This window comes from Chromobacterium sp. Rain0013 (assembly GCF_015291765.1).
Classification (GTDB): domain Bacteria; phylum Pseudomonadota; class Gammaproteobacteria; order Burkholderiales; family Chromobacteriaceae; genus Chromobacterium; species Chromobacterium haemolyticum.
In genome coordinates, this window is sequence record NZ_CP031514.1 from 1970242 (window position 1) to 2200927 (window position 230686).

Below are 230686 nucleotides of genomic sequence, written 5' to 3' on the forward strand. Positions count from 1 at the left end.
GGCGCCATCCTGTTGGAAGTATCCGACGCGGTCAGGGAATCGCTGATCGAAGTGATGGAGTACGGCGAGCTCGTGAACGCCGCCGAACAGCTGGACGCGGACGAGCTGGCCGAGCTGGCGCCGGATATGCCGCGCCAAGTGGTGTACGAAGTGATGGGCGGGCTGGGCGAGGAGGAACGCGCCCAACTGCAATCGGCGCTGTCCTACGACGAGGACAAGGTCGGCGCGCTGATGGACTTTGACCTAGTCAAGATCCGCGCCGACGTCAGTTGCGAAGTCGTGCTGCGTTATCTGCGCCGTTTCGACGAACTCCCGGCGCATACCGACAAAATTTTCGTGATCGACGATTTGGGCCTGCTCAAGGGCGTGCTCTCCATCCGTAAACTGCTGGTGTCCGACCCCGACGCGCTGGTGGCCGAAGTGATGGCCACCGAACTGGTCAGCTTCAGTCCGGACGAAGACGCCGCCGACGCTGCGCTGGCCTTCGAGCGCTACGACTTGATTACCGCGCCGGTGGTGGACGAGGCCGGCAAGTTGATTGGCCGGCTGACCGTGGACGAGATGGTGGACGTGATCCGCGAAGAGTCCGACAGTGAAGTGCTGAACCTGGCCGGTTTGAAAGAGGAAGAAGACCTGTTCGCGCCGGTGATCGACTCGGTGAAGAACCGCTGGGCCTGGCTGGCGATCAATCTATGCACCGCCTTCGTCGCCTCGCGCGTGATCGGCGTGTTCGAGCACTCCATTTCCCAATTGGTGGCCTTGGCCGCCTTGATGCCCATCGTTGCCGGCATCGGCGGCAACTCCGGCAACCAGACCATCACCATGATCGTGCGCGCGCTGGCCATGGGGCAGATGCAGCTGAGCCAGGCTTGGCGCTTGTGGCGCAAGGAGCTTGGCGTCAGCATGATCAACGGCGTGTTGTGGGGCGGGGTGATAGGCAGCGTGGCCTGGTTGTTGTACGGCAGTTTCTCGCTGGGCCTGGTCATGCTGGGCGCGATGTTGCTCAACCTGATGCTGGCCGCCACCATGGGGGTGCTGATTCCCTGCCTGATGCAACGTTCCGGGCGTGACCCGGCGCTGGGTTCCAGCGTGCTGATCACCGCCTGCACCGATTCCGGCGGGTTTTTCATCTTCCTGGGTTTGGCCACCCTGTTCCTGTTGTGACGACCATGTTGACGATAGCCGAGGCCTTGCGCCTATACCCCTTGCCCCGTCTGGAAGCGCGCATGCTGTTGCAGCAGGCGGCGCCGGAGCTGACCCACGCCCGCATCGCCGCTTATCCGGAGCAGGCGCTGAGCGCGGAACAAGACGCGTGTTTCCGCGCGTTGGCGGCCCGGCGAGCAGCGGGAGAGCCGGTGGCCTATCTGATTGGCCGGCGCGAGTTTTACGGCCGCGATTTCGCCGTGGGGCCGCAGGTGCTGATTCCCCGGCCGGAAACCGAGCATCTGATCGAGGCTGCGTTGGAACGGACCGGCCGAGGCGCCGCCCGCGTGGTGGACCTGGGCACCGGCAGTGGGGCCATCGCCGCGACTTTGGCGCTGGAAGCGCCGGCTTGGCGGGTGAGCGCTGTCGACCTGTCGCCCGAGGCGCTGGCCGTCGCCCGCGGCAACGCCGAGCGTCTGGGCGCGCGCGTCGATTTTTATCAGGGCAGTTGGTATCAAGCGCTGCCGGCGGACGCGGTCTTTGATCTCATTGTCTCCAATCCGCCTTACATCCGGCGCGACGATGAGCATTTGGGGCTGGGGGACGTGCGTTTCGAGCCGCGGATGGCGTTGACCGACGAAGCCGACGGTCTGGCCTGTCTGCGCGCCATCGCCGCAGGCGCGCCGAGGCGGCTGGCTCCGGGCGGTTGCTTGATCGTCGAGCATGGCTACGATCAAGGCGAGGCAGTGCGTCGGCTTTTCTCCGACGCGGGTTTGCTGCAAGTGGAAACCATTGTCGATCTGGCGGGTCTGGATCGAATCACCCTTGCAACGATGAAAGCTGACTGATGTGGTTTAAGTTGTCCTGTTTGCGCCGGCTGTGGCCGGCGTTGTTGTTGTCGCCTTTGATTCTGTCCTTGCTGTTGTCGCCGGACTTGAACCGGGAGGTTTTTCTTGCCGTGCATCAGGGGGCGCGCATCGTGCCCGCCGTCTGCTGGCGGCTGCTCAATGTGTTGGGCGATTGGCCTACGGTGCTGGCCCTGCTGCTGGCCCTGAGCTGGCGACGGCCGGACAAGCTGCCGGCTTTATTGTTCGGCTGCGGCGCCGGCGTGTTTCTGGCCATTGTGCTCAAAGCCGGCTTCGCCGTGCCGCGGCCGCCGTTGGTGCTGCCTCCTGGCGCGGTGCAATTGCTGGACGACTTGCCCGGCAACGGTTCTTTTCCCTCCGGCCATGCAATGGCCTCCGCCACGCTGGCGAGCTTTCTTTACTATTCAGGCATGGTGCGACAGGGCTTGTGGCTGAGCGTCGGCGTGATCTTGGTGATGTGCGCTCGGCTGGCTACCGGCGTGCATTGGCCGCTGGATGTGACGGTGGGCGCCTTGCTGGGGTGGGCCGCTATGTTCGGCGCCTGCCGCTGGGCCTGGCCTCAAGGGTGGCCTGCGGGTTTGAGCGCGCGGCTGCAATCGTTGATGCTGCCTGCTCTGGCGCTGCAGTTGTTGTGGTTGTTGTACAAGCCCGGCAGCCATGAGGAGTACGGCTTGAGGCTGGCGGTGTGCTCGCTGGTGCTTGCCGCTGGCTGCCGGCGCTGGTGGCTCGCTCGTTAGTGCCTGCTTACGATCTGCTGCGCGTCGGCGATACAGCGTTGAAAACGGCTTCGAAATGCTCATGTACCACGCGTACATTCCGCTTTCTCAGCCGTTTTGGCCTTGTCTCGCCCTGGCTCGCGAGACTTTGAGCAGGCCCTTTAGAGATGGCGCGGCGGATTCCGCGCGCAGGCATGACAAAGGCGGCCCATCGGGCCGCCTTTGTCGAAATCAGGCCGGCGAACCGGCAAAAGCATTACAATGCCGGCTTGGCTGGCTGCCTGATCAATGGTGGTGGCCGTGCTCGCCGTGGGCGTGGCCGTGGCTGACTTCATCGGCGCTGGCTGCGCGGATTTCCACAACCTTGGCGGCGAAGCGGATGCTTTGGCCGGCCAGCGGGTGGTTGGCGTCGACAACGGCCTTGCCGTCGGCGATGTCGGTGACGCGGAACAGCAGCACGTCGCCGGTTTCCGGATCGTCAGCTTCGAACATCATGCCGACTTCGACGTCAGCCGGGAACACGTCCAGATCTTCCAGGCGGATCAGTTCTTCTTCCGGGTCGCCGAAAGCGTCGTCCGGCGTCATCTTGACGTCGATGGAGTCGCCAACGGCCTTGCCTTCCAAAGCTTCTTCCACCAGCGGGAAGATGCCGTCGTAGCCGCCATGCAGATAGCTGATCGGCTCTTCGGTTTTGTCGAGGAGGTTGTTGTCAGCGTCGAACATCTCGTAGTGGAGGGTAACGACGGTGTTTTTGGAGATTTGCATGAGTGCGGATCCGTGAAGGAAGGTCAATAAAGCAGATGGCGGCGCAAGCCGGCCATCGAAAACGATTTTCAGATGCGCCGCCATTGCGCGCATCCCTTATTGTAAACCATTGCCGGGCGTTTCAGCCCGTGAAACTGCCATGAACACAACAACTTTGCTGGGCGGGATGTCGCCCCAACAATTCCTTGCCGAGTACTGGCACAAGAAGCCTTTGCTGATCCGCGGCGCCCTGACCGAAGTGGGGCCGCTGGCGGATTTTTCGGTGCTGTCGCAGCTGGCGACCCGCGAAGACGCTGAATCGCGCTTGATTGAATGTCGCGACGGATGCTGGAGCCTGGAGCGTGGTCCGTTCCGTCCGGCGCGCTTCCGCCGCCTGCCGGAGACGGACTGGACCTTGTTGGTGCAGGGCGTCAACCAGCACCTGCCGCACATCGACGAGCTGCTGTGGCGTTTCAATTTCATTCCTTACGCGCGGCTGGACGATTTGATGATCAGCTACGCGCCGCCGGGCGGCACCGTGGGCCCGCATTTCGACGCCTACGATGTGTTCCTGCTGCAAGTGGGCGGGCGCAAGCGCTGGCAGATATCCACCCAGCACGACGACGACTTCATCGAAGACGCGCCGATCCGGGTGCTGAAGGATTTCCGTTGCGAGCAGGAGTTCGTGCTGGAGCACGGCGACATGCTCTATCTGCCGCCAAAGTGCGCGCATCACGGCGTGGCGTTGGATCCCGGCATGACTTATTCGATCGGTTTTCGCGCCCCGCCGGCGCAGGAACTGGCGACACAATTCCTGGTGCATTTGCAAGACCGCCTCTGCGTGGAAGGCGTGTACGCCGACCCCGACCTCACGTTGCAGCAAGATCCGGCGCGAATAGGCGATGAGATGGTGGAGCAGGTTAGCCGGCTGCTGGAGCAGATTCGCTGGGACAAGGCCGCGGTGGGCGACTTTCTGGGTCACTATCTGACCGAACCCAAGGCGCATGTCTTTTACGAGGCGCCGGAAGAGGAGTTGGACGAAGACGAATTCGAGATCGAAGCGGCCGAGCATGGATTGGAGCTGGATCGCAAGAGTCAGATTCTGTTCTGTGGCGACAGTTTCTATTGCAATGGCGAGAAACTGGAGGTGGAAGAGGGGGATTTCGAGGCCTGGCGCGCCTTCGCCAATGCCAGACGCATTGCAGGCGCGGTGCTTGGGCCCGGCATGCAGGAATGTTTGTATGAGGGATATCTGGCAGGCTATTGGCATTTGGCGACGAATGTAGCAAAATAACCACAGAAATTGTTCGGATGCGCAAGTGATATCGACAAATTCTGGCCTCAACGACAGGGGTAAACGCCCGTTTTTGTGGCTATGCTGCTTTGCGGAAGAGGATTATGGGCAAAGGTGTTTTTTTGGAATTTTGCCCCCTATACAGCCTTTTTTTTCGTGATACAATTTGCGCACTGATGGATTTTCAGTCGCCCGGCTTATTTCGAAGACCGTGCGATAACTGACGTCTTGTTCAACTTATCCTCAAAGGTAATGAAAAAATGAAACAGTCGCTCCTCGTTGCTGCCCTGCTGGCTGTAGCCCTGTCCGCTTGCGGTAAGAAAGCTGAAGCTCCGGCTGAAGCTTCCGCTCCTGCTGTTGAAGCATCCGCTCCGGCTGCCGCTCCGGCATCCGCTCCGGCTGCTGAAGCTTCCGCTCCGGCTGCTGCTTCCGCTCCGGCTGCTGAGGCTTCCGCTGCCAAGTAATTCTTGGCCTGCGACAAAAAAACCGGCTATGGCCGGTTTTTTTGTATCTGTAGCAAATGGAACAAGGGGTGTTGCAACATGAAAACAACACAATTGTCTGTTCGCTACAAAGTGTTACATTTTTGCCTGATTGTCTATGGCCGGATTAACTGATCGGCAGTTTGATAATCAAGGTGCAAAGAAAAGCCCGCGATAGCGGGCTTTTCTTTTTTAAGGCACGCGCTGATTTCGCGTCTTATTGCAGCTCGGTTTGCAATTTCGACAGCGCGGCCTTGCTGAACGCGTCGGACAGAGGCTTGCCCTGCTTGTCCTGAATGGACACCGTGCTGGAGCCGGGCGCGGTTTCCTTGATTTGCACGCGGTATTCCTGCTCGGTGGGCTTGGCGGACTTGCCGTCGTTGCTCTTCCAGAAGGCGAGGCTGGACCAGAAGCCGCCGGATTCGTTCTTGTCGGTTTCGCTCTTGGCCGGTTTGACGAAGTAAACGCCTTGGGAGCGGTCTCGGTCGCTGACCACTAGGCCGACGCGATCCAGCGCCAAGCCGACGCGGCGCCAGGCGCGGTCGAACTCGTCGCTGAGCACCAACTGGCCGTCGACGATGGGCGTTTGCGGCTTGGCCGGCGCGCTCAGCGTCTGCTTGACCTGTTCGCGAGCTTTGTCCTCGGCCATGCCCAGATTCATCATGAAGCGGCCCAGCAACTCGGCTTCCAGGCCTGGGTCGGTGGCGCGGGGCTGCCAGATGGTGTTGGTCTTGGTTGTGTCGGCATAGACTTCTTCCATGCCGCGGTGGGAGAAGTAGACTTCGGTGCCGTTGGCGGTCTTTTCCAGACGAATGCGGAATTTGTCGCGCTCGCCGGTGGAGTAGACGCTGCCGAGACCGACGGTTTCCAGCAGTTTGCGCAGGCCGTCGTTGGGCAGCTTGGCGCGGTTTTCCGCCCAGTCCGTTTCCATGACGCCTACGGCCGGGTCTTCGCTCTTGATGACGAAGCCGTTGTCTTGCCAGAAGGCCTTCAATGCCGGCCACAGCTGTTCCGGGCTCTTGCCGGATACCACCAGCCAGCGTTGGGTGCCGGCGCGCTCCATCTTGACGTTGTCCAGCTGGTTCAGCGCAACCGAGCTGCCGGCCGCCGGCTGTTGGGCCGGAGAGTCGACTTTGGCGCCTTGGGCTGCGGCGCTGGCTGCGCCGGGGATGGTGTACTTGTTCTGGATTTGCGGCGCGGTCAGGTCGGGCGGCACTTCCAGAGTGTTGACGGTTTTAGGCTTGTCGGACTGGTAGTCCAGCTTCTTGGTCAGCGGCTGTTGCGAGCTGCAACCGGCGATAATGCCGGTTGCCAGCAGAATCGCGGCGGGCGCGGTTCGTTTCATGCGGTCTCCCATCGTTTCGGCAGAGGAAGGATTAAAGGATGTCGGCTTGTTTCATCGCCGCTTCCACGGAGGCTTGCGCGTCGATGGACAGCGGCGTCAGCGGCAGGCGTATGCCGGAGGGAATCCGGTTCATCCGCGCCAGCGCCCACTTGGCCGGAATCGGGTTGGGTTCGATAAACAGCTGCTTGTGCAGGCCTTGCAGCTTGTCGTTGATTTCGCGAGCCAGCTTGGCGTTGCCGCCGGTGGCGGCTTTGCAAAGCTCGCTCATCAATTTGGGCGCGATATTGGCGGTGACCGAGATCACGCCATGGCCGCCGCACAGCATGAAAGCCATGCCGGTGGCGTCGTCCCCGGAGTAGAGGGTGAAGCCGTCCGGAACGCGCATGACCAGATCACAGGCGCGGCCGATGTCGCCGGTGGCGTCTTTCAGGCCGACGATGTTGGGGTGGGCGGCCAGGCGCAGCGCGGTGTCGTTGCTCATGTCGGCAACGGTGCGGCCGGGCACGTTATAAAGGATGACCGGCAGCTTGCTGGCATCGGCGATCGCTTTGAAATGCTGGTAAAGACCTTCCTGAGTGGGCTTGTTGTAATAAGGCACGACCGACAACACGTAATCGGCGCCAACCTCCTGAGACAAGTGGCTCAGTTCGATCGCTTCGGCCGTGGAGTTGCCGCCGGCGCCGGCGACGACTTTGACGCGGCCGGCGGCGTATTCGACAACCGCCTTGACCACGGCGATGTGCTCGGTCACGTTCAATGTGGCGGATTCGCCAGTGGTGCCAACCGCGACAATGCCGTCGGTGCCATTCTCAATATGGAAATCGACGAGTCGTCGCAGTGCCTCGTAGTCGACCGAGCCGTCTGCGGACATCGGGGTGACCAGGGCGACCAAGCTGCCGGTAAGCATAGTTCAGCCTATCTCAGGGAATAGAAAACAAGGCTTACGATTGTAGCGGAATTCGAGAAGCTGGCAAAAGGTAGGCGGCGTTTCCTTGACGGACGGTTCGGGAAAACGCCCGCACTGTGCTAGAATCCCACGTTTTTCCGATACTTACGGCTATTTGGCTGAAGGATCCATAAGCGTGATTACCACAAGCAATATTACCATGCAGTTTGGCGTCAAACCTTTGTTCGAAAAGGTTTCCGTCAAATTTGGCGAAGGCAACCGTTACGGCCTGATCGGCGCCAACGGTTCCGGCAAATCCACTTTTATGAAGATTCTGGGTGGCGACCTGGAGCAGACCAGCGGCGAGGTGGCCATTGAGAACGGCCTGCGCCTGGGTAAGCTGCGCCAGGATCAGTTCGCCTATGAAGATCAGCGCGTCATCGACGTGGTGATGATGGGACATTCCGAAATGTGGGCGGCGATGAGCGAACGCGACGCCATCTATGCCAACCCGGAAGCCAGCGAAGACGATTACATGCACGCGGCCGAACTGGAAGCCAAGTTCGCCGAATACGACGGCTACACCGCCGAGGCGCGCGCCGGCGAACTGCTGATGGGCGTGGGTATTCCGGTGGAACAGCACGCCGGCCCGATGAGCGAAGTGGCGCCGGGCTGGAAATTGCGTGTTTTGCTGGCTCAGGCTCTGTTCTCCAATCCGGACATCCTGTTGCTGGACGAACCCACCAACAACCTGGACATCAACACCATCCGCTGGTTGGAAAACGTGCTCAACGAGCGCAACTCCACCATGATCATCATTTCGCACGACCGTCACTTCCTGAATTCGGTGTGCACCCATATGGCGGATTTGGATTACAACACCATTCGCATCTACCCGGGCAATTACGACGACTACATGATCGCGTCGGCCCAGGCGCGCGAACGCCAGTTGTCGTCCAACAGTAAGGCCAAGGAGCGTATCCAGGAACTACAAGAGTTCGTGGCCCGCTTCTCTGCCAACAAGTCCAAGGCGCGCCAGGCGACCAGCCGACTGAAGCAGGTGGACAAGCTGAAGTCCGAAATGGTGGAAGTGAAGCCGTCCAGCCGTCAAAACCCGTTCATTCGTTTTGAAATGGACGACAAGTTCAAACTGCACCGTCAGGCGGTGGAGGTGGATCACCTCAATAAGGCTTACGATACCAAAGTCCTGTTCAAGGATTTGAGCCTGATCCTGGAGGCAGGGGCCCGCTTGGCCATTATCGGTCCTAACGGCGCGGGTAAGACCTCGCTGGTCAAATTGCTGGCAGGCGCCTTTGACGCGCAGTTCGCCGAAGGCCTGAGCGCTGACCACGGCTCGATCAAATGGGCGGAGAAAGCCCAGGTGGGCTATTTCGCCCAGGACCACGAGGCCGATTTCGACAGCGACATGACGCTGACGGAATGGATGCGCGAATGGGGCCAGGAAGGCGACGACGAGCAGGTGATCCGCGGCACGCTGGGCCGTCTGTTGTTTGGCGGCGACGAGGTGGGCAAGCCGGTTCGCGTGCTGTCCGGCGGCGAGAAGGGCCGCATGCTGTACGGCAAGCTGATCCTGCAAAAGCCGAATGTGATGATTATGGATGAGCCGACCAACCATATGGACATGGAGTCGATCGAATCCCTGAACATGGCGCTGGAGAAGTACAAGGGCACCTTGATCTTTGTCTCCCACGACCGTCAGTTCGTCAGCTCGCTGGCGACGCATGTGTTGGAGCTGGACGGCAAGGGCGGGTACGACTACTACACCGGCAACTACGAAGACTACTTGGCCAGCAAAGGCCTGGAGTAAGGTGCTGCTTATGGTCGGTTACACTCGGTAACTGACCTGTAGAGCAGTTGCTTTACCGGCGGGAGTGAGTGCGCTATATTGCAGTGCGTCTTGTGCACTGCAATGGCTGCGGCGCACAAACTTCCGCTTTTCTTTTTGCTTTAAAAAATAACCAATAAAAACAGGTGTTTGGCCATAGGTGGTCGATGGTGGAGTTGTGAGTCCGGCCTCTGGGCGGATTGCCTGTCATCTACAAAGTCAGTAAGGAAAATCCATGCGCTTGAAAGGTAAAGTCTCCATCATCACCGGCGCCGCCAGCGGCATCGGCAAGGCGACAGCCGAGAAATTCGTTAAAGAAGGCGCGGTCGTCGCCGTTTGCGACCTCAATCTGGACGCTGTTAACGCGGTGGTAGAGGAGTTGCAGCAGGCTGGCGGCGAAGCCATCGGCTACAAGGTGGATGTGACGAATAAGGGTCAGATCGCGGACATGGTTGCCGATCTGAAAAACCGCCGCGGTCGCATCGACGTTCTGGTCAACAACGCCGGCATCGTCATGGACGCTCAACTGATGAAGATGACCGAAGACCAGTTCGACAAGGTGATCGACATCAATCTGAAAGGCGTTTACAACTGTGCCCGCGCGGTGATCGACACCATGGTGGAGCAGGGCGGCGGCGTGATTCTGAACGCGTCCTCGGTGGTGGGCGTCTACGGCAACTTCGGCCAGACCAACTACGCTGCGTCCAAGTTCGGCGTTATTGGCTTCGTCAAAACCTGGGCCAAGGAATTGGGCAAAAAAGGCATTCGCGCCAACGCGGTGTGCCCGGGCTTCGTTGCCACCCCCATCCTGCAATCGATGCCGGAGAAGGTGATTCAGGCGATGGAGGACAAAGTGCCGATGCGGCGCATGGCCGATCCGACCGAGATCGCCAACGTCTACGCCTTCCTGGCGTCCGACGAAGCCAGCTACATCAACGGCGCGGCCATCGAAGTGACTGGCGGCCTGACGCTCTGATTCTTCGCGCCCGCACGTGAAAACGCCCCGATGTCGGGGCGTTTTGCTTTGTCGGGCCACGGAGGCTTCAATCCTCGCTGTCCGGGTCCCGGGCCAGCAGAGCTGCTTCGACTTCGCGTCGGTGCAAATGCGGCGCGAACAGCTCGATAAAGGTGTAGGCGAAGCCGCGCAGATAGGCGTCCTTGCGGATGCCGATCTTGGTCGTGGACGGTTCGAACAGATGGCCGGCGTCCAGTAATTGCAGATTGACGTCGCGCTCCGGCTCGTAAGCCATGCTGGCGATGATGCCTATGCCCAGTCCCAGGCCGACATAGGTCTTGATCACGTCGGTGTCGATCGCGGTCAGCACCACGTTGGGCGCCAGGCCCTGGTCGGCGAAAGCTTTGTTGATCTTGGAGCGGCCGGCGAAGGCGAAGTCGTAGGTGACGATGGGGTAGCGGGCGATGTCCGCCAGCGTCAGCGGGCGATCCAACTCCGTCAGCTCGTGTCCTTCCTGCACCACGATGGAACGGTTCCATTCATAGCAGGGCAGCATCGCCAATTCTTTGTACAAAGCGATGCCTTCGGTGGCGATGGCGAGGTCGGCTTCGCCGGACACCACCATTTCGCAGATCTGGGTGGGGCTCCCCTGCTTGATCGACAGCCTCACTTTGGGGTAACGTCGAACGAATTCGGCGATGGCCGGCGGCAGCGCGTAGCGTGCTTGGGTGTGCGTGGTGGCGATGGTCAGCGCGCCTTCCGCCTCTTTGGAGAATTCGTCGCCCACCCGTTTCAGATTCTGCGCTTCGCGCAGAATGCGCTCCGAGATGCGCAGCACTTCTTTGCCCGGCTCGGACACTGAAACCACCCGCTTGCCGTTGCGGATGAAGACCTGGATGCCCAGTTCATCCTCTAGCAGCCGGATCTGCTTGGAAATGCCCGGCTGCGAGGTGTGCAGTTTTTCCGCGGCTTCCGAGACGTTCAGCCCTTGCTTGGCCACCTCCACCAAGTAACGCAGTTGTTGCAGCTTCATGCGACGCCATCCTCTATAAAACCTGTAGTAATTAAATACTAACACAATATTCTTTTCGGTTTATAAGCGGCTTGGGTAGGATTGTCATGAAATTTCCTGCCTGGAGTCTCTGATGAGCCTGGAAGCAAAACTGGACGCCACCGTCGCCTGCCTCAGGACGATCGCTGCCGCGCATCCGGACGCCGTGCTGGCCAACAGCTACGGCGCGGAGGACATGGTGCTGACCGATCTGATCGCCCGTCTGGGGCTGGGCATAGCGGCCTTTAGCCTGGACACCGGCCGCCTGCCGGCGGAAACCTACGATCTGATGCAACGGGTGGAAGAGCGCTACCCCAGCCACCCAGTCGCCGTGTATTTCCCTCAGGCCGCCGCGGTGGAGCAATACGTCGGTCTCCATGGCATCAACGGCTTTTACCGCAGCGTGGACGCGCGCAAGTCCTGTTGCCAGGTACGCAAGCTGGAGCCGCTGCGGCGCGCGCTGGCCGGGCGATCCGCCTGGATCACGGGGTTGCGGCGCGAACAGTCGCCGACGCGTCAGGACCTGCAGGTCAGCGAATACGACGCCGACAACGGCCTGCAAAAATACAGCCCGCTGCTGGACTGGAGCGAGCGTGATGTCTGGGACTACCTGCGCGCGCACGAAGTGCCCTACAACGCCCTGCATGACCGCCATTATCCTTCCATCGGCTGCGCGCCCTGTACCCGGGCCATTTCGGTGGGCGAGGACGTCCGAGCTGGACGCTGGTGGTGGGAAAACCCCGATTCCAAGGAGTGCGGCCTGCACGTCAAGGCCAGCCCGTTGAAACGTCCGGCATAGCGCCGTCTGAAAGAGCACCATGTATCAATATGATGAAGTCGATCACCGCATCGTCCGCGAGCGCGTGGTCCAGTTCCGCGATCAGACCCGGCGCTATCTGGCCGGCGAGCTGAGCGAGGACGAGTTTCGCCCGCTGCGTTTGATGAACGGCCTGTACGTGCAGCGCCACGCGCCGATGCTGCGCGTCGCCATTCCCTACGGCCATCTGCGTAGCGGCCAGCTGCGCAAGTTGGCCGACATCGCCCGCCGCTACGATAAGGGCTACGGCCATTTCACCACCCGCCAGAACATTCAGTTCAACTGGCCGGAGCTGGCGCGGGTGCCCGATATCCTGGAAGAGCTGTCCACGGTGGAGATGCATGCGATCCAGACTTCGGGCAACTGCGTGCGCAACACGACGACCGACGCGTTCGCCGGCGTGGCCGGCGACGAACTGCTGGACCCGCGGCCCTGGTGCGAAATCATTCGACAGTGGAGCACCTTGCACCCCGAGTTCACCTTCCTGCCGCGCAAATTCAAGATCGCGGTGTCCGGCAGCGTGGAAGACCGCGCAGCCACCCGCGTGCACGACATCGGCCTGCACGTGGTGCGCAACGAGGCCGGCGAAGTGGGCTTCCGAGTGATGGTGGGCGGCGGTCTGGGGCGTACCCCCATCGTCGGCGACGTGGTCAAGGATTTTTTGCCCACGCCGCACCTGCTGACCTATCTGGACGCGGTGCTGCGGGTCTACAACCGCTTTGGCCGTCGCGACAACAAGTACAAGGCGCGCATCAAGATTCTGGTCAAGGCGATGACGGTGGAGGGCTTTGCCGCCAAGGTCGAGGACGAATGGCTGCATATCAAGGGCGGTCCTGCCACCCTGCGTGACGAGGATGTCGCTCATTACGCCAGCTTTTTCACTGACCCGCCGTATCAGACGCTGCCGGCCAATCCCCCCGAACTGCGGGCACTGCTCGAAGAGGACAAAGGCTTCGCCCGTTGGGCGGAGCGCAATACCCGCGCCCACAAGCGGCCGGGCTATCGCTCGGTGGTGCTGTCGCTGAAGCGGGCCGGCGTGCCGCCCGGCGACATCAGCGCGGAACAGATGGACGCGGCGGCGGATTTGGCAGATCGCTTCGGCTTTGGCGAGTTGCGCGTCGCCCATGAGCAAAACCTGGTGCTGCCGGACGTGCCGGAGAAGGATTTGCACGCGCTATGGCTACTGGCGCGCGAGCATGGCTTCGCCACGCCCAATATCGGCCTGCTCACCGACATTATCTGCTGTCCGGGCGGCGACTTCTGCTCGCTGGCCAATGCGCGTTCGATTCCGGTTGCGGAGGCTATTCAGCAAACCTTCGAGGACATCGACTATCTGTACGACCTCGGCGACATTGACTGCAATTTCTCCGGTTGCATGAACGCTTGCGGTCATCACCATATCGGCAATATCGGCATACTCGGCGTCGACAAGAACGGGGAGGAGTGGTACCAGATCACGCTGGGCGGCAGCCAGGGCAGCGCCACCAGCATAGGCAAGGTGATAGGGCCCTCGTTTGCTCAGGCCGACGTGCCCAAGGCTTTCACCACCATCATGAGCGTCTATTTGGAACAACGCGGTTCGGGTGAGCGCTTCATTGAAACCGTGCGCCGTATCGGCATCGAACCCTTCAAGGAGCGGGTGTATGCCAAACATCATTAAACAGGGACAAGTCCGGCCGGACGATTGGAATCTGCTGCGCAGGGACGAAAACGGCCAGTTGCCGGAAGTCGCGGCGGGCGGCAATGTGATCGTGCCGCTGTCCGATTGGCTGGAGAGGCGCGCGTTCTGGCGCAGCCATGCTGCGCGGGTGGGGGTTTGGCTAGGGCCGGACGAGGATCCCGCGCAGCTACTGGCCGATTTGCCAGAGCTGGAGTTGATCGCCGTCGATTTTCCGGCCTTTACCGATGGCCGCGGCTACAGTCATGCCCGCTTGCTGCGCGAGCGTTACGGCTATCGCGGGGAACTGCGGGCGATTGGGGATGTCTGGCAAGACTTACTGCACTCCATGGCGCAAGTCGGTTTTGATGCATTCGCCATTAAGGATGGCAAGGCGCTGGAATCTTCGCTGGATGGTTTTAATACTTTTAGCGAAAACTATCAGGCTACTGTGCTCAATCCGCTGCCACTGTTTCGTAGGCGCGTCACATCGCTGTAATGTGTGGTTTATGCGAGACAGAGGCCACAAAAAAACGCTTTTTTTGACGTTTTTTTGCAACGGATTGCTCTCAATCTGTGGCGTCCTAAGTTGACATGGGGTTGCAGCGTTTCTATAGTGCGGGTTAACTGCATAAACACAGTTTGCAGATCACCCTGTTGTTTGCAGTAAAATTGTTCGTGTGGTCTTTGCGTCAGCCCGCATTGCTACCCATTTTATAGATTAAAGAGGGAATAACATGACTAAACAGCTGAAACTGAGCGCCCTGGTTGCTGCTCTGTTGGTTTCCGCTAGCGCTTTTGCTGCTAAACCTGGCTATGCCGTTGACCAGTCCACCGAATCCGTGACTCGCAACAACTACGGCGAGTGCTGGAGAACCAACTTCTTCGACAAGGCTAAAGACGGCCTGGTTGAATGTGGCGATCGCGAAGCTGCCAAGCCGGTAGCAGAAGCTCCGAAGCCGGTGCTGGTTTCCGAAAAAGAAAAAGTCACCCTGTCCGCTAAAGTGCTGTTCGACTTCGACAAGGCCAAGCTGCGCGCTGACGCCAAGAACGAACTGGACCCGCTGGTTGAAAAGCTGAAAGCCAACGCTGGCAAAGGCTACCTGAAGTCCGTTGAAGTTGCTGGCTACACCGACTTCATGGGTTCCGCTGCTTACAACAACCGTCTGTCGCAAGAGCGCGCCGACGCTGTTAAAGGCTACTTCATCGCTGCTGGCGTTCCGGCTGAAAAAGTGACCTCCGTAGGTCGCGGCGCCGCCGAAGCCAAGATGACTGCCGAGTGCAAGGCCAAATTCCCGAAATACCAGAAGAAAGGTTCCAAGCAGAACCTGGCTATCAAGGAATGCATCGAGTCTGATCGTCGCGTTGAGTTGACCATCGACGCGGTTAAAGAGTCCCTGGTTGAGAAGAAGTAATCTCGATTAGCTGCTCTGTTCAAAAAGCCCCGCAATCTTGCGGGGCTTTTTGCATTGTATGGCGGATAGCCGGCTCTGTTCGCCGTTGCCGGCCCAATTGCGTTTCATGTCTGGACGCTATCCGTAGCTGGCAGATACAATCGAAGGTTTTCAGGACGCAATAAGACCAGCACATGCAGGTATTTTTTGGAGATCCGCGGCGTTACCAGCTGCCAGCCTGCGCCTTGACCATAGGCAATTTCGACGGCGTGCACCTTGGCCATCAGAAAATGCTGCAGCGTCTGCGGCTGGAAGCCGACGCCCGAGGCCTGCCGACGGCCCTGTTGACCTTCGAGCCCCATCCGAGGGAGTTCTTCGCGCGCGACAATCCGCCTGGCCGTTTGTCCACGTTGCGAGACAAACTGGTGTTTCTGCAGCGGCTGGGTTTGGTTGATTATGTGTTCGTCTATCGCTTCAATCGCGGCTTTGCCGGCATGTCGGCGTCGGATTTCATCGACAAGGTTCTGGTCCAGGGGCTGCAGACCAAGTATTTGCTGATCGGCGACGACTTCCAGTTCGGCGCCAAGCGGCAGGGCCATTTCGAGATGCTGAGCTCCTGTCCCCATTTCGTCACCGAGGCGATGCCGACGGTGTTGGCCATGGGTGAACGCGCCTCCAGCACCTTGGTGCGCGAGCGGCTGGCCGCAGGCGACCTGAGCGGCGCGGAAAGCCTGCTGGGGCGCGAGTATCAGATTTCCGGTCGTGTGGTGCATGGCAAGAAGCTGGGCCGTACCATAGGCTTTCCCACGGCCAACATCCATTTGCCGCATTTGCGTCCGGCCTTGCAGGGCGTATTCGTCGTGCAGGCGGAAACCGCCGACGGCGTGTTGGGCGGCGTGGCCAGCCTGGGTTTGAACCCGACGGTCAGTAACACACCGGACTACAAACTGGAAGTGCATCTGTTCGATTTCGCCGGCGATCTCTACGGGCAGCGGCTGACGGTGCGATTCCTGAAGAAACTGCGCGACGAGGCGCGGTATGATGATTTATCGGCGCTGATCGCTCAGATTGAAAAAGACGCGGGCAGCGCCAAGACCTATTTGACAAGTTTGCAGCGAGAGCAGGCATGAGCATCGATTATCGTAAAACCGTAAACCTGCTGGATACACCCTTCGCCATGCGCGGGGATCTGGCCAAACGCGAACCGGCCTGGGTCAAGCGCTGGCAGGAAGAGAAGCGCTACGACAAGCTGCGCAAGCTCTCCGCTGGCCGCCCCAAGTTCATCCTGCACGACGGCCCTCCGTACGCCAACAACGACATCCACCTGGGCCACGCGGTCAACAAGGTGTTGAAGGACATCATCGTCCGCTCCAAGACGCTGGCCGGTTTCGACGCCCCTTATGTGCCGGGCTGGGACTGCCACGGCCTGCCCATTGAACTGATGGTGGAGAAGCTGCACGGCAAGGACATTCCCGCCGCCAAGTTTCGCGAACTGTGTCGCGAATACGCGAAAGAGCAGGTGGCGCGCCAGAAGAAGGGCTTCATTCGTCTTGGCGTGCTGGGCGATTGGGACAATCCCTATCTGACCATGGATTTCAAGACCGAGGCCGATATCGTGCGGACCCTCGGCAAGATCTTCGAGAACGGCTATCTGAGCAAGGGCGAGAAGCCAGTGCACTGGTGCATCGAATGCGGCTCGTCGCTGGCCGAGGCCGAAGTGGAATACGAAGACAAAGTGTCGCCGGCGATCGATGTCGGCTTCAAGGTGCTTGACGCCGACAAGGCTTCGGCCGCCTTCGATGCCGACGCTTCCGGCGCGATGGCCGTAATCTGGACCACCACGCCGTGGACGCTGCCGGCCAACCAGGCCGTCGCCGCCGGCGCCAATCTGGATTATCAGTTGATCGACACCCCCAAGGGCAAGCTGATCCTGGGCAAGGATCTGGTCGAGTCGGCGATGAAGCGCTATGGCATCGAAGAGTTCAGCGTGCTGGGCGAAGCCAAGGGCGAGGCGCTGGAGCGGATTCAGTTGAGCCATCCGTTCTACGACCGCCAGGTGCCGGTGATTCTGGGCGACCACGTTACCACCGACGCGGGTACCGGCTTGGTGCACACCGCGCCGGCCCATGGTCTGGAAGACTTCCAGGCCGGCTTGCAGTACAAACTGCCGGTGGCCAATCCGGTGGCCGACGACGGGCGCTACAAGAGCACCACCGAACTGTTCGCCGGCATGCTGGTATGGGACGCCAACCCGCGCGTGATCGAAACCCTGGAAGAGCGCGGCACGCTGGTGCACAAGGCCAAGCTGGAGCATAGCTATCCGCATTGCTGGCGCCACAAGACGCCGATCATCTTCCGTGCCACGCCGCAGTGGTTCATCAGCATGGACCGCCAGGCTAATGGCGGCGAGACGCTGCGCGAGATCAGCCAGCGCGCCGTCGATGCCACCGAGTTCTTCCCAGCCTGGGGCCGCGCGCGTTTGGACGCGATGATCAAGAACAGCCCCGACTGGTGCGTGTCGCGTCAGCGAAACTGGGGCGTGCCGATGACTTTCTTCATCCACAAGGAGTCGGGCGAGTTGCATCCGCGTTCCGTCCAACTGCTGGAAGAAGTGGCGCTGCGCATTGAACAGCAGGGCATCGAAGCCTGGTTCAGCCTGGACGCCAAGGAGTTGCTGGGCGAAGAAGCCGAGCAATACCGCAAGCTTTCCGACACTCTGGACGTTTGGTTCGATTCCGGCTCCACCCACTTCGCGGTGCTGAAGCAGCGCCCGGAACTGGCCTGGCCGGCGGACCTGTACCTGGAAGGCTCGGACCAGCATCGCGGCTGGTTCCAGTCCTCGCTGAAAACCGGTTGCGCCACCATAGGCCGTGCGCCGTACAAGCAGCTCTTGACCCACGGCTTCACCGTGGACGACAAGGGCTACAAGATGTCCAAGTCGCGCGGCAACGGCATTGCGCCGGAAGAGATCTGCGGCACCTTGGGCGCCGACATCCTGCGTCTGTGGGTGGCCAGCGCTGACTACTCCGGCGATATGTCGCTGTCGCAGGAAATCTTGAAGCGCACAACGGAAAGCTATCGCCGTCTGCGCAATACTATCCGCTTCCTGCTGTCCAATCTGTCGGATTTCGACCCGCTGGAACACGCTGTTCCGCTGGCCAATATGGTGGAACTGGACCAGTACGCGTTGCTGCGCGCCCGTGAAGTGCAGGAGAAGGCGGCGGGTGAACTGTACTCGCGCTATGCCTTCCACCATGTGGTGCAGGAAGTGGTGGGCTATTGCTCCGAGGATCTGGGCGCCTTCTACCTGGATGTGATCAAGGACCGTTTGTACACCACCAAGGCGGACAGCCATGCGCGCCGAAGCGCCCAGACCGCGCTGTACCACATCACCCGCAGCTTGCTGCTGCTGGTGGCGCCCATCCTGTGCTTCACCGCCGACGAGGCGTGGAACGTGCTGGTGGACAGCGAGGAAGAGTCGCCGCTGTATCACGTTTGGCATGAATTCCCGGCCCAGTCCGCCGAGCGCGAAGCGGCCTTGTCCGCCAAGTGGCTGGCCATTCGCGAACTGCGCGCTCAGGTCAACAAGCAGATCGAAGCGCTGCGCAGCGCCGATCAGCTGGGCTCCTCGTTGCAGGCGGAGATCGAAATCGAAGCCGACGGCGAGCTGTTGCAGTGGCTGAACGCCTTGGGCGATGAACTCAAGTTCGTGCTGATTGTCTCTAAAGCCAGCGTCAAGCAAGGCGAGCAAACCCGCGTCAGCGTGGTGTCGTCGACGCAGCAGAAGTGCGAGCGTTGCTGGCACTACCGCGCAGACGTCGGCAGCCATGCCGGCCACGGCGCGGTGTGCGGTCGTTGCGTGGACAATATCGACGGCAAGGGCGAGACGCGCCGCTTCGCCTGATCCGCGTCGACGACGCGGCGGCACGGCCGGGCCGGAAGGATGGGAGCGCTCAGCATTCCCGACTTCCGGCGCTTTGATATAGAGTGCGCGGAGTTCCGCTTCGCGTCGTGGAAAGGTCTGATGGAATCTGCAATGACTATGCCCAAGGCCAAGCAATGGCCGAAGTGGTTTGCGCTGGCGGCGGTAATCGTGTTGCTGGATCAATTGTCCAAGATCTATTTCAACGGCAATTACCAGTACGGCGAAGTCCGGGAAGTCATTCCCGGCTTTTTCGGTTTTACCTTGCTGTACAATCCGGGCGCGGCGTTCAGCTTCCTGCACGACGCCGGCGGCTGGCAGAAGTATTTGTTCTCGGGCCTGGCTTTCGCTGTGTCCGGCTGGCTGGGCTGGAATATCTTCAAGAACCGCTTTAGCGGGCTGATGAATCTGGCCGCGGCTTTCATTATGGGCGGCGCGCTTGGCAATGTGATCGACCGCATCGTCCACGGCCATGTGATCGATTTCATCCAGGTGCATTACTACAGCAGCTGGTCGTACCCGGCCTTCAATCTGGCGGACTCCTTCATTTGCGTGGGAGCCGCCCTGATGGTGCTGGATAGTTTCAGAAAGCCGCGCGCCTGAGCGCCGCGGCTTGAGCAAGGATTTGTGATGACGAAGACCATTATGCTGGCCAACCCGCGCGGTTTCTGCGCAGGCGTGGACCGGGCCATCGCCATCGTCGAGCGGGCGATTGAACTGTACGGCGCGCCGATCTATGTGCGTCATGAAGTGGTGCACAACCGTTTTGTCGTCGAGAACCTGCGCGCCAAGGGCGCGGTGTTCATCGAGGAATTGAAGGATGTGCCCAGCGGCAGCACCCTGGTGTATTCCGCTCATGGCGTGCCGCAGTCGGTGCGCGAAGAGGCGGCGGCTTTGGGCCTGCAGGTGTTCGACGCCACCTGTCCCCTGGTGACGAAGGTGCATGTCGAAGTCAAGCGCATGAACAAGGCGGGCATGGAGATCGTCATGATCGGCCACGCCGGCCACCCCGAAGTGGAGGGCACCATGGGCCAGGTGGACGGCGGCATGTATCTGGTGGAAAACGTCGCCGACGTCGCCGGCTTGCAGGTGCGCAACCCGGCGGCCTTGTCCTACGTCAGCCAGACCACGCTGTCGGTGGATGAGACCCGCGACATCATCGCCGCGTTGAAGGCACGTTTCCCGGAGATCTCCAGCCCGAAAAAAGACGATATCTGCTACGCCACGCAAAATCGGCAGGACGCGGTGAAGGTGCTGGCCGACGAGTGCGACATCGTGGTGGTGGTGGGGTCGCCCAATAGCTCCAACTCCAACCGCTTGCGCGAGGTGGCCGCGCTCAAGGGCGTGGACGCCTATATGGTGGACAACGCCGGTCAATTGGAGGAAGCCTGGTTCGCCGGCAAGCGGCGCGTGGGCGTCACCGCCGGTGCCAGCGCGCCGGAGGTGCTGGTGCAGGCGGTGATAGACCAGATCAAGGCTTTCGGCGCGGACAGCGTCAGCGAGCTGGACGGTGTGGAGGAGAACACGGTGTTTGCGTTGCCGCCCGCGCTGCGCGAAGACAAGCGCGCCTGAGCCCGCCCGGCGGCCTCGACGCCAAACTGGCCCCGCGGTCCCCCGCGGGGCTTTTTCATGTTCGCGCGGGGGCGATCCTGTGTTGCGGGCAGGGGTATTGAAAAGTCCGGGACAGCCCTTATCTGATGCGCATCGTTGACCAACTCTTGTGATAAGTCACCATGAGCGCATTGAAAGAAACCCTGGGTTTTCAGACCGAAGTCAAGCAGCTGCTGCAGCTGATGATCCACTCCTTGTATTCCAACAAGGAGATCTTCCTGCGTGAACTGATTTCCAACGCTTCCGACGCCGCCGACAAGCTGCGTTTCGAAGGTTTGGCCAAGCCCGAGCTGTTCGAAAACGAGCCTGAGCTGAAGATCACCATCGGCTACGACGCCGAGGCGCGCACGCTGACCATCGCCGACAACGGCATCGGCATGAGCCGCGACGAAGTCATCGCCAATATCGGCACCATCGCCAAGTCCGGCACCAAGGCCTTTTTCGAGCAGTTGTCCGGCGACGCCAAGAAAGACGCCAACCTGATCGGTCAGTTCGGTGTCGGCTTCTACTCCGCCTTTATCGTGGCCGATAAAGTCACGCTGACCACCCGCCGCGCCGGCGACGCCGCCGACTCCGCCACTCGCTGGGAATCCGAGGGCGCCGGCGAATACACGCTGGAGCAAGTGGAGAAGGCCGGCCGCGGCACGGAAATCGTGCTGCACCTGAAGGAGGGCGAGGACGAACTGCTGAACGACTGGAAGCTGAAAGGCATCGTTCGCAAGTACTCCGACCACATCTCGATCCCGATCGAGATGAAAAAGGGCAATAGCTACGGCGAAAACGGCGAAGTCATCGTCAGCGACGAGATGGAAGCCGTGAACTCCGCTTCCGCGCTGTGGACCCGCGGCAAGAGCGAGATCAGCGAAGAGCAGTACAAGGAGTTCTACAAGCATGTGGCTCACGACTTCACCGACCCGCTGGCCTGGAGCCACGCTCGCGTCGAGGGCCGCCAGGAATACACCGAGCTGTTGTACATCCCGTCGCGCGCGCCCTTCGACTTGTTCGATCGCGAGCGCAAACAGGGCGTCAAACTCTACGTGCGCCGCGTCTTCATCATGGAAGACACCGAGAAGCTGATGCCGCACTACCTGCGCTTCGTGCGCGGGGTGATAGACAGCAACGACCTGCCGCTGAACGTGTCGCGCGAGATCCTGCAAGAAAGCAAGGACATCGACGCCATCCGCAACGGCTGCGTCAAGAAAGTGCTGGGCCTGCTGGAAGACCTTGCCGCCAATCAGCCGGAAAAATACGCCGAGTTCTGGCAAGAGTTCGGCCAAGTACTGAAAGAGGGCGTCGGCGAGGATATGGCCAACAAGGAACGCATCGCCAAGCTGCTGCGTTTCGTCTCCACCGCGTCCGAAGGCGCTGAGCCGACGGTGACGCTGAGCGACTACGTCGCCCGGATGAAGGAAGGCCAGGACAAGATCTACTACATCACCGCCGATACCCTGGCCGCGGCCAAGAACAGCCCGCACCTGGAAGTGTTCAAGAAGAAGGGCGTCGAGGTGCTGTTGCTGACCGATCGCGTAGACGAGTGGGTGGTGGGCTCGCTGTTCGAGTTCGACGGCAAGGCGCTGCAGTCCGTGGCCAAGGGCGCGCTGGATTTGGGTGCGCTGGAAGACGAAGCCGACAAGGAAGCGCAAAAGCAGGTGGAGGAAAGCGCCAAGCCGGTGGTGGAGAAAGTGCAGAAAGCCTTGGCCGACCGGGTCAAGGACGTGCGCGCCACCGCCCGCCTGACCGAGAGCCCGGCCTGCCTGGTAGCCGGCGAGCATGATATGAGCGCCCACTTGGAGCGCATGTTGAAAGCGGCGGGGCAGAAAGTGGAGGCTAGCAAGCCCACGCTGGAGATCAACCCCGAGCACGTGCTGGTGAAAAAACTGGCCGACGAGGCCGACGAGGCCCGCGCCAGCGATCTGGCCCAGGTGCTGTACGATCAGGCCTTGCTGGCCGAAGGCGGCAAGCTGGAGGATCCGGCGGCCTTCGTCAAGCGCATCAACAAGCTGATGTTGGAACTGTCGGCTTAAGCCGAACGTCGTCCCCATCGGAATGCCCCGCCGCGCGCGGGGCATTTTTTTTACGCTGGCAATAATGCCGCGCCAAAAATCATGGCTGGGGGTATCATCGGCGGCTTCTCTCTAGCTATGACTTAGTCATGATGGAACTGTCGCTGATTCACGCTCTGCCGGAAGGCCCCTGGGCGGCACTGGACCTCAAGGCGATCCAGGCGCAATTGGAGGCGCTGGCGACGCAGCCGGCCACCCTTGCCGCGGACAAGGCCAGTCAGTGGTTGGGGCAATGGCTGCGCTTGGCCTTGGCGCCAGCGGAACGCTTGCAACTGCTGCAGGCGCTGCGTGCGCCGTTGGCCGCGCTGGTTGCCAGGCTGGAGCGCGCGGCGGCGCGGCAGGAATTGTCCTGCACCCCGGAGGCGCGCGCCGCATTGCAATCGGCCCGCCAATTGCTGCGGCAATGGCATGAGCAGTGCAAGCTGCTGGCTCAGGCATTCAGCGCGCAGGAAGCCGGCCGTTTTTCCAGTTCTCGTCCGCGGTTGGAGGCCCTGCAACTGGCGTTGGCGAGCGGCTACGATTTGCTGGCGCTGCACGCGCGCAGCTACGCGCCGTTGCACAAGGGCTTCTGGCGCGATTGCCACCGTTTGTACGCCTACGCGCTGGCCCAGGGCTGGGAGGGGCGGCAGGCGGCGGGGGGCGTGGCGGCGCCTGGGCTTAGCTACCGCCGGCTGATGTTGTTGGGTTTGACCGCCAGCAACCGGCTGGAGACGGCCAAGATCGCCTTGCTGCTGCAATGGCTGGAGCAGCATGCCGGCTTGCTGCGCGTGGAGCAGTTGGATCAGCCGCTGGGGGACGACGGCGCGCTCGCTTTCCGCGCCGACGCCGACCGGCCGGCGCGCTTCTGCGCCGAGCTGGATCTGGACGGCGACGGCGTGTGGTGGCGACTGGACGCCGGTCGTTTGCTGGAACGCCTGGATGAATTGAGCCGCCAGCGCCAGCGACAGGGGTTGGACGGCGGCCACGAAGCTTGGTTGCTGGCGCGTTTGCGTCAGGAGTGGGGGGCGCCGCCTCGTCGGCGGCACGTCAGGTTGCGCCGGCTCAGTGTCGAAACCGTCGAACTGGTCAGCTTGTTGCCGCGTTGCTGGCGGCTGGCCGCCGGCGAGCCGGCTGACGGAGAGTTGGAGCCCTGCCGTTTGCAGATCAGCAATCTCAGCGCTTCCGGCCTGTTGCTGCAGGGAGAGTCCTTGCAACAACCGTTGCGCGCCGGCGAGGTGGTCATGTTGCGCCGCCGCGGTTTCGGCTGGCAATTGGGCCTGGTGCGCTGGGTCAGCTTCGAGGGCGAGGACATGCAGACCGAGTGCGGGGTCGAGTTCATCGGCAAACGGCCGCAGGCGGTTGAAGTCGCCGCGGTCACCAGCCACGCGGCGGGAGGCTTCGAGCCGGCGTTGCGCATGCAGGCCGAGCGGCATTTCCGCCATTCCGGCATTTTGGTGTTGCCGGGCCGTTTATATCAGGCTTTACGGCCGTTTCATCTGCGGGGCGCCGATGGCGAATGTCGGGTGCGCGCGGTGCGCTTATTGCAGCAGACCGCGCATTATCAATTCGTGGAGATCAAGATAGACGAGCTGCTGCCCGCCGACGCGCAGGCTTGAACGGCGGGTAGGGCGGCGGACAAGTTCCGCCACGCAGCCGGCCAGTGCTGGTATCCTTGCCGCCATGAGCAAGCCCCCCCTTCCCGAGGCCGGATCTTCGGCCGACGATTTTCAGCTGACCGCGCCGGAATTGCCCCCCAGCGTGCCGATTGCGCACGTGTTCGGCCAGCCTGTGCTGGAAGTGCCGCAGGATTTGTTCATCCCGCCGGACGCGCTGCAAGTGATCCTGGATAGTTTCGAAGGACCGCTGGACCTGCTGCTTTATCTGATCCGCAAACAGAACCTGGATGTGTTGAATATTCCAATGGCGGACATCACGGTCCAGTACATGGCCTATATCGATGCGATGCGCGACGGGCGTTTGGAACTGGCCGCCGAATATCTGCTGATGGCGGCGCTGCTGATCGAGATCAAGTCGCGCTTGCTGCTGCCCCGGCCCCAGTTGGACGAGGAGGGCGAGCCGGATGATCCGCGCGCCGAACTGGTGCGCCGCTTGCTGGAGTACGAGCAGATGAAGCTGGCGGGGCTGGAGCTGGACAAGTTGCCGCAGGCCGATCGCGACTTCGCCTGGCTGGCGGTCTTGATCGAACAGTCTGCCGAGCAGCGGCTGCCCGACGTCAGCCCGGCGGATCTGCGCCAAGCGTGGATGGCGATTCTGTCGCGCGCGCGCCACCACCGCCACCATAAGGTGGAGAAGGATGAATTGTCGGTGCGCGAGCAGATGAGCTGGATTCTGCGCTACCTGGACGGCCGCGAGTACGTGCCTTTCGAGGAGCTGTTCGACGCGGACAAGGGCGTTGCCCACCTGGTGGTCAACTTCATCGCGGTGCTGGAGCTGGTCAAGGAGGGCTTGGTCAAGGTCAGTCAGGAGGCGCCGTATCAGCCCATTTACGTGAGGATAGCGCTGGTCTGAGAGCCTGTTCAAAGTCTTGCGAGCCAGGGCGAGACAGGGCGAGACAGGGCGAAAACGAGCGAAAAAGCGGAGTGTCCGAGGGGTACATGAGCATTTTGAGCTTGCACTCTCCATGCAGCGCTCCACGAAGCGCAGCAGACTTTGAACAGGTTCTGAAAGTGGGCGCGCGCCGATTTGCACTTGATGTTGGCGCGGCAGCGATTAGGATACAGGTATCCATTGCGAGAGCATGCCATGCACATTGAAGCGGCCGACCAGAAACATCTGCCAGCCTATCGCCCTTTTTTCCTGGCCTGTCATGAGGAAGGGCTGGATTATTATCGTCGCGCCGGCACGGACCCGGACGCCTGGCTTGGACAATTGCTGCAACACGCCGAAGGGCGAGCGCTGCCCGAAGGCTGGGTGCCGTGCCGCACCTGGTTTCTGATCAACGGCCGTACCGAGATCATCGGCGCGATCCGACAGCGGCTGGCCGACAACGCGTTGATTGTGGAGCGCATCGGCCATATTGCTTTCGAAGTGCTGCCGGCTTGGCGAGGCCATGGTTACGGCCGGGTGCTGTTGCAATATGTGCAGACGCTGGGCGAGAAGCCCGCGCATGGGAATTGGGTGTTGGTTTGCCCGGCGGACCGGCCTGCCGCGGTGCGCACGGTGGAAGCCTGCGGCGGCCAGTTGCTGGAAACGATGGAGAACGGAGGGCGAGCGTTCCGGCGTTACAGCCTGACCGCGCTGGCGGCTTGGGACGACATGGCGGAAGGATTAATTTAGCTCCGGACGGAGAGTTCATGTAGAATGTCCGGTTTCCTGCGCAAACGTGTTTCGGCTTCACGGCTCAATGTCCACCATCACCGACCTAAAATACCTGAAGATCGTGCTGGAGACGGCGTTACTGACCGCGCAGGAACCTCTGTCGGTTGCCATGCTCAAAAAGCTGTTCACCGAAGAGGTGAAAGCCGCGTTGATCAACGACATCCTCGACGATATCCAGAGCGACTGGAGAGGCAAGGGCGTCGAACTGGTCAAATTGGCGTCGGGATGGCGCTTTCGCGCCCGAGCGGAGTTCACGCCATACTTGAACCGCTTGAACCCGGAAAAGCCGCCGCGTTACTCGCGCGCGGTAATGGAAACCTTGGCGATCATCGCCTACAAACAACCTGTGACCCGTGGCGATATCGAAGCGATACGCGGCGTATCGGTGTCCACCGGCGTGATGCAGACTCTGCTGGAACGCGGCTGGATCGAAGTCATCGGCCACAAGGACGTACCCGGCAGGCCGGGCTTATATGCCACTACCCGAAAATTCCTGGACGACTTGGGCTTTGTCTCGCTCAAGGATCTGCCGCCATTGGCGGAGCTGGGAAGCCTGGTAGTGCCCGAGGCGGCGCCTCGGGATCAAGGCCCGGCAGCGGCCACAGACGACATCCCCCTCGACGATGAGGCGGATAATTTCGAGCCCATCGCAGAATAACATCGACATTCTGCAGGTTGCTCGCACGGAAAGAGCAAAGCACATATGTCTAAAGGACAACGCAATCACGCCCGCCAGCCGGTGGCGCGTGTCAAAGGTCGCGAAACTTCCCAACCGCGCCAGCCGGCCAACGGCGGCGTTCAGCCGCGCGGCAAGACCCCAGGCGGCATGATCAAGAGCCGCAACGGCCAGGCGGCGGATCCCAGCGGCCGTCAGGGCCAGCCCGGCGGCAAAGGCCGCAGCGGCGGCCAGGGCGGCCGCACCCCGCGCGACGCCTACGGCAACCCGCTGATGCACGAGGGCACGCCGCTGTTCAAGCTGAGCCGCCGCGAGCAGGAACAGCAAAGGATGCAGCAAGCGCAAGGCCGCAACAAACCGGTCTACCAGCGCGACAGCAACGGGGACGTCAACGGCAATGTGGCGCTGGATCACGAACGCCGCTTCGGCAACAAAAACGCCGCCGCGCCGGCCGGCCAGCCGGCCGCGGGCAAGAACGGCGCGCCGCCGCGTCAGGGCAAGCCCGACGGCGGCAAGCAACTGGTGCAAAAAGCCAAGAAACTGCGTTTGCGCAGCCCCAACCAAGACATCAAGGACAAGGCCAAGCGTTTGCGCGAAGTCCGCGTGGATCTGGACGATATCGAACCGGTGCGACTGCAAAAAGCGCTGGCGGCGTCCGGCGTCGGCTCGCGTCGCGAGATGGAAGAATGGATCGAAGCCGGCCAGGTCACCGTCAACGGCAAGAAAGCCAGCCTGGGCGACCGCGTCGGTCCGCGCGACCGCGTGATGGTGAAGGGCGACCAGATCAAGTTGAAATGGCCGGACCGTCTGCCGCGCGTGATCATGTATCACAAGGAAGAAGGCGAAATCGTCAGCCGTGACGATCCGGAAGGCCGCGTTACTGTGTTCGACCGTTTGCCGCAGGCCAAGTCCAGCCGCTGGGTGGCGATAGGCCGTCTGGACGTCAATACTTCGGGTCTGTTGCTGATCACCACCAGCGGCGAACTGGCCAACCGCATGATGCACCCCAGCTTCGAAGTGGAGCGCGAGTACTCGGTGCGCGTGTTGGGCGAGCTGACGCCGGAAATCATGAAGCAGATGGTCGCCGGCGTGGAACTGGAAGACGGCGAAGCGCGTTTTGACCGCGTCTTCCAGAAAGGCGGCCCGGAAGAGGCAGCCAACCAATGGTTCAACGTGGTGATCAAGGAAGGCCGCAATCGCGAAGTGCGTCGCATGTTCGAGCACTTCGGCTTGACGGTCAGCCGGCTGATCCGCGTGCGCTTCGGTAATATCGGTTTGCCTCCGCGCTTGAAGCGCGGTCAGTTTTACGAGCTGAACTCCGCTGAAGTGGCCGCGGTGATGAAGTGGTCCAATCTGACCGTCACCGGCGGCAAGAAGGCGGCGCCGGTCAAGAAGGCCTCGGCCAAGGCGCACCGCTGAGCGTGCGCGCCATGTTGTGGAGCCTGGCTGCCCGCGCCTGGTCGCGTTTGCGCGGCGCGGCGCCGGCGGTTGAGCCGGCTCCGCCGGCGATAGGCAAGCGTCAGCGCGCCGCCATCGCCATCGTCGACGGTGGGCGCATTTTGCTGATGCATCGCGTCAAACCCGGCAAGGACTATTATGTTTTGCCGGGCGGCGGCATCAAGCGGCGCGAGACGGCCGCCATTGCCTGCGTGCGCGAGACGCGCGAGGAAACCGGGCTCAACGTTCGTTTGGGCGGCATGCTGTGCGTGTTGGACGCCAAGGACAGGGTCGAGCATGTGTTCCTGGCCGCCAGCCACGCCGGGGAGCTTAGACTTGGCGGGCCGGAGTTGGCCAAGATGGGGCCCGACAATCTTTACGAGCTTGAGTGGCTGGACCGCGAGCAGCTGCGGCGGGTCAAGCTGAAGCCCAAGGGCTTGCTGCCGCATTGCCTAGCCTTGTTGGAACCCGCCGCCGGCCGTTGAGGCTGGCGTTTTTCATGGATGGATGGACGAAGATGAGCAAGGCGTTTACCAAGGAAAACGACGAGGCGGAAGAGGATCTTCCGGCTGAGCGGCGCTTGCCCGCCTCCACTAAGAACTACATTACGCCCGGCGGCTGGCAGCGCTTGAAGGATGAGCTTTATCACCTGGTCAACCGCGAGCGGCCGGAGATGGTGCAGGTTGTGAACTGGGCAGCCAGCAACGGCGACCGTTCGGAGAATGGCGACTATCTGTACGGCAAGCGCCGCCTGCGCGAGATAGACCGCCGCATCCGCTTTCTGACCAAGCGTCTGGAAATCGCCGAAGTGGTGGATCCGGAAACCCGGGAGGCGACCGACCAAGTGTTTTTCTCCGCCACCGTGCTGATTGAACGCGGCGACGGCAGCGAGCAATTGTTGCGCATCGTCGGGGTCGACGAGATCGATTTGGCGCGCGGCCATATCAGTTGGATCTCGCCGATCGCGCGGACGCTGTTGAAGGCGCGCGAGGGCGACTCGGTGTTGTTCCGCGGGCCGGATGGCGATGAAGACATCGAGGTGCTGGAAGTGCGCTACGAGCGCATAGACTGAGATTTTCGCAAACGCGAGGGAGAACGGCCCGGACATCAGTCCGGGCCGTTTTCTTATTTGGCGGAGCGGAATCAGTCCAATAGCTTGCGCAGCCAGCCGTGTTTGCCGCCGTGGTGACCCCCGCGGCGGCGCTCGTCGTCATGGCCGCGACCATGCGCGGACGGGGCGTAGGCGGCGGGGGCCGCCGAGGGGGCGGGAGTTTGGGTTTGCAATAAGCGCTCAAGCTGGCCGGGAGCCAGCCAGACTCCGCGGCACTGCGGGCAGTAATCGATGGCGACGGACAGACGCTCGCCCATCAGCAGGGTGACTTGGCAACTGGGACAATTCATGGCGTGCTCCTTGGCGCGCCGGAGCGGCGCGGTGGGTCAGGGAAATGCGCAGGCTCGGCCTCGCCAGCGCATTGCAAACCATGAAGCGGCTACAGGGTCAAGTTTTGCCGCGCGGAGGCGCGTCGTCAGGTCGCGATTGCGCGGCCAGGGTGCGGTTGATCTGCATCCAGCCGGCGGTGGCAGGCTTGCCGGTTTGCCCAAACGCCGCTTGCAGCAATTTCAGTTGCTCGCGGTGAAGGGCTTCCTCCAGCTTGCGTCCTTCCGGGGTCAGCGTCAGTTGCTTGACCCGCTTGTCGTGCTGCGCGGCCACGCTTTGCACCAGCGCCATTTCCAGCAGTTGGCGCAGAGGCATGTTGATGGCCTGCTTGGTCACGCCCAGCGCGGCCAGCAAATCCTTGACCGATAAACCGGGGTAGCGGGCGACGAAGAAAAGGATGCGGTGGTGCACGCGAGCCAGGCCGCGTTTGGCCAGCATTTCATCCGGTTTATCGGTGAAAGCTTTGTAGGCATGGAAGAAGGCTTCCATGGCGGCGCGCATGTCATCGGATGGAGATAGGTCAGCCATGTTGACGGAACCTGCTGTGATCGGTAGATTGAGTCAATATTATTGACATTAGTAAGAAAGCTGCGGACAAGCCTATGCAGAGTACCATGTTTTCAGAGCGCATCGAACGGCTCAGCGGCTCGCTGATCCGGGAAATACTGGCGGCGGCGCAACAGCCGCAGATGATCTCTTTCGCCGGCGGCCTGCCGGCCAGCCAGTGCCTGCCGCCCTTGGATTTTACCGGGATGCCGGCGGCCATGGCGCAGTACGGGGCCAGCGAAGGGGAGCCGGAGTTGCGCGAGCTGATCGCGGAGCAGGCGCGGCGCATGGGCATAAGTTGCGAGGCTGAGCAGGTGTTGGTGCTGTCTGGTTCGCAGCAGAGCATCGATTTGTGCGCCAAGCTATTCATCGATCCCGGCACGCCGGTTGTGACCGAAGGGCCGACTTATCTAGCCGCCTTGCAGGCTTTCAAGCTCTTCGGCGCACGTGTTCACGCGGTGGGACAACGGGACGGTAGGCTGGAGCCGCAGGCCTTGGCCGCTGCGTTGGAACAGGCGCGGCCGCGCTGCTGTTACCTGATTCCCAGTTTTCAGAACCCGGCGGGCAGCTGTTACAGCGCCGAAGACCGGCAAGCGCTGGCGGCCGCCATCGACGCCGCCGGAGTGCCCTTGATCGAAGACGATCCTTACCGCGCCCTCAGTTACGACGGCGAGGCGCCGGCGCCGTTGGTCAGCCATTTGAAGAACGCGCCTTGGATTTATTCCGGTTCCTTTTCCAAAACCCTGGCACCCGGCTTGCGCGTCGGTTTCCTGATTGCCTCGCCGGAGCTGTACCCCTATTTGATGCGTCTGAAGCAGGCGACCGATCTGCACACCAACCGTCCGGCGCAGTGGTTCATTGCCCGCCAGTTGCGGGATCCCGGCTATGAACAACGTTTGCTGGGGCTGCGCGAGGTGTATCGCGTCGGACGCGACGCGATGCAGGCTTCGCTGCAGCGGCATTTCGCGGATTTGGCCGATTGGCAGCTGCCGCAAGGCGGGTTGTTTTTCTGGCTCAAGCTGAAGCAACTCAGGGATACCCGCAAGCTGCTGCCGCTGGCTTTGCAGCAGAATGTCGCCTTCATGCCGGGCGAAGCATTCTTTCCGGAGCCGGAACAGAACCTCGGCTATATGCGCCTGAATTTCAGCCATGCTTCTCCAGAGCGCATCGAGATAGGCATCGCCAGACTAGCGGCTTTGCTGCGCGCCCAGGCCGCCGCGGAGTAAGCAGCGGTTCAAAGTCCGCGCGCAGCCCGTCCTGGGCTAGCGCGTCAGCGCGGGGAGGGGCGCTCGCCGCCATGCGTCATAAAAAATAGCGCCGGCCTTGCTCATGGGGCGGCGCTTCTCTTCATCTTCCCGGCCCTCAACGAAGGCATCGTTTTCCCCTTCTTCTTTTCCTCTATCTCCTGCGGCGTGTCGGAGCATCCTTTCCGTGTCTCAAGCCAAGTTGGCGCTAGGAGCCGCTAACCAACCCCCTGATCCTGCGTTGCGCCTCCTTGCCGTACGACTTGCACTGCCTGCGTCGGCGCGCCTTGGCTCAGGTTCTCTGCGAGGATTCGTTAGCGGTTCTAAGCGCTTCCCCTTGTCCTGAGGCAGAGAAGATGGCCGATGCGATCGACCGGCCTCCTGCATTATTAAGAAAATTGAATATGCCAAACACATTGTTTTTGATGCAAACTTTATGCTTTTGTCAATTGTGGTGGATGTTTCGCTACTAGGCATCATTCTTATATTTATTTTCTTTAATTAAGAATTTGCCGGTATTGGATCAATTAATTAAACAACTGCCGGTGATTTATGCCGTAATTGTCATGTCGATTGGAGTTGAATTCATCGACCCGGATCATGTTTTTGTCGGTCCAGTTCGCAGCGCTTAAATCTTTGATATCGCCGCGAAAATCTGTATTTCAAAAAATACAAGCCGTAAATCGGCTGAAGTGGTAACTGGCAGTTCGGGGGATGCTTTTCCTAGAGGTCTTTCAGTATAGTGCTGACGCTTCATTCTTCCCATATGGGATTTTTTGAATTAAAGCGATCAAATAAATCTACACGAAAACAATTTGAGCATCAATATTCATTGCGTTTTTCTGATTTGGGCTACACGGAAAAATAGCCATGCAAATTATTAAAGCAATGCTGATTCGCAATGATTTGATCGCTGAAATGATATCGAATCATCTCAAAAGAAAGTCCGATTACGGCGCATGAGACACACTGTAAATCCTATTCTCTTGATTCAAACGCTGCTTGGGCAAACCGCCGCGCACGCGTCACGCATCCTTACGTGAAAACGAAGGGATGATCCTCTCCAACCTGTCGAGGACATGGTTTCGACAGGTCGGAATATATCAAAACAGCATGACTGCTTCTTGAATGGGGCGGGCTACGGCCCGGCCTGTATTCAAAGTCCTCGCGATCATCGCGGCATTCGCCGTGGCTGAACGAGCGGCAGGGTGACGGCGAAAGTCGGCCCAGTGAGGGCGAAGCGACGATTCGACTTAGGCCGCACGGGCTTATTTCGATGGGCGCTCGCCGCGCATTCCCGGAGCAGTTGTCGATACATGGAGGTCTTGCAATGTATTCCTCTTCCGATGTCGCATCGCGGCGCATATCCGCCGCGGACAAGTTCGGACCTCATCATGCTTTTCCGCATCGCGAAGCGCTGAGCATCGCCCGGCAGTTGCTGTGGCGGGCGGAGGCGAGTCCCGATCGTCTCGCCTACGCGTCGGCCGATCCGGTGAAAAACATCGCGCTCAGCTATGCGGGGCTGTGCGAACGGGCGTCCGGCATCGCCGCGCGTCTGGCGCAAGCGACCGAGACCGGCGACCGGGTGATGCTGGTCTATCAGGAACCTCTCGATTTCCTTCCGGCTTTCTTTGGCTGCTGCCTGGCCGGCGTGATTCCCGTGCCGGTGGCGCCGCGTCACGGCCGGGACACGATGCTTGCGATCGCAGAGGACTGCGGCGCGGTCATCGCGCTGACGGCTGAGGCGCGAGACGCCTTGCCTGACCTGCGCTGGATGCGCACGGACGAAACCGAGGGCGCCGCGCCCTTTTTGCGTGCCGCCGGCGAAGGCAGTCCGGTTTTGCTTCAGTACACCTCGGGGTCCACGCGCACGCCGCAGGGTGTCGTGGTCACGCAGACCGGGCTGTGGGCGACGATAGAGGATCTTGATCGCGGCGCGATGCACGACGCGGACAGCGTGATGATCAGTTGGCTGCCGTATTTTCACGATATGGGCCTGGTGTACGGCATTCTCACTCCCTTGCAATGCGGTTTTCCCGCCTATTTGATGGCGCCGGAGAAATTCGTCGCCCAGCCCATGTCCTGGCTGCGCGCCATCGAGGCGCGGCGGGGCACCCACACCGCCGCGCCGAATTTCGCCTATGCCTTGTGCGCGGACCGCGCGGCGGATCTCGCGCCGGGGACCGATCTGTCGTCGCTGCGTTACGCGTTGAACGGCGCGGAACACGTGCGCTGCGACACAGTGCGCCGTTTCGAGGCGGCCTTCGCGCCGTTTGGACTGAAACCGTCCGTGGTGGCGCCGGGCTACGGCCTGGCCGAGGCTACGCTGAAAGTGACCGCTGGCCGATGCGGCGAGGGCACGCGCGGCGTGCGCTTCGGGCGAGACGCGCTGGCGCGAGGCCGGGTGTCGCCAGAGGCGGACGGGGTTGAGTTGGCGGCCTGCGGTTCGAGTCTGATCGATACGCGCGTCCGGATTGTCGATCCGGACGCGCGCGAGCCGTGCGCGGCGGATGTCGTGGGCGAAATCTGGGTGTCTGGAAGCACGGTTGCCGACAGCTACTGGCGCCGCCCTGAGGAATCGCGCGAGATCTTCGGCGCGAGGCTGGCCGATGACGACGGCGTCTGGTTGAGAACCGGCGATCTTGGTTTTCTGTACGACGGCGATCTGTTCGTGACCAGCCGGCTGAAGGATTTGATCATTGTCGGCGGGCGGAATTTTTACAGCCACGATCTCGAAGACACCGTGTCGGCCTGCCACCCGTCCATTCGAATGGGGCGCGTATTCGCCGCCGCCGTCGACGGGGAGGAGGGCGAAGGGGTTTTGATCGGCGCGGAGGTGCGCGGCGGCTGCGAGGAGGCGGATGCCCGCGAGATTCTGCCGGTGATTCGCGCGGCGCTTGCGCGGGAACACGGCGTGGCGCCGGCGCGCGTCGCGCTGCTGCGGCGCGGCAGCATCCTGCGCACGTCCAGCGGCAAAACCCGGCGCAGCGCCACCCGCGACGCGCTGCTGCGCGGTGAACTGAGCATCATCGCCGATGACGCCGCCGACATGAGCGACGATGCGATTCTCGCCGAGATCTCGAGTTTTGTGCCCGGCGCGGCGGCGACGCCCGACGCCAGGCTGATCGATCTGGGGCTGGATTCGCTGTCGGCCGCGCGGCTTGCCGCCATGGCGCGGGCGCGCCACGGCGTGGAATTGTCGTTCGCGACGCTGTTCGCGCTCTCGGCCGAGCAACTGAGGCGCGAGATCGTTGCCGCCAGAGCCCGGCATGATGGAAGCGCTGCGCCTGTTTCGGTTCGCGGCTATGCGGCGGGAGAGCCGTTCGAGCTGTCCGAGATGCAGCAAGCTTATTGGATTGGCCAGCAGGGCGGCGTGCCGCTGGGCAGCGTGTCGCCGCACATCCGAGTGGACTTCGAGATCGACGCCGCGCGCGCGCCGGAACTGGGCCGGCGTCTCGCGAGCCTGGTCGCGCGCCATCCGTCTTTGCGGATGATAGTGGGCGCCGACGGGCGCGGGGTGTTCGACGCGCTCGCTTACGACCCCTTGTTGCCGCCGCAGGATTTGCGCGGACTCGATGCGGCGGAGGCCGCCGAACGTCTGGAGGCGACGCGCGCGAGCCTGGCCGAGCGCGACGGGCCGCCCGTGGTCGCGGCGGTGACCCGCCTGACGGACAGCACGGCCATCCTGCACATGCGGCTTGGCTTGTTGGCCGGCGATCTGCGCAGCTTTCTGCAACTGATGGCCGAACTGGCGCGCGGAGCGGCCGGCGATGTTCCCGCGCAACTGATCACGCCGATGACGCTGGCGACGCCGACCGGCGAGCAGCGCGAGGCTTGGTTGCGTCGGGTGGAAGCCATCGCGCCCGCGCCTGAATTGCCGATGAAGATGGCGCTGGCCGACGTGGCCGAACCGCGCTTCGCCGGCCGCCGCCGTGAATTGCCCGCCGCCCTGTCCGCCGCGTTGGCGGCGCGCGCGCAGGGGCTTGGGGTCACGCTGACTTCGCTGTGCATCGCCGCCTTCGCCGACACCTTGCGGCTGTGGACGGCGGCGCATGCGTTCACGCTCAATGTGACTTGCAACACGCGGGCGGAGCAGGCCGGACAGGCGATAGGCGATTACACCAGCAACGCTTTGCTGTCGCTGAGCGAGCGCCATGAGTCGTTTGCCGCGTTCGCCCGGGAGGTGCAGCGGCAAGTGTGGGCGGATCTGGACGCCCCGTGGTGCTCCGGCGTGTCTATCCTGCGCGAGTTGAGCCGCCGCAACGGCGCGCCGGTATTGATGCCGGTTGTGTTGACCAGTTTGTTGTCCGGCGACCCGGCGGACGACCTGTCCATCCTGGACGGTATTGGCCGCGTGGTTGATATGGCCAATCCGACGCCGCAGGTGTCGTTGCACGCTGTCCTCGGCCGTCGCGGCGATAGGCTGCTGGTGATGTGGGAATTCGCCGCCCAGTTGTTCCCCGAGGGCATGATAGACGCGATGTTCGACGCTTTCCTCGGCGCGCTGGAAACGATGGCGACTGAAGCCGCTGCCCTTGAGCGGCCGACGGTGGCCCGGCTCGCGCCGGAGCAGGCGGCGCGGCGAGAGGCCGTCAACGCCACCGAGGCGGAGCGCGCGCCGCGCCGGCTGGAAACGCCCATCATCCGGCAGGCGCGGACCGCGCCGGAGGCCGTCGCGGTCAGGCAGGGCGCGGCGACGCTGAGCTACGGCGAGCTGCTGCGCCAGGCGGAGGACATCGCCGGCGCGCTGCGGCAAAGCGGCGTGGCCCGCGGCGACGTGGTGGCGGCCATCGTCGCGCCGGGGCCGCGGGCGGTGGCTGCGCTGTTGGGCATCGTGATGGCGGGCGCGGTCTACCTGCCGATAGAACCGTCTTGGCCGGCCGCGCGCATCGAGGAGCTGCTCGGCGAAGCCGGCGCCCGCCACGCGGTGGTGAGCGAGGGCGGCTGGACGCTGCCGGTGCAAGCGTTGCGTCTTGATTTGCCTCTGCCGCGCGGCGACGCGGGTCCGGCCCCGGACCTTGAAGCCGGGGACGCGGCCTACGTGATTTTCACTTCCGGTTCTACTGGGCGGCCGAAGGGGGTGTTGATTGCGCACGAGGCCGCGGCGAACACGATAGACGACATCAACGAGCGTTTCGCCGTCGGCCCGGCGGATCGCACGCTGTGCGTGTCCTCGCTGGCTTTCGACTTATCGGTCTACGACATCTTCGGTCTGCTCGCGGTTGGCGGCGAGGTGGTTTTCCCCGAGCGGGCTCGGGACCCCGACGCGATGGCCCAAGCGCTCTGCGACGGCCGGATCACGATCTGGAATTCCGTGCCGGCCGTGCTCGAATTATTGCTGGACGTGGCCGCGCCGCGCTCGCCGGATCTGAGGCTGGCGTTGTTGAGCGGCGACTGGATCGCGCCCGGTCTGGCTGGGCGGCTGCGCGACGCGTTTCCGGCGTTGCGGCCCATCAGCCTGGGCGGGGCGACGGAGGCGTCGATTTGGTCGGTGGTGCATCCGATCGCGCCCGAGGACGCGGCGCTGGCGTCCATTCCCTACGGCAGGCCGCTGTCCAATCAGCAATGTTTCGTGCGCGCGCCGGACGGCCGGGAGCGCCCGGACGGCGTGGTGGGCGAACTGCTGCTGGGCGGCCGCGGCCTCGCGCTCGCCTATCTGGGCAACGAGGCGGAAACCCTGCGCCGTTTCTTCATCGACGCCGAGGGGCGCAGGCTCTACCGCACCGGCGATCTTGCGCGCTGGCAACCCGACGGCGAGCTTGAGCTGCTCGGACGGATGGACGGGCAGGTCAAGGTGCAGGGCTATCGGATCGAACTGGGCGAGATCGAAGCGGCGGCGATGCGCGCAGGTTGCCTGGCGCGGGCGGTGGCCTCGGTGGTCCGGCGCAACAATGCGGCGGCCATCCAGCTGCATGTGGTCGCGCGGCCGGATTACGACGGAGATATCGTTGCGGCCGTGCGCGCCAAGCTGGTTCTGCATCTGCCCGCCTATATGCAGCCGCATCACGTGACGGTGTTGGACGCTTTGCCGCTGACGGCGAACGGCAAGGTGGACCGCGCGCGTCTCGCCGCGCTGGCGGCCCCGGCTCCCGCGTCGGCGAAGCCCGCGGCGGCCGCGCGGCGCGACGACTCGCTGGAGGCGACGATGCTGGCCGCGTTCGCCGAAGTGGTCGGCGTCGAGATAGACCCCCAGCAGGGCTTCTTCGACGCGGGCGCCACGTCGATGCACGTGGTGCGGCTGCGCGCGCTGTTGGCGTCGCGCGGCGTCGCCGTTCCCCCGCTGGTCGATTTCTTTTCGCTTGCCACGATACGGGCGCTCGCCGAGCGTGCCGATTCGGGCGACGCGGACCTTTCCCCAATGATTGACGTCGACGGCGCGCGCGCCTATCGACAGCGCGTACGCGCACGCAAGGAGGCTTTGTAATGACTCACTCAACACCCGTGGACGCCGTAGCGATCATCGGCGCCAGTTGCCGCTTGCCCGGCGTCAGCACCCTGGAACAGTTCTGGTCGATGATTGCCGACGGCCAAGTGGCGATCGAGCGCTTCGGTGCGGACGCGGCGCGCCGCGAAGGCGTGCCGGAGACGGTGCTGTGGCAGCCCGGCTTCGTTGGCACCGGCGGTCCGCTGGACGGCGTCGACCAGTTCGACGCCGCCTATTTCGGCATTCCGCCGTCCCAGGCGGCGGCCATGGATCCGCAGCAGCGCATCTTCCTTGAATGCGTGCATGAGGCGCTGGAACGCGCAGGGCACGGCGCGGCGCGCGGCGCGCGCGTCGGTGTCTGGGCCGGCTCGGCCAGCGTGGATTATCTCGTTGACCATGTGCGCGACCGGCTGGACCGCGCGTCGCCCAACCGCTATCTGCAGCAATGGGTGGGCGTGGACAAGGACTATCTGGCCACTCAGGTTGCGTACCGGCTCGACTTCGGCGGCCCGGCCATCACGCTGCAGACCGCGTGTTCGACTTCGCTGGTCGCCGTGGTCCAGGCGATGCAGGGGCTGTTGAGCTTCCAGTGCGATTTCGCGGTGGCGGGCGGGGTGAGCGTCGCTTTGCCGCAGCGGCAGGGATATGTGTACGAGGAGGGCAGCATTTTGTCCGCGGACGGCGCTTGCCGTCCGTTCACCACAGACAGCAGCGGCACGGTCTTCGGCAACGGCGCCGGCGTGGTGGTGTTGCGCCGCCTGGAGGACGCGCTGGCCGACGGCGATCCCATCATGGCGGTGATTCGCGGCGGGGCGGTCAACAACGACGGCGCGGCCAAGGTGGGCTTCACCGCGCCCGGCGGGCGCGGACAGCAGGAGGTGATCCGCCAGGCGCTGGCGTTCAGCGAGGTGGACGGAGCGTCGATCGGCTATGTCGAGACGCACGGCACGGGCACGGCGATCGGCGATGAGGTCGAACTGGCGGCGCTGGGCGCGGCTTTGGGCGAGCGCTCCGGCGCACGCTGCGCGCTGGGCACCCTGAAGGCGAACGTCGGGCATTTGAACGCGGCGGCGGGCGCTTGCGGGCTGATCAAGGCCGCGCTGGCGGTGGAGCATGGGCGGATTCCGGCCGCCGTCGGCGCGGAACGCGCGATAGACGCGTTGCGCGGCGACGCCGGCTTCTATCTGCCGACGAAAACGGCGCCTTGGGATGCGCCGCTGCGGCGCGCGGGCGTCAGTTCCTTCGGCATCGGCGGCACCAACGCCCACGTGATCATCGAAGCGGCGCCGCCGCGCGCGCCGCGCACGGCGGATGTCGCGCCGCTCTTGCTGTTGTCGGCGCGCGGCGAGGCCTTGCCGGCGCTGTGCGCGGATTACGCGGACTTTCTCGAAGGCCATCCCGAACTGAGGATAGAGGACGTTTGCCTGACGGCGGCCCTGGGGCGGCGTCATTGGGAGAAGCGCGCGGCGTTTCGCGCCGAATCCCGGCAGGCGCTGATACGCGCGCTGCGCGCCTTCGCCGCCGGCGAGGCGGATGCGGGCGTGATCGCGGGGGAAACGCCGGCGCGCGCGCCGGAAGTCAGCTTCGCCTTCGGCGGCGCGGGCGATCTGGACGCGGTGCTTGCCCGCGTGCAGCTGTGGCAAGCGAGCGGCGTCGTTCCGGCCAGTGTGTGCGCGACGGGCGACGGTGTGTTCGCCGCGGCTTTCGCGGCGGGCGCGCTGAGCCTTGACGATGCGCGGCAGCGCCGCGCGGACCGTGCCGTCGCGCCGTCCTTGCTGTGGGTGAGCGCGGCTTCGGGCCTGCCGCTGGACAGCGAGGAGGCGGTAAGGGAAGAGCTGGCGCGCGCGGAGATGGCGCTTAGCGCCGCCGCCGCCGCCGAGGCGCTGGAGGCTGCCGGCGCGGAGCGGGTGCTGGACTTCGGCGACACGGTGTTGGGCACGGGCGCCGGCATGGCGTCGCTGAATCCGGCCTCTCCGGACGCGCTGGCGCGGCTGTGGACCGCGGGCGTGGCGCTGGATCTCGCGCAGCACTACCGCGACGGCAACCGGGTGGCGTTGCCGACGTATCCCTTCCAGCGCCAGCGTCACTGGATAGATCGCGCGCCGCGTTTCCTGGCGGCGGGCGCGACGCCCTTCCTCGGACGACGCACGGACGCGCCCGCCTTGGACGCGACCTTCTTCGACGCGGAGTGGAGCGTGGCCGCCTTGCCCTTCCTGCAGGACCATGTGATCTACGACAAAGTGGTGGTGTCCGGCGCGGCGCTGGCGGTGATGATCGCAGACGGCGCGCGCGAGCTGACGGGGTCGGACGCCTGCGTGTTGAGCGATTTGCGCTTCCCGGCGGCCTTGGTGATTCCGCCGGACGCGGCGCGCAAAGTCCAGTTGCAACTGGTGCGCGACGGCGATGGCTTCGAAGCCACGGTGCTGACGCTGGAGTCCGCCGACGTCCACGCCACGGCCAGGGTGGACGCCGGCGAGGCGCCAGGCGTGGCGCCGTCGGAGCCGGTGCGCGGAGAAGCGATCTCCACCGAGCTGATGGATAGCTGGCTGCGCGCGCGCAGCGTGGTGATGGGGCCGACCTTCCGGCGCTTGTCGGACATCGTCGTCGGGGACGGCGACGCGTCTTGCGATATGCGGGCCGACGCCGACGACGCGGGCTGGTTATTGCATCCCGGGATTCTGGATTCGGTGTTGCAACTGGTGGCGGCGGCCGCGCGGCCCGAGGGCAGCAAGGCTTTTGTGCCGACGCGCATCGCGCGGTTGGCGCTGCAAGGGCGGACCGGCGCCGGGATGCGCTGTCACGCGTCGGCCGAGCGGGGGCAGGCCAGTCTGTTCGATGCAGGCAAGGTGCTGCTCGAAATGACCGGCCTGGAGTCGCGCGAGGTCACTCGCAATGAATTGCTGCGCGTCGAGCCGCTGCGCGAGGGCTATGCGGTGGAATGGCGCGACGCGGCGGGCGGCGAGGCCGCCGAGTTGCCGGCGTCCATCGCCATCCTGAGCGGCGCGGGACAGACGGCGGCCGGGTTGGCGGCGATGCTGCGCGACGAAGGCAAGGAGGCCGTCGTGGTGGCGGCGGTGAATGATATTCCCTTCGACAAGGCGGGCCTGATTGTCGATTGCCGCGGGCTGGAGGCGCGCGGCGACGCGCCGGCGCCGGCGGTTTACGCGGGTGCGCTGGAACTGTTCGCCACGGCCGCGCGACGCGAGCGGCCTTGCCGCATCGCCGTGGTGCTGGCGCCGGACGCGCCGGCCTCGGCGCCGCTGCAGGCGCTGTCGCGGGCGGTGGCGATGGAAACGCCGCATCTTCAGACGCTGGCGCTGCATGCGGGCGACGCGCGGGCGATCCGCCGCGGCCTAGACTGCTTTGACCGCGAGACCGAAGTCGCCGTGTGGGGCGACGCCGTCACCGCGCCGCGCTTCGATGAACGCGCGCTGCCGCTTCGGGCCGATCTCGCGCTCTCGGCCGACGCCACTTGGTTGATTACGGGCGGGTTGGGCGAACTCGGCTTACGCGTTGCAAGCTGGCTGGCCGCGCTGGGCGCGCGCGCCTTGGTGCTGACCGGCCGCCGGCCGGCCGATGCCGCGGCCGAATCGACGCTGTCCGCTCTGCGCCGCGACGGCGTCGAAGTGAAGGTGTGGCAGGCGGATGTGGCGGTGGAGGCGGATGTCGACGCGTTGCTGGCCGAGATCGACGCGACCATGCCGCCGTTGCGCGGCGTCTGCCATCTGGCGGGCGTGGTGGAGGACTGCCTGGTCGGCGACGTCACGCCGGCGTCGCTGGCCGCTACTCTGGCCGGCAAGGCTCGCGGCGCCTGGCTGCTGCATGAGCGCACCCTGGCTTACCCGCTGGAACACTTCGTGCTGTTCTCCTCGGCGGCGGCCGCCTTCGGCGCGCCGGGGCAATCCACCTACGCGATGGCGAACGCCTACCTCGACGCGCTGGCGGCGCGCCGCCGCGAGCAGGGGCTGCCCGCGCTGTCCATCGCCTGGGGACCGTGGCAGGACGTCGGCATGCTGGCCCGTTCGAGCGCCAACGCCAAGCGGCGTCTCGCGCAGCTGGGCATCGGCCAGATCGAGGCCGAATGCGGCCGCGCCACCTTCGAGATCGCGCTGGGGGCGGATCTACCAGCCCATCTCGTGCTGCTGCCCATCGATTGGGGGCGCTTGATCGAACAATGGCCGCCGCATGTGCCGGCCAGCCGCTTCGCCGGCATTGCCACCGCGCAGCCGGGCGCGGGATCCACGTCCTCGGTCAGCGAACTGCTGGCGCTGCCCGCGGACGAACGGCGACATCGCTTGTTCCAGTTGCTGGCGGAGGACGCGGCCTTGGTGACGGGCACGCCGTTGGCCTCGCTGGACCCCGAGCGCTCCTTGTTCGACTACGACCTGGATTCCTTGCTGATCACCGATCTGCGCGTACTGCTGGAAAAGCGCTTCGGCCGGGCCATCCCGACCACGGTGATTTTCTCGAATCCGACCATAGCCGCGCTGGCGGACCATCTGACGCAGACGGTATTCGGCATGGCCGACGCGGAGGCGCCCGCCGCCGCGCCCGCCGCCGAGATCGACGCGCCGACGGACGCCGCCCCGATGTCGCAGGAGGAGATCGTGGAAATGCTGTCCGCGAAATTGAACGAACTGAATAGAAAGGGCGCGCGATGAGCCAAATCGACACGACTATGCTGATGCGGAACGCGCTGCGCGAGATAGAGCGCTTGCAGCGCGAGCTGGACGGCGCAGAGCAGCGGCGGCACGCGCCCATCGCCGTGGTCGGCATGGCTTGCCGCTTCGCCGGCGTCGATTCGCCGGAGGCGCTGTGGCGGGGGCTGCTTGACGGCGCGGACGGCGTGAGCGAGGTGCCGGCCCAGCGTTGGGACGCCGAGCGCTACTTCGACGCAGACCCGGACGCGAAGGGCCGCATCTATTGCCGCACCGGCAGTTTTCTGGACGATATCGCTTCCTTCGACGCTGGCTTTTTCGGGATTTCGGCGCGCGAGGCGGCGATGCTGGATCCGCAGCAGCGCATGCTGCTTGAAGTGACTTGGGAGGCGGTGGAGCGCGCCGGGATGACGGCGGCGGAACTGAAAGGCTCGGCCACCGGGGTGTTCGCCGGCGTCATGCACCAGGACTACGCGCACCGCTTCCGCCGGGCCGATGACGTCGATCTTTACACCGCTTCGGGCAACGCGCCCAGCGTGCTGGCGGGCCGCGTGTCGCACGCGCTGGGCCTGCACGGACCCACGCTGACGATAGACACCGCGTGCTCGTCGTCGCTGGTCGCCGTGCACCTGGCGTGCAATGCGCTGCGCGCCGGCGAGTGCGACATCGCCATCGTCGGCGGCGTCAATGTGGTGTTGTCGCCGCTGTCCACCGCCGCCGAGTGTCGGGCGCATATGTTGTCGCCCAGCGGCCGTTGCCGTTCCTTCGACGACGGCGCGGACGGTTTCGTGCGCGGCGAGGGCTGCGGCGTGGTGGTGTTGCAGCGGCAGGCCGACGCCGAAGCCGCCGGGCGCACGATAGACGCGCTGATCGCCGGCTCGGCCGTCAATCACGATGGCCGCAGCGCGGGCCTGACGGTGCCGAACGAGCACGCGCAGCGCGAGCTGGTGCGGGCCGCTCTGCGCGCCGCGCGCATCGACGCGTCCCAGGTGAACTATGTGGAGGCGCACGGCACCGGCACCGCGCTGGGCGACCCGATAGAAGCGGCGGCGCTGGCCTCCGTGTTTGCCGGCCGCGATCGCTCGGATCGCGTGCTGTTGGGCTCGATCAAGAGCAATTTCGGCCACCTTGAAGGCGCGGCGGGAATCGCCGGGCTGATCAAGGCGGCGTTGACGGTGCGTCATGGCGTGGTGCCCGCCACGCTGCATGTGCGCACGCCCAACCGCGGCATTGAATGGGACACCCTGCCGTTGCGCCTCGCGCTCGGCGCGGAACGCATAGACGGCGGAGACGCGCCCTGCGTCGCCGGGGTCAGCTCCTTCGGTTTCAGCGGCACCAATGCGCACGCGGTGCTGGTCGCGCCGCCGCGCGAGGCCGCCGGCGAAACGGCGGCCAGCGCGGGCGAAGGCGCGCAGTTGCTGGTTGTTTCCGCGAAATCCGACGCCTCGCTGCGCGGCAACGCGGCGCGGCTTGCGGACCATCTGGCCGGACTCGACGCCTCGGCGTGGGCGGCCGCCTGCCACGCGTCGCGCGTTGCGCGTTCGCATTTTCCGCATCGGCTCGCACTGACGGCGGCTACCGCGGAGGAGATGGCGCGCGAACTGGGCCGCTTTGCGCGCGGCGAGGCGGCGGCCGTCCACAGCGGCGTGTGCGGCGGAATGCCGTTCGGCCGCGACGCGGCGCCGCCCGAGACCGACGCGGGCGGCGGCCCGGCCGAGCGGCTGGACGCGCTGGCGCGGCGTTATGTGGCTGGCCTGCCGGTCGACTGGCCGGCGCCGGTCGGCGCCGGACGCCGCGTCGCGCGGCTGCCGGCCTATGCCTTTGACCGTCAGTCTTACTGGGTTGACGAAGGGCCCGCGACCGCGGAGTCGCCGCTTTACCGCATCGCCTGGCAGCCGGTGGAAGCGCCGGCCGGCGCGCGCCGATCGGGCGAGCGGATTGTCGCCGGCGATCCGGCTTTGTGCGCGGAAGTGGCGCGCACGCTGGAAGCCGCCGGCGAACGCTGCGTGATCGCGGCCGCCGAGATCGACGCGATCCGCCACGCGGGCTCCGCCGGCCTGGTGCTTGCTTTCGACCGCGCGTCCGGGGGCGAAGACGCGGTGGAGGCCATTGCGCGTCGCGGCGCCTTGCTGAGCGCGCTGGCGCGCGAGCGCGCCGCGACGTCGTCGGCGTCCATTGCCGTGGTTACGCGCGGCGGGGCGGCGACCGGGCCGGCGGAGGACGTCGATCCCGTCCTCGCCGCCTTGAGCGCGGCCGTGCGCGTCGCGCGGCGCGAACAGGGGCGAGCCTGGCGAGGCACGATCGATATCGACGGCTCGCCGGCCTCCTTCGACACACTGGCGGCGCTGCTTGCCGATGAAGCCGCCGAAGAACAACTGGCGGTGCGCGGCGCCACCGTGCTGGCGCCGCGGCTGCGGCGGGCGGGCGTTGGCGCGGCGGCCGCGCTGCCGGCGCTGGACGCCGACGCCGCCTACGTGGTGACCGGCGGCACCGGCGCCTTGGGCCTCGCGACCGCGCGCTGGCTGGCTCGTCGCGGCGCGCGCCATCTGCTGCTGATCAGCCGCGGCGGCGAAACCGGCGATGCCGCGAAGGCCGCTTGCGCGCGTTTGCGCGACGACGGCGTCGAGGTCCGCGTGGCGGCGGCCGACGTTGCCGACGAGGCCGCCTTGCGCGGCGCGCTCGCCATGGCCGGCAGGCCGATACGCGGCGTCGCGCACTGCGCGGGCATTGTGCGGGACGCGACGCTGGACGCGCTGGACGCCGCGGCCTTCGCCGCGACCCTGAGCGCCAAGGCCGGCGGCGCGGCCTTGCTGGATCGTTTGACCGAGGGCGAACCGCTCGACTTCTTCCTACTGTATTCATCCATCTCCGCGGCGGTGGGCCGTCACGGGCAGGCCGCCTACGCCGCCGCCAACGGCTATCTCGACGCGCTCGCGCAGCGACGACGCTTGCGCGCGCGGCCGGCGCTGTCCATCGGCTGGGGGTCTTGGGCGGCGGGCATGGGCGCGGCCGACGCGAAAACGGCGGAACGGATTCGCGCCGGAGGTCTGAACCCGCTGAGCGAAGGCGAGGCCTTCGCCGCGCTGGAGCAGGCGTTCTCGGGCGAGCCGCACCTGGTGGCCGCCTCGATCGATCTGAACCGGATCGCGGCGCAGCCCGATCTGCCGCGCCTGATTGAAGGCTTGGTCGGCCGTGCGCCGGCCGCGAGCGCGCGGACTCTGTCTTTCGACCAACTGCGCGGCCGCCCCGCCGGCGAGCGCCGCGCGCGGGTCGCCGATTATCTAGAGGCGGAATTGCGCGCGGTGCTGTCCAGCCCGGCGGCCTTGCCGCGTCAGTCCTCGCTGCTGGACCTGGGCGTCGACTCGTTGACCGGCGCGGAATTGCGCAACGAATTGGAGCGCGCGCTGGGCGTGTCCGTCGCCATCACGCATTTGATCGACGGTTCCTCGCTGGATGAACTGATTGATCAAGTCATGGCGCAGCTGGAGCGGAAGCTGGTGACAGAACAACACTCGGCCGTCGGCGCCGACACGGAGGAAATCACGCTATGACCATGGCACGGCTCATGACCGATCTTGCCGACGCGGGCGTCACGCTGCGCCGTCGCGGCGATCAGCTTCAGGTACAAGCGCCGCAGGGCGCGCTAGACGCCGCGCTGGTCGCGCGGCTGCGCGAGGCCAAGGAGGAACTGTTGCGCGTGCTCGACGACGAGGGCGCGCGCGCCGCGCCGCTGGCGCCGGCGCAGCCGGGCGAGGCCGGCGACGCGGCGGCCTTGTCGCCGGGGCAGGCTCGTTTGGTCGCGGCGACAAGGTTGGGCGATCCGGCGATGTACAACGAACAGGCGGCGATCGAACTCGCGGACGCGGTGGACGCGGAGGCTGTGGCCCGCGCCTTCGCCGCGCTCGCGCGCCGGCACGACATCCTGCGCACCGTTTTCAGCGACGGCGAGCCGCGACAGACGGTTTTGCCCGAGCCGATCGTCACGCTGCAAGCGTGGACGGTGGACGGCGACGACGCCTTGCGCGCGCGCGCCGCCGACTTGGCCCGGCTGCCGTTTGCCGCCGGCGCGCCGATGTGGCGCGTCGATTTGTTCTCGACGCCCGAGCGCGCCGCCGTGCTGGTGCTGACCATCCATCACGCCATCTTCGACCGCTGGTCGATGAGCGTGCTGATTCGCGATTTCAGCGCCTATCTCGCGTTGCCGGACGCGGCCGAGGCCCCGGCGTCCGGCCTCAGCTATCGAGATTATTCCGCCTGGCAGCGCCGCTGGATGGCGTCGCCTGACTACGCGGCGCAACTGGACGCCTGGGTGGACGACTTGGCGGAAGTGGACGAGGTGCCGGCGATACGCGGCGACCGCCCGCGTCCGCCGGCGATGAGCGGGCGCGGCGGCACCGAGCGCTTCGAGATTCCGGCCGATTGCATGGACGCGGCCGCCGCGTTCTCCCGCAGCCGCAACACCACGCTGTTCACCACTTTGTTCAGCGCCTTCGCGCTGCTGCAACATCGTTATACCGGCGAAGCGCGCGCGCTGACGCTGACGCCGGCGGCCAACCGGCCTTTCCAGGCCGCGGAGGAGATCGCCGGCTATTTCGTCAACCTGGTGGCGCTGGCCACCGAGGTGGGCGAGGGCGATAGCTTCGGCGCGCTGGTGGACCGGGCTCGCGACGCCAGCGCGCGGGCGTTCGCCCGTCAGGGCGTGCCGCTGGACGCCATCGTGGAGCGGCTGCGCGCGCGCGGCGGCCCCCGGCACGAACAGTTCGCGCAGACGGTGTTCGCTTTCCAGAACGTCCGTCTGCCGGCGGTGCGCACCGCGAGCGGCGCGGCCGTGCCCTTCGATCTGGACAGCCCGTTCGCGCGCTTCGATCTCTATCTGTCGATCGAAGGCGACGAGCGAGGCACTTTCGCGGTGTGGCAGTACAACACCGATCTGTACGAAGCGGCCACCATCCGCCAGTTGGGCGAGCACTACCTGGCGCTGCTGCGCGCGGCGCTCGCCTCGCCCGACGCGGACGCGCGCGCCTTGCCCATATTATCCGCCGAGGAAGAGGCGCGTCTGCGAGGATGGGGGCGGCATGAGCTGCCGTATCGCGCCGACGCCGCGATAGACCGGCTGTTTCGCGAGCGCGCGGCGGACCATCCCGGACGCGTCGCGCTGGAGCAGGGCGGCGTGCGCTGGACTTACGCGGAGCTTGATCAGTGGTCGGACCGCGCGGCCGGCGCGCTGCGCGCGGCCGGCGTCGAAGCGGGCGCGGTGGTGGGCGTTGCGGGCGAGCGCTCGCCGCGGCTGCTCGCCGCCTTCCTCGCCGTGCTGAAGGCGGGCGCCGCCTATTTGCCGCTTGATCCGACTTATCCGGCCGCGCGCTTGCGCGCGATGACGGCGGATGCCGCGCCGGCGCTGATGATCATCGCCGACGGCTTGGACGCCGGATGGCTCGGCGATTATGCCGGGCCGGTGTTGAGCCTGGCCGATTGCGAGGCCGGCGTCGCGCGGCCGCTCCAGTCTGAAGCGCGGCCCGCGGAGGCGGAGAGCCTGGCCTATGTGATGTACACCTCGGGGTCCACCGGTCAGCCCAAGGGCGTGGCGGTGCCGCACCGCGCGGTGGCGAGGCTAGCGACCGGCGGCGGCTATGCGCGGCTGGACGCGTCTACGGTGATGTTGCAGCAGTCTCCGCTGGGTTTCGACGCCTCAACGTTCGAAATCTGGGGATGTTGGTTGAACGGCGGGCGGTTGGTGGTCGCGGAGCCGGGCATGCCGTTTCTGGACGCGGCGTCGCGCGACGGCGTCACCACGATGTGGTTGACCGCCGACCTGTTCCGCATGGCGGTGGAAGAGGAGCCGGCCGCGCTTGGCGGCCTGCGCGAACTGCTGACCGGCGGCGACGCGCTGCCGGTGGCCAGCTGCCGGGCTTTTCTCGAGGCCTGCCCCGGCGTTGCGCTGATCAACGGCTACGGCCCGACGGAAAACACCACCTTTACTTGCAGCCATCGGGTGACGGCCAGCGACGCGCGGCGCGGCTCGATTCCGATTGGGCGGCCTATCGGCAACACCGAGGTGCGGGTGGTCGACGCGGGAGGCCGCCTGGTGCCCGTCGGCGTGCCCGGCGAGCTGTGGGCGGGCGGCGACGGACTCGCGCTAGGCTATCTGGGGCGCGCCGATTTGACGGCGGAGCGTTTCGTCGCCGCGCCGCCGCCGGACGGCGGACGCTGGTATCGCACTGGCGACCGCGTGCGCTGGCGGCGCGACGGGGTATTGGAGTTCTTGGGCCGGATCGACGAGCAGATCAAGCTGCGCGGCTATCGGATAGAACTGGGCGAGATCGAGGCGACGCTGGGCCACTACCCGGGGCTGAGCGGTTGCGCCGTCGCGCTGCGGCGCAGCGCCGCGGACGAGAAACAATTGGTCGGCTATCTGGTGGCGCGGCCGGATTCGGGCGAGGCCGCGGATTCGGCCGCGGTGCAGGCGTGGCTGGAGGCGCGGCTGCCGGGTTATATGGTGCCGCGCGTCTGGGTCTGGCTGGACGCCTTGCCGCAGTCCGCCAACGGCAAAGTGGACCGCAAGCGTCTGCCGGATCCGGTGGTCGAGACGGGGGCGGCGGCGGCGGAGACCGAGGCCGAGGCGGCGCTGGTGGAAATCTGGCAAGGCCTGCTGGGGCTGGAACGCGTGGGGGTGAGGGACAACTTCTTCGCGCTGGGCGGCGACTCCATCCTGAGCATTCAGATGGCGTCGCGGGCGGCGGAGCGGGGCTTGCGCCTCAGCCCGCAGCAAGTGTTCCGCTATCCGACGATTGCGGAACTGGCGGCGGCAGGCTGCGCGGCGGAAGAAGCCGGCGCGCAGGCGGAGCAGGGCGAGGTGGTAGGCGAAGTGAGGCCCGGCCCGATTCAGGCCTGGTACCTGGACTGGCCGGGCACGGACTGGGAACAGTTCAACCAGGGGGCCTATCTGGGGCTGGACGGGGCCGTCGACGCGGAGTCGCTGATCGGCGCGCTGCAGGCGGTGGCGCAGCGGCACGACGCGCTGCGGATAGGCTGGCGGCGGGATGGAGAGCGCTGGATTCAGGAAAGCGGCGCGGGCGAACCGGTGGAAGTGAAAGCCGTGGACTTGCGCGGCCTGGCCGATGCGGAGGCCGCGCTGGAGCGGGACGCCGCCGCGTTGCAAGCCAGCCTGCGTTTGGGCGGCGCGAGCTTGTGGGCGGCGCGGCTGTACCGGCTGGACGAGGGCTGGCGCTTGCTGTGGCTGGCGCATCATGCCTCGGTGGACGGGGTGTCGTGGCGGATTCTGCTGGAAGACTTGTGGCGTGCCTACGCGGCGCTGAGCCGGGGCGAGGCGGCGGCATGGCCGGCCAAGACGGTGTCGTATCAGGCGTGGTCGCAGCGGCTGTGGGAATGGGCGGAAACCTTGCCGGACTCAACGCTGAGTTACTGGCGGGAGATGGACGCGCCGGGCATGCCGCTGCCGGGTTTCAGCGCGGCCGAGGATACAGTGGCGGCCGAGTCGCGGGTCTCGCTGCAGTGGGAGCCGGAGACGACGGAACGCTGGCTGCGGCAAGCGGGCGAGGCTTACCGGATGCGTCCGGAAGAATTGCTGGTGACCGCGCTGGCGCGGGCCTTGCGCCAATGGACGGGCGCGGAGGAATGCGTGCTGGACCTGGAAGGGCACGGCCGTGACGGGCTGGCGGGCGTGGACGTGTCGCGCACCGTGGGCTGGTTCACCAGCCTGTATCCGCTGCGGCTGCCGCTGAGCGGGGAGCTGTCAGGGGATCTGAAACGGGTGAAGGAGCGGATGCGGAGCGTGCCGGACGGCGGCCTGGCTTACCACGCGCTGCGTTACGGCGGCCGCGGGTCGGCGCTGGGCGGCCATGCGCGCACGGTGTGCTTCAACTACCTGGGCCAATGGCGGCTGGAGGAGGGCGGCGAGCCGCGCTCCACGTGGTTGGGGGAGCCGCCGGGCGGGACGCGCGGGGCGGGGATGACGCGGCGCTACGGGTTGGACGTGGTGGCGCAGGTGCACGAAGGGCGCTTGCGGGTGGACTGGCTGTATAGCGCGGCGCGACAGCGGGAAGACGCGATCAAGGCGCTGGCGGAGGGCTTCCGCGCGGAACTGGACGCGGTGCTGGCGCATTGTCAGTCGCCGGAGTCTGGAGGGCTGACGCCGTCGGACCTGCCGCTTGCCCATCTGGACCAGAGCGAGATCGACGCGATCGAGCGCGAGCATCCGCGGCTGGAGGCCCTGTACGGTCTTACGTCGCTGCAGCAGGGCATTTTGTTCCATTCCATTGCCGACGACGGCGCGCCGCTCTACGTGGAACAACTGCACTGGAAAATGAGCGGGGCTTTCGATGCGGAGCGCTTCCGCCAAGCCTGGTTCGATGTTGCGGCGGCGCACGCCGCGCTGCGCACCACCTTCCGATGGCGGGGGCTGAAGAGCGCGGTCCAAATCGTTCACCCTCGTCTGGACCCGGACTGGGACACGCTGGATTGGGGAGACGTGTCCGCCGACGCCTGCGCCAGCCGCTTCGCGGCCTTGCGCGAGCTTGACCGCGAACGCGGCTTCGATCTCGAACGCGGGCCCTTGCTGCGCGGCACCCTGGTGCGCGAGCCCGGCGACGCTTGGCGCTTCTTGTGGAGCTACCACCACGCGGTGGTGGACGGCTGGTCGGTGCCGCTGATTCTGAAGCAGGTGCTTGGCCGTTACGCCGAGCTCGGCGCGGGCGAGGCGGCTCCGCTGCCGGGCAGCCGTTTTCTGCCCTTCGTGAACTGGCTGGCCGCGCGGGACGCGCGCGAACAGGCGGAGTACTGGAAGCAAGTGCTGGAGGGCATAGAGGAGCCCACGCCCATTGGTTTCGCGTCTCCGGCGCGCGGACCTCAAGCGCAGGGCCAGGGCCGGCGCGCCTTCGTCTTCGACGCGGCGCTGCGCGAGCAGGTAGACCGCGCCGCGCGGCGGGCCGGCGTGACCCGCGCCAGCCTGCTGACCGGCGCTTGGGCGTTGACGCTGGGCTATGCCGGCGGGGGGCGCGACGTGGTGTTCGGCACCACCTTGTCCGGCCGGCCGGCGACCTTGCCGGGCGTCGAGCGGATGGTCGGCCTTTTCATCAACACGGTGCCGGTGCGCGTGAGCATGGACGACGACGCGAGCGTATCGCAATGGCTGCGGCAGTTGCATGAACAGCAGAGTGAGCGGGCCAGGCTGGGGGCGGCCTCGCTCACAGACATCCAGCGCTGGGCGGGCTACGAGGGCGGCGAGCTCCTGAGCAGCTTGTTCGTGGTGGAAAACTATCCGGTGGATCGGACGCTGGCCCGGGGCGATGCCGGTTTCGACGTCAGCGAGTTCGCAGCCGCCGAAACGCGCACCAACTATCCGCTGGTCGGCCTGTTGATTCCAGGCGAGGAGACCGTGCTCTACGTCGATTTCGACGCCTCGCGTTACGACGAGGAGAGCATAGGCCGCTTGGGCGCGAGCTTCATGCACCTGCTCTCCCAGCTCGCCGCACAGCCGGATGCCCGGCTTGGCGATCTGACCCTGGTGGACGACGACGAGGCGCGCCGGCTGATTCACGACTGGAACGCGACGCCGCCGGTAGGCGAAGGTTATCTGCTGCACGCGGGCATAGAGCGGCACGCCGAGCTGACGCCGCTGGCGCCGGCGATCATCGGCGTGGACGAAGCGATGAATTACCGGGAGCTGGCCGACGAGACGCTGCGCACGGCGAGGGCCGTGGCGGCGGCGGGCGCGAAGCGCGAACCGGTCGCCGTGCTGCTGCCCAGGAGCGCGCGCGCGGTCGCCGCGTACTCGGGCGTGATGCGCGCCGGCTGCGCTTATGTGCCGGCCGATCCGGCGATGCCGCCGGGACGATTGCGTGATCTGCTGGCCACGGTCGGCTACGTGCTGACGACGCGCGAGCATCTGCCGATGTTGGACGGCGTCGCCGCGCGGGCGATCCTGATCGACGAAACGCCGCCGGCCGATGTCGCGCTGCCGGACGCGGCGCCCGACGATCTGGCCTATGTGATGTTCACCTCCGGGTCCACCGGCAAACCCAAGGGCGTGATGATCACCCATCGCGCGGCCTCGCTGACGATAGAGGTCTTCCTGCGCCGCTATGAGATAGGCGCGTCCGACCGCTTGATGTGCGTGTCGGCGGCGGGTTTCGACCTGTCGGTATTCGATTTCTTCGGCGCGTTCGCGGCGGGCGCCGCCGTCTTGCTCGCGCCGGAATCGTCGACGATCGCGCCAGCCGTGTGGCTGGAACTGATGACGCGCGAGGGGGCGACGGTATGGGAGTCCGTGCCGGCGGTGATGGAGCTGTTGCTGCTTGAGTGCCGGCAAAGCGGGCGCGCGCTGCCGCCTTCCTTGAAGCTGGCGATGTTGAGCGGCGACCGCGTGCCGGTGGGGCTGCCCGCGCAGATCCGAGCGGCCGCGACGTCCGATCCTGAGGTGCTGGCGCTGGGCGGCGCCACCGAGGCGGCCATCTGGTCGTGCTGGTACGACACGCGGGAACTGGCGTCCGACGCCGCCTTCGTGCCCTACGGCCGCCATCTGCCGGGGCAGCGGCTTTATGTGTTGTCCTCCTCGCTGCAAGCGGTGCCGGTGGGCGTGCCGGGCGATCTGTGGATCGCCGGCGCGGGCGTGGCGCTGGGTTATCTCGGCCAGCCGGATCTCACTGCTTACCGTTTTGTCGACAATCCCTTTGTGCCGGGCGAGCGGATGTACCGGACCGGCGACCGCGCGCGCGTTCTTGCCGACGGCAATCTCGAATTCCTGGGACGAGTGGACGACCAGGTCAAGATCGGCGGCTTCCGGATCGAGATCGGCGAAATCGAAGCCGCGCTAGCGGCGGCGCCGGGCGTGGAGCGCGGCGTGGCTTCGGTGGTCGAGCGAGACGGGCGGCGAATCATCGCCGGCTATGTGCTGTTGCTGCCGGGCGCGAGTTTGGATCTTGCCGCGGTTCGCGACGCGCTGGCGCGGCGCTTGCCGCCCTACATGCTGCCCGCGTCGATCATGGCGCTGGACAGCTTGCCGCTGAGCGCCAACGGCAAAGTGGACCGCAAGCGTCTGCCGGATCCGGTGGTCGAGACGGGGGCGGCGGCGGCGGAGACCGAGGCCGAGGCGGCGCTGGTGGAAATCTGGCAAGGCCTGCTGGGGCTGGAACGCGTGGGGGTGAGGGACAACTTCTTCGCGCTGGGCGGCGACTCCATCCTGAGCATTCAGATGGCGTCGCGGGCGGCGGAGCGGGGCTTGCGCCTCAGCCCGCAGCAAGTGTTCCGCTATCCGACGATTGCGGAACTGGCGGCGGCAGGCTGCGCGGCGGAAGAAGCCGGCGCGCAGGCGGAGCAGGGCGAGGTGGTAGGCGAAGTGAGGCCCGGCCCGATTCAGGCCTGGTACCTGGACTGGCCGGGCACGGACTGGGAACAGTTCAACCAGGGGGCCTATCTGGGGCTGGACGGGGCCGTCGACGCGGAGTCGCTGATCGGCGCGCTGCAGGCGGTGGCGCAGCGGCACGACGCGCTGCGGATAGGCTGGCGGCGGGATGGAGAGCGCTGGATTCAGGAAAGCGGCGCGGGCGAACCGGTGGAAGTGAAAGCCGTGGACTTGCGCGGCCTGGCCGATGCGGAGGCCGCGCTGGAGCGGGACGCCGCCGCGTTGCAAGCCAGCCTGCGTTTGGGCGGCGCGAGCTTGTGGGCGGCGCGGCTGTACCGGCTGGACGAGGGCTGGCGCTTGCTGTGGCTGGCGCATCATGCCTCGGTGGACGGGGTGTCGTGGCGGATTCTGCTGGAAGACTTGTGGCGTGCCTACGCGGCGCTGAGCCGGGGCGAGGCGGCGGCATGGCCGGCCAAGACGGTGTCGTATCAGGCGTGGTCGCAGCGGCTGTGGGAATGGGCGGAAACCTTGCCGGACTCAACGCTGAGTTACTGGCGGGAGATGGACGCGCCGGGCATGCCGCTGCCGGGTTTCAGCGCGGCCGAGGATACAGTGGCGGCCGAGTCGCGGGTCTCGCTGCAGTGGGAGCCGGAGACGACGGAACGCTGGCTGCGGCAAGCGGGCGAGGCTTACCGGATGCGTCCGGAAGAATTGCTGGTGACCGCGCTGGCGCGGGCCTTGCGCCAATGGACGGGCGCGGAGGAATGCGTGCTGGACCTGGAAGGGCACGGCCGTGACGGGCTGGCGGGCGTGGACGTGTCGCGCACCGTGGGCTGGTTCACCAGCCTGTATCCGCTGCGGCTGCCGCTGAGCGGGGAGCTGTCAGGGGATCTGAAACGGGTGAAGGAGCGGATGCGGAGCGTGCCGGACGGCGGCCTGGCTTACCACGCGCTGCGTTACGGCGGCCGCGGGTCGGCGCTGGGCGGCCATGCGCGCACGGTGTGCTTCAACTACCTGGGCCAATGGCGGCTGGAGGAGGGCGGCGAGCCGCGCTCCACGTGGTTGGGGGAGCCGCCGGGCGGGACGCGCGGGGCGGGGATGACGCGGCGCTACGGGTTGGACGTGGTGGCGCAGGTGCACGAAGGGCGCTTGCGGGTGGACTGGCTGTATAGCGCGGCGCGACAGCGGGAAGACGCGATCAAGGCGCTGGCGGAGGGCTTCCGCGCGGAACTGGACGCGGTGCTGGCGCATTGTCAGTCGCCGGAGTCTGGAGGGCTGACGCCGTCGGACCTGCCGCTTGCTCATCTGGACCAGAACGATATCGACGAAGTGTTACAGCTACTGAACGAACAGTTATGAACCAAACATTATCGAATACCGCACAGCAAGCCCGCTCGAAAGTCGAGACCATGCTGCCGTTGACGCCGACGCAACAGGGCCTGCTGTTTCATACGCTGAAGGCGCCGGAGTCCGGCGTCTATTACGAACAGGTGGCTTGCTCCTTCCACGCCGCGCTCAACGCCGCCGATTACCGGCGCGCGCTGGAAGCGGTGGTCGCGCGGCACGGCGTGCTGCGCACCAGCTTTTTGTGGGACGGCCCGTCCAAGCCGGTGCAGGTGGTCTTCCGCGACGTCGAACTGCCGTGGGTGGAGGAGGACTGGCGAGCGTTTGACCAAGAGGAGCAGCAGCGCCGTCTCGCCGCCTATCGGGACGCGGACCGGCGTCCTGGTTTTCACCTGAGTCGCGCGCCGCTGATGCGTTGCGCCTTATTCCGCACCGGAGAGGAGCGCTACGAGTTCGTGTGGAGCTATCACCATCTGCTGCTGGATGGTTGGTCGGTGCAGATTGTGCTGGGGGAGGCGCTCGCCTTTTACGACGCTTACCGGCGCAGCGCCGTTCCGGCTTTGCCGCCGCCCCAGCCGTACAGCGCCTTCCTGCGCTGGTTGGACGAACAGGACGGCGCCGCGGCCGAGGCTTTCTGGCGAGCGCGGCTGGGCGATGTGTGCTCGGCCACGCCCCTGCCGTTCGCCGACGACGCGCGTCCGGACCGCGCGCCCGGCCACGGTCTGATAGAACGCGAGCTCGACGCGCGAACGAGCGAGGGATTGCAGCGTTTGGCGCGAGAGTGCGAGCTCACGCAGAGCACGGTGATCCAGGCCGCCTGGGCTTTGTTGTTGGCGCGCGCGAGCGGCCGCGACGACGTGGTGTTCGGGACCACCGTGTCCGGCCGGCCGGCGGCGCTGCGCGGCGTCGAGCAGATGGTGGGGCTCTTTGTCAACGCGCTGCCGACGCGCGCGTCCGTCGACCTTGAACTGACGCTGGGCGACTGGCTGCGGCGGCTGCATCGCCAGCACGTCGACGCCGAAGCCTATGCGTATACCCCGCTGCACGCGATTCCGGGCTGGAGCGGAGTCGCTCCCGGCGCGCCCTTGTTCGAGAGCCTGGTGGTGTTTGAGAACTACCCGGCGCGGGCGGATGCGAAACGCTATCGCGAGCAACTGGGCGTGAGCGATGTCGAGGTGGTCGAGCAGACCAATTACCCGCTGACCGTGGTGGCGATTCCCAGCGAGCGCTTGAGCCTGCGTCTGCATTTCGACCGCCAGCGGATCTCGGCGGCGTCTGCGGAGCGGGTCGTCGAGATGCTGGCGGGGGTGTTGGGCCAGTTCGAACGCGGTGGCCCGGCGCTGAGCGTTGCGCGGGTGTCGCTGTTGGGCGACGAAGCTGGCAGCGCGCTGGCCGCGCGCTGGAACGCGGAGGCCCGTCGCGCGGACGATGCGGAGCGCCAGTGCCTGCATCGCCGTTTTGAGGCGCAAGCGCGCTCGCGGCCGGACGCCGTCGCGCTGAAGTGCGACGGCGAGACGCTCACTTACGCGGAACTGGATCGCCGCGCCAACCGGCTGGCCTGGCGGCTGGACGCGGCCGGGGTGCGTGGCAACGCGCCTGTCGCGCTGGCGTTTGGGCGCGGCATGGACAGCGTCGTCGCAATTCTGGCCGTGCTGAAGGCGGGCGCCTTTTACGTGCCGCTGGATCTCGACCATCCGTCGGAACGCCTCGCATGGATGCTGGACGATATCGGCGCTGGCGCGCTGATCTGCGGCGAGGAGGCGCGAAATCGCTTCGGGGACTTCGGCGGGGTTCTGATCGGGATGGGGGATGCGGCGGCGCCCGACGAGCGCGAAGACGCGCCGCCGCCGCGAGACACTTCGCCCGCGGACCTATGCTATGTGATCTACACCTCGGGTTCGACCGGGCAGCCTAAAGGCGTGTGCGTGGAGCACCGCAACGCGGACCATTTGTTCGCGGCCACGCGCCGGAGCTACGGCATTGGACCGTCGGACGTATGGACCTTGTTCCATTCCTATGCCTTCGATTTCTCGGTATGGGAAATCTGGGGCGCCTTGCTGCATGGCGGACGGCTGGAAATCGTGCCTTACCGCTGCTCGCGCACGCCGGACGAATTTCTCGCGCTGCTGGAACGCGAGGGCGTCACGATGCTGAGCCAGACCCCCAGCGCTTTCAAGCAACTGCTGCGCGCGCTGGACGACGCGCGGCGGCCTTTGCCGGCCGGCTTGCGCTATGTGTTCTTTGGCGGCGAGGCGACGATTCCCAGCCAGTTCGCCGCCTGCCTGAACGATGCGGGCGGGGTGGCGCTGGTCAATCTCTACGGCATCACCGAGACCACGGTGCATGTCACCGAGCGCGTATTGGGCCCGGGCGACGCGCAGTCGTCGCGCAGCCCTGTGGGCCGGCCCTTGCCGGGCTACCGCGTCTACCTGCTTGACGCCGCCGGGCATCCGGTGCCGCCGGGCGTGCCGGGCGAAATTCACGTGGGCGGGGAGGGCGTGGCGCGCGGTTACCACAATCGCCCCGAGCTCGACCGCGAGCGTTTCATCGCGGACCCGTTCCTGCCCGGCGAGCGGCTTTATCGCAGCGGAGACCTAGGGCGCTTCGACGCGCGCGGCGAGCTGGACTATCTGGGCCGCATCGACGACCAGGTCAAGATCCGCGGTTTCCGCATCGAGCTGGGCGAAGTGGAGGCGACGCTGGCCGGGCATCCGGACGTCGCCGCGGCGGCGGTCATGGTCGACGACGCGACCATAGACGGCCACGCCCAATTGGCGGGTTTTGTGGTGGCGCGCGGTTCGGCGCGCGTGTCCGGTTCCGCGCTGCGGGACTGGCTTGCCCAGCGCCTGCCGCCGCACGCGGTGCCGGCGCGTGTGGTCGAGATGGACGCGATTCCGCTGACGAGCAACGGCAAGCTGGATCGCCGCAGGCTGGCCGGTGCGCTGGCGGCGGACGCCGACGCGGCGCGTCCGCGCATAGCGCCGCGCAACGCGGTGGAGCAGGCGCTGGTCGGTGTGTTCGAGTCCGTGCTCAAACGCTCGCCTATCGGCGTTACCGACAACTTTTTCGAGCTGGGCGGCGACTCCATCCTGAGCATTCAGATCCTGTCCGCCGCGCACAAGGTCAACATCGATTTTTCGCTGGACGATTTGATGCGCTCGCTGACCATAGAGCGGCTCGCGCCGCGCGTCCGGCAGGCGGACTCGGCGCCGCCGGCCGCGAGCGCACCGCCGCTAGATGCCGTCCACGAGGACGCCTATCCGCTCAGCGCAATGCAGATGGCGATGCTCGCCAACGAGATGCGGCACGGCCAGGACTCGGCTTACCACAACGTCAACGGCCAGCGTCTGGCTCTGCCATTCGACGCTGCCGCGCTAGAGGCGGCGCTCCGCGGCGCCTTTGAACGCCATCCGGCGCTGCGCACCGCTTTCGACCTCGCGGCCGACGAGGAGCCGCTGCAGTACGTGCATCGTCAAGTGCCTTTGCCGCTGACGGTCTGCGATTGGCGAGGCCTGGACCCGGAGCGGCAGGACGCGCGGATTCGAGATTGGCGCGAAGCCGAGCGGCGCCGGCGCTTCGACGTCGAGCGTCCGCCGCTGATCCGCTTCGCCGTGCACCGCTTGAGCGAAGAGGCGATGCACATCGGCGTGACCAAGCACCACGCGATTCTGGACGGCTGGAGTTTCAACCTGCTGCTCTCCGAGCTGATCTCCGACTATTCGGCGCGGCTGGCCGGCCGGCCGCTGACGCTGGCTGCGCCCGCGAGCCGGTTCCGCGATTTCGTCGAGCGGGAGCGCGAGGCGGCGCGTTCGGAATCGCTGTGCGATTGGTGGCGCGCGCGTCTGCAATCCTTGCCGGTCACGCGGCTGGCGCGGGAGCCAGGCGGTGACGCGGAGCCGGTCGAAGTGCCCATTTCGGCGGCCCAGTCGGCTGGCCTGGAAGCGCTTGCCGCGAGCGCGGGCGCATCAGTGAAAAGCGTGCTGCTGACAGCCCATCTGCTCGCCTTATCGCGCATCGCAGGCGCGTCCTCGGTGACCAGCGGCGTGGTGTTCAACGGCCGCAGCGAGGGCGTTGACGGCGATCGGGTGCTGGGCCTGTTCCTGAACAGTCTGCCGCTGGGTTTCGACTTTCCGGCCGGCGCCTTCGACGCCGTCGCGCTGGTGCGCGCGGTGCAGTCGGCCGAGCTGGAAGTCTTCAGTCGCCGGCGCTATCCCTTGATCGAATTGCATCGACAGGCCGGCACGGTGTTCGACGCGCTGTTCAACTTCACGCATTTCCGCGCTCTGGAGGAAGCGGTGCGCGACATCGAGGTTTCCGACGGCTATGCGAGCGATATGACTAATGTGCCGCTGGTGGTGCAGAGCAGCTTCGACGGCCGGCAGCGCGCACTGCGGATCACGCTGGTCCCGTCGCGCGGGTATTTCTCTACGGCGACCGTCAACCGCTTCGCGGCTCTCTACGCGGACGCCTTGCGAACGCTGCTAGGCGAGCCCGCGGTAGAGGGCGCAGGCGCCGTCGGCGCGATAAGGGCGGACGGCGGAGAGCGCCCGAGCGGGGCCTCAACCGCCGCGACGCCGGCCGCAGCCGGGAGGGCCGCGGCGGGGCGGCCTAGCGGCGCGGCCCTGCGACGCGAACTGAGGGCGCTATGGGCGGCCGTGCTCAAGCGCGAACCGCCGTCCGACGACAGCGATTTTGTGGCGTTGGGCGGAGACTCGCTGCTGATGCTGCGGATCTGCTCCCGCGCCGGCCGGGCGTTTGGGCTGAACTCAGCGGTGGTGGCTCGCTTGCTGACGGCACAAACGGTGGCCGAGCAAGCCCGCGTCATTGAGACAGACGGCGCGGGCGAAGACGGCGCTCGGGTCGGTTCGCTCGTCGCCTTGTCCGCGCAGGGCGACGCGCCGCCGCTGTTCTTCGCGCCTGGCGCGGGCGGCCATGTGCCGTATCTGCGCGCGCTCGCGGCCGAGTTGCCGAATGCCTTCTCGGTGTGGGGCATGACGCTGCCCGGCGACGCCGGCAGCGTGGAAGCGATGGCGACGGCGCTGATCGCGGACATCCGGCGGGTGCAGCCTTACGGCCCGTATCGTCTCGGCGGTCATTCCTTTGGAGGTTGGGTCGCTTTTGAGGTTGCCCGGCAATTGGCCGGACAGGGCGAGGCGGTGGACTGGGTCGCGGTGGTGGACAGTTTGCCGCCGGGGCCGGCGGCGCAGTCGCGGAAACAGGATTGGCAAGGCGGCCGTTGGGTCGCGGAGATCGGCAACAGCTTCGCGCGCCTGGCCGACGCCGAACTGGCGTTCGACGAAGGCGAATTCGACGCGCTGGACGATGCGCGGAGAGTCGAACATTTGCGCGAGCGCTTGGTCGAGGCGGGCGCGGTGCCGGAGGCGCTCGGCCTGCCCGAATTCGCGGCGCGCGTGCGCGCCTTCATTGCGCATTCGCTGACCGATTACACACCGGCGACGCCTTATGCGGGAGCCTTACACGTGATCGTGGCCGCCGACGGGGACGGTGAAGCGCTGATAAGCGGCTGGCGTCAGGCGGCGTCGGGCGCGGCGACGGCGGTTTGCCTGGCCGGCGACCATATCGGCATCATGCGCCGCCCGTTCGTCAACGGGTTAGCCGCCGCTTTGCGCGCCGCGGAAGCCGCCGCGCGCCGATCCGTTTCAGTGAAGCAAACCGAGGAAGAGCAATGAATACACGAGTGAAGGCATTCGCCGCCGTTGAAGCGGCGCTGGCGGAACCGGAGGCGGCGCTCGCCAACGGCGATTTCGAAACCGTTGAACGGCTGATGAGCGGCATCCGCGAGAGCAACCGGATGAAAGGCGTCTGGCTGCCGCAGGTGCCGCGCGCGGACGGCGGCCTGGGCTTGAGCCTGCTTGAGCTGGTGGAAGTAGGCGAACTGCTGGGCGCCTCGCCGCTGGGCCATTACGCGGTCAATTACCAGGCGCCCGACGCCGGCAATATCGACGTGCTGCTGGAGTACGCGACTCCCGCGCAGCGCCGGCGCTGGCTGGAGCCGCTGCTGCGCGGCGAGCTGCGCAGCTGCTTCGCGGCGACGGAGCCCGAGTCCGCCGGATCCAACCCCTCCTCGCTGAAAACGACAGCGGTGTACAAGGATGGTGGCTGGCACTTGAGCGGCCGCAAATGGTTCGCGTCCGGCGCCGACGGCGCGGGCTTCGCCATCGTGCTGGCGGTCACCGACGAGGCCGCGCCGCTGCACGCGCGCACCAGTACCTTCATTGTGCCGACCGACGCGCCGGGCTTCCGCCATGTCCGCAATCTGCGCGTGATGGGCGACGAAGGCTGCGGCTGGGCCAGCCACGGCGAACTGGAGCTGGACGATTGCCGGGTGGGTGAGGATGCGATGCTGGGCAAGCCGGGCGAGGGCTTCGTCGTGTTGCAGGCCCGGCTCGCCACCGGGCGGCTGCATCATTGCGCGCGCTGGATTGGCGTGTGCGAGCGCGCCTTCGCCATCATGTGTCGGCGCGCGTGCCGCCGGGAGCTGGCGGCGGGCGAGCTGTTGTCCTCGCGCCAGACCGTGCAGAACTGGATCGCCGAGAGCCGCGCGTCGATAGACGCCGCGCGGCTGCTGGTGACTCAGGCGGCCACGCGGCTGCAAAACCGTCATGAGCGCGCGCAGATCGACATCTCGATCGCGAAATTTTTCGTGGCCGGCGCAACGCAGACCGTGCTCGATCACGCGCTGCAGGTGCAAGGCGCGCTGGGCGTCAGCGGCGACACGATTCTCAACGTGTTGTGGCGGCATGAACGAGCGGGGCGGATTTACGACGGCCCGGACGAGGTCCACAAAGCGCTGGTGGCGCGCCATGCGCTGGCCGGCTTCCGCCGGGAGCTGGCATGAGCGCGCGAATCGCGGAGCGGGCGATGGCGGCATTGGGCCGCTCCGGCATGGGCGCGCGCGCGACGCGGGTCGGCGGCGGCCGGGCCAGCGAAGTGTTTTTGGTGCAAGGGGGCGACAGCGAGCTCATTGCCTACTGGCTGCCGGAGGGCGGCGCGCGGGAAGCGCGGCGTCGTTTCGCGCTCCTTGAGCGGATGGCTGGCCAGTTCCGGCTCGCGCCCAGGCCGCTGGCGGTTGATGAGGACGGCGACGCCGCCTTGTTGCTGGTCGAAAAGCTGGAGGGCGTCGCGCCGGCGGCTTGCGGGCCGCTCGCTCCCGACACGGTGCGCCGGCTCGCGGAAAACTTCATCGGGACGCTGGCGAGCCTGCATGCGCTGGAGGTCGCGCCCGCCGATCGGCCCCCCGACTATCTGCGTCGCATTCTGAGCGAGTGGCGGCGGCGCTGGAACGCGGAGGAGGCGGGCGGGGCGATAGACGCCGACTTCAGCGCCGTGGCCGACTGGCTGACCGAGCGTATGCCCGAGACCGCGCCCGCGGCCTGGCTGCACAACGACTACAAGCTGGACAACATCCTCGTCGATCCGGGCGACCCCGCGCGGGTGGTGGGCGTCGTCGATTGGGAGCTGGCCGCCGTCGGCCATCCGCTGGCCGACCTTGGCGCCGCGCTCGCTTACTGGATAGAGAGCCGGGACTCGTCGCTGCTGCGGCTGGACGCGCCTGGACCGAGCTGCGCGCCGGGCGCACCGACGCGCGAGGCGCTGGTCGATTTGTACGCGGCGGCGGCCGGACGCGAGGTCACGGAACCCGCCTACTGGTACGCCTACGGCCTGCTGCGCTTGGCGGTAATCACGCAGCAACTGGCGCTGCGGCGCCGGGACGAAGGCCAGCGGGTGCCGCGCGCCAAGTTGATCGTGCGCTGGCTGCTGGACCGCGCGGCGGAAGCTTGCGGCGGCGGCCGCCTATGAAGGCCGCCCGCGCGCCATCCCATTCATTTCCAATCAAGGACTCTCGACCCATGAATTCCGAAACCTTCCCAATGTTGTTCGACGTCGTCGTGATCGGCGGCAGTCACGCCGGACAATCCGCCGCGCTGCAGATCGCGCGCGCGCGCCGCCGCGTGCTGGTGATCGATGCCGGCGCGCGCCGCAACCGCTTCGCCTCTCAATCTCACGGCGTGATCGGCCAGGACGGACGTTCGCCGGACGCGATCGCCGCGGACGGCAAGGCGCAGCTGCTTGCTTACCCTAACGCGCAATGGCGGGAGGACAGCGTGGTCCGGGCGGAGCGGAGCGACGCCGGCTATACGCTCATCTGCGCATCCGGGCAACACTACAGGGCGTGCCAGCTGGTGCTCGCCTTCGGCGTGGTGGACGAACTGCCGGAACTGGAGGGTCTGGAGGAACGCTGGGGGGAAAGCGTGTTCCACTGCCCTTACTGCCACGGCTACGAACTGGATGGGGGCCGCATCGGCGTGCTCGGCAGCGGGCCCTTGTCCTATTTGTCGGCGATGTTGATGCCGGAGTGGGGGCAGACCGTGTTTCTGACCGACGCTAGCTTCGAGCCGGACGAGGAGCAGCGCGAGGCGCTGGCGCGGCGGGGCGTTGAGATCGTGCGCGACCGGATCGCGCGCATTGTCGACCGCGCCACCGTCGAACTTGTCGATGGGCGCCGGATCGCGTTCGACGGGCTGTTCACGATGAACCGCATGCGCCTGTCCAGCCCCGTCGCGGAACAACTGGGCTGCGCGATAGAGGAGGGGCCGCTGGGGCCGTATGTGCGGACCGACGACGCGATGGAGACTTCCACGCCGGGCGTGTTCGCTTGCGGCGACATCACGCATCGGGGCGGCACCGTGGCGCTGGCCATCGGCAACGGCGCGCTGGCGGGCATCGCCGCGCATCGCAAGTTGGTGTTCGGGTGAGGCGCGCGCGGGGCGTGGCGGCGCGTTTCTCTTTCTTGCTACCGGAAATTGATCAATGAGTTGGCAAAACCTATGTTTTTCGTGGCTGTTGCGCAGAACGGCCAAATCTCTGACCCGCAAACCCGGCCTGACCGCTCAGGAAATGCGCGAGCGCAGCGCGAAATGGGCTCGCGGCGAAGCAAAGCCGCCGCGCGGATGGCGGGTGCGCAAGCTGGACGCGCAGGCGTTGCGAGGCGAGTGGATAGAGCCGGAGGCCGCCGAGCGGCGCGAGGCGACCGGGCGGGTCATTCTGTATCTGCACGGCGGCGGCTATTGCTTCTGCTCCCCGGTCACGCACCGGGGCGTGGCCGCCGCGCTGGCGCGGGAAGCGGACGCGCGGGCGTTTTCGTTGGATTACCGGCTTGCGCCGGAACATCCGTTCCCCGCCGCCGTCGACGACGCGCTGGCGGCGTATCAGGCGCTGCTGGACGAGGGCGTGGCGGCGGACCGGATCGTGATCGCCGGCGATTCGTCGGGGGGCGGGCTGGCGCTCGCCTTGCTGCTGTCGCTGCGCGACGCGGGCGCGCCCTTGCCGGCCGGAGCGGTGCTGTTCTCGCCGTGGACGGATTTGGCGGCGACCGGAGCGTCTCTGGAAGCGAACGATGCGTCCGACGTGATGCTGAGCGCGGTTGCGGTGAGGAATTTCTCGCGTTACTACCTTGGCGACGCCGCGGCCGATCATCCCATCGCCTCGCCGCTCTACGGCGATTACGCTGGCTTGCCCGATCTGTTCATCCAGGCCAGCGACACCGAGGTGCTGCTGGACGACGCCGCGCGCGTGGCTCGCAAGGCGAGCGCGGCCGGCGTCGCGGTGGACTTCAAGGTGTGGCGGCGGCTACCGCACGCATGGGCCACCTTGGCGCCCATGCTGCCGGAGGCGAGGGCGGCGATCAAAGAGGCCGGCGGTTTTGTCCGCAAGGTGGCGCCATGAACCGCGAATGGAAGCCGGCGCCGGGCGGCGCGTGGGTGGACGCCGCGCCGGCGGGCCGGCATGCGGCGCTGCGCCTGTTTTGCTTTCCGTATGCGGGCGGCGGCGCGGCGGTGTTCCGGGGCTGGGAGGAGCGGCTTCCGGCCGAGGTGGATGTCCGTCCGATGCATCCGCCGGGGCGGGGGCGGCGGTTTCACGATGCGCTGCGCTACCGGCTGGATCAGCTGGCCGACGAGGCGACGGACGCGATTGCGCCGTTTCTGGACCGGCCTTACGCCTTGTTCGGGCACAGCATGGGCGCGAGCCTGGCGTTTGAAGTGGCTCAACGGGCGCAGGCGCGAAGCCTGCCGTCGCCGTCGTGTTTGATCGTTTCCGGTCGCGCCGCGCCGCACTTGCCCGCGAGGGATCGGCCGATCCACGCTTTGCCGGACGAGCAGTTTCTGGACGAGGTGATGAGGATGAACGGCACGCCGGCGGAAGTGCTGGAGCACCCGGAACTGGTTCAGATCATTCTGCCGGTGCTGCATGCCGATTTCGAGGCGATAGAGACCTACCATCCCGAGCCGCGTCCTCCGCTGAGCTGCCGCATCCTTGCCCTTGGCGGCAGCGAAGAGGTCCGGGGGGCGGAGGCGGCGGCTTCATGGCGCGGCTACACCACCGGCGGCTTCCGCAGCGAGATCCTTCCCGGCGATCACTTCTTTCTGAATGGGAGGCCGGACAGTTTGTTCGCGATACTGAACGAGGAGCTTGGCCGATTTTTGTGACCAGTGGCTGGGCGGAAAAAAACCGCTGAGGCACGGGGCGCAGCGGTTGGGGCGGTTTGGGCTCCGGCTCAGGGCGTTGGCGTTGCGCCTTCCAGCATGGAAACGCCTTCCAGCCCGGAGCGGAACACCGCCTGTTGCAGGGTGTCGATCGCCTTCTTGCGGAAGAACTGCTTGCGAGTCACCAACAGCACGCGGCGCTGCGGCGCCGGCGTCTTGAACGGCACCACCGACAGCAGCGACTCATCGGTCGGGCCTATCGAGGTCGACGGCATCACCGTGACGCCCATGCCGCTGGCCACCATGTGGCGGATGGTGTTGAGCGAGCTGCCTTGCAGATTGGCCGCCAGCGTGCCGCCATGGCTTTGCCGGCTGGCGAGGTCGCTGCAGGCTTGCAGTACCTGGTCGCGGAAGCAATTGCCCTGGGTCAGCAGTAAGACGCTCTCGTCTGCCAGTTGATTGGCGGCGATGGCGCCCAGCTTTTCCCAGGGGTGGCCCTTGGGCGTGGCGACGACGAAGGGCTCGTCGTACAACGGGCTCGCCACGGTGCCGGCTTCGTCGAAGGGATCGGCGACGATGATGGCGTCCACCTCGCCCCGCTTGAGCATTTCCGAGAGCCGGGAGGTGTAGTTCTCCTCCAGGATCAAGGGCATGTCAGGCGCCAGGATGCGCAAGGCCGGGATCAGGCGCGGAAGCAGATAGGGGCTGATGGTGAAAATCACCCCCAGCTTCAGCGGGCCCACCAGCTCGTTCTGATGCTCGCCGGCCAGGCGTTTGACGGTTTCGGCTTCTTCCAGCACGCGCTGCGATTGCTCGATGATGCGCTCGCCGATCTCGGTGACGCTGACTTCCTGGCCGCCGCGCTCAAACAGCGTGACGCCCAGTTCGTCCTCCAGCTTCTTGATGGCGATGGACAACGTCGGCTGGCTGACGAAGCAGCTTTGCGCGGCGCGGCCGAAGTGGCGCTCCCGCGCCACCGCGACGATATAGCGAAGTTCGGTCAGCGTCATGGCTCAGCGCTGGTGCTCCGGCAGCACGATATTGACTTCCAGCACTTCAAAATCGTCCTGACGCTCCACCTGTACTTTGATGTCGTCCAGATTGACCGCGACGTATTTGGAGATCACTTCCATCAGCTCGCGCTGCAGCGCCGGCAGATAGTCGGGCGCGCTGCGGCCGTTGCGTTCGTGGGCCAGGATGATTTGCAGCCGTTCTCTGGCAATGGCCGCGGTTTTCTGGCGCTTGCCAAAGATCATTTCGATCAGGGACATGACTTAACCTCCAAAGAGGCGTTTCAGAATGCCCACCTTGGGGGCATCGAGGAAACGCATCGGGCGCTCTTCGCCCAGGAAACGGGCCACCACGTCGGAATAGGCGTCGGCAACGTCCGAGCCTTTCAGGTGGATGGCCGGGGTGCCGGAGTTGGAGGCTTGCAGAACGGTCTGCGACTCCGGAATCACGCCCAGCAGCGGCACGCGCAGAATCTCCTTCACATCGTCCACAGACAGCATTTCGCCCTTGTCGACGCGGCCGGCGGAGTAGCGGGTGATGAGCAGGTGTTCCTTGACCGGCTCGCGGCTTTCTTCCGCGCGCTTGGACTTGGAGGACAGAATGCCCAGGATGCGGTCGGAGTCGCGCACCGAGGAGACTTCCGGATTGGTGACGATCAGCGCTTCGTCGGCGAAGTACAGCGCCATCAGCGCGCCTTTTTCGATGCCGGCCGGAGAGTCGCAGACGATGTATTCGAAGCCGGCTTCGGCCAGGTCCTTCAACACCTTCTCCACGCCGTCCAGCGTCAGCGCGTCTTTGTCGCGGGTTTGCGAGGCGGGGATGATGTAAAGGTTGTCGCAGTTCTTGTCCTTGATCAGCGCCTGGTTCAGGCTGGCTTCGCCGTTGACGACATTGATCAGGTCATAGACCACGCGGCGTTCGCAACCCATGATCAGGTCCAGGTTGCGCAGGCCGACGTCGAAGTCGATGACGACGGTTTTGTGACCGCGCAACGCCAGGCCGGAGGAGAAGCTGGCACTGGTAGTGGTTTTACCGACGCCACCCTTGCCGGACGTCACAACGATGATTTTTGCCACAGTCGATCCCTTTGAATAATGGCTTGTTACTCGCCGAGCGCGGACATGACCAGGCGCTCGTTCTCGAGATAGATTTGAGTCGGCTTGCCCAGAATGCTGTCGGGCAAGGCTTGTTCGATAGTTCGATAGACCCCGGCGATGGACACCAGTTCGGCTTCCATGCTGCGGGCGAAAATGCGGGCGCCGGCGTTGCCGCGGGCGCCGGCGAGAGCGCGGCCGCGCAAGGGTGCGTAGATATGGATGTTGCCGTCGGCGATGACTTCAGCGCCGGCGCTGACCATGGCCAGCACGATCAGGTCGCAGCCTTTGGCGTAAATCTGCTGACCGGCGCGCACGGGACGGTCCACGATCATGGCGCCGGTCGCCTGGGCGGGTTCCGGCGCGGCGGGTTTGTCGGCAGGCTCCGGCGCGTTCTGCGCCGAGCGCGGCGGCGTGGCGCTGCTGGTGTAGGCGAGGCCGAACTGGCTGGCGACGCCGGCCAGCGCGGTGCTGGGGTGGCGCAGGGCCACCGCGCGGATGCCGCGGCGGCTCAGCATGGGCAGCAGGCGGCCGTAATCCAGTTCGGCCGGGGCGGGCAAGGCTTCCACGTCGAGGACGAAGGCTTCTACCGGCGCGTCGTGGCCGGTGCCGAAGCGCGCATCCAGCGCCTGGCTCAGCTCATCCAGGTCGTCGGTGCGCAGCAAGAGCGCCAGCAGATCCAGACTGGCGGATTTTATGTCGAATGCGTTGGCCGCAGGGCTCATTGTACTTGGCTTTATGTAGATAGATTTATTCTATGGGGCGAGTGTACTGGGTTGCTGACGGGCTTTCAATGGCGTTGCTCGGCTTGGGGCCAAAAGGTGGGAATCGGCTAGCGTAATGGGCTTGGGCGCGGGCAAGTGTTGCAATTGCGGGAAACATTGCTAGAAGCGGGAGGGAAGGGCCTTGCTGTCATGTCCCTGGAATGTTTGTGTTGTAAAAATCCATGAAAAATAGTGGTTTAGCGGCTTGTGCGTTGCAACATTTTCTTGACTCGAGAAAGACGAGTCGCCACAATGGCAATTGTTGCGATGCAACATCAAGAGCGCAGGTTAAGTTCGCTGTCGTTGCTGAGCTGTCAATTTTGGATATTTTTTAGGAGTCGTCATGTTTACCACTACTCAAGAATTCTCCGCTCTCGGCCAGTCGCAGTTCGACAAGGCCGTGCGTTTCTCCTCCATCGTGCTGGCCGGCGCTGAGCGTTTGGCCGCGCTGCAACTGGATCTGTCGCGCAAGCTGCTGGCAGACAACGCCCAGGCAATCAAGGCGCTGAGCGAAGCCAAGGATCCCAAGGCTTTCGCCGAAGTGCAGAGCAGCCTGGCCCAGCCGTCCATCGACCAGGCTTTCTCCGTGGCGCGCAATGTGTACGACGCCGCGCTGGCCACTCAGAATGAACTGGCCGCTTTTGTCGAAGAGCAGATCGCCGAAGGCAACCAAACCCTGCTGAGCAATCTGGATCGTTTGTCCAAGAACGCGCCGGCGGGCTCCGATGCCGCGGTGACGGCTCTGAAAAGCCTGGTGAACACTTCCAACGCCGCTTTCGAAAGCGTGTCCAAGACCGCCAAGAAAGTCAGCGCGGAAATCGCCGAAGCCAGCGTTGAAGCCGCCACCAACTCCGCCAAGGCCGCCAGCGCCGCTGTCGCCCGCGGCAAGAAGGCGACCAGCGCCGCCTGATTCCGGTCCTTGTCGTTAAAAAAAGCCCGCATTCGTGCGGGCTTTTTTAGTTTTCGGAAGCCAGAGGCGACTGGGTCGCAAAGTCGCTCCACAGCCGCTCCCAGGCGTGTCGGCAGCCGTTTGCCTGGAGAATCAGCGAGGCAAGGCTGGCGGCGTAGTGGTTTTGCTGCCGGGGAGGCTCGGCGAAGTCCTGACGCGCCGTCGCGCTGTCCGCGGTCAGGTTTTGTTCCGTCAGATAGCGCTGAGACAGGCGCACCAGCTGTTCCCATAGCTGCCACTGTTCTCGCAGCGAGGCTTCCCAGTCCGGCACGGGCTGAGTCACCGGGCTGGGCGGTGCATGTCGTCTCAGCATGAACAGCAAGGCCTCCCAGACTTGACGGGTATAGCGTGCGCTGCCCGCCGGGCCACAACGCAGCCAGGCGGCCGGCAGCGGAGCCAGCGCGTCCAGCAAGGTCAGGGCGGCGGGCGGCGGAGCGGGTTCGGCCCCCAGCAAAAGCATGAAGCCGAAGTCGGCGCCCAGTGGCTGCCAGGCGCCATCCAGCTCCAGCAAGGAGATGCCTTGTTCGAAACAGAGCCGCAGCCGGGATGGCAAGGGAGCTTGATGCAGGGGGTCGATATTGATCCAGCAGCCGGAGGACAGGTAAAACCCTTGCCAGTCGGAAGGCAGCCAAGACGGCAGTCCGCTTGCGTCCGCGGTCGCGGACACTCCTCGGCTGGCCAGGCGTTGCTGGAGCCAGTGGAGTTGCGGTGCTGAGCCTTGGACGATATAGGTCACTGTGGTTCCGGTTGGGCTGCCCGACGCGATGACGGCGGGCGGCGGGGTGTTGGGCGAGCGACTGCGGCATCGCCGTCCTGAGCGCGCCCCGGCGCTCCTCATTGAACGATACCTGCAATGCGGCGATGGGTAAAAGAATTATTTATGGTATTTAGTAACAATCACTTGCTTTACTAACCGGATGCGGAAAAGGCGTCCAAGCTTGAGCGATTGTAGCAAATAATAATGGCATATTGCGTTGCAATATCAGCGTAGGCGAATGTGCGCGGATGGGAAGGACGGGCATGAAAAAACCGGCGACCCGCGCCGGTTGTCTTTCAGGGCAAGCGCCGCGCGCTTATTTTTCGAAGCGGGCGATGCCGTCGACCAGTTCGGCCTTGGCGTCGTCCAGCGTGCCCCAGCCTTGCACCTTGACCCACTTACCTTTTTCCAGGTCTTTGTAGTGCTCGAAGAAGTGAACCATCTGGTTGCGCAGCAGTTCTGGCAGGTCTTCCAGCTTCTGGATGGACTTGTACATCGGGCACAGTTTTTCCACCGGCACGGCCACCAGCTTGGCGTCAACGCCGGATTCGTCTTCCATCTTGATCAGACCCAGCGCGCGACAGCGCACCACCACGCCCGGCGGCAGCGGGAACGGCGTTACCACCAGCACGTCAACCGGGTCGCCGTCGCCGGCCAGGGTTTGCGGCACGAAACCGTAGTTGGCCGGATACATCATGGACGTGCCCATGAAGCGGTCAACCACCAGCGCGTTCCAGTCTTTGTCGAATTCGTACTTGATCGGGGCGGCGTTGGCGGAGATTTCGATGACGACGTTGAAGTCGCCCGGCATGTCTTTGCCCGGGCCGATGCTAGCGAGATCCATCAGGGAATCCTTGTTGAACGTGTTGAACACAATGTTTCGATAAACCGCGCAATTATAGCAGTAGCTGCCGCGCTGCGTATCAGGCGGGTATAATCGCCGGCGATTGTGTTAGCGCGAGAAAGAATGGATTGATGCTGGACAAATGGATCGTCGAGTTCGACAAGGGGCTGCGCACCCTGTTCGCTTCCGCGCAAAGCCTGAGGCCGCATCCGGACGCGGCGCTGGACGAGGCGGAGCTGGCGGCGGAGGAAAAGAAGCACGCGCTGGGGCTGATGCGGGTGAACCATTGCGGCGAGGTGTGCGCCCAGGCTTTGTACCAGGGGCAGGCGCTGACGGCGCGCACGCCTCAGGCGCGCGAGGCCTTGCGCCAGGCGGCGCAGGAAGAGGTGGAGCATCTGGCCTGGACCGAGAGGCGCATCCGCGAATTGGGCGGCCGGCCCAGCGTGTTCAATCCGCTGTGGTATACCGGCTCGCTGGCGATAGGCGTGGCCGCCGGGGTGCTGGGCGACAAGTGGAACCTGGGTTTTCTCGAGGAAACCGAGCAGCAGGTGGGCGCGCATCTGGACAGCCATCTGAGCCGTTTGCCGGCGGCGGATGTCAAGAGCCGCGCGATTGTCCAGCAGATGCGCGACGACGAGTTGAAGCATGCGGACATGGCCCATGACCTGGGCGCCGCGCAATTGCCGGCCCCGGTGAAGGGCGTGATGAAGTTGTCCGCCAAGGTGATGACGGGCGCCAGCTACCGGCTTTGACAGAGCGGTCTTTAAAAAAAGAACAGGCCTGGACTCCAGGCCTGTTCGCATTTCGGCGCGGGCCTCTTGGAACCTGATTACGATCTAGCGAGCAAGAGCGAGACAAGGCGAAAACGGCTGAAAAAGCGAAATGTACGCGTGGTGCATGAGCATTTTGAGCTTGTTTTTAACGCCGCATCGCCGACGCGCAGCAGATCGTAAACAGGTTCTAAGCGAAACGGCTCCTAATACAGGTTTAGTCGCGATGGCGTTTGCGCCCCGGCAAGCTGGTGACAATGCCCAAGCCGATGATGGCGACGCTGATCAGGCCTGTGAGCACTTCTCCGAGTTCGATGTGGAGCGCTGCGGCGAACATGATGGCCACCAGGGCGCCGATGGCCCAGAACGCGGACGTTTCCAGGTATTTGAATTGGCCGATGATGTTGCGCTCCACCAGCAGGATGGTCATCGAGCGGACGAACATTGCGCCGATGCCGAGCCCGGCGGCGATCAGCCAGAAATTGTTGGTGATGGCGAAGGCGGCGATCACGCCGTCCATGGAGAAGCTGGCGTCCAGCGTTTCCAGATAGACGAAACCGATCAGGCCGTTCTTGGCGGCGGCGGTTTGAATGTCCATGCCGCCGAACAGCTGCTTGAACACGTGCAGCGTCATGAATACTACGTAACCCCAGAAGCAACTGCTGAGAAACTCCATCTTTTGCCCGGCGGGAATGGCTGCGGCCACCAGCGCAATCAGCAGGATGGCGATCAGCGACTGGGCGTTTTCAACCGAGCCCAATCGGGCCAGCAGCGGCTCAATGGCCGGCAGCCAGTGTTCGTCCTTTTCCTTTTTGACGAAGTATTCCACCACCACCATCAGCAGGAAGGTGGCCCCGAAGCCCATGATCATCAGGTGCGAGTCATGCATGATCCGCTGGTAGCGCTGCGGTTCGCGGGTGGCGATGGAGAAGGCCTCAAGCAAGGGCGTGTCGCCGGCGACGGCGACGATGAGCAGCGGGAATAGTATGCGCATGCCGAACACCGCGACGGCGACGCCCACCGTCATGAAAAGCTTGCGCCACAGCGAGCTCATCGCCTGCAGCACGCTGGCGTTGACGACCGCGTTGTCGAAGGACACGCTGGTTTCCAGAATCGCCAGCACCAGGGCGGTGACCAGAAAAGAGCCGGCCATGGCGGGGCCGCCCAGTTGGAAGCCGTACCAGCCGGCGGCGGCCAGCACGACGGCGCTGAACAGCAGCGAACCGGTAAAGTAGGAGAGCGTGGTGCGCATGAATGGATTTGCCTTATTGTGCGGAGGGCCCTAGCCCGCCCGCCGCTCGCATCGGAAGTGCGAGCGGTGAATGACGTGGAATTATAAGCGCGGCGCTTTGGCGAAGCGCCGCCCGCTGGATCAACGCGCGCGGGCCAGGCAACTCTGATAGCGGCCGTCGACGCGCTTGGCGAACCATTCTGTGGTCAGCTTGCGGGTGATCTTGGGGCTTTTCAGGTCGATTTGCGGCAGCAGCTCGCGCGCCGCGGGTTTGCCGAAGCGCTGGTCCGCCAGCGCGTAGGTTTTGCGGTAGAGCTCGCTTTGGCCGAACGCCGCGCTTTTCTCCAGTTTCAGGTCGCGCAGAATCTCGCCCTGGCCCATGCCCAATTTACCGCCCTGGCTAAGGACCGCGCTTTGGGTGGCGCTGGCGTAGGCCTTGCCGTCCTTGTAGCTGAGCAGGTCGCCGTCCAGCGTCAAATCCTTGCCGCTGAGTTTTTCCATGACGGCTTGAAAAGCCGCGTTGCGGCTGCTGTAGCGGCCGGCGTTGAAGTCGGCGAAGCGGTACAGCATCTGGCTGTATGGCGCAGGATATTGCAGCAGGATGGCCGCGCCGAAGTAGACGCCGCCGCGGCGGGTGAACACTTCCTGGCGGATGCTGCCGCTGCGCGGGTAGGGGTAGGGCCAGACTTTGACATGCCCTTCGGCGAATTCGACGCTGACTTGCATCGGTCCGCCGGTGCGTATCGGGTTCTTCATGCTCATCGGCAGCCCTAGCTTGCCGGCTTCACGGGCCATGTCTTCGAACAGATCGTTCATTTCCCGTTCAGTGCGCAGGCTGTCGATGCGCGCCTTATAGCTTTTTCCGTTGGGCGACGTCTTCATCAACCCGGCTTTGACCACCGGCAGCGGGATCAGGTAGCCGTGAGCCCGCTCGGCGATTTTGTCCCAGACGATGGCGGGCAGATTGGGCACGGTGGGGTCGGCTTGCCAACTGGACTCTTGCTCGATCACCGCCGCCAGCGCGCAGAAATTCTCCGCGGTATAGGGAATCTTCAGGTGAGTGAAGGCTGCGAGCATGTCGTTGCTCCAGCCCTGGCGGTCGCGGATTTTTGCCGGCAGCAGACGGTTGAGCAGCAGGCGGCCGGCTTGAGGGTCGTTGTAGGCGGGCCTGAGCGGCGGCGCGGTCACGGGAGGGGGCGAGGGCGGCGTTTCGACCGCCGGCGGCTGGGTTTCAGGTTCGGCGGGGACGGGGGCGACAACGGGCGCGGCGACAGGCGCGGGGGGGCTGACGTTGGCGCAGGCGCTCAGCAGCGCGGGCAATAGGGCAAACAGCAAGCGGGACGGTTTCACGGTGCGCGGGAGGATGCGGAATCAAACCGTGAAGGTTAGGCTATCTTGCTGTCATCGGCAATCGCGCTCAGAGGTTCTGGTAACGATTCACGATTTGTTTGTAGGCCCCGCTTTTTTGAATCGCGCGCAGGCCCTGGTTGAATTCGTCCCTCAAAGGGGCGCTGCGGAAAGCCATCCGGTAAACGGTGGGCGGGAACAACCGGTGGATGTCCACCGGCGCGGTTTTTTCCTTGAATTGGGTGGCGAGCTTGTGGTTCATCCAAGCGAAGATGTTGCGATCGGCCACCACCACGTCCACGGAGCCGCGGAACAGCAGCCGGTTTTGATCCACCTGGTTGGCGGTTTCGGCGTAGTTGGGGTTGTTTTTGGCCATGTCCTTGAAAGCTTCGCCCAGATATTGCTTGGCCAGGGAAAAAGCCAGCACCCGGTAAGCGCCCAGTTCCTTGGTTTGGTGCAATTGGATCCGACGGCTGCTGAGGGTGATGGCCACATCCTCGTAACTGATGTAGATGTCGGAATACTCGGCTTGCAATCCGGCCTGTTCGCCGACGGTGGCCACCGCGTCGATATCCTTGTTCTTCAACGCCATCGGCAGGCGGGGCTGGGAAAAGAAGACCGGCTCAATCCGGTAGCCGCGTTCTTGCAGGGCTGCGCGCACGATCTCAAGCTCCAGCCCGTTTTGCCCTCCCTCCATCACATAAGGCTCCAGCGATTCGCCAAACGCCACCTTGACGAGCTTGTGTGCGTGAGCGTTGGCGCCGAGGGCCAGCAGCAAGCTGCCTAGTAACAGTAATCTCCCCATTGGCTTGCCTTTTCAACTTCCTCGCTTCTGACCCGCGCAGCGGAAACCATGCTGTCCGGGCGATAGAGTTGCGCATGATGCATGAAATGTATTTTGCGCGTTCGTCGCCGGCGCTGACAAGCGGCCGTGCGGCTTAGTCCGTCAGATAAGGCATGGGGTCGACCGCCGAGGAGCGGACGCGCAGTTCAAAGTGGAGCTTGACCCGAGTGGTGCCGGAACTGCCCATGGTGGCGATGGCGTCGCCGGCTTTGACCGCCTGCCCCTCTTTGACCAGCAATGACTGATTGTGAGCATAGACGGTGAGGTGGGCGTTGTCATGCTGGATGATCAACAGATTGCCGTAGCTGCGGATGCCCTTGCCGGCGTAGGTAACCTTGCCGTTGGCCGCCGCGCGGACGGGGGAGCCAGCTTCGCCGGCGATGTCTATGCCCTTGCTGCCCTGGCCGTTGAATTTGGCAATGATGGGACCTTTGGCCGGCCAGACCAGCTTGATGTTGGCCACCGGGCGAGCCGCGGGCTTGCTGGGTTCCGAAGCGGAAGGCTTGGCTGCGGGCCGGCTGGGCTGTGGGCGCTTGGCGGGGGCTTGAGCGGCGCCGGCGGGCGGGGAGACGCGCAGCAACTGGCCGGCGTTGATGCTGCCGGGGTCTTTCAGTCCGTTCCAGCGCACCAGGTTCGCCACGCTGACCCGGTGGTTCTGGGCAATGCGGAACAAGGTGTCTCCCGGCTTGACGCGGTAAAAGCCGGCGGACTCCACCGCGGCGGGTTGCGAGGTGCTGGCGCAGGCGGCAAGCAGCAGGGGCAGGGAAACGGAAATAAGACGGGCGGACAAGGACATGGCGCAGATTCTAGCATCGCCGCCGGCGGCTGCGCGGTTTCTATGCGCAAACGCCGGCGGCTGGACTAAAAATCATGTTAAGGACTGTGATAGGCATTGGGCGGAGGCAACGGGATGAAACTGGGGTGGATGATGATTGGCTTGTGGAGCCTGGCGGCGCTGGCGGCGGAACCGTCGACGCTTTCCATCTACAGCGTGGAGTACCCGCCGCTGGTGTTGAAGGGGGAGGGCGGAAAATTGAGCGGCATCGCCGCGGAGGCGGTGGCTCAGGCGGTGCAATTGGCCGGCATGGGCGTGCGCATGCCGGAGATCCCCTGGAAGCGGGCTCAAATGCAGGTGCAGCAAGACGCGGACAGTTGCTTGGTGCCTTTTACGCGTTCCTTTGAGAGAGAGAAGATGTACCGCTGGGTGGGCTTGGTGATGGAAAGCAATCAATCCTTGTTCATCAACAGCCATCACCCGGTCGTCTTGAATTCGCTGGACGACGCCAAGGGCAAGCGCGTCGTGGTGTTGCTGGGGTCGTCGATGGCGGATTATTTGAAAAAGAACAATATCGCCTATTCCGTCAGGCCCACTCCAGAGGAAGCCGAGCGCGAACTGGCTGCCGGCGTGGCGGATGTGTGGGCGGTGCATGACGTGGTGGCCAACTACACCATCAAACAAGTGGGTACGCCAACCGACAATATCCGTGAGGCCTTGCAGGTCCAAACCACCAGCATCTATATGGCCTGCAGCCCGAAAATGTCGGATGCGACCGCGTTGAAGTTGAGCAGAGCGTTTCAACAACTGCGCGAAAGCGGAAAGCTGGAGAAAATTGTCGCCAAATATATGAAGTAACGATTGTCGGCACGCAGTATTTTATGGTGACAGTGTCTACTCGTATTAATTTTTCAAGGGTACAGTATCTTGGAAAAACAAGTTGAACTGTCACTGATGGCTGCGAAATGACTGGGCTAGAATGGTGCCAGTTTTTGGGTCGCCACGCATCTGGCGGCGCAATGGTGATTCTTTTGTCATCCCTGGACAAGGACAGTCATGAACCGAACCTACTTAGCCCATCTTGAAGCCACGCTGGCGCAGATTCGCGCCGATGGTTTTGAAAAGCCCGAGCGCGTGATCGCCACGCCGCAGCGCGCCGACATCGCCTTGAGCAACGGCAGCAATGTGCTGAATTTTTGCGCCAACAATTACCTGGGCCTGGCCGACGACCCGCGTTTGATCGAGGCGGCGAAGAAGGGCATGGACGACTTCGGCTACGGCTGCGCCTCGGTTCGCTTCATCTGCGGCACCCAGCAAGTGCACAAGGATTTGGAGCAGGCGATTTCCGGCTTTTTGGGCACTGATGACACTATTTTGTATTCCAGCTGCTTCGACGCCAACGGCGGCGTGTTCGAAACCTTGCTGGGCGAAGAGGACGCGGTGATTTCCGACGAGCTGAATCACGCCTCCATCATAGACGGCGTGCGCTTGTCCAAGGCCAAGCGTTTCCGTTACAAGAACAACGATATGGCCGATCTGGAGGCGCAGTTGATCGCCGCGGAACAGGCCGGCGCGCGGTTCAAGCTGATCGTTACCGACGGCGTGTTCTCCATGGATGGCATCATCGCCGATCTGAAAACTCTGTGCGAAGTGGCTGAACGTCATGGCGCGCTGGTGATGGTGGATGATTCCCACGCCGTAGGCTTCATCGGCGATAGCGGCGCGGGCACGCCGGAATTGTGCGGGGTTGCCGATCGCGTCGACATCTACACCGGCACCTTGGGCAAAGCCCTGGGCGGCGCGTCCGGCGGCTATGTGTCCGGCCGCAAAGCCATCATCGATCTGCTGCGTCAGCGCTCGCGCCCGTACCTGTTCTCCAACACTCTGGCTCCGGCCATCGCCGCCGCCAGCCTGGAAGTGCTGAACATCCTCAAGGGCGGAGAGGGCGCGGAACTGCGCGCCAAAGTGCGCCGCAACGCCGAACTGTTTCGTCAGGAAATGAGCGCGGCCGGCTTCACCCTGGTGCCGGGTCAGCACCCCATCGTTCCTGTGATGCTGGGCGATGCCAAGCTGGCGGGCGAGATGGCGGCCAAGCTGCTGGAGGAGGGCGTGTACGTGATCGGCTTCTCCTTCCCGGTGGTGCCCAAGGGCAAGGCGCGCATTCGTACTCAGATGTCGGCGCGCCACAGCGAAGAACAGGTTCGCCTGGCGGTGGCGGCTTTCATCAAAGTGGGCCGCGAACTCGGCGTGATCTGAGGCGTAGCGCCGCGCGCCCATGAGGGCGCCGCGGCGGATAGGAACAGCAATGAAAGCATTATCCAAACTGAAGGCTGAGCGCGGCCTGTGGATGACCGATGTGGCCAAGCCGGAAATCGGCCATAACGATCTATTGATCCGGATTCGCAAGACCGCGATCTGCGGTACCGATATTCATATCTGGAACTGGGACGACTGGGCTCAGAAGACCATCCCGGTGCCCATGCACGTTGGCCACGAATACGTAGGCGTGGTGGAAGCGATCGGCTCGGAAGTGCAGGGCTTCAGCGTCGGCCAGCGTGTATCGGGCGAAGGGCATATCACCTGTGGCCACTGTCGCAACTGTCGAGCCGGCCGCCGTCACCTATGCCGCAACACCTTCGGCGTGGGCGTCAACCGCGAGGGCGCGTTCGCCGAGTACCTGGTGATCCCGGCCTTCAACGCCTTCCCGATTCCGGACGACATCTCCGATGACTTGGCGTCCATCTTCGATCCCTTCGGCAATGCGGTGCACACCGCGCTCAGCTTCAACCTGGTGGGCGAGGATGTGCTGATCACCGGCGCGGGTCCGATCGGCATCATGGCGGTGGCTATCGCGCGCCATGTCGGCGCTCGTCATGTGGTGATCACCGACGTGAACGAATACCGTTTGGAGCTGGCGCGCAAGATGGGCGCCACCCGCGCGGTGAACGTGGCCAAGCAGGACCTCAAGCAGGTGATGGCCGAGCTGCATATGACCGAGGGCTTTGATGTCGGCCTGGAAATGTCGGGCAATCCACAGGCCTTCCGCCAGATGCTGGATACCATGAATCATGGCGGCAAAGTGGCGCTGCTGGGTATCCCGCCGGCCGATACCGCCATCGATTGGAACCATGTCATTTTCAAGGGCCTGGAAATCAAGGGCATCTACGGCCGGGAGATGTTCGAGACCTGGTACAAGATGGTGGCGCTGATCCAGTCAGGCTTGGACATCACCCCCATCATCACTCATCATTTCCCCGTGGCGGAATTCCAGCAAGGTTTTGAAGCCATGTTGTCGGGCCAGAGCGGCAAGGTGATTCTGGACTGGAGCTGATGGCAGGGAATGGCCTGACGAAAAAACCCTCTTCGCTGGCGAAGAGGGTTTTTTATATGTCCAATGCGTTCTCGCTCTCGCGAGAGAATGCGAGACAAAGCGACAACCGCTGAGTAAAGCGGAGCCTATACATTGTCAATGAGCATTCCGGAGTTGTGCTCCCGTGCGGCGCACGATGCGCGGCAGATCGTAAACAGGTTCTTATTGTCCGGCGGGAGCCAGCAGCGGCGCATAACCCAGGCCGCGCAACTTCTCCATGGTTTCGTCTGCTTCGGCGCGGCTCTTGAACGGGCCGACCTGCACGCGGGTGACGGTATGGGCTGGGATGCCGTGCTGTTTCAGCTCCTTCACCAGTTTTTCGGCGTTGCCGATGCTGGAGAACAGGCCCAGCTGGACTTGATAGCCGATAGAGCTGCCTGCCGGCTTGGCTTTGACAGCGGCCTCCCTGGCTGGAGCAACAGGCTTGTCCGTCGCGATGGCGGCGGCGGGCGGGGGGGCTTTGACGGGTTCGGCCGGCGAGGCTTTGGCGGCTGCCGTCTGCGGCGGAGCCGCTGCCGGGCTAGGGGCGGGAGGCGCTTTCGCCGCCGCGCGCTCATGGGCCGGCGCTGGGGCCGCAGCGTGGACGGGCGGGCGGCTGTTGACCACGGCAGGGGTCTTGTCCAGATCGGGGCTGGCCGGGCTGGCGGCGCTGGGCGCTTGCGGCGCGCCGGCGGCTTCCGTCGCGGGCGCGCTGCTTTCCGCTGCCGGCGCGCTGGCTGGAGCGGGCGCCGGCGCCGCTTCCGCCGGGGCGGAGGCGGGCTTGATGATTTTGCCGGAGCTGGGGCTCTGACTGCTGGCGGTCATTTCCACCTTGGGTTTATTGAGGCTGTCGGTCAGCGGAATGGCGGCCAGCGCCACGGCGACCAGGCCGCCGGCGATCATCAACCGCTTTTTCAGCTTGCTGTTGAGGTCGGCCTCGCCGCCGGTCTTATCGGGGTCTTGTTGATTTTGTTCGCGCATGGTCCGTGAGACTGAGAAATGTGCAGCACATGGTTGAAAACACTGCTAAAATATCGGGTTCGTCAAAATTGGGTAACCCGAGTGGCTGCATAATACTCAAGTTTAGCCACTTGTCTTGATGTTTGGGAGAATTTATATGGCAATTGAACGCACCTTGTCCATCGTTAAGCCGGACGCCGTTGGTAAAAACGTCATCGGCAAAATCTACGATCGTTTCGAATCCGCCGGCCTGAAAATCGTGGCCGCCAAGATGAAGCAACTGTCCCGCGCCGAAGCCGAAGGCTTCTACGCCGTGCACAAAGACCGTCCGTTCTTCAAGGATCTGGTTGATTTCATGGTGTCCGGCCCGGTGATGATCCAGGCGCTGCAAGGCGAAAACGCCGTGCTGAAAAACCGCGAGCTGATGGGCGCGACCGATCCGAAGAAGGCTGAAGCCGGCACCATCCGCGCCGATTTCGCCGACTCCATCGACGCCAACGCCGTTCATGGTTCCGACAGCGTGGAAAACGCCGCGATCGAAGTGGCTTATTTCTTTGCTGCATCCGAGATCAGCGCCCGCTAATCTCATAGTACTCCGTTGTTTGCGGAGCCTGTCGTCATGGACGGGCTCCGTCGAAAAGGCGGTCGTCCACACCGCCTTTGCTTTATCCCGAGGAATGCATGAAAACCAACCTGCTCGACTTCAATCTGGACCAGCTGACCCGGCATTTCGCCGAAATGGGCGAGAAGCCGTTTCGCGCCAAGCAAGTGATGCGCTGGATGCACCAGATGGCGGAAGCCGACTTCGACGCGATGACAGACCTGGCCAAAAGCTTGCGCGCCAAGCTGCATGAACGCGCCGAAGTAAAGGTTCCCTCGCTGATGACCGGGCAGGCGTCCAGTGATGGCACCCGCAAGTGGCTGCTCGACGTCGGTACCGGCAACGGCGTCGAAACCGTCTTCATCCCCGAGGATGAACGCGGCACCTTGTGCGTGTCATCCCAAGTGGGCTGCGCGCTGGAGTGCACTTTTTGCTCCACCGGCCGCCAGGGCTTCAATCGCAATCTGTCCACCGCCGAGATCATCGGCCAGCTGTGGTGGGCCAATAAGGCGATGGGCGTGACGCCCAAGAACGAGCGAGTCGTGTCCAATGTGGTGATGATGGGCATGGGCGAGCCGCTGGCCAATTTCGACAATGTGGTCAGCGCGATGCAGATCATGCTGGACGATCATGGCTACGGCCTGTCCCGCAGGCGAGTGACCTTGTCCACTTCCGGCCTGGTGCCGCAGATGGACCGGTTGCGCGAAGAGTGCCCCGTGGCGCTGGCGGTGTCGCTGCACGCGCCCAACGACGCCATTCGCGACGTGATTGTGCCTATAAACAAGAAATACCCGTTGGCGCAGTTGATGGCGGCCTGTCAGCGCTATCTGGAAAAGGCGCCGCGCGACTTCATCACTTTCGAGTACGTGATGCTTGACGGTGTCAACGATAGACCGGAACATGCTCGCCAACTGCTGGAACTGGTGCGGGACGTGCCGTGCAAGTTCAATCTGATACCGTTCAATCCGTTCCCGAACTCGGGTTATGAGCGTTCCAGCAACAATGCGATTCGCGCGTTCCGTGAAATTCTGCAGGAACGTGGTTACGTGGTGACGGTGCGGAAAACGCGCGGCGACGACATCGACGCCGCCTGTGGCCAACTGGCAGGCCAAGTGATGGACAAAACCCGCCGTCAAGCCAAATGGATGCAGCTCGTAGAGGACAATAAGCAATGACGATACGGCAAATGGGGTTGATGGCCTGTTTATGGATGGCTGTGAGTTCAACCGCATTTGCCGCCGATGCCGAGGTGTCGCGCGAGTTGGCGACGATACGCAGCCAGCTGGCGATTGAATACGCCAAGATCGGCAATTACAAAGTGGCGCTCGAAACGGCGGATCAGGCCGTCGCCGCGGACCCGGCCTATGTCCCGGCCTATGTGTCCCGAGCTTATGTTTTGACCCAGTTGCGCGAGGACGGGCCCGCCGAAGCCAATTACCGCAAGGCCCTGCAACTGGATCCAAGCAACCCCGAGGCCAACAATAATTACGGTTTGTTTTTGTGCGATCGAAACCGGCTGCAGGATTCTTTGTCCTATTTTCAGAAAGCGCTGGCCAACCCGCTGTATGATTCGCCTCAGACGGCTTATTTGAACCTGGGGCATTGCAGCGCCAAGGCCGGCAATCAAGAGCAGGCCAACGATTACTTGCTGGCGGCGCTGCGCGCCGCGCCCAATTTCGCACCCGCGCTGCGGGAATTAGCACAGTTGCATCTTGGGCTGGGTAATGCCAAATTGGCTGCTTTCTATTTCGAACGGATAGGCAAGAGCGCGGCGCTGCAAGCCGACGACCTGTGGCTTGGCGTGCAGATTGGGCGCAAGAGCGGCAACAGGACGTTGGAAAGCGAATGTTCCGCCGCGCTCAAGAGCCGTTATCCGGATTCCAAAGAAACACAACTGCTGTTGAGTGGAAGCTGAGGATGGAGCAACAATTCGAACAACAGGGACAACCGACGGAATCCAGCGTCGGCGCCCGGCTGAAGGCCGCTCGCGAAGCGGCCGGCATGGGTTTGGGGGAAGTCGCGGATAGGCTGAAACTGTCGATGCGGCAGTTGGAAGCGATAGAGCGCGACGATTTCACGATCTTGCCGGGCGCGACCTTCGTGCGCGGCTTTGTGCGTAATTACGCCCGGTTTTTGCAGATTGATCCCGAACCGTTGATGCATGCGCTGGACAGGCAGTTTCCTTCCGCCGTCAACGACGTCGCCAATCTGGTGCGCGACGGCGCGCATGAGGCTCCGGGGCATGTCGGCGAGCCAGCGGCGTTGGAGGAGGGTGGCTCTTCCGGCAAGTGGATTGTAGGCCTGCTGGTGGTGGCGGTTCTGGGCGGCGGCGTCGCATGGCTGGCCAGCAACCACGGCGGCGACAGCCGGCCGGCTGCAGACGCTTCTTCCGCCATCGCGACTGAGCTGTCTTCCGCGCCGATGGGCGAAGCCTCCGCTCCCGCCGCATTCTCCGCGGAGACGCCGGCTTCGGCGCCGGCAGCCATCGTCGCGCCTTCTCCGGCTTCCGCGCCGCAGCAGGTCAAGGCGGCCAGCGTGGCCAGCGCGCCGCTTCCGTCGGCGCCGCCGCTTGCCAAGCCGCAGGCCAGCGCCGCCGCGGCGGCGGCCGCCAGCGGCAAGCTGGTGTTGACGGTCAAGGAGGCTGAAGCCTGGGTGTCCGTGGTGGACGCCACGGGCAAGAAGCTGGTATTCCAGACCTTGCAGCCGGGCAGTACCCAGGAAGCGGTCGGCACGCCGCCGTTCAAGCTGGTGATCGGCAACGCCTCGCAAGTGGCAGTGAATTTCAATGGCCAAGCGGTGGACCTCTCGGACAAGATCCGCGGCACCACTGCAAAGCTGGAACTCAAGTAATTCAAGGTAGCGAATGGATAGCGTGAACATCGCGCGACGCCCCACCCTGCAGGCTCGGGTGGGGCATGTCATTGTAGGGTCGGATGCTCCGGTGGTGGTGCAGTCCATGACCAATACCGATACCGCCGACGCGGCGGCCACGGTGCGGCAAGTGCTGGAACTGGCGGAAGCCGGATCCGAGCTGGTGCGCATCACCGTCAACTCCCCGGAGGCGGCGGCCAAGGTGGCGGAAATCCGCCAGCGCCTGGACGACGCCGGCTGTGCCGTCCCCTTGGTTGGCGACTTTCATTTCAATGGCGATCGCCTGCTTAGGGAGTATCCCGACTGCGCGCAGGCCTTGGCCAAGTACCGGATCAATCCGGGCAATGTGGGCAAGGGCGCCAAGGGCGACGACAAGTTCGCCTTCATGATCCGCACCGCCATCGAGTACGGCAAGCCCGTGCGCATCGGCGTCAACTGGGGCAGCCTGGATCAGGCTTTGCTGGCCAGAATGATGGACGCCAACAACCGCGTTGCCCAGCCGCTGCCCCTGGAGCAACTGATGCGCGAAGCGTTGATCGTTTCCGCGCTGGAGTCCGCCGACAAAGCGATGGAACTGGGGTTGCCGGCCGAGCAAATCCTGCTGTCCTGCAAGGTCAGCAATGTTCAGGATCTGATCACCGTGTACCGCGATCTGGGCAGCCGCTGCAACTTCCCCTTGCACCTGGGGCTGACCGAGGCCGGCATGGGTTCCAAGGGCATCGTCGCATCCAGCGCGGCGCTGGCGATCTTGCTGCAGCAAGGCATCGGCGACACTATTCGCATCTCGCTGACGCCGCAGCCGGGCGAGGCGCGCACCAAGGAAGTGGTGGTGGCGCAAGAGTTGCTGCAAACCATGGGTCTGCGCAGCTTCACCCCGTTGGTGACCGCTTGTCCGGGTTGCGGCCGCACCACCAGTACCTTCTTCCAGGAGCTGGCGGACCAGATCCAGAATTATCTGCGCACCCAGATGCCGGTATGGCGTTTGCAGTACCCGGGCGTAGAGGACATGAAAGTGGCGGTGATGGGCTGCGTTGTCAACGGCCCGGGAGAGAGCAAGTTGGCCGATATCGGCATCTCGCTGCCCGGCACCGGCGAAGTGCCGGTGGCGCCGGTTTACGTCGACGGTCAAAAGGATGTTACCCTCAAGGGCGACAACATCGCCGCCGAGTTCACCGCCTTGGTTGATCGCTACGTGCAAAGCCGTTATGGCGAAGGCGGCGCTAAGCGCCGCGAGGGCGGCAGCCGCACCATTCCGATTCGTCCGGTAGGCGTTTGAGCGCGTTTGGCGCAATGACCGGGCATTGATTCAAGCGATATACAAGAAAACAAGCAATGGCTCAAAAATATCAAGCGGTCAAAGGCATGAATGACGTGCTGCCGGCCGAGTCCTACCAGTGGGAATTTTTTGAAGGCAAACTCCGCGAGCTGCTGGCCGACTACGGTTACCAGAATATCCGCACCCCCATCGTCGAAACCACGCCGCTGTTTGTTCGCGCCATCGGCGAAGTCACCGACGTGGTGGAGAAGGAGATGTACACCTTCATCGACAGCCTGAACGGCGACAGCCTGACGCTGCGTCCCGAAGGCACTGCGGGCACCCTGCGCGCGGTGGTCGAGCACAACCTTCTGTACAATGCCACCCAGAAGCTGTGGTACATGGGGCCGATGTTCCGTCATGAACGCCCGCAGAAAGGCCGTTACCGCCAGTTCCACCAGATGGGCGTGGAGGCGTTGGGCTTTGGCGGTCCGGACATTGACGCCGAAATCATCGCGATGACTGCCGATTTGTGGCGTCGCCTGGGCCTGTCCCAGTATGTGCGCCTGGAAATCAATTCGCTGGGCAACCAGGAGGAACGCGCCGCGCATCGTCAGGCGCTGATCGCCTATCTGGAAAAGCACGTGGATATTCTGGACGAAGACGGCAAGCGTCGCATGTACAGCAACCCCCTGCGCGTGCTTGACACCAAAAACCCGGCCTTGCAGCAGATGGCCAACGAGGCTCCCAAGCTGTCCGACTATCTGGGCGAGGCGTCCCGCGCGCATTACGAAGGCTGGAAGGCGATGATCCGCGAACTGGGCGTCGACTTCGTGGAAAACCCGCGACTGGTGCGTGGGCTGGATTACTACAACCAGTCGGTGTTTGAGTGGGTGACCAGCGAGCTTGGCGCGCAAGGCACGATTTGCGCCGGCGGCCGCTATGACGGCCTGATCGAACAACTGGGCGGCAAGCCCGCCGCCGGCATTGGTTTCGGCATGGGTCTGGAGCGCGTGGTGCTGTTGCTGCAGGACAAGCAACTGCTGCCGGCGCAACGCAGCGTCGACATTTATCTGGTGAACCAAGGCGAAGGCGCGGCGCTGTATGCGATGAAGCTGGCGCAAAGCCTGCGCGCAGCCGGCCTTTCGGTGGTGCAGCACTTGGGCGAAGGCAGTTTCAAGTCGCAAATGAAAAAAGCCGACGGCAGCGGCGCGCAGTTCGCCGTCATCGTCGGCGAAAATGAAATCAAGACGGGTCAGGCGGTGATCAAGGCGCTGCGCGCCGAGATGGACCAACAAACTGTGGCGGCGGAAGCGGTGGCCGCCACGCTGATCTCACTGAAAGCTTAAGGGAGAGGGGCGCAATGGCGTTCGACTTGCAGGAACAAGAACAGATTGATTCGATCAAGGCCTTCTGGCAGCAGTGGGGCAAGCTGATTGCCGGCGTGCTGGCGGCGTCCGCCATTGCCTATCTGGGTTTCAAAGGCTACCGCTATCATCAGGAGCAGCAGGCGCAAAAAGCGGCGGCCGCGTACGAGAACATCGACGCGGCGGTAGCCGCCAAGGACATCGCCAAGTTGAAGTCGGCGGTAACCCTGTTGCAGAACGACTTTAGCTCCTCGGCCTATGCCACGCGGGGCTCGCTGATTCTGGCCAAGGCCGCTTTCGACAAGAGCGACCTTGCGTTGGCCAAGAGTCAGTTGGAGTGGGTGCTGGCCAATAGCAAGGACGAATCGGTAAGCGCCATCGCCCGTCTGCGCCTGGCTTCCTTGCTGCTGGATCTGAAAACTTACGACGCCGCGATCGCGGAACTGAACAAGGAACACCCCGCCGGTTTCGACGCGTTGTTCCTGGATTTGAAGGGCGATGTGCTGGTCGCCAAGGGCGACGCCGCAGCCGCGCGCGACGCCTACAAATCGGCGCTGGCCAAGTTGGTGGGCGATTCGCCCAACCGCCAGTTCATCCAGACCAAACTTGATGCGCTGGGAGGCTGATCGCATGCGCCGCCAATTGTTGCTGACCGCTGTGCTGTCCTCCTCGCTGCTGGCCGGTTGCGCCAGCTGGTTTGAAGGAAATACCCAGTTCAAGCCCACCCCGCTTGCCGCGATCAAACCCTTGCAGGGTTTGGACGTTAAATGGACAGCGACTCAGGCCGCGCCGGCTGCCGGCTTCCTGCCGGTATACGCCAACGGCCTGGTGGTGAGCGCCGACGCCGATGGCCGCGTGCGCAGCATCGACGCCCTTAGCGGCCGCGTTAGCGCGGATGTGGACCTGAAGCGCAAGCTGAGCGCAGGTGTCGCCGTGGCTGGCGATATGGTGCTGGTGGGCACTCAGGACGCCAAGTTGTTGGCGGTGGAGCGCGCCAGCGGCAAAGTGCTGTGGCAACAGCCGCTGACCAGCTTGATGCTGGAGGCTCCGCAGGTGGCCGGAGACATGGTGCTGGTGCGTACCAACGACGCGCGCCTGACCGGGTTCTCCCTGAGCGATGGCGGCAAGCAGCTGTGGTCCAGCGGCAATGTGCTGCCGCAGCTGACCGTGCGCAACAACGGCTCGATGCAGGCGGTGGGCAAGGAGGCGGTGATGGTGGGGCAAGCCGGCGGCCGCCTGGACATCATCAACCCGCAGACCGGCAACGCCTTGTGGCAGGGCGCGGTGGCCAATCCGCGCGGCGCCACCGAACTGGAACGGATGACCGACGTGACTTCGCGGCCGGTGTTCGACGCCGGCCAGGTGTGCGCGGTGGCCTATCAGGGACGAGTGGCCTGCTTTGAGGCGCGTTCCGGCAATTTGCTGTGGGCGCGTGAAATTTCCTCCAGCCGCGGCCTGGCCGTGGATGGACGCAATGTCTACGTGACCGCGGAAGACGGCTCTGTCTGGGCGTTTGACCGCGGCACCGGCCGCAATATTTGGAAAACCGACGACCTGAAATATCGGGACGTCACCGGCCCCGCGCTGTTGGGCCGCTTCGTGTTGGTTGGCGATGGCGAAGGTTACGCCCATCTGCTATCCAATGAGAGCGGCAGCATCGTAGGCCGAGTCAAGGTCGGGTCCGCCCTGGCCAATCAACCGGTGTCGCTGGGTTCGTCCGCCTTGATGCAAGGCAAGGACGGGCGTCTGGCGATGCTGACTTTGGGATAATAAAGCAGTATTCATGAAACCTACCGTAGCTCTGGTCGGCCGCCCCAATGTGGGCAAGTCGACCTTATTCAACCGGCTGACCCGCAGCCGCGACGCCCTGGTCGCCGACCAGCCCGGCCTGACGCGCGATCGCCACTATGGCCATGGCCGCGTGGGCGAGAAGCCGTATCTGGTGGTCGATACCGGCGGCTTCGAGCCGGTGGTGGACGAAGGCATCTTGTTTGAGATGGCCAAGCAGACGCTGCAGGCCGTGGACGAAGCCGATGCCGTGGTGTTCCTGGTGGATGGTCGAAACGGCCTGACGCCGCAAGATAAAATCATCGCCAACCGTTTGCGCCAGTTGCAGCGCCCGGTCTTCCTCGCCGTCAACAAGGCGGAAGGGATGCGTCACGCCATCGCCGGCGCGGAATTCCACGAGCTCGCGCTGGGCGAGCCGTTGGTGATCTCCGCCGCTCATGGCGACGGCGTGCGCGAATTGATGGAATTGGTGCTGGCGGACTTCCCCGAAGAAGTGGAAGAAGAAGCCTCGCGCCACCCCAAATTCGCGGTGATCGGCCGGCCCAATGTCGGCAAGTCCACCCTGGTCAACGCCATCTTGGGCGAAGAGCGCGTCATCGCCTTTGACCAGGCGGGCACCACTCGCGACAGCATATATATTGATTTTGAGCGAGATGGCCATACCTACACCATCATTGACACCGCCGGCGTGCGTCGTCGGGCCAAGGTCAGCGAGATGCTGGAGAAGTTCTCGGTGATCAAGACCATGAAGGCGATCGAAGACGCCAACGTGGCGGTGCTGGTGCTGGATGCCCAACTGGATATTTCCGAGCAGGATGCCACCATCGCCGGTTTTGCGTTGGAAGCGGGCCGGGCACTGGTGGTGGCGGTGAACAAATGGGACAACCTGGACGGGGAGCAAAAGGAAACAGTGCGCCGCGAGATCGCGCGCAAACTGAACTTCCTGGATTTTGCAAAGTTCCATTACATCTCCGCCATTGAAGGCCGCGGCGTGGCAGACTTGTTCAAGTCCATCGACGAGGCCTACAAGGCGGCCATGGCCAAACTGGCCACGCCCAAGCTGACCCGAGTGCTACAAGTGGCGCTGGAACGTCAGCAGCCTCCGCGCTCAGGCCTGATTCGCCCGAAGATGCGCTATGCGCACCAGGGGGGGCAGAATCCGCCCATTATTGTTGTGCACGGCAATGCGCTGGATGCGGTGCCGAACAGTTATACCCGCTATCTGGAACATACTTTCCGGAAAGTGTTCAAGCTGCAGGGCACGCCGTTGCGCGTGCAGTACAAGTCTTCGGAAAATCCGTTCGACACCGACGACGGCAAGGAGAAGTCCCGAGCCAAGCCCAAGCCGATGTCCAAAATGCGCGGACGCGAAAAAGAAGTGCGTTACGGCAAGAACGGCAAGGGCAGCAGCAGTAAAAAATAGTACGCCGGGATGTTTTCTGCTAATAATAAGCAGACAACCGGGCTGTAAGGTTCAGTTAATACAACAATCAACGATTCGGAGAATAACGAATGAGCTCTAAAGGGCAAATGTTACAAGACCCGTTCCTGAACATCCTGCGTAAGGAACATGTGCCGGTGTCCATCTACCTGGTGAACGGCATTAAACTTCAGGGTCAGGTAGAATCCTTTGACCAGTACGTGGTGCTGTTGAAAAACACGGTGACCCAGATGGTGTACAAACACGCCATTTCCACCGTCGTGCCCGCCCGTCCGGTCAATCTTCCCCATGAACACCCGGTGCAAAAGCAGGAGCAGCAAGACGCCTAAAGCGTTGCTGTGCTTGTAACCGGGCCGATCGGCCGCGCCAATCAGGCGCGGCTTGTCGGCCTTTTATCTTTTGCGCCCCAACTATGGTTTCCGAATAGTGTTTGATCGTCCCGACTTAGGCGACCAGGCGGTTCTGGTCTGCCTGGATTTTGGAGATGCCGATTACCAGGAAAACATCGCCGAGTGCGCCGAGCTGGTCAAGAGCGCCGGCGTCGAGGTGATGGGCGTGGTGCAGGGCAAGCGGCAGCGCCCGGACGCCGCGTTGTTCGCGGGCAAGGGCAAGGTTGAGGAAATCGGCCTGCTGGTGCGCGCCACTGATGCCAATGTAGTGATATTCAACCATGCCTTGGCGCCTGGTCAGGAGCGCAATCTGGAGCGGGCGCTGCAGTGTCGCGTCATCGACCGCAACAGTCTGATTCTGGATATTTTCGCGCAGCGCGCGCGCAGCCATGAGGGCAAGCTGCAAGTCGAATTGGCCCAGCTGTCCCATATGTCTACCCGCCTGGTGCGCGGCTGGACCCACTTGGAGCGGCAAAAGGGCGGCATCGGTCTGCGCGGCCCCGGCGAAACCCAGCTTGAAACCGACCGTCGGCTGCTGGGCATCCGCGTCAAGGCGCTGAAAGAGCGTCTGGCCCAAGTGCAAAAACAACGCAATACTCAGCGCAAAGGACGCGGACGAGCCGGCATTGCTTCGGTGTCCATCGTCGGCTACACCAACGCCGGCAAGTCCACCTTGTTCAATGCGCTGACCAAGGCGCGCATCTATGCCGCGGACCAGCTGTTCGCTACGCTGGACACCACCAGCCGCAAGCTGTTTCTTAACCACGAGACATCCATCGTGATTTCCGATACGGTGGGCTTTATCCGCGATCTGCCCCACACTCTGGTGGCCGCGTTCCGCGCGACCCTGGAAGAAACCGTGCGTGCGGACCTCTTGTTGCATGTGGTGGATTGTTCCAGCGATATGCGCGATGTGCAGATCGAGGAAGTCAACAAAGTGTTGACGGAGATCGGCGCGGACGGCATTCCGCAACTGCTGGTCTGGAACAAGTGCGATCTGCGCGAAATGGAGCCGGAGATTGAGCGCGACGCGACGGGCCGTCCGGTTTCTGTGCGGGTTTCGGCCCTGACCGGCGCCGGCCTGGAACTCTTGCGCGCGGCGGTTGCCGAATGCGTGCATCCTTCCCAAAACAACCATAAAGACTATTACGAGCATGTCGCAGAATGACCCTAACCGAGGCCGCCGAGGCAATGAAGGGCCGCCGGACCTCGATGAAGTATTCCGCAACCTAAATCAGAAGCTGTCGAGGCTGCTGGGCGCCAAGGGCAGCGGCGCCGGCGGAGGCCCGGCGTCCAGCGCCAAGCCGCCGTTCAAAGGCGGCGCTGTCGCCGTGGTCGGTGTATTGGCCGCGCTGTGGCTGGCCAGCGGTTTCTACGTGGTGGACGCGCGCGAGCAAGGCGTGGTGCTGCGTCTGGGCAGCTTCAACCGGGTAACAGAGCCGGGGCTGCAATGGCACGCGCCGTTCCCGATTGAAAAGGTGGAGATCGTTAACCTGACCGAAGTGCGCAGCGTGGAAGTCGGCTACCGCAATACCGCCCAAACGCGGGTTGCGGAAGAGTCGCTGATGCTGACCTCGGACCAGAACATCATCGATGTCCAACTGTCGGTGCAATACGACATCAAGGACGCGCGCGCCTTCCTGTTCAACAACGCCTCGCGCGAGCGCGACGCGAAGGACATCGTCAAGCAAGCGACCGAAACCGCGATCCGTGAAGTGGTGGGACGCAACAAGGTCGATTTCGTGCTGAACGAAGGGCGAACCCAGATCGCGGTGGAAACTCAGAAGTTGATTCAGGAAGTGCTGGATCGCTACTCTCTGGGCGTGCGCATCGCCAAAGTCAACATCAATGCGGTGCAGCCGCCCGAGCAAGTGTTGGCGGCCTTCGACGACGCGGTGAAGGCGGGTCAGGACAAGGACAAGCTGCGCAACGAAGGCTTGGCTTACGCCAACGAGGTGCTGCCCAAGGCCCAGGGCCTGGCCGCGCGTCTGCAGCAGGAGGCCGAGGCCTACGAGCAGAAAGTGGTCTCCCGCGCGGAAGGCGACGCATCGCGCTTCAAGCAAGTGTTGTCTGAATACAACAAGGCGCCCAAAGTCATGCGCGATCGCCTGTATCTGGACATGATGCAGCAGATCATGAGCAGCACCACCAAGGTGGTGGTGGATCAGAAGGGCGGCAATAATCTGTTGTACTTGCCCTTGGACAAACTGATTCAGCAAAGCAGTCCGGGAGCCTCCGGCGCCGCGGCCCCCGCCGCCGGCACGGCACCACAGCCGCCGGAGCCTACGCCGCCGGCCGCTCAGGCCGGCAGTGGCAAAGGGGGGCGGGACGTGACCCGCGGTCGTGATTTTTTTGGGGCGGAGCGATAAGCAATGGATAGACTGATTCCGACTGTAGTTGCCATAGCCGGTGTGCTATTTGTTGCCAGCCTGTCGCTGTTCACCGTGGATCAGCGCCAGTACGCGTTGGTTTTCCAGTTTGGCGAAGTGGTGCGCATCATCAAGGAGCCGGGCATCCAGTTCAAGGTGCCGCTGTTGCAGAACGTGCGTTATTTCGACCGCCGCGTGCAGACCATCGACGCCGAGGCGCCGGAATTGTTCAATACCCGCGAGAAAAAGAACGTGTTGGTGGACAGTTTCGTCAAATGGCGCGTGGTGGACGTTGAGCAGTTCTATAAGAGCGTGGGCTCCGAGGCGGCCGCTGTGGCGCGTTTGAAACAGACCATCAATGACGGCCTGCGCGCGGAATTCGGCCAAAAGATGGTTGCCGACGTCATTTCCGGCAAGCGCGACCAGGTGATGGATACGGTTCGCAAGCGCGCTGACGCGGATGCGCGTAAAATAGGCGTACAAATTCTCGACGTGCGCTTAAAACGAGTCGATTTTCCGGATAAAATAAGCAGTTCGGTTTTCGATCGCATGCAGTCCGAGCGCCGCACCGTAGCCAGCCAGTTGCGCAGCGAGGGCGCCGCGGACGCAGAGCGTATCCGGGCTGAAGCGGATAAGCAGCGCGAAGTGGTTCTGGCCGAAGCGTATCGCCAGGCTCAGGACTTGAAGGGCAAGGGCGATGCCAAGGCGGCGGCGATCTACGCCGAGGCTTACGGCAGGAACCCGGACTTCTACGCCTTCTGGCGCAGCATGGACGCCTACAAGGAGTCGTTCAAGAACAAGAGCGACGTCTTGGTGCTGGAGCCGAGCAGCGAGTTCTTCAAGTATTTCAAGAACCCGCAGTCTGGAGCGGCCAAGGCCAAGTAAACGGTCAAGGCTGGCGAAAGACGCCGCGCAAAACAATCGGAGTATGGAACACTGGCCGGGGCGACCTGGCCAGTTTGCTGATAACAAGGCGGGGGCTTCCCGCCTTTTATTCTGTTGAAAAGAATCATGCGTAATTGGCTGTTACCGGAATACATCGCGGATATTCTGCCCGCCACCGCGCGCCAGGTGGAGTCCGCCAAGGCGGCGATGCTGGAAGGCTTTCGCGTGGCGGGCTATGAGTTGGTGCTGCCGCCGCTGATCGAGTACATCGATTCACTGGTCAGCGAGGAAGACGCTTCGCTCGAGCTCAAAACCTTCAAGCTGGACGATCAGTTGTCCGGCCGGCAAATGGGCTTGCGCGCCGACATCACGCCCCAAGTGTCGCGCATTGATGCGCATCTGCTTGGCGAGCGCACCGGCGTCACTCGGCTGTGCTACGCCGGCAGCGTGGTGCATACCCGGCCGGACGGCCTGGCCAGCTCCCGCGAGCCGCTGCAAGTGGGGGCGGAGTTGTACGGCTACGCCGGCATCGAGGCTGACCTGGAAATCATCGAATTGATGCTGGGCACCTTGGAGCGCGCCGGCGTGTCCGGCCTGCGGCTGGACATCGGGCATATGGCGATTTATCGCGGCATTGCCGCCGCCGCCGGTTTGTCGGGGGAGACCAGCCGGGCGCTGTTCGCCAAGCTGCGGAGCAAGGACTTAGCCAGCATTCGCGAGTTGGTCTGTGATGTCGCCGAACCGTACCGCAGCGCTTTTCTGGCCTTGCCGGAATTGTATGGTCCGATCGAAGAGCTGGACCGGGCGCGCTCCCGTCTACCGTCCTTGCCCGAGGTGGAACTTGGCTTGATGCAGCTGTCCGCGGTAGCCAAGGCGCTGGAGGGCCGGGTGGCCCTGAGTTTCGACCTGACCGAATTGCGCGGCACTCAGTATCACAACGGTCTGCTGTTCGCAGCCTATGCTGAGGGCTGGGCCGAGGAGCTGGCGCGTGGCGGGCGCTACGATAATGTTGGCCGCCGTTTTGGCCGCGCCCGACCAGCGACTGGCTTCAGTCTGGATTTGCGCGACTTGATCCGCATCCTGCCCGAGCAAGGCTCGGTCAGGGGGATTCGCCTGGCCGGCAAGCACTGGCCCCAGGCGCGGGCCGAAGTGGCTCGCCTGCGCGAGGCGGGCGAGATGGTGGTGATTGATTATCTGGGCGAGTCCGCCCAGGCTTTGAATTGTGATCGCGAGCTGACCCCGGACGGCTCGGATTGGCATGTGGTTTCATTTAACTGATTTTTGAATCTGACTGAAGAAGAGGTTTTTTCCAATGTCCAAGAACGTTGTCGTGATCGGTACCCAGTGGGGTGATGAAGGCAAGGGCAAGATCGTTGACTGGCTGACCGACCACGCGCGTGCCGTGGTTCGCTTCCAAGGCGGCCACAACGCGGGCCACACTCTGGTGGTGGGCGGCAAGAAAACTGTGCTGCGCCTGATTCCGTCCGGCATTCTGCGTGATGATGTCGAGTGCTTTATCGGCAATGGCGTGGTGTTGTCCCCGGAAGCCTTGCTCAAGGAGATCGACGAGCTGGAAACCGCCGGCGTTAACGTCGCCGCTCGCCTGAAAATTTCCGAAGGCTGCCCGCTGATCCTGCCGTACCACGTCGCTTTGGATCAGGCTCGCGAAGCCGCCAAGGGCGCCGGCAAGATCGGCACCACCGGCCGCGGCATCGGCCCCTGCTATGAAGACAAGGTGGCGCGCCGCGCCTTGAAGGTGATCGACCTGTTCGACACCGCCCGCTTTGCCGAGAAGTTGAAGGAAAACGTCGAATACTACAACTTCATGCTGACCAAGCTGTTCCAGGCTGAGCCGGTGAGCTTCGACGCCATCCTGGCCGACACCTTGAAACTGGCCGAGCGCATCAAGCCGATGGTGGCCGATGTATCCCGCACCCTGTACGACATGAACCAGGCGGACATCCCGCTGCTGTTCGAAGGCGCGCAAGGCACCCTGCTGGACATCGACCACGGCACCTATCCGTACGTGACCTCGTCCAACTGCGTGGCCGGTGCCGCAGCGCCGGGCGCCGGCGTGGCTCCGCAAATGCTCAACTATGTGCTGGGCATCGTGAAGGGCTACACCACCCGCGTGGGTTCTGGTCCGTTCCCGACCGAGCAAGAGAACGATATCGGCATGTTCCTGGCCAAACGCGGCAATGAATTCGGTTCGGTCACCGGCCGCCCGCGCCGCTGTGGCTGGTTCGACGCCGCCGCGCTCAAGCGTTCTATCCAGATCAACGGTGTGTCCGGCTTGTGCGTGACTAAGCTGGATGTGATGGATGGTCTGGAAGAGATCAAACTGTGCGTGGGTTACACCCTGGACGGTGAAAAGGTGGATATCCTGCCGTTTGGCTCCGACGCGGTCAGCAAGTGCGTGCCGGTATATGAAACCATGCCCGGCTGGAGCGAAAGCACCTTCGGCGCCAAGCGCTGGGAAGATCTGCCGGCCAATGCCCAGGCTTACCTGACCCGTATCGCCGAAGTGTGCGGCGCGCCGGTGGACATCATCTCCACTGGTCCTGACCGTGAAGAAACCATCGTGATGCGTCATCCCTTCGGTCTGTAAGTCCGATTTGGCTCATCGCCGGAAACCCGCCTGCCAGGCGGGTTTTTTCATGCTCGCGGCGGGCGTAGACTGTTTGGATTCTGGTTTCCGAAAGCAAAACACATGCAGCCATTGAATGTCGCCTTGGTGGGCTACGGCTATGCAGGCAAGACTTTTCACGCGCCCTTGATCTCCGCCACGCCCGAGCTGAAGCTGGCCGCCGTGGTCAGCAGCCGGCCGGACGGGGTGAGGGCGGATTGGCCGCAGGTGCCGGTGCTGGCCGGTTTAGAGCAGGCCTTGCTTGACCCCGCCATCGATATGCTTGTTATCGCCAGCCCCAACCGATTGCATTATCCGCAGGCGCGCTCGGGTTTGATGGCAGGTAAGCACGTGGTGGTGGACAAGCCGTTCACAGTGACGCAGGCGGAGGCGCGGGAGCTGTGCTTGATGGCTGAGCGGCCGGGCAGCCCGCTGTTATCGGTGTTTCACAATCGACGTTGGGATGCTGATTTTCTGGCGCTCAAGGCCTTGTTGGCTGGCGGTGAGTTGGGGGCGCTCAGCCATTTCGAGTCCCATTTCAACCGTTATCGGCCGCAGGTCCGCGCGCGTTGGCGCGAGCAGGACCAACCGGGAGCAGGGCTGTGGTACGACCTGGGACCGCACTTGCTCGATCAAGCCTTGCAGTTGCTGGGCTGGCCGCAGACGATTTATGCAAGCTTGTTCAAACAAAGGGCAGGGGCGCAGGCGACGGACTACTTTCACGTACAGCTGGGCTATGCGGAGTATCAGGCGGTGCTGCACGGTTCCTGCTTGGTCAGCGGCGGCGTTCCGCGCTTTAGTTTGCACGGCGCGCTCGCCAGTTACGTCAAGTTCGGCCTGGATAGCCAGGAAGACTATTTGAAGCGTGGCGGCCGCCCTGGCGAAGCGGGCTGGGGCGTGGACCTTGAGCCGGGCATCTTGTTCCGTCTGCGGGACGACGGAGAAATACGGGAGCCCCGGCCATCGCCTTTGGGGGATTATCGCGATTTCTACTGTGAGGTGGCTCGCGCCGCGCAAGGCTTGGGGCCTAATCCGGTGACGGCGAGGGACGCGTGGAGGGTGATAGCCTTGTTGGAACAAGGAGAGCGGAGCGCGCGGGAAGGGCGACGCCTGTTTTGCCTCCCGGTCGCTTGAGAGAGGCCCCGGCTTTCGCTTTACGTTTCGACATCATTTGCGCCGCCCTGTCTCCTTGTCCCAGCGGCAGCCGGTGCTACACTGGCGTTTCCTTTCCTGAAATTTTATCGTCATGCAGCTTAAGCTCGCCGCCGGCATGGTGACCCCGTTGATCGTGGCCACCGCCTTGTTCATGGAGAACATGGACGCCACAGTGATCTCCACCTCTTTGCCGGCTATCGCGCGCGACCTGTTGGTGGAGCCGATTGGTTTGAAGTTGGCGCTGACGTCTTATCTGGTCAGCTTGGCCGTGTTTATCCCCATTAGCGGCTGGATGGCGGACCGGTTTGGCTCGCGGCGTATTTTCCGCGCTGCCATCGCCGTTTTTGTATTGGGTTCGGTGTTGTGCGCGCTTGGCAATACATTGGGCGGCTTTGTGCTGGCGCGCTTTGTGCAAGGTATCGGCGGCGCAATGATGGTGCCGGTGGGGCGTTTAGTGATTTTGCGCACCACGGCGAAAGCGGATTTGGTGCGGGCGCTCAGTTATTTGACGGTTCCCGCTTTGCTGGGGCCGGTCATCGGGCCGCCCTTGGGCGGTTTCATCAGCACCTATCTGCATTGGCGCTGGATATTCTTGATCAATATTCCTATTGGCGTGCTGGGCTGGGTGCTTGCCAAGCGTCACATCGAAGACTTGAAGGACGAACAAGTGCCGCCGCTGGACTGGTTGGGCTTTGCCTTGAGCGGAGTTGGTTTGTCCTTGTTGATGCTGGGTCTGGCTTCCGAAGGCAAGCATTTGATCTCGGTGCAATGGTCGGCGCTGCTAGCGGTGATTGGCGCCGGCTTGCTGTGGCTTTATCTGCTGCATTATCGTCGCGCGGCTCATCCCTTGCTGGACTTGTCCTTGTTGCGCTTGCCCACTTTTCATGCCGGCGTGGTGGGCGGCTTCGTGTTCCGAGTCGGCATTGGCGCCACGCCCTTCTTGTTGCCGCTGATGTTGCAACTGGGCCTGGGTCTCAATCCTTTTGTCTCCGGTTTGTTGACCTGTTCTACCGCGGTGGGCGCCATTTTCATGAAGACGCTGGTGATGCGCATACTGCGGCGTTACGGCTTCCGCAGGGTATTGATGGTTAATAGCATGCTGGCGGGCCTTTCCATCGCGGCGTACGCCTTGTTCTACGAGGCGCCGAGTTATGTTTGGATGCTGCTGGTCTTCGTATTGGGAGGTTGTCTCCGCTCTTTGCAGTTCACCAGCCTGAACGCGATTTCTTTTGCCGAGGTTGAGTCGGGACGCATGAGCCATGCCACCAGTCTTTCAGGGGTGGCGCAGCAGTTGGCTGCGGGTTGCGGGGTGACGGCAGGGGCTTTTGTCGTGCAGGGAGTGAGCGGAATGCAGGGACATGCGGTCTTGACCGTGGTCGATTTTGCCTGGGCTTTCGCCATTATGGGCACCTTGACCATGTTGTCCAGCCTGATGTTTGCCACGCTGGATCCGCGAGCCGGGGAAGAGTTGGCCTCGCGCTGAGAAGAGAAATGCAAAAGCCCCGTTGATCATAGATCAACGGGGCTTTATTGGTGCCCAGGAGAAGACTCGAACTTCCACACCCTTGCGGGCGCTAGGACCTGAACCTAGTGCGTCTACCAATTCCGCCACCTGGGCATAAAACTTATATTGTTTTACTGCTGGACTACGATATAAACGTCATCGGAGTCATTTAAATTGTTGGTGCCCAAGAGAAGACTCGAACTTCCACACCCTTGCGGGCGCTAGGACCTGAACCTAGTGCGTCTACCAATTCCGCCACCTGGGCCAACCAAATTGTTACTATACAGAGCGAACATCACGATTACAATAGAGTAAATCAGTGGTGCCCAAGAGAAGACTCGAACTTCCACACCCTTGCGGGCGCTAGGACCTGAACCTAGTGCGTCTACCAATTCCGCCACCTGGGCTTCGCTTTGCTGTATTATTTCGCTGCATCTCTGCAACGAGATGCGAATTATAGACATATTCTTGAGGGTGTCAATGGCTAGAACACAAAAAAAACAAAAGACCCTGTCCCTCCGCGAACAGGACCCCTTCCTGGAACGGGAAAAACTTAAATATTCCAATCCCTTGCCGAGCCGAGAGTTCGTTTTAAAAATTTTGGCTGAGCAGGGGGTGCCGCTATTTCCTGATGAATTGGCGCGCATGTTGTCGATTACGCGAGCCGAATCTATTTATTTCGAACGCCGCTTGCGGGCAATGGAGCGAGACGGCGAAGTCATCATCAATCGCAAAGGCGCAGTCTGCGTCGCTCAAAAGCTGGACTTGATCAAGTGCAAAGTGTCCGGTCACCGCGATGGCTACGGTTTTGCCATCCCGGATGAAAGCGAAGGCCAGGGCGGAGATATTTTCCTGCCAGAGCGGGAAATGAAAAAAGCGATGCATGGCGATCGGGTGATGGTCCGCCCGTCCGGCCTTGATCGTCGAGGCCGGCAGGAAGGCAAGATCGTCGAGGTGTTGGATCATGTGGTGACGCGGTTGGTCGGCCGCATCAACCGCGTCCGGGGCGTGTGGGTGGTGACGGCGGAAGACCGCCGCATCAACCACGATATTCTGATTGAGCCGGGTGGAGAGGCGGGCGCCAAGGATGGCCAGGTTGTCATGGTGGAAATCCTTCAATACCCGGATGCCTACCGTCAGCCTGTTGGCCAAGTAGTGGAAGTGCTGGGTAACTACGCCGACCCAGGCATGGAAATCGAAATTGCGCTGCGCAAGCACGATCTGCCTCATCAATTCCCTGAGGCAGCGCTGGCGCAAGCAAAGGCGACACCGAAAAAGGTGCGCAAGAAAGATTGGACCAAGGATCGAGTCGACCTGCGTGATCTGCCCTTGGTGACGATAGACGGCGAAACCGCGCGCGACTTTGATGATGCCGTATATGCCGAGAAGCAGGGCAAGGGCTTCCGTTTGATCGTGGCGATTGCCGACGTCAGCTTTTACGTAGAGCCCGGCGACGCTTTGGATCAGGAAGCGCTTAACCGCGGCACTTCGGTCTATTTTCCGCGCCGCGTCATTCCGATGCTGCCGGAAGCCCTGTCCAACGGGATCTGCTCGCTGAATCCGGATGTGGAGCGGATGTGTATGGTCTGCGATATGCAGATCAACGCCAAGGGCGTGGTCAAGCGCTATCAGTTCTATCCGGCGGTGATGCTGTCCAAGGCGAGGTTGACCTACAACCAGGTTTGGGAGTGGATTCAGAAGGGAAGCGACAGCCCGGTGTTGCCGCAGATCCAGACCTTGTACTCGTTGTTCAAGGTGTTGCTTGCGGCGCGCAGTCAGCGCGGGGCGATCGAGTTCGACTCGGTGGAAACCCAGATGATCTTCAACGACGCGGGCAAGATCGAACGCATCGTGCCCGTTGTGCGCAACGACGCGCACCGCCTGATTGAAGAGTGCATGCTGGCGGCCAACGTTTGTGCCGCTGATTTCCTGGAGAAGAACGGGCACAAAGCCTTGTATCGGGTGCATGAAGGGCCGACTGAAGAGAAGCTGGAGAATCTGCGCAACTATCTGCGCCTGGTCGGCTTGAGCTTGGGCGGCGGTGAAAAACCCACCGCTAAAGACTATGCCAAATTGGCCGAGCAGATTCATGGACGGCCCGACGCGCCGGTACTGCAGACCATGTTGCTGCGCTCCATGCAGCAAGCGGTTTATACCCCGGACAATAACGGGCACTTTGGTCTGGCTTACGAGGCCTACGCTCATTTCACTTCTCCGATTCGCCGCTACCCGGACCTGTTGGTGCATCGCTCGATCAAGGCTGTGCTTAAAGGCGGTAAATACAAGCCTGGCAAGTGGGCGCAACTGGGCGTGCATTGTTCAATGACCGAACGCCGGGCGGACGATGCCAGCCGTGATGTGGAGTCCTGGCTGAAAACCTACTATATGCGAGACAAGGTGGGTGAGATCTTCAAGGGCAAGATCTGTGCGGTGACCAGCTTTGGCGTATTCGTGTTGTTGGATGATGTGTATGTCGAGGGTTTGGTGCATATCTCGGAGTTGGGCAAGGACTACTTCCACTTCAAGAAGGACGTCCAGGCGATCGTCGGGGAGAAAAGCGGCATGCAATACCGCTTGGGCGATACTCTGACTGTGAAGGTGATGAGCGCTAACCTGGAAAGTGCCCAAGTCGACTTCGCTCTGGTTAAGGAGGGGGACCTGCAGGTTCCTAGGCCGGTTCCCGCACGTAGTGTTGGGGCGCGCCCAGCTGGTCCGCGTAGGGGCTCCGAGTCCAAGCTCGTGGAAGCGAAGCCTTCTGCATTGCCGGCTGCGCCCAAGGGACGAAGCCGGGGGACTGTCCAATCGCCGGCGCCGAAGCCAGTGGTGAATCAGCCCGTAGCAAGCAAGCCAGCAACGAGCAAGCCAGCAACGAACAAGCCAGCAACGAACAAGCCAGCAACGAACAAGCCAGCAACGAACACCGCGGGCAAGCCTCTTGAAAATAAGCCCGTGTCGAACCTGACTGCTCCGAAAGTCGCAGGGGCAACGCCCGCGACAGCCAAACCCGTTGTTAAACGGTCCGTGGCATCCAAGTCGGTGCCTGCGGAGTCGATGCCGGCGGTTGAGGCTGCTGCGGATAAGTCTGGTGCTATTGAGCGCAAGCCTTCGGTTGAGGGGGCTTCGCCTGCGCCGCGCCAACGCAAGCCGTCAGTGCGTCGGAGCAGCAGTAAGCGCCGTAGCGAGGACTGATCTTTCGGAGGCGCTTCTATATAAATAGGAGTATCTAGGGTGTGACGGGCCGGCGTTTCGCCGGTCCGTTTTTCATGGATAGTCGGGACATGGGGCGGGGGTTGGTAAATACCCTTTATGGATATTCGTTGCCGCATCAAGGGTTTGCCCGGCATGGGGCGTTGTTGTTGAGGTTTTTGTCGCAAAAGGTGTTGACGGGTTTAGGGGCGTGACGTATAGTTCGCCTCCTCAGCAGACAACGCAGCGACGGAAACGAAACGCAGCGATCTGCACCGATCTTTAACAGAACGAATAACCGATAGGTGTAAGTGCTCGGTCGATGACCAAACACTTGCACTGCAAGACGAGAAATGTCTCGATGTTTCTTTGATCTTGCGTGCCAGAAAATTTGCTTGGAATTGAACTGAAGAGTTTGATCCTGGCTCAGATTGAACGCTGGCGGCATGCTTTACACATGCAAGTCGAACGGTAACAGGGTGCTTGCACCGCTGACGAGTGGCGAACGGGTGAGTAATGCATCGGAATGTACCGTGTAATGGGGGATAGCTCGGCGAAAGCCGGATTAATACCGCATACGCCCTGAGGGGGAAAGTGGGGGACCGTAAGGCCTCACGTTATACGAGCAGCCGATGTCTGATTAGCTAGTTGGTGGGGTAAAGGCTCACCAAGGCAACGATCAGTAGCGGGTCTGAGAGGATGATCCGCCACACTGGGACTGAGACACGGCCCAGACTCCTACGGGAGGCAGCAGTGGGGAATTTTGGACAATGGGCGCAAGCCTGATCCAGCCATGCCGCGTGTCTGAAGAAGGCCTTCGGGTTGTAAAGGACTTTTGTCCGGGAGCAAATCCCAGTGGTTAATACCTACTGGGGCTGAGAGTACCGGAAGAATAAGCACCGGCTAACTACGTGCCAGCAGCCGCGGTAATACGTAGGGTGCAAGCGTTAATCGGAATTACTGGGCGTAAAGCGTGCGCAGGCGGTTGTGCAAGTCTGATGTGAAAGCCCCGGGCTTAACCTGGGAACGGCATTGGAGACTGCACGACTAGAGTGCGTCAGAGGGGGGTAGAATTCCGCGTGTAGCAGTGAAATGCGTAGAGATGCGGAGGAATACCGATGGCGAAGGCAGCCCCCTGGGATGACACTGACGCTCATGCACGAAAGCGTGGGGAGCAAACAGGATTAGATACCCTGGTAGTCCACGCCCTAAACGATGTCAACTAGCTGTTGGGGGTTTGAATCCTTGGTAGCGAAGCTAACGCGAGAAGTTGACCGCCTGGGGAGTACGGCCGCAAGGTTAAAACTCAAAGGAATTGACGGGGACCCGCACAAGCGGTGGATGATGTGGATTAATTCGATGCAACGCGAAAAACCTTACCTGGTCTTGACATGTAACGAACGCTGCAGAGATGTGGCGGTGCCCGAAAGGGAGCGTTAACACAGGTGCTGCATGGCTGTCGTCAGCTCGTGTCGTGAGATGTTGGGTTAAGTCCCGCAACGAGCGCAACCCTTGCCATTAGTTGCCATCATTAAGTTGGGCACTCTAATGGGACTGCCGGTGACAAACCGGAGGAAGGTGGGGATGACGTCAAGTCCTCATGGCCCTTATGACCAGGGCTTCACACGTCATACAATGGTCGGTACAGAGGGTCGCGAAGCCGCGAGGTGGAGCCAATCTCATAAAACCGATCGTAGTCCGGATCGCACTCTGCAACTCGAGTGCGTGAAGTCGGAATCGCTAGTAATCGCAGATCAGCATGCTGCGGTGAATACGTTCCCGGGTCTTGTACACACCGCCCGTCACACCATGGGAGTGAGTTTCACCAGAAGTGGGTAGGCTAACCGTAAGGAGGCCGCTTACCACGGTGGGATTCATGACTGGGGTGAAGTCGTAACAAGGTAGCCGTAGGGGAACCTGCGGCTGGATCACCTCCTTTCTAGAGAAGGTTGTTGATCGAGTACTTACAGCCTATCGGTTATTCGCGAGTTTGAGTATCGCGATCAGAGTGCTTAATGAGTACTGTGATCGCGTTGTTTAAACGCACTGATCTTTAACAAACTGAAGAAGCCGAATATATAAAGACGGCGAGAAAGACGATGGAGTTAAGTCTTCATTGGCTGGATCGTCATCTTGGGTATTTGATTGTATCTAGGCTACGTCGCCATATCAAAAGGGGCGGTGTAGTCGTCGCACAAACACAACTTGTTGTTTTAGTGATCCAGGTTACTGAAATGATAGGGTCAAGCGACTAAGTGCATCTGGTGGATGCCTTGGCGATCATAGGCGAAGAAGGACGTGTAAGCCTGCGAAAAGCGCGGGGGAGCTGGCAATAGAGCTTTGATCCCGCGATGTCCGAATGGGGAAACCCCTCCGCAAGGAGATCCCGTGCTGAATACATAGGCACGAGGAGGCGAACGCAGCGAACTGAAACATCTAAGTAGCTGCAGGAAAAGAAATCAACCGAGATTCCGTTAGTAGTGGCGAGCGAACGCGGAAGAGCCTGTACGTGTTATGGATTGTGTTAGTGGAAGGTTCATGGAAAGGACTGCCATAGTGGGTGATAGCCCCGTACACGAAAACGCATTCCAAGGACTAGGCGTACGATAAGTAGGGCGGGACACGAGAAATCCTGTCTGAAGATGGGGGGACCATCCTCCAAGGCTAAATACTCATGATCGACCGATAGTGAACCAGTACCGTGAGGGAAAGGCGAAAAGAACCCCGGGAGGGGAGTGAAATAGAACCTGAAACCGGATGCATACAAACAGTGGGAGCGGACTTGTTCCGTGACTGCGTACCTTTTGTATAATGGGTCAGCGACTTACGTTCAGTAGCGAGCTTAACCGAATAGGGGAGGCGTAGGGAAACCGAGTCCGAATAGGGCGATTTAGTTGCTGGGCGTAGACCCGAAACCGAGTGATCTATCCATGGCCAGGATGAAGGTGCGGTAACACGCACTGGAGGTCCGAACCCACTAGTGTTGCAAAACTAGGGGATGAGCTGTGGATAGGGGTGAAAGGCTAAACAAACTCGGAGATAGCTGGTTCTCCCCGAAAACTATTTAGGTAGTGCCTCATGTATCACTTCCGGGGGTAAAGCACTGTTATGGCTAGGGGGTCATTGCGATTTACCAAACCATGGCAAACTCTGAATACCGGAAAGTGCGAGCATGGGAGACAGACGGTGGGTGCTAACGTCCATCGTCAAGAGGGAAACAACCCAGACCGCCAGCTAAGGTCCCAAATGATCAGTTAAGTGGTAAACGAAGTGGGAAGGCCTAGACAGCCAGGATGTTGGCTTAGAAGCAGCCATCATTTAAAGAAAGCGTAATAGCTCACTGGTCGAGTCGTCCTGCGCGGAAGATGTAACGGGGCTCAAACTGATAACCGAAGCTGCGGATTTGCACGTAAGTGCAGATGGTAGGGGAGCGTTCTGTAGGTCTGAGAAGGTGTCTCGTAAGGGATGCTGGAGATATCAGAAGTGCGAATGCTGACATGAGTAGCGATAAAGCGGGTGAAAAGCCCGCTCGCCGAAAGCCCAAGGTTTCCTACGCAACGTTCATCGGCGTAGGGTGAGTCGGCCCCTAAGGCGAGGCTGAAAAGCGTAGTCGATGGGAAACGGGTTAAAATTCCCGTACTTTTATGCAGTGCGATGTGGGGACGGAGAAGGTTAGGTCATCAGACTGTTGGAATAGTCTGTTTAAGCCGGTAGGCTGGGGAGGTAGGCAAATCCGCCTTCCCTTAAGGCCGAGACGTGATGACGAGGGTCTACGGACCTGAAGTGACTGATACCACGCTTCCAGGAAAAGCCACTAAGCTTCAGCTGCATAAGAACCGTACCGCAAACCGACACAGGTGGGCAGGATGAGAATTCTAAGGCGCTTGAGAGAACTCAGGAGAAGGAACTCGGCAAATTGATACCGTAACTTCGGGAGAAGGTATGCCTCTTAGAGTGAATCCCCTGCGGGAGGAGCTTTGAGAGGTCGCAGAGAATCGGTGGCTGCGACTGTTTAACAAAAACACAGCACTGTGCCAACACGAAAGTGGACGTATACGGTGTGACGCCTGCCCGGTGCTGGAAGGTTAAGTGATGGGGTGCAAGCTCTTGATCGAAGCCCCAGTAAACGGCGGCCGTAACTATAACGGTCCTAAGGTAGCGAAATTCCTTGTCGGGTAAGTTCCGACCCGCACGAATGGCGTAACGATGGCCACACTGTCTCCTCCTGAGACTCAGCGAAGTTGAAGTGTTTGTGAAGATGCAATCTCCCCGCTGCTAGACGGAAAGACCCCGTGAACCTTTACTGTAGCTTTGCATTGGACTTTGAACAGACTTGTGTAGGATAGGTGGGAGGCTATGAAGTGGGAACGCTAGTTCTCATGGAGCCGTCCTTGAAATACCACCCTGGTGTGTTTGAGGTTCTAACCTTGGTCCGTGATCCGGATTGGGGACAGTGCATGGTAGGCAGTTTGACTGGGGCGGTCTCCTCCCAAAGTGTAACGGAGGAGTTCGAAGGTTACCTAGGTACGGTCGGAAATCGTGCTGATAGTGCAATGGCAAAAGGTAGCTTAACTGCGAGACCGACAAGTCGAGCAGGTGCGAAAGCAGGACATAGTGATCCGGTGGTTCTGAATGGAAGGGCCATCGCTCAACGGATAAAAGGTACTCCGGGGATAACAGGCTGATACCGCCCAAGAGTTCACATCGACGGCGGTGTTTGGCACCTCGATGTCGGCTCATCACATCCTGGGGCTGTAGCCGGTCCCAAGGGTATGGCTGTTCGCCATTTAAAGTGGTACGTGAGCTGGGTTCAAAACGTCGTGAGACAGTTTGGTCCCTATCTGCAGTGGGCGTTGGAAGTTTGACGGGGGCTGCTCCTAGTACGAGAGGACCGGAGTGGACGCACCTCTGGTGTACCGGTTGTGACGCCAGTCGCATTGCCGGGTAGCTAAGTGCGGAAGAGATAACCGCTGAAAGCATCTAAGCGGGAAACTCGCCTGAAGATGAGACTTCCCTGAGGGCTTGACCCTCCTGAAGAGTCGTTCGAGACCAGGACGTTGATAGGTCGGGTGTGGAAGCGCTGTGAGGCGTTAAGCTAACCGATACTAATTGCTCGTGAGGCTTGATCCTATCATTTGAGTGGCTTGGGAGACTGAGCGACGAGATGTGGGTGTGCGACACAATTGAATACCGAATATATGTGGGCTGATCAAAGATCAGCCTAGGCTTCTTCTAGTTTGTACCAGTTTATGTCTGGTGGCCATAGCGAGGTGGTCCCACGCCTTCCCATCCCGAACAGGACCGTGAAACGCCTTAGCGCCGATGATAGTGTGGCATTCGCCATGTGAAAGTAGGACACCGCCAGACGCCCGATTGCGAAGCCCAGCTCAGACGAGCTGGGCTTTATGCATTGGTGCCAGCCATTTGGCTGGTGCGATTGATTTTCTCTTCTTCTTCCTGTCCCTGTTCTTCATCCCTTTGGCTTTCTCTTTGATTATTAAGCCATTGTTCTTTTTCGCTCTGTATTTTCACTTATTTTTACTGAGAATTCGTCTAATTACTCAGCAAAACCTATTGGTAATGAATAGAATTCCAGCATCAAGATAGGGAATCGAGGCGGGAATTTTGAGAAATTTCAGGCGGGACGGCGTGCATTTATTTGTATTGGCCTGGGCCCTCTGCGCGTTGTTGGTGACGGTGCTGTGGGGGATGGGCGAGCTGCAGCGTTTGAGGGATGAATTTGAGTCAGTGGCGCAGCGAGCGCACGCGATGGTGGCGCGCAAGTTGGATCAGAATGAGTCGGTATTGTCTTCTGTCGATGCGCTGATGGCGGCTAGCCGACCATTTGAGGTATCCGAGCTGTCTACTTTTGCGCGCGAATTGTTGCCTCACTATCCGCAGCTGCATTCCTTTATTTTTTTTCAAAGCGTGCCTTTGGCTGAACGCTTGCTCTTTTTGCGTCAGATGAGCGGCAAATTCGGTGAAACTTTTTACATTCGTGATTTTGATGTGGCGGGAAGCCGTGTGTGGCGACCAGCAGTTGTGCGTCCGCAGTCATTGGTGATTTCTATGCTGGAGCCTGATCGGCCGGAGGCCGGACCAATGTTTGGCTACGATATTTGGGGCGATGCCTATTTCCGACCGGCATTGAGTAGGGCCTTGGAGACCGGGCAACGGGTGGCCAGCGGGGCTTTCGAGTTGCATGAGGGGGGAGGGCGGGCTTATTTCCTGTTTCAGCCCTTATTCGAGGATAAAGATAAGGCGCCGGGCAAGGTAGTGGGCGTGGTGGGCTTGGTTGTATTTTGCGATCGCCTGTTGCAGGCACAGGCCTTGGAGAGCTTGTTGCCCGGATTGGATTTGACCTTGTATCAGGAGGGGGGCGCTGCGTCTAGGGCGCCGCTATTTCAACGTCTGCATACTTCATCCGAGCGGGACTGGTGGCCGGTGTTGCGTCGCTTGGAGGCTAGACTCCCGCTTTCAAGCGTGGCGCAGCCTTTTGTGCTGAGTGTGGCCAGGGATGTCAGGGTAACGGATTTGGCGCTGTTGCCGTGGTTGTGGCAGCAGTCGTTGTTGTTGGCTTTTTTCGTGTTCGCTGGTTTGGTTCACTTGCAACGCATGGCTTTACGGCATGAGCGTCAGCAATCGGACGAGGCGATTTTCCTGCAAAGCGAACGGGCATCCGTTACGCTGAGCGCGATTCATGATGGGGTGATCATTCTGCGGCAGGACCATGCTATCGAACTGGCTAATCCGATGGCTTTGGAATTGATGGGAATGACGGCGGACGAGGTGGTTGGCCGGGTTTGTCACGAGGTGTTCCATTTACAGGCCGAGTTGGCCGCGGAGTTGGCGGAGGACCCCATCCGGGAGTGTTTCCGGACCGCCCAGCCGGTGGTGTTGGCGGAGCGGATGCAACTGACGTCGGCTAGAGGGCTGATTCGTTCGGTTGAAGGAGGAGTGTCGCCACTGTTTTCTCGGGGGGGCGGTTTGATCGGCGTTGTGTGCGCTTTGCGCGATCTGGGGCCCTTGCGGCAGCGAACGGTGGCGGCGTTGGAGGCCAGCGAGAGCAAGGTCAAGGAGCATCTGGAGAAACTATCCCATGTGGCCCGGCTGCATACGATGGGTGAAATGGCGTCCGGCATCGCGCATGAGCTGAACCAGCCGCTGACGGCGATTGCCAACTATTGTCAGGCCAGCATCCAGTTGTTGGAAGGGGTGGAGGAGGCGCCTGCCCAGGTGAACGCTGCGTTGCGGCTGGCAGTGGCGCAAGCGGAAAGGGCGGGGGAGATCATCAAGCGCCTGCGCGCCCTGGTTAGCAAGAGGGCCATTGAGACGCGGCTGATCGACTTGAATCAGGTGGTTGGCAATTGCATGTTCCTGGCCGAGTACGACCTGAAGGAGCGCGGGATTGAGGTAGTGCAGTTGTTGTCGGGTTATCCCGTTGCCGTGTTGGCCGATAGCATACAGTTGGAGCAGGTGGTGCTGAACCTGCTATCGAACGCGATGGACGCATTGCGCGACGAGCCGATGATGAAGCGCCATGTGATCGTGCATACCCGGCGTGAAGGCAAGAAGGCGATCCTTGAGGTGCGCGATACCGGGCGCGGCATCACGCCGAACTCGTTGGAAGTGTTGTTTCACCCGTTCTTTTCGACCAAGCCGAACGGTATGGGGCTTGGTTTGTCGATCTGCCAGACGATTGTGGAGCAGTATGGCGGCTTGATCTCGGCGGAGAACATTCCTGCCAGCGGCGCTTGCTTTCGGATCGAGCTGCCGCTGTCGCGACAGGGCGAGCCGGAGCGTTCTTCTGTGCCGTCGCCGGATGGCTGCGGGGCGGGCGTCTGAGTGGCCTAGTTTTTGGAGGCAGGGACCGCGGTTTGAGTGCGGTGCGAGCGTTCCTCGCGCGGGGTGATGCCGAAATGATTGCGGTAGGTGCTGGAGAAGTGGGGGCCGCTGGAGAAGCCGCAGGCAAGGCCGATCTGTACGATGGATTTGCTGGTTTGCTGCAGCAATTGGCGCGCTCGACTCAATCGCAGTTCCAGATAGTATTTGGACGGCACCGTGCTCAGGTATTGCTTGAACAGGCGCTCCAGCTGGCGGCGGGAGACGCCAACATAGTAAGCGATGTCGTCTGTGCTGAGCGGCTCTTCTATATTCGCCTCCATCAGGCTGACCGCCTCGGTCAGCTTTGGCTGACTGCCGCCGATGCGAGTGGCCAGTGGAATGCGTTGGCGCTCATTGCCGGGACGGATGCGTTCCATGCTGAATAATTCCGATAGTTGAGCGACAAACTCGTGGCCGTGCTGATTGCCGACCAGGGTCAGCATGAAGTCGAAGGTGGCAGCCCCGCCCGCGCAACTGAGGCGTTTGCCGTCGATCTCAAACAGATTGGACGAGGTGATGACGTCCGGAAACTCTTCCGTGAAACGGCTGATCTCGCGCCAGTGCGTGGTGGCACGCAGGCCATTGAAGTGCCCGGTGCGGGCCAGCCAGTAGCTGCCGCAGCCTATGCCGCCCAGTTGGATTTTATCCGGGCCGCAGGCGGTAAGCCCTTTGCTCAGGGAGTCCAGGCTGAAGTCCGGATTGATGTCGTCCGCCAGGATCAGCAGGCAGTCCAGCTTGGGGGCGCCGTCCAGGGGCAGGTCCACAGCTAACCGCGTGCCGTTGGAGAGCGGCACAGCTTGTCCATCCAGGGAGAGCAGCAGGGTTTCGTAGAGCTTTTTCTCCGCCAGCCAATTGGCGTGCAGCAGAACCTCGGAGGCGATGGCGTAGTCAGCCATCGAGGCATGGGGCAAGAGCAGAAAGCCGTAGCGCAGTGGCTTGGCGGGGTGGGACGGATGCTGACCCATTGGTTTTCGCGGCGAAGGATGGAGATTACAAAAACACACCATGCCGGGCATGAGGCCGGCATGGTGTGCGACATCTTCCTATTGTACGATTTATTTCAGGCTGCCGGAGAGGAATTGTACCAATCGTTCGCTCTGCGGGCGGACCAACACTTCCTTGGGGTGGCCTTGCTCTTCTATCTTGCCTTGGTGCAGGAAAATGACGTGGTTGGATACTTCGCGGGCAAAGCCCATTTCGTGGGTGACAACCACCATGGTGCGGCCTTCGCCGGCCAGGTCCTTCATGACACGCAGCACTTCGCCAACCAGTTCCGGGTCCAGCGCCGAGGTGGGCTCGTCGAACAGCATGACTTCCGGTTCCATCGCCAGCGCGCGGGCGATGGCGACGCGCTGCTGCTGCCCGCCGGACATATGGGCCGGGTACTTGTCTTCGACGCCGCGCAGGCCCACCTTCTCCAGATATTTGCGCGCGCGGGCGCAGGCTTCGTCACGGCTGAGCCCCAATACGTGAATAGGCGCTTCGACGATGTTTTCCAGCACGGTCATGTGCGCCCATAGGTTGAAGTGCTGGAACACCATGGCCAACTTGGTGCGGATGCGGGCCAATTGCTGGGCGTCGGCGGCCTTGAGCGCGCCGGTTTTCCGGTCTGAGACCAGCTTGAGCTCTTCGCCGGCGGCGAGGATGCGGCCGCTGTTCGGTTGCTCCAGCATATTGATGCAACGCAGAAAGGTGCTCTTGCCTGAGCCGGAGGAGCCGATGATGCTGATGACGTCGCCGGCGTGAGCGGTCAGCGATACGCCTTTCAGCACCTCGTGAGAGCCGTAGCTCTTATGCAGGTCGCTGACTTGCAGCTTCAGATTCTTATCGGTGGGTGTGTGCATGATGATGTTCCTGTATCGCTATCCGCATTAGTGCTTGCGTGGCGCCAGATAGGCCAGCCAGCGTTTTTCCGCCTGCTTCATCAACCAGACCAGCAGGAAGGTGAGCGCAAGGTAAATGGCGCCTGCGGTGAGGAAGGGCTCGAAGGCCATGTAGCTGTCCGCGTAGATGCGGCGGGCTACGCCGGTGATGTCCGCCAACGTGACCAAGCCGGCGATCGCGGTGCTTTGCAGCATCATGATGACTTCGTTGCTGTAGGCGGGCAGCGCGCGGCGCAGCGCCGAGGGCAGCACGATGCGGCGCATCATCAGCCATTTGCTCATGCCCATGGCTTGGGCGGCTTCGATCTCGCCCCAGTGGGTGTTTCGGATCTGGCCGGCGATGATTTCCGTGGTGTAGGCCGCGGTGTTCAGAGTGAAGGCGAGGATGGCGCAGAAATAGGCCTCCTGCAGGTAGTTCCAGGCCCAACTGTCGCGGACCCAGCCGAATTGGGCCAGGCCGTAGTAGATGATGAATAGCTGCACCAAGAGCGGCGTGCCGCGGAAAACGTAGCCATAGACGCGGACAGCGCCGGATGCCAGCCGGTTTTTGGAGACTTGCATCAGCGCCATCGGCACGGCCATCGCCATGCCCAAGGCGAGGGAGATGAACAGCAGTTCCAGCGTCATCAGCAGGCCGTCGCGGGTGCTCATGACGGCGTGGCCGTCGCCGCCGCCGAAAAAGGCGGGCAGTTTATCCAGAATCAGTTGGAAATCGATCACAGTCCGCTCTCCTTGACGCCCAGCGAATAGCGTTTTTCCAGTTTGCCCAGCAATAGGTTGGAAACGCCGGTGATCGCCAGGAACAGAAGGCCCACGATCAGATAGACGGTGAAGGGTTCCTGAGTGGTGGATTTGGCCGCATCGGCGCGGTACATCACGTCGTTGAGACCGATGACCGAAACCAGAGCGGTGGATTTGACCAGCACCAGCCAGTTATTGGAGAAACTGGGCAGGGCGAAGCGGACCATTTGCGGCACGGTAATGCGGAAGAAGACGCGCAGCGGCGTCATGCCGTAGGCCATGCCGGCCTCCATTTGACCTTTGGGCACCGCCATCATTGCGCCGCGGAAGGTTTCTGTCATATAGGCGCCGAAGATGAAGCCCAGAGTCAGCACGCCGGCGACGAAGGGATCAATGTTAGGGCTTTCCCAGCCCATGCGGCCGCAAAAATCATTGATCATCATCTGGACGCCGAAGAACAGCAGAAACATCCAGACAAGGTCGGGTACGCCCCGGACCACGGTGGAATAGAGCTCCGCCAGCCAGACCAGTAGTTTGGAATGGGCGGACTTGAACAACGCGCCAATCAGGCCCAGCACGATGGATACGAGCAGTGCTGAGCCGGCCAGCTGCAATGTGAGCACCGCTCCTTGCAATATGCTGGGAAGGTAACCTTGCAAAAACATGGTGTTACTGCCTCATTCATCAGCCTTGCGCGCAAGGCCGGTCCTTGCTCGGCCTACCGAAGTGGGGCCGAACAAAAAAGTCCCGGCTTGAGCGTGGAGCGGGCGGCAGCAAGCCGCCCAGCGCCTTGGGGCGCTCGGCCGGGACGGGTGCGATAGCTGAGGGGATTAGCCGCCGTAGACGTCGAAGCTGAAGTACTTGTCTTGGACTTTCTTGTAGCTGCCGTCCTTGCGTACCTGGTCTATCGCTTTGTTCAGGCGATCGGCCAGCGCTTTGTTGCCTTTCTTGACGGCGATGCCCGCGCCCAGACCGAAGTATTTGACGTCGGCGTAGTTCGGGCCGACAAAGGCGTAGCCCTTGCCGTTGGCGGTTTTCAGAAACTCCTGGTCGCCTACGGCGCCGTCGACGAATACAGCGTCAACGCGGCCGGACTTCAGGTCCAGGAAAGATTCGGGCGACTTGGCGTACGGTACGATGGTGGCGCCGGATTTACCCCAGTAGTCCTTGGCGAACTTCTCTTGGGTGGACGCGCGCAACACGCCGATCTTCTTGCCCTTGAAGCTGTTTTGATCGACGGCGGTGCCGGACTTGGCCACGATGCGGCTGGCGATGTTGTAGTACTTGCGGCTGAAGTCGACGGCTTTCTTGCGCTCCTCGGTGATCTGCATCGAGGACAGAATGGCGTCGAATTTGTTGGCGTTGAGGGCGGGGATCAGGCCGTCCCAGTCTTGCGGAACGATTTGACAGCTGACTTTCATGGCGGCGCAAAGGGCATTGGCCATATCGATGTCGAAACCTTGCGGCTTGCCATCGGCGCCTTGTTTGGAGAACGGCGGGTAGTTGAGGTCAACCCCAAAACGCAGTGTCTCTGCTTGGACGGAAAAACCGGACAGCAGAGCTGCCGCTGCGGAGGCGATCAGGACTTTTTTCATGGCGTGGATTTCTACTTCTCTATCGGGTGTTCGCGTCGTTTGGTCGGACGCAAACCCAAGCTTGTAAACCCGGCGCTTGGAACGAGGCTGCTCACGGTGTCTCGCCCAAGCCGGAACCATTGTAGTTATTTCTACTTTTGCCAGTAGTTGGCCGCAGCTTGCAACGGTTATCCGCCGTGCGCAAGATGGGGCCATTGTCTGGCAATCGGTGTGAGCAAGTGTTCGTATTTTAACCGATATTCTTGCCTGATGGGAAATTCCAAAAAAATCAATGAGTTATATTTCTTTTTTGGACTTGTGTACAATGTGAGCCTGGGAGAGAAATTTGTAAGCCGCCGTCGCATTGCTATAAGGCTAAAAGTGGCGTCCGCCACGATTTATTCTTGCGGCATCAGGCGGGGGCGAGCAAGCTTTTCCATGAAAATGTACGTCCACGTCGCATTAAGGAAATCCCGGCATGATGGGGGTATCTACAATGCCTCGACACACTCCGTGCACACAACAAGAGAAGCAACATGTCGCTTACCAATAAGACCGAACTCGCGAGCCTGATCGCCGATATTCAGGCCGTAGCAGAGACCAAGCTTTCTGAAAAGGAGAAACACCAGCTCGAGCCTTTCTTCCCGATCTACTTCGAAGAAGCCGAGCACGCCGATCTTAGGCAGTTCTCATCGCTGGACTTGTTCGGCGCCGCGTCGGCGCATTACGCGTTTGGCGCCAAGCGTTTGAGCGGTCAGAACAAGGCGCGTATTTACAACCCCGATTTCGAGCGCGACGGTTGGCAAAGCACCCATACCGTGATTGAAGTGGTCAACGACGATATGCCGTTCCTGATCGACTCCATCACCATGCTGCTGTCGCGCCATAGCCTGAACCTGCACTTGCTGGTGCACCCGGTTCTGTCGGTGGGGAGAGACAAGAACGGTGTGATCCAAGAGGTTAAACGCACCGAGGACCGCAGCCTGCCGCTGGAATCCTTCATCCACGTGCAGATTGATCGCGTGACCGACACGGCCATCCTCAAGCAGCTGGAGTCCGAGCTGAATCGCGTGCTTTCGGATATCCGCCTGGTGGTAAGCGACGAACCGACGATGCGCGAAGTGTTGGCCGATATCAGCAAAGACCTGTCCCTGGTCAAAGGCAAGCGCGCGGCGGAAGCCAAGGAAGCGGTGGACTTCCTGGCCTGGATGTCCAAGCGCAACTTCCTGTTCATGGGTTACTGCGATTACGATCTGGTGCGCCGCAACGGTAAAGACAGCCTGAAGATCGTGAAAACGTCCGGCCTGGGCATTTTGAAAGACCAGGGCGACAAAGAATATTCCGCCAGCTTTGAACAGCTGCCTCAGGAGCTGCGCGAGCTGGCTCACCTGCCGCAGTTGATCATTCTGAACAAGTCTCAGACCCGCTCCATCATCCACCGCCCGGCTTATATCGACTTTGTCGGCATCAAGCGTTTCAACGACAAGGGCGAAGTGATCGGCGAACGCCGTTTCCTGGGTCTGTACACTGCCAGCGCTTATCAGGACTCGCCCAAGGATGTGCCCATCCTGCGCCAGAAAGTGGCGACAGTGATCCGCAATTGCGACTACGTGGACGACAGCTATAAGTCCAAGACCTTGAACTTTGTGCTGGAGGCTTATCCGCGCGACGAGCTGTTCGAAATTCCAGCCGAAGTGCTTGGGCCGATCTCCGAGGGCATCGTCAGCCTGCAGGAGCGTCCGCGCGTGCGTCTGTTCGTGCGCAAGGATCGCTACCATCGCTATGTCAGTTGCCTGGTGTACGTGCCGCGCGACAGCTTCAACACCGAAGTGCGCCTGAAGATCGAAAAAGTGTTGATGAACGCTTTCAACGGTACCAGCGCCGAGTTCAGCGTACAGATCAGCGACGGCTCGCTGGCTCGCGTGCATTACATCATCCGTACCAACGCCGCCAAGTTGCCGGAATTCCACGAGGCCGACATCGAGGCTGAAATCGCCCGTTTGGTGCGCGGCTGGGTGGAGGAACTGCATCAACTGCTGGTGGAGACCCACGGCGAGGAACTGGGCAACGCCTTGTTCAACCGCTACAAGGGCGCGTTCCCGGTGGCTTATCGCGAAGAGTTCGCGGTGCGCAACGCGGTGCTGGACATCCAGCATATCGAATCGGTCAACGCCGATTCCCCGTTGGCGATGAAGCTGTACCGGCCATTCCATCGCGGCGCTTCGGCGTTCAATCTGAAGCTGTTCCGTGAAGGCGAGGCGCTGGGCCTGTCGGCCAGTCTGCCGATTTTGGAGAATATGGGCGTTAAGGTCCGCGACGAGCATCCGTATTGCGTGCAGCGCGCCGATGGCCGTCAGGTGTGGATCAGCGATTTCGGTCTGGATGTGGGGTCTGCGGAAGAGCAGATTGCAAGCGAAGAAGTGCAGTTGGACTTCCAGGAGCTGTTGACCCAGGTATTCGCCAAGCGTTGCGAGAACGACGGCTTCAACCGTTTGGCGCTGGTGGCCGGGTTGGACTGGCGTGAAATTTCGCTGGTGCGGGCCTTGGCCAAGTACCTGCGTCAGGGTGGTTTGACCTTCAGCCAGGCTTACATTGAGCAGTGCGTGGCTAATTATCCGGCTATCACCCGTCTGCTGGTCGAGTTGTTCGCCGTGCGTCTGGATCCGACGCATGCAGACGACGCGCGCGCCGATGCCTTGCTGGCCAAGCTGCGCGAGCAACTGGACGGCGTGGCCAACCTGGATGAAGACCGCATCCTGAACGGTTTCCTGTCCGTGATCCTGGCCACCCGCCGGACCAACTTCTGGCAGAAGGGCGCTGACGGCGAGTTCAAGTCCTACATCTCGTTCAAGCTTGAGTCCAATCTGATTCCCTTCCTGCCGCAACCGCGCCCGATGTTCGAAATCTGGGTGTACAGCCCACGCGTGGAGGGCGTGCATTTGCGCGGCTCCAAAGTTGCGCGCGGCGGTTTGCGCTGGTCTGATCGCATGGAAGACTTCCGCACCGAGGTGCTGGGCCTGGTGAAGGCGCAGATGGTGAAGAACTCGGTGATTGTGCCAATGGGCTCCAAGGGCGGCTTCGTCGGCAAGCAATTGCCGGCGCCTAGCGACCGCGAAGCCTTCCTGGCCGAAGGCGTCGCCTGCTACAAGATCTTCATTTCCGCGCTGCTGGACGTCACCGACAATCTGGTGAATGGCCAGATCGTGCCTCCGGCGGATGTGCGCCGTCTGGATCCGGACGATCCGTACCTGGTCGTGGCGGCCGACAAGGGCACGGCTACGTTCTCCGACATCGCCAACGGCATTTCCGCCGATTATGGCTTCTGGCTGGGCGACGCCTTCGCTTCCGGTGGTTCCGCTGGCTACGACCACAAGGGCATGGGCATTACCGCCCGCGGCGCCTGGGAATCGGTCAAGCGCCATTTCCGCCACCTGGGCATCAACACCCAGGAGCAGGACTTCAGCGTGATCGGCATCGGCGACATGGCCGGCGACGTGTTTGGCAACGGCATGCTGTTGTCCGAGCACATCTGCCTGAAAGCGGCGTTCAACCACCTGCACATCTTCCTGGACCCGACGCCGGATGCGGCCAAGAGCTACGCCGAGCGCGCGCGCTTGTTCAAATTGCCGCGTTCCAGCTGGACCGATTACAACCGTGAGCTGATCTCCAAGGGCGGGGGCATCTTCGAGCGCTCCGCCAAGTCCATCCCCTTGTCGCCTGAAGTGAAGGCCTGGCTGGAAACGGACAAGGACAGCATGGCGCCGAACGAGCTGATCCACGAGATCCTCAAGGCCAAGATCGATCTGCTGTACAACGGTGGCATCGGCACCTACGTCAAGGCGTCCAGTCAAAGCCACGCCGACGCGCGCGATCGCGCCAATGATCCGGTGCGCGTGGACGGGCGCGATTTGCAAGCCCGGGTGGTGGCCGAAGGCGGCAACCTGACGTGCACTCAGCTGGGGCGCGTCGAGTTCGCGCTGAACGGCGGGCGCATTGCCACCGATGCCATCGATAACTCCGCCGGCGTGGATTGCTCCGACCACGAGGTCAACATCAAGATTCTGCTGGGCGGCGTAATGCAGGCCGGGGATATGACCTTGAAGCAGCGCAATCAGCTGCTGGCGGAAATGACCGACGAGGTAGCGCAGCTGGTGTTGCGCAACAATATCCAGCAGACCCAGATTCTGGCGATCAAGCGCCAGGAGGCTGCCGCGATGCTGACCACCCATGCGCGCATGATCGCGCACATGGAAAAAACCGGCGAGCTGAACCGCGAGATCGAGTACCTGCCGTCTGAAACCCAGATCAATGAGCGACGTTTGGCCCGTCAGGGTCTGACGGTGCCGGAAATCGCGGTGCTGTTGTCCTACAGCAAGATTTCACTGGATCAGGCGATCTTGGCCACCGATGTGCCGGACGACGCGGACTTCCTGTCCATTCTGACCCATTACTTCCCGAAACCGCTGCAGCAGCGTTTTGGCGCGCAGATGCAGCAGCATCAGCTGAAGCGCGAGATCATCGCCAACCAGTTGGCCAACCAGATCATCAACCGCATGGGCACCACTTTTGTGTTCCGCATGCAGGAAGAGTCTCCGTTCTCCGCCGGCGACATCGCCCGCGCCTGGTGGATTGCCAGCCGCGTGTTCGACGCCGAGCGCCTGTGGAGCGAGATCGAAGCTTTGGACAACAAGGTGCCGGCGGATCGTCAGGTGGAGATGATGGTGCTGGTGCGCACGCTGGTGGAGCGCGTGACGCGCTGGGTGCTGCGTAATAAGCGTCCGTTCGCCTCGGTGAACGCGGTGATCGAACAGTACGCCGCCAAGGTGCAGGCCCTGTTGGCGCAGCTGCCTCAGTTGATCGCTTCCGGCGGCTATCCGGCGGTGGCGGCGCTGGAAGAGCGTCTAAGCCAGCCGGGCATGCCGCAGCCGCTGGCGCAAGTATTGGCGCGACTGGAGTTTGCCGTGCCGCTGATGGATATCATCGAAATCAGCGAAGGCAGCAAACTGCCGCTGGAGCTTTTGGCCAAGAACTACTACCAGTTGGGTCACGCGATGCAGTTGGATTGGCTGCGCGATGCGATCACCAGCCTGCCGCGCGACAACCGCTGGCAGTCGCTGGCGCGCTCCGCGCTGCGCGACGATCTGTACCGCGTGCATCGCAATCTGGTGGGGCAGGCGCTGCAGGACGCCGCCGGCGTGGAGACCTTTGCGCAACAGTGGATGGAGAAGCGCCACCAGCAGGTGGAGGTTTGCGCGCAGATGTTCGCGGAACTGCAGTCGTTCAGCGTGCTGGATTTGGCCATGTTGTCGGCCGGCATGCGCGAGCTGAGCAACCATCTGCTGTCGTAAGCGGCCTGCGGATCGCGTCAATTGAAAACCGGCTCCTTGGAGCCGGTTTTTTTACGCCTGGAAGATAGGGATTGGAAGCGGGGCGGCTTGGTTTAGAACAAGTCGATTTCGCCGAAACGCTGCGCGCTGTCGAGCTGGCCGCCTGCCACCAGTTCTTCGTAACTGCACACCAGATTGCGGCCATGGGTTTTGGCGTAATACAAGGCCCGGTCCGCCTGCTCCACCAGTTGCCCCGGCAACAGCTGCGGCAGGATGCGGGTGAAGCCGAGGCTGACGGTCAGGCGCCCCACTTGGGGGAAGGCGTATTGTTCGACGCGCTGACGGAAGCGTTCCAGCGCCACCGCCGCTTCGGCCGGAGGCAATCCTTGGAAGATGATGGCGAACTCCTCGCCGCCGTAGCGGAATAGGCTGTCGTCTTCGCGAAACGACTGCTGCATCAGCTGCGCTAGCAAGAGCAGCACCTCGTCGCCCACCATGTGGCCGAACTGGTCGTTGACCCTTTTGAAATGATCCACGTCCAGCAGCGCCAGGGTGCAGGAATGATTTTCGCTTGGAGATTGCAACTGAGCCGCCATCAGGTTGAACAGGCGCAAATCGAATTTGCGGCGATTGTTCAGCGCGGTGAGCATGTCCCGGTCCGCCTCGAACAGCAGGCGCAGGAAGTTCTCGTGAATCCTGGCCATGGCCTTCAGCATGGCCTTGTTGACTTTCTGTTCGGAGGTCACGTGAATGACCAGCAGGGAGACGATGCTGCCCATGCAGCGCAAGGGCAGGCATAGACCGTGGGGAATGCGGAAAATGCCGTCGTCCCTGTCCAGCGCGTTAAGCAGGTCGTAGAGGAAGATCGGCGGCGGCAGCCAGCTGTCGCTGGAGGTTTCCGTAATCTGAGTTTTGCCGTCGGCGGAGGCGGCGCTCAGTCTCCGGCGGGTGTAGGGTACGCCGTTGACCCAACGACAGGCGAACAACTCCACCTTGTCCACGCGCATCACCTCGACCAGCGTGGAGGCCAGGCTGCTTTCCAGCAGGTCCTGCTCGCGTTGGGAGGTGAGTTCGACAAGATTGTCGAGAATCCGCTTGCTGTCGTCCTCGTGAGGGCTTTGCTTCATGCCGGCGCATCCTTCTTTGCGAGGGTTGGGGACGGCGTGGCCTACCCGGCAAGCTCCAGGAGCCGACGGGAGCCGCGTGTGCGGCCGCCGCGGCCGCGCGGGATCGCTCCCGTTCTGTGTGAGTATAGGCAATCGCGAGGCGGCCGGCCTCAGTTGCGTCCGGTGCTGCCGAAGCCGCCGTCGCCGCGCTCCGAGCTTTCGAAGTCGTCGACGATATTGAAACCCACCTGAACGATGGGCACGATGATCATCTGCGCAATGCGTTCCAGAGGCGTCAGCCGGAACGGTTCATGGCCGCGGTTCCACACCGACACGAACAATTGTCCTTGGTAGTCGGAATCGATCAGCCCCACTAGGTTGCCCAACACGATGCCGTGTTTGTGGCCAAGGCCGGAGCGCGGGAGCAGCATGGCGGCCAGGTTGGGGTTGGCGATATGGATGGCCATGCCGGTGGGGATCAACTGGGTTTCGCCCGGAGCGATGGTGATGTCCTGCTCGATGGCTGCGCGCAGGTCGAGCCCGGCCGAACCCGGCGTCGCGTAGTTGGGCAGGTTTTGTTTCAGACGCGGGTCCAAAATCTTGACGTCGATGACGGGTTTTTTCATGAGAGTCCTTTCGTGTCGGCTGCGCGAGGCAGCCGTGGTGTCGATTGCTTATCGGTTTTGCGGCAACAGCTTGGCCAGGTGTTCGACAATGGCCCTGGCCACGTCCGGCTTGGGCATGCTGGGCAGGGAGTGAGGGCCGTCCCGGTCCAGCAGCACCACCTGATTGTCGTCGGCGCCCATGGCTTGCTGCGCCAAGTTGGCCACCAGCAGCGGCAGTTTCTTGCGCTGGCGCTTGGCTTCGGCGAACTCCAGCAGGTTCTGGCTTTCCGCCGCGAAGCCAACGCAGAACGGGGCGGCGGGCAGGGAAGCGACGGTGGCGAGAATGTCCGGGTTTTCCTCCAGCTCCAGGGTGGGCGGCGTGGCGCCTTTCTTGATCTTGTGGACCGACGGGTTCTTGACCCGGTAATCGGCCACCGCCGCCACGGAAATGAAAATATCGCTTTGACCCACTTCGGCCATCACCGCATCGTGCATTTGCCGGGCGCTGGCCGCATCGACGCGACGCATGCCCAGCGGGGCCTCCATGCCGGTGGGACCGGAGATCAGGGTGACTTCGGCGCCGGCGTCGCGGCAGGCGCGCGCCAGCGCGTAGCCCATCTTGCCAGAGCTGATGTTGGTGATGCCGCGCACCGTGTCTATGGCCTCGTAACTGGGGCCGGCGGTGAGCAGAACCTTCTTCCCGGCCAGCACCTTGGCGCAGAAAAACCCTTCCAGCAATTCCGCGATCTCTTCCGGCTCCAGCATGCGGCCTTCGCCGGTTTCGCCGCAGGCCTGGGCGCCGTTGGCTGGTCCGAAGACAGCGACGCCGTCGGCGCGCAACTGCGCCATATTGCGCTGATTGGGCGGATTGTCCCACATTTGCCGGTTCATCGCCGGCGCCACGATCAGCGGACAAGCGCGGGCGGCGGCCAGCGTGGACAGCAGGTCGTCGCAGGCGCCATGGGCCAGCTTGAACAAGGTGTTGGCGGTGGCCGGCGCAATCAGGAAAACATCGGCGCGGCGCGATAGATCGATATGGGCCATTGCGTTGCTGGGCCGTTCGTCCCACAGGTCGGTGTACACCGCGTGGCCGGACAAGGCCTGGAATGTGGCCGGGGTCACGAAGCGCGTGGCCGACGCCGTCATCACCACTTCCACGCTGTGGCCGGCTTTGACGAGAAGGCGGGTCAACTCCGCCGCCTTGTAGGCGGCGACGCCGCCGGTAATGCCTAGCAGAATTTTCTTGCTTGTCATGGGCTTGTCGCAACAGGCGGTAAATGTCCAATTTTAGCGGATTTCCACGGACTGGGCGCGCTGGCCGGCATGTGGCTTCGATGATATGGTAGGCCATGCTTCATCGCGTTTGGTCTGACCCCGAAAACAGTGCTATAGCCAGAGGAGGAGCGTGCAGATGTCTATCGCCCATTGGCCGGAGGCCGAGCGTCCCCGTGAAAAGCTGTTGGCCCAGGGGGCGGCCGCGCTGTCGGACTCGGAATTGCTCGCCATCTTTTTGCGTACCGGCATGCGGGGCCTGAGCGCGGTGGAGATGGCCAGACAGTTGATGCTGGACTTTGGCTCGCTGTCCGGCTTGCTCAACGCCAGTTTTGACGAGTTTCGAGCTCACCGGGGTTTGGGCGCCGCCAAGTACGCGCAGTTGATGGCTTGCAAGGAGTTGGCGCAGCGGGCTTTGGCCGAGGACATGAGCCTGACGGACGCCTTGCGCAACCCGCGACAGGTGCGCGACTTCCTGAGGCTGGCGATTGCGGGCAAGGACGTGGAGGTGTTCGTCGCCGTATTCCTGACTGTGCAGAATCGTGTGATAGCGGTAGAAGAGTTGTTTCGAGGCACCCTGACCGAAACCAGGGTCTATCCGCGCGAACTGGTGCGGCGGGCCCTGGCCAATAACGCGGCGGGGGTGATCATTGCCCATAACCATCCATCCGGCGTATGCGAACCATCCGCCGCCGATCATTCTCTAACCAATACATTAAAAGCTGCGCTGCAGTTGGTCGATATAAGGTTGCTGGATCACTTCGTCGTGACCGGCGCGCGGGCGGAATCCTTTGCCGAACGCGGCTGGCTGTAGGCGTTGAGACGTTGCGGGCAGCGCTCGCGGCGTCTGGAACCGGTGCCGCGTTTGCTGTCTTGTTGGACCTTGTCTCTCACCGCATCATTAGGAGGTCGCCATGAACATCCTGCGTCTGCTGAATGAGTCCGACTATATTCAGGTTAACAATCAGTTCGTGAAACCGGATTTCCACACGGCTTCCGAAGAGTTTTCCGATGACGACGATGTGGTGCTGGAAGCCAATCTGGATGGCCAGGAGTTGGTGTTGACCGTGGCGGATCTAGAGGAGGCGACGCCGCTGGCCGATGGCGGCTTTTGGCTGGAAGGCATTGGCTATTTACGTTTCCTGTCGCAGCAGAATCTGCATTGAGTTCATCCGAAGCGTCATGCTAGCAGGCCCGGCGATGTCCGGGCCTGTTGCATTGTGGCGCCCCCCGCTGCTCCGCTTGATTTGGCTCAAATAGCGACCGGGGCGAAAGCTGTTACAGTGCGGTGTTTATTTGATAGTCATATTTGGGTGGCCGCATGGAACAGATCAAAGTTGGCATGATAGGCGCGGGTGAAACCGGAACGCCGCTGTTGCGGCAGTTGTTGGACGCGCCGTTTGTCGTAATGGTGGGCGTGGCGGACTTGAACCTGGATTCGCCGGGCATTCTGCTGGCCCAGCAACGCGGCATTTCCGTCACGGATAATTTCATCGAGTTGGCAGAGCAGGGCAGCAGCATCGACATCATCATCGACGTGACCGGCTCGCGCAAAGTGCGTGAGGACTTGCGCCGTTACATGCAGTTTTCCGGCAATACCCACACGGTGATCGTTCACGAACGCGTCGCCTTGCTGATGCTGTCCTTGGGCGCGGGCAAGCTGGTGACGACCCGGCATGACGATTCGCTGGCGTATTGATTGAGAAATCCAGGATTTGACTGGCGGGCAGCTGGTTGAATTTTGAGGACGCTGGGGGCTTTCGCCCCCCCTTTTTTATTCTCGGCGACTCCTCTCCGCAGCTCGATCGGGCTGCTCTTTCATGCTCAGGTGCTATATTTTGATGGCGGCGTTGACGCTGCGCATATTCTGAAGTCCCGGACAAAGCATCCGGGGGCGGCTGTAGTTTCCATTTGATGGGGGGTATTCATGCAGACGTCTTTCATGGCGGGGCCCGCCTTGTTGCTTGGCCTTAGCCTGTTCTCCGGCCCCGCCTTGGCCACTTTGGGGCAACCCTTGCCGGCGGGGCGCGCGGCTGCCGCTCCGCAAGCGCTAGCCTTGAAGGCTGGGTCGTCGGCGCTCTATTCCGTGGCGCAGAGCCGGGACGAGGCCGGCCGCCTCATCCGCGAGTTCGTTCGGCAGGCGGACGGCGTGGTGTTCGCGGTGACGTGGCAGGGCGCGTCGCTGCCGGACATGAGGCAGCTGCTTGGCGACTACTTTTCCAGTTATGTTTCCTCTCAACAGTCCAATCGGGCGGGGCTTAATCGCTTGGAGGGGCGAAAGGCGGGGCTGACGGTGATCTCCGGCGGGCGCGCTCGCGCTTTCTTTGGTCTGGCTTATGTCCCCGCGCTGGTGCCGGCGGGACTCGACATCGATCAACTCAAGTAATTGGGGCGGGGGCGAGATGAAACAGGCTATCTTGTGGCTGGGGATGATGTGTGCGCTGCTGTTGACGGCGTGCGGAGGTGGGGGCGGCGGCGGGGTCGGCGGCATCGCGCCGCCGGACAATGGCGGGTCAACGGCCAATTCGGTGACGATGACGATAGACAGCGGCCCGGTGCCCAATGTCTATCAGATCAATATCCCTTATGTCTCGGTGACGGTGTGCGCCCCTGGTGGCGGTCAATGCCAGACGATTAGCCGGGTGTTGGTGGATACCGGCTCCAGCGGTTTGCGTTTGTTGGCCAGCGCAATGAGCGGATCGACATTGGGCAGCCTGCCCGGGGTAACGACGAATAGCCGGCAATTGGCGGAGTGCATGCAATTCGCTAGCGGTTTCACCTGGGGCAGCGTCCGCTACGCCGACGTTAAAATGGGGGGCAAGACGGCCCCTTCCTTGCCTGTCCAGATCATCGGCGATCCGGCCTATGGTTCCATCCCCGGCGCCTGCAGCGGGGTGGGGAACAATTTGGGCAGCCTGTCGGCGTTGGGAGCCAACGGTATTCTCGGCGTCGGCCTGAGGCAGCAGGATTGCGGCAGCAACTGCGCTAGCAGTAGCAATAACGGCTATTACTACGCCTGCCCCACTGCCTTGACTTGTCAGCCGGCCCAGGCGGCGGCCGCTTTACAGGTATCCCATCCCGTGGCTGGTTTCGCCAGCGACAATAACGGAGTGATGCTGCAATTGCCGGCGGTGGCGATCAGCGGCGCCCCCAGCGCCACCGGGACGCTGTATTTCGGCGTGGGAACCCAGAGCAACAACGCTTTGGGGTCGGCCAAGGCCTTCCCCACCACGCTGGACGGCAATGGCGTGGACGCGATCACGACCAGCTATAAATCGCTCAGCTACAGCAGCTTTCTGGATAGCGGCTCCAATGGGCTGTTTTTCCCCGATGCCACGATCGCCACCTGCGTGGTGGGGAGCGGTACCTGGTTCTGCCCCGGCGGCATCTTGAACCTCAACGCCAGCTTGAGCGGCGGCGGCAACAGCAGCGCGGTGGCCTTCAATCTGGGCAATGCAGGAACGCTGTTGTCACAAGGTTATTCCGCTCTGCCGGCGGTAGGCATGCCGGCCAGCGGTTTTCTTGGCAGCTACTTTGACTGGGGCTTGCCCTTCTTTTACGGCCGCAACGTGTATATCGGCCTGGAAGGAAGGAGCAATCCGCTAGGCAGCGGGCCGATGTTCCTGTTTTAGAAGGATTTGCGGGATTCTTGCAACGCAATATAAAGCGTCCTATATCTGGATAGTCATCTCGATGACTTCTCCTTTGTTGAAATTAGCAATCTGTACGCCCGGCGAGCGCCGGGCTTTTTTTATCCGCGTCGGATGGCTAACGGCACCTTCGGCTAGAATAGCCGCTTCATGTTTTCTCGAGTATGCCCATGTCTCGTTTGCTCGCAGTCGATCTGGCGAAATCCTATCGTTTATTGAACCATGGTCCCACTGTCTTGGTGTCCTGCGCGGCCGGGGAGCGCAGCAATGTGATGGCGGCGGCCTGGGCCATGCCGCTGGATTTTGATCCGCCCAAGGTGGCGGTCGTCATCGACAAGGCAACCTACTCTCGGGAGCTGATCGAGGCTTCGGGCGAGTTTGTGCTCAACGTGCCTTGCCGCGCTCAGGCCGCGGAGGTGCTGCGCGCCGGCGGCGCCGACGGCAGGCGGGTGGACAAGTTTGCGCACAGCGGCCTGAGCCGGCTTCCTTCGCTGCGGGTGGGCGCGCCGCGCGTGGATGGCTGCATCGCCTATCTGGAGTGCAGAGTAATCAGCGAACCGGAAAATCAGTCCCGCTATGATCTGTTCATCGGAGAAGTGGTGGCGGCGGAGGCGGACGCGGAGGTGTTCGCCGATGGCCATTGGCGCTTCGACGACGACGCCAAGCGCAGCTTGCACTATATTGCCGGCGGCGCTTTTTTTGCGACAGGGGAGGCTTTCGAGGTGGAAAAATAAGGTTCCGACGATAAAAAAGCGGCCGTCATGGCCGCTTTCGTTTGATGCGAGTGCTGCGCTCAGCGCCATTCCACCAGCGCGTAATTCTTCTTGCCGCGCTTAAGCAGGGTGTAGCGGCCAAACAGGCGTTCCGCGTCGCTGAAGCGCTGCTCCAGGCTGTCGGCTTTGTCGCCGTTGACGCTGACCGCGCCGCTCTGGATGAAGGTGCGCGCCTCGCTCTTGGATTTGGCCAGGCCGCCGGCGGCCAGCGCGTCGATCAGGCTGTCGGCGTCGCGTTCAAGCTGGATGCTGGGCAGGCCGTCCTGAGCCAGTTGAGCGAAATCGTCGGCGGTGAGGCTGCTCAGGTCATTGTTGAACAGGCTTTGAGTGATGCGCTGCGCCGCTTCCAGCGCTGCGGCGCCGTGCACCATGGCCGTCATCTGTTCGCCCAGGATGCGCTGCGCTTCCGGCTTGCCGTCGCGCGCCTGGTCGGCGGCTTCGATCGCGGCGATTTCTTCCAGCGACAGGAAGGTGAAGTAGCGCAGGAATTTGTACACGTCGGCGTCGGCGGTGCCCAGCCAGAACTGATAGAAGGCGTACGGCGATGTCTTTTTGGCGTCCAGCCAGATGGCGCCGGATTCGGTCTTGCCGAACTTGGTGCCGTCGGATTTCGTCACCAGCGGCACAGTCAGGCCGAATACCTGCTGCTGTTGCAGGCGGCGGGTGAGGTCGATGCCGGCGGTGATATTGCCCCACTGGTCGGAGCCGCCGATCTGCAGCTTGCAGCCGAAGCGGCGGTTCAACTCGGCGAAGTCATAGCCTTGCAGCAGGCTGTACGAGAACTCGGTGAAGGAGATGCCCTGGTCTTCGCGGTTGATGCGTTGCTGCACCGATTCTTTCTTGATCATTGCGTTGACCGAGAAATGTTTGCCGATGTCGCGCAGGAAATCCAGCGTGTTCATTTGGCCGAACCAGTCGTAGTTATTGGCCATCAAGGCGGCGTTGTCGCCTTCGAAACTGAGGAAGGGCTCGACTTGGCCGCGGATCTTCTCCACCCAGCCCTGGATCACGTCCGGCGTGTTCAGTTTGCGCTCGGCGGCCTTGAAGCTGGGGTCGCCTATCATGCCGGTTGCGCCGCCCACCAGCGCTACCGGGCGATGGCCGGCCTGCTGGAAGCGACGCAGCATCAGCACCGGCACCAGATGCCCCAAGTGCAAGCTGTCGGCGGTAGGGTCGAAGCCGCAATAAAGGGTCACCTGCTCCTTGCTCAGAAGTTCTTCCAGCGCAACGGCGTCCGTGGTTTGCGCAATCAGGCCGCGGGCCTGCAGATCCTGAATCAGGGGGGCATGGTTCATTTATCGGGTCTCCAACAAGGTGATGCGCGGCAATGGCGGGATGAGGGTGCCGCCGCAAAAAGTTAGGCCGCCCGTTGGCGGGCGGCGTAGCCGGACTCGCCAAGCGAGCCCAATCAAGGATATTAACCGAAAACCAGTGGTTTTTGCCCCCTTTTTGTCGGTAGAATTCGGGTAAAACCCCATTTGGGTTAGGGTTTGTCAGTCCTGCACGGTAATATCATGTTGCAATGCACTAACTCAGGTAATGCTTGGGCGGGCGGATTTTGGATACACGGAGTGAAAGCGCGATGACGCAATTGGTAAAAGTGTGGGATGTTCCCACTCGCTTGTTTCACTGGGCGCTGGTGATTCTGTTCTGCGGCATGTGGTATAGCGGCGAGCAGGGCGGAGATTGGCTGCAATACCATATCTGGTGCGGTTCCGCCCTTGCCAGCCTGCTGCTGTTTCGTTTGATCTGGGGCGTGATAGGGAGCCAGACCGCGCGTTTCGGCAATTTCATCAAGGGGCCGCGCAGCATTGTCCGCTATGTGCGCGGCGAACTGACCGAGAACGAGCAGCCGGGCCACAACCCTTTGGGCGGCCTGATGGTGTTGGCGATGTTGTTGGCCTTGCTGGCTCAGGTGAGCACCGGCCTGTTCGCGGCCGATGTCGACAGCTATTTGTACGACGGCCCGTTGGCCAAGCTGCTGAGCGGCGATGCGGCCGAAGCCGCCACCTCGTTCCACAAGGGCTTCTTCAATGTGATCCTGGGGCTGGTCGGCCTGCACTTGCTGGCCATCATCGCTTACCGCTTGTTCAAGAAGAACAATCTGGTGAAGGCGATGATCACCGGCAACAAAGCCATCGCCGGCGATGTGCCGCGTCTGGAGTTCGCGCCGGCCATCATCGCGCTGGTGGCCTTGCTGGTGTCCAGCGGCGGCATTTATGTGCTGTTGACGCGTTTGTGAGTGCAAGACGCGGAGCGCTGTCCGCGTCGCGTAGGCAGGCAAGAAAAAGGGCGGTCAACACCGCCCTTTTTTCGTGGCCGCGATTTATTTCTCCGGGCCGCGGAAGGCGTCGTGACAGGACTTGCAGCTTTGCGCCACCGCGCCGTAGTTTTTCTTGATGGCGGCGAGGTCGCCGCCTCGGGCGGCCTGTCTCAGGTCGGCCACGGCTTTGAGGAAGGCGTCCTTGTTGGCCTGGAACTTGGCGGGCTGGCTCCAGATTTCCGGCTTGGCTCGGCTTTTGCCGCTGATGCTGTTGGCGGGGAAGTGATTGAAGGGCTCGGCCGCGATCAGATTCAAGGCGTCCGCCTGACGGATGAAGGCGTCTTTCTGGTACGGATCGCGCCCACGCACCACCGCGCCCATCGGTTCGAAGGCCAGCAATACTTTTTTGAAGGATTTGGTGCGTGTTTCGGCCGGCGTGTCGGCCAGCGCCAGCGGCGCCGCGATGGCGCCCAACAGCAATACGGTCAGCAGTTTTTTCATTCCGGGGTCTTCGAGGTGGAGTCTGACTGCGGATAGGCAAGCAAACAGCCCGCTGGCGAGCGGGCTGCGGGGACCGACGCGAAGGACTTAGTCCTTGCGGAAGGCGTCGTGACAGGCCTTACAGGTCTTCTGGGTGGCGCCGAACTGTACCTTGATTGCGCCCAGATCGCCGCCGGCGGCTACTTGCTTCAGTTTGGCGGTGGCGGCTTTGTGGTTGTCGATGGCTTTTTGCCATTCGGCGGGCTTGCTCCAGATTTCCGGCTTGGCGTCGGTCTTGCCGGTCCCGCTGCCCGCCGGGAAATGCTGCCACGGTTTTTGGGACAGAGCTTCCAGCTCGCCGGCCAGCTTGGCGAACTCATCCTTGTTATAGGGCGTTTCGCCCTTCACCATCTTGCCCATGCCGCCAACCACCGGTTTGTATTGCTTGAAGACGTCTTTGCGCTGAGCAATCGGATCGGCGGCAAAGGCCTGGCCGGCGAGAGTGGTGGCAAGGGCGAGCATCAACAGCTTTTTCATGTCATTTCCTTATTATGAGCAATGGGTGGTAAGCCATAAGCCTATCATGGGCATTCTGGGGCACAAAGCTACCATGATTGGCGGGCACGATAAACCGATGAATGATTAAACCTTGTGAATTTGAGATGTTATACAGTAACATTATGCTCTGATTAAACAAGCGGGTGTCCGGCATGGACCATCAAGCCTATCTGGCCGCGGCGGAGCGGCATTGTGAACGGCGCGGCAGCAAGCTGACCGCGTTGCGCCGTCAGGTGCTGGAGTTGGTGCTGCGTTACAGCGGGGTGGTCAAGGCTTATCAGGTCCTGGCGGATCTGCAGCAGGAGCGCGGCGCCGCCGCGCCGCCCACCGTGTATCGCGCGCTGGATTTCCTGGTGGAACACGGCCTGCTGCACAAGGTGGACGCCTTGAACGGCTTCATCGTCTGCGATCACTTCGAATGCCAGCATGAAGGACTGATCCTTGTCTGCGGCGACTGCGGCCAGGTACAGGAAATCGACGCCGCGCCGGCCTTGAGCGCGTTGCGCTTGGCCGCGCAAGCGGCGGCCTTTTCCTTGTGCCCGCAAAACCTGGTGTTGACGGGGCGTTGCCAGTCCTGCAGCGCCTGAATCCACGAATTCCCTGATCCATGAAAAAAACCATAGTCAACTTGTTCACCGGTTTCCTCGGGGTGGGCAAGACCACGGCGTTGCGCCATTTGATCGAGCATCGTCCCGCGCATGAGAAGTGGGCGATCATCGTCAACGAGTTCGGCGAGGTCGGCATAGACGGCGCGGCCCTGAGCCAGGACGAACTGGCGGTGGCGGAAATCGCCGGCGGCTGCCTGTGCTGCGTGGCCGGTCCGCAGATGACCGCCACGGTGGCGACCCTGTTGCGCCGCGAACGCCCGGACCGCTTGTTGATTGAGGCCAGCGGCCTGGCGCACGCGGCCGGCGTCATCGATGAATTGCGCGCCAAGCCCTTGGGCGAGGCGCTGGAGGTGGGCGCGGTGCTCACTCTGGTGGACCCCCGCCAGTTCATTCAGCCTGATTACCACCGCCAGCCGCTGTACCGAGACCAGATTTCCATCGCAGACGTGTTGGTGGCCAACAAGATCGACACGGCCGACGTGCCGACGATGGAGGCTTTCCGTCAACAGGCGGGGGCCTTGTTTCCGCCCAAGTCGCTGGTGGGCGAAGTGCGCAACGGCGAACTGGATCCGGCTTGGCTGGATGCCGCCGCCGCGCCCAAGCCGCGTTACCGGCCGGCTGTGCCGGACGACGCCGCTGCCCAATGGCGCTCGATGGGCTGGACCTTCGAGCCGGAGCAGGCTTTTGACGGAGAGAAACTGACCCGCTTTTTCGATGCGCTGCCGACCTTGGTGCCCGGCCTGGTGCGCGCCAAGGGCGTGTTCAAGGTGCTGGACAGCTGGGTGTGGCTGAACTGGGCAGCGGGGCAGTGGGGCGCGGCCCAGGTGTCCTGGCGGCGCGACAGCCGTTTTGAACTGATTGCCGAGGATTTCGACGCCGCCGCGATTGAGAGCACGTTGCGGGAGTGCTTCGAATGACGTCTAAACATCAACATCCGCGTGCGCACCGGCATCTGACGCCGGCCAATTTCAAGCCGCCGTTCAGCCTGCTGGCGATGTCGGCCTGGCAACGGCTGGGTCTGGCCGGCGCCGCGCTGGCGGTCTTATGGGTTCTGGTGATCTGGGCGTTGAGGGAGGCGGCATGAGCGTCAGTCTGCGGAACCTGACCGTTTCTTATCAGCGCCACCCGGCGGTGCACCATGTCAGCGGCAGTTTCGTCGCAGGAGACGCCACCGCGATTTTCGGTCCCAACGGCGCCGGCAAGAGCACCTTGCTCAAGGCCATGATAGGCGCTTTGACGCCGGATTCCGGTTCGGTGCAGCTGGACGGTTTTCAGCGCCGCGACATCGCCTATCTGCCTCAGCAGTCTGAGATCGACCGTTCTTTGCCGGTCAGCGTGCTGGACTTGGTATGCACCGGCCTGTGGCACGATACCGGCGTGTTAGGCGGCGTTAGCCGTCGCGGTCGCGATCAGGCCTTGCTGGCCTTGGAGCAGGTGGGCCTGGCCGATTTCGCGCTGCGGCCCATCTCGGCGCTGTCCAGCGGCCAGTTCCAGCGCGTGTTGTTCGCCCGCATTCTGGTTCAGGATGCGCGCCTGATCCTGCTGGACGAGCCGTTCAACGCGGTGGACGCCAAGACCACCTACGACTTGCTGGAGCTGGTGCGCCATTGGCGGGAAGAAGGCCGTACCGTGGTGGCGGTGCTGCATGATTACGAGCAGGTGCGCGCTTATTTCCCGCACACCTTGTTGTTGGCGCGCGAAGTGGTGGCCTGGGGCGATACCGCCGAAGTGCTGTGCGACGCCAATTTGAAACGCGCGGTGGATACCGCCGCGCATTGGCAATCCCAGGCTGCGGTCTGCGAAGTGGATGGAGCGCAAGCCTGATGTCGCACTTATACGATTTACTGGTGTCGCCGTTTGCCGAGTTCGCCTTTATGCGCCGAGCGCTTATCGGTTGTCTGGCCCTGGCCCTGGGCAGTGGCCCGATCGGCCTGTTTCTGGTGATGCGGCGCATGAGCCTGATGGGCGATGCGATGAGCCATGCCGTGCTGCCCGGCGCCGCGGTGGGCTTCATGATGGCGGGCCTCAGCCTGCCGGCCATGAGCCTGGGCGGTTTCTTCGCCGGGGTGCTGGTGGCGCTGCTGGCCGGCCTGGCCACGCGTTTCACCAGCATCAAGGAGGATGCCAGCTTCGCCGCCTTCTACCTGCTGTCCTTGTCCATCGGGGTATTGCTGGTGTCGCGCGGCGGCAGCAATGTGGACTTGATGCATATCTTGTTTGGTTCTGTGCTGGCGGTGGACGATGCGGCCCTGTTCCTGGTGGCCGGCGTGGCATCCTTCACCTTGTTGGCGCTGGCCTTGATCTACCGCCCCCTGCTGCTGGAAAGCCTGGACCCGGTCTACCTGCGCGCCGTGGGCGCGCGCGGGGGGGTGTGGCACATGTTGTTCCTGATGCTGGTGGTGCTGAACCTGGTGGCGGGTTTCCAGGCGCTGGGCACCTTGATGGCGGTGGGACTGATGATGCTGCCGGCGATCACCGCCCGCTTGTGGACCGAGCGCATCGAGGCCTTGCTCGGCTTGTCGGTGGCCATTGCCTTTCTGGCCGGCTTGGGCGGCCTATTGCTGTCCTATCATTTCGAATTGCCCTCCGGGCCGGCCATCATTCTGCTGGCGGGCTTGGTCTATCTGTTGTCGCTGCTATTGGCGCCGGTGGGCGGGGCTTTGCCGCGTTACATCCGCGCCCGGCATCTGGAATCCTGAACCCTTGATAAGGAAGTCGCCGATGAAGAAATCAATCATGGCCCTGTTGTTGCTGGGCCTGCCCTTGTCCGCCTGGGCCAAGCTGCCGGTGGTCGCCAGCTTCAGCATTGTGGCCGATATGACGCGGGAAATCGGCGGGGATCGCGTCGAGGTGTCCTCGCTGGTGGGGCCGGATCAGGACGCCCATGTGTTCCAGCCGTCGCCGGCCGACGTCAAGAAAGTGGCGGGCGCCAAGCTGCTGGTCACCAACGGCCTGGGCATGGAGGGCTGGATGGTGCGGCTGAGCAAGGCCGCTCATTTCAAAGGCGTGCAAGTGGAGGCGGGCAAGGGCATCAAGACTCGCGAAGCGGAGGACGAGGATCATCATGGACATGGTCACGGCCATGCCGGGCATGACCATGGAGCCATCGATCCGCACGCCTGGCACGATCCCAAGCGCGTGCTGACTTACATTCGCAACATCGAGGCCGGCCTGAGCCAGGCGGACCCTGCGGGCAAGCAGGAATACGCCCGCCGCGCCGCCGAGTACGCGGCCAAGGTGAAGGAAATGGACGCCTGGGCGGCCAAGGCCTTCGCCGCCGTGCCGGCAGCCAAGAGAAAGATGCTGACCTCGCACGACGCCTTCGCTTACCTGGGCGAGCGTTACCAGCTGCAAGTATTGGCCATTCAGGGTGTGAGCACCGAGTCCGAGGCATCGGCCAAGGCGGTGGCGCGTCTGGTGCGCCAAGTGCGGCAGGAGAAAGTGTCGGCGGTGTTCATGGAGAACATGACCGACAAGCGTCTGTTGGAGCAGTTGTCGCGCGAGGCCAAGGTGACGATAGGCGGCAAGCTGTACGCCGACGCGCTGTCAGGCCCGTCCGGCCCTGCGCCCAGCTACTTGGCGATGTTCCGCTACAATGTTGACACCATTCTGAAATCGTTTAAATAAGCGCCCGCAGCAACTGCCAGGCGCCGATGCCCGCAACGACCAGTCCCGCCGTGAGGCGGACTGGTCGTTGTTGCATCCAGCGGCGCAGGCTGTCGGCAAAGGCGCCCATCAGTAAGAGATTGGGCAAGGTGCCGAGGCCGAAGGCCAGCATGGCCAGCGCGCCGCCGGATGCGCTGCCGGTGGCCAGCGCCGACAGCGAAGCGCTGTAGACCAACCCACAGGGCAGCCAGCCCCAGACCATGCCGGCCAGCAAAGCCGATTGCGGCGAGCGGATCGGCAGCAGGCGTCCCAGCAGCGGCTGCAAGCGCCGCCAGATCGGCACGCCCAAGCGCTCGATCAGATTGACCGCTCCGGACAGGCCGGCCAGGTAGAGGCCCATGGCCACCAGCATCAGGTTGGCCAGCAGCGCCAACGCCAGTTGAAGGCCGCGGATGTCCAGCAGGGCAAGGCCGGTGGCGGCCAGGCCGCCCAGCAGCGCGCCGATCAGCGCGTAGCTGCCGATGCGCCCCAGATTGTAGGCCAGCATGATGCGCCAGCGGCCGGTTTCGGGGGGCAGATTCAGTGTTAGCGCGGCGACGATGCCGCCGCACATGCCCATGCAGTGACCGCCGCCCAGCAAGCCCGCCAGAAACAATATCCACCCGCTCGTTTCAATCATGCCGCAACCTGTCTCAGAAAGCTCTATGGTAACAGAGTGGCGGCTTGGGCTTGCGCGCGCGGCGGTCATATTTGCTTTTGGCATTTATTGCCTTTATCAAAATATTACTTGGCATCCGCTTAAAGAAAGTTATAAAAAAAATGATGGTCTTGCCGATCGACTACTGGTCAAAAGGTCAGTTTGCAATGAGAATGCTGCTTTGGCTTCGGACCTATGCGCAATGGGTCCCCCGCTAAGGATCCAGGCGCTCGACCTGGTCAAAACATATGCATAAGCGATGTAATCCATGGGGATAGAGTGAGGAAAAATATGGCCAAGTATCTGACACTTGAGCGGCTGGGCCAGTCAGCGATCGTGACTCTCAAAAACGCGCCGGCGAATCTGCTGACCACGGAGAGCCTGAATGAGCTGGCTACGACGATGCGGTCGCTGGATGCGGATCCGGCTGTGCGTTCGGTGGTGCTGACCGGGGCGGGCGACGCGTTTTTTTCCGCCGGCGCCGATTTGAAGCAATTCGCTTCCGGCGATGTGGCCGAGGCCGACAAGGTATTCGACGCCTTCGCCGGTGCCTTGCGCAGTTTGCAGCAATACCGCGGCGTTACCGTGGCCGCGATCAACGGCTATGCTTTGGGCGGTGGATTGGAGTTGGCGCTGGGCTGTGATTACATGGTGGCCGAGCGCGGAGCCAGGCTCGGGCTGCCAGAGGCCAAGGTGGGCATCATTCCGGCGGCGGGCGGCACCAAGACGCTGGCGGATAAAGTGGGCGTCTCCTGGGCCAAGCGCATCATCCTGGGCGGCGAAGTGGTAACGGCTGAGAAGGCCTTGACCATCGGGCTGATCGAGGAGGTGGTGGATCAAGGTTTCGCCAAGATCGTGGCGATCAGCCTGGCCAACAAGGTGGCGAACCAAGCGCCGGGCGCGGTGGCCGCGGCTCGTCGTCTGATCGAGGAGAGCGGCAACCTGACGCTGGCCCAGCATCTGGAGCGCGAGCGCGCCGCGGTGCGTCAATTGATAGGCGGAGCGGAGCAGATCGAGGGCGTCAATGCCTTCATCGCCAAGCGCAGCCCCAGTTGGGTCGAGTCCGGCGATGATTGAACATCGCGCATCCCATGCAAAACCGCCTGTCGCCGTTTCGGCCGCAGGCGGTTTGTTTTGGTGCTCCGCTCGCGCGGTGTCAGTTGTAGCCTGAGAGATAGTTGACCTTGTCGTTGTTTGCGCGTCCGCTTCATTCCAGCTTGTCTCCCGCCTTGCCGCCGCCAAGCGGATACTGCGCCCAAAGGGCCTGCTAATGGGGCCGGGGGCGGCGCCGGGGGAGCCGAACAGCAAGGTTCCCACCGTTTGCCGTCATTCGCTGAACCATGCCGGCATGTCGAATGGCTTGTAGGCGGCGATATAAGGTTCAAGCTGGGATTGCATCTGTTGCCGTTGTATTGGCTCTCTTTCCCCCGGATGGTGCGAATCAGCGTAGTTGGCGCAACAGGAAGGCGTATTCCATCGCCGCGATATCGGCCTCTTGCTGGTGGTTGGCGGCGGCGCCGTGCCCGCCCTCGGTACGTTCGAAATACTGCACCGGGGCGCCCATCGCCTGCATGGCCGCGAACATCTTGCGGGCATGGCCGGGATGGACCCGGTCATCCAGCGTCGAGGTCATGAACAGGGTGGCCGGGTAGCGCGCGTCCGGCTTCAGGTTCTGATAGGGCGAATAACGGCGGATATAGGCCCAGTCTTCCGGCAGGTCCGGGTTGCCGTACTCATCCATCCAGCTGGCCCCGGCCAGCAAGCGGTTGAAGCGGCGCATGTCCAGCAGTGGCACCTGGCAGACCACGGCGTTGAATAGTTCCGGCCGCTGGGTGAGCATCACTCCCATCAGCAGGCCGCCGTTGCTGCCTCCTTTGATCCCCAGATGGCGGGCGTTGGCCACGCCGCGCTTGGCCAGGTCCTCGGCGATGGCGGCGAAGTCGTCGTAGGCGTTCTGGCGCAAGTGTTTGCGCGCCGCCTCGTGCCAAGCCGGGCCGTATTCGCCGCCTCCGCGGATATTGGCCAGCGCGTAGACGCCGCCGCGATCCAACCAGGCTTTGCCCAGCGCGCCGTTGTAGCGCGGGGTCAGCGACACTTCGAAGCCGCCGTAGCCGTACAGCAGCGTGGGGTTGGAGCCGTCAAGCTTGATGTCTTTGCGGCTGACCAGGAAGTAGGGTACCCGAGTGCCGTCGCGAGAGACGGCGAACCATTGTTGGATGCGGTAGGGGCTGGCGTCGAAAAAGCCGGGCTGTTGTTTCAGCGTCTGGCGTTGATCGCTGCCGGCCTCGGCCAGCGCCAGCGTCGGCGGCGTTAGAAAGTCGGTGAAGCTGTAGAAGTAGCGGTTGTCGCGATCAGGGTCGACCGCGCGCACGCTGATGCTGCCGAAGCTTGGGGTATCCACTGTGCGCGATTGCCATTGACCGGCCACGACCTTCCACTCCCGCAAGCGGCTGCCGACATTGTCCAGCGTGGTCAGCAGCAGGCTGTCGCGGGTGGACGTCTGCTCCGCCAGCGAGACGGTGGCGCTTGGCTCGAACAAAGGGGTGAAGTCGCGCGCTCCGGCCAGATAGGCTTCAACATCGATGGCCAGCAGGGAGCCGCCGCGCCAGGTTTTTGCGCCGATTTTCCAGTCTTGCTTGGGGGTTAGCAACAGCCAGTTGTCGAAAAAATCGACGCCGACGTGGTCGGGCTTGTCCAGCCGTCGCCATTCTCCTGCAACCAGCAGGCGCGTTTCCGTGGTGAAGAAGGTGGGCGCGCGCGTGATCACGTCGTAGCGGCGGCCTTGGGCGTCAATCCGGGCCGCGTGCACGGCGACGTCGGCTTGCCGGCCTTCGAACACGGTTTGCGCCTGGGCCAGCGGCTGGCCGCGGCGCCAGGTTTTGACCACGCGGGGGTAGCCGGAATCAGTCAGCGATCCAGGGCCGAAGTCGCTCATTACATAAAGGGAGTCATGGTCCTGCCAGCTGACTTCGCTCTTGGCTTCCGGCAACTGGAAGCCGTCCTTGACGAAGGCTTTGGCGACCGGATCGAATTCTCGCACCACCGCGGCGTCACCGCCGCCGCGGCTCAGGCGCAGCAGGCAGCGCTCTTGATTGGGGCGCAGGCAGTCAGCACCTTGCCAAACCCAGTTTTCCCCTTCCTCCTTGGCCAGCCCATCCAGATCCAGCACCGTTTCCCATTGCGGCGCGGCCTTGCGGTATTCGTCCAAAGTGGTGCGCCGCCACACTCCGCGCGGGTGATCCTTGTCGCGCCAGAAGTTGTAGTACAGCCCGCCAATCTTCTCCACGGAGGGGATGCGGTCGTTGGAGTCCAGGATGGTCAGCAGTTCGCGGCGCAGAGTCGGATAGTCGGCTTGCCGGCCGAGGTCCTGGCGCGTGTTCGCGTTTTGCTGGCTAACCCAGGCCAGCGCTTCTTTGCCTTGAATCTCCTCCAGCCATAGATACGGGTCTTGAGCGGCGCTTGCCGCGGCACTGAGCGCGAGCAGGGTGAGGGACAGGGTGGGGCCTAAGGTTTTCATCCGGACGGGTTCCCTTATTTCAGCCAATGGCTGTAGACAGTGAATTTGTTTTGATGTGTCCGAATACTGTAGCGCCCGTGAATTTGTTTGTCATCAACTGCCGCGCGGGCCGGCAAGCCAAACGGCGGCCATGATGAGACAGGACCGCCGTTGGCGAGGAGGGAATGGACGTGAGCTTAGAGCCTGTTTACGATCTTGCGAGCTAAGGCGAAAACGGCTGAGAAAGCGGAGTGTACACACGGCACATGAGCATTTCGAAGCTGTAACGCTTTACAACGCGCAGCGGATCGTGAGCAGGTTCTTAGCAGCCGTCCAGCCCGCACATCGGCGGCAGGTCGGCCAAGCCGGAGCCGGAAGCGGCGCCGAGTTGCGCCAAGTGCTGGCTGAACATGTCCGGCTTGCCCAAGTAGGAACCTAGATCTAGGGCCTCGAAGCGGCCGTCCACTTCCAGCGCCGCGGATGGGAAGTCGCGCAGGCCCAAGCGATTCATCAGGCGGCGGCTATGGTCTATATGTTCGACGCTGCGTGCCAGGCCGCCGGCGTAGGCATCGGCGAAGCGGCCGGCGGGCGCGCCCAATTCCGCTGCCAGCCGGGCAAGCACGGCGACATCGGCAATCTCCAGACCGTGCAGATAATGAGCGGCTTGCACATGGGCCAGCATGGCTTGCGGCGCAATGCCCAGTTCCGGCGCGGCCAGAACAGCGGCGATGGGCGGCGTCGAGTCCAGGCGCGCTTCGCTGCGCAACAAGCCGTCGAAGTAGGCGTCGCCGAAGGGCTGACCGCTGAGGGCGGCGATGCGGTGATCGTGAGGCATCACATAGCCGCGCCATTCCAGGTTCACGCGCCGGTTGTGCGGCGCGCTCAGCATGCCGCCGCCGTGCAGCGCCAGTTCGACTTCGGGCCGCGCCGCGGCCGCCAGCAGCAGCGGCGAGGCGCCGTAGCACCAGCCGCACAGCGGGTCGTAAAAGTAGTGGAGTCGAATCTTGGTGGCGCTTACCATTTCATTTCGCCTTTGTTGACTTTGGCGCCGATCTCCAACGACATGTCTTCGCCCGCTTGCGGGAAGGCTTGCTTCATCGCCTGGATCAACTGGGCGCTATCGGCCGACTTGGCCAGATTCAATTCGAAGCGCTGCAAGTATTGGCGGGTGAAGCGCACGGCGCTCAGATCGGTTTTATCGCCAGCTTGCATGTGGCCGGGCACCACGATCGCCGGTTGCAGGCCTTCCATTTCATCCAACTGCTTGACCCAGGCCTGGCGTTCGGCTCGGCTCTGGGTGTCCGCGGTCCAGACGTGCATGCTGGGAGCGGTGACGCCGACATTGCCGACAATCGCGCGGATGGATGGAATCCACACATAGCCGCGGTGGGCGAGTACGCCGCGCGTGCCTTTGATTTCCAGCGTCTTGCCTTCCAGTTCCAGACGGTCGCCTTTCAGCTCATCGGGCAGCAGTGCGGCGCTTGGCGCGTTCGCGCCCATTTTCGGGCCCCAATAGGCGATCTTGCCCTGAATATTGGCCTTGATCTTGGCCAGGGTCGGACCGTTGCTGAGGATTTGGGCCTGGGGGAAGATTTTCTTCAGTTCGGCGGCGCCGAAGTAGTAGTCAGGGTCTGCTTGGCTGATATAGATGGTTTTTAGTTGCTTGCCGCTGTCCAGCACCTTGGCGGCGATGCGGTGGGCGTCGGCGCGGGTGAAGCCGGTGTCGATCAGGATGGCGTCTTTTTCGCCGCTGACCAGCACCGAGCTGACATTGAAGCTATTGCCGTCGGCGTTGTAAATGGACAGCTTCAGCGGTTCGGCGGCGAAGGCGGCCGTTGCCGCCAGGGTCAAGGCGCCTGCGATGAGGATTTGACGGGGCATCGATTCATTCTCCATATGGCCCGACGTCTATCGCGGGCAGTGAGTGGTGGATTGCGACGCTCACTATAAAACGCACGCTTAATGGGAATAAACCATCTAAATCGCACTAAATTGTTGCTTATTTCGATCTAATTGGCGCTAAGACTGGGGGACGCCGTCTCCAGATAACCCCTTATGTGGAGGCGTGGCCGTATGAAATGCGGCTGGCGCATCGAAGGCGCGCCCCCCCGCGCCGGGGGTGTGTGGCGGCCGTTCTTAAGACAGTTGCAGCCAAGACGAATAGGATGGGCTATGTTTCAGCCATAAAATCGCGCAGCGAAGAATGTCGGATGGGCGCTGAGTGCGATGGTCTCATTCTTGCTTGATGTGCGATGTGTCGCGCCGTGCATTTTTTGTCAGCATCGGCCGTCTTTTTGGGAGATTGTATCCATTCGAATCACGAAAGCGAGCGAATGTTGTAATGCGAATTCTTTGGTGGATGTCTTTTCGAAATCGAACATATTTTGCGCCGAGACATGATCAAAATCTGAAAAACAAGCTGCTGACTCAGGGTTTGTCTTTATCCGGAGAAATTCAAAATTTCTTTGGCCGGTTTTGTCTTTTTTTTCAAAAAAATACATGAAAAACAATGTGTTAAATTGTTTTTAAATAGGCTTGATTTGGTGCCGTTTTAACCAATCTTTAAGATTGACAGTCGCTGGAATCCACCTACATAATCCGTTCGCCTGTCAGACAGAATCCAAATAATCAAGGCTCGTCCGGGCACTCAAGAACAGGCAGCAGCCAATAAGAGGGAAAGCCCCGCAAGCTGCCGGTCGTCAATACAAAGGAGATCTCCCAACGTGGACATTTTTCTGCAACAAATCCTGAACGGTCTCGTTCTGGGTAGCATTTATGCGTTGATCGCATTGGGCTATACCATGGTGTACGGGATCATGGGGCTTATCAACTTCGCTCACGGCGAAGTGGTGATGTTTGGCGCCATGGTCACCATATCCGTCATCAATGCCTTGTCCGGTTCCGGCTTGCCCGGTCCCGCTCTGGTGCTGATCGGCCTGCTGGTGGCGATTGCGGCCTGCATGCTGCTGGGCTTCACCGTAGAGCGCATCGCTTACCGCCCGCTGCGCGGCAAGCAAAGACTGGCGCCGCTGATTACCGCGATCGGCCTGTCCATCGTGCTGCAGCAGGTGGCTATCCTGATCTGGGGCCGCAACTACATTCCGTTTCCGCAAATCCTCGACCATGACGTGGTGTCCTTCTTCGGCGCCAGCATCACCAAGCTGCAAATCACCATCATCGTACTGTGTCTGGTGATCATGGCCGGTCTGCTGTTGATGGTGGAACGCACCAAGCTGGGTCGCGCGATGCGCGCCACCAGTCAGAACCCGGCGGTAGCCGGCCTGATGGGCGTCAACGTCAACACCATCATATCCGCCACCTTTGTCATAGGCTCCAGCCTGGGCGCGGTGGCAGGCGTGATGGTGGCCACCAACTATGAGCAGGCTCATTACTATATGGGCTTCATGATTGGTCTGAAGGCCTTCACCGCCGCGGTGCTGGGCGGCATCGGCAATTTGGGCGGCGCGGTGGCCGGCGGCTTGCTGCTGGGCATCATCGAAAGCCTGGGCGCCGGCTATATCGGCACGCTGACCGGAGGCTTCCTCGGTTCCAATTATCAGGACATCATCGCCTTCATGGTATTGATCATGGTGCTGATTTTCCGTCCGTCCGGCCTGCTGGGCGAAAAGATGGCCGACCGTGCCTGATCCTGGAGACGACATATCATGACCATGGCACTCAATATCAATAAGATGGACACCGGCAAGAAAGTCGGCCTGTTCGTGTTGTCCGCGGTGGCGATGGCGGTTCTGCCTTTCCTCGTGGGCGGCCTGCTGGGCAACTCCTGGGTCCGCATCGTCGACTTCGCCTTGCTCTACGTGATGCTGGCGCTGGGCCTGAACATCGTGGTGGGCTTCGCCGGTTTGCTGGATCTGGGTTTCATCGCCTTCTACGCTGTCGGCGCCTATACCTTCGCCTTGCTGGGCTCGCCGCATTTCGGCCTGCATCTGCCGTTCTACATCACCATCCCGCTGGGCGCGGTGCTGGCGGCTTTCTGCGGCATCTTGCTGGGCACGCCGGTATTGCGGCTCAAGGGCGACTATCTGGCCATCGTGACGCTGGGTTTCGGGGAGATCGTGCGCATCTTCATGAATAACCTGAACACGCCGGTCAACATCACCAACGGCCCGCAAGGCATCAATCTGATCGATCCGATCAAGGTGGGCGGCGTGTCGCTGGGCGATACCATGGAGTTGTTCGGACTCAGCTTCCACAGCGTCTATCTGTACTACTACCTGTTCCTGGTATTGACCGTGGGCGTGGTGATCATGGCCTGGCGTTTGCAGCATTCGCGCATCGGCCGTGCCTGGGTGGCGCTGCGCGAGGACGATATCGCCGCCGCGGCGATGGGCATCAACATTCGCAATATCAAACTGCTGGCTTTCGCCTTGGGCGCTTTGTCCGGCGGCGTGGCCGGTGGCTTGTTCGCGTCCTTCCAGGGCTTTGTGTCGCCGGAATCGTTCAGCCTGCTTGAGTCCATCATGATTTTGGCGATGATCGTTCTGGGCGGCATGGGTCACATCCCGGGGGTGATTCTCGGCGCCGTGGTATTGACCATTGCGCCGGAAATCCTGCGCGACGTGATTGGCCCGCTGCAGATGAAAACCTTCGGCAAAATGCTGATCGACCCGGAAAACGCCCGCATGCTGTTGTTCGGCTTGGCGATGGTGGTGATGATGCTGGTGCGGCCGGAGGGCATGTGGCCGTCCAAGCGCCGTAAAGCCGAGTTCCGTGACGATAGAGAAGCCGCAGGGCAGAAAGGTTGAGCATGGCTGAAGTTTTGCTGAAGATAGAAGGCATCCATAAACGCTTTGGCGGCCTGCACGCGCTCAACAATGTGGCGCTGACCATCAACAAGGGCGAGATTTACGGCCTGATCGGCCCCAACGGCGCGGGCAAGACGACGCTGTTCAACGTGCTGACCGGCTTGTACGTGCCGGACGAGGGGGCTTTTGAGTTCGACGGCCACAATCTGTTCCAACAGAAGCCGCATGTGGTCGTGGCCGCCGGCATCGCGCGCACCTTTCAGAACATCCGCTTGTTCGCCGAAATGACGGCGCTGGAAAACGTCATGGTGGGGCGCCACATTCGCTCCAAGGCCGGAGCCTTGGGCGCGGTGTTGCGCGACAGGCGCACCATGGCCGAAGAAAAGGCGATTACCGACAAGGCATGGGAGCTGCTGGAATACGTGGGCATCGCCGACGTCGCGCACGAGCGCGCCCGCAATCTGTCCTACGGCCACCAGCGCCGCCTGGAAATCGCGCGCGCGCTGGCCACCGAACCCAAGCTCTTGGCCTTGGACGAGCCGGCCGCCGGCATGAACCCGCGTGAAACCGAGGAGTTGAAGGACTTGATGTCCAAAATCCGAGCCGGAGGCGTGACCGTGCTGCTGATTGAGCACGATGTCAAATTGATGATGGGCCTGTGCGACCGCATCGCGGTGCTGGACTACGGCAAGAAGATTGCCGAAGGCGTTCCCGAAGAGGTGCGCAAGAACCCGAAAGTGATCGAGGCTTACCTGGGAGCGGCACACGCATGAGCATTTTGGAAGTCAAAGACCTGCAAGTGGCCTATGGCGGCATTCAGGCGGTCAAGGGAATCGATTTTCACATCAAACAGGGTGAGTTGGTGACCCTGATCGGCGCCAACGGCGCCGGCAAGACCACCACGCTGAAAACCCTGGTGGGCATGGTGAAGAAATCCGGCGGCAGCATTCACTACGACGGCAAGGACATCTCCACTATCGCGCCGCACAACTTCGTGCGCCACGGTCTGGCCATGGTGCCGGAGGGCCGCGGGGTGTTCGCCAAGCTGACCGTGGAAGAGAACCTGCTGATGGGCGCTTACTATCGCGACGACAAGGCCGCGATTCTGAGCGAGGCCGAGCGGGTGTACGAGTTGTTTCCGCGCTTGAAGGAGCGGCAGAAGCAATTGGCGGGCACCTTGTCCGGCGGCGAACAGCAGATGGTGGCCATGGGCCGCGCCATGCTGTCCAAGCCCAAGCTGCTGCTGCTGGATGAGCCGTCCATGGGCCTGGCCCCCATCATCGTGGAGAAGATCTTCGAGATTATCCAGATGGTGGCCAAGGAGGGCGTGACCATGCTGTTGGTGGAGCAGAACGCCAAGCTGGCGCTGGAAGTGTCGCAGCGCGGTTACGTAATGGAAAGCGGCCGCATCACCATGAGCGGCCCGGCCAAGGACCTGCTCAACGACGAACGCGTGCGCAACGCCTACCTGGGCGAATAAGCTAGCGTTGCACCCGCCAAACCCCGGACTTGTCCGGGGTTTTTCTTTTCAGAACGTGCTTACGATCTTGCGAGCTAAGGTGAGACAAGTCGAAAACGGCTGAGAAAGCGGAGTGTACACACGGTACATGAGCATTTCGAAGCGGTACTCACCGTGGGCCGTCTCTCGACGCGCAGCAGATCGTAAACAGGTTCTCAGGGCGCGGCTTCTATGGCGGCTTGCAGCATGGCCTGCACGCCCGGATGCCGCAGCCGGCGACGGTTGGCGATGGCGTAATAATGTTCCCAGACGCCGTCGACCTCGCCCAGCGCCTGCGGCGCGTTCGCGTTGCCGTCGCTTGGCGCCGTGGTGGGAAACAGACCGAAGCCCTGGCGGCCGAAGGCGTCCAGCAAGGCGCCGTCGTCGAACTCCGCCACGATGTCCGGCTTGATCCTGCGTTCTTCAAACCATTGGTCCAGCTGGCTGCGCAGCACATGGTGGCGGCTGGGCAGCAACATTGGCGCTTGGTTCAGGCTGGCGGGGAATCCCGCGGCGTAGCGTCGCCATAATTCCGCCGCGCCGGCGATCTTTACCGGGCAGCGCATCAGCAGCCAGGATTGAAAAGGCTGCGATCCGCCAGCCGCCATTGGCCGGTCCGCCAATACCACGTCCAGCCGGTGGCGGGTCAAGTCGGCCAGCAATTCGTCGAAATCGCCTTCGCCGCATTGCAGCCTGACCTTGGCGTCCAGCCGCAGCGCCGGTTCCAACAGCTTGAGCGCAATGGCCTTGGGCAACACGTCCGAGATGCCCGCCGCCAGGCGGATGGTCTTGTCCAGCTGCGCGTCTTCCAGCGTTTCCTGCAATTCCTCGCCCAGCATGAAGATCTGGTCGGCGTAGCGCAGCGTTACATGGCCGGCTTCGGTCAGAACCAGCTGGCGCCCCTGTTGTCGGAACAAGGTTCGCTCCAGGCTCTGCTCAAGACGCGAAATCTGGCCGCTGACGGTTTGGGCGCTGACGCCCAATTGTTCCGCCGCTCGGGTGACGCCGCCGGCGTGGGCAACCGCCCAGAAGTAATGCAGATGCTTGAAGTTGATCCGTTCGGACATGATGGTTCGAAAAAACTTGATGTATTTTCTGATTATATTTGATTTTTTCCGAGGGACGCAGCGTCTAGAATGCACTGTGTCGGGCGTTCCACGGAATGCCGTCGAATTCAACGCAAGGGCCAACACCATGAAACGAGTCATTCTATTAATCGCCACCAACATCGCCGTGATGGTGGTGCTGAGCATTGTGGCCAGCTTGTTGGGGCTGAACCGCTACATGACGGGCAACGGCCTGAACCTGGGCACGCTGCTGGGCTTCGCCGCGGTAATGGGCTTTGGCGGCGCCTTCATTTCGCTGATGCTCTCCAAGACCATGGCCAAATGGAGCACCGGCGCGCGCGTGATTGAAACACCCAGCAACGATACCGAGCGCTGGCTGGTGTATACCGTGCAGAAGCTGGCCAGCCGCGCCAATCTGCCGATGCCCGAGGTGGCGGTGTACGAGGGGGAGCCCAACGCCTTCGCCACTGGCCCGAGCAAATCCAATTCTCTGGTGGCGGTGTCCACCGGCTTGCTGGCCTCGATGACGGAAGAAGAAGTGGAGGCGGTGCTGGCGCACGAAGTCGCACACATTCAGAACGGCGACATGGTGACGCTGACGCTGATCCAGGGCGTGGTCAACACTTTCGTGTTCTTCCTGGCGCGCGTGGTCGGCTATCTGGTGGACAGCTTTCTGCGCCGCAACGACGAACAGTCCAGCGGCCCTGGCATCGGCTATATGGTCACCGTGATCGTCTGTGAGATCGTGTTCGGCATCCTGGCTTCCGCCATCGTGATGTACTTCTCGCGTCAGCGCGAATTCCGCGCCGATGCGGGCGCGGCCACGCTGCTGGGCGGCGCGCGTCCGATGGTCAACGCGCTGCGCCGTCTGGGCGGCGTCGCCGCCGGCGATCTGCCGCAGAACATGGCGGCTTCCGGCATCTCCGGCGGACGCGGCGGCCTGATGGCGCTGTTCTCCAGCCACCCCAGCATTGAGGAGCGCATCGGCGCGCTGGAACACGGCCGTTAAATCTTGACCCGCCTCCGCGGCAGCGGGGGCGGCGTTTGTGAATTCAGGCCCCGGGGCGGTTCGCTCGGCCCGGGGCCTTTCTATTGCCGAAAGGAATGCTTATGGAATGGTTGAGCGCTGGTTTTGCCGGCTATCCCTTGTGGGTGTGGCTGATGTTCATGGCCATCGTGCTGGCGCTGCTGGCTTTTGATCTGGGCGTGCTGCACAAGGAGGAAAAAGAGATCGGGGTTAAGGAAAGCCTGATGCTGTCGGCTTTCTACATCGGCGTCGGTCTGGCCTTCGGCGGCTGGATCTGGTGGTATCAGGGCGCGGACGCCGGCATGCAGTATCTGACCGGTTATGTGGTGGAGAAGTCGCTGTCCATGGACAACGTCTTCGTGATGTCGCTGATCTTCTCCAGCCTGGCGGTGCCGCGGCTGTATCAGCACCGGGTGCTGTTCTGGGGGATTCTCGGCGTGATTGTGATGAGGGCCTTGATGATAGGCCTGGGCGCGGCGCTGGTGGCGCAGTTCCAGTGGGTGCTGGTCTTGTTCGGCCTGTTCCTGATCGCCACCGGGGTCAAGATGCTGTTTTCCGACGACGAGCACGCGCCCATCCAGGAAAACCGCATGTACCAGTGGCTGCGCGGCCATTTGCGGCTGACGCCGGACTTGCACGGCAAACAGTTCCTGGTGCGCGGTGAGAAGCATGGCTTGGCGCGTGGCTGGTGGGCGACGCCGCTGCTGTTGGCTTTGATCATGGTGGAGAGCGCGGATCTGGTGTTCGCGGTGGACAGCATCCCGGCCATCTTTGCGATTACCCAAGACCCGTTCCTGGTGTACACCTCCAACATCTTCGCGATTCTGGGCCTGCGCGCGCTGTACTTCGCGTTGGCTGCGATGGTGCATCGGTTCCATTACCTGAAGTACGCTTTGTCGCTGGTGTTGGTGTTGATAGGCGTCAAGGTGGGCCTGGTGTTCTTCAACGACGCGGGTTGGGTAACGTTCAAGATCCCCACCGCTTGGTCCCTGGCTGCGACACTGGGCTTGCTGCTGGCGGGCGTGCTGTATTCGCTGCACAAGACGCGAGACCAGAACCCCAACGATTGAGGTAGGCGCATCGTCAGCGCCGGAGCATGGCCCCGAGGGCGAAAGAGAAGCCGGTCACGCGCGATGCGCGTGGCCGGTTTTTTGTAAACCTTGTGTAAACCTTTCTCATTTGCCCACGATTTCTCCCTCAGCCCGGCGGGCGGGCGCGGTATCCTAATAACAAAGCCGCAATGGAGAAAAGCTGTTATGACTGTCGATTTGCCAAGACTGCTGGTGGTGGATGACGACCCCGATCTGCGCGATCTGCTGCGCGACTACCTGGGCAAGCAGGGCTTTGCCGTCGACGTCGTCGGCGACGGCCAGGCCATGCATCAGGCGATTGCCGCGCAGAACTACAATATGTTGATCCTGGACCTGATGTTGCCGGGCGAGGATGGTTTGACCCTGTGCCGCAACTTGCGCGAACGTTCCTGCATGCCCATCCTGATGCTGACCGCGCGCGGCGACGAATTGGATCGCATTATCGGCCTGGAAATGGGCGCGGACGATTACCTGACCAAGCCGTTCAGTCCACGCGAGTTGCTGGCGCGGATCAAGAGCATTCTGCGCCGAGTATCGGATCAGCCTGCGAATACGGCCAGCGTGCGCCGGTTGCGCTTCGCCGGCTGGACGCTGGATCTGAACGCCCAGCATCTGCTGGACGAGGCCGGCGTGGTCACCCCGTTGTCCGGCGGCGAATTCAAGCTGTTGCAAGCCTTGGCGGAAAACGCCAACGCGGTGATGTCGCGCGACCAATTGATGGAGGCGATGAACGGCAAGGAGGCCGGACCATTCGACCGCACCGTCGATGTGATGATAGGACGGGTGCGCCGCCGGCTGGGCGAGGACGCGCGCGAGCCCATGCTGCTCAAGACCATACGCAGCGGCGGCTATATGCTGGCCTGCGAGGTGGAAGCCTTGCGATGAGGTGGTTGCCGCGCACATTGTATGGCCAGATTTTGCTGACGCTGGTGGGAGGCTTGCTGCTGGCCAACGCCTTGGGCATTTATTTCATCCTCAGCGACCGCGACCGCTTGAGCAATTCCTTGCGCGTGCAGTACACCGCGCAACACATCGCCGACATCGTCAATCTATTGGACGAGTGCCCAAGCAAATACCGGGAACAAGTGATTTCAGCCTTGAACCAGCCCACGCTGCTGGTGCGCATGGACCGGTTCTGGGAGCGGCCGGAAAATCCGTTGAGCTTGCATGGCCGTTCGTTTCAGCAATTGATCAAGCGCGACCTGATCAAGCCTTACCCGCTGCAGGTGCTGTCCAAGCAGCAGGATTCGTCGGCAGGGGGGCGCGCGGCCTTGATCGAGAAGGTTGGGGGCCTGGGGTTGAAGAATTTCACGCCCACGCGGGACGCCGGCGTCGGCGGCTCCATTGTGAGCGAGGAGTTGACCGCGCTGGGCCCGCTGGCCGAGTTCAAGACCCACCTTGCAACAGTGCAAGCCCGGCTGAGCGACGGAACGGTGCTGACTTTCAACGCCTCTCGGCCGATTTCTCTGGCCGATCAACCCATCCGCATCCTGGCTTGGCTGTTGTTGGTGGCCTTGACGGCCGCGATCTTGGGCGCCTGGGCCGTGCGGCAGTTGATTCGGCCGCTGGATCTGTTCGCGAGGGCGGCTCGTGGCCTGGCCAGCAATCTTAACCAGGCGCCCTTGCCGGAAACCGGTTCCGAAGAGGTGGCTGAAGCCGCTAGAACCTTCAACCGGATGCAGACCGAGTTGCAGCGCTTGCTGAAAACCCGCAATCAGATGCTGGCCGGCGTATCGCATGACCTGCGCTTGCCCATCACGCGCATCCGCTTGCGTCTGGAAGGCTTGGCCGAATCGTCGGAAAAACAGGCGATCGAGCGCGACCTGCTGGAAATGGACCAACTGATCAATGATTCGCTGACCTATCTGCGCGGCGGCTGCGGCAGCGAGGGGGTGGTGAATCTCAATCTCAACGCCTTGTTGGAAAGCGTGGTGGAGGATATGGAGGCTTTTGGCGCCGACATCCAGTTGCACAGCGAGCCGGTGGCGCCGGTGGCAGGAAAGGTCGGCGCCTTGCGCCGCTGCCTGGGCAATCTTCTGGAGAACGCTCGCCGCTATGGCGGCACGGCGATCGAGGTCAGCCTTCGGCAGCGGGAAGACTGGGTGGAGGTGCGCATCCAGGATCAGGGGCCGGGCATTGCCGAGGCCGATCTGGAGCGGGTCATGGAACCCTATGTGCGTCTGGAGGACTCCCGGGCGCGTCATACAGGGGGCAGCGGCCTGGGTCTGGCGATCGCGCGGGCGATTGCGCGCGACCACGGAGGCGATCTCAAGCTTAACAACCGGCCGCAAGGCGGCCTGTGCGTGCAACTGACTTTGCCGGCCGGGCATTGACGGCGTTGATCTTGCCGCCAGCCGCGCTAGCGCGGCTTTTTTCTTGTTTCCTTGCCGGGGCCATGCAGAGGCCGCATGGCCGTCCGGTGTCTTTGTATCCGCCGAATTCTCAAAATTTACGATGTGTTCACACTCTATTTACATTAAAGCCGTATTGTAAATGGACATTTACAAAGTGATTGATTACAATCAGTGTCAGAATTCACTGATGCAGATTCTTTTTCGATTCTTTGAGTTCGAGTCAAGTCTATCCAATCTTCTGCCCGCCACGCGCGGGCATTTTTTTGCTCAAATGCTTGTGGTTAATGAATTTTAACAAGTTTAGAGTGAAACTTCGCCAGAGCGGTTCAGTCTGATTTCCTGAAGTCTGATGTTGTTTTTTTGACACTACTGTTGTTTAATGACCACAAGTTTGCATGGCTAGTTGCAAATGTGAAACACAGCAACTAGTATTCGCTCACTTCCTAAGTAAACAAGAAGGATAGCCACATCATGAAAAAAAGTCTGATCGCTCTGATGGTTGCCACTCTGCCGGCAGCCGCTTTCGCCGACGTAACCGTGTTCGGTACCATCAAAGGCGGCGTTGAATACGTCGACAGCAGCAAAGGCACCAAGCAAACCAATATCGACGACCTGGGTTCGCGTATCGGTTTCAAAGGCAATGAAGATCTGGGCAACGGCCTGAAGGCCATCTGGCAAGTTGAAACCGGCTTCGGCATCGACGGCCAGAGCCGCACCGGCGATAGCAGCGGCACTTTCGCCAGCCGCGAATCCTTCGTGGGCCTGTCCTCCAACTTCGGTACTTTCCGTCTGGGCCACCTGTCCACCTTCGGCGAGTCCGACATGGCTCAGGTTAACCCGTGGGAAAGCAGCAGCAACGCGCTGCAACTGAACGCCTTCACCCGCGACGACGGCTATGTTAAGAACGCCGTGCGTTTCGACACCCCGGAATTCGCCGGCTTCAAGGCTGCCTTCCTGTACGGCACCAAGGAAGACAAGCGCGGTTTTGATAGCACCGCTAACGCTGTTCAGAACAACGATCGCGAAACCTACAACCTGGGCCTGTCCTACGAGAACAGCGGCTTCTTCGGCAAGTACCAGTTCATCCACGAAAGCCCGATCGTTGCCGGCCTGAACGCTAGCAGCAAGGCAAACAACAAACACCGCATCGAAGCTGGCTACAACGCCAACAACATCTTCGTGGCGTTGGGCTATCGCAATGACAAGGGTGACGCTACCGTGACCCCGCAAGACTTTTTGAGCAAAGGCGGCGTTGTCGCTGAGGCCGCAAACCAAGGCGCGCTGGGCAGCAAGTTTGAATCGCAAGAATACGCGCTGACCGCCGGCTACCAGATCGGCGCCTTCATGCCCAAGTTCACCTATGCTCAAGCTCGCGACATGAAGATTGACGGCGTGAAGCAAGACGACAGCGGCTACAAACAGTACCTGCTGGGTGTTGACTACAGCCTGTCCAAGCGCACCGTTATTGGCGCTCAGTACGGCGAAATCAAGGCTGACAGCGCTTACCTGAAGAGCAATGGTCAGTCCACCGACAAGATCAAGGCCTTCGGTCTGAACGTCGTACACAAGTTCTAAGCGTTACGGGCTAGACGTAAAGCTGCGAACAGTTTGAAATGCCGCCCCTGGCAACAGGGGCGGCATTTTTCATGTCCGGCGCGCGATATGGCTAGGCGTGCGCGGCAATCAGGTCGGCGACGAAAGCCTGCAGAGTCGGATTAGGATGGCCACGCTTGCGGGTGACCAGCTGGAATTCGGCCCGATAGCACCAGCGTGTTGGGTCCAGCGCACGCAGCAGGTCCTGCGTCACTAGCGGAGCGGCATAGTGTTCCGGCAAGAAGCCCAGGTGCCGGCCGGACAGGATCAGCGCGGCGATCGCCTCCATATTGTCGGCGCGGGCGCTGATGCGCCAATCCGCCACCGGCAGCCCGGTGTCCGGCAAGGGGTAGCTGCGCCAGGCCCAGTCGTGCGCGGCCAGATCGGCCGGACTCAGCGCTCCGGCTTGCGGGAACAGCGGATGGTCTCGGCCGCAGTAAGCCTGCTGCTGCTCGACGAACAGCGGCTGGTAATCCAGCTGTGGCGCGCGATGCCAGCAATAGCCGATACCCAAATGAATGCCGCCCGATAGCAAGGCCTCCTCCAGACCGCCCGGCGGCAGCATGGACAGAATCAATTCCACTGATTGTGGCCGTGCGCGAAAGCGTCGGATCGCTGCCGACAGCCGCGCGTTGGGACCCAGCGCGGTATGGCCGATCACGCCGATGCGCAGCTGCCCGACTAGTTGTCTGTCCAACTGGCGGGCTTCCTGGCAGAACACTTCAATCGACTCCAGCAGGTGCCGGCTGGCGGCCAGCAGGCGCTCGCCCTTGGCGGTCAGCGCGAAGCCGCCGCGGCCGCGTTCGCACAGCCGATAGCCTAGCCGGGTTTCCAATGCCGCCAACTGATTGCTGATGGTGGACTGGCTGATGTTCAGCGTGCCCTGCGCGGCGGAAACGCCGCCGGCCTCGACCACGGCCTGAAACACGCGGATCAGCCGTAAATCCATGCTGCTCAAGGTATTGATCATGGGCCTCCGCGCCGCTTGGCGCTATGAACCTGATGACGATCTGTTGCGCTTCGAGAGACGCCGCACGGTGAGTACGGTTTCGAAATGCTCATGCGCCTCTTGTACATTCCGCTTTTTCGCTCGTTTTCGCCTTGTCTCGATCTTGCTCGCGAGGCTTTGAACAGGCTCTAAGGGTGGGAATAGACTGATTAATACATTCATTTTCATCCATGTAAACCGTGGCGTTTGGTGATGTTAGCCGCGCCCGCCGCCGCATAGACTGCTCCGACCCGATCAACTAAGGATGCAGGAGACGCTATGTCCGCCACTTTGTTCAATCAGCCGCAGAGCGGCAATGCGATGCCGCGTTTCGGCGGCGTCGCCAGCATGATGCGCCTGCCTCTGCGCGACAGCGCCGCCGGTCTGGACGCCGCCTTCATCGGCCTGCCGCTGGATATCGGCACCTCCAACCGCAGCGGCACTCGTTTTGGTCCGCGTGAAATCCGCAGTCAGTCGGCGCTGCTGCGTCCCTACAACCTGGGCAGCGGCGCAGCGCCGTTCGAACGGTTGCAAGTGGCGGACCTAGGCGATGTCGCCACCAATCCTTATAACCTGGCGGATAGCGTGGCGCGAATCGAGGCCGCTTACGATCTGGCATTGCGGCACCCGGTGCGTTTGCTGGGCATGGGCGGCGACCACACCGTCACCTTGCCGGCGCTGCGCGCGTTGGCGCGCAAGCATGGTCCGCTGGGATTGGTGCACGTGGATGCCCACGCCGACGTCAACGACGAGATGTTCGGCGAGAAGATCGCGCACGGCACCACCTTCCGCCGCGCCTGGGAGGAGGGGCTGCTGGCTGAGGGGCGGGTGGTCCAGATCGGCCTGCGCGGCAGCGGCTATGGGGCGGCGGATTTCGATTGGTCGCGCCAACGCGGTTTTAGGGTGGTGACGGCGGAGCAGTGCTGGCATCGCTCGCTGGCGCCGCTGATGGCCGAAGTGCGCGCGCAAATGGGCGAGGCGCCGGTGTATCTGAGCTTCGATATCGACGGCATCGACCCGGCGTTCGCGCCCGGCACCGGCACGCCGGAAGTGGGCGGCCTGAGTTCGATGCAGGCGCTGGAGATTGTGCGCGGCTGCCGGGGCCTGGACCTGGTGGGCGGCGATCTGGTCGAGGTGTCGCCGCCGTATGACGCCAGCGGCAACACCGCCTTGCTGGGCGCCAATCTGTTGTTCGAAATGCTGTGCGTCTTGCCCGCGCCGGCGCGCTAAGCCGCGCGGATTCCATGCACGCGAGCGCCGGAGAATGCGCCGCGGACCCGAGAACAAGAGGAGAACGAGATGAGCCTGGATCTATTGATGGTGGCCGCCTATATCGGCGCCATGTTGTGGCTGGGGTGGCTGGGCATGCGCCGGGCCAGCGACCGGGAGCAGTATTTGGTGGCTGGGCGCAATCTGGGGCCGCTAATGTATATGGGCACCATGGCGGCCACAGTGCTAGGCGGCGCGTCCACCGTGGGCACGGTCCGGCTGGGCTATGTGTACGGTATTTCCGGCTTCTGGTTGTGTGCGGCGCTGGGCAGCGGCATTGTGGTGCTCAATCTGTTTCTGGCCAAGCCGTTGTTGCGCTTGCGCATGTTCACGGTCACCCAAGTGTTGGAGCGCCGCTATCATCCGCTGGCGCGCAAAGCCAGCGCGCTGGTGATGCTGTCCTATGCCCTGATGATCTGCGTGACCTCGGTGCTGGCGATAGGCACGGTGATGCAGGTGCTGTTCGAATTGCCGTTCTGGCTGGCCGTCGTCATCGGCGGCGGAGTGGTAGTGGCTTACTCCACCATCGGCGGCATGTGGTCGCTGACGCTGACCGACATCGTGCAATTCGTCATCAAAACGGTTGGCCTGATGCTGGTGCTGCTGCCAATCTGTCTGTGGCGGGTGGGAGGCTGGGAACAATTGGCCGTCCGGCTGCCGGCGTCCGCGTTCAGTTTCGCGGGCCTGGGCTGGGGAACGGTGCTGACGTATTTTCTGATCTATTTTTTCGGCATCATCATCGGCCAGGACGTGTGGCAGCGGGTGTTTACCGCGCGCGACGGCAAGGTGGCGTCTTATGCCGGCAGCGCCGCCGGCTTGTATTGCCTGTTGTATGGGCTTGTTTGCGCGCTGATCGGCATGGCGGCGCGGGTGTTGTTGCCAGAATTGGAGAACCCGAACAACGCCTTCGCCGCTGTTGTCAAAGGCGTGTTGCCGGACGGCGTGCGCGGCCTGGTGATCGCAGCGGCGTTGGCGGCGATGATGTCCACCGCCAGCGCCGCCTTGCTGGCCGCGTCGACCACTCTGACCGAGGATTTGCTGCCGGGGGAGAGGGCCGGTTTGTGGCGCAACCGGGCGGCCACCTTGCTGGCTGGCGTCTTGGTGTTGGCGCTGGCGATGCTGGTGAATGACGTGATCCAGGCGCTGACTCTGGCCTACAACCTGCTGGTGGGCAGCATGCTGGTGCCGCTGCTGGCGGCGATTTGCTGGCCGCGGGCCACGACCACCGGCGCGGTAAGCGCGATGCTGGGCGGCTTGGGCGTGGCGGTGTTCTTCATGCTGAGGGATGGCTTGGACGCCAATACGCCGATTTATTTCAGCTTGCTGACCAGTGCTGGCCTGATGCTGGTTCTGAGCCTGGCGGACGGCCGCGCGCGGCCGTATCCGGCACGGAAGTAGCCGCGGGCTTATCAGGCCAGCAGTTTGGCCACCGCGCTTATGGCCTTTGCAGTGAGTTTGATGGTGTCGCCCACGCGTTGCAGTTGCTGTCCGGCGTGGTCTGCGGCATCCGTCGCCGCCTGCAGCGCGACGATAGCGCGTTGGAAGTCTTCTGCATCGGCGTTCAAGTCCCGCGCGATCAACGCCAGGGTCTGGTTGGCCAATTCATCTTGCTGCGCCAGCAAGGTTCGGCTATCCGCGCCCTGGCTGGCGACTGCCAGGTTGTTGATGCGGGATGCCAGGCCGCTGGCAAGTTCGGTGACTCGGTGGCTGTCCATGTGCTGCCTCCTTTATTTGGCGGGCAGATCGCGATAAAAATTGCGTAGCCGCCTGGCTTCGGCGGCGAAGTCGCGCAGCGCTTGCAGTTTGGGTTGGGGCGAGTCCAGGCTCTGCAGCAATTGGCGGTTGGTGTCGGGAAAGCCTTGAATCGCTTTGTCACTGGCTTGCAGAGCGGCCTCGATCTGTTCGAATTCTCGCAGCCGGTCGGCGATGGCGAGATCGAATTGGTAGCGTTCCCAGCTGCCGTAGGGCGGCCGGTTGAAATTGGCGTGGCGCAGCAGGCTGTCCCTGAGCACGCCTAGGTAGCTGGGCAGTGTGCCCAAGGTTCGGTGGCTGCCGGCGGCCAGCAGTTCCAGTCCGGGCTGGGCGGTGGACATGGTGTTCCGCAGTGCGTTCTTGCGTTGGGCCGTAGTGAGCTGGCGACCGAGCGCGTCTGCCGTGGTGGCCAGAATCTTGGCGGCGGTTGCGTCGCCGCCGCGCAGTTTGAGGTCCTGAATGCTGTCGGACAAGTCTTGGGCGGCTGCGTCGACCCTAGTGTCTGCCTCCCGGTCGCCAGCCAGGCTGCGCAAGGTCCGGGTGTATTTTTCCAGCGCGTCCAGCGTAGCCTGCAACTGTCCCAGGGCGGGGCCGAGATCGTAGCTGGCGCCGTTGCCGGTTTGCGGATGGAAGGTGTCCGCGCGCAAAGGGGCGTTGGGCGCAGTGAGCACCGCGTTGAGGCGCGTGCTCTGCTGGATTCGCGCCAGGGTGCCGGCGGAGCTTTGCGTGACGCTGCGGGCTGCGTCGTCGAAATCGGCGAATGGCTTGTCCGGAGCGTTGGCGCAGGCGGCCAGCAGCAGCGGCAGCAAGGGCAGCAGACGATGAGCGGGGCGGACGGACATGGCGCGGCTCCATCGGCAAGCGGGCGCTGTCGCGACCGCGCAGTTTGAGGGATGTAACGGTGCGCGTACGCCATGGCGGGCGCATGTCGCGGTATAGGCGATTAGCCGTTGCCCCGAGCCTGTACCAAAGATACGGCAATGCAAAAGGGAGTCGCTAAGCCCCCTTTGGCTCAGCTGCTTTCGTCGTTCTTGTTAGGCCTGCCAGGGGGGCGACATGGGTGAACACGTCTAAGAACCTGTTCACGTTCTGCTGCGCTGCGGCGATACGGCGTTAAAAACTAGCTCAAAAGGCTCATGTACCGCTGGGACATTCCGCAGACAAGCCCCACAGGCAAGCCGACGGCCTGCGGCCCGATGGCATCAGTGGTAAGTTCTGCCGTCCGGCGTGTTGCAGAAATGTCACCGGCGGCTATGCCGCAACTGGCTTGACCGCAGGCGATTCTGGATGACGGCGGCGCCGCTTGGTCTTTGGCAAAGGATTGGTCTTACTGGTAATACCAGTTGGACCAGTGTAGCGTGCCGTTTATGACTAATCATCTTCTTGATCGCCTGCCCGTCATGTTCACTTCTTCAAAACTGGGTGATGTTGCCGCTCGCAACATCCTTGATGCAATTAAGCGCGGTATTTGGCTGCCTGGAGAGATGCTGCCGTCGCAGCGGGATCTGGCCGAGCAGTTTGGCATCAGCCGCCCGCCGCTGCGTGAGGCGATTTCTGTGCTTGAGGCCTTGGGTTTTGTCCGTTCCCATCCGGGTAAGGGTGTGTTTGTGGTCAGCGCCGATCCGCAGGGGGAGCCGTTCGCGCCGCCGACTGTGCGCCCGGAGGATGTGTTCCAACTTCGCCTGGCGCTGGAGCCATTCGTGGTGGGCTTGGTTGCGCAGTCGATCGCTTCCGAAGAACTGATGCAGTTGCGGCTGACGCTGTTGGATATGCGTGAGGCGTTGGAGGCCGGCGAAATGGCCGCGGCGGTGGAGGCGGACATCCTGTTCCACCGGCAGTTGGTGGGGTTTAGCCGCAATCCGGTGTTCAAACAGTCCATGGAGCAGGCCAGCGAGGCCATCGGTCACGCACGCGCCATCATGCTGGCGCGGCCGCAGGAGTTGCAGGCGGCGCTGATTGAGAAAGAGGCCATTTTGCGGGCCATCAAGGCGCATGACAGCGCGGCGGCCAGCGCCGCCATGCAACAGCACATCATTCATGCTTGCGAACGCTTGGGGATTCCGGTTCGTGGCACGTCTGTCGTCTGGTCACAACAAGGGGAGGGTGGTACCTAAGCCAGTTGGGTGTTGGAAGCCGTTTCCGGAAGGCCGCCGCGTCAACCGTTTTGGCCTGGATGACTTGTCTGGGCGGCTTCTCGCCATGCCTCCTCATTAGGAGAAAGGGAAGCTATGCTGCGTTTGACTAAGAAGTCGTTGTTTGTACGAGTCATGATCGGACTTGTCCTCGGCATCTGCGCCGGCTTGTTGTGGCCGGAACAGGCTCTACAGTTGAAACCGTTGGGAGATGGTTTTATCAAGCTGATCAAGATGCTGATTGCGCCGATTGTATTCTGTGTGGTGGTGAGCGGGATTACCGGCGCGGGTGACTTGAAAAAAGTGGGCCGGGTGGGGTTGAAGGCCATTGTCTATTTTGAGCTGGTCACGACTCTGGCGCTGGCTTTGGGCCTGCTGTTGGCTCTGCATAGCAGTATCGGTTTAGGGATGAATGTGGATGTCGGCTCCTTGGATACCCAGGCTATGGCTGCTTATGCTGACAGGGCCCAAGCTTTGCAGCATGGCAGCGCCTGGTCGTTTTTCATGAACTTGATTCCCGGCACGGTGTTTGGCGCGCTGGCCTCGGGCGATATCTTGCAGGTGTTGGTGTTTGCCTTATTGTTTGGTTGCGCCTTGAATCTAGTGCGCGATTCCGCTGGTGGAGTGATTCGGCTGGTGCATGAGGCGGGCCATGTGTTTTTCAAGCTGATCGGCCTGGTGGTGCAGCTGGCGCCGCTGGGGGTGTTCGGCTCCATTGCCTTTACCACCGCCAGTTACGGGGTGTCGTCCTTGCAGCAGCTAGGCGGTCTGGTGCTAATGTTTTATCTCACTTGCGCTTTGTTTGTGCTGGTGGTTTTGGGGACGATTTTGCAGTTGGCCGGCCTTAACATCATCGCGTTTTTGCGCTACCTGAAAGACGAGCTGTCTATCGTGATGGGGACGGCCTCATCGGATGCGGTGTTGCCACAGGTTATGCGCAAGCTTGAGCATCTGGGCATTGGCAACGCCACTGTGGGCCTGGTGATTCCGACGGGGTATTCGTTCAATCTTGATGGTTTTTCCATTTATCTGACACTGGCGGCAGTGTTTATCGCTCATGCCACCAATACGCCGCTGTCCAATTACGATTTATTGACCATTTTGGCGGTGTCGTTGGTGACCTCCAAGGGCGCGCATGGCGTTCCTGGCTCGGCCTTGGTGATTCTGGCGGCGACGTTGTCGGCGATACCGGCCATTCCGGTGATCGGGCTGGTACTGGTGTTGTCCGTGGACTGGTTCATGGGCATTGCTCGGGCCTTGACCAATTTGATCGGCAATTGCGTGGCCACGGTGGTGGTGGCGCGCTGGGAGCGGGATATGGACCTGGCGCGGGCGCGTAATGTGCTGGGGCGCAAGCAGGGCTATGAATATGTGGCACAGCCAGCTGTAAGTGCCGGTTCCCTGGCGGATCGTTGAGCCAGGTTCTTGCGGCTGGCGGCTTTGAGAATGTTCCCGCTTTAGTGGGGCGCCATGCGCGTTGAAGGCCATCGTACGGGGCCGAGGCATCTGGGCGTCTATCCTTGCCGGATGCGCGTAGAAAACGCCATAAAAAAAGCCTGATCATGAATGTGATCAGGCTTTTTTAAGTTTGGAGCTCAATGCCAGCCCGCGTTATTGGGCTGCCATTAAAATGTCACTTACACGCCGGCTTCGTGTGCCTGCACATCCGCGTGGTAGCTGGAACGCACCATCGCGCCTACCGCGGCGTGGACGAAGCCCATTTCATAGGCTTTTTTCTCGAACATCTTGAACACGTCCGGATGCACGTAGCGCAGTACCGGCAGGTGGCCGTCGGATGGCTGCAGGTACTGGCCTATGGTCAGCATGTCCACATTGTGGGCGCGCAGGTCGCGCATCACTTCCAGGATTTCCTCGTCGGTCTCGCCCAGGCCCACCATCAGGCCGGATTTGGTGCGGACATTGGGGTTCTTGGCCTTGTAGTCCTTCAGCAATTGCAGCGAGTGAGCGTAATCCGAGCCAGGGCGCGCCTGCTTGTACAGCCGGGGCACGGTTTCCAGGTTGTGGTTCATCACGTCCGGCGGCGTTTGGCTCAGGATGTCGACGGCCACGTCCAGGCGGCCGCGGAAGTCCGGCACCAGGGTCTCGATCTGGGTGTTGGGGGACATTTCGCGCACCGAGTTGATGCAGTCGGCGAAATGCTGGGCGCCGCCGTCGCGCAAATCGTCGCGGTCCACCGAGGTGACCACCACGTATTTCAGCTTCATCGCGGCCACGCTCTCAGCCAGGTGGCGTGGTTCGTCCGGGTCCAGCGGGTTGGGACGGCCGTGGCCCACGTCGCAGAACGGGCAGCGACGGGTGCAAATGTCGCCCATGATCATGAAGGTGGCGGTGCCTTTGCTGAAACATTCGCCAATGTTCGGGCAGGTGGCTTCCTCACAGACGGTGTGCAGCTTTTGTTCGCGCAGAATCTGTTTGATTTCGTGGAAGCGCTGGCCGTTGGGCAGCTTGGCGCGGATCCATTCCGGTTTTTTCAGCTTTTCGTCCAGCGGGACGATCTTGATGGGGATGCGGGCGGTTTTGGCCGCGCCCTTGTGTTTGACCCCAGCCTGGTTTTCCGGCTTCATGTCAGTTCCTTGGTGCTGTTCAGGAGGCGCTCCAGATGCGGCAGCAGCGTATCGGCGGCGGCGGCAAGGCTCAGCTCCACTCCCAGTTGTTTCAGGTCGGTCACCTTGAGGTTGGCGTAACCGCAAGGGTTGATGGAATCGAAAGGCTCCAGGTCCATGTCCACATTGAAGCTGAGGCCATGGTAGACCGCGTGGTTCTTGATGCGCAGGCCCAGCGAGGCGATCTTGGCGCCGGCCACGTAAACGCCGGGCGCGTCCACATCGCCGTTGCCGTGAATGCCCAGCTCCGCCAGCGTGTCTATCACCGCCTGTTCGATGCGGCGCACCAGCTCGCGCACGCCTATGCCCATGCGCTTGAAGTCCACCAGCAGGTAAACCACCAACTGGCCGGGGCCGTGATAGGTGATCTGGCCGCCGCGGTCTGTTTTCACTACCGGGATGGCGGTGGCGTGCAGCAGGTGTTCCGGCTTGCCGGCCAGGCCCTGGGTGTAGACGGGCGGGTGTTCCACCACCCACAGTTCGTCGGGGGTGTCTGCGTTGCGGGCGTCGGTGAACGCCTGCATGGCGCGCCAGGTTGGTTCGTAATCCACCCGGCCCAGATGTTTGACGATGCGCGACACGGCAATCTCCAGGCGCTTAGAGCACCATTTTCACCATCGGATGGCCGGTCAGCGACAGATAGATGTTGTCCAGCTGTTGACGCGAAGTAGCGGTGACGGTGACGGTCAGCGCGTAGAAGCGGCCATTGGAGCTTTCGCGCAGCGTGACGTCGTGGTCGGCCAGGTCTGGCGCGTTGACGCGCACAACCTCGGTGATGGTGAGGACGAAATTCTCGTGGCGCTCGCCCATCACCTTGATGGGGAAGCGACAGGGGAATTCCATGAGTTCCTGTTTTTCAGACATATTCAATCAAATCCGCTAACAACGTGTTTACGATTTCGCAGTCAAGAGCGAGACAAGGCGAAAACAGCTGAGAAAGCGGAGTGTACACACGGTACATGAGCATCTCGAAGGCGTTTTCAACGCTGTGTCGCCGAAGCGCAGCAGATCGTAAACAGGTTCTAAAGACGCCGCGCCCGAAACGGGCAAAGGCGCAGCAGCCAGTTGTACTGCAAACCGGGCCATCCGCGCCAATACATTTTACGGTCGTCTTTATTGCTAAAACGTCACATCATAATACAGCAGCGGCGTCCGGGCGATGCCCGGCGCCGCGATCAACGGCGGACGCCGTTTATTTCCAGCCCAGCATCAGCTTGATGCTGTCCCACAGCCGGCTGAAGAAGCCGCCTTCTTCCACTGCTTTCAAGGCCACCACCGGGCGTTCGAACAGCGGCTTGCCGTCCAGGGAAACCACCAGCTTGCCCACCACCTGGCCGGCTTTGACCGGGGCGATCAGCGGCTGCATCGTGGTCAGGTCTGCCTTGAGCTTGGCGGCCTGGCCCTTGGCCACGGTGGCGAAGACATCGTTGGCGAAGCCGACGGAAACGGTTTTGGCCGCGCCCTTGTAGATGGGCAGCTCGGACACCGGTTTGGCGCCGCTATACAGTTTGGGCGTATCGTAAAACTGCAAGCCGTAGTTGAGCAGCTTGGAGCTTTCCACCGCGCGCGCCTCCGGGCTGGCGGTGCCCACCACCACCGAAATCACGCGACGGCCGTCGCGATGGCTGGTGGTGATCATGTTGTAGCCGGCGCTGTCGGTGTAGCCTGTTTTCATGCCGTCGACGTTGGGGTCGCGGTAGAGCAGCAGGTTGCGGTTGGGCTGCTTGATGTTGTTATAGGTGAAGGACTTGATCGAGTAGATCGGGTAGAACTCCGGAAAGTCGCGGATCAGCGCGCCGGCCAGAATGCCCAGATCGTGCACGGTAGTGTAGTGCTCCGGATTCGGCAGGCCGGTGGCGTTGCGGAACTGGGTGTTCTTCATGCCCAGCTTCTGTGCCTGCTGGGTCATCACTTGTGCGAACACTTCTTCGCTGCCGGCAATGGCTTCGGCCAGCGTCACGCAGGCGTCGTTGCCGGATTGCACGATCATGCCCTTGATCAGGTCATCGACTTTGGCCGGGACCTTGGGGTCCAGGAACATGCGCGAGCCTTCGGTCTTCCAGCCCTTTTGCGACACCGTCAGCGTTTGCTCCAGGGTCAGCCGCTTTTCCTTCAAGGCCTTGAAGGTGAGGTAGGCGGTCATCAGTTTGGTCAGCGAGGCCGGCTCCACGCGGGTGTCCGGGTCGCGCTCCGCCAGCACTTGTCCGCTGTTGAAGTCGGTCAGGTAATAGGCCTTGCCGGCGATCTCGGGCGCGGGCGGCAGGAAGGCGGCGGAAGCGAAAGAGACGGACGGCAGCGCGATCGCCGCTGCCGTGAGAATGCTGGTGAATGTTTTCATTGTTCCTATGGGCAACGCTGGGGGTTGAAGTCCAAATAGTAGCCGTTGATTATACACGCGGATTGCCGTCCGGTTGCCGCGAAGTGGCGATTTTCTGTGGGCGGGACGGCTGGGGCCGTTGCGATGCCGCAATGCAACAATCCAATATTATCAAGGCTTCCCGTTCAGTTGGAGTTCCTGCTACTCTGGCAGTTCAAGGAAAATAATGATCGGGACAAAGGCTTTGCCATGCAAGAGAAGCAAGACTATCTGGAACGCATCCTGACGTCGCGGGTTTACGACGTCGCCATCGAAACGCCGCTGGAGCTGGCGCCCAATCTGTCGCGCCGCTATCGCAACACGATTCTGCTCAAGCGCGAGGATCTGCAGCCGGTGTTCTCCTTCAAGCTGCGCGGCGCCTACAACAAGATGGCCAAGCTCAGCGCGGAGCAGCGCGCGCGCGGCGTGATCACCGCCAGCGCCGGCAACCATGCGCAGGGCGTGGCGCTGTCCGCCAGCAGGCTGGGTTGCGAAGCCACCATCGTGATGCCGGTGACCACCCCGCAGATCAAAATCGACGCGGTCAAGCAATACGGCGGCCTGGTGGTGTTGCATGGGGACTCTTTCAACGAGGCCTTTCTGCACGCATCCGAATTAGCCGCTCAAAACGGCATGACGTATATTCCTCCGTTCGACGATCCGGACGTGATCGCCGGCCAGGGCACCATAGGCATGGAGATTTTGCGTCAACATCCGGACGGCTTGAACGCGATCTTCGTCGCCATCGGCGGCGGCGGTTTGGCTGCCGGCATCGCCAGCTTCATCAAACGGCTGAAGCCGGACATCAAGGTGATTGGCGTGCAGCCGGTGGATTCCGACGCAATGCGTCAATCCATCGCCAAGGGCGAGCGGGTGGAGTTGAAGGACGTGGGCTTGTTCGCCGACGGGGTGGCGGTGAAGCTGGTGGGCGAGGAGACCTTCCGCATCTGTCGCGAATTGCTGGACGAGATCATCCTGGTGGACACCGACGCCATCTGCGCGGCGATCAAGGACATCTTCGAAGATACTCGCTCCATCGTGGAGCCGGCGGGCGCCTTGGCGGTGGCCGGCGCCAAGGCTTACGTGGAGCGCGAAGGCTGCGTGGACCAGACTCTGGTGGCGATCTCCTGTGGCGCGAATATGAATTTCGATCGCCTGCGCCATGTGTCGGAGCGTTCCGAGCTGGGCGAGCGGCGCGAGGCCATCATCGCGGTGACCATTCCGGAAAAACCGGGCAGCTTCAAGCGCTTCTGTACCGTGATCGGGGGCCGCAACATCACCGAGTTCAATTATCGCTTTGCCGATCCAGGCACCGCTCATGTCTTCGTCGGCGTGCAAATCAGCGGCAAGCAGGACCTGGAGGGCATACTCGCCAGCCTGAACGCTCACGAGCTGGAGAGCATTGACCTGACTGATAATGAGCTGGCCAAGCTGCATATTCGTCATTTGGTGGGCGGCCATGCGCCGCAGTTGAAGGACGAGCGGGTGCTGCGCTTCGAGTTTCCGGACCGTCCCGGCGCGCTGATGCGTTTCCTGGAAGCGATGAGCGTGGACTGGAACATCAGCTTGTTCCATTATCGCAATCACGGCGCGGATTACGGCCGCGTATTGGTGGGCGTTCAGGTGCCGGCCAGCGACGATGCCGAGTTCCAGCGCTTCCTCGATAATCTGGGCTATCCCTATGTCGAGGAAACCCAGAATCCGGCTTACAAGCTGTTTCTGGGCAAGACCATACGTTGAACCGGGCCGGCGGGCTGCTTATGGTCAGGCAGCCTGACGTCGCGCTCCTTCATTGAAGCGAATCATGATCAAGGCAGTTCTATTCGATCTGGATGGCACCCTGGCCGACACCGCGCGTGATCTGGGCGCCGCGCTCAACCGCTTGTTGGCCGAGGAGGGCCTGCCGCCGCAGCCTTACGCGGCGGTGCGGCCCATCGCCAGCCATGGCGCGCGCGGGCTGGTCAGCCTGGGTTTCGGCATAGACCGCGAACATCCTCGTTTCGAGGAGTATCGTTTGCGCTTCTTGGATCATTACGAGCACAGCTTCGCCGACGAGACTGTATTGTTCGACGGCGTCAATGGCCTGATCCAGGGTTTGATGGACAAGGGGCTGACGTGGGGCATCATCACCAATAAGCCGATGCGCTTCACCGACCGCTTGGTGCCGTCGTTGCGTTTTATCACGGCGCCGGCGGTGACGGTCAGCGGCGACACCGTGGGCGTGCCCAAGCCGGACCCGCGGCCGATGCGTTATGCGGCCGATCAGATCGGCATCGCGCCCGAGCATTGCCTGTACGTGGGCGACGCCGAGCGCGACATCGCCGCCGGCCGCAGCGTGGGCATGAAAACGGTGTTGGCCAATTGGGGTTACATTGCCGACAGCGACCGGCCGGCGGAGTGGGGCGCCGACCTCGCCATTGATTATCCGCTGCAATTGCTCGACCATGTTTGAGCGGCGGCGGGAATGAAAAAAGCCACGGTGTCCCGTGGCTTTTTTGTTTGCGGCCCGATGGCTCTCAGGCGCGCAGGTTTTGCGCTATCGCATAGATGGGGGACAGGGCCGCCTCGCCCAGGCGCAGGCTGCGCTGTCCGCTCCAGCCGAAGTCGTCGTCCGGCAGATTGGCGTTGTCCTTGAACGGCATTTCCAGCGTGAAGGCGAGACAGCCGAAGTTTTCGCATACCCAGTTGGTGGCGATGGTCATATTGGCCTTGCCCGGCGCGTTGCGCGGGTAGCCGTGCTCGGTCTGGTAGTCCGGGCTGGCCAGCAGCAAGTGGTGGCGGAACTGGTCGGCCAGGGTTTCCAGTCGCTCGTTCCACGACGGCACGCCCTCGGTGCCGGCCAGGAACACATAGGGGATGTTCTCATCGCCGTGGATGTCCAGGAACAGGTCCACGCCGGTTTCCTGCATCTTGTTGCGCACCGCCAGCACTTCCGGGCTGGTTTCCGCGCTGGGGTTGGCCCATTCACGATTGAGGTTGGCGCCCGCGGCGTTGGTGCGCAGGTTGCCCAGCACCGAGCCGTCCGGATTCATGTTCGGCACCACGTAGAAGGTGGCGCGGTCCAGCAGCGCGCGGCTGGTGGGGTCTTGCGGGTCCAGCAGGCGATTGAGCAGGCCCTCGATAAACCATTCCGCCATGGTTTCGCCGGGGTGCTGGCGGGCGATGATCCAGATTTTCAGATCCGATTCCACCTCGTGGCCTATGGTCAGCAGATTGATGTCGCGCTGCTGCACGGTAAAGCCCAGGTCGCTGACCTGACACAGGCCGGAGCCTTGTGCCTGGCCTATCAGGTTCAGATGCTGATCGTAGGAATAGGGTTCGAAATAGGCGTAATAGATGCTGCCGGACAACGGCACATGATCTATCGTCATCACCCCGTTTTCGTAGTGGGTGGGCACGCGGAACCAGTTGATGCGGTCGTAGGAGGCCACCGCCTGGTAGTCGATCCAGCCATCCGGATACGCGCTTTGGCCGGCGTTCAGAAAGTTGAAGGTGCAGTGCTGATAAGCGGCGCCTTGCACGCGGAAGTAAAACCACTGGGCAAATTCGGCCGCATTGTCGCGGCGGATGCGCAGTTGGATGTCTTCGTAGTTGTCGGCGGAGACGATCTCGATGCTGCCGGCGTCAAAGTTGCTGCTGATTTTCATGCGCTGAACCTATTGGTTTCCTGAAACGTGCTTAAGGCTGCGATTGTAAACCTGTCGTCGCTCACATGCCATCCTCCGGCGCAAGGCAAAGAAAAACCCCGTCGGCTGGACGGGGTTGTGCTTTAGCCTTAAAACTGCGCTTAGGCGGTGGGCGCGCGCTTGCTGGCGGTCTTCACGGCATCGGCGGTGGCGCTGGTGGCGGCCTTGACGCTGCTGTCGGTGAATTCCACCACTTGCTGGGCGGCTTTGCTGAAGGTGTTGACCGCGGCGGCGGCGGCGGCCACCGAGCTCTTCACCGCGTTCAGCGCGGCGTCGGAGCCGGCCGGAGCATTCTTGGCCGCGGACTCGATCGCGCCGATCAGCGACTTGTTGAAGCTGCCCAGGTTTTCTTCAGCCAGCTTGGTCAGTTCGCTTTGAGCGGAGGAAACGATGTCGTACAGATTGCGGGAGTTGGCCAGAGCGGTGTCGATGTTCTGGGTGGCCAGCTTGTTCAGATGGCTGACCGCTTCTTGCGGGTCGGTCACGCCGCTCAGTTGCTTGGCGATTTTGACGTTTTCTTCCAGCGACTGCTTGGAGATTTCCAGGTTCAGCTTGACCAGGCGCTCGGCGCTATCCAGAGTGATTTGCGAAAAGCGGAAAATGGTTTCCAGACCGTTGAGGGACAGCTTGTTCAGTTGCTCATTGCTGATGGACATAATGTATTCCTCCGCTGTGGGGTGAGGCCTTCTAAGGAGATAGTCTGAATCAAAAATTTTGCACTGCACAATGACGTCTAAATGTATCATGCAATGCAGCAAAATTGGGAGCATTGACTGAAGATTTACTCTAGCGTGTTGTATTTATGATAAATTGCCGGCACACGGCACACCGTAACAAAATAAACCGGGAGCGTTACATGAGTGTTGAAAAGCGGGTCATCAAAAAGTACCCGAACCGCCGGCTGTACGATACCGCCACCAGTTCCTACATCACCTTGGGGGATGTGAAGCAATTGGTGCTTGATAATGTGGATATTCAAGTCGTCGACGCCAAGAGCCAAGAGGACATCACCCGCAGTGTGCTGTTGCAGATCATCCTGGAGGAGGAGAACGGTGGCATGCCGATGTTCAGCTACGAGGTGCTGACCCAGTTCATCCGCTCTTACGGCCAGGCCATGCAAGGCATGATGGGGCCTTTCCTGGAGAACAATCTGCAACTGTTCGCCCAGCTGCAGCAGAAAATGCAGGAACAAACCCGCGCGATTTACGGCGACAACACCATGTTGAACGCTAATCTGTGGGGGGAGTTCATGAAATTTCAGGGGCCGGCGGTGCAGAACATGATGGCCAACTACATGGAACAGAGCACCAGCATGTTCCTGGACATGCAGAACCGGATGCAGGAACAGACCAAGCAACTGTTCGGCGGCTTCGCCTTCCCGGCATACAAGCAGGGCGGCGAGGACGACAAAGACCCGTCCTAAAAACCTGTTTACGATCTGCCGCGCTTTGGCGATGTGGCGTTAAAAGCGGCTTCGGAAAGCGGATGAGTTTTCCGAAGCTTCGCTAAGCGCAGCAAAGATTGAGTAGAGGCGGCCGGCTGGAATGGCCGCCTGTCCGTTTCCATCCGCCGCTCCCTTGGAGGGCTTGCCATGCTTACCCCCGCATGCTGGATGCCGGGCGCCGTTGACGGCGTCTATTTCTCTCGAGCGGCGTTCGCCGCGTTTCGTTTTCCCCTGTTTTCATTAGATGATTCAAACCGGCTGCGCCGGCAAGGCGCCGCGACATGTCCGCCGAGGACTTGAACGCCTGCTTGCGGGAGGCGCAGCGCAGTCATTTAGAGGGGGACTGGGCGGAGGCAGAACGGCTCTACCGCTCCTGCTTGCGCGATTGGCCGGCTTGCGCCGCCGCCAAATCCTTCCTGGCTTTCCTATTGCTGCAGACTCAGCGTCCAGGGGAGGCTGAATCTTTGTTGAGCGAGGCGATTTGCTCGGAAACAGGCCATGCGGACTGGCATTTCAGTTTGGGCATGGCGCAGGCGCGACAGGGGCGCTTGGGCGACGCGCGGCGGGCTTTCGCCGCGGCTGCGGAGCTGGACGGCGGACAGCCTATGTATTGGACCAACCTGGCCGCCGCCTGCGAGCAGGGTGATGATTTAGCCGCCGCGGAACAGGCTTGCCGGCAGGCGCTGGCCGTGGACGGAGCTTGCGCCGACGCGCACTTTCTGCTGGCTGGATTGTATTTGCGCCAGGAACGCCATGCCGAGGCGCGGCGGCACAACGCGTTGGGCATCGTGGCGCGGCCCGCCGAGCATGGGCCGATTGCGCGCATCGAGGCCTACTGCGAGTTGGACCGGCGCGAAGAAGCCTTGGCGCTGCTGCGCGGCTGGCTGGCGCAGGCGCCGGATGATCCGGTGGCCTTGCACCTGCTTGCCGCCTGCGGCGGCGCGGAGCCGCCGCCGCAATGTAGTCCCGAGTTCATCCGGCGGACTTTCGACGCCAACGCCGAGGCGTTTGACGCGACTCTGGCCAGCTTGCGCTACCAGGGGCCGCAGTGGCTGGCGCAATGCCTGAAGCGGTTGGGGCCGCCAACGGCCGCTCTGGAGGTCCTGGATCTGGGCTGCGGCACCGGGCTGGCCGGCGTTGCGCTGCGGCCGTACGCGCGTCGTTTGCAGGGGGTGGATATCAGCGGAGAGATGCTGGGGCGCGCCGCAGCCAAGAGCGTGTACGACGCCTTGACTCAAGGCGACATCATTGAATTCCTGGCGGAGCTGCCTCCGGCTAGCGATCTGATCTGCTGCCTGGATACCCTCAGCTATTTTGGCGATCTGGGACCGGCCTTAAACTGGATGGCGCGCGCGCTCAAGCCGGGCGGCCTGTTGCTGTTCAGCATTGAGCGCGCGCTGAGGGCCTTGCCCGAAGGCCACCTGCTGCAGCCCTGCGGGCGCTATCTGCATGATCCGGACCGGGTGGAGGCGCAACTGACGGCGTGCCGGCTGCGGCTGTTGGAACGGCAAGACATGATGTTGCGGGAGGAAGCGGGGTGCCCGGTGCCCGGCGCCTTTTACTGCGCCGAACGTTTGGACTGAGCCCGCACGCTTGACGAGGCGGTGGTGGAGGCGCCGGACTTTAACTCTCAAGCGAGGTCTGAAAGGGGATCGTTGCTTGCCTGCATCCCTATCCTGCCCGGCGCGGGGCCGGTGAAAACGAATCGACAAGCCCCCGCGCTCCGAGTCCCTCGCAACGCTGCGCATCGCCTGTCAAATCGTTGTATACTCTCGCGTTTTTCTTCAGCAAGGCCATCATCATGGCAGACAAGATTCCAAGTATCGGCTTCGTGTCGCTGGGCTGCCCCAAAGCCTCTAGCGACTCCGAGCAGATCCTGACCCGCCTTCGCGCCGAAGGCTACGATATATCCGGCAGTTACGCCGGCGCCGACCTGGTGGTGGTCAACACCTGTGGTTTTATTGATTCCGCCGTGGCGGAGTCCCTGGACGCGATCGGCGAAGCCTTGAACGAGAACGGCAAGGTCATCGTCACCGGCTGTCTGGGGGCCAAGGGCGATGTGGTGCGGGACGCGCATCCGTCGGTCTTGGCCGTGACCGGCCCGCACGCCACCGACGAGGTGATGAGCGCGGTGCATGCCCATCTGCCCAAGCCGCATGATCCCTTCGTCGACCTGGTGCCGGACATCGGCGTGCGGCTGACGCCCAAGCATTACGCGTATCTGAAGATTTCCGAAGGCTGCAATCACCGTTGCACCTTCTGCATCATTCCGTCCATGCGCGGGGATCTGGAAAGCCGGCCGATTCACGATGTGCTGCGCGAAGCGGAGAACCTGGCCAAGGCCGGGGTCAAGGAAATCCTGGTGATCTCGCAAGATACGTCGGCTTACGGGGTGGACACCAAGTATAAGCTGGGCTTCCACAATGGCCGCCCGGTGAAGACCCGAATGACCGAGCTGTGCGAGGAACTGGGCCGCCACGGAATCTGGGTGCGTTTGCACTACGTCTATCCTTATCCGCACGTGGATGAGGTGATTCCGCTGATGCGCGACGGCAAGATCCTGCCCTATCTGGACATCCCGTTCCAGCACGCCAGCCAGAAGGTGCTGAAGCTGATGAAGCGTCCGGCCAATAGCGACAATGTGCTGGCGCGTATCAAGAAGTGGCGCGAGATCTGCCCGGAGTTGGTGATTCGCTCCACCTTCATCGTCGGCTTCCCCGGCGAGACCGAGGAGGACTTCGAAGAGCTGTTGACCTTCATCCGCGAGGCGGAGCTGGACCGCGTAGGCTGTTTCACCTATTCGCCGGTGGAAGGGGCCACCGCCAACGATTTGCCGAATCCGGTGCCGGAAGAGGTGAAGGAAGCCCGCAAAGAGCGCTTCATGGCGGTGCAGGAAGAGATCAGCGCGCGTCGCCTGGAGCGCCGCGTCGGTCAGACGATGCAGGTATTGGTGGACGAGATCGACGACGAAGGCACGGCGATTTGTCGCAGCTACGCGGATGCGCCGGAGATCGATGGTCTGGTGTTCGTCGAGGATGCCGCGGACATGCGCGCGGGCGAGTTCTATTCGGTGAAGATCGTCGATTGCAGCGAGCACGATTTGTGGGGCGAGCGCTTACAGTCTTAAGACGCTGATTGGGCCGATCTTCGCGGCGCGTCGCCTTCGGGCGACGCGCCGTTTTCATTTCAGCTCCGGCGCAGCAGGCGCTGGCGGGCCACCCAGGCCTGGCCCAGGCTCAGGCCGCCGTCGTTGGGCGGCAGCTGTTCCGCTGTCAGCGGGCGCAGGCCGGCCTGTTCCAGCCGCGGCAGCAGTTGCGCCATCAGTTGGCGATTGCCGCAGCAGCCGCCAGCCAGCGCCACGATGCGGGTGCCGGTGGTGCGCGCCGCCTTGATGGCCCAGTCCGCCAGCGCGGCGGCCAGCGTGGCGTGCCACAGGCTGGCGATGGCTCGGTCGTCGTCCAGTTGGCACAGATGGCGCGCCAGCGGCGTCAGGTCCAGCAGATTGGCCTGGGTACGCCAGCCGCCGGCTAGCGGTTCGGCGGGCTCGGCTTGGGCTTCCAGCCTTTGCGCCGCTTCGCTCTCGAAGGTTTCCACCCCGCATTGGCGGGTCAGGCCGGCGACGGCGCCGAACCAGCGGCCCAAGCTGGTGCTGTCCTGGCAGTCTCGGCGGATAGAGAGCTGTTTCTCCAATTGTTGGGCGCCGGGCTGGGCCGCCAGCCGCGGCGGCAGCGGTCCCAGTTCCAGGGTTTGCCATAAAGCCACGGCCAGTTTCCAGGGCGGTAGCCGGCTGCGTCCCACGCCGGGCAGCGGCAACGGCGAGATGTGGCCGATGCGTTCGCAGCTGTCGCCGTCCACCAGCATCATTTCACCGCCCCAGGCGCCGTTGTTGTGACCCAGGCCATAGCCGTCCAGCGCCAAGCCCAAAGCCGGTTCCGCCACGCCGTGTTCGGCCAGCACCGCGCCCAGGTGGGCATGGTGGTGCTGAACCCGGATCAGCGGCACTTCCCATTGCTTGGACAGGTGTTCGGCCAGCATGCTGGAGTAAGTGCCGGTTTCCAGGTCGCAAGCCACTGCCTGCGGAGCGACGCCGGTGAGGTCGAGCAAGTGGTCGGCCGCTTGTTGCAGCGCCTCGCAGGTCAGAGGGTGGTTGAGCGCGCCGATGTACTGCGACACGAAGGCGTCCTTGCCGCGCAGCACGGTGGCGGTAGCCTTCATATAGGCGCCCAGCGCCAGTACCGGCGGGCCGTCCAGCGTCAACGGCACCGGATCCGGCACAAAGCCGCGAGCGCGGCGGAACAGCAGCGGCCGCCGCCGCTCCAGTGATACCACGCTGTCGTCGCAACGAGTGACGATGGCGCGGTTATGCAGCAGAAAGACGTCGGCTACCTGGTTCAGCCGTTCGCGGGCCTCTTGGTTGCCGGTGACGATGGGCTCGCCGGACAAGTTGGCGCTGCTCATCACCCATAGGCGCGAGCAGGGCTGGCGCAGCCAACTGGTCCCAGGCGGACGGCCCAGCGCTTCGTGGAACAGCAGCCATTGAAGCGGAGTGTAGGGCAGCATCACGCCCAGAGCCGACAGACCGGGTGCAATGTCCGGCAGCAGTTGGTCGGCTTCGGGTTTTTTGTTCAGCAGCACGATGGGGCGTTCCGGGCGTTGCAGCCAGGCGGCCTCTTCTTCGCTGACATGGCAGAGCGCGCGGATGGATTCCACGTTCAGCGCCATGATGGCCAGCGGTTTGCCGGGCCGGTGTTTGAGCCGGCGCAGCCGCGCCACCGCCGCCGGGCTGGCCGCGTCGCAGACCAGATGGAAGCCGCCCAAGCCTTTCATCGCTATGCTGCGACCCATATTGAGGATTTGCACCGCGCCCACGATGGGGTCGCCGTTCAGGCTCTGGCCAAAGCGGTCGGTCAGTTGCAGCTTGGGGCCGCACACCGGGCAGGCGGTGGGTTCGGCGTGAAAGCGGCGGCTGTTCGGGTCAAGGTATTCTTGGCGGCAGACCGGACACAGCGGAAAGGCCAGCATGCTGGTGTTGGCGCGGTCGTAGGGCAGCCGGTGGGTGACGGTGTAGCGCGGCCCGCAATCGGTGCAGTTGATGAAGGGAAAGCGGTAGCGGCGGTCGCCGGGGGTGAACAGTTCCTCCACGCAACGCGGACAGGTGGCTACGTCGGCCGGCAGCCGGGCGTGGGTGACCGCGCCGCTGCTTTCTTCTATTTGAAAGCGTTGTTCGGCATCGCGCAGCGGAATATCGCGCTCCTGCAGCGCGTCGATGTGCGCCAGCGGCGGCAGGCGGGTTCGCAGCGCCTGGCGGAAGGCGCTCAGCGCCTGCGGCTCGCCTTGCAGTTCCAGCGTGACGCCTTCGCCGCTGTTTCGGACAAAGCCGGTGAGGCCGCACTCGCTGGCCGTGCGCCAGATGAAAGGGCGGAAGCCGACGCCTTGTACCCGGCCTTGAACCGATAGGTGGATGCGTTGTTGGCTCATGGTGCTTGTGTCGCTGTATGGGTGGTTGGGCTGACCATGCGCATTGCCGCCGTTCCAACAAGTGATTTTGCTGCGCTGCGCAATACCTTTGTCATTTCCATGGCGAGTTTAAATTCGCCGATTCTGTTGTCAGCCTAGCAGCCGGGCTCCGCATCGCGCCTTGTCCTAGATCATGTATATGAGTATTTGACGATTTACTGAATGCAAAAGGAATGCTCCCTGCGGAGGAGCCGGCGGGCTTGAGGAGTGACAAGAAGCCTCGATGCCGCTATGGAGCGGGGCTGTTGCAATCCGACTACATGACGGCGATTTGCATCGTTATAATGCCATTTGGAATTTTTCCGTGAATAGCCCGGGTTGGATTGTTAATGTATTGCTTAAAACAGTGTATAAAAGAAATCTCTACCCCGGATATCCTGGCGTGCGCGGCGGATACGTCGCTGGCGGAGGCGGCGCGGCGCATGTTGCTGGCGGGCTGTGGTTCCATCGTGGTGCAGGACGAGGCGGGACGGCCGTTGGGGATTTGGACCGAAGCCGACGCGTTGGCGCTGGACCGGTTGGATGGCGTGGTTGGCATGAGGCCGGTGGGCGGCGCGATGAGCACGCCCTTGGTGGTACTGCCGCACGATCTGCCGGTGAGCGAGGCGGTGGCCCTGTTCCGCCAGCGCGGCATCCGTCATGCGCTGGTGGAGCAGGCCGGCAAGATGTGCGGCGTGGTGTCGCTGACCGATATCGTGTTGAGCCAGGGCAGCGAATCCTTTCTAAGCGTGCGGCGGGTGGTGGCGGACCGCGCCGCGCCCTTATGTTTGCTGGGCGCTCAGGGCTCGCCTGAAGAGGCGCTGGCCTTGATGCGGCGTCACGGCGCCACGGCTTTGGCTGTCAGTTTCGATAACGGGGACTACGGCATCCTGACCCTGCGCGATCTGTTGCGGCTGTTGGCCGAGGGACGAGCGCCGGCGACGCTGGCCGAAGCCTGCTCCTGGCCGCTGCTGGGTGTGCGCGAGGGCAGCAGCCTGTTGCAGGCCAGGCAGTTGATCCTGCAGCACAAGATTCGGCACCTGGCGGTGTACGACGTCGATGGAACGCTGCTGCAGTTGCTGGGGTTCCGCGACATTATCCAGATGGTGGAGCAAGAGTTTTTGCAGGAATTGCATTCCGCCTTGCGCGAGCGCGACGACGCGCTGTTGCATTCTCGGCGCAGCCTGTTGTTGGCGGACAAGGTGTTCGAGTCAACGCTGGAGGGCATCTTGATCACCGACGGCAACGGGGTGATCCAGATGGTGAACCCGGCGTTCAGCCGCATCACTGGTTACAGCAGCCAGGAGGCTCTGGGCCGCACGCCCGCCTTGCTCAAATCCGGCCGGCAGCCGGCGGACTTTTATCAGAAGCTGTGGCAAAGCCTGAAAGAGAGCGGGGTCTGGCAGGGCGAGGTGGTCAACCGCCGCAAGGGCGGCCTGTTGTACACCGAGCATCTGAGCATTACCGCCATCCGCGACGCGGACGGAGAATGCCTGCATTACGTGGCGGTGTTTTCCGACATCACCCAGCGCAAGCAGTCCGAGGAGCGGCTGCACTTTCTGGCCAATCACGACGCCTTGACCGGCTTGCCCAACCGGACCCTGTTCCTGGAGCGGCTGCAAGAGGCGATAGAGCGGGCGCAGCCGACGCGGGCACAGTTCGCGCTGCTGTTCGTCGACCTGGACCGCTTCAAGCTGGTCAACGACACGCTGGGACATCATGCCGGCGACGAATTGCTGGTGCGTATCGCCTCGGTGTTGCTGCAGTATGCGCCGCCGCACTCCACCGTGGCCAGGTTGTCCGGGGACGAGTTCATCCTGTTGCTTCCGGCGGTGGAGCGTGTGACCCAGGTGGCGGCGCTGGCGCAGCAGTTGCTGGACGGCGTGACCGAACAGTCCGGCCTGACAGGCCACGAGCTGTTCATCTCCGCCAGCATTGGCATCAGCATGTATCCGGAGGACGGAGTCAGCGCGGATGCTTTGTTGGTGAACGCGGATTCCGCGATGTACCAAGCCAAAGAGCGCGGCAAGAACAATTTTCAGTTCTACACCTCGGACATGAACGCGCGGGCGATGGAGCGGCTGAAACTGGAGTACAGCCTGCACCGCGCGCTGGCGCAGGAAGAGCTGGAAGTGTGGTATCAGCCCAAGGTGGAACTGGCCACGCAGCGGGTGGTGGGGGCGGAGGCTTTGCTGCGCTGGCGCCATCCCGAACTGGGGCTGATGGCGCCCGCCAAGTTTATCCCGATCGCCGAGGACGGCTCGTTGATGGTACCGATAGGCGAGTGGGTGCTGGACACCGCTTGCCGAGACTGGGCTCAGTGGCATGCGATGGGACTGGAACCCGGCCGCATCGCGGTCAATGTGTCCGGCCGCCAGCTCAAGTACGGCAGCTTCGCCGACACGGTGGCGCGCACGTTGCGCCGGCATGGCCTGGATAGCGGCGAGTTGGAGCTGGAGATTACCGAAAGCGTGGCGATGGACGAGGATAGCGGCATGGTGGAGGCTTTGCAGCGCTTGCGCGAGTTGGGCGTTTATCTGTCCATCGACGATTTCGGCACCGGCTATTCCTCGCTGTCCTATTTGAAGCGGCTGCCGGTCAAGGGCTTGAAGATCGATCGTTCCTTCATCATGGACCTGCACCATGACGGCGACGACGCCGCCATCACCAGCGCCATCATTTCGATAGGCCGCAGCCTGGGGTTGGAACTGGTGGCCGAGGGCGTGGAACTGGAGTCGCAGCGTGATTTCCTGCTGCGGCAGGGCTGCCGGCTGGGCCAGGGCTATCTATTCAGCAAGCCGTTGCCGCGAGCCGAGTTCGAGGCGCTGCTGGCGGCGCGGATGTGAAAAACGGCGCCCGCGATGGGCGCCGTTGTCTTGTGTCGGTCTTAAGCCAGGCTTGAGTTTAACCGCCGATTTTGTCGCGGCCGCCAAAGTAAGGCCGCAGCACCGCCGGGATGGTCACGCTGCCATCGGCGTTCTGGTAGTTTTCCAGCACCGCCACCAGAGTGCGTCCCACCGCCAGACCGGAGCCGTTCAGCGTGTGCACCAGCTGGTTCTTGCCGCTTTCGTCCTTGTAGCGCGCCATCATGCGGCGTGCCTGGAAGGCCTCGCAGTTGGAGCAACTGGAGATTTCGCGATAGGTGTTCTGCGCCGGCAGCCAGACTTCCAGATCGTAAGTCTTGGCGGCGCCGAAGCCCATGTCGCCGGTGCACAGCGTGATCACGCGGTAGGGCAGTTCCAGCGCCTTTAGGATGTTCTCGGCGTGGCCGACCATTTCCTCCAGTGCGGCGTAGGAGTCTTCCGGCTTCTCGATGCGCACCATTTCCACCTTGTCGAACTGATGCTGGCGGATCATGCCGCGGGTGTCGCGGCCGTAGCTGCCGGCTTCGGAACGGAAGCAGGGCGAATGCGCGGTCAGTTTCAGCGGCAGTTCCTCTGCCTTGAGGATGCTGTTGCTGACGGTGTTGGTCAGCGTGATTTCCGAGGTGGAGATCAGGTACTGGTCCACATTGCCTTCTTCGCCGCCCTTGGTCACCTTGAACATGTCCTCGGCGAACTTGGGTAGCTGGCCGGTGCCCAGCAGCGCGCTGTCGTTGACGATGTAGGGGGTGTAGTGCTCAACGTAGCCGTGATCGCCGGTATGAGTGTTCAGCATGAACTGGGCGATGGCGCGGTGCAGCCGGGCGATGTCGCTCTTGAGTACGGTGAACCGCGCGCCGGACAGCTTGGCGCCGGTGTCGAAGTCCAGGCCCAGCGGCGCGCCCACGTCGACGTGGTCTTTGACCTCGAAGTCGAACTGGCGCGGCACGCCCACGCGGCGCACTTCCACATTGTCGTTTTCGTCCTTGCCCGTCGGCACCGATTCGTGCGGCAGGTTGGGGATGGACATCAGCCAGGCGTCCAACTGCTTTTGCACCGCGTCGAAGCCTTGTTCGGCGGCTTTCAATTCATCGCCCAGCGTCGCCACTTCGGCCAGGATGGCTGACACGTCTTCGCCCTTGCCCTTGGCCACGCCGATCTGCTTGGAGGAGGCGTTGCGCTTGGCTTGCAGTTCCTGCATGCGGGTTTGCAGGGATTTGCGTTCGGACTCCAGCTGATTGAAGGCTGCGGTGTCCAGGGTATAGCCGCGGCCGGCCAGACGGGCGGCGACGGCTTCGATGTCGTTGCGAAGCAGATTGATGTCGAGCATGGTTAGGTTGGTCCTGTTTCTTTCACTTATTCGGAGTCTTGCCGGGCGTCGTCGTCGAGCTGACGCAGGAAATCCAGCTTGTCCCGTATTTTGCTTTCCAGTCCGCGCGGAGTCGGCTGATACCAGCGCATGTCCTCTATTCCTTCCGGCAGATAGGTCTCGCCGGCGGCGTAGGCATGGGGTTCGTCGTGGGCGTAGCGGTATTCGTGGCCATAGCCCAACTCTTTCATCAGCCGAGTGGGCGCATTGCGCAAGTGTACCGGCACCGGCCGGGATTTGTCCTGTTTGATGAAGGCGCGGGCCTCATTATACGCCTTGTAGCCGGCGTTGCTCTTGGCGGCCACGGCCAAATACAGCGCGGCTTGAGCCAGCGCAAGTTCGCCTTCCGGGCTGCCCAGCCGTTCATAGGTGGCGGCGGCGTCGTTGGCGATCTGCATCGCGCGCGGGTCGGCCAGGCCGATATCCTCCCAGGCCATGCGCACCAGCCGGCGCGCCAGGTAGCGCGCGTCGGCGCCGCCGTCCAGCATCCGCGTCAGCCAGTACAGCGCCGCGTCCGGATTGGAGCCGCGCACCGATTTGTGCAGCGCGGAGATCTGGTCGTAGAAATCGTCTCCGCCCTTGTCGAAGCGACGCGCGTTGACGGTCAGCACCTCGGACAGAAAGTCGCGGTCTATCTGGCCGGTCTTGCGGGCGTAGGCGGCGGTGCGGGTCTGCTCCAGCAGGTTGAGGAAGCGGCGGGCATCGCCGTCGGCGTAGCCGGTCAGCGTATCGATGGCGGCATCGTCGAAGCTCAGCCCCTCCAGCGCGTCGTTGGCGGCGGCCCGTTCGAACAACTGGCGCAGTTCTTCTTCGTCCAGGCTGTTCAGCACATAGACCTGGGCGCGCGACAGCAGCGCGGAGTTGACCTCGAAGGAGGGGTTTTCCGTGGTGGCGCCGATGAAGGTGAGCAGGCCGGATTCGACAAAGGGCAGGAAGGCGTCCTGCTGGCTCTTGTTGAAGCGGTGCACTTCGTCGACGAACAGAATGGTGTGGCGGCCGGAGCGCTGCAGCGCGGCGTGCGCGCGCTCCACCGCCTCGCGGATGTCCTTGACGCCGGAGAACACTGCCGACAGCGGGATGAATTCGGCGTCGAAACTGGCGGCGAGAATGCGCGCCAGCGTGGTCTTGCCGACGCCGGGCGGGCCCCACAGAATCATCGAGTGCGGGGTGCGCGCCTCCACGGCCAGCCGCAGCGGTTTGCCAGGGCCGATCAAGTGCCGTTGGCCGATCACCTCGTCGAGGCGGCCGGGACGTAGCGCTTCGGCCAGCGGTTTTTTCGGTTCATGGGCAAACAGATCGTTCATGGCGGGGTTCTGCGGCGGGGGAAATCAAAGCAACAGTATATCAGCTGAGCCGCTGGGCGCGCCTGCCGCGCTGATTTGTTGCAGCGCAAAAAATATGGCGTTGACGGATGATTGCTGGCAAATTGTTTCCATTGTCATGATATTGCAAACAGCTTGGGAGCCAGAAATGCAAGCAGTGGATACCGGCCGCATGATTTTGCGGCCTTTCAAGGAGGATGATCTGGACGCCTTTTACCGGCTTGGTACCGTGGCCGAGGCCATCCGCTATGTCGGCAACACGCCTTTTGGCTCGCCCGAGCAAGCTTTGCAGGCAATGCGCGACGGCCCGCTAGCGGATTATGAGCGGCATGGTTTTGGCCGAGTGGCCTGCGTGTGGAAGGATAGCGGCGAAGTAATAGGCTTCAGTGGCCTGAAATACATGGCGGCGGTGGACGCGGTGGAATTGGGCTATCGCTTTCTGCCGGAGTACTGGGGTTTGGGCCTGGCCACCGAGTCCGGTCGCGCCTGTCTGCGCCTAGCGCGGGATGTTTACGCGCTGGACCGGCTGGTGGGCTTGGTGCATCCGGACAATGCCGGCTCCGCGCGCGTGTTGAGCAAGCTGGGCTTCGCGGTGGAGGGGCAGGTGCGTTTGGACTTCATTCCGGACACGCCGGTGGATTTGTTCGCCAGAGGGTTGTCGGCGGATGAGGCTTTGTAATGTGTAAAGAGGGAAGCGCCCTGACCTAGCTGTCCGGCGTTCAACTCCGCCAGGCCTGACGGCTGTTTTTCTATTGTGTAACCCGCTATTTTGGCGGGTTTTTTCATGGAGCGCCGCGTTGGCGACGGGCGGCGGCCTGAACGGGTTTGACGCGCGTCAAATGCGCTCGTGGTTGCGCATGACATGGATGAGTGGTGATGCATAGAATCTCAACGTGATAATTTTTTTGTCATCGCCATGAAACTGCAACTTGACGCGGAAGTGCTCGCCGATTTCGTGTCGGCCCTGTTGGGGCCGGACAGCGAAGTGGCTGTGCACGATCTATCCGATCCCAGCGCCTCGCTCAAAATCATCCGCAATGGGCATGTGTCCGGCCGCAGCGTCGGCGCTCCGGCCACCGACCTTGCCTTGAGCATGGCGCGGGAGTGCTCCGTCAAGGGGGGCGAGAACTATCGGCTGAACTACCGCAGCAAGACCCGAGGCGGAGTGTCGCTGCGTTCGTCCACCCTGGTGATCAAGGACGAGACCGGCCGCGTGCAGGCCATGCTCTGCGTCAACTCCGACGACAGCCGCTACAAGCGCGCGCTGGAGGCGGTGCAGGCTCTGCTGCCGGCAGAACTGTCTCACGACTCGCATCAGGAAACCTTGTCGCTAGGCATTGATGATGTTGGCGTGGGGATTATGCAGGGCGTGCTGGAGCAATACGCGATTGATCCGACGCGCTTGTCCGGCGATGAAAAACTGGAGGTGATCAGGGAGTTGAATCAGCGGGGCTTGTTCTCTATCCGCGGATTCGTCGGCAAGGCTTCGCAGGCGTTGGAAATCTCCGAACCCACTCTTTACCGCTATCTGAAGCAGTGTCGCGACTGAGGGCTTCCGATACGCGTCCGAGAATCCCTTCACGCGCTGTTGGCGCAGCGCGGCGGGGAAACCCAAGCATCCGGTTGGCGCCGGAGGGCTTGAGACAGCAGATGAACCACTAAAGGAACAACGAGTATGGACATCACCCAAGTGGGCGTCAAGCCCAGGGCAAGCGCTGCCGAGCGCGCGGGCATGAGCGAAGCGGAGTGGCGGGAGGCGGTGCGTTTCGACGCTACTGACCGAGGTTGGGTCGTGATGAGCATCGGCATGGCGATAGGCGCCGGCATTGTTTTTCTGCCGGTCCAGGTGGGGTTGATGGGGCTGTGGGTGTTCTTGCTCTCCTCCGTTATCGGTTATCCGGCGATGTATTTGTTCCAGCGTCTGTTCATCAACACCTTGGCGGAGTCGCCGGAGTGCAAGGATTACCCCAGCGTGATCAGCGGCTATCTGGGCAAGAACTGGGGCATTCTGCTGGGGGCGCTCTACTTCATCATGCTGGTGATCTGGGTTTTTGTGTATTCAACCGCCATCACTAACGACAGCGCCTCCTTTCTGCACAGCTTCGGCGTGACCGAGACGCTGCTGTCCGCCAATCCCTTCTATGGCTTGGGGCTGATCTGCCTGCTGGTGGCGCTGGCTTCCCGTGGCGAGCAACTGCTGTTCAAGATTTCCACCGGCATGGTGTTGACCAAGCTGGGCGTGGTGGCCGTGCTCGGCCTGGCCATGGTTTCGGAATGGCGAATGGTCAATGTGGGCGCTTTCCCCTCGCTGGGCAGCCTGATCAAGGACGCCATCGTCATGCTGCCGTTCACGCTGACCTCCATCCTGTTCATTCAAAGCCTGAGCCCGATGGTGATTTCCTACCGCGCGCGGGAAAAGTCGCGGAAAGTGGCGCAGTACAAGGCAATGCGGGCGATGAACATCGCCTTCGGCATCCTCTTCGTTACCGTCTTTTTCTACGCGGTGTCCTTTACCTTGGCGATGGGGCACGAACAGGCGGTCAAGGCCTCGCATGAAAACATTTCCGCTTTGGCCATGGTGGCCAGCAGCATGCCGGGCGATATGGTGAAGCTGTTCAGCCTGATCCTGAATATTTTTGCGGTGATGACCGCGTATTTTGGCGTCTATCTGGGCTTCCGCGAGGCCTGCCAGGGCCTGGCGATGAATCTGCTGCGCCGGGTAATGCCGGAGGAGCGCATCCGGCCCGAGTGGGTGGCCAAGGGCATCATGGTGTTCACCGTCTTGCTGTCCTGGGGCGCCATCGTGCTGAACGCGCCGGTGCTGAGCTTCACTTCGATCTGCAGCCCGGTTTTTGGCTTGGTGGGCTGTTTGATCCCGGCCTATCTGGTTTACCAAGTGCCCTTCCTGCACAAATACAAGGGCGCCGCGCTCAAGATCATCATCGCCACCGGCCTGTTGCTCTGCGTGTCGCCGTTCCTGGCTTTCTCCTGATTTTCGCCGCCGGCCCGCCTTGTGGGGCGGCGGCAAGGCATTTACTTGATTTGAAAGCGTAATCACTATGTGTACACCAACTCTCAACACCGATCTGTGGCCGAAGTTCGTCAAGGCGGCGCGCGCGGAAGTGGCGCCGGCGCTGGGTTGCACCGAGCCGATTTCATTGGCCCTGGCCTGTGCCATCGCCGCCAAGACGCTGGGCCGCGCGCCAGAGCGCATCGAAGCGCGGGTTTCGCCCAATTTGATGAAGAACGGTATGGGCGTGACGGTGCCGGGCACTGGCGCGGTGGGCCTGCAGATCGCCGCCGCGGTGGGCGCGCTAGGAGGCGACCCGGACGGCAAGCTGGAGGTGCTCAAGGGTTTGAGCGGCGAAGTGGTGGATGCCGCCAAACGCATGCTCGCGGAGCAGCGCGTGACGCTGAGCATCGCGGACGTGCCGAATATCCTGTATTCGGAAGCCCGAGTGTTCGCCGGCGACGAGACGGCACGGGTCTGCATCGCCGACTCTCACACTAATGTGGTGCTGATCGAGCGCAATGGCGCGGCGGTGTTCCGCGCCGAACTCGAGAGCTCCGGCCAGGCCGGCGCCGCATACGACTTTTCCGACGCGACGGCGCAGGATGTTTACGACTTCGCCACCCAGGCTCCGCTGGAGATGATGGATTTCATCCACGAGGCGGCCACACTGAACGAGGCGCTGTCGCGAGCGGGCATGGGGGGGCAGTTTGGCCTGCACATTGGCGCAACCCTGCACAAGCAGGTGAGCGCCGGTTTGCTGTCGGACAATCTGTTGACCCGCATCCTCACCCGCACCACCGCGGCGTCCGACGCCCGCATGGGCGGCGCCACCCTGCCGGCGATGAGCAACTCCGGCTCCGGAAATCAGGGCATTGCCGCTACCATGCCGGTGGTGGTGGTGGCCGAGCATGTCGGCGCCGATCGCGAGGGGCTGACGCGGGCGCTGATGCTGTCGCACTTGATGGCCATTTATATTCACGCCCGGCTGCCCAAGCTGTCCGCGCTGTGCGCGGTCACCACCGCGTCCATGGGCGCGGCGGCGGGGATGGCCCAGTTGCTGGGCGGCGGCTACGCGGTGGCGGGCATGGCCATTTCCAGCATGATAGGCGACTTGGCCGGCATGATTTGCGACGGCGCGTCCAATAGCTGCGCGATGAAGGTGTCCACTTCGGCGGGGTCTGCTTACAAGGCGGTACTGATGGCGCTGGACGGCGTGTGCGTGGCGGGCAGCGACGGCATTGTGGAATGCGAGCTGGACGCCTCCATCGCCAACCTGGGCAAGCTGGCCAGCCAGGGCATGGTGCAGACTGATGCGCAGATTCTGAAAATCATGATGGACAAGCAAACCGCCGCCAGCGCTTGATTCCATCGCGCTAAATCCAACGCCCTCGACGCGTCTGCGTCGAGGGCGTTTTTCATGGCGTGCGCTTGTGATCCGGGAGCGTGCTTGCGAGCTAAGGCTCAAGCGGCTGGGAAAGCAGAGTGTACAGACGAAGCATGAGCATGCTGAGCTTGTTTTAACGACGCATCGCCGAAGCGCAGCAGGTTTTCAACAGACCCTGAGGAAAAGTGTGGAGCGTGGGCGGGACAAAGATAATGCAAGGTAAACGGAAAACAGCGTGTTGAGCCGAGACGCTTTGCTATGGCGGGATGACGCTTGGCCCAAGCGTATTGGAGAGGTATGGCTGCAATCAGGGTTGGTGCGAAAGGAGAGACTCGAACTCTCACGCCTTGCGGCGCTGGAACCTAAATCCAGTGCGTCTACCAATTCCGCCACTTTCGCTTTGATGCCGCTTGCAAATTAGAACAACCGTCCTCATTTGCAAGGGAGTGCAAGAATACCCGAAGCGTTTGCGCGACGCAAGCCGGGCCGCCGGGAAACTTATTGCCACAGCGGCTGTCACTGTCGGTACAATTTGATAAAAATCCCTTTGGAGAAAGGCTTACATTATGCACCCGAACCTTGAGACGGCCTATCAGACGACCGGTATGGCCGAGGTACGCCATAAGGTTCTTCGCAATACTTATGGTTTGCTGGGCTTGTCGATGATTCCCACGGTGATGGGAGCCATCGTCGGCACCAATATGAATTTCGGCTTCCTGGCCGGCAGCCCCATCATCGGCATGCTGGCGATCCTTGCCGTGTTCTACGGCTTGGTGTTCGCCATCGAGAAAAACCGCTACAGCTCGGCTGGCGTGTTTCTGATGCTGGGTTTCACTTTCCTGATGGGCTTGCTGTTGGGGCCCTTGCTGCAACTGGCGTTCAAGTTTTCCAACGGCGGCCAGCTGATTATGACCGCGGGCGCGGCCACCGCGCTGGTGTTTTTCGTGATGGCGGGCATCGCCACCACCACCAAGCGCGATCTGAGCGGCCTGGGCAACTTCCTCACCGTGGGCGCCATCGTGCTGATGGTGGCGGTGGTGGCCAACATCTTCCTGGGCATGCCGGCTTTCCATCTGATGATTTCCGCGGCTTTCGCGCTGTTCAGCTCGCTGATGATTCTGTGGCAGGTCAAGGTGGTGGTGGACGGCGGCGAGGACAGCTACATTTCCGCGGCGTTGTCGATCTACATCAGCATTTACAACCTGTTCACCAGCTTGTTGCAACTGTTGCTGGCTTTTGCCGGAGAACGCGACTAAACCTCGCGTCGGCATCGTCTTCCAATCCAAAACGCCCCGTCCGGGGCGTTTTTTATTTGTTCCTTTTTCTTCTCTTTCTTAGTGCTTCTGTCTGACAAATCCTGACGTTCTTCTCTGGGCCTGGCTGTGTTTATGGGCGACTGGCCGCTGCGCCGTCGGCTGCGGTAATTGTTGGGTGTTTCATGCTAAGCGGTTGATTTTGACACTATTTTTCTTGGTTTGTTGCTTCTGTTTGTCATATTTGCGAATGGGAATTATTACATTTTGTATTATGAAGTTTTTATATACGATAAAAATAAATAGGACTTTGGCATTTTCGATTTTGATGGTTCACTGCTTGGGCGGACGCCGCTTGGGCCAGCCGGAGCGCGGTGATGGAGGCCGTCTCGGCGGCCCGGCGCGAGCGCCGACGCAGGTTTGCCGCATGGTGCCCGGATAAGAATGGCTTGGCCTTTCGAAACCGGATGCCGGCGCAGGACCGAGGATTTCGCCGCCGCTGGCAGGCGGGGCGAATGGCCGAGAGCGATGGGGTGGCAGCCCCGGACTCGCGGCAGTTGTTCTCTATCGACAGCAGTTTCGACACTTAGGAGATGCAATGCGTATCCATATCACGGTGGGCGCGGTTTCGCTGGCCCTGGCGTCCTTGGCCGGTCAGGCCGCAACGCCCTTGCAAGCGGGAGATCCGCTGGTGTCCCAGCAATGGTTCCTGCAAAACACAGGGCAGAACGCGTTCTCGCAACGCGGCGGCGTGGCTGGCATCGATCTGAACCTGGCGCTCAGCCATTCGCGCAGCATCCAGGGGCGCGGCGTGACGGTGACCGTCATCGACGACGGCCTGGAGATCCGCCACCCGGACTTGGCGGGCAATGTGGTGCCCGGTTCCAAGAACCTGGCGAACAATAGCGACGATCCGACTCCCAGTTTGGCCACCGACAGCCACGGCACCGCTGTGGCCGGCATTGCCGCCGCGGTGGGCTTCAACAATCTGGGCGGCCGCGGCGTGGCGCCGGCGGCCAGCCTGAACGGTTTCAACTGGTTGAAGGCGCAGACGACCGCCGGTTGGATGCTATCGCACGGCAAATCGCCGAGCGACGGCGCCGGCCAGTCGTCCACCAGTTCCCGCGTGTTCAACCAGAGCTACGGCAGCTCGGCGATCCGCTCGATTCCGGGCAATCCCGATACTGATATGTCGTTGCGGGTGCGAGACGAAGCGCACGAGGATGTCAGCCTGCGCAGCAACGGCGGCAAGGGCGCGGTGTTCGTCAAGTCGGCGGGCAACGCCTACGGCAGCTTCCAGTCCGGCTCGGACAATGACGGCAAACCCACCTATGTACTGGCCAAGGCCGGCAACGACGGTCTGCCGATCCAGGATTCCAACCTGACCACCGACAACAGCAACTACTGGAACGTGGTGGTGTCGGCGCTGAACGCCGACGGCGTGCGCTCGTCCTACTCCTCGGTGGGCGCCAACGTGCTGCTGACCTCCCCTGGCGGCGAGTACGGCACCGCCAGCCCGGCGATGGTGACCACCGATCTGGTGGGTTGCGACCGCGGCTCCAACTCCACGTTGCGTCCGTCCACCAATCAGTTGCACGGCGGCACCGCGCTGGACCCTAATTGCGATTACCGCGGCACCATGAACGGCACTTCCGCTGCGGCGCCGGCGGCTTCCGGCTCGTTCGCGTTGCTGATGTCGGCTTATCCCAGCCTGAGCGCGCGCGATGTGCGCGATCTGTTGATCAAGTCGGCGCGCAAAGTGGACGCCAATCATGCCGGCGTGACCCTGGCCTTCAAGGACGCCAAGGGCGGCGCGCACAGCTACCAGGCTTTGCCGGGGTGGCAGAACAACGCCGCCGGTCTCGCCTTCCATCCGTTCTACGGCTTTGGTCTGATCGATGTGGACAAGGCGGTGGAACTGGGCCGCAATCACAAGCCGTTGGCGGCGCTGGAGAAGACGCGCTGGCAGACGGTGTCGGTGATGAAGGAGATTCCGGATGCCAGCGAAGCTGGACTGGATAGCGTGTACACCCATGCCGAGGATTTGACGGTGGAAGCCGTGCAGCTGCTGGTGGATGCTAAGCATGGCCGCGCCAACGATCTGGCGGTGGAATTGATTTCGCCGGCAGGCACTCGCTCGGTGCTGCTGTCGCCGCGCACCGGCCTGGTGAACGAGAGCTACGGCCTGAACCAGCAACGCTTGTTGTCCAACCACTTTTACGGCGAATCGGCGCGCGGTCAATGGCGGCTGCGCGTGATCGACACCAACGGCGCCGAGTACTATTACGACTACCGTGACGCTAAGGGCCAGCGCACGCTAAGCCTGCCCAACGCCACCGGCACCCTGCGGTCTTGGTCCATCCGCTTCATCGGCCACAAAGGAGCATAACGATGAAACATTCCCTGATTCTGGCCGGCCTGCTGGCCTTGGCCGCCGGCGCTCAGGCCGCCGACGTTCCGTCCTTCAAGCAGAAGCCGGGCGGCCAGCCGCTGGTGATCAACGGCAAGACCTATTACAAACAAGCGGCTCCGGCCGGCAAGCTGCCGCAGGGCGTCAGCGCCCGCTCGGCGGCGAGCGAGGGCGGTGTGACGCTGAAGCGCGGCGACGTGCTGCGTTCCGAAGGCGAGTTGGCTCCGTCGAGGGTCAGCGGTGTGGTGATGGTGAAGCTGGCTTCGCCGCGAGACGAGGCCGCGGTGGCGCGCGACCATAGCCTGAGCGTTCGTTACCGCACTCAGAGTGTGGTGGTGTTCGACGCGCCGGCCCAGGTCGAGTTGCTGTCCTTGCAACAGCGCCTGTCCGCGGACAAGCGGGTGAAGCAAGTGCAGTTGGAGGTATTCAGCAATAGCGAGTTGCCGCAATAAGGGCGTTCGCGGGCGAGAGCCTGTTCAAAGGACGACGCCGGCCCAGGGCCGGCGTTTTTCATGCCGTGGCGTTTTGCGTCTGAAGGTGGCGGGTGTTTTGGCCCAGATCCACCAACAAGCGGTCCAGCCGGGCGATGGCGTCCGCGATGGCCTGGGTTTCGCCGGACAGGCTGCGGGTGGATTCGCCCACCGCGGTGATGTCGTTGGCGAACTGGGCGAAGCCGCGGTTTTGATTGGCTTCCGCCTGCGACATCTGGCTGAGCAAGCTGGCCAGCTCGCCGGTTTCGCCTATGATGCCGGACAGCTTGCGTTGGGCGTCCAGCGAGTTGTCGCGGCCCGCCTGCATCTGCTGATTGCCGTCCCGCATCGCGACGAGCGCCTGGTTGGTGCCGTCGACGATCAGCCGGATTTTCTGTTCTATGTCCAGAGTGGCGTTCTGGGTGCGCTCGGCTAGTTTGCGCACCTCGTCGGCCACCACCGCGAAGCCGCGGCCCAGCTCTCCGGCGCGCGCCGCCTCGATGGCGGCGTTGAGCGCCAGGAGGTTGGTCTGGTCGGCGATGTCGCGGATCAGTTGCACGATGCCGCTGACTTCGGCACTGCGCTCGCCCAGCTGTTCCAGCCGGCTGGAGGCCAGCGCGATCACTTCGCCGGCCTTGCTCAACTGCCTGACCGCCTGGTCCATTGCTTCGCCGCCGCCCAAGGCGGCTTGGCCGGCGGTGTGCGCCAGCTGAGTGGCCGTCACCGATTGCTCGGCGTTCTGGCTGGTGACCACCGCCATTTGTTGGGCGATCACCACCATGTCTTCGGAGCGTTCGCGCTGGCTGGCCATGGTTTCGGCCATATTGCCGGTGCTGCCGGCGATATCGCGGCTGGCGCTGGAAGCGGCCTGGATGGATTCGGTCAACTGAGCCATCAGCTGCCGCATCGCCTGTTGAGCTTGTTCCGCCTCGCGCCGCGCGCCTTCCAGTTTCTCAAAGCTTTTGACCTTGGCCTTGTCGAAGGCCAGCGCCAGGGCCAGCACCACCAGCGACAAGCCTGCCAGCGATTTGGCCTGCAGCTTGGGAATTTCGGCGTGGGGAATCGGGTTGGCGGGCAGCAGTCCCTGGGCGCTCATCCACAAGAACAGGCCGATGGCGGCCGCGGTCAGCCCCAGCCAGACCATGCCGGAGACACGGGTGGCGACGAAGACGGCGGTGAAGGGAATGGCGGCGAACCAAACGATGCTGGTGGACTGGATGCCGCCGTTGACGTAGACCATCCAGCACACCATCGCGTACATGCAGCTGGTGATGAATTCAGCGCTGAAGCGCACCGCGCCGCTCAGTTTGAGCACAAGCGGCCCCAGCAGCAGGCCCAGGCCGCCCAGCGCGATGCCGGCGGCCATCGCACGGTGGCCCAGTTGCAGGTATTCGATGGCGAACAGCGGCGCCACCAGGCCGGCCAGCAGGCCGACCCCGACGACGGTGCGGCCGCGGATAGCCTGTTCCGGAGATTGGCGTACGCGGTCCGGGATGAACCATTCGGTGATGGCTTGAATCGACATGGAGTGCCCCTCTGATGCGTTGTAGACGCGGCTGCGGACGCAGCTTGTTGTTGTGCGGCTTTTATGGCGCTCCAATGTAAAACAATTGTTTGAATTAACGCAATGGCATAGCCGGGCAGGGCCGAATAGGAGAGGGGAACTGTTGCGCGTAATGGCGAAACCGCCTGCCGGGAGGCAGGCGGTTGGATAGGGGGCTGGGCTTAGAACGTGTTTACGATCTCGCGAGCTAAGGCGAGACAAGGCGAAAATGGCTGAGAAAGCGGAATGTACGTGTGGTACATGAGCATTTCGAAGCCGTTTTCAACGCCGTATCGCCGACGTGCAGCAGATCGTAAACAGGTTCTTAGATGGACTCGCCTTGCTCCGCCTGCAGCGCGGTCAAGGCGATGGTGTAGACAATGTCGTCCACCAGCGCGCCGCGCGACAGATCGTTGACCGGCTTGCGCAGGCCTTGCAGCATCGGGCCCACCGACACCACATTGGCTGAGCGCTGAACGGCCTTGTAAGTGGTGTTGCCCGTGTTGAGGTCCGGGAATACGAACACGGTGGCGCGGCCGGCCACTTCGCTGTCCGGCGCCTTCTGGCGGCCTACCGATTCCACGCTGGCGGCGTCGTACTGCATCGGGCCGTCTATCATCAGATCCGGGCGCTTTTCCTTGGCGATGCGGGTGGCTTCCCTGACTTTCTCCACGTCCGATCCGCTGCCGGAGGAGCCGGTGGAGTAGGAGATCATCGCCACACGCGGCGGAATGCCGAAAGCGGCGGCGGAGTCCGCCGACTGTATGGCGATGTCGGCCAACTGTTCGGCGTCAGGATCGGGGTTCACCGCGCAGTCGCCGTAGACCAGCACCTGCTCCGGCATCAGCATGAAGAACACGCTGGACACGATGCTGGCGCCCGGCGCGGTCTTGATCAGCTGCAGGGCGGGGCGGATGGTGTTGGCGGTGGTGTGCACCGCGCCTGACACCAGGCCGTCCACTTCGTCCAGCGCCAGCATCATGGTGCCCATCACCACATTGTCTTCCAATTGCTGTTCGGCCATCGGCGCGTTCAGACCCTTGCTCTTGCGCAGCTCCACCATGGGCGGCACATAGCGGCTGCGCACCTCGTTGGGATCAATGATTTCCACCGACTCCGGCAGCGTCACGCCCTGGGCTTCCGCCACTTGCAGGATTTCGGCGCGCTGGCCGATCAGCACGCAGCGGGCGATGCCCTTCTCGTGGCAGATGGCGGCGGCCTGGATGGTGCGCGGCTCGTTGCCTTCCGGCAGCACGATGCGTTTATTGGCCTTGCGCGCCTTTTCCATCAGCTGGTAACGGAAGGCAGGCGGCGGCAGGCGCAGTTCCTGAGGCGTGCCGATGTATTGTTTCAGCGGCGCCACGTTCAGGTGCTCGGCGACGAATTCGATCACGCGCTCCATGCGCTCGCGGTCGTCGGACGGCACTTGCAAGCTCATATTGTTGAGCGCGCTGCTGGTGTCGAAGGTGTTGGATTCGCTGGCCATCACCGGCATGCCGCCGGTAAAGGCCTGCTGGCACAGCAGCATGATACGCGGGTCCGGCATCGAATCGCAGGTCAGCAACAGCCCGGCCAGCGGCACCCCGTTCATCGCCGCCATCGCGGTGGCCAGCACGATGTCCTCGCGGTCGCCGGGAGTGATGATCAGCGCGCCGGGCTTGAGCAGGTGCACGATATTAGGAACGGTGCGAGCGGTCACCACCATGGTGCGCACGCGGCGGCTGGTCAGTTGGCCGGCGTGCAACAGCCGCGCCTTCAGATGATTGGCCACGTCCAGGGTGCGCGGCGCCAGCAGTTCCGGCTCGTGCGGGATGGCGCCCAGCATCGGCAGCCGCGCCTTTTTCATCAAGCTGCCGCTTTCCAGCACCTCGGTGGCGATGTCCTGAGCGTTCTGGTCCTTGGGCACCCGGTTGAGGATGTAGCCGGCGATCTGGCCGCCCTGGCCGCCGCCAAAGGCCTGAATGCTCATTTCCAGCTGCTCGGCGATCTCGTGGCTGGCCAGGTTGTCGGCCGCGCTGACCAGGATGGTCTGCGCTTGCAGATTGCGCGCGATCTTGGTGTTTAGAAAGGTGGAGAACACCTGTTTCTGGTCCGGTACCAGGCCCTCCACCAGCACCACGTCCACCTGATTGGCCGCCTGTTGATACAGGCTGACCACTTCTTCCATCAATTGATCCACCTGGCCTTTGGACAGCAGGCGTTCCACCCGCTCCATCGGAATCGGCTCCGGCGGATTGAGCCGGCAGATGGCGCGGGCGAAGTGGGTGGAGCGTTCCGGCTCCTTGGGGTCCGCGCCCTGGGCGATGGGTTTGACGAAGCCGACGCGCAGGCCGGCTTGCTCCAGGCTGTGGATGGCGCCCAGCGCCACCGAGGTCAGGCCGGCGTTGAAGCCGATGGGAGCGAGGAAAAAGGTTTGCATGTTTTCAGAGGCTTTCCTGTGACGCGCGGGGGGAATGGGCGCGAACGACGGTCCGGCACCGACCGAGCGGTGTCGCAGGCTGCAGGCGCGTGGCGCGATGAGTCGTAAAATTTGGCATTTAGGCAAAAATCAGCGGTTTTGTCGCCATGGATCCCAAGCTTGCGGTCGCGGCGGCGAGGGTGGGTTCTCGCTGTGGCGGGCACGGCTTTTCAATCGGTATAGCATTGCCGGAAGCTGGCGTCAGCGCTGCCACGCCACCAGCGAAAGCATGGCTGCGCCTGTATTTACGCGGCAGGCATTGTAACTGGCGGCATATCGGCTACAGTCCAGAAGGGGCCGTGGCTCAAAGCCGGACGGAGGCGATGACGGCGATTATAACATCATGAATTAAGCGACTCTAATATTGCATTGCAGCGTGAATGCTAAATCTTTGATTCCTATCAAAAATATTATTCTAAGTATGATTTGGGTACGGCAAGCTGATGTTTTTACGCCAAAAACCCGGTTCCGGTAGAGAGGAAAGGCTTGCCCCGGTGGGGGGGCGGGGGCATAATCCGCCCCTCTGTTGCAAGGTTCGGCCTTGTTTTTGTTGATTGTTTTTGATAGTCCCGCAAACTCGTTTTAAGCGAGATTCGGCTGGTCTTATATCTTCTACCGGAGGTGTGGGAATAATGTCTGATCTGGCTTCCGCGCAGTTGCTTCAAGCATCTGCTGCCCAGCTACCCGTCTATACCTATTTTGATCCTGCCTATTACGCTCAGGAACAGCGGCTGCTGTTTGGAGACGCGCCCATCTACTATGGCCATGAGCTGATGACGCCCAACGCCGGCGATTATCAGACTCTGGAATGGATGGGGCACGGCAAGATGCTCAAGAATGTGGATGGCCGGATCAAGCTGATCTCCAATGTATGCCGTCACCGCCAGGCCATCATTTATAAGGGCCGCGGCAACGGCAATCATATCGTCTGCAATTTGCATGGCTGGACTTACGACGCCGAAGGCTCTTTGCTGGGCGCGCCGCATTTCCCGGAGACGCCGTGCTTGAACCTGAGCCAGACCGAACTGACGCGTTGGAACGGCTTGCTGTTCGACGCGCGCCGCAATGTGGCGCGCGACCTGGAAAACCTGGGCGTGGCCAAGCACATGAGCTTTGACGGTTACGCCTACCATTCCAGCCATCTGACGGAGTACGCCTTCAACTGGAAGACCTTCATCGAAGTGTATTCCGAGGACTACCACGTCGATCCCTTCCACCCCGGCCTCGGCAATTTCGTTGATTGCGACGATCTGAAGTGGGAGTGGGGCGCGCAATACCATGTACAAACCGTGGGCGTGAAGAACCAGCTGGCCACCTCGGGCTCCCGCGTCTACGGCAAGTGGCACGAGGAAGTCCGCCGCCGCTACGCCGATCAGCAGCCGGAGTTCGGCGCCATTTGGCTGACGTACTACCCCAACATCATGGTGGAGTGGTATCCGCATGTGCTGGTGGTCAGCGTGGTGATGCCGCGCGGGCCGGAGCAGTGCACGGTGTTGACCGAGTTCTACTACCCGGAGGACGTGGTGTGGTTCGAGCCGGAGTTTATCGAGGCGGAGCAGGCGGCCTATTTTGAAACCGCCAAGGAAGACGACGAGATCTGCTACCGGATGCATGAAGGCCGCCGGGCCTTGTGGATGCGCGGCGAGAGCGAGGTGGGGCCTTATCAATCGCCCACCGAAGAAGGCATGCTGCACTTCCACGAGTTCTACCGACGCAAGATGGGCGAGGCGCTGACTGGTTAAGCGACGGCTTGCGGTGTCATAATGCAAAGGCGCGGACTTGTCCGCGCCTTTTTTACGAGCCTGTTCAAAGTTTGCCGCGCGTTGGAAGGCGTCACGCGGGAGGACCGCTGCAGAATGCTCATGTACCGTCAGCACATGCCGCTGCTTCCGCCGTTTTCGTCTTGTCTCGCTCGCCGGATTGTGAGCAGGCTCTTATCTGGTTTGCCCGATTCCATGCTCAAAACGCTTTTCCGCTGTTTGCCCTTGTCGCTGGCCTTGCTGGCTCCGTTGGCCCAGGCCGCTGTCTACACCGATGCCGTGAGCCGCGTGCGTTTCAATGTGCCGCCGGGCTGGAAGGTTCGTCCCAGCGTGGTGGACGGTCAACGCGTGCTGCGGGTGGTGCCGCCCAAAGCCGATCAGCGCGAGCGCGCCGCCATCGATGTGCAGGTGTTCTCGCGCAAGCCGGGGCGCGGCGACACCCTGGCCCGGCTGGCGCAAAAATACCGCCGGGAGGACGATAATCGCGAAGCCGCCAATTTCGCCCGCGTCAACAGCCGCAGCGGCCGGCTGGTGACCGAATACCGCGACGGCCGCTTCGTTTCCAATCGGCTGTGGATTGTCCGCCACAACCTGCATGTGTTTCAGTTGGGGGACAAAAAGCGCATGGCCGAGGCGCGCTGCGCCGCCAACGCTTCTGAATTCAAAACCTATCGTCGGCAGATGGAGGCCATCTGCCTGTCGCTTGAATTGTTGAAGCGATGACGCCGGCGTTGAGCGACGGCGCACGGGCCATGGGACGGCGCTTGCGCCAAGGCCGGCTGGGTTCCGGCTGGATGGTGGTGGCGGCGCTGTGTTTCGCGCTGATGAGCATGTTCGTCAAGCTGGGCGCCGACGCCTTCGCTTCCACCGAGCTGCTGTTCTGGCGCACCGCCATCGGCGCGCTGGCTTTGGGCGCTGCGATGGCCTGGAAGCGCCAGTCGCCGTGGACGCCGCATTGGCGCGGGCACGTCAAGCGCAGCTTCGTGGGCTACGCGTCCATGGTGGCGCTGTTCTATGCGCTGACCCGGCTGCCCTTGTCCACGGCGGTCACGTTGAACTACACCTCCTCGCTGTTCTTCGCCTTGCTGTGTGTGATCAAGTTGAAAGACCGGCTGACGCCGCGCACCGGCCTGGCCCTGTTGCTGGGCTTCGTCGGCATCGTTATCCTGCTGCGCCCCACTTTCAGTTCGGAGCAGTGGCTGGCCGGCTTGATTGGTCTGATGTCCGGCGTCAGCGCCGGCTTCGCGGTGTTTCAGGTGCGCGAGTTGGGGCAGATGGGGGAGCCATCCTGGAAGGTGGTGTTCTGGTTTTTCGCCATTTCCAGCGTGTTTGGCGGCATCTGGCTGGCTTTGGGGCCGGGTTTCAGCGCGGTGACGGCGGACAATGTTTTGCCGCTGCTTGGCGTTGGAGTGTGCGGCATGTTGGGACAATTGGCGATGACCCGCGCTTACAAGGACGGACGCAAATACCTGGTGGCTAGCTTCGGCTATCTGACGGTGCTGTTTTCGGCGCTGCTGGGCGTGGTGTTGTGGGGCGATCCGCTGAGCGCCTGGTCGCTGGCGGCGATGGCGTTGATAGTGGGCTCCGGCCTGATGGCGGCCTTGCGTTGAAGCAGAGCTTGGGGGTTCAACAAGAATGAATAAGGATAATGTGGTTTGACTAGTGGAAAGTGGCGCCTGGGTTCGGGCTGGATGGTGGTGGCGGCGGTGTTTTTCGGCCTGATGGGGGTGTTCGTCAAGCTGGGCGCCGAATATTTCTCCTCCACCGAGCTGGTGTTCTGGCGCACTCTTGTGGGCGCAGTCACGCTGGGCGCGGCGGCCTTGTGGCGGCGCGAGCGTTTCTCCACCCCCTTGCTGCGCTATCACGTGCAGCGCGGCCTGATCGGCTACGCTTCCTTATTGCTGTATTTCTACGCCATCGCTCATTTGCCCTTGTCCACGGCGGTGACGCTCAACTACACCTCGCCGATGTTCCTGGCGCTGCTGTCGGTGGTGCTGTTGCGCGAGCGCCTGCCCAAGCAGGCGCTGGCCGGCCTGGCGCTGGGCTTTGTCGGCGTGGTGCTGTTGCTGCGGCCCACCTTGTCCAGCGAGGCCTGGGTGGCCGGTTTGCTTGGCGTCGGCTCCGGCCTGCTGGCCGGCTGGTCCTATCTGCATGTGCGGGAGCTGGGCCGCCAGGGCGAGCCGGAATGGAAGGTCGTGTTCTATTTCGCGCTGATTTCCACGCTGGGCGGCCTGCTGTTGATGCTGTTTGAAACCTGGCATCCGGTGACGCTGGAGAACGCGTGGCTGCTGCTGGGCTTGGGCGCCACCGCCACCATCGCCCAATTGGCGATGACCCGCGCCTACAAGGTGGGGCGCAAGCTCTTGGCCGCCAATCTGTCTTACCTGACCGTGGTGTTTTCCACCTTGCTGGGCGTCGGCTTGTGGGGCGACCCGCTCAGCGCCGCCGGCCTGGCGGCGATGGGTTTGATCATCGTCAGCGGCATGTTGGCCAGCCGGCGTTAAGCTGCCGCCATGGTCCGGCGTTTGACCGGACGCGGCGAGGGAACGGCGATGACGGTGCCTGCGGGCAAGGCCGCCTTGTTGGAGGCGATGAGGGACGAATACCGGCGCTTGAGCGCGGTGCTGGCGCGGGTGCCGCCGGAGCGCGCTTTCGCTCAGGAAATGGATGGGCACGCCAAGGGCAGCCGCATGAGCGCCGCGGACCTGATGGCCTATCTGCTGGGCTGGCAGGCGCTGGTGCTGAAGTGGCATCGATTGGAGCGGGACGGCTTGCCTATGGACTTTCCCGACACCGGCTACCGTTGGAATCAGTTGGGCTTGTTGGCGCGGAAGTTCTACCGCGATTACGGGGATGTCGACGACTGGGCGCGGCTGTGCGCGATGCTGGACGATAGCCAGCGTCAGGTAGAGGCGTTGGTGGAGAGCTATTCCGACGAGGCGCTTTACGGCGGCCCCTGGTACGACAAATGGACGCGCGGGCGGATGATTCAGTTCAATACCGCCTCGCCCTGCCGTAATGCCCGCGGGCGGCTAGCCGCCTGGCTCAAGACGCTGCCGGCCGGCTGAAAAAGCTTGCCGCGCCAGTGCGGCCAAGCCTTAAAATGAAAGCGACACCGCAAAGGAGAAGGACATGATCTCGATACGCGAACAACACTACGGCCTGGACGTGGCGCTGTACAACGAATTCACGCTGGCGGACTTCAAGCTGCTGGAGGAGGCCCTGCTCAAGCGCCAGTCCGAGCGTGCCAAGCCCGATCTGCTGCTGGACCTGACCGAGCTGAAGGACTTCACGCTGGACATGGCGCTGGAAGAGGTCAAATTCATGCGCGCCCATGAAAATCACGTCGGCCGCGTGGCGCTGGTGGTCAGCGATGTCTGGATCAAGCTGGCCGCCCACATCGCCGGGCTGCTGTCCAATACCCGCACTCAGTATTTCGATACCGCGGAAGAGGCCCAGGCCTGGCTGGAAAGCCCGGTGGCGGCGGGCACCTGACTTGTCCGGCGGCGCTGATTTCGGGACGTCCGACGCGGCGTCCCGGTTGATTTTGTCGGCGATGGCGGTACAGTAGCGGTTTTTGTTCAACTCGAAAGAATAAAAACCGATGTTGAAAAGCATTTCCAGCCGCCTGGCGGCCGAACTTTCCGTCCGCGAGGCGCAAGTCGCCGCCACCATCGACCTGATAGACGGCGGCGCCACCGTTCCCTTCATCGCCCGCTACCGTAAGGAAGCCACCGGCGGCCTGGACGACACCCAGCTGCGCACGCTGGCCGAGCGCTTGGTCTATCTGCGCGAGCTGGACGAGCGCCGCGTCAGCATCCTCGGCAGCATCTCCGAGCAAGGCAAACTGAGCCCCGAACTGGAAGCCGCGCTCTACGCCGCGGACAACAAGACCGCGCTGGAAGACCTTTACCTCCCCTACAAACCCAAGCGCCGCACCAAGGCGCAGATCGCGCGCGAAGCCGGGCTGGAGCCCTTGGCCGACGGCCTGTTGACCGATCCTAGCCAGGACCCCAACGTCGCCGCGGCCGCCTATGTCAACGCCGAAGCCGGCGTGGCCGACGCCAAGGCGGCGCTGGACGGCGCGCGCGCCATCCTGATCGAGCGCTTCGCCGAAGACGCTGAGCTCTTGGGCCAACTGCGCGAAAAGCTGTGGAACGAGGGCGAGCTGGTTGGCCAGGTCGTGGCTGGCAAGGAGAACGAGGGCGCCAAGTTTTCCGATTATTTCGAACACCGCGAAGCCATCCGCGCCACGCCCTCGCACCGCGCGCTGGCGTTATTGCGCGGACGCAACGAGGGCGTGCTGAGTCTGACGCTGAAATACCAGCCGGACGAAACCCCGATCACCGAACGCTCCGCCTACGAGCAACTGATCGCCGCGCGCTTCGGCGTGAGCGACGCCGGCCGTCCGGCCGACAAATGGCTGCTGGACACCGTGCGTTTGTGCTGGCGCGCCAAGATTTTCCTGTCGCTGGAGCTGGAACTGGTGTCGCGGCTCAAGGACGCCGCCGACGCCGAGGCGATCAAGGTGTTCGCGGACAATCTGCATGATCTCTTGCTGGCGGCCCCGGCCGGCCAGCGCGCCACCTTGGGCCTGGACCCGGGCCTGCGCACCGGCTGCAAGGTGGCGGTGGTGGACGGCACCGGCAAGCTGCTGGACACCGCCACCATCTATCCGCACGAGCCGCGCCGCGATTGGGACCGTTCGCTGGCGGTGCTGGGCGCCTTGTGCGCGCGTCATCGCGTGGATCTGATCGCCATCGGCAACGGCACCGCCAGCCGGGAAACCGACAAGCTGGCGCAGGAGCTGATCCGCGCCTATCCGCAATTGGGCATGACCAAGATCGTGGTGTCCGAAGCCGGCGCTTCGGTATATTCGGCGTCGGAACTGGCGGCGCGGGAATTTCCGGACCTGGACGTATCCCTGCGCGGCGCGGTGTCCATTGCCCGCCGTTTGCAGGACCCACTGGCCGAACTGGTGAAAATCGATCCCAAGTCCATCGGCGTCGGCCAGTACCAGCATGACGTCAACCAGAGTCAATTGGCGCGCGCCTTGGACGCTGTGGTGGAGGATTGCGTCAACGCCGTCGGCGTCGACGTCAACACTGCCTCTGTGCCGCTGCTGACCCGCATCTCCGGCCTCAACGCCACATTGGCGGCCAATATCGTGTCCTACCGTGATCAGAACGGCGCCTTCCGCAGCCGCAAGCAATTGCTGAAAGTGCCGCGGCTGGGCGACAAAACCTTCGAACAGGCGGCCGGCTTCCTGCGCATCCGTGATGGCGATAACCCGCTGGACGGCTCCGCCGTGCATCCGGAAGCCTATCCGGTGGTGGAGCAGATTGTGCTCAAAACCGGCCGCGAGATGAAATCGCTGCTGGGCGATTCCGGCTTCCTCAAAACCGTGAAGGCGGTGGACTACACCGACGAACGCTTCGGCCTGCCCACGGTGATGGACATCCTGCGCGAGCTGGACAAGCCGGGCCGCGACCCGCGTCCGGAGTTCAAGACCGCCACCTTCCAGGACGGCGTCGAGGACATCAAGGACCTGCAGCCGGGCATGGTGTTGGAGGGTGTGGTCACCAATGTCGCCAACTTCGGCGCCTTCGTCGATATCGGCGTGCATCAGGATGGACTGGTTCACATCTCGGCCTTGTCCAACAAGTTCGTCGACGACCCGCGCAAGGTGGTCAAGGCCGGCGATGTGGTCAAGGTCAAGGTGATGGAGGTGGACGCGGCGCGCAAGCGCATCGCGCTGACCATGCGCTTGGACGACACGCCGGGCGCCGGCAATAGCCGCGGCCCGCGCAACGACGGCCCGCGCGCGCAGGACCGGCGCGGCGGCGATCGCCAGCGCGGCCAGCAACCGGCCGGCGATACCGCGATGGCGGCGGCGTTCGCCAAGCTCAAGCGCTGAGGCGGCTTTAAGAGCCTATTCAAAGTCTCGCGAGCTAGAGCGAGACAAGGCGAAAACAGCTGAGAAAGCGGAATGTACAAGCGGTACATGAGCATTTCGAAGCGGTACTCACCGTGCCAAGTTTCACGAAGCGCAGCAGACTTTGAACAAGTTCTAGAAGAACGGCGGGGGATTCCCCGCCGTTCTTCATTCCGGCACCGACGAGAGCGGCAGCTTCATCGTCTGCTTGATCGCGTTCAAGGCGATGGTGGATTTGACGCTGCGCACCAGCGATAGCCGCATCAGGCGGTTCATCACGAAGGTGGACAGCGAGGGCAGGTCCGGCACCACGATGCGTAGCAGGTAGTCCGCCTCGCCGGCGGCGGCGTAGCATTCCAGCACCTCCGGCAGTTCGTTGATGGCCTGGGCGAACTCCTGCAAGGCGCTTTCGCTGTGGCGCTCCAGGCTGACGTGGGCGAAAGCCATCACGGACAAGCCGACCTGTTCCGGCTTCAAGGCCACCTGATAACCCTGAATCACGCCGTTTTCCTCCATGCGCTGGATGCGGCGGCCGATTTGGGACGCGGACAAGGCCACTTGCTGGGCCAGCTTCTGATGGGTGACGCGGGCGTCGTGTTGCAGCGCTTCCAGAATCTGGTAATCGAAGCGGTCTAATTCAATTTTGCGCATATTGAGCGTTTCATGGCGGTTATATGCGGCAAGTGTGCAAAAAAAATCGCATGCAGGCAAATTTTGCGGTCTTCCCGCACGGCTTCGGGCCTAAACTAGAGTTATCCACCTAAATATCCGGACCCACCGCCATGAACGACCGAGCCGATTTCGTCGTGCCCGACATCACCACTCGCAAGAATGTCGGACTCAGCCACGACAGCGCGGATTTCACCCTGCCGCAACCGCTGGAGCGCTACACCGCCGCCGACCACGCCACCTGGGCCACGCTGTACCGCCGCCAGAGCGAGATGCTGCCGGGCCGCGCCTGCGACGAATTCCTGGAAGGTCTGGAGCGCCTGGGCGTGGACGCGGACCGGGTGCCGGATTTCGCCAAGCTGAACGAAAAACTGATGGCGGCCACCGGTTGGAAAATCGTGGCGGTGCCCGGACTGATTCCGGACGACGTGTTTTTCGAGCACCTCGCCAACCGACGTTTCCCGGTGACCTGGTGGCTGCGCGAGCCGCACCAGTTGGACTACCTGCAAGAACCCGATGTGTTTCATGACTTGTTCGGTCATGTGCCGCTGTTGATCAACCCGGTGTTCGCCGACTACCTGGAGGCTTACGGCAAGGGCGGCATGAAGGCCAAGGCGCTGGGCGCTTTGCCGATGCTGGCGCGCTTGTACTGGTACACGGTGGAGTTCGGCCTGATCAACACGCCCAAGGGCATGCGGATCTACGGCGCCGGCATTGTGTCCAGCAAGGGAGAGTCGGTGTACTGCCTGGACAGCGCCAGCCCCAACCGCGTCGGCTTCGATCTGGAACGCATCATGCGCACCCGCTATCGCATCGACACTTTCCAGAAAACCTATTTCGTCATCGACAGCTTCCAGCAGTTGTTCGACGCCACCGCGCCGGACTTCGCGCCTATCTACGCGCGGCTGGCGGCGGAGCCGACGCTGGGCGCCGGCGACGTGGCGCCGGAAGACAAGGTGTTCAATATCGGCGACCGCAGCGGCTGGGGCGATTCCGAAGATGTGTGAGGCCCGGGCGCGATAGCGCCGGGATGCAGCAAGAAGACCCGCCGCGGCGGGTTTTCTTATTTGTTTTGATTAAAACTAAGATGCGAGTGTTTACTAGATTGATAAGCATTCTCATTTTTGTTAGAGTCCGTTTACGATCTCGCGAGCTAGAACGAGACAAGGCGAAAACGGCTGAGAAAGCGGAATGTACGAGTGGTACATGAGCATTTCGAAGGCGCACTCACCGTGTAACGCTCCACGCAGCGCAGCAGATCGTAAACAGACTCTTAGAGCCTGTTCAAAGTCTCGCGAGCAAGGGCGAGACAAGGCGAAAACGAGCGAAAAAGCGGAATGTACGAGTGGTACATGAGCATTTTGAGCTCGTTTTCAACGCCGTATCGCTGAAGCGCAGCAGACTTTGAACAGGTTCTTAGATTGAGGCTCTGATTCCTATCACTCAACCCAACAGGGGACACACCTTGAAAACGCACTTGATGCTTGCCGCCGTTCTGGCGGGGTTCGCCGGTCACGCAGTGGCGGAAGATGTAGTGGTTTACAGCGCTCGCGCCGAGCAGCTGCTCAAGCCCATCATCGAGGTTTACAAGAAGGAAACCGGCGTCAACATCAAGCTGGTGTCGGACAAGGAAGGCCCGCTGATGGAGCGCCTGCGCGCCGAGGGCAGCAACAGCCCGGCGGATCTGCTGTTGACCGTGGACGCCGGCAATCTGTGGCAGGCCTCCAAGATGGGTTTGTTCAAGCCGGTGAAGTCGCCGCTGCTGGACGCCAACATCCCGTCCTATCTGCGCGACCCCGGCCATGAGTGGTACGGCCTGTCCATCCGCGCGCGCACCATTTTCTACAACACCCAGAAAGTGAAGCCGGGCCAGCTGTCCAGCTACGCCGACCTGGCCGACCCCAAGTGGAAGGGCAAGCTGTGTCTGCGCACGTCCAAGAAGGTCTACAATCAGTCGCTGGTGGCGATGATGCTGTCCGATCTGGGCCCGGTGAAGACGGAGAAAGTGGTCAAGGGCTGGGTGGATAATCTGGCCACTCGCGAATTCCCGGACGACACCAAGATGCTGGAAGCCATTGCCGCCGGCCAGTGCGAAGTGGGCATCGCCAATACCTATTACTACGGCCGCCTGATGGAAAAATCGCCGAATCTGCCGGTGGGCATCTTCTGGGCCGATCAGGCGGGCAAGGGCACCCATGTGAACATTTCCGGCGCCGGCGTGGTCAAGCACGCCAAGAACGAAAAGGGCGCGTTGAAGTTCCTGGAATGGCTGTCCAGCGCCAAGGCGCAGAATATGTTCGCCGATGTGAACATGGAATTCCCGGTCAACCCCAAGGTCAAGCCTGACGCGCGCGTCGCCGCCTGGGGCGATTTCAAGCACAGCTACATCAATGTCGCCAACGCCGGATCGCGCCAGGCGGAGGCGGTGAAGTTGATGGACCGCGTCGGTTATAAATAAACTTTGACGGGCCGACCCGGCCCGTATTTTTTTACAGCCTGTCGGGCACCAAAGCCCCGGCGGGCTGTCTTTGCTTGTTTCCCCGCGTTTTTGACATGGTTTCTCCGCCGATGATTCGTTCTCTGTCGCCCTGGCGCGGCCTGGCTTTTGGCGTCAGCCTGCTCACCGTCGCGCCCTTGCTGGTGATTTTATGGTCGCTGTTGGCGCCGGACTGGGAAGTGTGGCGGCATCTGTACGATTACACCTTGCCGGAGCTGCTGCTCAACACCGTGTATCTGACGGGCGGCGTCGGCGCCGGCGTGCTGCTGCTGGGCGTGCCGCTGGCCTGGCTGACCGCGGTGCATGACTTTCCTGGTCGTCGTTTCTTCCACTGGGCGTTGATGCTGCCGCTGGCGATGCCGGCCTATGTGCTGGCTTTTTCGCAGCTGGGCCTGTTCGATTTCACCGGGCCGGTGCAAACCTGGCTGCGCGAGCGTTTCGGCGATTCGTCCTGGGTGCCCAATATCCGTTCCACGCCGGGCGTGATCCTGGTGATGTCGCTGGCTTTTTATCCCTATGTCTACCTGCTGGCGCGCAACGCCTTCGCCACCATGGGCCGGCGCGCGCTGGAGGTGGGGCAGTCGCTGGGCCTGTCGCGCTGGCAAGGCTTCCGCCGCGTGGCCTTGCCGATGGCGCGGCCGTGGATCGCCGGCGGCCTGATGCTGGCGCTGATGGAGACGCTGGCGGACTTTGGCACTGTGGCGATTTTCAATTTCGACGCTTTCACCTCGGCCATCTATAAAGCCTGGTTCAGCCTGTTCTCCTTGCCGGCGGCCAAACAGCTGGCCTCGCTGCTAGTGTTGATGGTGTTGCTGCTGCTATGGCTGGAGCAACGCTCGCGCGGGCGCCGCGCCTATACCCAGGCCGGCAAGGCGGCGCCGCAGCCGCGTTTGCGCCTGGAGGGCGCCGCCGGCTGGCTGGCCGCCGCCGCCTGCTCGCTGGTGCTGACGCTGGCCTTCGCGCTGCCCTTCGGTCAGTTGCTGGTTTGGGCCGGCGCTCATCTGGCCGAGGATCTGGACGCGGACTTTTTCGGCCATGTGGCCAACTCGTTGCTGTTGGCCTCGATGGCCGCCGTCCTGGTGGCCTTCATCGCCCTGCTGTTGAGTTACGCGACGCGGCGCGACCCGACGCGCTGGACCCGGCTGTGGAGCCGGTTGGCGACGCTGGGCTACGCGGTGCCGGGCACGGTGCTGGCGGTGGGGGTGTTCGTGCCGGTGGCCTGGTTCGACAATCTATTGCTGGACTGGCTGCGGCCGTGGCTGGCGGAGGACGCCAGCGCCGTGATCAAGGGCACTTTGCTGGTGCTGATGCTGGCCTATGCGGCGCGTTTTTTGGCGGTGGGGCACTCCGCCGTGGATGCGGCCATGCATCGCATCAGCCGCAGCCAGGAAGAGGCGGCGCGCAATATGGGCTACAGCGGCCTGCGTTTGTTGGCGCGGCTGCATCTGCCTCTATTGCGCGGCGGCTTGTTCACCGCGGCGCTGATGGTGTTCGTCGATGTGATGAAGGAGATGCCGATCACCTTGATGACTCGGCCTTACGGTTGGGACACGCTGGCGGTGAGGATTTTCAATTTGACGACCGAGGGCGAATGGGAGCGCGCGGCCTTGCCGGCGGTGGCCATCGTGCTGGCCGGCTTGTTGCCGGTATGGGTGCTGTCGCGACAGAAGGATGCGGTCTGAGATGAAGCGGATGGATATGCAAGCTTTGCTGGAGTTCGACCTGGTCAGCCAGAAGTACGGCGAGACTCGCGTGGTCGACAATATGAGTTTCGAATTGCAGGCGGGCGAGATCGCTTGCCTGTTGGGCAGCTCCGGCTGCGGCAAAACCACGGTGTTGCGCTGCATTGCCGGTTTCGAGAGCCTGCTGGGCGGGGAGATCCGGCTCAACGGGGAGGTGATCAGTTCTATCCGCGAGCAAGTGCCGGCGCATCAGCGCCGCATTGGCATGGTGTTTCAGGATTACGCGCTGTTCCCGCACCTGACCGTGGCCGGCAATGTCGGCTTCGGCCTGGACGCCTTGCCCAAGAGCCAGCGCGCGGCCCGGGTGCTGGAGGTGTTGGAGGTGGTGGGGCTGGCGGAGTGGGCGCGGCGTTACCCACACGAGCTGTCCGGCGGCCAACAGCAGCGGGTGGCGCTGGCGCGCGCCTTGGCGCCCAAACCCAGCCTGCTGTTGCTGGACGAGCCGTTTTCCAACCTGGACGTGGATTTGCGCGAACGCCTCTCGCGGGAGGTGCGCGAGATCCTGAAAAGCCAGGGCGCCACCGCCATCATGGTGACCCATGACCAGCACGAGGCCTTCGCCATCGCGGACCGCGTCGGGGTGATGCAGCAGGGCCGGCTATTGCAGTGGGACGCGCCGTACCGGCTTTATCACGAGCCGGCCACCCGTTATGTCGCCGATTTCATCGGCCAGGGCGTGTTCCTGGACGGCAAGGTGACCGGGCCGCGTTGTGTGGAACTGGAGATAGGCGAATTCTGCGGCATTGTGCCCTTGCAGTTCGAAACCGGGGACGAGGTGGATGTGCTGGTGCGGCCCGACGATGTGCAGCACGACGACGCCAGCCCGACGCGAGCCCTGGTCTGCGCCAAGGTGTTCCGCGGCGCGGAGTTCCATTACACGCTGGCGCTGCCGTCCGGCCAGCGGGTGCTGGCTCAGGTGCCCAGCCATCACGACCACGCGGTGGGGGAGGCGATAGGCATCCGGCTGGAACTGGATCATTTGATCGCTTTTCCGCGCCAGGGCTAAGAACCTGTTCAAAGTCTGCTGCGCTTCGTGAGGCCCCCCACGGTGAGTACGGTTTCGTCTCGCCCCTGGCCCGCGAGCTCTTGGCTCGCGAGATCGTAAACACGCTCTTAGCGTTCCAGTATCGCCTTGCGATGGCGGCGGAACACCCACTTCTCCCACAGCAGGCGGGTGGCCTCGTCGAAGGCGCCGGCAATATCGGCGCGGATCAGGTAATTGCCGTTTTCGCCCGGCGTCACCGTGCTGATGCGGGCGGCGAGGAAGAGCAGCAGCGCGGAGTCTGGATTGGGGCATAAGGCCACCAGCACCGGTTCGCTGCCGTGGTTGGCGTGGTCTGAGATCCAGGCGATGCTGTCCAGGCCCAGCCGGCAGGGTGTCAGAGGCGGGCGTTCAGGGTGACGCGACAACAGCGACACTTCCAGCGCCAGATCCAGCTTGGCCTCCAGCCTGACCAGCATCGGGTCCGCCTCGGGCAGGGTTTCGGTGGGCGCGGCCAGCACCCGCAGCGCCAGCCGGGTTTCGCGCTCTTGGCGCGCCGGGCAGATCCCGCCAGGCAGGGGTTGGACCGAGAACGGCAATTCAGCGTCGAAGCTGGCGCTGTCCAGTTCAGGAAATAAGCTCATTGGTCGGCTCCCGCTGTGGCCGTTCAGTGGTACAGGTTCAGGATGCGGTCCAGGCCGCCGTGATTGACGGCGATGTCGGCCTGGGCGCGCACCACCGGCTTGGCGTGCACGGCCACGCCGACGCCGGCTTCGGCCAGCATCTGCAAATCGTTGGCGCCGTCTCCCATCGCCAGCACCTGTTCCGGCTTCAGCCCCAGCGCTTCGCGTTGCTGGATCAGCAAGCGCTTCTTGGCTGCGGCGTCGACGATGGGGCCGCGCACACGGCCGGTCAAGGCGCCGTTTTCGATCTCCAGCTGATTGGCGTAGGCGAAGTCCAGGCCCAGCTCGGCTTTCAGCCTGTCGGTGAAAAAGGTGAAGCCGCCGGACACCAGCATGAACTTGACGCCGTGGCGCTTGCAGGCGGCCAGCAGCGCCTCTGCGCCCGGCATCAACTTGACTCTTTCACGATAGACCTGTTCCAGCGCGCTTTCCGGCAGCCCGCGCAGCAGCGCCACCCGCTCGGTCAGCGAAGCGGCGAAATCCAGTTCGCCGCGCATCGAGCGCTCGGTGATGGCCGCTACCTGCGGCTTGAGGCCGTTCATGTCCGCGATTTCGTCTATGCACTCGATGGTGATCAGGGTGGAATCCATATCCGACACCAGCAGGCCGAAATCGGCGAAGCTGCGGCCGGCTTCGACGTAAGCCCCGTCGTACCCCCATTGCTCGCACAGCGCCAGCGCAGCGGCCCGTTGCGCCGGCGCCGCGCCGCGCAGGCGCGCCACGCTGGGGCTGGGATGGTCCATATGGGTGGCCTCGACAAGGTGGGCCAGTTCATGCAGATGATGCGGGTCCAGCGTGTCGGCTTGGATCACCAGGGTATAGGCGAGGCTCATGGCGTGGCGGGTCAATGCGTGTTGGAGCGGACATTATGCCACGCCGCGTTGGCGGCTGGCTCAGTCCCGTGCCGCGCAGCGTCCGGCCCAGCGCCGCAGCAGCGCGTCCACGGACAGCAGGCCGGGGCCGAAGGCGAGCACCACGGCGATCAGCATGCCCCAGTAGTAATGGAATTCGCGCGTGGCTTCGGTCAGTCCCGGGTAGCTGATCACGGCCACCGCGTTGAGAATGAACAGGCCGGCGGCGGCGAACCGCCCGCCCAGGCCCAGCGCCAGCAGCGCGGACAGGCCCAGTTCGCCTGCGGCGGCCAAGGCCGCGGCGACGGCCGGCGGCAGCAGCGGCACGTGGTATTCCTCGGTGAACAGCAGGATGGTGGTATCCCAGTCGTCTATCTTGGTCAGGCCGGACTTGAAGAACACATTGGCGATCCACAGCCGGAACAGCAGCAAGAGCAGCGGCTGCAGCAGGTCGCCGCCGCGGATCAGCCAGCGGTACGGGGTGCTGAGGCGGGAGCAAGTCAAGGGGTTCATGGCGGGTGTCTCCTGTGTGTTGAGTATGGTTCAGCGGCGGCGCATGGCAAGCCGCGGGCGTGCGTATCCTCTCCATGCCCGCAAGCTTGGATGAGATTCGGTGCTTAGAACCTGTTTACGATCTGCTGCGCTGCGTGGAGCGTTACACGGTGAGTGCGCCTTCGAAATGCTCATGTACCACACGTACATTCCGCTTCCTCAGCCGTTTTCGCCTTGTCTCGCTCTTGCTCGCGAGATCGTGAACAGGCTCTTGGGGTTTAAGCGTGTTTACAGTGTGACGTCTTGGATCAGGCGCTGCTGGAACAGTCGCAGCAGGCCGGCTTGCAGGTCGAAGCCCGCTTCGGCGACCAGCGCCTGTTCCACCGCGGCCTCCAGCGTTGCGCCGTCGCGGAAGGCCTGCAGCAGCGCGGCCAGGCCGGCGCCGACGATTTCGACCTGAACCCGGCCTTGTAGGCGGTAGATCAGCATCGCCTCCGGCTGGCTGTGCAGGTCCACGTTCAGTTCCACCGGTTGGCGCTGGTGGGCCAGCCAGATCGACGCCGCCGGCCAAGGGCTGAGCAGGGCGGCGACATCGGGCAGCGGCCGCAGCTTGAGTTCGCCCCAGCGCTGTTGCGGGAAGGCGGCGAGCGCGGCGCTGTCGGCCGGCGCCGCGTCGGCGGCGTAGTAGGCGCGGTGAACCCGCCATTCCAGCCGAGCGACGTCGGCCAGATAGGGCAGTTCGCGCGCGTGTTCGAAACCGGCGACGAAGTCGCCGAAGGCGGCGCCGTACAGGTGCAGATTGCCGCTGAGCGACGGGTGGCCGCCGATGAAGACGCGGGCCAGGCCGGTGAAGAAGTCCCCGCCCACCAGTTGGCGGCAGACCGGGTAGATGAAGGCCAGGGTGTCGATCAAGCCCACCCGGTAGTTGTTGCGGTAAACCGCGAGCCCGGCCGGGTTCAGCGCCGGCGCGGTTTCCGCCGAGAGAGACGGATCGGCGATCCGCTCCAGCAGCTCCGCCTGCCAATCAGACCAGTTCATGCGCGGCCTCCAGGATGGCTTGAGCCTTGGCGGCCTCGCCGCGCAAGGTGGCCAGCGGCGGAATCTCCAGGTCCCATTCGATCAAGGTGGGGCGCGGCCCCAGCCGGGCAATGGCCTCGCGGTACAGTTGCCAGACGCCGTCGTGCACTGGCTGGCTGTGGGTGTCCACCAGCATGCCTTCGCGTTCGCTGTAGCCGGCAAGGTGGATTTCGCCTATCGCCGCCGCCGGCAGCGCGTCCAGCACCGCGTCCGTGTCCACACCCAGATTGACGCGGTTGACGTAGAGATTATTGATGTCCAGCAGAATGCCGCAGCCGGTGCGGCGCACCAGTTCCGCCAGGAATTCGCCCTCGTGCATCTCGTTGCCGGGGAATTCCAGATAGCTGGACAGGTTTTCCAGCAGGATGGGGCGGCCCAGCGCGTCCTGGGTTTCCGCGACGTGGCCGGCGATCACCGCCAGCGATTCGCGGGTATAGGGAATGGGCAGCAGGTCGTTGACGAAGCGGCGTTCGGAATGGTTGAAGGACAGGTGTTCCGACACCGCCGCCGGCTGCACGGCGTCCACCAGCCGCTTGAGCGAGGCCAGATGGGCCGGGTCCGGACGCGCGGCCGAGCCCAGGCCCAGGCCGACGCCGTGCAGCGACAGCGGCCAACAGGCGGCCACTTCGCGCAGCATGCTCCAGGGCATGCCGCCGTCGAAGAAGTTCTCGCTGTGCACTTCCACCCAGCCCAGGTCCGGGCGCTTGTCCAGCGCTTCGCGATAGTGCGGGGCGCGCAGGCCGATGCCGCAGACCGCGGGAAGCTTGGTTTCCATCATCATTCCCCTCGGGTCGCCCGCCACGGTGGCAGCCCGGCGGCACGATCAGGATTGTTTGGGCGGCGGCGTGGTGCGGCCGCCCAGGCTCTCGCATGTGCCCTTGGGCACGTTGTGCCACTCATTGGGATCATTGTCGACCTTGGCTTCGCCGGCGCAATAATGGGCTCCGTCGGCGGACGCGCAGTCGTTCTTGCCGGCCGGGGTGACGCCGTAGCATTTTTCCTTGGGCTGCGGCGCGTCCTCGGCCTGGGCCGAGGCGGCGACGCCCAGCGCAATGACGGCGCCGACGGCGGAGGCAAGCAGTTTGCGAGCGGTGTTCATGTCAGTCTCCTGTGAGGTAGGTGCGGGCCCGCCTTGGAGAGCATTTCCAGGCCGGCGGTTGGCAAACCTCGCTGAGACTACATGAATTTAAAATTCGTTCTTTCAGATTTCGTTCAGACTCCGTCCGGCGCGCGACGAAGGCCGCGCGCCGGACGGATCCGGCTTACTTCTTGGGAGCGGTGCTGCCGCCCATTTTCTCGCAGCTGCCTTTGGCCACGTATTTCCAGTCGCCCGGGTCCTTGTCCATCTTGGCCTGACCGGCGCAGGAGTGCGCGCCGGTGGCGGACGCGCAGTCGTTCTTGCCGGCCTGGGCGATGCCGTAGCATTTCTCTTTATCGGCGGCGGCCGCCGGAGCGGAGGCCAGCGCGCCGAGGGCGACGACGGCGCCGAGAGCGGATGCGATCAGGGTTTTGCTGGTACTCATGGTGTTTCTCCTGTTTAACGGCCGGAGGCCGAATCATGATGGGGTGATTATAAACGAGCCAGTCTGCCGGGCTCTCGCATTGAGAAAGCTTGCCGGGTCCGGACATTCATTAAGTCGGGGTCGTTTCCGGCTTCTTACACTGTAGTCGCGATTTTTTTATCGCGGCGCCAGATGTGGCCGGCAGTCCTTCCTGGCCATGAGTCGATGTTGGCGAGGCCTTATTACAGCGGAGCGCGATATTTTTTGAGGGAGGAGCGAAGTGAAGCGGGGGAGGCGGATAAAGATTGGGCCCCGAAGGGCCCGGCAAGTTCAGCGGATATTGGTAACTTTATGTGTCTGAACCGACAGCCGCCAGCGCGGGTGCGCCATGCAGTAGGCGATGGCGGCGCGGGTGTTGGCCGCAAGGTTCGGGCCGTCCATGGGCTGCAGATAGAAGGTGTCGAAGTCCAGCTGTTCTACGGTTTCCGGCATCTGCGTCGCCTGCGGGTAGACCAGCTTGAGTTCGTCGCCGGTGCGCAGCAGCAGCTCCGCACCGGCCTTGGGGCTGACGCAGATCCAGTCCAGCCCCGGCGGCGCGGCCACCGTGCCGTTGGTTTCCACCGCCACTTCGAAGCCGCGCTGGTGCAGTTCGGCGATGAGCTGGGCGTCCAGCTGCAGCAGCGGCTCGCCGCCGGTGCATACCACATAGGGCGTGCCGCCCGCGCCGGCCGGCCATTCAGAGGCGATGCGCTCGGCCAGCGCCGCCGCGCTCTTGAACTTGCCGCCGTCCGGACCGACGCCGACGAAGTCGGTGTCGCAGAATTGGCAGACCGCCTTGGCGCGGTCCTCTTCGCGGCCGGACCACAGATTGCAGCCGGCAAAGCGGCAGAACACCGCAGCGCGGCCGGCCTGGCGGCCCTCGCCCTGCAGCGTATAGAAGATTTCCTTGACCGTGTAAGTCGTCACAGTGCGTTCTCTACATGAATGAGGTGGGCTTGGAGCGTGTGCATGATCTTGCGCGCTAAGGCGAGACAAGGCGAAAACGGCTGAGAAAGCGGAGTGCACATACGGTACATGAGCATTTCTGAAGACGTACTCACCGTGTAACGCTCCACGACGCGCAGCGGATCGTAAACAGGTTCTTACAGCAGCGGCCAGCGCATGGCGTCGCGGAACATCAGCGACACGCCGCGCAGCTCTTGCTCCATCAGATCAATGCGCGCCAGTTCCGGCACTAGCGGGGACAGGTGGGCGTGCACCCATTCCGCCACCGAGACGCTGTCGCCGCCGCGCACGCCGCTGAGCTGGTCCAGCGGATTGTGGTCCAGTTGGCGGTAGAGGGGCTTGAAGCGGTCCTTGACGTCGCCGAAGTCCAGCAGCCAGCCCATGGCCTGGTCCAGCTCGCCGCTGAGCATCAGCCGGACCAGGTAGCTGTGGCCGGTGTAGGCGCCCTTGTCGTCGAAGGGCCTGGCGCTTTCGAAGCGCTGCTCTTTCCAGATGCGGAAGCGTTGGCCGTCGAACTGGCTGCCGGCGCTATGAGTTTCTCGCACCTCCACCCATGCCAGACCCGGCAGCGTGTCGGCCAGCCGCTGGTGCAGCCACTGAGCCAACACTTCGCTGGTGGGGTTGTCCAGGCCGGCGATGTCGTTGAGGTAGCGGTGATTGAGTTCCAGGAACAAGGGCTTCCAGGCGGCTTCCAGCCGCGGGTGGCCGCTTAGCCTGGCATCGGCGGCCAGGCGCACGCCGAAGCCGTGGCCGTGCAGACGGCCGCATTTGTGGCCAGCCGGCACATGGGGCAGTTGATGGGCGGCTTCGAACTGAACCTGTATCCAATTCAGAGCGGTGTCGCCGTCCAGGGCCACGCCGCGTTGCGGCGAGCTTTGCAGGCTCAGCGTCGCCGGGCAGGGCAGGGCGGCGCGCAGGTGGGCGGCTAGCGCCAGATCGTCGCATTGGGCCAGCTGGCGGTTCAGGTCGGCGTAGTCCAGCGGAGCGACGGCGGCGTCCAAAGCCGCCTGCAGTTGTTCGTGACCGGGGTATTGGGCATCGGCGCGGGCGATGACGCGGAAGCTGTGGCCGTGCGGGCGCGCGGTGAGATCGGACGCGCCGTTCACCTGCCGGGCGGCTTCGAAGCGGGCGCCGGCGATCAAGTTGGAGGTGTGCATCTTAGTCCTCCCGGCGAGTTTGGCAGCGGACGATCAGCGGGTCGGGCACGCCGGCTTCGGCGAAACCCTTGGCGCGCAACTCGCAAGACGCGCAATGGCCGCAAGGCGGAACCTGTCCGTTATAACAGGTGTGGCTCCAGGATAATGCGTCCATCGCGCCAACTTGTTGCGCCAAAGCGACGGTTTCCGCCTTGGACAGATACATCAGCGGCGCGTGCAGCTCCACTCGGCTGTCCATGCCTAGCCGCAAGGCCACTTCCAGCGCCTTGAGGGTGTTTTCGCGGCAATCGGGATAGCCGGAATAATCGGTTTGCGCGACGCCGGCGACCAGGTGGCGCGCGCCGCGGGTATAGGCCAGCGCGGCGGCGAAGGTCAGGAAGATCAGGTTGCGGCCGGGCACGAAGGTGTTGGGCAGCGCGTCGTCGTCGCGGGCGCCGTCTTCCGGCGCAATGTCGGCGTCGGTCAGCGCGTTGCCGCCGATGGCGGCGAAGGTGTCGATGGGCAGCACGGTTTGGCGCACGCCGGCGAGCGCGGCGATCTTGCGCGCGCAGTCCAGCTCGACGCGATGGCGCTGGCCGTAGTCGAAGGTCACGGCCTCGACATTGCCATGGCCGAAGGTTTGCAAGGCCCAATACAGGCAGGTGGTGGAGTCCTGGCCGCCGGAAAGGACGACCAGAGCCTTTTCAGGTGTCTGATTCATTGTGTTCGCCATTCGATAAACAGTCGAAGGTTGAGTTGCGGAGCCGGGCGCGGCGCGGGCCTGCCGGCATGTCGCCTGCCTGGATCGGTCTCACCAAGCAGGGCAACCCAATACTTTAACCTAGAACAGGCTGTTTTATGAAGCGTGCCAAAAATCAGACAGCCGCCGATTCTGTGTCGGCAGGGGCGCTTTTCTTGATTGAAATCATGTCTTCGTCATGTAATTAATGACTTTCGCATTCGAAATATGTTTGCGGCCCATTTTAATAAACACGTGATGACAAAGGGGTTGGGAGTGCGGGAAGCCTTGCCGGGCCACAAGCGCGGCGGGACTGGCCGGTGGTCCCACCAGGAGAAGATCAATGAAAAAATTGTTGCCGATTCCGTTGTTCGTGATGGCTTTGGGGAGCGGCCTGGTTCAGGCGCATGATCTGCAAGTGAGCGTGGCCAAGCAGCAGGCCTCGGTGGCGGCGGACCAGGATGTCGAGGTGGTGTTGAATTACCGCAATACCGGCAAGGAAACCTTGCGCATCTACAAGTGGTATGTGCCGGGGCAGGAACTGCAGGAACAGATTTTCGAGGTGAGCCGCGACGGCAAGCCGGTGAGCTATCTGGGACCGCGTTACAAGCGCGCTGTGCCCACCATCAAGGATACCGTGGCGCTGGCGCCGGGCGCTTCGCTGAGCGTCAAGGTCAAGGTGTCCGACTACTACGATATGTCGAAAAGCGGCCGTTTCGACGTGCGCTTTCTGGCGGCCAGCTCCCGCGTGCTGAATCGCTCCGCGCCGCAGCTTAACGCCAAGATCGCCTCCGGCGCGGACGCCGCGGTGGCCGACGAGGTGTTGAGTTCCAACACCGCCAGCGTGTCGGTGGCCGGCCGCACCAGCAAGCTGCTGAAGCAGTCGCTGGACGCGCAACGCGAATGGTCCATTCTCAGCCGCAAGGCCGCCGCGTCCAGCGTCACTTACGCGGCCAATTGCTCGGTGACCCAGCAAAGCCAGACCAACGGCGGGGTCAGCGCGGCCATCAATATGGCCAACGATTCGGTCAGCTATTTGTCCGGTTCCCCGTCCGGCACTCCGCGCTACACCACATGGTTCGGCAATTACACGTTGGCCAACTGGAACACCGCCAAGTCCCACTACGTCAGCATCAAGGACGCGCTGGACACCAAACCGATCAGCATCGATTGCGGTTGCACCCAGGCCGGCACTTACGCCTACGTCTATCCTGCGCAACCGTACAAGATCTATCTGTGCGGCGCTTTCTGGACCGCGCCGACCAGCGGCACCGACTCCAAGGGCGGCACCCTGGTGCATGAGTTGTCTCACTTCACCGTGGTGGCGGGCACCAGCGATCACGTCTATGGTCAGACCGGCGCCAAGAACCTGGCTAAAACCAACCCGACCCAGGCCTTGAACAACGCGGACAGCCACGAATACTTCGCCGAAAACACCCCGGCTCAGCAGTAAGCTTTCCCTTGAGCAATGAGAAACGGCCGCCTGCGGGCGGCCGTCTTGTCTTTGTCGAGCGATGGGTTTAACGGCGTTTCAACGCCGTATCGCCGACGGGCAGCAGACTTTGAACAAGTTCTCAGGCCGGCACCAGCGCCAGCGTGCCCAGCACCACAATCACCAGGCCCACGATCACCGGCACCGAGGTGCGCTTGACGATCTCGAACGGCGACACCTGGCCCATGCCGGCGCAGGCCACCACCACGCCGGACACCGGCGACACGGTGCGGCCCAGATTGGACGCCTGAAGCATGGGGATGGCGAGGAAGGCGGGGTTGATGCCGGCTTCGGCCGCCAGCTTGGGGATCAGCTCCACAAAGGCGTAGAAGGGGGCGTTGCCGGAACCGGTGGTCAGCGCCGCCAGCGTGGTGATCGCCACCAGCACCAGCATCAACACCATGGCGCCGGAGCCGAAGGACTGCGCCAGGCCGATCAACTGATTGATGAAGCCCAGCGCGGACAGGCCGTGGGCGAACACGCCAGCGGCCACGATCAGCATCACCACGCTGCTGAAGGCGTCGCCCATGCCTTTGTAAGCCACTTCCAGTCCGGCGAACACCGGCGCGGCGCGGCGATGGCGCAGGAACTCCACCAGCGCGGCCAGCGCGATACACAGGATCAATACGGTGACGATGTGCAGTTCCGGAGCCAGTTTGCCGTTGAACACCAGCACGCCGGCAATCGGCGTGAACGGCAGCAGGCAGTACAGCGCCGGCGCATCGGTGACGATTTCGTGCACGTCCTGGCGCGTCAGCGGCAGGTTTTCCTTGCGGTCCAGGTAGCGCTGCCAGAAGAAGTGGGCGCAGCCTATGCCGGCGATGGCCAGCAGGGAAATGGGCAGCGTGGTCTTGAAGGCGAAGTCGATCAGCGGCATGCCCGAGGCTTGGGCGGCAATCACCACGTCACCGGAGGTGGGCGACAAGATCAACGCCGCCGGCGACGCGCAGATGGCCGCGGCTGCGCCGCGGCTGATGCCCATGTTCACCATGAGCGGGAACAAGGTGGCCATCAGCAATACGCCCAGGCCGGTGGCGGAAGACACCGCCAGCGACAGCAGACAGGCGACGAAGTAAGCCGCCACCATCAGCACGTAAGGGGACTTGATGCGGCTGAGCGGCTTGGAGGCCAGTTTGACCACCATGTCGTTGGCGCCGATATGGGTCATATAGCCGGCGAAGCCGCACAGCGCCATCACCATCAGGCCCAGGTCCGCGGCGCGGCTGCTGAGCAGGGATTTGACGAACTCGGCGATGTCGGTGGCGGCGTGACCGGTGGCGGCCACGTTTTTGGGCAATACCGGCAAGCCTTGCAAGGCGGTGGCGACCAGCAGCGCCAGGCCGCCCAGCATCAGCACGCCGGTGGCGGAGTAGCCTTTGAAAATAGCCCGGCCCACCAGCAGCGTGACTATCGTGCCTATCAGTAATTCCATATCCAGCTCAATGTAAATAACAAAATTATAATTTACTAAAAAATATGAATGAGCATATTTTTAGATGAATCAAGATTGATATGGGGCAAGAACGCGGCGCGCGGCTGTGCTTGGCAAAGATGGAAGAGGGGAGCTTGGTGTTTGCAGGAGGTGTGGAGCGTGCAGGGGAGCAACCCCCTAAGAACCTGTTTACGATCTGCTGCGCTTCGTGAAGCGTTGCGCGGTGAGTGCAAGCTCAAAATGCTCATGCACCGTGCGCACACTCCGCTTTTTCAGCCGCTTTCGCCTTGTCTCGCCTTAGCCCGAGAGATCGTAAGCACCTTTTAAGTCTCTTTCTGGACCGGGGGCTGACCGAAATTGATCAGCGCCACCGTCACCTGCTCTTTGGCCGAGACCAGGTCGTGGTAAGCGACGTGAAGCATATTCATGCTTTCCAGCACCTGATGAGTTTCATTGAAGCCGCACTCCAGGCTTTGCCGCGCGACGGCCAGGAAGATGAATAGCTGTTGCATCGGCGATTGTTTGGGGTGTTGCTGCCGGTAGAGGGCGAACAACTGGTAGAAGTCGCGCATGATCCGTTCCGCCGCGTAGCAGGGGTTGTGTTCCAGCCCCAGGCCGGTCAGCAGGTCCTTGCCCATTAGCGGCAGGTCCAGCGCGCAGCTGAGCGGGTCCATCACCGCGTGGTGGAATAAGTCCAGAAATTGCTTGTCGGCGGAAAAACGGCTGTCGGCGACGGGATTGGCCGAGGCGGGGGCGGGCTCGCGCTGGCGGCCTTGCTTTCCGCCATGCTCCTGTTGCGAGAGCGAGTGTCCGGCGGAACGGCCGGCCTGGGTCAGGGTAACAGGCAGGATGGGCATGACGGTCTCCTTGCGAGCATGCCGCCGGTCTGGCTGGCGGCGTTCGGCCGGAAACGCAGTCTGGGTCTGATTCGTTTCCCCGGCCATGCCTTATTTTCGGCAGGGCCGGCGGAAACTTTATTTTTAATTTAACAATATACGAAGTTTAAACAAATTATTGATTAATACGCCGCTATCCATCAGCCGGCGTTGGAGTCGCTCTGTTGCTGGGGCTTCATGCTGGCGACGAAATCGTCGAAGCCTTTATTGACCAGATCGCGGGTTTTCTTGACCTCGTCGGCGATATTGCCGTTGAACACCTTGAGGCCGTTGAGGACGTCCACGGCCTCGGCATAGCCTTTTTCGAAGCCGCCGCGCACGATGTCGACGAAATTCTTGGCCTGCTCTTCCTGGCTCAGCTCCGGATGCTGCTTGGCGTAGGTGCTGAAGAAGCTGAGCGCGCCGGACAAGATGCGCTGGGACGTGCCTTCCGGCGAATTGTCCTCGCTCAACTTCTGCTGCAGGATGTTGGGCGTTTGCTGAGCGCCCTGGGCGCTTTGCGTGTTGTCGGCCCCGCCGCCGGCGGCGTTCAGTTGGTCGGAGAGGATCTGATTGATGCTGTCGATCGCGGTGCGGTAGAGCAGGGACAGCGATTTGCCGTCGGTGTTGGTGGAAACGTCCAGATTGGCCACCAGTTGCGCGTTCAATTGATTGCGCGCGGTAGCGGAGCTGCTGCCTGTTGGCGCTGTGGCGGCGCTTTGGCCGCTTTGTTTCAGCGGCAGGTCGGCCCCGCTCTGGCCGTTCAAGGGATTGATGGACATGTTGCGCTCCTAAGCGATAAAGGGCGTGTAGGCACGGAAGCCATGCAGGCTTGTTGTTTGTCGCGCCAATGGGCGCAACGATGCGGAGGGATGCCAGTCCCTCAGTATGGCCATATTTTCGGCGCGGTCGGCGGAAACTTGAGGCTTATTTTGGTGTGTGCGATCGGCGGACTCTGGTTTTGAAAGCCGGCGGCCGCCGGCTTCCGGAGCCGCCGCTTAACGATGCTGTTTTTGACGGCGCAGGAAATTGACCGCCAGGTCCGGGAAGTCGCTGAAGGCGCCGTCCACCTGGGCGCGGTTGTACACCGCGTCCAGCAACTGGTCCATATTCTTGGCGTAGGCCGGCAACGCGTCCTTGCGCAGGGTGTAGGGGTGGATCGCCAGGCCGTTGGCGTGCGCGGCGCGGCTCATGCCGGTGAGCTTGATCTTGCCCGGCGTCGAGGCCTTGTCTATCAGCATCGGGTATTGCGGACCGATGCCGTCGGCGTACTTGGCGATTTCCTTCATGCCTTCCGGACGGAACATCCAGTCATAGCTGTAGTTCACCCACTGGCCGGCGGCGTTCTGCTCGAAGGTTTCCTGCCAGTCGGTATAGGCGATCAGTTGCACCAGTTTGAGGTCCATGCCGGCCTTGGGCATCAACTCGGTCTTGATGCGCTTGAGTTCGTTGAAGTCGAAGCACTGCAGATAGACCTTGTCGTTCTTGCCGGTGTAGCCGTAGCGCTTCAGCACTTCCAGCGCCTTCACCGTGATGTCCTTGCCTTCCTGGCGGTGGAACCACGGCGCCTTGATCTCCGGGTACAGGCCGATGTCGCGGCCGGTGGAGTGGTTCAGGCCCTGGATGAATTCGATTTCCTCTTCAAAAGTGTGGATGCGGAAATCGGACTTGCCCATCGGGAAGCGGCCGGGGTAGGTCTGGCGCTTGACGCCCTTGTCGATGTCGAAGCCTTCGGTGAAGCGCAGCGATTTGATCTCGGCCAGGGTGAAGTCGATCGCGTAATAGCGGCCGTCCTTGCGCGCGCGCTCGGGAAAGCGTTCGGCCACGTCGGTGACGCGGTCCAGGTAATGATCGTGCAGCACGATCAGCCTGTCGTCCTTGGTCATTACCAGGTCTTGCTCCAGATAATCCGCCCCTTGGGCGTAGGCCAGCGCCTTGGACGGCAGCGTGTGTTCCGGCAGGTAGCCGCTGGCGCCGCGGTGGGCGATGACGATTTTGTCTGCGGCCTGGGCGGACGCGGCCAGGCCGATGGCCAGCGCGACGGCGGCGAGCAGGGGTTTGCAAGCGAATGACATGGATTCTCCTTTATATAAGTTCGCAACGGACGTTGGCGCGACGCCATGATGGGATGCGCGGATGTCGGCGTGATGAAATCCGGTCAGTCCATCGGCATCGCCATGGTTTTGTTTTGATGAAAAGGAGTAGGACGATAGGGTATCGCCGCGCCGGCGACAAGCCCCTCCGGCGCGGTAGTTTTGAAGATGTTCACGCCCTTGCGGCGGCCGCGAGGCAAGCGGTTTTCAGGCTTTTCTCCATGGTTCCCGCCGACGCGCAGCAGAGCGTGAACACGTTCTTAGAGCCTGTTCAAAGTCTCGCGAGCCAGAGCGAGACAAGGCGAAAATCGCTGAGAAAGCGGAGTGTACAAGTGGTACATGAGCATTTCGAAGCGGTTTTTAACGCCGTATCGCTGAAGCGCAGCAGACCTTGAGCAGGTTCTTACAACTCCACCGCCTGCCGGGTCCTCAAGGCCTCGGTAATGGCCAGGCCGATGCGGGTGGCTTCGCGGGCGTCGGCCAGGCTCAGGGCCAGCGGCTGGTCCAGGCGCGCGGCATCGACGAAATGCTGTAACTCCAGCGCGAAGGCTTCGGCGAAGCGCTGGTAGAAGTCCGTTACGCACTCGTTGCGCACGCCGTGGCGGTCGCTGATCTCCACGCGGTTGGCGCGCGGGTTGGCGCCCACGCTCAGCCGGCCCTGGGTGGCGAAGATCTCGGTCAGCGTCTCGTGGCCGTGCGCCTGAGTGCGCGAGGCGTAGAAGCAAGCCAGCTTGCCGCCCTCGAACTCGCACATCGCCACGCCGTTGTCCACATCGCCGTATTGCGCCAACGCACCGTGCACCGCGTTGACGCCGCTGGCCCACACCCGCAGCGGGCGCGGCGCGCCCAGCAGCCAGCGCGCCAGGTCGATGTCGTGGATGCTGCAATCCATGAAAATGCCGCCGCTGCTGGGCGCGAACTGCACGAAGAAGCCGCTGTCGTCGTTGAGGTCGCAAGTCTGCGAGCGCACCAGATAGGGCTGGCCCACCAGGCCTTGCGCCAGTTTGGCGGCGGCGTCCTGGTAACTGGGGTCGAAACGGCGGACGAAACCCACCATGGCCTTGAGTTCCGGGCGGTGGGCGGCGGCGCGCTCCACCCGCAGGCAATCATCCAGGTTCAGCGCCAGCGGTTTTTCGCAGAACACATGTTTACCGGCGTCCAGGCAGGCGATGATCTGCTCGGCGTGGAGGGCGGTGGGCGTGGCCAGCAGCACCGCGTCCAGCCCCGGTTCGGCCAGTAGGCCCTCCAGCGCGGCGTGGCCGGCGGCGTCGGGCAGCTCCCGCCGCGCCCAGTCCAGTTCCTCCCGCAGCGGCGAGCAGACGCCGATCACGCGCGCGCCGGCGATGCGGTCGCGCAGATTGAGCGCGTGGCGGCGGCCCAGCCGGCCCAGGCCGGCGACGCCGAGGTTCAATGTAGACATGACAAGCCCCCCTGTTGAGTTAGACCTGATCCAGTTCGACAACCCGGCCCAGCCGCCAGGAGCGGGTGGCGGCGTCGGCCAGCTCCAGCGCGCGCACGCCGTCTTCCACCGTGGTGCGCGGCGCGGCGCCGTCGCGCATCACCTCCAGGAAGTGAGCCATCTCGGCGGCGTAGGCTTGGCGGTAGCGTTCCAGAAAGAAGGGCTCGGGCAGGTCTGCGGCCACGGCGCGCTCGCCGTAGGCGGTGACCTCGGTGGGGCGGTGGTTGCCGGCTTGCAGCATGCCTCGGCTGCCCAGCACTTCAAAGCGCTGGTCGTAGCCGTAGGCGGCGCGGCGGCTGGTGTTGATCTGGCACAGCCGGCCCTGGCGGGTGCGCAGCGTCACCGCCGTGCTGTCGGCGTCACCGGCGGCGGCGATGGCCGGGTCGCTCAGCGCGCTGGCGCTGGCGTGCACGCTGACGACTTCGTCGTCCAGGATCCAGCGGCAGATGTCGAAGTCGTGGATCAGCATGTCCTTGAAGATGCCGCCGGAGCGGCGGATATAGTCCAGCGGCGGCGCGCCGGGGTCTCGGCTGGTGACGATGAGCATTTCCGGCGCGCCGATTTCGCCGGCTGCCAGCCGGGCCTTGAGCGCCGCGAACGTGGGGTCGTAGCGGCGCTGGAAGCCGATCAGGCAGGGCACGCCGGCCGTCGCCACCGCCCGCGCGCACTGGCGCGCGCGTTCCAGTTCCAGGTCCACCGGTTTTTCGCAGAAGATGGCTTTGCCGCGCGCGGCGGCGGCCAGGATCAGTTCGGCGTGGGTGTCGGTGCTGGAGGCGATGACCACGGCGCGCACTGCCGGATCGTCCAGCGCCTGTTCCGCGGAGCAGGCCTCTGCGCCGTGGACGGCGGCCAGTTCCCGCGCCGCCGGCGCATGGCTGTCCACCACGTATTTGAGCCGCATGCCCGGCAGGCGGGCGAGGTTGGCGGCGTGGATCTTGCCGATGCGGCCGGCCCCGAACAGCGCTGTGTCAATCATCGTATCCTCCAGTCTCCTTGGTTTCTTCTATGTTCAGCTCCAGCCGGCAGGCCAGCGCGATGAACAGCGCCTGGCACAGACAGATGGTGCTGGTCAGCGAACGGAAGGCGAAGGCGGAGCCTTCCCGGACCGTCAATACCGCGTCGGCCCCGCGCGCCAGCGGGCTGAGCTGGCTGTCGGTGATCACCAACTGCTTGGCCTTGTGTTGTGCCGCCACCCGCGCGCAATAGCGGCTTTCCTTGCCGTAGGGCTGGAAGCTGATGGCGATCAGCACGTCTTTTTCTCCAATGCTGCGGATCTGCTGCGGAAACATGCCGCCCAGGCCGGATAGCAAATGCACTTTTTTGGCGGTGTGCTGTAAGGCGTAGGCGATGTAGGAGGCGATGGGAAACATGCGCCGCACCCCGGCCACGTAGATGTTGTCGGCGTTCAATAGCAGCTCCACCGCTGCTTCCAGCTGCGCCTCGTCCAGCGAGGCGTCCAGCTCTTGCAGGCCTTGTTGGCAGGCGGCGATGAAGTCGCGGGTCATGCCGCCGGCGGAGCGCTGCTCGTCGCGGTTGGCGATCAGGCTCTGGATGCGCTGCCGGTAATTGGGCTGCGGCGCGCCCTGTGGCGTAAATGCGTCACGAAACAGCGCCTGCATGTCGGAAAAGCCGGCGAAGCCGAAGCGCTGGGCGAAGCGGACGATGGCGGAGGGCTGCACCTCGCAAGCCTGAGCGATGTCGGTAATGCGTTGCAGCATCAGCGTGCCCCGATGCTGCTCCACGTAAGCGGCAATTACTTTCAACTGCTTGCTCAGCGTGTCGTATTCGGCTGCGATGCGCTGCATCAATTCCTCCGCGGGGGCGGTATTGGCCATGAGCGGGCTTTCCTAAGGTTTTGGCCAGTATACGTTTTGTCCTTGTGTTCGAAAATAATTTTCTATTGAAAAACAATTTTGGAAAATTATTTGCAGAGTAGAGCGAAAGCTCTTAAGGTGATTTCACGCCCGGCGCCGACTGCGGCCGCGGCCGACACCATAGCGGGCTCCACGATGGGCCGGCGGAGAATAAGGAGGAGAGAGATGCAGCAGCGATCCTGGACTTGCAAGTGGAAGCGGGCTCTGCCCGCGGCGGCGCTGGCGCTTTGCGCGCTGGCTCAAGCCGCGCAGGCGGCCGACGCCCGCCTGGTACTGATCAGCCACGCGCCGGATTCCGACGCCTGGTGGAACACCATCAAGAACGCCATCAAGCAGGCCGGCGAGGATTTCAACGTGCAGGTGGATTACCGCAATCCGCCCAACGGCGACCTGGCCGACATGGCGCGGCTGATCGAGCAGGCGGCGGCGCGGCGGTACGACGGCGTGATCGCCAGCATTGCCGATTACGACGTGCTGAAGCGGCCGCTGGGCCAGGTGGTGGCCAAGAAAATCCCGCTGATTACCATCAATTCCGGCACCGTAAAGCAAAGCGAAAGCCTGGGCGCGGCCCTGCACGTCGGCCAGCCGGAATACGACGCCGGCTTCGATTCCGGCAAGCAGGCCAAGGCCGCGGGCATCAAGACCTTTCTCTGCGTCAACCACTACGCCACCAACCCGGCCTCTTTCGAGCGCTGCAAGGGCTTCGCCGACGCCATCGGCGCCGATGTACGCAAATCCACGCTGGACGCCGGCGACGACCCCACCGGCATCGAGAGCAAGGTCAGCGCCTATCTGCGCAACAACCCCGGCACACAAGCGATGCTGACTTTGGGGCCAACCTCGGCCAGCCCCTCGATCAAGGCGGTGAAGAAGATGGGCCTGGCCGGCAAGCTTTACTTCGCCACCTTCGACCTGTCCGAGGACATCTCCAAGGCGATCAAGGACGGCACCATCAAGTTCGCCATCGACCAGCAGCCCTATCTGCAGGGCTATATCCCGGTAGCGGCCTTGGCCATCATGAAACGCGACAAGACCACGGACCCGGCCAAGGTGGAAGCCGCGCTCAAGGCCAGCCCCAAGTTCCAGGCCAGGCTGAAGGAGTACGGGCTGGCGCCCCTCTACAAGGGCCGCCACATCAACTCCGGCCCCGGTTTCGTCACCAAGGACAATATCGCCAAGGTGGAGAAGTACGCCGGGCAGTACCGCTAGCCGCCGTTTTCCGATGGATCTGACGCCCGGCGCCGCGACGGTTCCGAGGCGGGGAGCATAGCAATGAGCATGAGCAAGGCCAGCCCGGGCAAGGCCGCGGGCATCCGTATGGCGCCGCCCGGCGACGATGAAAGAGTGCGGCGGCTGTCGCTGTTCGACCGGCTGATGGGCCGGCCGGAATTCGCCGCCGTCGCCGGCGCGGTGCTGGTGTTCGTGGTGTTCGGCGTGGGCGCAGGCGGTTCCGGCATGTTCGCGGTGGACGGCATCGTCAACTGGTCGCAGGTGGCGGCCTATCTCGGCATCATCGCCATCGGCGCCTGCCTGCTGATGATAGCCGGCGAGTTCGATCTGAGCCTGGGCTCGATGATAGGCTTCGCCGGCATGATGGTGGCGATTCCGCCGCTGTACTTCGGCTGGCCGTTCTGGCTGGCCATCCTGTTCGCCTTCGCCGGCTCGCTGGCGGTGGGCTGGCTCAACGGCTATCTGGTGCTCAAAACCCGGTTGCCGTCCTTCATCGTCACCCTGGCTTTTCTCTTCATCCTGCGCGGCCTGACGCTGGCGCTGTCCATCCTGTTCGCCAACCGCACCATCGTCAGCGGCGTCGGCGACCTGGCGGCGGCGGACCCGCTGGCGCAATGGCTGTTTGTCGGCCATGTCGGCGCCGGCCTGTTCCACTGGCTGGCCGGCATCGGCGCCATCGCCTCCCTGCCGGACGGCGGCGCGGCGGCGGCCGGCGTGCCCAAGGTGCTGTTGTGGTGGCTGGCGTTGGCGGGGATTGCGGCCTTTGTGCTGGCGCGCACCCGGATCGGCAACTGGATCTTCGCCGCCGGCGGCGACGCCAACGCGGCCAAGAACGTGGGGGTGCCGGTCAAGCAGGTGAAGATAGGCCTGTTCATGTTCACCGCCTTTTGCGCCTGCTTGTTCGCGGTGCTGCAAGTGTGCGACGTGGGCTCCGCCGCCGCCGACCGCGGCCTGCAAAAGGAGTTCGAGGCCATCATCGCCGCGGTGATAGGCGGCTGTCTGCTCACCGGCGGCTACGGCTCGGTGGTGGGCGCCTGTGTCGGCGCGCTGATCTTCGGCGTGGTGCAGATCGGCATTACCTACACCAATATCAACTCCGACTGGTTCCGCGTCTTCCTCGGCCTGATGCTGTTGATGGCGGTGTTGTTCAATCACTATGTCCGACGCCGCGTGACGGAGGCCAAATGAGAGCCGACCCTCGATCCGCTGCGCGTCATCGATACGGCGTTGGAAACCGCTTCGAAATGCTCATGTACCAACCGTACATTCCGCTTTCTCAGCCGTTTTCGCCTTGTCTCGCTCTAACTCGCGAGCTCGTGAACCGGCTCTGGGTCACAACCGGCAAAATCCCTGCGGCCGCGTTGCGCTTCCTTGCCGTACTCGATGCACTGTCCGCGTCGGCGCGCCTTGCCGCGGCCGCAGCCCCGAACAACCCTGGCCAGCGGCCGCAAGGAGTCGAATATGAAATCGCGTGACGACTACATCCTGGAGCTGGATCAGGTCAGCAAGACCTTCGGCTCGGTGATCGCCTTGCAGAAGGTGGATCTGCAACTGCGCCGCGGCGAGGTGCATTGCCTGCTGGGCGACAACGGCGCCGGCAAGTCCACGCTGATCAAGACCCTGGCCGGCGTGCACCGGCCCAGCGGCGGCGACTACCGGGTGGACGGACAGCCGGTGCGCTTCGAATCGCCGCGCCAGGCGCTGGATTTGGGCATCGCCACCGTCTACCAGGATCTGGCCCTGGTGCCGCTGATGTCGGTGGCGCGCAATTTCTTCCTGGGGCGGGAGCCGTTGAAGAAGTGGCTGGGCTTGCTGCCGGTGCTGGATCTGGAACTGGCCGGCGAAGTGGCGCGCGACAAGCTGGCGGAAATGGGCATCCACATCCGCGATCCCCACCAGGCGATAGGCACTTTGTCCGGCGGCGAAAAGCAATGCCTGGCCATCGCCCGTGCCATTCACTTCGGCGCGAGGGTGCTGATCCTGGACGAGCCCACCGCCGCGCTGGGCGTCAAGCAGAGCGTCAATGTGCTAAAGCTGATTTCCAAGGCGCGCGAGAAGGGCATCTCGGTGATCTTCATCACCCACAACGTCAACCACGCTTATCCGATAGGTGACCGCTTCACCCTGCTCAACCGCGGCCGTTCGCTGGGCACTTACGCCAAGGACTCGGTCAGCAAGGAGGAAGTGCTGGACATGATGGCCGGCGGCGCGGAAATGCAGAAACTGATGGCCGAGCTGGACGGCGTCCATATCTGAAAGGTAGATCTAGCATGCAAAACACCACCCGTTTCGCCAGCGGCCGCGACCGCGACCTGGTCTGCCTGGGCCGGCTGGCGGTGGACCTGTACGCGCAGCAGTTGGGCGCGCCGCTGGAAGACGCGGCCAGCTTCGCCAAATATCTGGGCGGCTCCTCCGCCAACATCGCCTTCGGCGCGGCCCGGCTGGGCTTGAAGTCGGCGATGCTGTCCCGCGTCGGCGACGAACAGATGGGCCGCTTTCTGCTCAACACCCTGCGCGCCGAAGGCTGCGATGTCAGCCAGGTGAGGGTGGACCCGGAGCGGCTGACCGGCCTGACCCTGCTGGGCATCAAGGATCGCGATACTTTTCCCTTGCTGTTTTACCGCGAAAACTGCGCCGACATGGCGCTCAGCGCCGATGACATCGACGAGGGCTTTATCGCAGGCAGCCGGGCTTTGCTGATCACCGGCACCCATTTGTCACGGCCCGGAGTGGAGGCGGCCAGCCGCCGCGCACTGCAATACGCGCGCCGCCACGACGCGCGCACGGTGCTGGACATCGACTACCGGCCGGTGCTGTGGGGCCTGGCCGGCCGCGGCGACGGCGAAACCCGCTACATCGCCAGCGCCGAGGTCAGCGCCCATTTGCAGAGCCTGCTCTCCGAGTTCGACCTCATCGTCGGCACTGTGGAGGAGTTTCTGATCGCCGGCGGCGAGGCCGAGCTGATGCCGGCCTTGGCCCGAGTGCGCGCGCTGAGCCAGGCGGTGCTGGTGGTCAAGCTGGGGCCCTTGGGTTGCGCGGTGATTCCCGGCGAAGTGCCGGCGCGCATCGAGGAGGCCTTCAGCGTGGCCGGCGCGGAAGTGGACGTGATGAATGTATTGGGCGCCGGCGACGCCTTCCTGGCCGGTTTCCTGTCCGTCTGGCTGCGCGGCGGCGACTACGCCGAATGCTGCCGCCGCGCCAATGCCTGCGGCGCGCTGGTGGTGTCGCGCCACGGCTGCGCGCCGGCGATGCCGACCCCGGCCGAGCTGGAGCGCTTTCTCGCCGCGCCGACGCGGCGGCCGGGCGAGGACGCGGCCCTGAGCCGGCTGCACCGGGTCAGCACGGCGCGGCCGCGTTGGGACGAGTTGTGCGTGTTCGCCTTCGACCATCGCAGTCAGTTCTTTGAGCTGGCGCGCGCGGCGGGCGCGGACGAGGCGCGGCTGCCGCGTTTGAAACAGCTGCTGGTGCAAGCGGTGGCCGGCGTGGAGCAGTGCTTGGGCCTGCGCGGGCGGGTGGGGGTGCTGATAGACGAGCGCTACGGCGCCGACGCGCTGTACGCCGCCACCGGCCGCGGTTGGTGGGTGGGCCGGCCGGTGGAGCTGCCAGGGTCCAATCCGCTGGTGTTCGAGCAAGGCCGAGCGATGGCCGGCGCGCTGGCCGCCTGGCCGCGCGAGCACGTGATCAAATGCCTGGTCCAGTACCACCCGGACGATGCGCTGGACAACCGGCTGGAACAGGAAGCGCAGATCCGCGCGCTCTACGACGCCGCCCAGGCCAGCGGACACGAACTGTTGCTGGAAATCATTCCGCCCAAGGATTTGCCGCGCGCGGACGACACCGTCTACCGCGTGCTCAAGCGCTTGTACAACCTGGGCATCTATCCGGACTGGTGGAAGCTGGAGCCGCCCGCCGCCGCGCAGTGGCCGGCGCTGGACGCGCTGATCGCCGAGCGCGACCCCTATTGCCGAGGCGTGGTGCTGCTGGGCTTGAACGCGCCCTTGGACGCGCTGCGCCGGGGCTTTGCCGCTGCGCGCGCCAGCCGCAGTTGCCGCGGCTTCATGGTGGGTCGCAGCCTGTTTCAGCGGCCGGCCGAGCGCTGGCTTGCGGGCGAGATCGACGACGCCGGCCTGGTGGCCGAGGCCGGCGCCCGATTCACTGAACTGGTGGCGGTCTGGCGCGAGGAACGCGGCACGGCCGGCCGCGCCCTTAGCGAGGAGGGCGCGCGATGAGCACGATTCGCTTAACCATGGCCCAGGCGCTGGTGCGCTACCTGGCCGCGCAGCGGGTGGAGCTGGACGGCGAGGAGCTGTCGCTGTTCGCCGGGGTGTGGGCCATCTTCGGCCACGGCAACGTCGCCGGCCTGGGCGAGGCGCTGCAGCAGGCCGGCGACAGCCTGCCCACCTGGCGCGCCCACAATGAGCAAGGCATGGCTCATGCCGCCATCGCCTACGCCAAAGCCCATTTCCGCCGCCGGATGATGGCGGTGACCAGCTCCATCGGCCCCGGCGCCACCAACCTAGTCACCGCCGCGGCGCTGGCCCACGTCAACCGGCTGCCGCTGCTGCTCTTGCCCGGCGATGTGTTCGTGTCGCGCGCGCCGGACCCGGTGCTGCAGCAATTGGAAGCGCCGCAGGATGGCACCTTGTCGGTCAACGACTGCCTGCGGCCGGTGTCGCGCTATTTCGACCGCATCGTCCACCCGGCGCAGCTGCTCACGGCATTGCCGCGCGCGCTGGCGGTGCTGACCGACCCGGCGCAGTGCGGGCCGGCCACGCTGGCGCTGCCGCAGGACGTGCAGACCATGGCTTGGGACTATCCGACGGACTGGTTCCGGCCGAGGCGGTGGCGCATCGCCGCGCCGCCGCCGGAAACGGATGCGCTGGAACGGGCTGCGCGGGCGCTGGCCGCGGCGCGGCGGCCGCTTATCGTGGCCGGCGGCGGCGTGCTCTACAGCGCCGGCGGCGCGGCGGCCTTGCGCGCCTTCGCCGAGCGCCACGGCGCGCCGGTGGCCGAAACCCAGGCCGGCAAGAGCGCCTTGCCCTGGGACCACCCGCTGCAACTGGGCGCAATCGGCGTCACCGGCTCGCCGGCCGCCAACCGGCTGGCGGAACAGGCCGATCTGGTGCTGGCCCTGGGCACCCGCTTGCAGGATTTCAGCACCGGCTCCGGGCAGTTGTTTCGTCAGGCGCGGCTGCTCAGCGTCAACGTCAACGCGCTGGACGGGATCAAGGCCGACGCCGTGGCTTTGACCGGCGACGCCGCCTTGTGCCTGGAGGCGCTGTCGGCGCGGCTGGACGGCTGGCGTGCAGACGCCGGCTGGAGCGCCGAGGCGCGCGCGCTGGCCGAGGACTGGCGCGCGGAGACGGCGCGCGTCACCAGCCAGCGACAGCCTCACGGCCTGCCTTACGATGGCGAGGTGATCGGCGCCGTGCAGCGCCACCCCGGCTCCGAGCGCGACGACATCGTGGTCTGCGCCGCCGGCACCCTGCCGGCAGAACTGCACAAGCTGTGGCGCGCGGCGACGCCGGGCGGCTACCACCTGGAATACGGCTATTCCTGCATGGGCTATGAAATCGCCGGCGGTTTGGGCGTGAAGATAGCGCGGCCAGAGCGCGAAGTCATCGTGATGGTGGGGGACGGCAGTTATCTGATGATGAACAGCGAATTGGCGACCTCGGTCATGCTGGACCGGAAGCTGATCGTGGTGGTGCTGGACAACCGAGGCTACGGCTGCATCAACCGCTTGCAGCAAGCCTGCGGGGGCGCGCCGTTCAACAATCTGCTGGAGGACTGCCGCCAGGGCCGCCACGGCGCGCCGAGGGTGGACTTTGCCGCTCACGCGCGTGCTTTGGGAGCCGAGGCCGAGCATGTGTCCGACATCGCCGGCCTGGAGGCGGCGCTGGTCCGTGCCCGTGCCGCCGAGCGCAGCTATCTGATCGTGATCGACACCGATCCGGCGCGCACCACCGAGGCCGGCGGCTGCTGGTGGGAGGTGGCGGTGCCGGAGGTGTCGGAACGGGCCGAGGTCCGCGCCGCGCGCCAGGCTTATGAAGACCGGCTGCGCCGGCGTCAATACGAATAGCGGGGAACAAGGCAATGCATGCATTCGATGTGAAAATCGGCATTAATCCGATCTCCTGGAGCAATGACGACCTGCCGTCGCTGGGCGGCGAGATTTCGCTGGAGCAGGCGCTGGCCGAAGGCGCGGCCATAGGCTACCGAGGTTTTGAACTGGGCAATAAATTCCCGCGTCAACCGGAGGCGCTGGCGGCGGCGTTGGCGCCGCACGGCCTGCAATGCGTGTCCGGCTGGCATTCCGGCCGGCTGGCCGAGCGCGGCGTGGACGCGGAAATCGCCGCGGCGGAGCCGCATGTGCGTTTGCTGGCCGCCAGCGGCTGCCGGGTGATGGTCTACGGCGAGGTGGCGCAGGCGATACAGGGCCAGCCTAGGCCCTTGAGCCAGCGGCCGCGCTTTGGCTCGGAGCGGCAATGGCGGGATTACGGCGAGCGGTTGAACGCCTTCGGCCGCCATCTGCAAAGCCACGGCCTGACGCTGGCTTACCACCACCATATGGGCGCTTACGTCGAAACCCCGGACGATGTGGACGCGCTGATGGCGGTCACCGGCCCGGAAGTGGGCCTGCTGTTCGACAGCGGCCACATCGCCTTCGCCGGGGGCGAACCGTTGGCGGTGCTGCGCCGTCATATCGGCCGCGTGGTCCACGTTCATTGCAAGGACATCCGCCCGCAGGTGGCGCGGCTGGCGCGCAACCGAGGTTGGAGCTTCCTGGAAGCGGTGCTCAACGGCGTGTTCACCGTGCCCGGCGACGGCGTCATCGATTTTGAAGCCCTGCTGCGCGCGCTGGCCGAGCACGGCTATCGCGGCTGGCTGGTGGTGGAGGCGGAACAGGACCCGGTGGTGGCGCCCAGCTACCGCTACGCCGAGCTGGGCTTTCGCACCCTGGCCGGCCTGGTGGCCGCCATACGCGCCGGCGCGCCGGAAAGGAGCTGCGCATGAATCAGCCTGATTTGCGGGTTAGAGCGGCGGCCGGCCGTGTCGCCGCCGATGTGACGCCGGCCTCCGCCGGCTGGCGACATGTCGGTTTCCGCGCCTTGCGCCTGGCCGACGGCGAGTCCGAGGACTGGCTGCAAGCAGAGCGGGAGTGCTGCGTGGTGGTGCTGGCCGGCGTGGTCGACCTTGTCGCCGGCGACCAGCGCTGGCCAGGCGTGGGGGGGCGCGCCGACGTATTCGACGGGCAAGCGCCGTGGGCGGCCTACATCCCCGCCGGCTGCCCGCTGCGCGTCGTCGCCCGTGGGGCGGCCGAAGTAGCGTTGTGCTCGGCGCCGGGCCGCCCGCTCAGCCGTCCGCCGCGGCTGATCCCGCCCCAGGACATGGCGCAGAGCGTGCGCGGGCAGGGCGCCAACACTCGCTACGTCACCGACATCCTGCCGCAGCAGGCCGAGGCGGACAGCCTACTGGTGGTGGAAGTGCGCACCCCGTCCGGCCATTCATCCAGCTATCCGCCGCACAAGCACGACC

The 230686-nt window shown here is 62.9% G+C and carries 183 protein-coding genes, 4 tRNA genes, 3 rRNA genes and 1 pseudogene (2 of these 191 running past the window's edge); 120 read left to right on the top strand and 71 right to left on the bottom strand.

Annotation, left to right across the window (positions count from 1 at the left end):
* The 3 genes in view from mgtE to DXT74_RS09385 are tightly spaced (at most 8 nt apart) and all read left to right on the top strand, a layout consistent with a single transcriptional unit that may run on beyond the window.
* Window positions 1-1164, top strand: the 3' portion of a protein-coding gene (gene mgtE, locus DXT74_RS09375; RefSeq protein WP_043638519.1) for a magnesium transporter. It extends 276 nt beyond the left edge of the window; only the last 1164 of its 1440 coding nucleotides appear in the window; its start codon lies beyond the left edge, outside the window; it ends in the stop codon at window positions 1162-1164.
* An 8-nt stretch (window positions 1165-1172) separates the two neighbouring features.
* Window positions 1173-1991, top strand: a complete 819-nt coding sequence (gene prmC / locus DXT74_RS09380) for a peptide chain release factor N(5)-glutamine methyltransferase (RefSeq protein ID WP_370551760.1) — start codon at window positions 1173-1175, stop codon at window positions 1989-1991.
* The gene (locus tag DXT74_RS09385; RefSeq protein WP_194427822.1) at window positions 1991-2746 is read left to right on the top strand and encodes a phosphatase PAP2 family protein; all 756 of its coding nucleotides are present in this window, start codon (window positions 1991-1993) and stop codon (window positions 2744-2746) included. The genes prmC and DXT74_RS09385 overlap by 1 nt, the downstream gene beginning before the upstream one ends.
* Window positions 2747-3010: 264 nt before the next feature.
* Here the strand turns inward: DXT74_RS09385 and DXT74_RS09390 are convergent, their stop codons facing one another.
* A complete protein-coding gene (locus DXT74_RS09390) occupies window positions 3011-3490 on the bottom strand; it encodes a peptidylprolyl isomerase (RefSeq protein WP_081547288.1) in 480 nt (159 codons plus the stop codon).
* 139 nt (window positions 3491-3629) lie between these two features.
* Between DXT74_RS09390 and DXT74_RS09395 the strand changes: the two genes are divergently transcribed.
* Entirely contained in the window at window positions 3630-4763 is a 1134-nt protein-coding gene (locus DXT74_RS09395) for a cupin domain-containing protein (RefSeq protein ID WP_194427823.1), read from the top strand.
* Window positions 4764-5462: 699 nt separating this feature from the next.
* Here DXT74_RS09395 and bamC read toward each other — a convergent pair.
* On the bottom strand, window positions 5463-6590 hold the full coding sequence (gene bamC, locus DXT74_RS09400; RefSeq protein ID WP_194427824.1) for an outer membrane protein assembly factor BamC: 1128 nt from the start codon (window positions 6588-6590) through the stop codon (window positions 5463-5465).
* Between the two features lie 31 nt (window positions 6591-6621).
* On the bottom strand, window positions 6622-7497 hold the full coding sequence (gene dapA, locus DXT74_RS09405; RefSeq protein WP_081555602.1) for a 4-hydroxy-tetrahydrodipicolinate synthase: 876 nt from the start codon (window positions 7495-7497) through the stop codon (window positions 6622-6624).
* Between the two features lie 175 nt (window positions 7498-7672).
* On the opposite strand from dapA, the gene DXT74_RS09410 reads away from it, so the two are divergent.
* Together DXT74_RS09410 and fabG are read left to right on the top strand one after the other, a co-directional pair.
* Window positions 7673-9304: an ABC-F family ATPase gene (locus tag DXT74_RS09410; protein ID WP_039755612.1), complete on the top strand. Its 1632-nt coding sequence runs from the start codon at window positions 7673-7675 to the stop codon at window positions 9302-9304.
* A gap of 253 nt (window positions 9305-9557) precedes the next feature.
* A complete protein-coding gene (gene fabG, locus DXT74_RS09415) occupies window positions 9558-10298 on the top strand; it encodes a 3-oxoacyl-ACP reductase FabG (protein ID WP_043638508.1) in 741 nt (246 codons plus the stop codon).
* Between the two features lie 67 nt (window positions 10299-10365).
* Here fabG and cysB read toward each other — a convergent pair whose 3' ends face one another.
* Window positions 10366-11310 carry an HTH-type transcriptional regulator CysB gene (gene cysB, locus DXT74_RS09420; RefSeq protein WP_081555603.1) on the bottom strand — a complete coding sequence of 315 codons (945 nt, stop codon included), beginning with the start codon at window positions 11308-11310 and terminating at the stop codon, window positions 10366-10368.
* Window positions 11311-11422: 112 nt separating this feature from the next.
* On the opposite strand from cysB, the gene DXT74_RS09425 reads away from it, so the two are divergent.
* From DXT74_RS09425 to greB, 16 genes are all read left to right on the top strand, one after another.
* Window positions 11423-12127: a phosphoadenylyl-sulfate reductase gene (locus DXT74_RS09425; RefSeq protein WP_019102647.1), complete on the top strand. Its 705-nt coding sequence runs from the start codon at window positions 11423-11425 to the stop codon at window positions 12125-12127.
* Window positions 12128-12146: 19 nt separating this feature from the next.
* Entirely contained in the window at window positions 12147-13805 is a 1659-nt protein-coding gene (locus tag DXT74_RS09430; protein ID WP_194427825.1) for a nitrite/sulfite reductase, read from the top strand.
* Entirely contained in the window at window positions 13789-14301 is a 513-nt protein-coding gene (locus DXT74_RS09435) for a DUF934 domain-containing protein (protein WP_114153293.1), read from the top strand. The genes DXT74_RS09430 and DXT74_RS09435 overlap by 17 nt, the downstream gene beginning before the upstream one ends.
* A 238-nt stretch (window positions 14302-14539) precedes the next feature.
* Entirely contained in the window at window positions 14540-15217 is a 678-nt protein-coding gene (locus tag DXT74_RS09440; RefSeq protein ID WP_043638494.1) for an OmpA family protein, read from the top strand.
* Between the two features lie 173 nt (window positions 15218-15390).
* Entirely contained in the window at window positions 15391-16326 is a 936-nt protein-coding gene (locus DXT74_RS09445; RefSeq protein WP_043638490.1) for a bifunctional riboflavin kinase/FAD synthetase, read from the top strand.
* Entirely contained in the window at window positions 16323-19100 is a 2778-nt protein-coding gene (ileS, locus tag DXT74_RS09450) for an isoleucine--tRNA ligase (protein WP_194427826.1), read from the top strand. Before DXT74_RS09445 ends, ileS begins: the two co-directional genes overlap by 4 nt.
* A gap of 132 nt (window positions 19101-19232) precedes the next feature.
* The gene (lspA, locus tag DXT74_RS09455; RefSeq protein ID WP_039755611.1) at window positions 19233-19721 is read left to right on the top strand and encodes a signal peptidase II; all 489 of its coding nucleotides are present in this window, start codon (window positions 19233-19235) and stop codon (window positions 19719-19721) included.
* A gap of 27 nt (window positions 19722-19748) precedes the next feature.
* Window positions 19749-20690, top strand: coding sequence for a 4-hydroxy-3-methylbut-2-enyl diphosphate reductase (gene ispH / locus DXT74_RS09460; protein WP_043638479.1), 942 nt, complete (start codon window positions 19749-19751; stop codon window positions 20688-20690).
* A gap of 161 nt (window positions 20691-20851) precedes the next feature.
* The gene (gene htpG / locus DXT74_RS09465) at window positions 20852-22753 is read left to right on the top strand and encodes a molecular chaperone HtpG (RefSeq protein ID WP_107732727.1); all 1902 of its coding nucleotides are present in this window, start codon (window positions 20852-20854) and stop codon (window positions 22751-22753) included.
* Window positions 22754-22881: 128 nt separating this feature from the next.
* Window positions 22882-24387 carry a hypothetical protein gene (locus DXT74_RS09470; RefSeq protein WP_194427827.1) on the top strand — a complete coding sequence of 502 codons (1506 nt, stop codon included), beginning with the start codon at window positions 22882-22884 and terminating at the stop codon, window positions 24385-24387.
* A 64-nt stretch (window positions 24388-24451) separates the two neighbouring features.
* The gene (locus tag DXT74_RS09475) at window positions 24452-25300 is read left to right on the top strand and encodes a ScpA family protein (protein ID WP_081862671.1); all 849 of its coding nucleotides are present in this window, start codon (window positions 24452-24454) and stop codon (window positions 25298-25300) included.
* Window positions 25301-25534: 234 nt separating this feature from the next.
* Entirely contained in the window at window positions 25535-26068 is a 534-nt protein-coding gene (locus tag DXT74_RS09480; protein ID WP_052370570.1) for a GNAT family N-acetyltransferase, read from the top strand.
* Window positions 26069-26135: 67 nt separating this feature from the next.
* Window positions 26136-26768, top strand: a complete 633-nt coding sequence (gene scpB, locus DXT74_RS09485; RefSeq protein ID WP_019102634.1) for an SMC-Scp complex subunit ScpB — start codon at window positions 26136-26138, stop codon at window positions 26766-26768.
* 45 nt (window positions 26769-26813) lie between these two features.
* Window positions 26814-28205 (top strand): pseudouridine synthase, encoded by a 1392-nt coding sequence (locus tag DXT74_RS09490; RefSeq protein WP_194427828.1) that lies wholly within the window; start codon window positions 26814-26816, stop codon window positions 28203-28205.
* Window positions 28206-28216: 11 nt separating this feature from the next.
* On the top strand, window positions 28217-28708 hold the full coding sequence (locus tag DXT74_RS09495; protein ID WP_052370569.1) for an NUDIX domain-containing protein: 492 nt from the start codon (window positions 28217-28219) through the stop codon (window positions 28706-28708).
* Between the two features lie 32 nt (window positions 28709-28740).
* Window positions 28741-29295, top strand: coding sequence for a transcription elongation factor GreB (gene greB, locus DXT74_RS09500; protein WP_043591017.1), 555 nt, complete (start codon window positions 28741-28743; stop codon window positions 29293-29295).
* 71 nt (window positions 29296-29366) lie between these two features.
* On the opposite strand, the gene DXT74_RS09505 is transcribed toward greB, so the two are convergent.
* Complete coding sequence (locus tag DXT74_RS09505; protein WP_043638461.1) at window positions 29367-29624, bottom strand: zf-TFIIB domain-containing protein; 258 nt, start codon at window positions 29622-29624, stop codon at window positions 29367-29369.
* A 97-nt stretch (window positions 29625-29721) separates the two neighbouring features.
* Complete coding sequence (locus DXT74_RS09510; RefSeq protein ID WP_043638457.1) at window positions 29722-30189, bottom strand: MarR family winged helix-turn-helix transcriptional regulator; 468 nt, start codon at window positions 30187-30189, stop codon at window positions 29722-29724.
* An 86-nt stretch (window positions 30190-30275) separates the two neighbouring features.
* Between DXT74_RS09510 and DXT74_RS09515 the strand changes: the two genes are divergently transcribed.
* The 11 genes from DXT74_RS09515 to DXT74_RS09565 all read left to right on the top strand — a co-directional run bounded on the left by DXT74_RS09515 (window position 30276) and on the right by DXT74_RS09565 (window position 65744).
* A complete protein-coding gene (locus tag DXT74_RS09515; protein WP_043638449.1) occupies window positions 30276-31433 on the top strand; it encodes a PLP-dependent aminotransferase family protein in 1158 nt (385 codons plus the stop codon).
* 1348 nt (window positions 31434-32781) lie between these two features.
* Window positions 32782-37875 carry an amino acid adenylation domain-containing protein gene (locus DXT74_RS09520; RefSeq protein WP_194427829.1) on the top strand — a complete coding sequence of 1698 codons (5094 nt, stop codon included), beginning with the start codon at window positions 32782-32784 and terminating at the stop codon, window positions 37873-37875.
* Window positions 37875-42536, top strand: a complete 4662-nt coding sequence (locus DXT74_RS09525) for an SDR family NAD(P)-dependent oxidoreductase (RefSeq protein ID WP_194427830.1) — start codon at window positions 37875-37877, stop codon at window positions 42534-42536. Before DXT74_RS09520 ends, DXT74_RS09525 begins: the two co-directional genes overlap by 1 nt.
* Window positions 42533-46084: an SDR family NAD(P)-dependent oxidoreductase gene (locus DXT74_RS09530; protein ID WP_194427831.1), complete on the top strand. Its 3552-nt coding sequence runs from the start codon at window positions 42533-42535 to the stop codon at window positions 46082-46084. The genes DXT74_RS09525 and DXT74_RS09530 overlap by 4 nt, the downstream gene beginning before the upstream one ends.
* 14 nt (window positions 46085-46098) lie before the next feature.
* The gene (locus DXT74_RS09535; RefSeq protein WP_194427832.1) at window positions 46099-55251 is read left to right on the top strand and encodes a non-ribosomal peptide synthetase; all 9153 of its coding nucleotides are present in this window, start codon (window positions 46099-46101) and stop codon (window positions 55249-55251) included.
* Window positions 55248-60926: an amino acid adenylation domain-containing protein gene (locus DXT74_RS09540; RefSeq protein WP_196783852.1), complete on the top strand. Its 5679-nt coding sequence runs from the start codon at window positions 55248-55250 to the stop codon at window positions 60924-60926. The genes DXT74_RS09535 and DXT74_RS09540 overlap by 4 nt, the downstream gene beginning before the upstream one ends.
* On the top strand, window positions 60923-62095 hold the full coding sequence (locus DXT74_RS09545; protein WP_114154996.1) for an acyl-CoA dehydrogenase family protein: 1173 nt from the start codon (window positions 60923-60925) through the stop codon (window positions 62093-62095). The genes DXT74_RS09540 and DXT74_RS09545 overlap by 4 nt, the downstream gene beginning before the upstream one ends.
* Window positions 62092-63057: a phosphotransferase family protein gene (locus tag DXT74_RS09550; protein WP_194427833.1), complete on the top strand. Its 966-nt coding sequence runs from the start codon at window positions 62092-62094 to the stop codon at window positions 63055-63057. Before DXT74_RS09545 ends, DXT74_RS09550 begins: the two co-directional genes overlap by 4 nt.
* Before the next feature lie 50 nt (window positions 63058-63107).
* Window positions 63108-64013 (top strand): NAD(P)/FAD-dependent oxidoreductase, encoded by a 906-nt coding sequence (locus DXT74_RS09555; RefSeq protein ID WP_196783853.1) that lies wholly within the window; start codon window positions 63108-63110, stop codon window positions 64011-64013.
* A 55-nt stretch (window positions 64014-64068) separates the two neighbouring features.
* Window positions 64069-64983 (top strand): alpha/beta hydrolase, encoded by a 915-nt coding sequence (locus DXT74_RS09560; RefSeq protein WP_043640524.1) that lies wholly within the window; start codon window positions 64069-64071, stop codon window positions 64981-64983.
* Window positions 64980-65744, top strand: a complete 765-nt coding sequence (locus tag DXT74_RS09565) for a thioesterase II family protein (protein ID WP_194427834.1) — start codon at window positions 64980-64982, stop codon at window positions 65742-65744. The genes DXT74_RS09560 and DXT74_RS09565 overlap by 4 nt, the downstream gene beginning before the upstream one ends.
* A gap of 68 nt (window positions 65745-65812) precedes the next feature.
* Here DXT74_RS09565 and DXT74_RS09570 read toward each other — a convergent pair whose 3' ends face one another.
* From DXT74_RS09570 to minC, 4 genes are read right to left on the bottom strand one after another with little or no spacing between them, the layout of a single operon-like run.
* On the bottom strand, window positions 65813-66751 hold the full coding sequence (locus tag DXT74_RS09570; RefSeq protein ID WP_019104117.1) for a LysR substrate-binding domain-containing protein: 939 nt from the start codon (window positions 66749-66751) through the stop codon (window positions 65813-65815).
* Between the two features lie 3 nt (window positions 66752-66754).
* On the bottom strand, window positions 66755-67012 hold the full coding sequence (gene minE, locus DXT74_RS09575; protein WP_019104116.1) for a cell division topological specificity factor MinE: 258 nt from the start codon (window positions 67010-67012) through the stop codon (window positions 66755-66757).
* A gap of 3 nt (window positions 67013-67015) precedes the next feature.
* A complete protein-coding gene (minD, locus tag DXT74_RS09580) occupies window positions 67016-67828 on the bottom strand; it encodes a septum site-determining protein MinD (RefSeq protein WP_019104115.1) in 813 nt (270 codons plus the stop codon).
* 26 nt (window positions 67829-67854) lie between these two features.
* Window positions 67855-68571 carry a septum site-determining protein MinC gene (gene minC / locus DXT74_RS09585; protein ID WP_019104114.1) on the bottom strand — a complete coding sequence of 239 codons (717 nt, stop codon included), beginning with the start codon at window positions 68569-68571 and terminating at the stop codon, window positions 67855-67857.
* A gap of 382 nt (window positions 68572-68953) precedes the next feature.
* Here minC and DXT74_RS09590 point away from each other — a divergent pair, with 382 nt between their 5' ends.
* Window positions 68954-69520, top strand: a complete 567-nt coding sequence (locus DXT74_RS09590; protein WP_019104113.1) for a phasin family protein — start codon at window positions 68954-68956, stop codon at window positions 69518-69520.
* A gap of 46 nt (window positions 69521-69566) precedes the next feature.
* Here DXT74_RS09590 and DXT74_RS09595 read toward each other — a convergent pair whose 3' ends face one another.
* Both DXT74_RS09595 and ppa read right to left on the bottom strand, forming a co-directional pair.
* Window positions 69567-70295, bottom strand: coding sequence for a hypothetical protein (locus DXT74_RS09595; RefSeq protein WP_194427835.1), 729 nt, complete (start codon window positions 70293-70295; stop codon window positions 69567-69569).
* Window positions 70296-70632: 337 nt separating this feature from the next.
* The gene (gene ppa / locus DXT74_RS09600) at window positions 70633-71160 is read right to left on the bottom strand and encodes an inorganic diphosphatase (RefSeq protein WP_019104111.1); all 528 of its coding nucleotides are present in this window, start codon (window positions 71158-71160) and stop codon (window positions 70633-70635) included.
* Between the two features lie 131 nt (window positions 71161-71291).
* On the opposite strand from ppa, the gene coq7 reads away from it, so the two are divergent.
* Window positions 71292-71912, top strand: coding sequence for a 2-polyprenyl-3-methyl-6-methoxy-1,4-benzoquinone monooxygenase (gene coq7 / locus DXT74_RS09605; protein WP_081555625.1), 621 nt, complete (start codon window positions 71292-71294; stop codon window positions 71910-71912).
* A gap of 235 nt (window positions 71913-72147) precedes the next feature.
* Here coq7 and DXT74_RS09610 read toward each other — a convergent pair whose 3' ends face one another.
* From DXT74_RS09610 to DXT74_RS09625, 4 genes are all read right to left on the bottom strand, one after another.
* Window positions 72148-73182, bottom strand: a complete 1035-nt coding sequence (locus tag DXT74_RS09610) for a DUF475 domain-containing protein (RefSeq protein ID WP_114155008.1) — start codon at window positions 73180-73182, stop codon at window positions 72148-72150.
* 120 nt (window positions 73183-73302) lie between these two features.
* A complete protein-coding gene (locus DXT74_RS09615; protein ID WP_043640506.1) occupies window positions 73303-74511 on the bottom strand; it encodes a DUF1615 domain-containing protein in 1209 nt (402 codons plus the stop codon).
* A 67-nt stretch (window positions 74512-74578) separates the two neighbouring features.
* Window positions 74579-75313, bottom strand: coding sequence for an ABC transporter substrate-binding protein (locus DXT74_RS09620; RefSeq protein WP_194427836.1), 735 nt, complete (start codon window positions 75311-75313; stop codon window positions 74579-74581).
* 133 nt (window positions 75314-75446) lie between these two features.
* Entirely contained in the window at window positions 75447-76148 is a 702-nt protein-coding gene (locus tag DXT74_RS09625; protein WP_194427837.1) for a peptidoglycan DD-metalloendopeptidase family protein, read from the bottom strand.
* Window positions 76149-76262: 114 nt separating this feature from the next.
* Here DXT74_RS09625 and DXT74_RS09630 point away from each other — a divergent pair, with 114 nt between their 5' ends.
* The 3 genes from DXT74_RS09630 to tdh all read left to right on the top strand — a co-directional run bounded on the left by DXT74_RS09630 (window position 76263) and on the right by tdh (window position 79458).
* Complete coding sequence (locus DXT74_RS09630; RefSeq protein WP_081555630.1) at window positions 76263-76985, top strand: ABC transporter substrate-binding protein; 723 nt, start codon at window positions 76263-76265, stop codon at window positions 76983-76985.
* Window positions 76986-77183: 198 nt separating this feature from the next.
* The gene (locus DXT74_RS09635; protein ID WP_043640499.1) at window positions 77184-78383 is read left to right on the top strand and encodes a glycine C-acetyltransferase; all 1200 of its coding nucleotides are present in this window, start codon (window positions 77184-77186) and stop codon (window positions 78381-78383) included.
* A 49-nt stretch (window positions 78384-78432) separates the two neighbouring features.
* Window positions 78433-79458, top strand: coding sequence for an L-threonine 3-dehydrogenase (gene tdh / locus DXT74_RS09640; protein ID WP_043640495.1), 1026 nt, complete (start codon window positions 78433-78435; stop codon window positions 79456-79458).
* 201 nt (window positions 79459-79659) lie between these two features.
* On the opposite strand, the gene DXT74_RS09645 is transcribed toward tdh, so the two are convergent.
* Window positions 79660-80457, bottom strand: a complete 798-nt coding sequence (locus DXT74_RS09645) for an SPOR domain-containing protein (RefSeq protein ID WP_194427838.1) — start codon at window positions 80455-80457, stop codon at window positions 79660-79662.
* A 136-nt stretch (window positions 80458-80593) separates the two neighbouring features.
* On the opposite strand from DXT74_RS09645, the gene ndk reads away from it, so the two are divergent.
* From ndk to DXT74_RS09730, 17 genes are all read left to right on the top strand, one after another.
* The gene (ndk, locus tag DXT74_RS09650; protein ID WP_043594449.1) at window positions 80594-81019 is read left to right on the top strand and encodes a nucleoside-diphosphate kinase; all 426 of its coding nucleotides are present in this window, start codon (window positions 80594-80596) and stop codon (window positions 81017-81019) included.
* 98 nt (window positions 81020-81117) lie between these two features.
* A complete protein-coding gene (gene rlmN / locus DXT74_RS09655; RefSeq protein WP_019104100.1) occupies window positions 81118-82212 on the top strand; it encodes a 23S rRNA (adenine(2503)-C(2))-methyltransferase RlmN in 1095 nt (364 codons plus the stop codon).
* A 35-nt stretch (window positions 82213-82247) separates the two neighbouring features.
* Window positions 82248-82952, top strand: coding sequence for a type IV pilus biogenesis/stability protein PilW (gene pilW, locus DXT74_RS09660; protein WP_194427839.1), 705 nt, complete (start codon window positions 82248-82250; stop codon window positions 82950-82952).
* Between the two features lie 2 nt (window positions 82953-82954).
* Window positions 82955-83887: a RodZ domain-containing protein gene (locus DXT74_RS09665; protein WP_194427840.1), complete on the top strand. Its 933-nt coding sequence runs from the start codon at window positions 82955-82957 to the stop codon at window positions 83885-83887.
* Between the two features lie 13 nt (window positions 83888-83900).
* Window positions 83901-85184, top strand: a complete 1284-nt coding sequence (gene ispG, locus DXT74_RS09670) for a flavodoxin-dependent (E)-4-hydroxy-3-methylbut-2-enyl-diphosphate synthase (RefSeq protein WP_043640484.1) — start codon at window positions 83901-83903, stop codon at window positions 85182-85184.
* A gap of 56 nt (window positions 85185-85240) precedes the next feature.
* Window positions 85241-86512, top strand: coding sequence for a histidine--tRNA ligase (gene hisS / locus DXT74_RS09675; protein ID WP_043640481.1), 1272 nt, complete (start codon window positions 85241-85243; stop codon window positions 86510-86512).
* 14 nt (window positions 86513-86526) lie between these two features.
* Window positions 86527-87156 (top strand): tetratricopeptide repeat protein, encoded by a 630-nt coding sequence (locus DXT74_RS09680; RefSeq protein ID WP_114152507.1) that lies wholly within the window; start codon window positions 86527-86529, stop codon window positions 87154-87156.
* Window positions 87157-87160: 4 nt separating this feature from the next.
* Window positions 87161-88300, top strand: a complete 1140-nt coding sequence (bamB, locus tag DXT74_RS09685) for an outer membrane protein assembly factor BamB (RefSeq protein WP_019104353.1) — start codon at window positions 87161-87163, stop codon at window positions 88298-88300.
* Between the two features lie 13 nt (window positions 88301-88313).
* A complete protein-coding gene (gene der, locus DXT74_RS09690) occupies window positions 88314-89741 on the top strand; it encodes a ribosome biogenesis GTPase Der (protein ID WP_019104354.1) in 1428 nt (475 codons plus the stop codon).
* Window positions 89742-89830: 89 nt separating this feature from the next.
* Window positions 89831-90088, top strand: coding sequence for an RNA chaperone Hfq (gene hfq, locus DXT74_RS09695; protein ID WP_039756760.1), 258 nt, complete (start codon window positions 89831-89833; stop codon window positions 90086-90088).
* 97 nt (window positions 90089-90185) lie between these two features.
* Window positions 90186-91316, top strand: a complete 1131-nt coding sequence (gene hflX, locus DXT74_RS09700) for a ribosome rescue GTPase HflX (protein ID WP_043640549.1) — start codon at window positions 90186-90188, stop codon at window positions 91314-91316.
* On the top strand, window positions 91303-92517 hold the full coding sequence (hflK, locus tag DXT74_RS09705; protein ID WP_052370755.1) for an FtsH protease activity modulator HflK: 1215 nt from the start codon (window positions 91303-91305) through the stop codon (window positions 92515-92517). The genes hflX and hflK overlap by 14 nt, the downstream gene beginning before the upstream one ends.
* Window positions 92518-92520: 3 nt before the next feature.
* Entirely contained in the window at window positions 92521-93402 is an 882-nt protein-coding gene (hflC, locus tag DXT74_RS09710; RefSeq protein ID WP_039756762.1) for a protease modulator HflC, read from the top strand.
* A 126-nt stretch (window positions 93403-93528) separates the two neighbouring features.
* Window positions 93529-94680, top strand: coding sequence for an ATP phosphoribosyltransferase regulatory subunit (locus DXT74_RS09715; RefSeq protein WP_194427841.1), 1152 nt, complete (start codon window positions 93529-93531; stop codon window positions 94678-94680).
* Window positions 94681-94714: 34 nt separating this feature from the next.
* Window positions 94715-96010 carry an adenylosuccinate synthase gene (locus DXT74_RS09720; protein ID WP_019104360.1) on the top strand — a complete coding sequence of 432 codons (1296 nt, stop codon included), beginning with the start codon at window positions 94715-94717 and terminating at the stop codon, window positions 96008-96010.
* A 102-nt stretch (window positions 96011-96112) separates the two neighbouring features.
* Window positions 96113-97162: an oxidoreductase gene (locus DXT74_RS09725; protein ID WP_194427842.1), complete on the top strand. Its 1050-nt coding sequence runs from the start codon at window positions 96113-96115 to the stop codon at window positions 97160-97162.
* Between the two features lie 112 nt (window positions 97163-97274).
* Window positions 97275-98666 (top strand): MFS transporter, encoded by a 1392-nt coding sequence (locus DXT74_RS09730; protein WP_231138308.1) that lies wholly within the window; start codon window positions 97275-97277, stop codon window positions 98664-98666.
* A gap of 48 nt (window positions 98667-98714) precedes the next feature.
* Here the strand turns inward: DXT74_RS09730 and DXT74_RS09735 are convergent.
* From DXT74_RS09735 to DXT74_RS09745, 3 genes are all read right to left on the bottom strand, one after another.
* Window positions 98715-98801 (bottom strand) — tRNA-Leu (locus DXT74_RS09735).
* A 64-nt stretch (window positions 98802-98865) separates the two neighbouring features.
* A tRNA-Leu gene (locus DXT74_RS09740) sits at window positions 98866-98952 on the bottom strand.
* A gap of 55 nt (window positions 98953-99007) precedes the next feature.
* A tRNA-Leu gene (locus DXT74_RS09745) sits at window positions 99008-99094 on the bottom strand.
* Window positions 99095-99167: 73 nt separating this feature from the next.
* On the opposite strand from DXT74_RS09745, the gene rnr reads away from it, so the two are divergent.
* The 4 genes from rnr (at window position 99168) to rrf (ending at window position 107240) form a co-directional block, all read left to right on the top strand.
* Window positions 99168-101876 (top strand): ribonuclease R, encoded by a 2709-nt coding sequence (gene rnr, locus DXT74_RS09750; protein WP_194427843.1) that lies wholly within the window; start codon window positions 99168-99170, stop codon window positions 101874-101876.
* Window positions 101877-102276: 400 nt separating this feature from the next.
* Window positions 102277-103812: ribosomal RNA gene (locus tag DXT74_RS09755) — 16S ribosomal RNA — on the top strand.
* A gap of 302 nt (window positions 103813-104114) precedes the next feature.
* A 23S ribosomal RNA gene (locus DXT74_RS09760) occupies window positions 104115-107003 on the top strand.
* A 122-nt stretch (window positions 107004-107125) separates the two neighbouring features.
* Window positions 107126-107240, top strand: a 5S ribosomal RNA gene (gene rrf / locus DXT74_RS09765).
* The 16S, 23S and 5S rRNA genes sit together here, the layout of an rRNA operon.
* A 36-nt stretch (window positions 107241-107276) precedes the next feature.
* On the opposite strand, the gene DXT74_RS23020 is transcribed toward rrf, so the two are convergent.
* Window positions 107277-107405, bottom strand: a complete 129-nt coding sequence (locus tag DXT74_RS23020) for a hypothetical protein (protein WP_255524798.1) — start codon at window positions 107403-107405, stop codon at window positions 107277-107279.
* 117 nt (window positions 107406-107522) lie between these two features.
* Here DXT74_RS23020 and DXT74_RS09770 point away from each other — a divergent pair, with 117 nt between their 5' ends.
* The gene (locus DXT74_RS09770) at window positions 107523-109718 is read left to right on the top strand and encodes an ATP-binding protein (protein WP_162788097.1); all 2196 of its coding nucleotides are present in this window, start codon (window positions 107523-107525) and stop codon (window positions 109716-109718) included.
* 5 nt (window positions 109719-109723) lie between these two features.
* Here the strand turns inward: DXT74_RS09770 and DXT74_RS09775 are convergent, their stop codons facing one another.
* The 5 genes from DXT74_RS09775 to DXT74_RS09795 form a co-directional block, all read right to left on the bottom strand.
* Window positions 109724-110722 carry a GlxA family transcriptional regulator gene (locus DXT74_RS09775; protein ID WP_194427844.1) on the bottom strand — a complete coding sequence of 333 codons (999 nt, stop codon included), beginning with the start codon at window positions 110720-110722 and terminating at the stop codon, window positions 109724-109726.
* Between the two features lie 90 nt (window positions 110723-110812).
* Complete coding sequence (locus DXT74_RS09780) at window positions 110813-111601, bottom strand: ABC transporter ATP-binding protein (protein WP_043594267.1); 789 nt, start codon at window positions 111599-111601, stop codon at window positions 110813-110815.
* 27 nt (window positions 111602-111628) lie between these two features.
* Entirely contained in the window at window positions 111629-112360 is a 732-nt protein-coding gene (locus DXT74_RS09785; protein WP_043594264.1) for an ABC transporter permease, read from the bottom strand.
* Entirely contained in the window at window positions 112357-113046 is a 690-nt protein-coding gene (locus tag DXT74_RS09790; RefSeq protein WP_019101150.1) for an ABC transporter permease, read from the bottom strand. Before DXT74_RS09790 ends, DXT74_RS09785 begins: the two co-directional genes overlap by 4 nt.
* A 165-nt stretch (window positions 113047-113211) precedes the next feature.
* The gene (locus DXT74_RS09795; protein ID WP_019101151.1) at window positions 113212-113976 is read right to left on the bottom strand and encodes an ABC transporter substrate-binding protein; all 765 of its coding nucleotides are present in this window, start codon (window positions 113974-113976) and stop codon (window positions 113212-113214) included.
* 515 nt (window positions 113977-114491) lie between these two features.
* Between DXT74_RS09795 and DXT74_RS09800 the strand changes: the two genes are divergently transcribed.
* Window positions 114492-119303 carry an NAD-glutamate dehydrogenase gene (locus DXT74_RS09800; protein WP_043594262.1) on the top strand — a complete coding sequence of 1604 codons (4812 nt, stop codon included), beginning with the start codon at window positions 114492-114494 and terminating at the stop codon, window positions 119301-119303.
* A gap of 92 nt (window positions 119304-119395) precedes the next feature.
* Here the strand turns inward: DXT74_RS09800 and DXT74_RS09805 are convergent, their stop codons facing one another.
* From DXT74_RS09805 to coaBC, 3 genes are all read right to left on the bottom strand, one after another.
* A complete protein-coding gene (locus tag DXT74_RS09805) occupies window positions 119396-120409 on the bottom strand; it encodes a GGDEF domain-containing protein (RefSeq protein WP_052370312.1) in 1014 nt (337 codons plus the stop codon).
* Between the two features lie 149 nt (window positions 120410-120558).
* Window positions 120559-121014: a dUTP diphosphatase gene (dut, locus tag DXT74_RS09810; RefSeq protein WP_019101154.1), complete on the bottom strand. Its 456-nt coding sequence runs from the start codon at window positions 121012-121014 to the stop codon at window positions 120559-120561.
* 48 nt (window positions 121015-121062) lie between these two features.
* Window positions 121063-122247, bottom strand: a complete 1185-nt coding sequence (coaBC, locus tag DXT74_RS09815) for a bifunctional phosphopantothenoylcysteine decarboxylase/phosphopantothenate--cysteine ligase CoaBC (RefSeq protein ID WP_194427845.1) — start codon at window positions 122245-122247, stop codon at window positions 121063-121065.
* A gap of 157 nt (window positions 122248-122404) precedes the next feature.
* Between coaBC and radC the strand changes: the two genes are divergently transcribed.
* The 6 genes from radC (at window position 122405) to DXT74_RS09845 (ending at window position 126649) form a co-directional block, all read left to right on the top strand.
* Window positions 122405-123079 (top strand): DNA repair protein RadC, encoded by a 675-nt coding sequence (radC, locus tag DXT74_RS09820; protein WP_081556261.1) that lies wholly within the window; start codon window positions 122405-122407, stop codon window positions 123077-123079.
* 100 nt (window positions 123080-123179) lie between these two features.
* Window positions 123180-123431: a hypothetical protein gene (locus tag DXT74_RS09825; protein WP_043632961.1), complete on the top strand. Its 252-nt coding sequence runs from the start codon at window positions 123180-123182 to the stop codon at window positions 123429-123431.
* Between the two features lie 155 nt (window positions 123432-123586).
* Complete coding sequence (locus DXT74_RS09830) at window positions 123587-123964, top strand: oxidoreductase (protein ID WP_081556262.1); 378 nt, start codon at window positions 123587-123589, stop codon at window positions 123962-123964.
* Window positions 123965-124192: 228 nt separating this feature from the next.
* A complete protein-coding gene (locus tag DXT74_RS09835) occupies window positions 124193-124651 on the top strand; it encodes a DUF2844 domain-containing protein (RefSeq protein ID WP_081556263.1) in 459 nt (152 codons plus the stop codon).
* Between the two features lie 16 nt (window positions 124652-124667).
* The gene (locus tag DXT74_RS09840; RefSeq protein ID WP_194427846.1) at window positions 124668-125897 is read left to right on the top strand and encodes a DUF3443 domain-containing protein; all 1230 of its coding nucleotides are present in this window, start codon (window positions 124668-124670) and stop codon (window positions 125895-125897) included.
* Between the two features lie 188 nt (window positions 125898-126085).
* A complete protein-coding gene (locus DXT74_RS09845) occupies window positions 126086-126649 on the top strand; it encodes a flavin reductase family protein (protein WP_043632969.1) in 564 nt (187 codons plus the stop codon).
* Between the two features lie 59 nt (window positions 126650-126708).
* On the opposite strand, the gene tyrS is transcribed toward DXT74_RS09845, so the two are convergent.
* Window positions 126709-127983, bottom strand: a complete 1275-nt coding sequence (tyrS, locus tag DXT74_RS09850) for a tyrosine--tRNA ligase (protein ID WP_019101162.1) — start codon at window positions 127981-127983, stop codon at window positions 126709-126711.
* 287 nt (window positions 127984-128270) lie between these two features.
* Between tyrS and DXT74_RS09855 the strand changes: the two genes are divergently transcribed.
* Window positions 128271-128930, top strand: coding sequence for a cytochrome b/b6 domain-containing protein (locus DXT74_RS09855; RefSeq protein ID WP_194427847.1), 660 nt, complete (start codon window positions 128271-128273; stop codon window positions 128928-128930).
* Between the two features lie 84 nt (window positions 128931-129014).
* Here the strand turns inward: DXT74_RS09855 and DXT74_RS09860 are convergent, their stop codons facing one another.
* Both DXT74_RS09860 and DXT74_RS09865 read right to left on the bottom strand, forming a co-directional pair.
* Entirely contained in the window at window positions 129015-129452 is a 438-nt protein-coding gene (locus tag DXT74_RS09860) for a cytochrome c (protein WP_194427848.1), read from the bottom strand.
* A gap of 87 nt (window positions 129453-129539) precedes the next feature.
* Complete coding sequence (locus tag DXT74_RS09865) at window positions 129540-129968, bottom strand: cytochrome c (RefSeq protein ID WP_043632984.1); 429 nt, start codon at window positions 129966-129968, stop codon at window positions 129540-129542.
* 173 nt (window positions 129969-130141) lie between these two features.
* On the opposite strand from DXT74_RS09865, the gene DXT74_RS09870 reads away from it, so the two are divergent.
* The 6 genes from DXT74_RS09870 to DXT74_RS09895 are packed head-to-tail and all read left to right on the top strand — an operon-like array spanning window position 130142 to window position 134224.
* Complete coding sequence (locus tag DXT74_RS09870) at window positions 130142-130576, top strand: Fur family transcriptional regulator (protein WP_043632987.1); 435 nt, start codon at window positions 130142-130144, stop codon at window positions 130574-130576.
* A gap of 20 nt (window positions 130577-130596) precedes the next feature.
* Window positions 130597-131514 carry a GTP-binding protein gene (locus DXT74_RS09875; RefSeq protein WP_081556268.1) on the top strand — a complete coding sequence of 306 codons (918 nt, stop codon included), beginning with the start codon at window positions 130597-130599 and terminating at the stop codon, window positions 131512-131514.
* Window positions 131511-131681, top strand: coding sequence for a hypothetical protein (locus DXT74_RS09880; protein ID WP_156038807.1), 171 nt, complete (start codon window positions 131511-131513; stop codon window positions 131679-131681). Before DXT74_RS09875 ends, DXT74_RS09880 begins: the two co-directional genes overlap by 4 nt.
* Complete coding sequence (locus DXT74_RS09885; RefSeq protein ID WP_019101169.1) at window positions 131678-132421, top strand: metal ABC transporter ATP-binding protein; 744 nt, start codon at window positions 131678-131680, stop codon at window positions 132419-132421. The genes DXT74_RS09880 and DXT74_RS09885 overlap by 4 nt, the downstream gene beginning before the upstream one ends.
* On the top strand, window positions 132421-133296 hold the full coding sequence (locus DXT74_RS09890) for a metal ABC transporter permease (RefSeq protein WP_194427849.1): 876 nt from the start codon (window positions 132421-132423) through the stop codon (window positions 133294-133296). Before DXT74_RS09885 ends, DXT74_RS09890 begins: the two co-directional genes overlap by 1 nt.
* Window positions 133297-133318: 22 nt before the next feature.
* Complete coding sequence (locus DXT74_RS09895; protein WP_114154742.1) at window positions 133319-134224, top strand: metal ABC transporter solute-binding protein, Zn/Mn family; 906 nt, start codon at window positions 133319-133321, stop codon at window positions 134222-134224.
* Here the strand turns inward: DXT74_RS09895 and DXT74_RS09900 are convergent.
* A complete protein-coding gene (locus tag DXT74_RS09900; RefSeq protein ID WP_194427850.1) occupies window positions 134217-134882 on the bottom strand; it encodes a sulfite exporter TauE/SafE family protein in 666 nt (221 codons plus the stop codon). The two genes, DXT74_RS09895 and DXT74_RS09900, sit on opposite strands and share 8 nt — an antisense overlap.
* A gap of 309 nt (window positions 134883-135191) precedes the next feature.
* On the opposite strand from DXT74_RS09900, the gene DXT74_RS09905 reads away from it, so the two are divergent.
* On the top strand, window positions 135192-135977 hold the full coding sequence (locus DXT74_RS09905; RefSeq protein WP_043633019.1) for an enoyl-CoA hydratase: 786 nt from the start codon (window positions 135192-135194) through the stop codon (window positions 135975-135977).
* A gap of 364 nt (window positions 135978-136341) precedes the next feature.
* On the opposite strand, the gene DXT74_RS09910 is transcribed toward DXT74_RS09905, so the two are convergent.
* The 3 genes from DXT74_RS09910 to DXT74_RS09920 form a co-directional block, all read right to left on the bottom strand.
* A complete protein-coding gene (locus tag DXT74_RS09910) occupies window positions 136342-138417 on the bottom strand; it encodes a prolyl oligopeptidase family protein (RefSeq protein WP_194427851.1) in 2076 nt (691 codons plus the stop codon).
* Between the two features lie 301 nt (window positions 138418-138718).
* Window positions 138719-139417 carry a DsbA family protein gene (locus DXT74_RS09915; RefSeq protein ID WP_194427852.1) on the bottom strand — a complete coding sequence of 233 codons (699 nt, stop codon included), beginning with the start codon at window positions 139415-139417 and terminating at the stop codon, window positions 138719-138721.
* Window positions 139411-140277 (bottom strand): MBL fold metallo-hydrolase, encoded by an 867-nt coding sequence (locus tag DXT74_RS09920; protein ID WP_114154750.1) that lies wholly within the window; start codon window positions 140275-140277, stop codon window positions 139411-139413. Before DXT74_RS09920 ends, DXT74_RS09915 begins: the two co-directional genes overlap by 7 nt.
* Window positions 140278-141119: 842 nt before the next feature.
* On the opposite strand from DXT74_RS09920, the gene DXT74_RS09925 reads away from it, so the two are divergent.
* From DXT74_RS09925 to DXT74_RS09940, 4 genes are read left to right on the top strand one after another with little or no spacing between them, the layout of a single operon-like run.
* Window positions 141120-142043: a branched-chain amino acid ABC transporter permease gene (locus DXT74_RS09925; RefSeq protein WP_043594245.1), complete on the top strand. Its 924-nt coding sequence runs from the start codon at window positions 141120-141122 to the stop codon at window positions 142041-142043.
* Between the two features lie 18 nt (window positions 142044-142061).
* Window positions 142062-143162 (top strand): ABC transporter ATP-binding protein, encoded by a 1101-nt coding sequence (locus DXT74_RS09930; protein WP_194427853.1) that lies wholly within the window; start codon window positions 142062-142064, stop codon window positions 143160-143162.
* A gap of 2 nt (window positions 143163-143164) precedes the next feature.
* Window positions 143165-143935, top strand: a complete 771-nt coding sequence (locus tag DXT74_RS09935; protein WP_043633033.1) for an ABC transporter ATP-binding protein — start codon at window positions 143165-143167, stop codon at window positions 143933-143935.
* Window positions 143932-144642 (top strand): ABC transporter ATP-binding protein, encoded by a 711-nt coding sequence (locus DXT74_RS09940; RefSeq protein WP_043633035.1) that lies wholly within the window; start codon window positions 143932-143934, stop codon window positions 144640-144642. The genes DXT74_RS09935 and DXT74_RS09940 overlap by 4 nt, the downstream gene beginning before the upstream one ends.
* Before the next feature lie 194 nt (window positions 144643-144836).
* Here the strand turns inward: DXT74_RS09940 and DXT74_RS09945 are convergent, their stop codons facing one another.
* Window positions 144837-145727, bottom strand: coding sequence for a LysR family transcriptional regulator (locus DXT74_RS09945; RefSeq protein ID WP_194427854.1), 891 nt, complete (start codon window positions 145725-145727; stop codon window positions 144837-144839).
* Between the two features lie 127 nt (window positions 145728-145854).
* On the opposite strand from DXT74_RS09945, the gene htpX reads away from it, so the two are divergent.
* The 5 genes from htpX (at window position 145855) to DXT74_RS09970 (ending at window position 151774) form a co-directional block, all read left to right on the top strand.
* Window positions 145855-146736 carry a protease HtpX gene (gene htpX / locus DXT74_RS09950; protein ID WP_019101282.1) on the top strand — a complete coding sequence of 294 codons (882 nt, stop codon included), beginning with the start codon at window positions 145855-145857 and terminating at the stop codon, window positions 146734-146736.
* Between the two features lie 101 nt (window positions 146737-146837).
* Entirely contained in the window at window positions 146838-147824 is a 987-nt protein-coding gene (locus DXT74_RS09955; RefSeq protein WP_019101283.1) for a TerC family protein, read from the top strand.
* A 186-nt stretch (window positions 147825-148010) separates the two neighbouring features.
* Window positions 148011-148730, top strand: a complete 720-nt coding sequence (locus tag DXT74_RS09960) for a response regulator (RefSeq protein WP_019101284.1) — start codon at window positions 148011-148013, stop codon at window positions 148728-148730.
* Window positions 148727-150178 carry an ATP-binding protein gene (locus DXT74_RS09965; protein WP_194427855.1) on the top strand — a complete coding sequence of 484 codons (1452 nt, stop codon included), beginning with the start codon at window positions 148727-148729 and terminating at the stop codon, window positions 150176-150178. The genes DXT74_RS09960 and DXT74_RS09965 overlap by 4 nt, the downstream gene beginning before the upstream one ends.
* A gap of 492 nt (window positions 150179-150670) precedes the next feature.
* Window positions 150671-151774 (top strand): porin, encoded by a 1104-nt coding sequence (locus tag DXT74_RS09970; RefSeq protein WP_194427856.1) that lies wholly within the window; start codon window positions 150671-150673, stop codon window positions 151772-151774.
* A 91-nt stretch (window positions 151775-151865) separates the two neighbouring features.
* Here the strand turns inward: DXT74_RS09970 and DXT74_RS09975 are convergent, their stop codons facing one another.
* Window positions 151866-152762, bottom strand: a complete 897-nt coding sequence (locus DXT74_RS09975; RefSeq protein ID WP_194427857.1) for a LysR family transcriptional regulator — start codon at window positions 152760-152762, stop codon at window positions 151866-151868.
* Between the two features lie 297 nt (window positions 152763-153059).
* Between DXT74_RS09975 and speB the strand changes: the two genes are divergently transcribed.
* A complete protein-coding gene (speB, locus tag DXT74_RS09980; protein WP_043633050.1) occupies window positions 153060-154010 on the top strand; it encodes an agmatinase in 951 nt (316 codons plus the stop codon).
* 69 nt (window positions 154011-154079) lie between these two features.
* Complete coding sequence (locus tag DXT74_RS09985; RefSeq protein WP_194427858.1) at window positions 154080-155447, top strand: sodium:solute symporter; 1368 nt, start codon at window positions 154080-154082, stop codon at window positions 155445-155447.
* Between the two features lie 11 nt (window positions 155448-155458).
* Here the strand turns inward: DXT74_RS09985 and DXT74_RS09990 are convergent, their stop codons facing one another.
* The gene (locus DXT74_RS09990) at window positions 155459-155764 is read right to left on the bottom strand and encodes a hypothetical protein (protein ID WP_043633057.1); all 306 of its coding nucleotides are present in this window, start codon (window positions 155762-155764) and stop codon (window positions 155459-155461) included.
* A 12-nt stretch (window positions 155765-155776) separates the two neighbouring features.
* The gene (locus DXT74_RS09995) at window positions 155777-156643 is read right to left on the bottom strand and encodes a hypothetical protein (RefSeq protein ID WP_194427859.1); all 867 of its coding nucleotides are present in this window, start codon (window positions 156641-156643) and stop codon (window positions 155777-155779) included.
* 501 nt (window positions 156644-157144) lie between these two features.
* On the opposite strand from DXT74_RS09995, the gene DXT74_RS10000 reads away from it, so the two are divergent.
* Both DXT74_RS10000 and dctA read left to right on the top strand, forming a co-directional pair.
* On the top strand, window positions 157145-157915 hold the full coding sequence (locus tag DXT74_RS10000) for a FadR/GntR family transcriptional regulator (protein ID WP_196783855.1): 771 nt from the start codon (window positions 157145-157147) through the stop codon (window positions 157913-157915).
* A 114-nt stretch (window positions 157916-158029) separates the two neighbouring features.
* Window positions 158030-159349, top strand: coding sequence for a C4-dicarboxylate transporter DctA (gene dctA, locus DXT74_RS10005; protein ID WP_043633077.1), 1320 nt, complete (start codon window positions 158030-158032; stop codon window positions 159347-159349).
* A 221-nt stretch (window positions 159350-159570) separates the two neighbouring features.
* Here dctA and lipA read toward each other — a convergent pair whose 3' ends face one another.
* The 4 genes from lipA to DXT74_RS10025 all read right to left on the bottom strand — a co-directional run bounded on the left by lipA (window position 159571) and on the right by DXT74_RS10025 (window position 162895).
* A complete protein-coding gene (gene lipA, locus DXT74_RS10010; RefSeq protein WP_081556283.1) occupies window positions 159571-160518 on the bottom strand; it encodes a lipoyl synthase in 948 nt (315 codons plus the stop codon).
* Window positions 160515-161138 (bottom strand): lipoyl(octanoyl) transferase LipB, encoded by a 624-nt coding sequence (gene lipB / locus DXT74_RS10015; protein ID WP_043633083.1) that lies wholly within the window; start codon window positions 161136-161138, stop codon window positions 160515-160517. Before lipB ends, lipA begins: the two co-directional genes overlap by 4 nt.
* Before the next feature lie 16 nt (window positions 161139-161154).
* Window positions 161155-161421, bottom strand: coding sequence for a YbeD family protein (locus DXT74_RS10020; RefSeq protein ID WP_194427860.1), 267 nt, complete (start codon window positions 161419-161421; stop codon window positions 161155-161157).
* Between the two features lie 328 nt (window positions 161422-161749).
* A complete protein-coding gene (locus DXT74_RS10025; protein ID WP_194427861.1) occupies window positions 161750-162895 on the bottom strand; it encodes a D-alanyl-D-alanine carboxypeptidase family protein in 1146 nt (381 codons plus the stop codon).
* A 228-nt stretch (window positions 162896-163123) separates the two neighbouring features.
* Here DXT74_RS10025 and ilvA point away from each other — a divergent pair, with 228 nt between their 5' ends.
* Window positions 163124-164653: a threonine ammonia-lyase, biosynthetic gene (gene ilvA / locus DXT74_RS10030; RefSeq protein ID WP_043633563.1), complete on the top strand. Its 1530-nt coding sequence runs from the start codon at window positions 163124-163126 to the stop codon at window positions 164651-164653.
* A 64-nt stretch (window positions 164654-164717) separates the two neighbouring features.
* The gene (locus DXT74_RS10035; RefSeq protein ID WP_194427862.1) at window positions 164718-165365 is read left to right on the top strand and encodes an HAD family hydrolase; all 648 of its coding nucleotides are present in this window, start codon (window positions 164718-164720) and stop codon (window positions 165363-165365) included.
* A gap of 64 nt (window positions 165366-165429) precedes the next feature.
* Here DXT74_RS10035 and DXT74_RS10040 read toward each other — a convergent pair whose 3' ends face one another.
* On the bottom strand, window positions 165430-166560 hold the full coding sequence (locus DXT74_RS10040) for a M14-type cytosolic carboxypeptidase (protein ID WP_019101298.1): 1131 nt from the start codon (window positions 166558-166560) through the stop codon (window positions 165430-165432).
* 140 nt (window positions 166561-166700) lie between these two features.
* Window positions 166701-167255 carry a phasin family protein gene (locus DXT74_RS10045; protein ID WP_019101299.1) on the bottom strand — a complete coding sequence of 185 codons (555 nt, stop codon included), beginning with the start codon at window positions 167253-167255 and terminating at the stop codon, window positions 166701-166703.
* Window positions 167256-167455: 200 nt separating this feature from the next.
* Here DXT74_RS10045 and phaR point away from each other — a divergent pair, with 200 nt between their 5' ends.
* From phaR to rimO, 3 genes are all read left to right on the top strand, one after another.
* Window positions 167456-168022: a polyhydroxyalkanoate synthesis repressor PhaR gene (phaR, locus tag DXT74_RS10050; RefSeq protein WP_019101300.1), complete on the top strand. Its 567-nt coding sequence runs from the start codon at window positions 167456-167458 to the stop codon at window positions 168020-168022.
* Between the two features lie 302 nt (window positions 168023-168324).
* Window positions 168325-169626: a tetratricopeptide repeat protein gene (locus DXT74_RS10055; protein ID WP_194427863.1), complete on the top strand. Its 1302-nt coding sequence runs from the start codon at window positions 168325-168327 to the stop codon at window positions 169624-169626.
* Between the two features lie 218 nt (window positions 169627-169844).
* Window positions 169845-171170 carry a 30S ribosomal protein S12 methylthiotransferase RimO gene (rimO, locus tag DXT74_RS10060; RefSeq protein ID WP_194427864.1) on the top strand — a complete coding sequence of 442 codons (1326 nt, stop codon included), beginning with the start codon at window positions 169845-169847 and terminating at the stop codon, window positions 171168-171170.
* Window positions 171171-171229: 59 nt separating this feature from the next.
* Here rimO and hypF read toward each other — a convergent pair whose 3' ends face one another.
* Window positions 171230-173521: a carbamoyltransferase HypF gene (gene hypF / locus DXT74_RS10065; RefSeq protein ID WP_194427865.1), complete on the bottom strand. Its 2292-nt coding sequence runs from the start codon at window positions 173519-173521 to the stop codon at window positions 171230-171232.
* Window positions 173522-173889: 368 nt separating this feature from the next.
* Between hypF and DXT74_RS10070 the strand changes: the two genes are divergently transcribed.
* Window positions 173890-176385, top strand: a complete 2496-nt coding sequence (locus tag DXT74_RS10070; RefSeq protein WP_043633096.1) for an EAL domain-containing protein — start codon at window positions 173890-173892, stop codon at window positions 176383-176385.
* Between the two features lie 58 nt (window positions 176386-176443).
* On the opposite strand, the gene serS is transcribed toward DXT74_RS10070, so the two are convergent.
* Window positions 176444-177730 (bottom strand): serine--tRNA ligase, encoded by a 1287-nt coding sequence (serS, locus tag DXT74_RS10075; protein ID WP_194427866.1) that lies wholly within the window; start codon window positions 177728-177730, stop codon window positions 176444-176446.
* Between the two features lie 26 nt (window positions 177731-177756).
* The gene (locus tag DXT74_RS10080; protein WP_194427867.1) at window positions 177757-179073 is read right to left on the bottom strand and encodes a replication-associated recombination protein A; all 1317 of its coding nucleotides are present in this window, start codon (window positions 179071-179073) and stop codon (window positions 177757-177759) included.
* 166 nt (window positions 179074-179239) lie between these two features.
* On the opposite strand from DXT74_RS10080, the gene DXT74_RS10085 reads away from it, so the two are divergent.
* The 4 genes from DXT74_RS10085 (at window position 179240) to DXT74_RS10100 (ending at window position 183467) form a co-directional block, all read left to right on the top strand.
* Entirely contained in the window at window positions 179240-179770 is a 531-nt protein-coding gene (locus DXT74_RS10085; RefSeq protein WP_161524150.1) for a GNAT family N-acetyltransferase, read from the top strand.
* Between the two features lie 237 nt (window positions 179771-180007).
* The gene (locus tag DXT74_RS10090; RefSeq protein ID WP_043633106.1) at window positions 180008-180640 is read left to right on the top strand and encodes a transcriptional regulator; all 633 of its coding nucleotides are present in this window, start codon (window positions 180008-180010) and stop codon (window positions 180638-180640) included.
* 126 nt (window positions 180641-180766) lie between these two features.
* Complete coding sequence (locus DXT74_RS10095) at window positions 180767-182083, top strand: amino acid permease (RefSeq protein ID WP_081556688.1); 1317 nt, start codon at window positions 180767-180769, stop codon at window positions 182081-182083.
* A 67-nt stretch (window positions 182084-182150) separates the two neighbouring features.
* On the top strand, window positions 182151-183467 hold the full coding sequence (locus DXT74_RS10100) for a serine dehydratase subunit alpha family protein (protein ID WP_194427868.1): 1317 nt from the start codon (window positions 182151-182153) through the stop codon (window positions 183465-183467).
* 335 nt (window positions 183468-183802) lie between these two features.
* On the opposite strand, the gene DXT74_RS10105 is transcribed toward DXT74_RS10100, so the two are convergent.
* Window positions 183803-183887, bottom strand: a tRNA-Leu gene (locus tag DXT74_RS10105).
* A gap of 167 nt (window positions 183888-184054) precedes the next feature.
* Between DXT74_RS10105 and DXT74_RS10110 the strand changes: the two genes are divergently transcribed.
* The 3 genes from DXT74_RS10110 to DXT74_RS10120 all read left to right on the top strand — a co-directional run bounded on the left by DXT74_RS10110 (window position 184055) and on the right by DXT74_RS10120 (window position 187603).
* A complete protein-coding gene (locus DXT74_RS10110) occupies window positions 184055-184744 on the top strand; it encodes a Bax inhibitor-1/YccA family protein (RefSeq protein ID WP_043633127.1) in 690 nt (229 codons plus the stop codon).
* A gap of 595 nt (window positions 184745-185339) precedes the next feature.
* On the top strand, window positions 185340-187130 hold the full coding sequence (locus DXT74_RS10115) for a S8 family serine peptidase (protein ID WP_194427869.1): 1791 nt from the start codon (window positions 185340-185342) through the stop codon (window positions 187128-187130).
* A gap of 2 nt (window positions 187131-187132) precedes the next feature.
* Window positions 187133-187603 (top strand): hypothetical protein, encoded by a 471-nt coding sequence (locus DXT74_RS10120; RefSeq protein ID WP_019100266.1) that lies wholly within the window; start codon window positions 187133-187135, stop codon window positions 187601-187603.
* A gap of 58 nt (window positions 187604-187661) precedes the next feature.
* Here DXT74_RS10120 and DXT74_RS10125 read toward each other — a convergent pair whose 3' ends face one another.
* On the bottom strand, window positions 187662-189146 hold the full coding sequence (locus DXT74_RS10125) for a methyl-accepting chemotaxis protein (RefSeq protein WP_194427870.1): 1485 nt from the start codon (window positions 189144-189146) through the stop codon (window positions 187662-187664).
* 343 nt (window positions 189147-189489) lie between these two features.
* Complete coding sequence (pta, locus tag DXT74_RS10130; RefSeq protein ID WP_019100264.1) at window positions 189490-191583, bottom strand: phosphate acetyltransferase; 2094 nt, start codon at window positions 191581-191583, stop codon at window positions 189490-189492.
* A 671-nt stretch (window positions 191584-192254) separates the two neighbouring features.
* Here pta and DXT74_RS10135 point away from each other — a divergent pair.
* The 7 genes from DXT74_RS10135 (at window position 192255) to DXT74_RS10165 (ending at window position 199299) form a co-directional block, all read left to right on the top strand.
* Entirely contained in the window at window positions 192255-193364 is a 1110-nt protein-coding gene (locus DXT74_RS10135; protein WP_019100263.1) for an aromatic ring-hydroxylating dioxygenase subunit alpha, read from the top strand.
* A gap of 213 nt (window positions 193365-193577) precedes the next feature.
* The gene (locus DXT74_RS10140; protein ID WP_043633142.1) at window positions 193578-194105 is read left to right on the top strand and encodes a hypothetical protein; all 528 of its coding nucleotides are present in this window, start codon (window positions 193578-193580) and stop codon (window positions 194103-194105) included.
* A gap of 29 nt (window positions 194106-194134) precedes the next feature.
* Entirely contained in the window at window positions 194135-194992 is an 858-nt protein-coding gene (locus DXT74_RS10145; RefSeq protein ID WP_043633583.1) for a DMT family transporter, read from the top strand.
* 81 nt (window positions 194993-195073) lie between these two features.
* Window positions 195074-195886, top strand: a complete 813-nt coding sequence (locus DXT74_RS10150; RefSeq protein ID WP_194428081.1) for a DMT family transporter — start codon at window positions 195074-195076, stop codon at window positions 195884-195886.
* Window positions 195887-195934: 48 nt separating this feature from the next.
* Window positions 195935-196450: a ClbS/DfsB family four-helix bundle protein gene (locus DXT74_RS10155; RefSeq protein ID WP_194427871.1), complete on the top strand. Its 516-nt coding sequence runs from the start codon at window positions 195935-195937 to the stop codon at window positions 196448-196450.
* Window positions 196451-196514: 64 nt separating this feature from the next.
* Window positions 196515-196877 (top strand): STAS/SEC14 domain-containing protein, encoded by a 363-nt coding sequence (locus DXT74_RS10160; RefSeq protein ID WP_019100258.1) that lies wholly within the window; start codon window positions 196515-196517, stop codon window positions 196875-196877.
* 109 nt (window positions 196878-196986) lie between these two features.
* A complete protein-coding gene (locus DXT74_RS10165) occupies window positions 196987-199299 on the top strand; it encodes a Tex family protein (RefSeq protein ID WP_194427872.1) in 2313 nt (770 codons plus the stop codon).
* A gap of 186 nt (window positions 199300-199485) precedes the next feature.
* Here DXT74_RS10165 and DXT74_RS10170 read toward each other — a convergent pair whose 3' ends face one another.
* Window positions 199486-199968 (bottom strand): Lrp/AsnC family transcriptional regulator, encoded by a 483-nt coding sequence (locus DXT74_RS10170; RefSeq protein ID WP_043590381.1) that lies wholly within the window; start codon window positions 199966-199968, stop codon window positions 199486-199488.
* Between the two features lie 131 nt (window positions 199969-200099).
* Here DXT74_RS10170 and phhA point away from each other — a divergent pair, with 131 nt between their 5' ends.
* From phhA to DXT74_RS10190, 4 genes are all read left to right on the top strand, one after another.
* Window positions 200100-200993: a phenylalanine 4-monooxygenase gene (gene phhA, locus DXT74_RS10175; RefSeq protein ID WP_114152100.1), complete on the top strand. Its 894-nt coding sequence runs from the start codon at window positions 200100-200102 to the stop codon at window positions 200991-200993.
* 458 nt (window positions 200994-201451) lie between these two features.
* Entirely contained in the window at window positions 201452-202444 is a 993-nt protein-coding gene (locus tag DXT74_RS10180) for an extracellular solute-binding protein (protein WP_039753549.1), read from the top strand.
* A gap of 110 nt (window positions 202445-202554) precedes the next feature.
* Window positions 202555-204165, top strand: coding sequence for an iron ABC transporter permease (locus tag DXT74_RS10185; RefSeq protein WP_194427873.1), 1611 nt, complete (start codon window positions 202555-202557; stop codon window positions 204163-204165).
* 1 nt (window position 204166) lies between these two features.
* Window positions 204167-205231 (top strand): ABC transporter ATP-binding protein, encoded by a 1065-nt coding sequence (locus DXT74_RS10190; RefSeq protein ID WP_231138310.1) that lies wholly within the window; start codon window positions 204167-204169, stop codon window positions 205229-205231.
* A gap of 107 nt (window positions 205232-205338) precedes the next feature.
* On the opposite strand, the gene DXT74_RS10195 is transcribed toward DXT74_RS10190, so the two are convergent.
* The 11 genes and pseudogenes from DXT74_RS10195 to queC all read right to left on the bottom strand — a co-directional run bounded on the left by DXT74_RS10195 (window position 205339) and on the right by queC (window position 212674).
* Complete coding sequence (locus DXT74_RS10195; protein WP_019100409.1) at window positions 205339-205851, bottom strand: hypothetical protein; 513 nt, start codon at window positions 205849-205851, stop codon at window positions 205339-205341.
* Window positions 205852-205874: 23 nt separating this feature from the next.
* Window positions 205875-206723 (bottom strand): phosphoserine phosphatase SerB, encoded by an 849-nt coding sequence (gene serB / locus DXT74_RS10200; protein WP_043590365.1) that lies wholly within the window; start codon window positions 206721-206723, stop codon window positions 205875-205877.
* A gap of 60 nt (window positions 206724-206783) precedes the next feature.
* Window positions 206784-207254, bottom strand: a complete 471-nt coding sequence (locus DXT74_RS10205) for a DoxX family membrane protein (RefSeq protein ID WP_194427874.1) — start codon at window positions 207252-207254, stop codon at window positions 206784-206786.
* Between the two features lie 267 nt (window positions 207255-207521).
* Window positions 207522-208271: a DNA-binding domain-containing protein gene (locus DXT74_RS10210; RefSeq protein ID WP_194427875.1), complete on the bottom strand. Its 750-nt coding sequence runs from the start codon at window positions 208269-208271 to the stop codon at window positions 207522-207524.
* Window positions 208258-209085, bottom strand: coding sequence for a DUF692 domain-containing protein (locus DXT74_RS10215; RefSeq protein WP_231138311.1), 828 nt, complete (start codon window positions 209083-209085; stop codon window positions 208258-208260). Before DXT74_RS10215 ends, DXT74_RS10210 begins: the two co-directional genes overlap by 14 nt.
* 48 nt (window positions 209086-209133) lie before the next feature.
* Window positions 209134-209409 (bottom strand): DUF2282 domain-containing protein, encoded by a 276-nt coding sequence (locus DXT74_RS10220; protein WP_019101487.1) that lies wholly within the window; start codon window positions 209407-209409, stop codon window positions 209134-209136.
* Between the two features lie 163 nt (window positions 209410-209572).
* Complete coding sequence (locus tag DXT74_RS10225; RefSeq protein WP_043590359.1) at window positions 209573-209833, bottom strand: DUF2282 domain-containing protein; 261 nt, start codon at window positions 209831-209833, stop codon at window positions 209573-209575.
* A gap of 309 nt (window positions 209834-210142) precedes the next feature.
* Entirely contained in the window at window positions 210143-210778 is a 636-nt protein-coding gene (gene queE, locus DXT74_RS10230) for a 7-carboxy-7-deazaguanine synthase (protein ID WP_194427876.1), read from the bottom strand.
* A 176-nt stretch (window positions 210779-210954) separates the two neighbouring features.
* Entirely contained in the window at window positions 210955-211311 is a 357-nt protein-coding gene (locus DXT74_RS23125) for a 6-carboxytetrahydropterin synthase (RefSeq protein ID WP_231138335.1), read from the bottom strand.
* A gap of 9 nt (window positions 211312-211320) precedes the next feature.
* Window positions 211321-211650 (bottom strand): annotated as a pseudogene (locus DXT74_RS23130) (6-pyruvoyl tetrahydropterin synthase family protein); the annotation flags it as partial.
* A 325-nt stretch (window positions 211651-211975) separates the two neighbouring features.
* Window positions 211976-212674 carry a 7-cyano-7-deazaguanine synthase QueC gene (gene queC, locus DXT74_RS10240; RefSeq protein WP_043590351.1) on the bottom strand — a complete coding sequence of 233 codons (699 nt, stop codon included), beginning with the start codon at window positions 212672-212674 and terminating at the stop codon, window positions 211976-211978.
* 361 nt (window positions 212675-213035) lie between these two features.
* Between queC and DXT74_RS10245 the strand changes: the two genes are divergently transcribed.
* Window positions 213036-214145, top strand: coding sequence for a M35 family metallo-endopeptidase (locus DXT74_RS10245; protein WP_043590345.1), 1110 nt, complete (start codon window positions 213036-213038; stop codon window positions 214143-214145).
* A gap of 121 nt (window positions 214146-214266) precedes the next feature.
* Here the strand turns inward: DXT74_RS10245 and dcuC are convergent, their stop codons facing one another.
* From dcuC to DXT74_RS10280, 7 genes are all read right to left on the bottom strand, one after another.
* Window positions 214267-215616 carry an anaerobic C4-dicarboxylate transporter DcuC gene (gene dcuC / locus DXT74_RS10250; RefSeq protein ID WP_043590342.1) on the bottom strand — a complete coding sequence of 450 codons (1350 nt, stop codon included), beginning with the start codon at window positions 215614-215616 and terminating at the stop codon, window positions 214267-214269.
* 323 nt (window positions 215617-215939) lie between these two features.
* The gene (locus DXT74_RS10255) at window positions 215940-216473 is read right to left on the bottom strand and encodes a DUF5610 domain-containing protein (RefSeq protein ID WP_161524137.1); all 534 of its coding nucleotides are present in this window, start codon (window positions 216471-216473) and stop codon (window positions 215940-215942) included.
* 179 nt (window positions 216474-216652) lie between these two features.
* Complete coding sequence (locus DXT74_RS10260) at window positions 216653-217273, bottom strand: DUF5610 domain-containing protein (protein WP_194427877.1); 621 nt, start codon at window positions 217271-217273, stop codon at window positions 216653-216655.
* 216 nt (window positions 217274-217489) lie between these two features.
* Window positions 217490-218566 (bottom strand): glycerophosphodiester phosphodiesterase, encoded by a 1077-nt coding sequence (gene glpQ / locus DXT74_RS10265; protein ID WP_043590337.1) that lies wholly within the window; start codon window positions 218564-218566, stop codon window positions 217490-217492.
* 421 nt (window positions 218567-218987) lie between these two features.
* A complete protein-coding gene (locus tag DXT74_RS10270) occupies window positions 218988-220004 on the bottom strand; it encodes a Gfo/Idh/MocA family oxidoreductase (RefSeq protein ID WP_194427878.1) in 1017 nt (338 codons plus the stop codon).
* A 19-nt stretch (window positions 220005-220023) separates the two neighbouring features.
* Entirely contained in the window at window positions 220024-221019 is a 996-nt protein-coding gene (iolG, locus tag DXT74_RS10275; protein ID WP_194427879.1) for an inositol 2-dehydrogenase, read from the bottom strand.
* Complete coding sequence (locus DXT74_RS10280) at window positions 221012-221878, bottom strand: MurR/RpiR family transcriptional regulator (RefSeq protein WP_019101473.1); 867 nt, start codon at window positions 221876-221878, stop codon at window positions 221012-221014. The genes iolG and DXT74_RS10280 overlap by 8 nt, the downstream gene beginning before the upstream one ends.
* A 204-nt stretch (window positions 221879-222082) precedes the next feature.
* Between DXT74_RS10280 and DXT74_RS10285 the strand changes: the two genes are divergently transcribed.
* From DXT74_RS10285 to iolB, 7 genes are all read left to right on the top strand, one after another.
* A complete protein-coding gene (locus DXT74_RS10285; RefSeq protein WP_043633192.1) occupies window positions 222083-223126 on the top strand; it encodes a sugar ABC transporter substrate-binding protein in 1044 nt (347 codons plus the stop codon).
* Window positions 223127-223189: 63 nt separating this feature from the next.
* Window positions 223190-224335, top strand: coding sequence for an ABC transporter permease (locus DXT74_RS10290; protein ID WP_114152106.1), 1146 nt, complete (start codon window positions 223190-223192; stop codon window positions 224333-224335).
* Between the two features lie 273 nt (window positions 224336-224608).
* Window positions 224609-225403, top strand: a complete 795-nt coding sequence (locus DXT74_RS10295) for an ATP-binding cassette domain-containing protein (RefSeq protein ID WP_194427880.1) — start codon at window positions 224609-224611, stop codon at window positions 225401-225403.
* 14 nt (window positions 225404-225417) lie between these two features.
* Complete coding sequence (iolC, locus tag DXT74_RS10300; protein WP_194427881.1) at window positions 225418-227376, top strand: 5-dehydro-2-deoxygluconokinase; 1959 nt, start codon at window positions 225418-225420, stop codon at window positions 227374-227376.
* Complete coding sequence (iolD, locus tag DXT74_RS10305; RefSeq protein WP_194427882.1) at window positions 227373-229229, top strand: 3D-(3,5/4)-trihydroxycyclohexane-1,2-dione acylhydrolase (decyclizing); 1857 nt, start codon at window positions 227373-227375, stop codon at window positions 229227-229229. The genes iolC and iolD overlap by 4 nt, the downstream gene beginning before the upstream one ends.
* 14 nt (window positions 229230-229243) lie before the next feature.
* A complete protein-coding gene (gene iolE, locus DXT74_RS10310; RefSeq protein WP_114152111.1) occupies window positions 229244-230164 on the top strand; it encodes a myo-inosose-2 dehydratase in 921 nt (306 codons plus the stop codon).
* Window positions 230161-230686, top strand: partial view of a 5-deoxy-glucuronate isomerase gene (iolB, locus tag DXT74_RS10315; RefSeq protein ID WP_194427883.1) — the 5' portion only. Its footprint extends 284 nt past the window's final position; the window shows 526 of its 810 coding nt (coding positions 1-526); the start codon lies at window positions 230161-230163; the stop codon falls past the right edge of the window. Before iolE ends, iolB begins: the two co-directional genes overlap by 4 nt.

Coding starts and splice junctions, on each gene's coding strand:
- DXT74_RS09385 (WP_194427822.1), top strand. CDS start 1,991: ATGTGGTTTAAGTTGTCCTGTTTGCGCCGGCTGTGGCCGGCGTTGTTG.
- DXT74_RS09390 (WP_081547288.1), bottom strand. CDS start 3,490: ATGCAAATCTCCAAAAACACCGTCGTTACCCTCCACTACGAGATGTTC.
- DXT74_RS09395 (WP_194427823.1), top strand. CDS start 3,630: ATGAACACAACAACTTTGCTGGGCGGGATGTCGCCCCAACAATTCCTT.
- bamC (WP_194427824.1), bottom strand. CDS start 6,590: ATGAAACGAACCGCGCCCGCCGCGATTCTGCTGGCAACCGGCATTATC.
- dapA (WP_081555602.1), bottom strand. CDS start 7,497: ATGCTTACCGGCAGCTTGGTCGCCCTGGTCACCCCGATGTCCGCAGAC.
- fabG (WP_043638508.1), top strand. CDS start 9,558: ATGCGCTTGAAAGGTAAAGTCTCCATCATCACCGGCGCCGCCAGCGGC.
- cysB (WP_081555603.1), bottom strand. CDS start 11,310: ATGAAGCTGCAACAACTGCGTTACTTGGTGGAGGTGGCCAAGCAAGGG.
- DXT74_RS09425 (WP_019102647.1), top strand. CDS start 11,423: ATGAGCCTGGAAGCAAAACTGGACGCCACCGTCGCCTGCCTCAGGACG.
- DXT74_RS09430 (WP_194427825.1), top strand. CDS start 12,147: ATGTATCAATATGATGAAGTCGATCACCGCATCGTCCGCGAGCGCGTG.
- DXT74_RS09435 (WP_114153293.1), top strand. CDS start 13,789: ATGCCAAACATCATTAAACAGGGACAAGTCCGGCCGGACGATTGGAAT.
- DXT74_RS09440 (WP_043638494.1), top strand. CDS start 14,540: ATGACTAAACAGCTGAAACTGAGCGCCCTGGTTGCTGCTCTGTTGGTT.
- DXT74_RS09445 (WP_043638490.1), top strand. CDS start 15,391: ATGCAGGTATTTTTTGGAGATCCGCGGCGTTACCAGCTGCCAGCCTGC.
- ileS (WP_194427826.1), top strand. CDS start 16,323: ATGAGCATCGATTATCGTAAAACCGTAAACCTGCTGGATACACCCTTC.
- lspA (WP_039755611.1), top strand. CDS start 19,233: ATGACTATGCCCAAGGCCAAGCAATGGCCGAAGTGGTTTGCGCTGGCG.
- ispH (WP_043638479.1), top strand. CDS start 19,749: ATGACGAAGACCATTATGCTGGCCAACCCGCGCGGTTTCTGCGCAGGC.
- htpG (WP_107732727.1), top strand. CDS start 20,852: ATGAGCGCATTGAAAGAAACCCTGGGTTTTCAGACCGAAGTCAAGCAG.
- DXT74_RS09470 (WP_194427827.1), top strand. CDS start 22,882: ATGATGGAACTGTCGCTGATTCACGCTCTGCCGGAAGGCCCCTGGGCG.
- DXT74_RS09475 (WP_081862671.1), top strand. CDS start 24,452: ATGAGCAAGCCCCCCCTTCCCGAGGCCGGATCTTCGGCCGACGATTTT.
- DXT74_RS09480 (WP_052370570.1), top strand. CDS start 25,535: ATGCACATTGAAGCGGCCGACCAGAAACATCTGCCAGCCTATCGCCCT.
- scpB (WP_019102634.1), top strand. CDS start 26,136: ATGTCCACCATCACCGACCTAAAATACCTGAAGATCGTGCTGGAGACG.
- DXT74_RS09490 (WP_194427828.1), top strand. CDS start 26,814: ATGTCTAAAGGACAACGCAATCACGCCCGCCAGCCGGTGGCGCGTGTC.
- DXT74_RS09495 (WP_052370569.1), top strand. CDS start 28,217: ATGTTGTGGAGCCTGGCTGCCCGCGCCTGGTCGCGTTTGCGCGGCGCG.
- greB (WP_043591017.1), top strand. CDS start 28,741: ATGAGCAAGGCGTTTACCAAGGAAAACGACGAGGCGGAAGAGGATCTT.
- DXT74_RS09505 (WP_043638461.1), bottom strand. CDS start 29,624: ATGAATTGTCCCAGTTGCCAAGTCACCCTGCTGATGGGCGAGCGTCTG.
- DXT74_RS09510 (WP_043638457.1), bottom strand. CDS start 30,189: ATGGCTGACCTATCTCCATCCGATGACATGCGCGCCGCCATGGAAGCC.
- DXT74_RS09515 (WP_043638449.1), top strand. CDS start 30,276: ATGTTTTCAGAGCGCATCGAACGGCTCAGCGGCTCGCTGATCCGGGAA.
- DXT74_RS09520 (WP_194427829.1), top strand. CDS start 32,782: ATGTATTCCTCTTCCGATGTCGCATCGCGGCGCATATCCGCCGCGGAC.
- DXT74_RS09525 (WP_194427830.1), top strand. CDS start 37,875: ATGACTCACTCAACACCCGTGGACGCCGTAGCGATCATCGGCGCCAGT.
- DXT74_RS09530 (WP_194427831.1), top strand. CDS start 42,533: ATGAGCCAAATCGACACGACTATGCTGATGCGGAACGCGCTGCGCGAG.
- DXT74_RS09535 (WP_194427832.1), top strand. CDS start 46,099: ATGACCGATCTTGCCGACGCGGGCGTCACGCTGCGCCGTCGCGGCGAT.
- DXT74_RS09540 (WP_196783852.1), top strand. CDS start 55,248: ATGAACCAAACATTATCGAATACCGCACAGCAAGCCCGCTCGAAAGTC.
- DXT74_RS09545 (WP_114154996.1), top strand. CDS start 60,923: ATGAATACACGAGTGAAGGCATTCGCCGCCGTTGAAGCGGCGCTGGCG.
- DXT74_RS09550 (WP_194427833.1), top strand. CDS start 62,092: ATGAGCGCGCGAATCGCGGAGCGGGCGATGGCGGCATTGGGCCGCTCC.
- DXT74_RS09555 (WP_196783853.1), top strand. CDS start 63,108: ATGAATTCCGAAACCTTCCCAATGTTGTTCGACGTCGTCGTGATCGGC.
- DXT74_RS09560 (WP_043640524.1), top strand. CDS start 64,069: ATGAGTTGGCAAAACCTATGTTTTTCGTGGCTGTTGCGCAGAACGGCC.
- DXT74_RS09565 (WP_194427834.1), top strand. CDS start 64,980: ATGAACCGCGAATGGAAGCCGGCGCCGGGCGGCGCGTGGGTGGACGCC.
- DXT74_RS09570 (WP_019104117.1), bottom strand. CDS start 66,751: ATGACGCTGACCGAACTTCGCTATATCGTCGCGGTGGCGCGGGAGCGC.
- minE (WP_019104116.1), bottom strand. CDS start 67,012: ATGTCCCTGATCGAAATGATCTTTGGCAAGCGCCAGAAAACCGCGGCC.
- minC (WP_019104114.1), bottom strand. CDS start 68,571: ATGAGCCCTGCGGCCAACGCATTCGACATAAAATCCGCCAGTCTGGAT.
- DXT74_RS09590 (WP_019104113.1), top strand. CDS start 68,954: ATGTTTACCACTACTCAAGAATTCTCCGCTCTCGGCCAGTCGCAGTTC.
- ppa (WP_019104111.1), bottom strand. CDS start 71,160: ATGGATCTCGCTAGCATCGGCCCGGGCAAAGACATGCCGGGCGACTTC.
- coq7 (WP_081555625.1), top strand. CDS start 71,292: ATGCTGGACAAATGGATCGTCGAGTTCGACAAGGGGCTGCGCACCCTG.
- DXT74_RS09610 (WP_114155008.1), bottom strand. CDS start 73,182: ATGCGCACCACGCTCTCCTACTTTACCGGTTCGCTGCTGTTCAGCGCC.
- DXT74_RS09620 (WP_194427836.1), bottom strand. CDS start 75,313: ATGGGGAGATTACTGTTACTAGGCAGCTTGCTGCTGGCCCTCGGCGCC.
- DXT74_RS09625 (WP_194427837.1), bottom strand. CDS start 76,148: ATGTCCTTGTCCGCCCGTCTTATTTCCGTTTCCCTGCCCCTGCTGCTT.
- DXT74_RS09630 (WP_081555630.1), top strand. CDS start 76,263: ATGAAACTGGGGTGGATGATGATTGGCTTGTGGAGCCTGGCGGCGCTG.
- DXT74_RS09635 (WP_043640499.1), top strand. CDS start 77,184: ATGAACCGAACCTACTTAGCCCATCTTGAAGCCACGCTGGCGCAGATT.
- tdh (WP_043640495.1), top strand. CDS start 78,433: ATGAAAGCATTATCCAAACTGAAGGCTGAGCGCGGCCTGTGGATGACC.
- DXT74_RS09645 (WP_194427838.1), bottom strand. CDS start 80,457: ATGCGCGAACAAAATCAACAAGACCCCGATAAGACCGGCGGCGAGGCC.
- ndk (WP_043594449.1), top strand. CDS start 80,594: ATGGCAATTGAACGCACCTTGTCCATCGTTAAGCCGGACGCCGTTGGT.
- rlmN (WP_019104100.1), top strand. CDS start 81,118: ATGAAAACCAACCTGCTCGACTTCAATCTGGACCAGCTGACCCGGCAT.
- pilW (WP_194427839.1), top strand. CDS start 82,248: ATGGCTGTGAGTTCAACCGCATTTGCCGCCGATGCCGAGGTGTCGCGC.
- DXT74_RS09665 (WP_194427840.1), top strand. CDS start 82,955: ATGGAGCAACAATTCGAACAACAGGGACAACCGACGGAATCCAGCGTC.
- ispG (WP_043640484.1), top strand. CDS start 83,901: ATGGATAGCGTGAACATCGCGCGACGCCCCACCCTGCAGGCTCGGGTG.
- hisS (WP_043640481.1), top strand. CDS start 85,241: ATGGCTCAAAAATATCAAGCGGTCAAAGGCATGAATGACGTGCTGCCG.
- DXT74_RS09680 (WP_114152507.1), top strand. CDS start 86,527: ATGGCGTTCGACTTGCAGGAACAAGAACAGATTGATTCGATCAAGGCC.
- bamB (WP_019104353.1), top strand. CDS start 87,161: ATGCGCCGCCAATTGTTGCTGACCGCTGTGCTGTCCTCCTCGCTGCTG.
- der (WP_019104354.1), top strand. CDS start 88,314: ATGAAACCTACCGTAGCTCTGGTCGGCCGCCCCAATGTGGGCAAGTCG.
- hfq (WP_039756760.1), top strand. CDS start 89,831: ATGAGCTCTAAAGGGCAAATGTTACAAGACCCGTTCCTGAACATCCTG.
- hflK (WP_052370755.1), top strand. CDS start 91,303: ATGTCGCAGAATGACCCTAACCGAGGCCGCCGAGGCAATGAAGGGCCG.
- hflC (WP_039756762.1), top strand. CDS start 92,521: ATGGATAGACTGATTCCGACTGTAGTTGCCATAGCCGGTGTGCTATTT.
- DXT74_RS09715 (WP_194427841.1), top strand. CDS start 93,529: ATGCGTAATTGGCTGTTACCGGAATACATCGCGGATATTCTGCCCGCC.
- DXT74_RS09720 (WP_019104360.1), top strand. CDS start 94,715: ATGTCCAAGAACGTTGTCGTGATCGGTACCCAGTGGGGTGATGAAGGC.
- DXT74_RS09725 (WP_194427842.1), top strand. CDS start 96,113: ATGCAGCCATTGAATGTCGCCTTGGTGGGCTACGGCTATGCAGGCAAG.
- DXT74_RS09730 (WP_231138308.1), top strand. CDS start 97,275: ATGCAGCTTAAGCTCGCCGCCGGCATGGTGACCCCGTTGATCGTGGCC.
- rnr (WP_194427843.1), top strand. CDS start 99,168: ATGGCTAGAACACAAAAAAAACAAAAGACCCTGTCCCTCCGCGAACAG.
- DXT74_RS09775 (WP_194427844.1), bottom strand. CDS start 110,722: ATGGGTCAGCATCCGTCCCACCCCGCCAAGCCACTGCGCTACGGCTTT.
- DXT74_RS09780 (WP_043594267.1), bottom strand. CDS start 111,601: ATGCACACACCCACCGATAAGAATCTGAAGCTGCAAGTCAGCGACCTG.
- DXT74_RS09790 (WP_019101150.1), bottom strand. CDS start 113,046: ATGTTTTTGCAAGGTTACCTTCCCAGCATATTGCAAGGAGCGGTGCTC.
- DXT74_RS09795 (WP_019101151.1), bottom strand. CDS start 113,976: ATGAAAAAAGTCCTGATCGCCTCCGCAGCGGCAGCTCTGCTGTCCGGT.
- DXT74_RS09800 (WP_043594262.1), top strand. CDS start 114,492: ATGTCGCTTACCAATAAGACCGAACTCGCGAGCCTGATCGCCGATATT.
- DXT74_RS09805 (WP_052370312.1), bottom strand. CDS start 120,409: ATGAAGCAAAGCCCTCACGAGGACGACAGCAAGCGGATTCTCGACAAT.
- dut (WP_019101154.1), bottom strand. CDS start 121,014: ATGAAAAAACCCGTCATCGACGTCAAGATTTTGGACCCGCGTCTGAAA.
- coaBC (WP_194427845.1), bottom strand. CDS start 122,247: ATGACAAGCAAGAAAATTCTGCTAGGCATTACCGGCGGCGTCGCCGCC.
- radC (WP_081556261.1), top strand. CDS start 122,405: ATGTCTATCGCCCATTGGCCGGAGGCCGAGCGTCCCCGTGAAAAGCTG.
- DXT74_RS09825 (WP_043632961.1), top strand. CDS start 123,180: ATGAACATCCTGCGTCTGCTGAATGAGTCCGACTATATTCAGGTTAAC.
- DXT74_RS09830 (WP_081556262.1), top strand. CDS start 123,587: ATGGAACAGATCAAAGTTGGCATGATAGGCGCGGGTGAAACCGGAACG.
- DXT74_RS09835 (WP_081556263.1), top strand. CDS start 124,193: ATGCAGACGTCTTTCATGGCGGGGCCCGCCTTGTTGCTTGGCCTTAGC.
- DXT74_RS09840 (WP_194427846.1), top strand. CDS start 124,668: ATGAAACAGGCTATCTTGTGGCTGGGGATGATGTGTGCGCTGCTGTTG.
- DXT74_RS09845 (WP_043632969.1), top strand. CDS start 126,086: ATGTCTCGTTTGCTCGCAGTCGATCTGGCGAAATCCTATCGTTTATTG.
- tyrS (WP_019101162.1), bottom strand. CDS start 127,983: ATGAACCATGCCCCCCTGATTCAGGATCTGCAGGCCCGCGGCCTGATT.
- DXT74_RS09855 (WP_194427847.1), top strand. CDS start 128,271: ATGACGCAATTGGTAAAAGTGTGGGATGTTCCCACTCGCTTGTTTCAC.
- DXT74_RS09860 (WP_194427848.1), bottom strand. CDS start 129,452: ATGAAAAAACTGCTGACCGTATTGCTGTTGGGCGCCATCGCGGCGCCG.
- DXT74_RS09865 (WP_043632984.1), bottom strand. CDS start 129,968: ATGAAAAAGCTGTTGATGCTCGCCCTTGCCACCACTCTCGCCGGCCAG.
- DXT74_RS09870 (WP_043632987.1), top strand. CDS start 130,142: ATGGACCATCAAGCCTATCTGGCCGCGGCGGAGCGGCATTGTGAACGG.
- DXT74_RS09875 (WP_081556268.1), top strand. CDS start 130,597: ATGAAAAAAACCATAGTCAACTTGTTCACCGGTTTCCTCGGGGTGGGC.
- DXT74_RS09880 (WP_156038807.1), top strand. CDS start 131,511: ATGACGTCTAAACATCAACATCCGCGTGCGCACCGGCATCTGACGCCG.
- DXT74_RS09885 (WP_019101169.1), top strand. CDS start 131,678: ATGAGCGTCAGTCTGCGGAACCTGACCGTTTCTTATCAGCGCCACCCG.
- DXT74_RS09890 (WP_194427849.1), top strand. CDS start 132,421: ATGTCGCACTTATACGATTTACTGGTGTCGCCGTTTGCCGAGTTCGCC.
- DXT74_RS09895 (WP_114154742.1), top strand. CDS start 133,319: ATGAAGAAATCAATCATGGCCCTGTTGTTGCTGGGCCTGCCCTTGTCC.
- DXT74_RS09900 (WP_194427850.1), bottom strand. CDS start 134,882: ATGATTGAAACGAGCGGGTGGATATTGTTTCTGGCGGGCTTGCTGGGC.
- DXT74_RS09905 (WP_043633019.1), top strand. CDS start 135,192: ATGGCCAAGTATCTGACACTTGAGCGGCTGGGCCAGTCAGCGATCGTG.
- DXT74_RS09910 (WP_194427851.1), bottom strand. CDS start 138,417: ATGAAAACCTTAGGCCCCACCCTGTCCCTCACCCTGCTCGCGCTCAGT.
- DXT74_RS09915 (WP_194427852.1), bottom strand. CDS start 139,417: ATGGTAAGCGCCACCAAGATTCGACTCCACTACTTTTACGACCCGCTG.
- DXT74_RS09920 (WP_114154750.1), bottom strand. CDS start 140,277: ATGCCCCGTCAAATCCTCATCGCAGGCGCCTTGACCCTGGCGGCAACG.
- DXT74_RS09930 (WP_194427853.1), top strand. CDS start 142,062: ATGACCATGGCACTCAATATCAATAAGATGGACACCGGCAAGAAAGTC.
- DXT74_RS09935 (WP_043633033.1), top strand. CDS start 143,165: ATGGCTGAAGTTTTGCTGAAGATAGAAGGCATCCATAAACGCTTTGGC.
- DXT74_RS09940 (WP_043633035.1), top strand. CDS start 143,932: ATGAGCATTTTGGAAGTCAAAGACCTGCAAGTGGCCTATGGCGGCATT.
- DXT74_RS09945 (WP_194427854.1), bottom strand. CDS start 145,727: ATGTCCGAACGGATCAACTTCAAGCATCTGCATTACTTCTGGGCGGTT.
- htpX (WP_019101282.1), top strand. CDS start 145,855: ATGAAACGAGTCATTCTATTAATCGCCACCAACATCGCCGTGATGGTG.
- DXT74_RS09955 (WP_019101283.1), top strand. CDS start 146,838: ATGGAATGGTTGAGCGCTGGTTTTGCCGGCTATCCCTTGTGGGTGTGG.
- DXT74_RS09960 (WP_019101284.1), top strand. CDS start 148,011: ATGACTGTCGATTTGCCAAGACTGCTGGTGGTGGATGACGACCCCGAT.
- DXT74_RS09965 (WP_194427855.1), top strand. CDS start 148,727: ATGAGGTGGTTGCCGCGCACATTGTATGGCCAGATTTTGCTGACGCTG.
- DXT74_RS09970 (WP_194427856.1), top strand. CDS start 150,671: ATGAAAAAAAGTCTGATCGCTCTGATGGTTGCCACTCTGCCGGCAGCC.
- DXT74_RS09975 (WP_194427857.1), bottom strand. CDS start 152,762: ATGATCAATACCTTGAGCAGCATGGATTTACGGCTGATCCGCGTGTTT.
- speB (WP_043633050.1), top strand. CDS start 153,060: ATGTCCGCCACTTTGTTCAATCAGCCGCAGAGCGGCAATGCGATGCCG.
- DXT74_RS09985 (WP_194427858.1), top strand. CDS start 154,080: ATGAGCCTGGATCTATTGATGGTGGCCGCCTATATCGGCGCCATGTTG.
- DXT74_RS09990 (WP_043633057.1), bottom strand. CDS start 155,764: ATGGACAGCCACCGAGTCACCGAACTTGCCAGCGGCCTGGCATCCCGC.
- DXT74_RS09995 (WP_194427859.1), bottom strand. CDS start 156,643: ATGTCCGTCCGCCCCGCTCATCGTCTGCTGCCCTTGCTGCCGCTGCTG.
- dctA (WP_043633077.1), top strand. CDS start 158,030: ATGCTGCGTTTGACTAAGAAGTCGTTGTTTGTACGAGTCATGATCGGA.
- lipA (WP_081556283.1), bottom strand. CDS start 160,518: ATGAAGCCGGAAAACCAGGCTGGGGTCAAACACAAGGGCGCGGCCAAA.
- DXT74_RS10020 (WP_194427860.1), bottom strand. CDS start 161,421: ATGTCTGAAAAACAGGAACTCATGGAATTCCCCTGTCGCTTCCCCATC.
- DXT74_RS10025 (WP_194427861.1), bottom strand. CDS start 162,895: ATGAAAACATTCACCAGCATTCTCACGGCAGCGGCGATCGCGCTGCCG.
- ilvA (WP_043633563.1), top strand. CDS start 163,124: ATGCAAGAGAAGCAAGACTATCTGGAACGCATCCTGACGTCGCGGGTT.
- DXT74_RS10035 (WP_194427862.1), top strand. CDS start 164,718: ATGATCAAGGCAGTTCTATTCGATCTGGATGGCACCCTGGCCGACACC.
- DXT74_RS10040 (WP_019101298.1), bottom strand. CDS start 166,560: ATGAAAATCAGCAGCAACTTTGACGCCGGCAGCATCGAGATCGTCTCC.
- DXT74_RS10045 (WP_019101299.1), bottom strand. CDS start 167,255: ATGTCCATCAGCAATGAGCAACTGAACAAGCTGTCCCTCAACGGTCTG.
- phaR (WP_019101300.1), top strand. CDS start 167,456: ATGAGTGTTGAAAAGCGGGTCATCAAAAAGTACCCGAACCGCCGGCTG.
- DXT74_RS10055 (WP_194427863.1), top strand. CDS start 168,325: ATGTCCGCCGAGGACTTGAACGCCTGCTTGCGGGAGGCGCAGCGCAGT.
- rimO (WP_194427864.1), top strand. CDS start 169,845: ATGGCAGACAAGATTCCAAGTATCGGCTTCGTGTCGCTGGGCTGCCCC.
- hypF (WP_194427865.1), bottom strand. CDS start 173,521: ATGAGCCAACAACGCATCCACCTATCGGTTCAAGGCCGGGTACAAGGC.
- DXT74_RS10070 (WP_043633096.1), top strand. CDS start 173,890: ATGTATTGCTTAAAACAGTGTATAAAAGAAATCTCTACCCCGGATATC.
- serS (WP_194427866.1), bottom strand. CDS start 177,730: ATGCTCGACATCAATCTGCTTCGCAACGACATCGAAGCCGTCGCCGCC.
- DXT74_RS10080 (WP_194427867.1), bottom strand. CDS start 179,073: ATGAACGATCTGTTTGCCCATGAACCGAAAAAACCGCTGGCCGAAGCG.
- DXT74_RS10085 (WP_161524150.1), top strand. CDS start 179,240: ATGCAAGCAGTGGATACCGGCCGCATGATTTTGCGGCCTTTCAAGGAG.
- DXT74_RS10090 (WP_043633106.1), top strand. CDS start 180,008: ATGAAACTGCAACTTGACGCGGAAGTGCTCGCCGATTTCGTGTCGGCC.
- DXT74_RS10095 (WP_081556688.1), top strand. CDS start 180,767: ATGGACATCACCCAAGTGGGCGTCAAGCCCAGGGCAAGCGCTGCCGAG.
- DXT74_RS10100 (WP_194427868.1), top strand. CDS start 182,151: ATGTGTACACCAACTCTCAACACCGATCTGTGGCCGAAGTTCGTCAAG.
- DXT74_RS10110 (WP_043633127.1), top strand. CDS start 184,055: ATGCACCCGAACCTTGAGACGGCCTATCAGACGACCGGTATGGCCGAG.
- DXT74_RS10115 (WP_194427869.1), top strand. CDS start 185,340: ATGCGTATCCATATCACGGTGGGCGCGGTTTCGCTGGCCCTGGCGTCC.
- DXT74_RS10120 (WP_019100266.1), top strand. CDS start 187,133: ATGAAACATTCCCTGATTCTGGCCGGCCTGCTGGCCTTGGCCGCCGGC.
- DXT74_RS10125 (WP_194427870.1), bottom strand. CDS start 189,146: ATGTCGATTCAAGCCATCACCGAATGGTTCATCCCGGACCGCGTACGC.
- pta (WP_019100264.1), bottom strand. CDS start 191,583: ATGCAAACCTTTTTCCTCGCTCCCATCGGCTTCAACGCCGGCCTGACC.
- DXT74_RS10135 (WP_019100263.1), top strand. CDS start 192,255: ATGTCTGATCTGGCTTCCGCGCAGTTGCTTCAAGCATCTGCTGCCCAG.
- DXT74_RS10140 (WP_043633142.1), top strand. CDS start 193,578: ATGCTCAAAACGCTTTTCCGCTGTTTGCCCTTGTCGCTGGCCTTGCTG.
- DXT74_RS10145 (WP_043633583.1), top strand. CDS start 194,135: ATGGGACGGCGCTTGCGCCAAGGCCGGCTGGGTTCCGGCTGGATGGTG.
- DXT74_RS10150 (WP_194428081.1), top strand. CDS start 195,074: ATGGTGGTGGCGGCGGTGTTTTTCGGCCTGATGGGGGTGTTCGTCAAG.
- DXT74_RS10155 (WP_194427871.1), top strand. CDS start 195,935: ATGACGGTGCCTGCGGGCAAGGCCGCCTTGTTGGAGGCGATGAGGGAC.
- DXT74_RS10160 (WP_019100258.1), top strand. CDS start 196,515: ATGATCTCGATACGCGAACAACACTACGGCCTGGACGTGGCGCTGTAC.
- DXT74_RS10165 (WP_194427872.1), top strand. CDS start 196,987: ATGTTGAAAAGCATTTCCAGCCGCCTGGCGGCCGAACTTTCCGTCCGC.
- DXT74_RS10170 (WP_043590381.1), bottom strand. CDS start 199,968: ATGCGCAAAATTGAATTAGACCGCTTCGATTACCAGATTCTGGAAGCG.
- phhA (WP_114152100.1), top strand. CDS start 200,100: ATGAACGACCGAGCCGATTTCGTCGTGCCCGACATCACCACTCGCAAG.
- DXT74_RS10185 (WP_194427873.1), top strand. CDS start 202,555: ATGATTCGTTCTCTGTCGCCCTGGCGCGGCCTGGCTTTTGGCGTCAGC.
- DXT74_RS10190 (WP_231138310.1), top strand. CDS start 204,167: ATGAAGCGGATGGATATGCAAGCTTTGCTGGAGTTCGACCTGGTCAGC.
- DXT74_RS10195 (WP_019100409.1), bottom strand. CDS start 205,851: ATGAGCTTATTTCCTGAACTGGACAGCGCCAGCTTCGACGCTGAATTG.
- serB (WP_043590365.1), bottom strand. CDS start 206,723: ATGAGCCTCGCCTATACCCTGGTGATCCAAGCCGACACGCTGGACCCG.
- DXT74_RS10205 (WP_194427874.1), bottom strand. CDS start 207,254: ATGAACCCCTTGACTTGCTCCCGCCTCAGCACCCCGTACCGCTGGCTG.
- DXT74_RS10210 (WP_194427875.1), bottom strand. CDS start 208,271: ATGAACTGGTCTGATTGGCAGGCGGAGCTGCTGGAGCGGATCGCCGAT.
- DXT74_RS10215 (WP_231138311.1), bottom strand. CDS start 209,085: ATGGAAACCAAGCTTCCCGCGGTCTGCGGCATCGGCCTGCGCGCCCCG.
- DXT74_RS10220 (WP_019101487.1), bottom strand. CDS start 209,409: ATGAACACCGCTCGCAAACTGCTTGCCTCCGCCGTCGGCGCCGTCATT.
- DXT74_RS10225 (WP_043590359.1), bottom strand. CDS start 209,833: ATGAGTACCAGCAAAACCCTGATCGCATCCGCTCTCGGCGCCGTCGTC.
- queC (WP_043590351.1), bottom strand. CDS start 212,674: ATGAATCAGACACCTGAAAAGGCTCTGGTCGTCCTTTCCGGCGGCCAG.
- DXT74_RS10245 (WP_043590345.1), top strand. CDS start 213,036: ATGAAAAAATTGTTGCCGATTCCGTTGTTCGTGATGGCTTTGGGGAGC.
- dcuC (WP_043590342.1), bottom strand. CDS start 215,616: ATGGAATTACTGATAGGCACGATAGTCACGCTGCTGGTGGGCCGGGCT.
- DXT74_RS10255 (WP_161524137.1), bottom strand. CDS start 216,473: ATGCCCATCCTGCCTGTTACCCTGACCCAGGCCGGCCGTTCCGCCGGA.
- DXT74_RS10260 (WP_194427877.1), bottom strand. CDS start 217,273: ATGTCCATCAATCCCTTGAACGGCCAGAGCGGGGCCGACCTGCCGCTG.
- glpQ (WP_043590337.1), bottom strand. CDS start 218,566: ATGTCATTCGCTTGCAAACCCCTGCTCGCCGCCGTCGCGCTGGCCATC.
- DXT74_RS10270 (WP_194427878.1), bottom strand. CDS start 220,004: ATGTCTACATTGAACCTCGGCGTCGCCGGCCTGGGCCGGCTGGGCCGC.
- iolG (WP_194427879.1), bottom strand. CDS start 221,019: ATGATTGACACAGCGCTGTTCGGGGCCGGCCGCATCGGCAAGATCCAC.
- DXT74_RS10280 (WP_019101473.1), bottom strand. CDS start 221,878: ATGGCCAATACCGCCCCCGCGGAGGAATTGATGCAGCGCATCGCAGCC.
- DXT74_RS10285 (WP_043633192.1), top strand. CDS start 222,083: ATGCAGCAGCGATCCTGGACTTGCAAGTGGAAGCGGGCTCTGCCCGCG.
- DXT74_RS10290 (WP_114152106.1), top strand. CDS start 223,190: ATGAGCATGAGCAAGGCCAGCCCGGGCAAGGCCGCGGGCATCCGTATG.
- DXT74_RS10295 (WP_194427880.1), top strand. CDS start 224,609: ATGAAATCGCGTGACGACTACATCCTGGAGCTGGATCAGGTCAGCAAG.
- iolC (WP_194427881.1), top strand. CDS start 225,418: ATGCAAAACACCACCCGTTTCGCCAGCGGCCGCGACCGCGACCTGGTC.
- iolD (WP_194427882.1), top strand. CDS start 227,373: ATGAGCACGATTCGCTTAACCATGGCCCAGGCGCTGGTGCGCTACCTG.
- iolE (WP_114152111.1), top strand. CDS start 229,244: ATGCATGCATTCGATGTGAAAATCGGCATTAATCCGATCTCCTGGAGC.